Here is a 206,397-nt window from a genome sequence, read left to right as displayed (position 1 = left end):
ATGTAAACTATAATGTACCTTTTGCAGATAACTGTCCTGGTAGTACCATAGCGCAAACCGCGGGAATCGCTTCAGGAGGAACCTTCCCTATCGGTACAACAACCAATAGCTTTACCGTAACTGATGCCGCTGGGAATACAACAAGCTGCTCCTTTACTGTAACGGTTATTGATAATGAAGATCCAACCATCACATGTCCTGCTAATATCACCGTGAATAACGATAATGGTGTTTGTGGTGCTGATGTGAACTATAATGTACCTTTTGCGGATAACTGTCCTGGTAGTACCATAGCACAGACTGCGGGAATCGCTTCAGGAGGAACCTTCCCTATCGGTACAACAACTAATAGCTTTACCGTAACTGATGCTGCTGGGAATACAACAAGCTGCTCCTTTACTGTAACAGTTATTGATAATGAAGATCCAACCATCACTTGTCCTGCTAATATCACCGTGAATAACGATAGTGGGGTCTGTGGTGCTGATGTGAACTATAATGTACCTTTTGCAGATAACTGTCCTGGTAGTACCATAGCACAAACCGCGGGAATCGCTTCAGGAGGAACCTTCCCTATCGGTACAACAACCAATAGCTTTACCGTAACTGATGCTGCTGGCAATACAACAAGTTGCTCCTTTACTGTAACAGTTATTGATAATGAAGATCCAACCATCACATGTCCAAGTGATATAGTAATAGGTACATCTGGTGTTGATTGTTCTGAAATTGTTACATATAATGTAACAGGAAATGATAATTGTTCAGGTTATACATTAAGTCAGACTGCTGGTTTACCCTCAGGTAGTGCGTTCCCGGTGGGAACAACAACTAATAGTTTCACGATTACCGATGCTTATGGAAACACAACTTCTTGTTCATTTAATATCACTGTAAATGACGATACTCCTCCAACAGCTACTTGTCAGGATATTACGGTCTCACTAGATTCGACTGGAAATGTGACTGTTGCGGCTTCTGCAGTAGATAATGGTTCAAACGACAATTGTGGTGTTCAATCTATGACCATTTCTCCATCTACATTCACTTGTAGTGATATTGGAAATAACACTGTAACATTCACAGTGACTGATACGAGTGGTAATACCGATACATGTACAGCAACTATAACCATTCAAGATACGACTGCACCTGATGCAAGTTGTGGTTCTATATCTGTTGTTTTAAGTGCCACAACGGGAACTTATACATTAAGTCAGGCAGAAATTGATAGTTTATATTTAGGTACAGGTGATACCTGTGGCAATGTTTCCGTAAGTATTACCCAATCATCATTTGATTGTAATGACATTGGTATAAATAACCTTACTTTAACCATCACAGATCCTTCAGGTAATACAAGCAATTGCAGCGCTGAAATAACAGTTGACGCACCTACAATTATGACTGGTTCTTTAACAGGAACACAAATCGATCCACTACCAGCTAATCCAGTCCCTGCAGATGATCTAATAGAGGTAAGTGCTTGTCCAAATGGAATTCTCGAACCCAAGGATTTTCAGTTAACTTTAGACTTATCCGGTTCAAATATTACTACTGCTCAGATTCAAATATGGCAGACTTCAGATGATAATGGTGAAACATGGATAGATGTTGGAGGTACTGCAAATCAGGCGACTATAAATTTGATTGATATAACTATGACCACAATAGTTCGAGTAGTGCTTCAATCTGGAAATTGTATAGAGTATTCACCACTTGCTGTCATTCGATTTTTACCACCAGATATCCCACCGAACATCGTCAGTGTAAGTTCTACAGATATTTGTCTTGGTGATTCAGTAAATATAGAGGCCGAAAGTTATTTTGAAACCGTTGGATCAGGACAATTCGGTGAAGGAGGATTATTTAATAATGCTAATCCCGATGATTGGTTAGTAGATGGGATAGAATTCTTGCCAGCACCAGGAAATAATTCTAATCCTGGATCATGGTATGAAACAAATGGTCCTAAATTATTAAGTGGTATTCGTTATGACACTAGTGACAATACTAAATTTGCCGTGGCACACGGAATTTTTGACACAACATTAGAAACACCAATTTTTAATACTGTTGGTATGGATGCGGCGGACGCAATTTTGCAATTCCATACAGCCTATTATTTCTGTAATGGTGCTTGGGGAGATATTCGGTTATCATTAGACGGCGGAGCTACCTACGACATAGTTTTAAGTACGATTCAAGGGGATAATTTCACTACAGGGAATAATTCTGGAGTTCAAGTTATTAATGTTTCAAATAGCTGTGGTGGCGGACCACAAGGTCAACATCCAACTTCTGATGAGCTTCAACTTGCTCAAATCGATCTTAGTGCCTATATCGGTATGGCCAACCTAAGAGTAAAATTTTCATATTGGGGTGGCAGTTCGACCGAATGTGAGGATGAAAATTTCCCTGCCCATCCTAATAATACATGCAATAATATACCTAGTACATTTGATGTTTTTAGTTCTTGGGTAATAGATGATGTTGGTTTTCCTCTTACACCAGTTGATAATGAAGATCTCCAATGGACTGATGAAAATGGCGTTGTAGTTGCAACTGGAAATAATGTTACAGTTACGCCAACATATCCTGGAATTCGTGAGTATGGGGTTACAACATTAATTAATGGATGTAGAGCAGATGGTGATGATGCGACAGAATTTATTAATATTAATACAAGTCTGGCATATGCAGGTATTGATTATACACCAGTATCTGGGGATTGTGGCCAGTCAGTTTTTAATTTAAAAGCCTACGATAATACACAAACTTTTGTTCAAAATTATAATGACGGAGCATGGGAATCTGGGCTTTACCCTGCACCGACTGGAGGTGAAACAGAATATTTAGGAACAGGTGTTACAGGTACGTGGTCCATTAATCCAGTTTCTTATTCAGGTTGTGGAAATTCTGCAGTATTGTCCAGTATAACCAATCCACGTGCAACGTTTACAGCCGACCCTGGTACTTATATACTTAGATGGACTTTATCAAATGGATGTTTTGATGAAGTTACAATAACAATAAATAGCTGTAGTAATATAGACTTTGATGGTGTTGACGATTTCATTACCCTGAGAAATAATTACGCTTTCGATAGCAGTTTTACTCTAGAAACCTGGATAAAATCCAACAACGCTACGGGAAATAAAACAGTATTTTCTAAGAGAAACGTTAATGTAACCAATGCAGGTTATAATTTGAATGTTGAAAACGGTGTTGTGAAATTCTATTGGTACTCAACAGCAGGTAATGGTGTTATTTCATCTCAATATAATATTGATACAAGTAGGTGGTACCATATTGCAGTTACATTTAACGGTTCAGAATATAGGCTCTACATCGATGGTATTGATGTTGGTCAAGTTACAGGTTCTGTTAATGCACCTGAGGCAACTACTAATGATGTAGAAGCATTAATTGGTGCTATAGATGAGGATATCGGATCTAATAATAATGTGGGTAATTTCTTCAATGGCTGGATTGATGAAGTTCGAATTTGGAATCAAGCATTAACAGTAGATCAAATAAGAATGATGATGAATCAGGAAATAAATGACAACACGGCTATTATTGGTGAGGTTGTTCCATTAGATGTTCCTGGTCTTAATTGGTCAAATTTAGACGGTTATTATAGAATGTCCGTGGGATGTGGAAACTTGAATGCTTTTAAGGGAGTAAGCGGTCGATTAAGAAACATGAATTCTACCCAAGATGATACAGCTCCCCTACCTTACACCTCTCGGATAGACGGACAGCTATGGTCAACTGATAACACTTGGACTAATTTCAATGTTTGGGATCCTCCAAATAGTATAGGAATTGACGGTTCAACGTCAATTGATTGGAATATTGTTCAGATTTCACATAATATAAATTCGGGTAATAAAGATATATCTGTTCTTGGTTTAATTTCTGATACCTCTGGAAAAGAATTAGCGATATACAATCCCAATGAAACAAATGATGAGAGCAACTCTGGTCAAGGTTTATCAGTTTCACATTATCTCAGACTTGATGGTTATATTGATTTAGTAGGAGAATCGCAATTAATCCAAGGTGAAGGAAGTATTCTAGATTCAAGTAGTTCAGGCTATCTTGAAAGAGATCAACAAGGAACTACCAATCTCTATAATTATAACTTTTGGAGTTCCCCAGTTAGTCCTATTAATACTAGCACAAATAATAGCAACTATACTGTTAATGGTGTATTTAGAGATGGGACAAATTCCAATAATCCTTTAAACATACAGTGGACGAACAGCTACGATGCTAATGGAAGTACAACACCAAAAACATTAAGTAGAAGATGGCTTTATGTTTATGAAAATTATCCTGCTGACACCTATGCCGATTGGAGATACTTAACTGAAACTGGAAATTTACCAGTTGGATTAGGTTATACAATGAAAGGTAGTGGTGCCACTGGTACCAACCAAAATTATGTATATATCGGTAAGCCAAATAATGGTACAATTACTACTCCTGTGACAATAGGAAATCAAGCTTTAGTAGGCAATCCGTACGCCTCGGCAATAGATGCAAACGAATTTATTTTGGATAATATACCTGGTGGGAATACAGGTACATCTTCGAGTATTGATGGTACTCTTTATTATTGGGAGCATTATCCAAGTAATTTCACCCATATACTTGAAGACTATGAAGGTGGTTATGCCACTTATAATCTTACAGGCGGAAATCCAGCCGTTTCACCCCCATTAGTTAGTGGTAATGGTACACCTACTAAGATTCCTGGCAGATATGTGCCAGTCGCACAAGGTTTTTACATTACAGCAAGCAATACTGGTGGTAATGTTACTTTCAATAACGATCAGCGTCAGTTTGTTCGAGAAGCTGTAAATAATTCTGTCTTTATAAGAGCATCACAGGAATATACTAGTAATTACCAAGTGGATGATGGGGCCTTAGATGATATTAAACGAGTAAGAATAAATTTCACAAATCCAGATGGAGCCGTAAGACCACTTTTACTTGGTTTTATTGAAAATAGTTCGGCTACAGATGATTATGATCATGGATATGATGCAGAAGAAACAGAATTATTGAATAATGATATGCTTTGGATGGTAAATGATATACTGTGTTCTACGCAGGGTGTAGGCGCCTTCGATACTACTAGACAATTACCCCTAGGCTTATTTATGACCACAAGTGGTACAATACAGATTTCTTTATTCCAATTAGAAAATTTTGAAGAAGATATTGACGTGTTTATATATGATTCCCTTTTAAATATATACCATCAAATCAATGATGAAAATTTTGAAATGACTATTAATGAAGGTGATTATATCAATAGATTTTATCTTACCTTCCAGGAAGATTCAACCTTATCAGATGATACGTTTCAAAAAGACAGAATAGAAATAAACTATTTGAGTGATTCTCACAATATTTTTATTGAATCCATTAACATTCTCTCAATCAAAAATATTGAGCTTTACAACGTCCTGGGGCAAAAGGTCAAAACTTGGTCGAGTAACTCCTTTGAATTAGATATTAATTCGATTTCAATTCCTGTAACTGACATTTCAGAGGGTACATATATTGTAAAGGTTTATGACAATGAAAGAGTTTATCATAAGAAAATACTAATATCCCTTTAGGCGCAAATCATTAATATTGAGTAATTAGATTAGTGCATTTCATCGATTTTTTTTGCATTTTATAGATTTTTTATCTTTTTTTGGTATTCCCCAAATCTATTAAAATGAAAACATTAGTTCTTATTTTATTACTATTGTTATCTACTCCAGGTAACTCGATTCCCACAGAAAGCGCAGTGGAGAGTACCAATAATGAAATTCAACGTGTTCGTATTAATTTCACTTCTGCAACTGGATATGTAAGACATCTTTTATTGGGCTTTACACCAAATAATGAAGCCACAGACGGATTTGACTACGGATATGATGGTGCCAATATTGAAGATCTTCCAAACGACATGAATTGGATTATCGAAGAAGAACGCTATGTAATACAAGGTGTTGGAAGTTTCTCTGAAAACAAAGTTTACCCATTAGGTATGTTTCTGTCAGATTCAGGAGTGATATCGATTAATTTGCAATCCTTAGAGAATTTTGACACAAACATTAATGTATTTATTTATGATAGTCTTGTGGGTTCTTACACACAGATTAATAATTCTTCATTTTCCATAGACTTAGATCCAGGGGATTATCTAGACAGATTTTTTATCACTTTTTCCAATCCATCCATGGGAGTTGCATTAAGCACTGCTGAACACATCCAAAAAAATCTTAAAATATACTTCTCTAAAAGAAATAATAAGCTAACTATAAGTCATCCATCAGCTATTATTGATGAAATTATTATTTATGATCTTCTCGGTAAACGACTAGTAAATAAGAAAAATATTAACGAGTCAACTCTAGACATACAATTTGATAATCTTAATAACGGTCCTGTTATCATTAAATTGATTATAAATGACTTAGTATTAACTACAAAACATATTTTTTAGCGACAAGTTTCTGAAAATAAAACGCAATACACTTCATTATAATTTTGATAATTGATCAAACTGATAAATATCATTATTAAATTAAACAACGAAGATTATCTTGCAAATCGATTTAAACTAAATTTGTCAAATTCGCGTTTAGATTAAATTAATAGTATAAAAGCACCTTACAATGAGGTGCTTTTTTATTTTTCTTGTTAATAATCGATTAAGATAAATTACGGGACAACTAATAATTCTTATTACTTTTAAACATTAATAATAAAGTGAACACAAAACTGAACACGTTTTGGAACACGATTTATGACATTAGCATCTTGAAACCCCAATAAAATGGTTTGAAAAGATCTTGTAGTTGAGTTCATAACCCGGAGGTCTCGAGTTCAAATCTCGATCTCGCTACAGCAGTAAAGGCTTGATGGAAACATCAAGCTTTTTTTGTGTTCGGCACTGAAGCTTGCTTCATAGTGCAAGAGCAGAAAATAATAAAGGTGCAGTGCACCTTGCCTTTAATATTGTACAGCCTCCCAAAAAAGATTCTGTAAATCTCGATCTCGCTACAGCAATAAAAGTCCAATACCATCGGTATTGGACTTTTTTATGCGTTGCCGTGAAGCTTGCTTCAAAAGGCAAAAGTGTAACAAAATGACTTTCATGTATAAACTATCGCGATTGCACCAAAATAAAACTCACCACTTAACCAATTATTACTATTTTTAATCAATGATGGATTCATCGTAAAACACTAACTAAATAATTCGTCAACCAACTATGCCTTCAGCAGAAACAAGTATTTCAACCCATAATTCCTGGTTCAATAAATACCAGGCCTATTTAGGTGAATTTGTTTATGGCGGCATTGACGGTGCTGTTACCACCTTTGCCGTAGTATGCGGCGCTGTAGGTGCTGGCTTAGATAATACAGTGATCATTATTCTTGGTTTTGCTAATTTATTGGCTGATGGTTTTGCGATGTCTGTTGGTGCATATCTTTCTTCAAAGTCAGTTAAAGACAATTACTATAAGCATCGGGCAATGCAACTAATTGAGATTGAAAATGCCCCAGAAATGGCCCGAGAACAGATTGAAATAATTTACAAAAACAAAGGATTTGAAGGTGCAATATTGCAAGAGGTTGTTGATAAAATTATTACAGATAAAGAGCAATGGGTAGATGTGTTGATGAAAGATAAATTAATGATGACCGAAGAAACCAAATCACCATTTACGATGGGCCTTGTTACCTATATTTCGTTTATTTTAATTGGTCTAATTCCCCTACTCATCTACGTTTGGGATTACTTTAGTGCCTTTACTGGGAATCTGTTTCTCTGGACGAGCATTTTAACATCTATAGCCTTCATAGTTATTGGATTTTTAAAAACCTATGTTACCGAAACCAGTAAACTGAAGGGTATTTTAGAGACCCTCATTCTGGGTGCATTGGCTGCAACGGTGTCTTATTTTGTAGGTGATGTTCTCGAAGGCATTATTTTAGGAGGTTAATTCAATACACTATTGATTTTCCTGAACTCCAAAATTAACAGGATCTACTAAGTTTTCTGATTCCAAAACCTCAATAATTAAGGTGATATAGTCTTTAACTGTTCTATTGATCGACTGTGGATCTACAATATTTATAGAGCCTTTCCATAGTAATTCTCTGTCCTTGGTTGGACAAATACAAAACATTGAAGTCTCAGCATAATATACGGTATATTCTTCGTAGTAATCAGGGTTGTAGAATATGTCTTGATAACGCATATAGTCTTCCTTAAACTTTATAAATGTTTCGTCATAAACATCAAAGTTTTTGGTGTAAGTAATCTTATCTTCACTACCTACAACCTTAGAAAATATAATGGTATCGAAACCATCACTGATCAACTGATCTTCGAGGGCTAATATTTCGCTTTCAGTTAATCGTTCAGACTTAAATGAAGGCTGAAAGACTTCTAAACTGGTGTATGCCTCGGCACCTCTAAGTTGAAATTCTTCTTTAAGCTTATTTTCGAATTTCGCTTTGGCCTCAAGACTTGTAGTCAATCCCACCACCAATACTTTCGAAGGTATATAAGAATCTATATCAGGATTTTTCCAGCTGTCCACTAACTGCGCTGTAGAACAACTATCTAGCAGAAATATTAAACAAAGAATGAGTACTTTTTTCATGATGTATAATTTATTTTTTGTCTAGCAAGCGTTTTTGTTTTCCTTCCTTCATTACAGTTTTAATGAGACTAAAAAACTTTGTTTTCAAAGTAAGATAGCGGATTTTAAATTCGTCGAACATCTTAATTAAGTTGCGATGTTCTTGTCGGTAAGCCTTCTCCTCTTCGATCTGATCTATACCATCAACCATAATAGATAACTCCTTTTCATGAGATTTTACAGTGTTGATCAACATCTGCGTTTGCTCAACGATCTCAGTTAATTTATCAATATGATTCTTACTTTCTTCAAAATGATCGTGATCTAAAATCTGAAGTGTATACGAGCGAATAAGGTCTTCAAAAAACCATTGTTCTTCTTTATAAAACTCTAATTCCGATAGCCATTTCTTTGATTCTTCGTGCATTTCATCAGCACTTAACCATTCGGTATACTTAACATTGGTGTAAATTGGTTTCATGATTTTATTATTTTAGTTTCTAAGATCGTGCATGGCTAATATTGGTACATTTAAGTGAAAGGTTATTTCCTTCACCAAAGGACTGCTTAAAATGCTTCCAAAAAATCTATGCTTCTTATTAATAAAAGCCACCATATCGCTTTCTCTACTTTCAACAAAGAGGTTAACCGCAGAAATCACCGAATGGTGAGATAATGTGTGGTATTTATATTTGGTATCTCCTAAGATCTCTTCGAGAAGTGCCTTGTTGGCCTTTTGATCTTGGTCAAGCTCGGCCGCTTCTTTAACATGTAGCACAACAACTGTGGCATTACTTTTCTTTGCAATATCCGTTAGGTAAACAAGCTCACGCCGTTTGAAAGGCACTTTAAACGCTGTTGGAAAAACGATCTCCTTAGGGAATGCGAGAGGCGCCTCCTTTGGTACGACAATCACTGGGCAGTTCCGTACTTTTTCCATTACATATATTGCTGTACTGCCAAATCCGGCAGTTCTTGAATAGGTTTCTCCTTTAGTACCCATAATGATCATTTCAATATCCTTTTTATCTACAACTTCCTTAATTGCATCTATGGTATGACTGAATTTTGATAACACCTTGAACTGATGGTTTGGATTACTATGTTCACCCAAAATGAGTTGATCTAAAAGTTGGGCTAATCCCTTTTCTGATTCCTCTTTTTTGACTTGATAAAGATCTGTGCCAGACTGTGGATTCATTAAATTATCAACAATATTTCCACCTGCCGAGAAGACATTCAGAATATAAAAATCTGTGTCTTCATTTTTAAATAGCTCTATAGCATATTGAATGGCATGCCAGGCGTTATCAGAAAAATCCGTTGGTAATAATATCTTATGTTTCATGGTAAAATTTTTAAAAAAACTTTTATCATTTAAGTAAAACCATGCTAGTTCAATGCAGGAATTACAAAGAATGGTACGGGCGCATGGAAACCAATTTTCTTAATTATAGGCTCGTTAATTATACTTTCAATAAAACTGTGTTTGTAATTGATCATTACCAGCATATCAATATTTAACTTATCTATGAAGTCGGCAATGATCTTTGCTTTTTTGGTGTAATCTGTCATCCAATGAAAGGAGTGCGGATTATCTTCAAGGTATGCTTTCAGCATTGCTAAATTGTAATCTTGAATATGACTGAGATGTATTTCTTCGGTAATATGAAGCACTTTGATTTTGGAGTTATGCAATTCTGCAAGCTCTTTTAGTGGTATCAATTCCTCACCGTAAAAACGATTAAAATCTGTTGGGAATGCAATTAATTTAGGTTGTTCAAAATCAAACTCATCTGGGACTAATAAAATTGGGCAATCTTTAATACGCTTTATCATTCTTACGGTATTGCTACCCATAAAAATCTCGCTTGCCCCGGTCGCTCCTTTAGACCCCATTACAATCAGATCTATGTTGTGTTTCGTAATTGCAGATTTAATGGCATCATCTAGACTGTCTACACTCAGAATAACATGAAATTCGTGCTTTTCATTGATATGCGCTTCTTCGGCCATCTGTTTTAATTCTAATAAATCTTTTTTAGCATTATCTATCATTGTTGTCAACAATCGATTAGAAATATTAGACATTGTAGATGCCTTCATTTTTGTAGAATGCAAAAAGTAAAATGCACATTCTTCCTTAGCATAAAGTTTAAATGCATATACAGCTGCACACCAGGCATTATCTGAAAAATCGGTAGGTAAGAGAATACTTTTTTTCATGACTAAATCCTTTAGAACTAGCTGTAAATTACCACTAAGATTTACATTCTGAAATGATATTAATCAGTCTTAAAAAGACAAGAATCTAACTAATAGATAGACTATTATTAAAGTAGAAACAGGGAGTAAACTCCCTGTTTCCGTTAAGTGCTTAATCCTATAATTCGCCTCTGTTGCAAACCAATAAATTTTACTTTATTGCTAAAGGTATAATACTGACTTCTATCCAATCAAACCAAAGCTTTAAGCACTTTAATTATCCATAAATCTGAGAGATTTACGAATGATTTTTGTTAATTTTATAAGAACCCCTTCTTTAATAACGTCCTAAATATAAGTCGAAGAATCCTTTACTAAAATGAGGAATATCAGTTTTAAATAATTTATTAATCAGAATTCAAAAAAAGCCAGATTTCTCTGGCTTTTTAAGTGATTAATAGCATTTTATTGAGACTACATACGGTCTTAATATACTTACGAACATAAAAACAAATACCCATTTGAAAAATGATATCAATCAATTTTACAGATATCAAATCGGAATTATTTGATATACATGGTTGAGTAAAAATAGGCCCACTAAAAATAAGAGTATATAAATAAACTGTACAAGTTTAACATTAGTGATTATCAACCATTTGACTGTCTTTTTTGGAAATATAAATAATGCTAAGCCAGCAAATAAGAAACACCATCCTATAAGGGTTATAATGAGATTATAATTCAATTCCCAGATATTATGCCAAAGGACTGTAACAAGCCCCATTGTAATTGATAAAAAGGCACTGATAATCAAAAATTTCTCATCCTGAAGGTTGTTGAATATCTGTTTTATTCGTTTCGGATTTAAACTCAAAACGAAGAAAAAAATAATCAGATACCATCCCCAAAATTTGGTAAAGAATATTGAATTTTCCATAAGATTAAGTTTTGTTTTCGTGTAAGACTAAAAATGGTTTGTCGGTATGGTAGCTTATTCTCTCAATCCTACTATGAAACAAAATCTGTTGAAAATAGTTTAAGTTTTTTGCAACCATACAAATAAGATCGATGTCCCTACTTTCCACAAAACATTGCACGGCATCTTCAACTTTTCGGTTAGATAAATAATGAAAGCTACTCGGCTTGTTATAGAAATAGTCCTCTATCAAGGCTAAGTTTTGCTTTAATTCGTCTTTTAATGGTTGCTTGTTTTTATTTATATGAAGAATTCTTAGTGCTGCATCAAAATGATCTATAACCTCAACCATTGGCTGAAGTACCTGAATATGGTATGTTAATGCCAAATCGGTTGGAAATGCAATTTCTTTAGGTGGAATAAACTTGGCATTTTCTGGAACTGCCAACGTATTACATTTTACTTTTGTTATCACATCCGCAGTATTTGTACCCATTATTATTTTATTCAATCCTGAAGCTCCCTTAGTACCCATAACAATGAGATCTATTTGCTTTTCCTTGGTATTCTTTCGGATAGAGTTTACAAAAAAATTGACATCCGTAAACGTGAAGAATCGATGTCTTTCCTGATTCATTTTTAGCTCAGAAATTCGTTTTAAAAATTGTCCTAGTTTTTTATTTGCAGGAATGGTGTAGGTATTATCAATATAGGTCTGATCAATACTTGGAGACTCGTCTACAGGAATAAAATGATTAAAACTAATAACATGCAATAGATAAAAATTACATGCCATATCTTCAAAGAAACGCAGCGCATATTCAATGGCATTCCATGAGTTTTCAGAAAAATCCGTAGGTAGTAAAATATTTTTCATAATACCTTCGATTTAATAATATCAAAAGTACGCTTCAGGCAGAAGTCCTAAAATGACAAGAATCATTTTCTACTTTATTTGTTTCAAGCCTTCTAGATCCTTAACCACAATGTTTCGCCCTTCGGATTTAATAAGGCCTTTATTTTTGAAATTGGTTAGTGTTCTTATAAATGTTTCAGTAGCAATACCGGCAACACTAGCTAAGTCATTCCTTGATATTTTAATGGGATCGTTAGGTCGGCGATTGATCTTTTCAGCAAATTGAAGAATTGTATTGGCCGTTTTCTTATTTACCGAACTATAGGCCATATCCAGAAGTTGATCTTTTATGTGAGAAAGGTCATCTGTGAGGTGATCAATCAAGGCAACGGCCACTTTATTATTATGTTCTAAAATATCTGAAAGCTGAAGAATCGATAAGCCGACTAATTCCGTCTTTTTAATCGCAATTGCAGTTTCCTTATGTGGCAGATTATGTGTAAATGAGGTGTAACCAAACAGATCATCTTCTTTGTACAAACCTATTGCGAGCTCTTTTCCATTGTCATCTAACTTATGGCATTTAACTGCCCCAACACGCACTAAGTAAATAAAATTGGAGTGATCTCCTTCCCTGTAAATGATGTCATTCTTTTCAAAATGAAACTCCTTTCCATAATCATCAAAATAGTTTTTAAGGTCATTCAAGTTGATCAATTCGTCCTTTTCTGAATAGTTATTGACATTGCTTTCACCTTGATCTCTTAAGATACTTGCCTTGGCCAATCTGCTTTTTATGGCACTTACTAATTCATCTTCAGTAAAAGGTTTAGTAATGTAATCGTCTGCACCGAGATTCATACCTTTTCTAACATCTTTATGCTCGGTTTTTGCCGATAGGAAGATAAACGGGATATGTTTGGTCTTATCGTTCTCTGAAACTTCTTTAAGCACTTCATACCCGTCTAGTTCAGGCATCATTATATCGCAGACAATAATATCTGGAAGATTAACATTGATCGACTTCAGACCGAGTTTTCCATTCGGTGAAGTAAGAACATCAAAGTTTGAAAGTTCTAATAATTCTGCCGTATTTTCTCTTAATACTGTATCGTCTTCTATGAGTAAAACTTTAGTCATGACTTACTTTTTTTGGAATTCGAAGTTTTACTAAGGTTCCTTCATTTTCAGAACTCTTTATCTCAATATGACCACCTAAATTTTCAAGATGGGTTTTAACAATGTTCAAACCAATGCCAGTGCCTTGCATATTCAATACGTTTTCTGCGCGGTAATATCTAGTAAAAATATTGTCTAAATCCTTTTTCGGAATTCCAATTCCATGGTCTTCAATTTCAAAAACAACATCTGTTATATCTTTTTTTACACGAATATCGATCACCGTATTTTCGCCTGAATATTTAACCGCATTCTGAAGCACATTCGAGAGGATCAATTCTAGAATTCTTTCATCTTGATAAATAGTGATATCATCTATATCATTCGGATAATTGATGTGCTGTCCTTGTTTCAGTAACATGTTAGCATTATATACCACTTCATTGATCACTTTACTCAGTTTAAAATCGGTAAAGGTATAATTGAAGGTGCCAGATTCTAAACGTTCTATCGACAGGAAATCATTAAGAATAGTATTTAGATAATTTAATTTGTCTTTAACAATACCAATATGTTTATCGCGCTTAGATTGTTCTTCGGTACTTTTATATTTTTCGAGAAGCATTACGGATGTTGCTATACCACTCAGTGGTGTTTTAAACTCATGAGACACTAAAGATAAGAACTTAGTTTTCAATTCATTAAGCTCCTTCTCTTTACTCAAAGCTTCTAGTAATTGTTCTGTTCTTTCTTTTACGGTTTCTTCGAGCTTTATGGTATAGTTTTTTTGTTCTGTGATGTCTACAACAATGGCGACAAATACATCTTTATCAATTAATTGAGACTGTTGTAAATGCACCATTACGGGATAGGTTGACCCGTCTTGCCGAACAAATAATGCCTCGTAATCCATTTGTTCTACTTTTTTACTCAGCAGCAGATCGGCATGTTTTTCGCGGAATGCAGATTCATCCATATCAGCCTTTAAATCTAATATGGTCATTTCCCGAAGTTCATTAATAGAATAACCTATGTTTTGTAATGCACCTCGGTTAACGTTTAAAAATTTCAAGGATTCCGCATCAAACACATAGATCTCATTTAAAGATTCATCAAATATCTTTGCCAAGTGGTTTTTCGCCTTTTCTGCCCTAATACGCTCGGTAACGTCATTTTGCACACCAATAAAATTTGTTACTATCCCTCGTTTATTGGTAATTGGCGTGATGTATAAATCATTATAAAATAAGGTACCGTCCTTTTTATAATTACGAAGGGTTACCAAGCAACTTTCACCCTTTTTAATGGCCTGTCGTACTTTTGAAAGCCCTTCTTGTTCTCTGTCTTCACCTTGTAGAAATCGGCAATTTTTATTTAGTATTTCATCTTTTGAATACCCTGTCAACTTTTCAAAAGCTGGATTATAATAAATAATTGGGTTGTCTGGTTTGGTGGCATCAGTGATTAGAATACCGTTACTGGCAGACTCTAGAGCTTTACTTCTAAGCATAAAATCAAACTCTGTTTCCTTTTGTTTCGAAATATCTTTGATCAAGGCCATCACATAGACCTTATCATAAATACTAAAAGGATTAAGCTCTATTTCAACTGGAATGATATTTCCATCCTTTTTTAAAGCAAAGACATCGGTTGTTTTACCCATCTTAGTCCGATGATACTCTTTTAAAAATTCATCGACATTTTTTCTATGAGCTTCATGATAATTTGAGGGCATTAAAACATCTAATGGCTTACCTTTAATTTCGGCTTTAGCATACCCAAAAATAGTTTCCGCAGTGCCATTGATTTCCATGATGTGTTGCTTATCGTCTACGATAATAACAGCCTCGGATACTGCGTCTAATAAGATGTTGAATATTTCCTGATCTTGCCTAATCATATGTCAAGATTATCCTATTAAATATAAGCAATTAAAGCTGATTGACCTATGATAATGATCATTATCATTCTTTATTTTTTGAGGATTCTTTACCTTGCAGTAATACATAATTCTTACTATGAATTCGGAAATGTTAGTACATATAGGTTATTTATTTTATGCTATCGCGAAGGCCGATAAATCTCTAACATTTGAAGAATATGTAAAACTATCAGATTCATTAGAGAAGCATTGGTCTTTTATTGGTAAAAGTGGAATGAACGAAATTAAATCATCGTTTAATACCCTTCAGAATAATGATGAACCAGCTTCAGACAGTTTTAAAACATTCATTGACTACTTTCATCAAAATCCAGATAATTTCACTGAAGAGTTGAAAGATCTCATTCTTAAAACTGCCAACGAAATTGCTTATGCCTTTGCCAAGATCAATAAATCTGAATTAAACTTCATGGCCCGACTGAGCTTAGAGTTTAAAAAGACCTGAAGGAATTCTATCATTCTAGATTGACAAATATCATTTTATATTTTTTTCACCAGACTTACATTTACGCGATAAAAATTAAACCTATTGTCATGAAAAAAATGGTAATCCTTGTCATTATTTTGACTTTAAATTATAGCTGCAAAAAATCGAACCAATTAACTGACTTTGCACAAGTTCAAATTGAAGAATCTGAAAATTTACACCCAGGCAAACAGCTGATGGAGAATTTATGTTACACGTGCCATGCTATAAATGTAAATAATAATAATAGGCTGGCTCCTCCGATGAAAGCTGTTAAAAAGCATTATATCAGCGGCACTACAACTAAGGAAGAATTTACAGAAAATCTAAAATCATGGGTTGCTAATCCGAATGAAGACGACGCTAAAATGTATGGCGCCGTACGACGATTTGGTATAATGCCAAAGGCTAATTTCAATGAAACTGATATTGAACAAATTGCTGATTATATGTATAACAATGTTATAGAAGCACCTCGTGGTTATGGTAAGCATCACAAGATGAATTAATTATGGAAAATTTAAAGGTTGTAGACGTCAATTTAGACAATGTCCACAAAGAAACTTTTTACTGCATTAAGGATATCAAAAAGCCTGGTTTTGAAAGTAAGCGAAAATGGTTTGAAAAGCGCCTAAAAGAAGGTCTACGATTAAAGATTCTAAAAACCGAATCTGACAAAATGATAGGATTTATAGAATTCATCCCTGCTTCTAAGGCTTGGCGGCCAGTAGCTGGAGATGATTTTATGTTTATTCATTGCTTGTATATATATGCCAAAAAGAATCGAAATACTGGTTATGGAAAGTTACTGATCAATGAAGCCGAAATGGAGGCCAAACGGCTTAATATGTCAGGTGTTTGTGTAATGACCAGTGATGGTTCGTGGATAACAAATAAAACCATTTTTGAAAAATATAATTTCACCCAAGTTGATCAACGAGGGCGATTTGAATTGTTGTCGAAGAAATGGAACTCTAAAATTGAGCATCCTAAATTAATAGATTGGACTGCAAAGCAAAGGCAATACCAAGGTTGGCATTTAATTTATGCTGATCAATGTCCTTGGCACGAGAAATCAGTATTCGATCTATTGAATACTGCAATGGATTTCGGAATAGATCTTAAAATTACAAAGCTAGAAACCTCAGAACAAGCAAAAAATGCACCATCAGGATTTGGTGTTTTTAGTCTAATTTACAACGGTAAGCTCATAGACGATCACTATCTCAGTACAACACGATTTAAAAACATCCTGAAGAAAGAACTTGCACTTTAAATTGTGCTCACAAAAAAAGCTCTAAGTTGATGAATATCATTGTAGTAGCCTATTATAATTTGTTCTTTTGAACAAAATAAAAATCATGTTATTAGGTGCCTTCATAACGCTTATAATTTTTATCATAGTTTACCTTTTATTGGCGCCGATTAGGTTAGTAGTAAACACCGATAGAAACCAATATTATGTTGAGCAAAAAGGCCTTGTAAAAGCACAAATAGCACCAGATGAAAAAGACATCTTGAAGATTAAAATGAAGGTTTTGTTTTTCAAATTCAATATCTATCCTCTGAGAAAAAATAAAACTTCAAAAATTAGAAAAAAGCAAGTCAAAACTAAAAGCACAAAACGCTATTTAAATTTTAAAAAAGTTATCCGGGTTATAAAGTCGTTCAAAATAAAACGATTTCACTTGTATATAGATACTGGTGATTGTATAAGTAACGCCAAGTTATATCCCGTCTTTGCTTTGCTCAACTATTTCAATGTTGATTGTAAGGTCAACTTTACAGGAAGAAATTCATTGATATTGGCTATTGAAAATAGACCAATACGAATTATAAAATCATTTATCAATTTTTAAAACATTAGTATTATGGAATTACATTTAGAAGAATTATTAGGAAAGATTACGGATTTTATGAAAACAGAAGCTAACGCCGAAACTGTAATTGGTGAAGAATTTCAATTAGGTGAATTTAAATGTGTACCTGTGATTAAAGTAGGTATGGGATTTGGATCTGGAGGAGGCGAAGGATCAGAATCTAAAGAGAAAAAAGGTGAAGGTATGGGAGCAGGAGCAGGTGTAGGTATTGAACCTTTAGGTTTCTTAGTAACTCGAGGATCTGAGATATCATTTATTGAAGCTGGTAAAGCTCATGGTTTGTCTGCTGCTTTTGAAAGAATACCTGATATTATTGAGAAAATTGCCGAAAGCAGAAATAAAGAAGCTGTAGCCAATTAATAATTTCTGGTTTAAAATCTGAATCAAAAAGTCGAGCGATTTCAGGTAATTATTTCATTATCTGAAGTCGTTCCTTTTTCCCAACAATCCAAATTGTAAATTGTAGTTTCAGCGATATTTTTAAGGGCTTCTGTTGTTAAGAAGGCCTGATGCCCTGTAACAAGTACATTAGGCATTGCAATTAGTTTTAGTAACATATCGTCTTCAGGGATTTCTCGAGATAGATCCTTAAAAAATAATCCCTTTTCATTTTCGTATACATCCATACCGTAAGCCGCAATAGATTTGCTTTCTAAGGCCTTTATAAGATCTTCAGTATTCACAACGGCACCGCGAGCGGTATTAATGAGATAACAACTAGGTTTCATTTTATCTAAAAGATCTTCATTGATCATATAATGGGTGTCTGAATTCAATGGAACATGCAGTGAAATTATATCTGAATTCTCGCATAAGGTCTCGAGCGGTACATATTGAAGGCCGTATCGTTCCTCTAGTAGATTATCTTCTTGAACGTCGTAACCTAATAACGTACAACCAAATCCATTCATAATCTTAGTCATTACCGAACCAATTCGCCCAGTACCAACAATACCAACAGTCTTGCCATTAAGATCAAAACCTGTAAGATAATTAAGGTCGAAGTTAAACCGCTTAATATTTGCATTCGCTTCAATCAGTTTTCTATTCAGCGCTAATAAAAGGGCTACAGCATGCTCTGCGATGGCATAAGGTGAGTATGCCGGTACATTCGCCACCTTAATTCCTTCCCTTTTTGCTGCTTTTATATTTACATTATCGTATCCAACCGAACGTAAGGAAATATATTTTACACCAAAACTCCTGAGTTTTTCTAAGGTTAAAAAACAAGCCTCATCTGAAGAAAAAATAGAAATTGCATCGTAACCTACAGCTTTAATAGCAGTTGCGGATGATAAAGAGTCACTAATAAAGGATAGTTCATGCTTGGAATTATTGGCGGCATCGATATAAGGTCTCTCAAAACCCCTAGTGCTGTAAACAAGAACTTTCATAATACTGGATTTAGTTTAAACTATGTTAAGTAAGGTTATTATTGGTGTAGCACAATGTATTCTATGTCTATTAACTCAAAATACCTTATGCCGGAATTACCAAAAACGGCGTACTTAAATGCATTGCAATCTTAGAAATCGTAGGCTTAAAGAATAGATTTTCAAAAAACATGTGCTTGTTATTTATCATTACTAAAAGCTCAGATTTATTTTTTTGTTGATAATCATATATGATATCTGTAACGTCTTTACTGTCCTCAACAACGAAGTTGGTTTTATGATCTGAAAAGGCCTCCTCCAAAAGTGCCTTATGCTTACGCTGTGTTGATGTTAACCCTCTAAATGAAATATGAAGGATATTGACATTGCATTGATGCAACTCAAGAACTTTGGTAATATCCTTTAAATGGTTATAAGAAAATGTCAAATTTAAATCTGAAGGAAACAGAATATTATCAATACCATTAAACTCGAATCCTTCAGGAACGGCAATAACTGGGCAACAGCGTTTATTAATCACCTGAATTGTATTTGTACCGAAAACTACTCTATCAGAACCCGTTTCGCCTTTTGTTCCCATAACGATGAGATCAATTTTGTTGTCGGAAGCCACACGAGCTACCTGATCTGGTAAAAAACCCGTTACAACTTCGACATCAAATTTCTGACCATTACCATGATCTCTCATCATCGAAATAGCAAGTTCATATAAGCGTTCTTTAGTTTCGCCTTGAACGATATCATGTATATTTTTCCCAACAAGCCCTCTTTCTATTTGATATTCGTATGAAAATATGACGGGCGGATAGCAATGTAAAAAATGAAATTTACAATCTTCATCCCTATAAAACTCTAATGCATATCTGATGGCATTAATAGAGTTCTCAGAAAAATCGGTGGGCAATAAGATAGATAACATAGCGAACAGATTTTAATTTCCTTGAATTTAAAGTTACCATTGTCAATTCTATTTTCCCATGATATTTATCAGCTTACCGACTATAAAAAGCTAACTAAATAGTTAATTATTAATTTGAATTATGTAAGAAAATTAAAATCAAATCTTTCATAATTAATCAAAATTATGTATTTCATCGGTTTTTTTTACCTTTTATGGATGTTTATTGAATTTAATTGATATATTAGCCTGCATAATGATTTCATTCAATCCCAAATCTGATGAAAAAAATTACACTTTGCTTAACCGCTATACTATTATCTATTCTCGCCGCTAATTCACAAGAATTAACCAAACATGAAATTGATGAATTACTTTCATCTCAAGGCGAACTCACTTTCGAGTTTAAAATTGATGATAAAAACCAAATTAAGGAACTCTCTAAGTCTATGACCATTGTAACCCTCAATAATGAGACTAATCTTGTTAAAGTGTGGGCAAATAATGAGCAGTTTCAAAACTTTCTCACTTTAGATATTCCATTCAAAGTATATAAAGAAGATAATGACGTTAACGATAGGCTTATGTCTAACGACCTTAGTTTATATTCAAGAGCACCAAAACCTGGTTATACGCTCGAATTTCCTATGACCGTATATCCAACCTATGCAGACTATGCTGCACAAATGCAAAATTTTGAAACCGAACATTCTGATATTGTCGATTTCTTCAGCATTGGAACTACCGGTCAAGGGGATAAAGAACTGCTTTTCGTTAAAATCTCAGATAATGTTTCAACTGATGAGACCGAACCTAAATTATTATATACATCCTCTATGCATGGTGACGAAATAGCTGGTTTTCCTATGATGCTGAATCTCATTGACTATATCATTACCGCATACAAGGACAATACACACGCAGACCATACAAGAATCTTTAACCTCGTTAATGGTTCTGAAATATGGATCAACCCTAACGCCAATCCAGATGGTACATATCACTTAAGCTCAGATAACACGTCTGTAGCGAATGCACGAAGAGGAAACGGCAATAATGTAGATCTTAATAGAAATTATCCAGATAATCTAGGAGGAGCACATACCGATGGCCAAGTTTATCAGACTGAAACCTTGGCATTTATGCAATTGGCTGAAGATCATCATTTTGTGATCTCAGCGAATTTTCACGGTGGAATAGAACTAGTTAATTATCCATGGGATAATACCTACGACAGACATCCAGACGATTCTTGGTTTATTCTAACTGCTGGTGAGTATAGAGATAACGCTCAAAATGACGGCCCTGCTGGTTATATGGACGATGAAAATAATGGTATAACCCATGGCGCTGATTGGTATCTGGTAAATGGTGGTCGTCAAGATTTTATGAATCACGATCATCATTGTAAAGAAGTTACTATTGAACTTTCAAATACTAAAAAACCGCCAGCAAACCAACTTGACGACTTCTGGAATTATAATAGAGAAGCCTTATTAGATTACTTGGTACAAGGAACTTATGGTTTTAATGGATTTGTGAAAGATGCTTCAACCGGCAACCCTATTGAAGGTGCAACTATCACGGCTGTAGGACATGATGCACTTGGATCGTGGACCGTTTCTGATGTTGATGGCGATTATTACCGACCAATATTTGCTGGGACTTACGACCTTTTGTTTGAAGCGCCTTGCTATCAGTCTGTAACTCTAAGTAGTGAAACTATTGGCAACTATCAGTCTAGATCATTAGCGGATGTTTTAATGACGCCTCTTACACCTACCGTTCCCAACAGTTTGAATGTAACCAATATAGTCTCATCTTCTGTAACGTTGAACTGGACGGTAACCAATGGCTCTAGTTTTGATATTAGATATAGAGAAGTTGGTGCATCGACATGGATCGATATATTAGACGTGGATTCAACCTCCTATGATCTATCAGGATTAAATCCTGAAACTGATTATGAATATGAAGTACGTTCTAATTGCGGCTCAAATACATCAGCGTATTCTACCGCTGATAACTTTACTACAGGTGCTGTGGTATACTGTAATGCAGAGGGAAGCAATATTAATGACGAATATATTGGTGAAGTTAGTTTGAATGGCATTACCAATAATTCAGTCGGATCTACATCTGCAGGTTATTCTAACTATAAGAGTCTTTCAATATTCAATCCGATGGAAGCAGGAAGCTCTGGTCATACAATTTCTGTAATGAAATATTGGGATGGTACGCAATATAATGAAGCCGTTTCAGCTTGGATTGATTATAGTCAGGATGGTATTTTCACTAATGACGAAAAAATTCTCGAGGCTGGTGCTTTTATAAATCCTCAGACAGTTTCTAATACTTTTGACATTCCTAATACTGCCAAAACTGGTAATACAGTAATGCGTGTTATTATGAAATATTATAACAATGCGAATGAAGGTACATTTCAAACTGATCCTTGTGAAACATTTACTTATGGTGAAGTTGAGGACTACACCGTTAATATTTCAGAACAGACTCTTGGTATTGAAGAATTGGCTTTGAATGACATTAAGATTTTTCCAAACCCGTTTACCAATGATGTAGAAATCAAAATTCCTTCATCATTATTAGGACATGAATTTTCAATTGATATATATGATTCTTTGAGTCGATTAGTATATAGTGAAAGCATTGAAACATTATCTAACGATATTTTGAAACTTTCAAATTTGAATGCCTTCAATAATGGTACATATCTACTGCAACTTAGAGATGTTACTTCAAACCAAACAATTGTAAAACAGCTTATTAAGCAATAGGTCTTTCACCTTAAGCAAAAAACGCCGCAAACACGCATGAAATTGACCGTTTTTATAGTATTGAATTTCAGTATGTTAAAATTTTAGTGTGCATTTCATCGATTATTTTTGCACTTAATAGATTTATGCTTTATGTTTGACACATAATTTTAGTCCCAAACTAAACTTAACCGCTTATGAAAACTTTTACTCTAACCTTAAAGGAGTATGTGTTGTTGTCATTATTTTTAATGTTCAACTACATTGCAACTGCCCAAGACTTTAATGTCCAGCATTTACAAGATGATATAGGCAATACTGGTGGATCTAATACCAGTTTTACCGCAGTATCATCAACCAACAATGCGTTCGCTCTACCTAATAACAATAGGAAGATGAATGGAGGCTTTAGTGGATTTGCAAGTACTCTCGCTATTGATGACGTCTCTGGTGCCAGCGTTTTAACCGGAACAGGCACACTAAGCTATTATAGAGCATCGGGATCATCAAGTACTTATACAGCACGATTTAATACCTCGATATGGGAGTATATTGGTGCGCCAGGAGGTAATAATGAAATGATCGTAAGAGGACGCTATGCTATTTCATTAAATGGGACAACAAACAGTGTCACTCAAGCTTTAACAGGAATTACAAATGCAGATGATTGTATTCCATTTATAACAGGAATTATTTCAGATAAAAATTCGGGGGGATCAGATTCTGGTTCAGCCATTGCTTATTTAGAAAATTCAACAACATTAAGAGTTCAAAAAGGAACAAACGCCAACAACGTTACCGTTTACGTCACTGTAGTAGAATTTACAGGAAGTAACTGGACGGTTTTACACGGTGATTCTGGTACCGTAAGCAGTTCAAGTGGTACTTTAACTTTAAGAGATAATTCTGACGGTACAGGTACAGCAACCGACGTAAGTGCTTGGAGTGAAGCCATAATCTTTGCACAACACCGAGGTGATAATACCAACGACGGAACAAACCAAGGTATTGTAGATAACTGGCCTATGATGGACCCAGGATCTAACGATCAAACGGTAGATTGGACCTTTCAATCTGGATATGGCGGAAGCAGTAACAGACATTTTGTTCATGTTCTAACGCATGCAGATCTAAACGTAACAAGGTTTCAAGATACGTCTAATTCCCAAGGTGAAACAACTATCGATATTAGCTCAGCTGGTTTAACTAACACTAATCAAGCTTTAATTGTAGGATCATCTATTAGTTCTGGTGGTGGTACTGCCTATGGTAGAGGTTGGAGAAACTATTACTTTAATTCAACAACACAAGCTGCACACTGGGCACATAGAAGTGGTAATACCATGAATCATGAGATTCAGATTGTAGACTTATCGGCTATTAATACACCAACCGGACCCGAAATAAACATTCAAGGTAATGGAAGTACAATTGCTGATGGAGACACAACGCCATCCGTGGGCGATGATACAGATTTTGGTTCAGTGATCACTTCTGGTGGTACACAAGCTCATACATTCACCATTCAAAATACTGGAATTTCAAATTTGAATTTAACAGGTAGTTCACCTTATGTTACGATCTCCGGTACTAATGCCGCGGATTTTTCAGTAACTACAATACCATCTTCAACCATAAGTGCTAGTGGATCTACAACATTTCAAATTACTTTCGATCCAAGTGCCGATGGCGTAAGAACAGCGTCGATCTCGATCGCTAATAACGATTCAAACGAAAACCCATATAATTTTGATATCCAAGGTACAGGTTATTCACCTAGTTACTGTTCTGCAGCTTCAGCAAATGATACGTTTGAATGGATTAGTAACGTTACGGTTGGAACGATAAACAACAACTCTGGTGCTGGTACAACGAGCACAGGTTATTCAGATTTTACAGGTAGTGTTGCTCCTACAGACCTTACACAAGGCTCTACTGGAAACGGAATTTCCGTAACACCATTCTGGCCAGGTACGCAATATACAGAAGGTGTAACAGTTTGGATCGATTTCGATCAGGATTATGTATTCGAAGCCGGTGAGATTATTTTACAAGTAGGTCCTAATACGACTTCACCTCAAACCGGAACGTTTACCGTTCCTTTGGGTGCAGCTTTAGGTAATACGAGAATGCGAGTTGTTATGGATGATGCTATTGTAGTAACCGATCCTTGTAACAACCCAAATTTTGGTGAAGTAGAAGATTATACAGTAAATATTATTGCTAATGTTCCACAGCCTGAAATGAATATTACAGGTAATGCTGTAAGTATTGCTGATGGTGATACTACACCAGATGTAAGCGATGATACTGATTTTGGTAACGTCGTAACAGCAGGTGGTACTGATACACATACGTTTACAATAGAAAATAATGGTACACTTGATCTAAATTTAACAGGTAGTTCACCATATGTTACAATATCTGGTACAAACGCAGCAGACTTTAGTTTAGTAGTTACTCCTACTACTCCAATTAGTGCAAGTGGAACTACAACATTCCAAATTACATTCGATCCAAGTGCAGACGGTTTAAGAACAGCATCTGTTTCTATTGCCAACGATGATAGTGATGAAAACCCATATAATTTTGATATTCAAGGTACAGGTTATACGCCTGCGCCAGAGATTAATGTTCAAGGAAATGGTGTAACAATTGTGGATGGAGATGCTACGCCAGACCCAAGTGATGACACTGATTTTGGTGCGATCTCAGTTACGGGTTCAACCAATGCTAATACCTTTACTATTCAAAATACAGGAACCTTAAGTTTATCTGTAGGAACCATCACTATTGGTGGTACACATGCGGCAGATTTTACTGTAACTTCAAGTCCGGCTGCATCTGTAGCTGCTTCTGGAAGTACAACTTTCGAAATAACATTCGACCCAAGTGCTGTTGGTCTTAGAACAGCCACCGTAAGTATTGTTAACGGTGATAGTGACGAAAATCCTTACAACTTTAGTATTCAAGGTTTCGGTATTACACCGGGAGCCTGTACATCAACCGTATCTTCTTATCCTTATCAGGAGAGCTTCGAATCTGGTTTCGGATTATGGACTCAAGATATTGATGGTGTACAAGATGATTTTGATTGGTCGAGAACTACAGGTTCAACTCCAACAGCAAGTACTGGACCTGATGCTGCCAGAGATGGTAGTTATTACATATTTACAGAAGCGGATGGAAATACAAGTAGTACTGCCCAATTGATCAGTCCTTGTTTTGATCTAACAGGTACTGCAAATCCTAGAATGACTTTCTTTTATCACATGTTTGGTACTTCAATGGGAGATCTTTATGTAGAATTGAGTACAGATAATGGACTCTCATACCCAACTACGGTATTTTCTCAAGTAGGTCAGAACCATACGTATACCAACAGTTCATTTACAGCAATTACTGTAGACCTTAGCGGTTATGTTGGTCAAACAGTACAGATACGATTTAGAGGTGAAGTAAGTACAGGCACTACTAGTGATATGGCCATAGATTTTGTTACTATTGAAGACAAAGCTACCCCTACTACTGGTCCTGGTGGAATTACATCTGATTTAGCACTTTGGTTAAAAACAGATGATGGTCACACTTACACTGACGGACAAGATGTAACGGCATGGGAAGATCAAGGATTAGGTTCTGATGCTCGTGTTGAAGTAAGTTCTCAGGCACCAACTTATCGTGATAATGCTACAAGCAACATAAACTTTAACCCAGTTATCGAATTTGATAATACCTATTCAACCTTTACAAGGGATACGGATTTCTCTCATGACGATACAAATTCTGAATTTCTATCAGGTGACTATGGATTCTATACGCAGGAAATATTTATTGTGTTCATGCCAGATGATACGCCAATTAATAACTCCTTTGGATTTATGGATGTATTCTGTAGTGATGCACATTTAGATACACCTGCAGAAGATGCAACTGGTATTGGTCTTGGTGATTACTCAGGAAGAGTTAGTGGTGAAATCATAATTTATGCGCATGACTCCTACACGAGTTCTGAATCTGGAGATGGTTATGCGGTAGCCGAAATCGGAACAGGTTCAAGCTATGATAATGTTGGTATTATCAATACAAGAAATAATACTGCCAATACGCAACAAGAATTATACTATAACGCCAATGATATTGAAACTACCCAAAACGATACCGCCGAGTATATGAATACCGATGATTCAAGATGGTGGCTTGGTCGTAGTGAAGGTTGGGAAGCGTCATTAAACGGTAGAGTTGCTGAGGTTATTACATTTTCGTCAAGAAAAAGTGATACAGACTTAACCGATGAGCGAAACAGAATTATGTCTTACTTAGCTATTAAATATGGTATTACGCTAGGTGTAAACGGTACAACTCAAGATTATGTAGATAGTGATGGAACTGTTATATGGGATCAATCAGCTAACAGTGGTTACAACTATGATATTGGAGGTATTGGTAGAGATGACGACTCTAACCTCAACCAAAAACAATCTAGAAGTGTTAATAACGCTACTGATGGTACTGGTAGAATTGAAGGTGTCTTAACCATGGGATTAACCGACATTTACGATACTAATAATATTAATAAGTCAACTAATACTACAACCTTCAACGATAAGGAATTTCTAATGTGGGGTAATAATGGTGCTGATTTAAATTTAGCAGCATCAACCATTACCGTCAACATGAGTGCTGGTATTACACCTGCACTAACAACAAACGTTACTTTTACAGGCATGCAACGTGTTTGGAAGGTTGTTGAAAATGGTGGTGATATTCCAACAGTTAAAGTAAGATTAGAAGAACAGGCGGTAAGAAATATTACACCTCCAGGAAGTTATTACATGTTCATTTCTAATACTGGTGTTTTCGATCCAACTGCGGATTATAGAGTAATGACTTCTGATGGAAATGGAAATTTAGAAACTGAATACGACTTTGACGGTACCAAATACATCACATTCGGATATGCACCTCAAGTAGTTGTTGAGCGTTCAGTGTATTTTGATGGAGCTGTTGATTATGTAGATATGGAAGACAATCTTGACCTAGATGCTTCAGGATTTACAATTTCTGCATGGATTAAGCGTGATGCAGCAGATACAGGTACTAAGTCTATTGTTTCAAAACGACCAACAACATTCTCGTCTGGTTATGACTTTAGAATTTCAGATGCCAACAGAATTCAGATGTACTGGATTAATGGTAGTGGTACACAATCCTTAAATGCTAATGTAGGTATACCAGATGACGAATGGCACCATGTTGCTGCTATTTACGACGGTACAACGATCTACTTATACATTGATGGTGTATTAAATAGATCTACAGCCAGAAGTGCACCAGTGGATACTGATGATTCCTTCTTAATTGCTGCAGCTGGTAAAGGAACAATTACCCAACATTTTAGAGGTAATATCGATGAAGTTAGAGTTTGGAATACAGCACTCACTCAGGATCAATTACGATTTGTTATGAATCAAGAAATTGAAGATAATTCTGGTCAGGTAATGGGTAAAGAATTACCAACATCGATTACTAAAAATGATATTGATGCTATTCCTTGGTCTGATCTAGCCGGATATTACCCAATGTCTGTTTATACCTATACGAACACCGATGATGCTTCGGGTAACGGTAATCAAGGTGCATTAAGAAATCTTGATACGGTTGACAGACAAACAGCACCATTGCCATACGAATCGACTCAGGCAGGTGACTGGGATACCAGTACTACATGGGCAAATGGTGATGTACAGTATATTCCTGGATCGCCTTCAATTGTTGATCCAACAACGACAGTAAATTGGAATATTGTTAGAACATCACATGATGTAACATTAGATAATTCATCTTTACCTTCAGGTAATAACGATAACAGAAATGTACTTGGTTTATATGTAGACGCAAATGAACTTACTGTTTCGGGTAATAATGCAACGCAAACTGGTAACGGATTAACTGTAACACATTATTTGAGCCTAACAGGTAAAATAGATCTTGAAGGTGAGTCACAATTAATTCAAACAGAAGATAGTGATCTTGTTGTAGCTGTTAATGGTGAATTAGAAAAAGACCAACAAGGTACTGCTGATACATTCACTTATAATTATTGGTCTGCTCCGGTTGGTGAAACTGATGCAGGAACCAATGAATACAGCTATACGGTACAAGACATTATGTACGATGATACAACCCCGATAGATTTCATTACGAATAACTATAACGGTTCTAGTGGAAGCCCTATTGAAATTGCTGATTATTGGATTTGGAAATTTGCCAACTTAACAAGTGATGACTATTCAGCATGGATACACGTAAGACGTACAGGTAATTTGCTGGCGGGTGAAGGCTTTACAATGAAAGGTCCTGGAACTGGTGGCATCTCAGATGATCAAAACTATGTCTTCTTAGGAAAGCCTAATAACGGAGATATTACATTGCCTATTAGCCAGGATAATGATTACTTAGTTGGTAATCCTTATGCCTCGGCCCTAAATGCAGATGAGTTTATTAATGACAATCCAGATCTTTCCGGAACACTTTATTTCTGGGAGCACTGGGGTGGCGGAACTCATATATTACAAGAATATCAAGGTGGTTACGCGACTTATAATTTATCAGGTGGATTGGCTGCTCCTGCACCAGATCCTGATGTAGCACAAGTTGGTGTAGGTACAAAAATACCTGGACAGTACGTACCTGTGTCGCAAGGATTCTTTGTTACTGGAACAAGTAACGGAACGATCACTTTTGAAAATGATCAGCGTGCATTCCAAAGGGAAGGCGGATCGAGCTCATTGTTTGTTAGAAATGCAGATCCTAATCTTGCAAGTAATGACGATAACGAAGATGAAAATGCAGATACTAGAATGAAGTTCAGATTTGGCTTCAATGCAAGTTATAATATGCAACTTCATAGACAGATCTTGTTAACTATCGATCAGAATGCAACTATCGATGTAGATTGGGCGTACGATGCTAAATTGATCGATAACCTAACAGATGATATGTACTGGATGCTAGATGATGAAAAATATGTGATTCAGGGAAGTAACGATGATGATCTTAATCACATCTACCCAATCGGTATTAAAGTACATGAAGATGGATTAAACTCTATCACAATAGATTCATTAGAGAATGTGTCGAATGAGGTTAATATCTATGTGCACGATAAGCAATTAGGTATATACCACGACCTTAGAGAAAGTGATTACGAGATCTTCTTGAATACAGGTGAATATACAGAACGTTTTGATATTGTTTTCAGAAATTCTGTTGCGACCTTAGGAGATGATGAAGTTGATCATAATAGTCTTGATGTTCTCTACTCAAATGATAAAGAACGAATTGTTTTAATTAACCCTAACCTTATAGAAGTACAATCTATTGAGCTATTCAATATGCTAGGTCAATCGGTTTACACTATCGAAAATATTTCGGAGAGCGGTTACTCCGAATATGAAGTTAAGAATTTAAGTACTGGAACTTATGTCATTAAGTTATATACTGTAAGCGGTTCAGTATCGACTAAGAAAGTTTTAGTTAAGTAATTTTTGCCCCAAATCTTAAATCTTAACCTACGAAAAAGCCCTGAAGAAATTCAGGGCTTTTTTACTTTAATACATTTATATATTCATCGCAGTATATTAATTAAGGACGGCAAATCTAATTCTTGTTGCTCTCCGGTCTCCATGGTCTTTAACGTGAAGGTATTCGAATTGAGCTCCTCCTCACCTACTAAAACTACATAAGGAATATTACGCCTGTTTGCATACGTCATTTGCTTTTTCATTTTAGCTGAATCCGGATATAACTCTGCCTTGATATTTTCAGCTCTTAAAGCTGTAACAGCGTTTAAACAGGCCATCGCTTCTTGCTCACCAAAATTTATAAATAAAACCTTCGTAGCATCAGTGATCGTTTCCGGAAAGAGATCTAATTCTTCTAAAACTAAATAAATACGATCTAAGCCAAAACTGATTCCTACGCCACTCGTATCTGGTTTACCAAAAATACTCGTAAGATCATCATAGCGACCGCCGCCACCAATTGAACCCATATTTACGCCTTCTGGTGCAGAAACTTCAAAAATGGCGCCTGTGTAATAATTAAGACCTCTTGCTAAGGTAACATCTAACTGAAGTTGAGCCGTTTTCAATCCTAAGTTTGAAATAGCACCATCAATAAATTCTAGCTCTTCAATACCTTTTAATCCTATTTCTGATGAGTTCAGAATTGATTTCAAAGTACCTACCTGAGTTGCAAAATCCCCTTCGAGTGAAAACAAAGGTTGAAGTTGAGCAATACCCGCTTCAGAAATGCCTTTAGAACGCATCTCTTCTTTCACCTTCTCCTCGCCTATTTTATCGAGCTTATCGAGCGCTACGGTAAAATCGATCAACTTGTCCTGAGCACCAATAACTTCAGCTATCCCAGACAAAATCTTTCGATTGTTAATCTTTATTGTTGCACTTTCTAATTTTAAAGCTGAAAAAACGGCATCATACAATTGAATAAATTCAACTTCCTGAAACAAAGAGGTCGATCCTACAACGTCAGCATCACATTGATAAAACTCTCTGAAACGCCCTTTCTGTGGGCGATCGGCACGCCATACAGGTTGAATTTGATAGCGTTTGAAAGGAAATTCGATCTCATTTTGGTGCTGAACTACATAGCGTGCAAATGGTACGGTAAGATCATAGCGAAGTGCCTTTTCTGAAATTTTTGGAGTGAAATTAGCTTCAGATCTTGAAGCATAATCATCTTCAGAAATCTTTTTTAAATATTCCCCTGAATTCAAAATCTTAAAGATCAGACGATCACCTTCATCACCATATTTCCCCATAAGTGTTTGAGAATTCTCAAAACTTGGGGTCTCAATAGGTTGAAATCCATAGAGCTCAAATTGTTCTTTTATGGTATCCATAATGTAAGAACGCTTTGCTACTTCAACAGCATTAAAATCTCGTGTACCTTTAGGAATGCTTGGTTTTTGCGCCATGTTCACAATTTATTTGTCACAAAAATATTATAAATTTTATAGGCAAACCCAAGGAATTTTAAATTTATAGTAACTTTATGCTGTTTAGAACGTCTTATGGTTATAAACAACCTAACTAACTTTAGAAAAGACTATGTTTTCACTAGCTAGAGAGAATATTAAAATTGCTTTTGGCTCTATAAAAAGTCAGCTTCTACGTACCATTTTAACCGTTTTGATCATTGCTATAGGTATTATGGCTCTGGTGGGTATTTTAAGTGGTGTTTCGGCCTTAGAAAATACCATTTCGAGCAATTTTTCTTCGATGGGTGCTAATACCTTTAATTTTCAACGGTATGAGTTTAGAGCACAACGTCAGAGCAGTAGAGAACGCCAAAAAATAAATCCGGTTATTAGCTATCGAAATGTTAAGGACTTTATAGATAATTACGACTATCCATTCACGCAGGTGGCTGTTTCGTTTTATGGCTCGGTGACTTCCGAAGTAAAATATGAAAACAAAAAAACAGACCCTGAGGTTGCTGTAATCGGTTCTAATGAGTACTATATTGAGAATTCTGGTTTAGAAATTGAGAATGGCCGCTCCCTAAACTTTGCGGATGTTGAAAACAACAATGCCGTTTGTGTTATTGGTAGTGATCTTCAAAAGGCCTTGTTCCCTGAAGAAAATCCTATAGACAAAACCATAAGTGTTAGAGGTTCAAAATTCAAAGTGGTTGGTGTGATCAAAGAGAAGGGTTCAACCTTTGGAAATAACCAAGATTTAACCGTCGTAATGCCGATACAAAAAGCACGATCAATCTTTACAAGCCCTAATATTAATTACAGACTTAGTGTGAAAGTCGATAAAACCGATATGCTCGAAGGTGCTCAAGATGATGCCATTCTTACCTTTAGAAATGTACGAGGATTAAATCCTGTTGAAGAAAACAACTTCGGCATAGAACGCAGCGAGGACTTAATAAATCGTGTTGCTGAAAATACAAGTACTCTATATATAGCGGCTTGGGTTATTAGTATTATTACCATTTTTGGATCAACGATCGCCCTGATGAATATTATGCTTGTTTCTGTGAGTGAACGTACTCGTGAGATCGGCGTGCGCAAGGCCTTAGGTGCTAAGCGAAGAACCATTGCATTTCAGTTTTTTATGGAAACTATTATCATTGGGCAACTTGGCGGTATCCTCGGAATAACCTTAGGTATACTGATTGGTTGGGGTGTTGCATCTGGATTTGACCTTGAGTTCTCTACCCCGTGGGTGGCTATGATCTGGGCAACAAGTATTGCCTTTATTGTTGCTGTTATTTCTGGTTTATACCCTGCAACAAAAGCAGCGAGATTAGACCCAATAGAATCCTTGAGATACGAATAAAAATGTTGAAATTCTTCAATCGTATTAATAAATTTTTCAGAGATCTATTGTTGGAAGATGTGGACCAACCACATAACGGACCGCTACCCTATCATAAAGGGTTTCGCTCCAAGGACTCCTACAAAAAACACAAAGAGGCCCTTAATCGTAAACGAAATTACGAACAACAAGAACAAAGTCGTGGTATTTAATTGTTTTGCCCTAATAAGGTTTCAAAATACTGAAATAACTCGCCCTTAGTAATATTAGCGCCTTGCTGAATAATCTTGAAAATATCCTGATGCTTATCTTCTGAATAGTCTTTTTTAGCATTAAAGAACTCAATATCATCAGATAATAAATTATCTCTCAACCATTGAAAACCTTCTTTGGTAGTGAGGTCTGCCTTATTTTCTTTCAATTTTAAGGCAATGAGATGCATGTCTTTTTCACGACACTTAAAAAGATGAATCTGATTGGCAGAAATATGTTCTAAATACTCTACTTTACTAAGTACACCAAACCAAACTAAATCACTAAACACATCGAGTTCTTGCTCTGCCGCTTCTGGTTTGTTCTTTTTTATGTCTTCCCATTCTTCTGCCGTTATCGATTGGGTAGCTAAAAAATTAATGAATTCGTGGTGTAATTCTTCAAACTGCTCTTTTGTTAATCTCGCGTATTTCATCTTCAATCATTATTATTTATTGCATTATGGACCTCAAAGGGTCGGTCTGTGGCAATAATATCGATACCACTAGCTTTCCAAGTCTTATATAATTCATCCCCTCTGGCTTTGGCTTGTCGGTCTAAGTTACCCAATGTACCGAGCATACAAACGATATCATTTTCATGTAAACGATCGTATAAAGCCGATGGTGATAAACGTGTTCCTGTAAAGGCAATCATATTTTCTACGGGTATATTCGCTTTTAATAACCGGTCAAATTCCTCGTTATTTCTCGCCGAAACAGATAAAAGAAGTTCAGGAGCCAATTTATAAGCTGATTTTGCCTGTTCTACATCATAAGTAATAAGAATGCAATGATCTTGAGCTTTGGCACGCCTAATAGCTTCAATAACCTCCTTTTGAGCTACACTTCGCTTAATATCTACCGTTAGAACAACATCATTTGCTTTAGACCATTTGAGGACATCTTCAAACAGGGGAACTTTGAATTTGGTTTCATTTCCAAAATCATCAACCAAATTATAATCGAAAAGCTCTGTATAGGTTAATTTTCGTACTAAACCACTTCCTGTAGTTGTCCTATTGATTGAATTATCGTGCATTAAGACTAGTTTTCCATCCTTTGTTTGCGCAACATCGATCTCATAAATGGCATTTATACTATCACTTACGTACTGAAGGGTTTCTAAACAGTTTTCAGGGTAATTAAAAATGTCTTTCCCACCTCTATGGACACTAATATTCGGAAAATCTCCTTTTGAAGGTCTAAATACCTCTAAAAGTTTAGATTTTTCGGTGATTTTTTCACTATTTGGCTTGCAACCAGCAAAAATTAGTGCAATTACAAGATATAATACTAATCGTTTCATTTAATTGATATAAAAAAACCGCTTAGTAAACTAAACGGTTTTCTTTAAACATTTTATTGTAATTATGCTTCTGCGATTACCTCAAATGGTAAATCTATAGTAACATCTCTGTGTAAACGTATTACAGCGTTGTATTTTCCTAAACGCTTAACGTTACCACCAATTACATTGATATATTTCTTTTCGATCTCGTGACCTGCATTTTGTAATGCTGCAGCAACATCGATATTATTTACTGATCCGAAAAGTTTATCACCAGCACCAACTTTAGAAGCGATTTTCACTTCTAAACCTGAAATCGCCTCAGCAGTTTTCTGTGCTGCTTCGATAATTGACTTTTCTTTGAAAGCTCTTTGCTTTAAGGTCTCAGCTAAAACTTTCTTAGCTGATGGTGTTGCCATAATAGCGTGACCTTGAGGAATTAAATAATTTCTACCATAACCGTTCTTTACTGTTACAATATCGTCTTTAAATCCTAAATTTTCAACGTCTTGTTTTAATATAAGTTCCATTGTTATGATATTTTATTTTAATAAATCAGCAACATATGGCATTAAAGCTAAGTGTCTAGCACGCTTTACAGCCACAGATACCTTTCTTTGGTATTTTAAAGAAGTTCCTGTTAAACGTCTTGGTAACAATTTACCTTGCTCGTTAACGAAGCTCAATAAGAAATCTGGATCTTTGTAATCTACATACTTAATACCCGACTTCTTAAAACGACAATACTTCTTTGTTTTTTGAGTCTCTATGTTTAATGGTGTAAGATATCTGATCTCACCATCTTTTTTTCCTTTTGCTTGTTGTTCTATTGATGACATAATTAAGCTTTTTGTTTGTTTCTTTCTCTTCTTTTCTCAGCCCAAGCAATAGCATGCTTGTCTAATTTTACAGTTAAGTAACGCATAAAACGCTCATCACGTCTAAACTCTAACTCTAAAGGTTCAATAGCTTCACCAGATACCTGGTACTCGAATAAGTGATAAAAACCACTTTTTTTGTTCTGGATTGGATACGCCAGCTTTTTCAAGCCCCAATCTTCTTTGGCGATCATCTTAGCTCCTTTAGAAACGAGGAAATCCTCGTATTTCTTAACTGTTTCCTTTATCTGATCTTCAGATAAAACGGGATTTAAGATGAAAACAGTTTCATAATGATTCATAATAAAAATTTTGTTTGTTAATAAAACGGCTGCAAAAATAAGCATTAATTCTAACTCTAGCAACGTTTTTAATCGCAAAGTTGCGAACATTTTTTGCACTAAAGATTATGTTAAATTTTACAGTTTGTCGGTAAAATTTGTTTTTTAACCGAAATTATTGTACTATTGTCGATATCTTAACCTAATAAAATATTAATGTTATGACTTTAAACTGTGTAGTTGTTGATGATTCTGCGATTCAACGTCTCTCTATAGTAAAGTTAATTGAGAACCATTCTTCACTTAACCTTATTGCAGAGTACAGCAGTGCGTTAGAAACAAAAAACGGTCTTAATACACATAAAGTTGATCTTATCTTCTTAGATATAGAGATGCCTGTATTAAACGGTTTTGAGCTATTAGATGTACTCAACAACAAACCCCAAATTATTTTTGTGACAGGTAAAACGGAATATGCTTTTAAAGCATTTAATTACGACGCTACCGACTATCTTCAAAAACCAATCACCAAAGAGCGTTTCAACACAGCTGTTGAAAAGGCTATTGAGCAACACAAATTGAAACTAGATTTCAACGAGACCGATGGTGAACACATCTTTGTAAAGAGTAACCTTAAGAAACGTAAAGTTTACATTAAGGATATTAAGTGGATTGAAGCATTAGGCGATTATGTAAAAGTCGTAACAGAAGAAAACAGCCTTGTCGTTTTATCTACAATGAAAGCTTTTGAAAAAGAACTACCTGAAGGTAAATTCTTAAGAATTCACAAATCCTACATCGTGAATTTAGACAAGATCGACCGCTTTAATAGTAAAAACGTCGAAGTTGGAGCTTATGAGATTCCTTTAAGTCGAAACAAAAAGACACAACTTGTAGATGCTTTAAACAATATGTAAAAAATTACACTATTTAGAATATCTTAAAAAATCCTGGCTAATCGCTGGGATTTTTTGATTTTAGTAATTATCAACGTTCAGAATTACACGTACCGCTCTGAAGTCTTTAATTGCATTAAAACTAGCATCGATCTTCTTAATGGCCGCCTTAGTCTGAACCAATGATTGTTGTTGAGGGATTTTAACCAAAATATTCTTATTGTATAAATTACGAATGCGAGAAATCGGTGGAAACTCTGGCCCTAACACATTTGCTTTGAATATCTGTCGTAAGGATTTTGCATACCAGTCAGCCGCCTTATTAACGCGATTGTAATCCTTATGCTTAAAAGTGATCTTAATTATGCGATAGATAGGTGGATATTTAAAATTGTAACGATCGTCCATTTGTTCGCTATACATTTCCTTGTAAGCATTGGTAGATACTTGTTGTAAAATCTTATGATTTGGATTATAGGTTTGAATTAGTACCTTTCCTCTTATGTCTGTGCGCCCTGCCCTACCTGAAACCTGTGTCATTAACTGATAGCTTCTTTCATGTGCTCTAAAATCTGGGAAATTCAACAAATTATCAGCATTCATAATGCCTACGAGCTTCACATGTCTAAAATCTAGTCCCTTTGTAAGCATCTGCGTTCCGACCAAAACATCAATCTCGCGCTGTTCAAAACTGGTAATGATCTTTTCAAAACTATATTTACCGCGTGTAGTGTCTAAATCCATTCGTGCAACCTTATGATCTGGGAAAAGTACTTTGACCTCCTCCTCTATCTGTTCGGTTCCGAAGCCTTTAGTGTCTAAAGTTGCGTTACCGCATGCCTCACAACTTTTTGGCATCACCGTATTGAATCCACAATAATGGCACCTTAGTTGATCTCTATATTGATGATACGTTAAACTTACATCGCAATTAGGACACTGCGGTGAATGCCCGCAGGTGGTGCATTCTACGATAGGTGAAAATCCACGTCTATTCTGGAATAAAATCACCTGAAACCCTTCTTCCAAGGCTTCAGTCATTTCTTCGATCAACCGATCTGAAAAATGGCCTTTCATTCGTTTTCGGCGATATTTATCTGCCAGATCAACCAATTCAATATCAGGTAATAAAACATTGTTATAGCGTTTTGTGAGCTCAACCAGTCCATATTTACCTTGCTGCGCATTAAAATAGCTTTCTAAACTTGGCGTAGCCGATCCTAAAAGTGTTTTTGCTTTATGCATATTTGCAAGTACAATGGCCGCATCTCGTGCATGATATCGCGGCGCCGGATCGAATTGCTTAAAAGACTGTTCGTGTTCCTCATCTACGATAATACATCCCAAATTAGAAAACGGTAATAACATTGCAGATCTGGCACCAATGATCAATTGTGTTTTTTCAGAATTTGCAATTAAATTGTTCCAAACCTCAACACGTTCATTACCTGAATATCGACTGTGAAATACAGCTACTTTTTCTCCAAAATAATCCTGCATACGTTGCACCAATTGGGTTGTCAGTGCAATTTCAGGTAACAAATAAAGAACTTGCTTGCCAGCCTGAAGCTGTTCTTCTATTAGCTTAACATAAATCTCAGTCTTCCCCGAAGATGTTACACCATGCATCAGCACTACAGATTTATCTTCGAATTGCTTTTTTATAGTTTGAAATACTTCGAGCTGGGTTTCCGTTAATGTTTTAGGCCCATTAGGTTGTTCACCTTCAAACTGAAAACGATCGGTTTGAATATGAAAATCTTCAAGAATAGTCTTATCGATTAAAGTCTTTATATTAGCTGATGACGCATTGCTGTGTTTTACCAATTCTGAAACTTTGATAGGCCTTTCATTTGAAGCTTCCAAACTGAACAGTGTTAGTATTACCTGACGTTGCTTTGGCGCACGACTCAGTTGTTCTAACAACTCCTGAAGTTCCTCATCAGATTTGTAATGATCTCGAAGTCTTACATAACGTACTAACTTAGGTTTGTACTTTTCGTAAAGTTCTTCTTGTAATTGAAGAACACCCTTTTCTACCAAACCATTCACAACAGGTAAAATGCGTTTTTTATCTAAAATAGAAACCACATCATCAATCTTTAATGAGGATTGGTATTGCAATGCTTCATAGATCAAAAACTCATCATCTTTTAATTCAGTATCCTTAACATCCACCAATTCATTTCTGGAAATTATGGTTTCACTTTCTAAAATAAAAGCATTTGGCATGGCGGCGCGCATCACTTCACCTAAGCTGCACATGTAGTATTGTGCGATCCATTCCCAATGCTTGAGCTGAATTGAAGTCACTACAGGCTTTTCATCTAAAATTTGATGAATGGTCTTTGGTTCGTAGACCAAAGGTGGTTCAGAATGAATCTTATAAACCAAGGCTGTGTAGATCTTACTTTTTCCGAAGGGCACAGCAACGCGCATGCCCTGTTCTAGGAAATCAGCTTCAGCTTCTGTAATATGATAGGTAAATGCCTTTTGAAGCGGAATAGGTAATATAACGTCTATGAAGTAAATCGTATCTAGTAATTAGAAGTTTGTGCTCAACAAAAATACAACTGATTTGTCACAAGAAAATACAAAACCAAGACTTCTTACTATGAACTTATTACTTTGTACTACTTTACACGTTTCCAGTATTGGGTTTTATAAAAGAAGGCTACATACCCTCTTACCTGCAGTGTGTCTTTGTCTTCTCCTATTTTCAGTCGGCATTTGTATTCTTTGCCGTTTTCAGGATTAAGGATTGTTCCACCTTCGTAGGCATCATCATCCTTTTCTAATCCTTCAATGATAACCATATCTAGAATTGGTTGTCCTTTTTTATCACCATCACACTTGCTGCAAACCGCTGTTTTATTCTTGGTTAAGATCTCAACGATCTTGCCATAGACCTTTCCGTTGTCTTCATAAATTTCAACTATGGATTTTTCTTTTCCGGTTTCATCATCAATGGTCTTCCATTTACCTAATATTCCTTCTTGTGCGTGGGTTAATTGAAACGTAATACAAACAATTAACGCTATTATTAATCTATTCATCATTCAAGTTTATTTTATGTAAACGTCGGAGGGTAGCATTTAGTTCATAACCCAGTAAGATTATATTCGAATTTAACCATAGGTACAACAGCAATATAAGAAGGGCTCCGATAGAACCGTACAGTTTATTGTATTGCGAAAAATTATCGATGTATATTCCGAAGAGATACGAGGTTAAAATAATGAGCAAGGTGGTTAATAGTGCTCCTACTGAGAAAAATCTTGTATGTCGACCCTCTTTGGTTCCGAAGTAATAAAGAGTTGCTGTGGCGATGTAAACCATTATGATGAAGAACAAATATTTAACCACCAGTATCCATTGCTTTCCTGTGGCTTCCTCCGCATGTAAAGCATCATTTATTGGGGTAATAACATAGATTTGAGTGTACCCAAATACCGCCACGGTTAACAGCACCAAAAATACCAGAATTAAAGCAATTCCAAGGGCATACAAATACTGTTGAAAAAAGTTTCGGGTGAGTTGCTCGTGATATGAATTTTCAAATCCAGAAAATATAGCATTCACTCCATTAGCCATTAGTAACATTGAAAGCACAAATACCGATGACAATAACCCTGCTCCAGATCCACCACTTATATTTTCAAAAATATTAGAAAAGAAAAAATCTGAGGTCTGTGGTGGCAAAAAGGAATTTAAAAACTCTAAAAACTCCGTTTGAAAATTATCTATAGGGATATAGGGTATTAGAATAATTACAAACAATAAAAACGGAAAAATTGCTGTAAAAAAACTAAAAGCAATGGCACTAGCTCTCGTTGTAAGTGTTCCTTTGGCAATTCCAAGGATATATAATTCTAAAAGATCGTATAAAGACAACCCTTCAAATCCTGGAAGTCGTACTCTTTTTAGAAAGCGTACAACGAGGTTTATTACAGGTATCTTTTCTAGCCTATCTTCTATTGCCTTGGTCATCCTAAACGGCCTTTAAGCTTAAATCCATATTGTACACCGAGTGCGTTAATGCCCCAGAGGAAATATAATCAACACCGCATTCTGCATAGTGTCTCACTGTGTTTTCATTAATTCCTCCTGAAGATTCAGTTAAGCACTGATCACCAATAAGTGCCACGGCTTTGCGCGTATCTTCATAGTTAAAATTATCGATGAGGATTCTATATACGCCACCTTCTTCTAAAATCTCTTTGATCTCCTCTAAATTTCGAGCCTCAACGATGATTTTGAGATCGCGATCTGTGTCTTTTAAATACTGTTTGGTCATGGAAATCGCCTTGGCTACGCCGCCTGCAAAATCAATATGATTGTCCTTAAGCATAATCATATCGTATAAGGCGAATCTATGATTTTCACCACCACCTATTTTAACTGCCCACTTTTCTAGGGCTCTTATTCCTGGCGTAGTTTTACGAGTATCTAGAATCTTTGTTCCGGTTCCTTCCAATAGATCAACAAAATGCTTCGTTTTTGTGGCTATAGCACTCATACGCTGCATGGCATTTAAAACCAGGCGTTCTGCTTTCAGAATTGATTGTGATGCACCTTCTACATAAAATGCAATATCACCATGTTTTACAGCGGTTCCGTCTTCGATCAGGACTTCAACAGACATCTTAGGATCAACATAAGCGAAGACTTGTTTTGCAAATTCAACACCAGCAATAATGCCTTCATCTTTAACTAATAGCTTAGCTTTACCTACAGCGGTCGCTGGAATGCAAGCTAAGGAGCTGTGATCACCATCACCTACATCTTCGCGAATGGCATTGGCTATAATTAATTCAATTTCTGTGTTAAATTGTTCTTTTGAAATCATCTATTATGGTATTTACTGTAAAAATAGGGATTGAAAGATTAAATCATAAAAACAAAATAGAAAATCTAAAATCCTTTGTTACCGATAATATTTTTTGAACATATCTATGACAGAATTAGCTTAACTAAATTTGTGTTAAACCTGCTTCAATTCTTTCAAAATTCGCGGTATGTTCGTAAATTAAGGTGTTTAATAAAATCCAACACCATGAAGACTTTCAAACAATATGCAAGCCTATTATTATTTATCTTTAGTTTTTTTTGCTTTGCCCAAGAAAATTCAAAAACAAAAGTCTATTTAGATGAAAACTTAAATCAAATTGAAGAGAGTGAATTTTTAAAAAAAACCTCTACTTCAATCTATTCTTCAGAAAGACACCCTAACACAACGTTAGATATTCAGATTCTTAAACAAAATTATGATTTCGGTAGTTATGATAAAGATGAATTTGAAGAAATAAAGAAAGAACTTCAAAACGAAATAAACGCTATAAACTTTGACGATAATGTTATTTTAATTTATCAGGAAAATCTTAAAATTAACTCGGATAATGGAGATGATGATAATTCTCTTAGTGATAAGAAGCTATATGATTCAAAACAAAAAAAATGCAAAAGATTTGCTAAACGTAAAAACGCCTCTGCTTATCACTTATATTCTGACAAATCAAACTATACATTTCAGCCTGAAAACTATACAGAGTTTCAAATTTCAAGTGATTTGAAATCAAAATTGTTTGCAAATAATTCTCACGGTGTAATAATTTTAAGACCAAATGGTGAATATTTCTTTTATACTGAAATTAATCAGCTATTTTTAAACCGAATTCTGAATAAAGATTGGTCTGATTACATTGAGGACTTTAATAAAACTAAGACTGCTTTGAATAAAACTCCTAAGTTCATAACTGACATGAATGAATTTGCAGAAAATTACAAGATAATGCGCTTGAAAAATGAAATACGATTAGAGCCTTTTGCAGTCGACTCGAAACATCAGTATGACAGTATGCATGTAAAACCAAACACAATATCTGTTGAGGTAGAAATACCAAGTTGCTATAGTTATGCCCAATATTAAGTTAATCGCTATTGGCAAAACAGATAATAATCATCTTCAATCGTTAATTGATGACTACCAAAAACGCCTTGGTCATTATATTCGATTTGAGTTTGAAATTATCCCTGATCTAAAAAAAGTAAAGCATCTTTCTGAAGCCCAGCAGAAAGAAAAAGAAGGAGACCTTATTATTAATAAGATTCAGAAATCTGATGTTGTGATCCTTCTCGATGAAAATGGAAAACAGTTAGATTCTGTGGCATTTTCAGGCTATCTTCAAAAGCATTTAAACTCCGGCATTAAAACACTCATCTTTATAATTGGTGGTCCATACGGATTCTCTGATCAGCTCTATCAACGTGCTAATGGCAAATTAGGACTTTCAAAAATGACCTTCTCACATCAAATGGTGCGTTTATTTTTTATTGAACAGCTCTATCGTGGATTCACAATTCTAAGAAACGAGCCCTATCATCATCGATAAATGCTATCACCTAAATTTATAAGAAATCGAAATTTATACTTACCATTTATCATCATTTGGTTCATTTTTGGCACTGTATATTCTATTCTAGAATTTGGTATACTAGGCGATAGTGAAATTTATCCAGCCACCGGAAATATTTACGACCCAAAAAACAACTTTAAATTTCTAATTCCGGCATGTATATTAATGGGACTGTTTCAAGGGTATCTCGAAATTGTCTGGCTTAAGAAGAAATTTAAACATACGCGTCTATGGCTGAAGGTGTTAATTAAGACCTTATTTTACTTATTAATTATAGTTGTCTTCATTTTAATTGTTGGTGTCATCAACAGTGTTTTAGTCAACAAGGTTGGACCATTTAGCGCAATAGTATATTCGGATTTAACCAATTTTGTTTCTGAATTTGCCTTCTGGAGTATTGTCATCTACACCGGACTCGGCGTGTTTTTTGCATTGCTATTTTCTGAAATAATTGATTACCTAGGGAATGAGGTTTTCTATAATTTTCTCTTCGGGAAATATCACCAACCCATTGATGAAGTCCGCATCTTTATGTTCCTAGATATGAAATCCTCAACTACCATCGCCGAAAATATAGGACATCAAAAATATTTCAATTTGATACGTGCGTACTATTCAGATATGACTAATGCTATTGTTGAATGTAAAGGTGAAATTTATCAATATGTCGGTGATGAAATTGTAATATCTTGGAATGCAGAAAAAGGCATAGAAAACAATAATTGTATTCAATGTCTCTTCGAAATTGAAGCTGCTTTACTTAAACGAAAATCATACTACTTGGAGACTTTCGGGATCTTCCCCACATTTAAAGCTGGTGTTCATATGGGATCTGTGACCACAGGTGAGATCGGAGTTCTTAAAAAGGATATTATCTATACAGGTGATGTTCTAAATACGTCCGCCAGAATACAAGCCAAATGCAACGATTACGATTCAAAATGCATTGTTTCGAGGGTATTAAAAGAAGCCCTACAACCCGACGACAGGTTACAGTTTAGTCATCTTGGGCATTTATCTCTTAAAGGGAAGCAAATACAGGTAGAATTATATGATCTTAAAATGGATAAATAAAAATGGTATTAAAGGAATCCTCTAATACCATTCGATATAGTATAAGTATTTGTAGTCATTAAGCTAAATAGCCATGAACCTAATGCGTTTTAAACACTTCTTTTCTTTTCTTTAATTGGCGTGTTAAATCACTTATAGTTTCATTAACTGCCATCTCGTAAGTGGCCTCATTGGAAGTGGCATATATACGTGGTCCTGGTAAACTCAATTCTATATTACAAATTTTACCTGCCTCATGGTCTTTGTCATCATGCTTGATATAAACCTGTGCAGAAATTAAAAACTCAAATTTGTTTGCTAATTTTTCTAATTTTTCTGTTGTAAAAGCTGATAATGTATCACTTACATGCGTATTTACATATTGAAAATTTACCGTCATAATCGTAATTGTTTTAATTAATAATTCCTATATCTAATATACGATTTTAAGTGACTTTTCCACCTGACAATTATCATAAATAATTTTTAAAATTCTTCATCATTGAAAGTATTTGATCAGACTTACGTCTACTTATTCATAAAACAATTGATCATGGAAAATCCTTCTAAAGACATTATAATATTCGACGGCGAGTGCAATCTTTGCAATGGTGTTGTGGGTTGGCTATTGAAATTTGCACCTGAAGACTTATTTCAATTTGTCGCTTTTCAGTCTAGTTATGGACAAGAATTATTGATGGAATATGGATTTCCAACGGAACGCTTAGATACTGTTATTTTAATTGATGAAACTGGTGTGAAGACGCATTCAGATGGATTTTTGAAGATCATTTCAAAAATACCGAAGTGGAAACGCGTAGCGGCATTATTGGCATTTATACCTCGAATGATTCGAGATTTTATCTATAAAACTGCTTCTAAAAACCGCGTGAAGTGGTTCGGACAATCGAATAGTTGTACTATTGATTTTAGATAGTTGCCCGTTTATTCAAAAACAACATCGTCTATATAAATGGTTTGAGGATACCCATAACTACTTGCAAACATTACCAAACCAGATCGTATACAACTTAGATCTTCCCTTTTAATTTTGAAGGTGTACTTGGTCCATTCCGAATTCAATTTAATCTCCTCAAGTTTAATGGATGTATCAGGGAAAGGCTTGTCATCTTCAATTAGCCCGAAACCGAGTCTCACAACCACGCCACTAAATTTCGATTTTGCCCAAAAGCTAAAAGTTTTGGCTCCCGAAATATCATAACCGCCCAATATTTCGCCCCAATCATTTGCCGGATCAACAAATGCAATTCCGTACCAACCGCTTTCTTCTGAATAGGTAATCTTTATGGCAGTTTCGCCAGAATGCACTTCTTTTTTTTCATTTAGATCTACATTCAGGGCCTTATAATTACCCATATAACCTGTAGGCAGATAAGGTAATTCTGAATTGTCCTTAAACACGTAAAACGGTAATTCTACTTTTGGCACCTTATACTTTACGGCAGCAGCTTCCTCATCTTCAACAATAATAGAACTTGAAGCAATGCCTAGGTTTGAAGTTCTAAAATCTACAACATCATCTTCAACATAAACATAAACCTTAATAGCACCATTTTCCTTTGGGAGTTGAATTTCAAAGCCTTCGGAAAGACTACCTCTATAATTCAACGGAAGAATTTGATTCCTTCGTTTTCTGCTACCTTCGCGTTGGTTATAATGAAAACTGATTTTTAAGTTATCATTTTCGGCGTCATTCACATTTAATTTCACAGGAACCCAAGTACCACTTTCGTACTTTGAATCTGGAAGAGAAAACACTTCAATAGTCGGCACCATATCTACTGGCTTTTCACCCGTATATGCTTCCCTGATGGCCCAATATTGTGGCCTGAACTTACCATTGAAATGAGACATTAGCCACACACCTCCGAAATCCGTACCACTGCTGTAATGAAATACATAAACCCCAAGACAAGATGGTTTATTAGAAATCCAGTCTTTATAGCCTTTCACGATTACATCGTATTTTTCTGAGTCTGATGGTTCTATTTTTACACCATTTTTATCCGTTGGCGCATCCCATTCTCCTGTCACTCCAAACTCAGTAACGATATAAGGTTTGTCAATGTTTCGTTTGTTTAATTCCTCTTGAAGAAATCCGGCTCCAGGACCATAACTATTCAGTCCGTAAATATCGAGTGAAGGCACATGTTTCTCCCACCAATCTAAGCCAAATGTCCATGCCTCAACTGAGGTAATGGGATGATTAGGATCTAGTTTCTTAATGTTACTGCATACACGTTCAAGAAATTTTGAATAGACTAATTTCTCTTCATCTGTTGCCATATTTAGATATACCTCATTACCAACGCCCCAGGTTAAAACTGCTGGATGGTCTTTGTACTTTTCAACAGTTTCAATGGCGTTGTTGTACATAACTTCCATCCCTTGCTTATCAGTTAGGTAATCGAAATGGTCGTCATCTTCCATTCCTGGCCTACCGTGACGCATCCAAATACCTACCATTACTTTAATATTATGCTTTTCTGCGGCTTCAAGTAAAAAAGGCGTGGTCTCACCAGTTGCCCATGTTCTAATCGTATTAACGCCGAGGTATTTTAAATCTTGAAAATATGTATCGTAATTAGTGTAGTACTCATCATACCCAAAAGTTGCTCCTTTGATGTCAAAAGGCTCTCCATCTACTTTTAATAGCCATTGATCATCAATTTTTTCAACAGTAGTTTGAGCAAACGATAGATATGAAACAAAGAAAATAACAAGGAGTAACCGCATAGCCTGTTTTTTTTATAAAGATACGCGATTCAATCAAAAATATAAGGCTCATAGATACTCCACCATTCCTCAATATCAACTTTTGGATTTCTGCATATGTAAAGAGGAATATTATTTTCCTCATCAATAGCATATTTATGCGTTATCATTTTAACTAGTTCTATATCTTCAAAAACATATTCAACAGAGGCTTTTTCGTTTCCTAAGCTAATCCAAACCTCAGCATTTTTGTTGCCGTAACCCCATGTCCAGAAACTTCCATGTCTGCTAATAGGATTTGGAAGTCCATAGCGTTTGCCTATAATTTTTAAGGCTCCAGCTTCACCGTAGTTTTCAGCCCATAGCACGCAATTCACTCTTTCGTCCTCAGTTAAGGATTTATATACACTATCTACGAGTTTCACCTGTTCTTCCCAACCATGCATATCAGCAAAATCACCAGTGAGTTCATAGCGACCATCAACTTCTTCTAAATTCATGTAATCTGTATATTTTTCAATTGGCAAAATTGGTGCCGCTTCAGGTATAAAAAATACCATTGGCAGAAAAATAGAGCCTGCAACTAGATAAATTAATCTTTTACGTTTTACTAGGAGTTGTTCAATAAAAACAGCACCTGCAGAAAATAACATTGGATACAATGCAAAAACATAATACGTCTTTGCTTTAGTAATCCACATTGTGAAAAATATTACCAAACAAGCAATTCCTATAAACTTATAGTTCTTCAGCCTTTTACTGAAAAATAAACCAATAAAGCCACAAATAAACATGATGAAAATCGGCGCCATTTCAACTTGATCTAGGATAAATTCCCAAGGGCTGATACTTTCAAGCTGACTTTCATTTAAACGCTGCATATGAGCTACCAATGGGAAATCATTATTTATTTGCCAGATAATATTCGGTATAAAAAGTAATAATGCAACCAACCCAGAAATGTACAACCATTTATTCCTGTAAAGACGCGATTTTTCAAAGAAAAATAACCCAACAAAAACTCCAAAAGCCCAAACGAGCATGGTATATTTATTCAGCAAGCCAAAACCAAGCGTAATGCCTACCAAAATGAGATAATTTCTATTTTTAGAATTTATATATCTAACCAAAATATAAAATCCCAGAGCCCAAAACAATTGATCAAAAGCAACTGGCTGAAACAATGTATGATTTCTGTAAAAGGGCACAAAAGCAAGGATACATATACCCGCCAAAAAAACTGCACCAAACTTTCCTCCTAACTCCTTGGCCATTACACAGCACAAAACCAAAATTGCTACGCCCGCCAATGTTGGAAACAATCTAACACCAAGTAAATCATAATCAAAGAACCAATATGAAAGTTTACCTATAAACCCTATGAACGGTGGAAACTCCATAAAACCCCAATCCATGTGTTCGCTTACCGAAAGATGTAATAACTCATCACGGTGGTAGCCATAATTTCGATTACCTATCCAATGGACAATAAATTTGAGGACTGCAAAAACAAGGATAATCGGGAAGTATTTTTTCATCATTTGATTGATTTGAGATAAAATTAGTGATTATGTAATTATATTTGAATAAAATCAATGTCTCCATGCAAATCGTCTTTGCGACCAACAATCCTAATAAGATTAAAGAAGTTCAATCACTTGTGCCGCAGCACATACAATTGCTCAGTTTGAAAGACATAAACTGTATTGAAGAAATTCCTGAAACCACCGGAACCATTGAAGGTAATGCTCAACAGAAGGCAAATTACATTAAGGAAAATTACGGCTATGATTGTTTTGCTGATGATACAGGGTTGGAAGTAGAAGCCTTAAATGGCGCTCCGGGTGTTGACACAGCTCATTATGCAGGGCCACAGCGAAATGCCAGTGACAATATGGACAAACTCCTAACCGAGTTAGAGACAAAGAATTCTAGGAAAGCACAGTTTAAAACGGTCATTGCCTTGCACCTCAATGGACAGTTCAAAACTTTTATAGGAATTTGTAAAGGTGAAATAACTAAAGAAAAACATGGCGAAAAAGGCTTTGGATATGATCCGATTTTTAAAGCCGAAGGTTATGACCAAACTTTCGCGGAAATTTCATTAGAAGAAAAAAATAAGATCGGTCACCGTGGAAAGGCGGTTCAGCAATTAATTAACTATTTAAATCAATCATAAAGCAAACATCTATGTTCAACAATTTATTTGGCAAGAAGAAAATCACCGAAGACACAGAATTCACAGTCGACTTTAACGACGCTCTCATAAGATATATGGGATATCCAGGCGGTGAAATAGAATATACCTTCAAAGATAAAAAGGGTCGTGTTATACCACCATCCCATGCTTTTGAAGGCGCCTATAACGAATGGAAAAACATACAATCTGTTTGGGATAAACGAAGCGTGATTTTTTCTGCTCTCGATGACATTTATCTGAGTAAAATGACAAAATCACAGATTATTGAAAGGTTCGTCATTGACAGATACCCTGAAAAAGCTCTTATGTTTCATAATGAATTTGTTAAAGATGATAACCTAGAAGATCCCGATTATCTTGCCGCATTAGCTAAATGTTACTTTTTCTTAAATAAACTCGACGAGAGTGTAGATTTTGCCAATAAGGCCTTAGCTAAGGAAAAGGATCATAAAAAGGCTCAAATTATCTTGGCAGACGCATTACATTTACAAAGTAAACACGACGAAGCACATCAGATCTACGAAGCTGTCATTAAAAATAGTAAACTAAGTTCTTGGGGTAAAGATGAAATAAATGTCATTGAAATTATTGACTTCAATAATGACATATTACATTCTTCGGTATATGCTGTAGGCCTATTGTCTAATGAACAAACTGATGAAATTACCTGGGATAGAGCAGCAGAAGAATTTTACCACTGCCCTTATTTTAGAAGTCAGCATGCCTTTTGGCTATTAAATAAAGGCGAAAGTCTAAGAGGAATGGCAAAGCTGTTAACGTGTGCACAAGAATTTCCTTGGTTTAAAGATGCCGTGATCAATGCCAAAAGCGGAATTCTTCAATTCAGAGAACAAATGGGAAGTGACGATCTCTGGGAAAACGAATTGAATTATTTAAATGAAGTTATTAAGGTTGCAAATTGGGAGTCGGCTGAATAAACACTATATTTTGACACTGATCTTTTGATTTATCAATTGATGATATTCACTTCATTTTTAGTATTTTAGTGAGAAATACTAAACCATGAAATCAATCAAAAAACTAAGCACTCAAGCTATTCTGGTAGTGCTTGTCTTCTCAGGACTATGTGCATTTACGCAGGATAATAACACTACAGACATTGAAAAGAAAATCGATGAGATTTTCAAAAACTATAACGATATCAATAAACCTGGTGCGGCTGTTGCTGTGGTTAGTAAAGGCGAAGTGGTCTTTAAAAAAGGATATGGTAGTGCTCAGCTCGAATATGACATTCCGGTGACACCATCTACCGTTTTTCATATTGCTTCAGTGTCGAAGCAGTTCACGGTTTATTCAATTTTATTGCTCGAACAACAAGGTAAACTTTCCTTTGATGACGATATCAGAAAGCACATTCCTGAGGTTCCAGATTTTGGTACAACAATCACATTAAGACATTTGGCTTCACATACCAGTGGTATGCGCGATCAGTGGAGTTTATTGAATCTAGCCGGCTGGCGTTGGGATGATGTGATCACAAAAGAGCATATCATGAAAATGGTTAAAAAGCAAAAGGAGCTCAATTTTCAACCTGGAGAAGAATATGTTTACTGCAATACTGGGTTTACCTTATTAGCTGAAGTTGTAGCTCGTATATCCGGGAAATCTTTTGCAGAGTTTACCCACGAAAATATTTTCGCACCTCTTAAAATGAACAAAACACTATTTTATGATGATCATGAAAAAATTGTGAAAGACCGCGCCTACTCTTATTATAATCAAGGTGGTAACTATAAAAAAAGTGTTTTGAGCTACGCCAACGTTGGTGCCACTAGCCTATTTACTACGGTTGAAGATTTAGCGCTTTGGTCTATGCATCTCAATCGCCCAAAAGACGATATAAAAGACATCGTTTCTAAAATGAACACACTTGCCGTTCTTAACAACGGATCTGAATTTGGCGGTGCTTATGGTCAATTTGTTAATGATTATAAAGGTTTAAAGCAAATCCAACACGGTGGTGCCGATGCTGGTTATCGCAGTTATTTGGGACGCTTTCCAGAACAAGATTTTGCTGTGATGGTATTTAGTAATTTGGCTCAAGCCAATCCGACGGGTTTGGCACTTCAGGTTGCAGATTTGTTCCTTGAAGACCAATTCGAAGTACAAAACTCAAGTGATCAGAATAATCAAAATCAGAAAGATGACGCGTTTATTGTACTAAGTAATAAAGAATTAAAAGCATTTGAAGGGAGCTATTGGAATGAACCTGGAAGCTATGCTCGCAGAATTTATGTAAAAAACGATACCTTAATGTACAATCGCGGAGCAAGTAATGAAAGTAAACTTGCACCTGTTGCGAGCAACAAATTTAAAATGTTGAATGTGGGCGTTGACTTATACGTTGATTTCACAGGAAGTGATAATAACAAGATCATGACTGTTGTTATCAACAACGAAGATCCTATTATTTCAGAAGAATTTACACCTCCAAATTACAACGCTACCTCGTTGAAAGAGTTTGCAGGGTCTTATTACAGCGAGGAACTCAGTACAACCTACGACTTTATTGTTAAAGACGATCAATTAGTCGGAACACACTCTCGAGCCAGTGATTTTGGACTTAGCACAGCCAAGCCCGATGTTTTCATTATTGGCGGAAACATTATTAAGTTTCTACGAGATAAGGACAAAAGTATTAGTGGGCTTACCGTTACTACAGGACGTGTGAGAAATTTATTTTTTGAAAGAATCGACTAACTTTGATTAATATATTGATTTTCTGATTTATAATCCGATAAAAGCCTATCTTTGCACCCGTTCTGCAAAATAGTTTTAAGTAGAATGTAAAACTTGACTTAGTTAAAGCTACGTTGAGAATATCCTCAGGGTGAGGACGTGTTACCAGAAGTTCAGGTTAATTGTATGTCGATACGCTTCTTATGTAACACTACATAAATTTATCGCATACATCAAACAAGAATGAGTACATTCCAAGAATTAGGTCTTAACGAAGACCTTCTTAATGCTATTAACGATTTAGGATTCGTTACACCTAGCGAAGTTCAACAAAAAGCAATTCCGGTTCTATTAGAAGAAGAGCGCGACCTTGTAGCTTTAGCACAAACAGGTACAGGGAAAACAGCCGCCTTCGGTTTTCCTATGCTTCAAAAAATCAATATTAAGAGTCGCACTACACAAGGACTGATCTTATCTCCAACACGCGAACTTTGTCTTCAAATTACAAACGAGTTAAAGCTTTATGGTAAGTACTGTAAAGGTCTTAATGTCGTTGCTATTTATGGTGGTGCTAGCGTTACTGAGCAAGCGAATCAAATTAAAAAAGGGGCGCAGATTGTCGTTGCCACTCCAGGTAGAATGAAAGACATGATTAGTCGCAAACTTGTCGACATTTCAAAAATCGAATACAGTGTATTAGACGAAGCCGATGAAATGCTTAACATGGGTTTCTACGAGGATATTACTGATATTTTAGCACATACTCCAATGGAAAAAAGTACCTGGTTATTTTCTGCAACCATGCCAAAAGAGGTGGCTTCAATCGCAAAGAAATTCATGTACGATCCTTTAGAGATAACAGTTGGTAACCGCAATGAAAGCACCAATCAGGTATCACACGAATACTATGTGGTTAACGGGCGTGATCGTTATTTAGCACTTAAGCGATTGGCCGATGCAAATCCTGATATTTTCTCTGTTGTTTTCTGTAGAACAAAGCGCGATACGCAGCGTGTTGCTGAAAAACTAGTAGAAGACGGCTATAACGCCGGTGCACTTCATGGTGATCTCAGTCAGAATCAACGCGATCTGGTGATGAAAGCCTTCAGAAATAATCAAATTCAAATGTTGGTGGCAACCGATGTTGCTGCACGAGGTATAGATGTTGATGATATTACGCATGTGATCAATTACCAACTACCAGATGAAATTGAAACCTATACACATCGTTCCGGAAGAACTGGTCGTGCAGGTAAAACTGGCGTTTCAATGGTGATTGTTGCTAAAAGTGAGGTGCGAAAAATAAAGAGTATTGAGCGAATTATTAAAAAGCAATTTCAGAAGAAAGACATTCCATCTGGAATGGAAATTTGCGAAGTTCAGCTAATGAGCTTGGCCAATAAAGTCCATAATACTGAAGTTAACCACGAAATTGATCCCTACCTGGATAGTATCAACGATTTGTTTGAAGACACCAATAAAGAAGAGCTGATCAAAAAGTTCTTTTCGGTAGAGTTTACACGATTTTTCAATTATTATAAAGACTCTAAAGATCTTACAGTTTCAGAATCTGGAGAGAGTCATTCAAGGGAACGTTCGTCTGACGATGTGCGTTATTTCATCAATGTTGGTCGCAAAGATGGATACGATTGGATGTCTTTAAAAGACTTTTTAAAAGCAATTTTAGAATTAGGTCGAGACGACGTTTTTAAGGTTGATGTGAAGGACAGTTTTTCATTTTTTAACACAGAAAAAGCCTTGCAAGAGAAAGTCTTGTCCTTTTTTACCGACTTTAAATATAATGGACGTTTCGTAAATGTTGAGATCACCGAAAATAGAGGTCGAAGCGGCGGCGGCAAACGCGACAGAAAACGAGGAAGACGAAATAGAGATGAACAACCACGCGGCGAAAGACGTTCAAGAAGATCAAAGGACTCTGGAAGACGAGGTGCTTCGGGCTCTAAGAAAAATAGACGGTCAGCATCAGATCGACCACGTCGTTCTAGAAGAAAATAGACTAAGTAGACCCCGTTAAATTGAAGTATCAATTTGGCGTAAAATTTAAGTTATAGCTGTTAATATTTAGTCAAATCGGTAATATCAAGACACAAAATCGGTTTTGTTTACTACCTTTACATTGTAAATTGTACAAATGCGATATTTATTAGCGATAATTTTATGTTTTACTATAGTATATAGCCATAGTCAAGACAGTACAGCCACCAAAACTCCTGAAACCGTAAAAGGGACGATCACCAGTTCTACGACCGAGGGACCTTTGAGTGAGGTGAATATCGTGAATATCAATCAAGTTGTTGGAACGGCTACAGATGATGATGGTAAATTTGAAATTAAAGCCAAAGCCAATGACACGCTGCACCTTTCCTATTTAGGCTACAAATCAATTAAAGTAAGAGTTACAAACGACTGGTTGAAATTTGGTAATACTGAAATTGTAATGACCGAATTGGCTCTGGCCTTAGAAGAAGTGACCGTAAAATCACTAGAACTTACCGGCTATCTTGAAGTAGATATGAAGCAGGTTCCCATTCGAAATAACAACCAATACCGAATTTCTGGTTTATACGGTAAGGCTTATGAAGGTCGAAAGACCAATGTTGCCACCAAGGTGTTAGGTGCTATTTTCAATCCTGCAGACTTCTTGTACAAAATGTTTGGAAAGAAGCCTAATGAGATGCAAAAGTTGAAGAAGATCAAAGAAGATGATGAGATTAGAAATCAGCTTGCTAAGCGCTTCGATCGAGAAATGCTTATGGTATTACTTCAGGTTACCAAATACGATTTGGATGAGATTGTAAACCAATGTAACTATTCTGTAGACTTTATAAACACGGCAAATGATCTTCAAATATTAGATGCCATTAGCGAATGCTACGAAGAATATAAAGTTATTCAACGCAGTAAAGAGCGCAAAAACAAAAAGAAGAAAAATAAAGCCTAGGCTTTAGAATGCAGCGCAACGCGATTTCCTTCCGTATCAATAAAAACACCCATATAACCATGCTCTTCTGATATCTGAGTTTTCCCTTGGTGAATTTTTCCACCTGCCGCTTCTACTCTATCAAGTTCATTTTGAACATCCTTGCTCATAAAATAAACCAAAGTACCATCCTGACACGGCACATAAGCCTCATTCTGAACTAAAGTTCCTGTGGCGCCATAGGCACCATTATTATCAGGAAACCATCCCATTTTAAAGCCTCCAAAATCTACCTCTTTCACTTCAACCTTAAAGACAGCCTCATAAAAGGCAATGGCACGATTCATATCATTTACCGGAATTTCAAACCAACCAACCATAATATTTTAATTTGATTCTAAAATTTGTTTTAAGTCATTCAGGCCCTCTTCAAAATCTTTTCCAACGGTTTTATCCATATTAAAAAACAAAAAGAAAATATTAGAAGGTGGCTTATTTACACCCGAAAACCCCCAAACCACTTCAGTTGAATGATCACTAAGCTTAGTGGTATTAATGTAGGCATCTGATTGAGATTTCCATGGTTTAAAAAAGCGCAATTGACTTTTTATAGATTCGTTCTCCGCGATAGCAACTATTTCTTGCTCACCAGTTCCTACATCTTTATTGCCTTCCCATTTAGAAATAAACCCAACTTCTCCGTCTGTGCCAACAAATTCTTGGGTCATATTCGGATCTTTCTTTTTCCAAGGTGACCATTCGTTTTGGTTTTTAATGGATTTTAAATAACTAAAGACTTCAGCTATGGGTCTCTCAATAGTGATACTTCGATTTACGTGATACGTTTTGGGTGCTACTAAGGCCAGAAAGACGATAACGGCAATAATACCACCAACGATATAAAGTGCAGTCAACATGATTTTTTGATTTTTTAGTTAGTACTTAAAGTTACAAAAAATTAAGCTTGAGACTTATATCGTTCTACAATAGCATCATAATTTTTAATGGTTTTTTTAATCCAATCGAATCGTTTTTCAATCAATTCAGCTTCAGTGAGCTGCCAATTTAGGTTTGATTTGCGCAATTTGGAGGTTACATGTTGTAGAATTATAGCTGCTGAAACTGAAATATTCAGACTTTCAGTAAAACCAAACATTGGGATTTTAATAAAAGTATCCGCTTCGTCTATAACTTGTTGCGATAACCCTTCTGTTTCTCTTCCGAAGAAAAAACAAGACTTCTTCGTAATATCAAAATCTACCAAATCATATCCATCAACATGTGGACTTGTAGCAACAATTTGATAGCCTTTATTCTTTAGGTTTTGGATACAAGAATTTACCGTATTATATCTATTTAAATCTACCCATTTCTGAGCACCCATTGCTATTTCACGATCAATTCGTTTTGAGTTGATCTCTTCCACAATATTCACTTCCTGAATCCCAAAAATATCGCAGGATCTGATCACCGCACTCGTATTGTGTAATTGATAGACATCTTCAGTAGCAACTGTAAAATGTTTGGTGCGTTGTGCTAATACCTTTCTGAATCGCTCGCGTCGATTTTCGGTTAGATAAGATTCAAGATAATTAAGGAGTTCTATATCTGCCATAAAAGTTTATATTTATACTTATAAATATTGACTATGAAACATAATACCATTCTATTTGCGTTATTATTGACGCTTTCATTGCACCAAATTGGATTTACACAAGATAACAATAAAGACTGTTCGTGCCAACTTCTAGAAGAGACTGAAGAAAATGACGCCAAGGTCATTGCACTTGCAGAGTATATTCAAGATTCATTCTTCGAATACGAAAAGACAGGCTTTGACGAAAAATTTGACAAATGTTCTTTTGAAAATCGAATCGTTAGTGGGTACAATATCGATACTAATGACGAATTTACTAAGGGCTTTTTAAGTGGTATTAACGATACCACAAAAGGACTATCACAGAACATCCTTAATGCAATTGAAAATGGCGCTTATTATAATTTGGTGAACTATCAATATAGCGCTGAAGTAATGACGTATTACTTTACTTTTAGACTTTATTCCGAAGATATTGGTATCAATTATCACGATTACCAAGTGTGCTGGGATGGTGAAAAATTCAAGTTTAACGATATCTACATTTATATCACAGGAGAAAATATTTCTTCCACATTACGCAGAGTATTACTGCTTTCTCAACCCTCAAAGAAAACCTTTAAAAAGCTGTTTAATAAAAACACAGGGAATGAGTTTATAAAACTCCTTGAAGCCAAAGAGTTTGCCGAGAAAGGCAACTTTAAAAAGGCTTATGAAACCATTGATGAATTAAAAGGTCCTTTTTCAAAAGAGAAGTTTGTTTTACTTCTGAAAGGGAATTACGCCAGTAATTATAATGATAAAATATATGAAGAGGATTTAGTTGAATTTGCTGAACTCTACCCAAATGATCCTACGCTTTATCTGAAGGAAATTGACTTCAATATTTTAAAAGGTGATTTTGATAAAGCACTCCAAAATGTCAATAAACTCGAATATGAAACCGAAGATGACTTTCTAAATCTCATTAGAGGGAATCTGTTTATGATGAGTGAAGATTTTGAAAAAGCTGAAAAGAATTATAAATATATGATTGACAATTATCCCGATTTGCTCGAAGGTTATGTTGGTTATATTGTAAGTCTAAATTTTCAAGAGCGATTTGAAGAAATTATTTCTACGGTTGAAATCTTAATTGAAAAGGGATATGAGAAAAAGCTATTGGTCGACTTTTTAGAAGAAGACGAGGCTGATGGCTCTAACCCTCTCGAAGCTTTCCTAGCGTCTAAAGTGTATAAAAAATGGAAGCGTAAGTCCTAACACAATAGCATGAAACATATCGTAGTACTTACCGGTGCAGGAATGAGTGCCGAAAGTGGCGTTAAAACTTTTAGAGATCATGATGGTCTTTGGGAAGGACACGACGTTATGCAGGTAGCTTCTCCAGAAGGCTTCAGACAAAATCCTGCGCTCGTTTTAGATTTCTACAATCAAAGACGTAGACAACTAAAAGAAGTAGAACCTAATCAGGCACATAAAGACTTAGCGGCCCTAGAAAAAAATTATAAAGTAACCATTGTAACTCAAAATGTAGATGATCTGCATGAGCGTGCTGGTAGTAGCAATGTAGTACATCTTCATGGCGAATTAAAAAAAGTACGCAGTACTGGGAATCCAAGAGATGTAAAAGTATGGACCGAAGACATCAACCTTGGTGACACCTGCGAGAAAGGTTATCAATTAAGACCACATATTGTTTGGTTTGGTGAGGATGTTCCTATGATCGAAAAAGCCGTTGAAATATGCCTTACTGCAGATATTTTATTAATTATTGGCACAAGTATGCAAGTTTATCCTGCAGCTGGATTAATGCACTATGTAAGTGCTAATACGCCTATCTATTACATAGATCCCAAACCAGCCACAGTGCGCGATTCAAACATTCAGGTCATTGCTAAAACAGCAACTGAAGGTATGATCGAAATGCGCAAAGTACTGTTGTAATTCTATTTATTGTCTTGTAAATACTATAGTGAAATCTTCGGTTACGATATCAACCTGACCGGTTAGCGTATTGTAAACTTCTATTTCAAAACCATTTAAAATGGTTACTGTTATGGTATTACCATTGATTGTGCCAATAATGTCACCTTGTTCGTCATCGTTTGCCACGGTAATGGTATTGCCATTTTGTGTCCAAGTTGAACTTATTCCGAAGCCATTCTGACATTCAAAATCTTGGGTATTTGTGTTGTCCACAAAAATATAGGTGAAGTCAATATCGATAGTAACACTACCATTATCAAAAAACTCGATGAAGTTACCAGCGTAGCAAGGTGTTTCTAAGAACAAATCTCTTGAAGCATTGCCATCATTATTAAAATCGAAGGACGATTCTACGAGCAGTGAATTTATAAACCATTGACCTTCAGGAGTTATAGTTACATTTCCTTCGTCATCGGATGAACACGATCCAAAGATTAGACATAGAAAAAGGATTGTAATTGATTGAATTTTAGATTTCATAATAGTGTAGTTTTTTGTTTTACACTATTCTATCGAAATACTAAAAAAATGTCATCAAAAAGTTGATTTTCATGATATTACAATTTTCAACTAATCGTCTTCAGTAAGCTTAAAAAACGCATTAACGGGTTTATTAAATACCTCAGATAATTTCAATGCTAATACTGTGGATGGCACATAACGATTGGCCTCAATAGAGTTTATGGTCTGTCGGGAGACACCAATCTTCTTAGCTAATTCATCTTGAGTAATACTCAGAATTGCGCGTTCAACTTTAATTGTATTTTCCATTATCTATTGCGCTTTAAAACTTCGAAAAAAAGAATCTGTATTAATAGCATAAATGATAATACCTGAAAATAGCTGAACCCATTGGAGATATCTTTTGAGTCTAGTATATAAAATACCAATGCATTTACTAAGGGCTGAATCAAAGCGTATAAAACTGCTAAAACAAAAGCAAGTGTGAATGATTTTGCTCTAAGAGAAACGATCATTTCATCTTCGAGTTGCTCCTTAGATAAGGTAATGATCAATAGTCCTATCAAAATGGCACGTCTCAATACAAACCTATGTTCAAGGAATTCACCATCCATAAACTTCAGACTTGTTAGAATTCCGAAGGCCACTAAACAAATTATTATACCAACTCGTTTCCATCGGTGCGACAATTGAAATTGAGACCAACGCTCTAATCTACTACGCTCACATTCATTTATTTTTTTAAAATTCATGACAAATACTTTTTATATTAAGTAAAATTATTTTTACTATATGACAAATATACTTTACATTTTCTAAATTTCCAAATCGATCACATCAACCTGTTAAATCTATGTTGCAACTCGTGAGTAATTTCATTGGTATGGTTATATTTACATAAAGTCAAATAAAATGCACTATAGATCTAGCTTTGTAATTGAAAATATCCTTGCACTATTCCTAATAATCGGGCTAACGGGCTGCAAGCAGAATGAAAAATCATTATCCACAGATACAAGTGAAGTCATAACAAAAGATTGGACTTTAATTTTTGAAGATAATTTTGATAAAGGCCTTGAGCAATGGAATATCTGGAAGAGCGGTGCCTTTAATAATGAAATTCAGTTCTACCAGCCCGAGCAGGTAACTTTAAATAATGGCATACTTGAAATTAACATAAAACGCGAAGCCGCTCGTGGTGTTACTAATCCAATTAATAATGCTTTAAAGGATTTTGAATATGTTTCAGGGCGGATAGAAAGCAAGACGCTGTTCGGCCCCAGCGATGCCGAAGGTGAACGTGAGTATCGGTTTATGGCTAGATTAAAATTACCTCCTGGACATGGTATGTGGCCAGCCTTCTGGACATACGGTGATCCATGGCCAACCACTGGCGAAATTGATATCCTTGAAGCACGAGGTGGTGAACCTGAAGACTATTCGAGTAATTTATTTTTTGGTCGAGAACCTAGCATAAACATCAACTCCAATACCGAAATTAAGCATCATATAGGAAAGGATCTCACTAAAGAATTTCATATTTATGAAATGATCTGGCGTGAAAATAGCATAGATCTCTTATTCGATGGGGAGCTACTACACAGTTATCAATCTGCGCCAAACAACAACATTAACAACATGTTTGGTAAAAAACAGAAAGTAGTTTTAAACACAGCTGTTGGTGGTTGGTTCATTTCTGATCGAAATTCGAAAAATTACGTGGACAGTTCGGTTATGGAAGTAGATTGGGTGAAAGTTTATAAAAAATAGCGTATTAATTCTTGTTCTTCTCCTCGATCCATTTACTTAGATACTTAGTGCTTTGTAAAGTCTGATGTTGTAACATGGTCCCGATGAAGTTTTTCTGACGGTGTGTTTTCAAATGATGAGTTAAGTCCTCAATTTTATTTCTGAAAGCATTTTCAAAAGCGTTTTTGTTGAATCGCTCATTTATAACATTAAAACCTATCGCTTGATTAGAATTCCAAAGTTTTTGGTTGGTATATAATTCCACAGCCCTTTGAGCATAAACCAGAGGATCATTTTCTATAAACCCATTAACCTCGAACGGACCATTATCAGTACTTGAATTAAACATGCCTTCAGCAGCAATTGAGGTCATAACACAAGGCGTCCCATTTTGCATGGCATCAATCAGTTTACCTTTAAGTCCGGCGCCAAATCGCAAAGGTGCCAAACAGACCTTGGAAGATTGCATAACCTCACTGACCTCTGTAGCAAAACCTTTAACTAAAAATCCTTGCGCTTCATTATGCAATTGTGTGACCTTCTGAGATTCATAGGCTCCATAAAAATGTAATTCGGCATGAGGTAATTCCTTTCTTATTAAAGGCCAGATAGTTTCATTAAGGTAACGAACAGCATCATAATTTGGCGGATGTAAAAAATTACCAATGGAAATAAAATGTGAACGTTCATTAAAACCAGGTAATTGGTTTATTATTTCTTTTGAAATTGGTTCGAGCAAAAACGGTAAATAGTACAATAATCTCCTATCAATACTGAATTGCTTAGTTAAAATATCGATTTCTGCCTCCGAGATCATCAGACTGAGGTCGCATCGGTATAAACTAGCAATCTCACGCTTTGTGGTGTCGTTTTGTAAATACGAAGTTGTTACATCAACACCATCCTTCAATGCGAGTTCTCTAGCTTTTCGCAAGCCATGAAAGTCCTCAGTATCTAATATTCGTAGAGCGTCAGGGCACTTTTCTGCAACACGCCAACCATATTGCTCTTCAGTCATAAACCGATCAAATAAAACAGCATGAGGATTTAATTCTGATATAAAATCGTCAAAACTACTATCATTTAATCTTATTTCTTCTGTTTTTACGCCTAACGAAGATAAATCATAGGTGTTTTCAGAAGTTTTTGCAGCCGAGGCAAATGTGACCTCATAATCTTGATTTTGAAACTGTTGAATCAATTGAAGCATTCGACTGCCGGCAGCAGAACTTTTAGGCTCTGGCCAAACAAAACCAATGACTAGTAACTTATTCAAAATTGAAAATTAAATACTACTCGGCTTCCTTTAAAAAGGCATACTTTAAACGGGCTGTTTTAACCCAAGCCTCAACAGCTTCGATTTGCTCTTCGGATAACTTAGCGTCACTGTGAGTCCAAGTATAACTAGGAAGAGGCATGTGTCCTTCTTCTACTTCTTCGGCTAGTTCTTCGAGTTTATGATCCTTTTTCTTATCTGAATAGTCATTCCATTTCGAAACGTTAAAATCGCCCTTACCATGTCTTATATGATCAGCCAACCAATAATTTACAGGCGTGATATTATTGTACCAAGGATAACGTGTGTGATCACTATGGCAGTCGAAACATGCAGTTTTTAAGATCATTTTTACGTCTTCAGGTGGATTGGTATCTTCAAGAAAGGCTTCAACTGAAGCAATATCACCATCGTTCTTTTCAGGTCCAAAAAATTGAGCTATAATGAATACAATTAAGATAGCGAGACCAAGATTCTTAAGGAGTTTTTTTATCATCGTTTTTTAACTAATTTAGAAGCGTTAAAAATAAGAAACGTTTTGACAAAAGACCAACTTTATCAAGAATTAAATTATGTTAATCACTCTCGTGAGAAACGTTTGTACTATGCAAATTTGGTTATCGATAAGCCTGAATTGACAAATCCACTTCTAGAAATTCTGTTTGAAGTAGACGATAAGATCTCTTGTAGAGCCGCTTGGGTTTTTGAGTTTATGTGCGGTGAAAAACTTGAAGCCATCATTCCATATCTCGATATTTTTACTCAAAATGTTTCAAAAGTACATCTCGATCCTGCCGTAAGGCCAGTTGCCAAAATTTGCGAATATCTTATTAAAGCCTATTATTCGAAAGACGATAATCCTATTAAATCTGCATTAACAGAAACACATAAAGAAAAAATTGTAGAGGCTTGTTTTGATTGGATGATCAACGACGAGAAAATCGCACCTAAGGCCTATGCTATGAATTCTTTATTTCTATTAGGAAAGGATTACGATTGGATACATCCTGAGCTCGCAATGATCTTAGAGCGCGACTTTCAGATGCAAAGTTCAGGTTTTAAGGCACGTGCACGTCATATACTTAAAAAAATAAAGCCAAATTAGAGGCTAAATTTATGGTTCATTAAAGGTTGAAAACTTCTAAGGTCTTACTTCATTCTTCAAACTTACTTTGCTATCTTTGATGCTTCTAAATTTCCAAGTAAATGGCACTTTCAGCTCTTAGCGCAATTTCACCCATCGATGGTCGGTATCGGTCTAAAGTAGAAGCATTAGGCAATTATTTTTCTGAAGAAGCTCTGATCAAATACCGCGTTTTAGTGGAGATCGAATATTTCATTGGACTTTGTGAAATTCCGTTGCCACAATTAGAATCTGTTCCCGCAGCTATTTTTGATGACCTAAGAGCCATTTACAAGAATTTTACGCCTCTAGACGCATCCGCCATTAAGGAGATCGAAAAAGTAACCAACCACGATGTTAAAGCTGTAGAGTACTTCATAAAGGAGAAATTCGACGCACTTGGTTTATCGGACTATAAAGAATTTATTCACTTCGGGTTGACGTCTCAAGACATTAACAATACGGCTATTCCTCTAAGTATTAAGGAAGCGATGAACGATGTTTATGTGCCTGAATATTTAACTTTGCTTAATAAGATCGAAGAATTGGCCAAAGAATGGGCAGCTATCCCAATGCTCGCGAGAACCCACGGTCAGCCTGCATCACCAACACGATTAGGAAAGGAAATTGAGGTATTTGTGGTACGTTTAAAGGAGCAATTCAACCTCTTGAATGATGTGCCTAGTGCTGCTAAATTTGGAGGTGCAACCGGAAACTTTAATGCGCATAAAGTTGCGTATCCTTCTATTGATTGGAAAGCCTTCGGAACCTCATTTGTACAAGAAAAATTAGGCCTTCAACATTCATTTCCAACAACTCAAATAGAACATTACGACCATATGGCTGCCTTGTTTGATGCCTTAAAACGCATTAATACCATAGTCATTGATTTGGATAGAGACATCTGGACTTACGTGTCGATGGATTATTTCAAACAGAAAATAAAAAAAGGAGAAGTTGGAAGTTCTGCTATGCCGCATAAAGTAAACCCTATTGATTTTGAAAACAGTGAAGGAAATTTAGGAATGGCGAATGCTATTTTTGAACATTTAGCAGCGAAATTACCCATTTCGAGATTACAGCGCGATTTAACAGACAGCACCGTATTGCGCAATGTAGGCGTGCCTTTTAGTCATACAATCATAGGTTTTAAATCAACACTTAAAGGTTTAGGGAAATTACTGCTGAACAATGCTAAGTTTGAACAAGATCTAGAACAAAACTGGGCAGTGGTTGCAGAGGCCATTCAAACCATTCTAAGACGTGAAGGCTATCCAAATCCTTATGAAGCTTTAAAAGGACTTACAAGAACCAATGAAGCTATTACTAAAGGTTCTATTTCGGATTTTATTGATACCTTAGAGGTTTCAGATGTCATCAAATCTGAATTAAAAGCAATTTCTCCAAGTAATTACACTGGGATATGAAATTATTACCCCTAAATAAGAATTCTTTGGCGCTAATCACAGTGGCTGTGTTGAGCATTGGTTTTTTCATTTCAGGATTAATGCAAATACTCGATTACTTTATCGTTAAGGTATTACTTTTTGGTAGCTTCGGAATTTTGATCGTTATAGCTATCTCATATGCTTTTCAAAATGAAGCCAAAAAAAATCGTCCTGAAGAACTTCCTCAAGACGATTTACATTAACATTTAAATAATTGTCAGTTTATTTAAAAAAGTCGGTTAGCCCGTTAAGGTTAGAATCATCGAACTTAGCGTTTTCCAATACATTTCGTAAGGAATAGATCTTTCCGGCATTCATGTTATCTCCTAATAACCGAGCAATTACAAACCCTTTATCTTCAGAACTTCCGAATAGAATAACCTCATCTACATTATCAACCTCACCGATATATTTGACACTAAATTTACCATCAACTGTGCTACCTCTAATGAGTTCTTCATATTTTGGGTCCTTCAGTATTTTATTGACTTTTTCGATTTCTGTGCTTATGCCTTCCAAAGAATCTGTAGGTGTATAAACTAATATATTCAGCTTATCCACAGATTTATACGCTTCTCGCTGGTCATCGGTCATTTCAACCTGTTCCATATTGAGGATACTGGCTGGTGCATCAATTTGCGAATAGCCTGGTTTAAGCTCGTTGTCAACGAAATAGGTTTGTAAAGTAGGACCTTGGTTGCAACTCACTAAAGTTGCAACCAAGAAACTGATTACTGATAATTTTTTGATTGATTGTGTCATCCTACGATAAATATTAGTTTTTCTTGTCGCCAGCTTTCTTTAACTGGTCACCTCCTGGAATATCCATTTGGTTGGTGATCTTCGATACTTGTCTTAGATCAATATCACCTGTTAAGCTTAAAAGAACCGTTTCGATTTCACGCTTTTTACCGTTGATCTCGATATCGCCGTCCATAATTTCTTTCAATCCGGTAACGAACATTAAAAGTTCTTTCACATGATTTTCATCTTTACCTTCTTTAACGTAAAACTTAACTGTTTGATTTCCGTCTTTAATACGCATTAATTCTTCTAATTCAGAAGATTTTAAATATTTGTTTACGGTAGCCTTCATATCTGCTGATACTTTCTCATCACCAGTAGTAAAAACTTTAAGACCTGTGATTTTCTTCACCATGTCCATATATTCCTGAGCTTCAGGATCGTCCATATCAACATCGATACTTGCGATCATACTGAACATTTTCTGATTAACGATAACCGATGCAACCTCTGGCATATCTTCGTATTTATCAAAAATGCTCTGTGCTCCTGACACCATTGGTGCAACGATAAGCGCGATTATTGCAATAACTTTTTTCATGATTTCTTAATTTTTGTTTGTTTGTTTGTTACTTGTTTTTAAAAATTTTGTTTGTTGTTTTTGAAAATTCACTTAATCTACTCGCCTCTTCGATTCCTTGATTTAAATTATCTGAAACCATTGCCAGAGAATTAAGCTGTTGCTTTCCTTCGTTCATTCCTAACGAAACCAACTTAAAAGCTTCCATAGTTTGATTGTAAACTAATAAGGCTTCTTCTTGTTGCCTCTTTTCTTCGGCTGTTGGACCGAAAAATTGTGGAACTGCGAAACCAAGCATTAGAACTGTAACTGCTGCGACAGAAATCCATTGATACATTAATGTTCTCTTAGGTTTTAATGGAACGTCCTTGGTATACTGCTCTTGTTGTGCTATTGAAAAGTACTGGAACAAAGGTCTGTAATGCTCTAAGTGCGGTGCTACATTATCACTTTCGAAATAAGCTCTTAACTGCTCTTCTTCTTTCAGTGTAGTCTCTGCACTGTTATACTTTTCTAATAATTTTTCTATACTATTTAATACCATAACTATGTGTATTAGTCAATTTTTCTCTTATTGTTTTTCTAGCTCTCGATAAGTTAACACGAATCGCTGTTTCATTCATATCTAGCATTTTAGCTATCTCTGCGTAGTCGTATTGTTCTATATCTCTCAACTGTACTATTATCTTTTGTTGTTCGGGTAGCTCTTCCATGATCCTTGCAACCCATCCCATGCTATCCCTTGCTTCTACCTGTTTTTGTAATGACGCATTGTTATCTGTGTAATTACTATGAACGATTTTCAGGTTTTGGGCTTGTTTTGATTTTAATCTGTCTAAACAAAAATTCTTAGTCATAGTCATCGAGAATGCTTCTACATTTTTGTATTCGCTGATCTTCTCTTTATTATTCCACAATTTCAATAGTATTTCTTGAGTGGCATCTTCAGCCTCCTCACGGGAAACCAATAATCGTTTGGCTAACCGAAATACTTTATCTTTAAATGGCATTACTAAGCTTACAAAATCTGCCTGCTTCATTACTTGTTTGATTGGTGGTCCCTTCGACTTGCTCAGGGTTAATAAAAACGCTTTTTATGCGCTTTCATAGTTACGACGATGTACATTACATTTTGTTACAAAGTTTTTTTATTTATAATAATGTAAGTAAATTTAGAGTTTTACAGACAGAAGTAAAAGATTGTTATTTATTAAGAAAATTGAAACTATGAAAAAGCTAAAAATTCTGATATTTACATGTATTGTGGGCATATCACTTACAGGTTGTTTTGAAGATCTCGATGATAACCTCATCGCCTCTTCAGAAATTAATGACTTTGTATGGAAAGGTATGAATGCAGTATATTTATATAAGTCTGAAATCCCCGATTTGGCGGATGATAGATTCGCCACAAATGAAGCTTATTCAAATTACCTTAATAGCTTCAATTCGCCTGAAGCTATTTTTGAATCCTTACTTTATTTACCAAATACAGTTGATCGATTCAGCCGAATATTTGATAATTATTTCGACCTTCAAAATGCACAGCAAGGAACAAGTATAAGCAACGGATTAGAGTTCAACCTTTATTTCCTACCCGGAAGTACAACCGAAGTGTACGGTGCAATAACTCTGGTTTTAAACAATAGCGTAGCTGACAATTTAGGCCTTCAGCGTGGTCAAATTTTTAGGGCAGTTAACGGTACAAATTTAACCGAGTCGAACTTTAGAAGTTTGTTATTTGAGCAAGATAACTATACTTTAAATTTTGCTGATTACGACGATAATGGTACACCAGAAGACAATACTGACGACACAGTGACTCTTAATGGTGAAAGCGAAACCTTAAGCAAGGTTCAGTATACAGAAAACCCTGTGCATATCGCCCAAACCATTACGCTAGCCGACGATACTAAAGTTGGGTATTTGGTCTATAACGGTTTTAATAGCAGTTTCGATGGCGCATTAAATGATGCATTTGCGGGATTTTTAGCTGATGGCGTAGACGAGTTAGTACTCGACTTTAGATATAACGGAGGTGGTGCTATTCAGACGGCAGCATACTTGGGTAGCATGGTCACCGGACAATTCAATGCGCAGGTGTATTCAAAGTTGTTTTATAATGAAAATCTACAGGATCTAAACAGAGACTTCCTTTTTACCAATACAATTGATGGTATCGGAGGTATCAATAGTTTAGGCCTTTCTAAGGTCTATGTATTGACTACTAACCTAAGGACAGCCTCTGCAAGCGAATTGGTAATTAATAGTCTAGGATCATACATCGATGTTGTGGTCATCGGCGAAAATACTGTTGGAAAAACTCAGGCCTCAGTAACCATATATGATTCGGCGACTTTATCTTTTGAAGACGTTAATCCTAATCATACCTATGCGATGCAACCTCTAATTGCGAATTCAACAAACGTTAACGACGAATTAGTCCCAGCAAACGGGATTTCTCCAGATATTTCTGTAAGTGAACGCCCTAACACCTTAGGAACTTTAGGTGATATTAATGAACCTTTATTGGCAGCTGCACTTGCTGATATTCAGGGATTAGGACGCTTTTTTCAACCTGAGATTTACAATTTAGATCTCATTAAAACGAAGCCTTCTATACTCGGACAAGACATGTATATAGATTAAATAAAAAAGCCGCTTTATAGCGGCTTTTTTTATGGCAATCGAACACATTAGAGATTTAAATTAAACCCTAAACTAGCACCTCTTCCTCGTGTTGAAAAACCAAATAGCTCCTGATAATCCTCATTGAATATATTAGTAACATTGGCAAAAACCGTCATTTTACCTTTTAGGATCTTATGACTTACATAAAAATCTAATAACCCAAAGGCATCTAATGTTACAGCCTCATTTTCGAAAGTATCAGTGTTAAATACAAGATCCTCACGCTCATCATTATATTGATAAGACAAGCTAAATTGCGTGGTTTCGCATAAGGCATAATCCAATCTTGCATTCACTTTTATTTCAGGAATTCTTAAACTTAAATCCTCGTCTAAATTTGTATATGTGGCATTCATATTAAGATCTAGATCGTCAAGAAGTTGCGCTTGTACAACAAACTCCAATCCACTAGCAGTAAAGGATTCGTCGATATTTTGATACTGAAAAACAAAATTTCCTGTATCAACAAAATCAATAAAATTGTCTTCATTTCTATTATAATAAACCAAACTAAAGGTGGCTTTCCCAGTTATGGCAACTTCCGCGCCTACTTCAATGGTCTGATTTTCTTCTGGCTCTAAATCCGCGTTACCAAAACTAGGTTCGAATAATTGAAATAATGATGGTGTAATAAAGGCCGTGCTATAACTAGTTAAGGCTTTTACATAACCAAAATCAACATCAAACTTGTAAGAAGGGTTCAGATTATAAACAAGGTGGCTACCATACTCACTGTGGTTATTCAAACGTAAACCAGCGTTGACGTTTAATCCAAAATCAGAGATATAAACCACATTGGCATAGGGATCTGTAATAGTGAATTGGGCAGTTTCAGGATCAATAGCTTGGCTAAAGTCAGTTTCTCCGAACGGAATATTAAAACTCTCCATTTGGTTATCCTGATAGTTAATCCCTATCACTGTGTAAAACTTATCATTAAAATTATAACGGTTAAAGGCATCAATGATAACGCTCTGTGCATTAAACATTGAAGGAAAACTAGATTCTATTTCACGCTCTACATCATTAAATGCCGCATTAACCCTTACACTTCCGTTATTGTATTTAAATTCGGGCGAAAGTCCAATTCTATATTGTTTGGAAAATGAAGTATTATCCGCGTCCATTCTACCAAAACTATCATCAAAATCAGCTTTATAATCGTCTAAGCTGGCATAAGCACTAACCTTAAAGGCATTACTAAACTTGTAACCGAGTTTAATGTTCGTGTTATAACTATTGAAGGCGTCAGATTCTGTACCACCATCTATTGCAGACAAACCATCTGTAAATTGTTGTCCGAAACTTGCTAGGTAATTGAAATTCCCTACACTACCATTTACCGAAACACTATTTCTAAAATCTTCGATGGCATAATTATTCTCGTCAGAGGATTGATTAGTCCCTAAAGTACTTCTTAGATTCAAATTAAAAGCTTTCTGCGAGGCCTCCTTCAATTTGATATTAATCACAGCAGTTGCTGCGCCGGTTCCATAAAGTGTACTTGCAGCACCTTTCAAAATCTCAATCGATTCAACCTGATCGGCATTCAAAAGTCGTAGATCATAGTCGTTGGCAATTTGTGAAGGATCCGTCACCTGAATACCATCGATCATAATAAGCACCTGGCGATTACGCCCACCACGCACAAAATAACTTAGGTTTTGTCCGGCATTACTACGTACACCGTTGACCTCAATTCCGACAGTTCTACCTAAAATTTCTGCAATAGACTGGCCCTGTAATTTTTCTAGGTCTTCAGAAGTGATCTTAGTTATCACTTTCCCAGAATTTTCTCTTTTTAAGGCGAAACGCGAATCGGTTAAAAATACTTCATCTAAGGCCTCAACCTTTATCGAATCTTGCTCAGATTGTGCAAATCCGACTGAAAACATACTCATACAAAGTATGCTCCAAAACAGTTTTGTTTTGTTCATTTTAATTTTTAATTGCTCGAGAGAACATACAGCGATGTCGAAATAGTTACATATTTCGATAATCGAGTTAACTTTTATCCCGAAAGTTTGACTTCTTTGTTGAAATTGGCAGGTCTCCTGACTTGCGTCTTGTTGTCGGTCTTCCCAAGTTAAACTCAGTGACATTGAAGGTGACAACAAGCTTTGTAGCTTACAGTTGCGGGAACAGTTCTGGATTTGCACCAAATTCCCTTTTAATCCATTTCCGTTGGGAAATGAAACCTAATTTCGCGGCTAAAATAGTCATTTTTAGATTGGATTTATTTAAAACTCCAAATAATCTTACTTTTGAAAATATATTAAGTGCCCATGAAATATTATCAATTTCTCTTTGCAATCATCCTCATGGTTTCGTGTAAAAACGAAACAACCACTGTAGTTGCAGACTCTGAAAACAATACGCTTGAATTAAAATATGCGCAAGGATTTAATCTGGTGGATGCCAATACACATAAAATATTGGAGATCTCTAAACCTTGGCCAGAGGCGTCAAAGAGTTATAAATATCTGATTGCTTCTATGGAGGAACTTTCAAAAATGACATTTCCAAAAGATGCTTATGATGGCATTTTAAGTGACGATATCAAAAAGATTGTTGTGACCTCAACAACACATATACCCGCTTTAGAACTTTTGGGAGTAGAACAGACCTTAGTTGGTTTTCCTGGCACCAATTATATTTCTTCTGAAAGAACTCGAAAACGCATAAATGCGGGAGAAATAAGAGAATTAGGTAAAAACGAAGGGATTAATACAGAAGTCTTACTTGAATTGAACCCAGATGTGGTGATTGGGTTTGGTGTTGATGGTGTTAACAAAACCTTCGAAACTATAAAAAAAGCTGGTATTCCGGTGATTTACAATGGTGACTGGGTTGAATCTTCGGCATTAGCTAAAGCCGAATGGATCAAGTTTTTTGGTGTGCTATTCAATAAGGAAAAGGAAGCCGATTCTATTTTCAATCAAATTGAAAAGGATTATCAGTTAGCAAAAGAAATTGCTAAAAAAGCCAAATCAAAACCAACAATCCTAAGTGGCGCCATGCACAAGGAAGTTTGGTATTTGCCAAATGGCTCTAGCCCTGAGGCTCAATTTCTGAAAGACGCCAATGTAGATTATTTATGGAGCGACACATCCGGAAATGGTAGCCTGGCATTAAGCTTTGAAGTCGTTTTAGATAAAGCTAAGGATGCCGATATTTGGTTAAGTCCTTCTTATTATTCAAGTTTTGACCAACTGGAAGGTGCAAGTTCACTATATACTAATTTTAGTGCCTTTCAAAATAAAACAGTGTACACGTTTTCAAACACTACAGGAGAAACGGGCGGCGTTTTATACTATGAATTAGGTACGGCAAGACCAGACTTGGTTCTAAAAGATATTATCAAAGTGTGTCACCCTGAACTTCTACCCGATTATTCACCGTACTTCTTTAAAAAATTAAACTAGACGAACTTCTGGGCGTAGCGATGCATCTTTATTGTTAACTTTGGCAAAACTCATGTCACCATATTCTACAAATCAAAAGTTATATTGAAGACCTCATACACATATTCTTTCATTCTTTTGACTGTCATATTAGCGATTTGCTTACTGGTCAATATAAGTTTGGGCTCGGTTTACATACCGATTAAAGGAATATTTAGTAGTCTTTTTGGTTCAGCAGATAACAATACTTGGCAGATCATTATTACAGATTATCGCTTACCAAAGGCGATTACCGCTATTTTAGTGGGATCTGGACTAGGGATATCTGGACTTCTTATGCAAACACTTTTCAGAAACCCGTTAGCAGGACCATTTGTTCTCGGCATAACCTCTGGTGCAAGTCTTGGCGTGGCATTGGTTATCTTGGGATCTGGACTTTTCGGTGGGTTTTTAGCAACAAGTTTAGTCTCTAAATGGAGCATTGTTATTGCAGCAAGCCTTGGTAGCTTTTTAGTATTATTGGCGGTTTTGGCCGTCTCAAATAAGGTGAGAGATACAATGGCCATATTAATTATTGGATTGATGTTTGGCAGTATCACAGCGGCCGTAGTAAGTGTACTCTCCTATTTTAGTTCAGCCGAACAATTACAGCAATATATTTTCTGGGGATTTGGAAGCTTAAGTAATCTGTCATGGCAAGAACTATTAATTTTCTTCGGAATTTATAGTGTAGGATTGTTACTCAGTATTGCTTCTATTAAAGGTCTGAATAGCCTTTTATTAGGCGAAAATTACGCGAAAAGCCTTGGTTTAAATCTGAAACAAAGTCGATTGATCATAATTTTGGCAACAAGCCTCGTTGCCGGTACCATAACTGCATTTGCAGGTCCGATTGCATTTATCGGTCTTGCGATTCCGCATTTAACGCGACAGATTTTCAAGACCTCTAATCACAAAGTACTATTGCCAGCTGTATTTCTATTTGGTGCCATAGTAATGCTCGTATGCGACAGTATTGCCCAACTACCGGGAAGTGATTATACCTTACCAATTAATGCCATTACAGCAATGGTTGGTGCTCCCGTGGTGATTTGGTTATTAGTTAGACAACGTAAAATGATGTTTTAAATGAATGAAGATCCTAAAAATATCATTTTAACTGCCCAAGAGCTTACCATTGGTTATAATGCTAAAAACGCGCGAACTGTTGTGGCGTCGAATATCAATTTCGAATTGGAACAAGGTCAACTAATTGGGCTTGTCGGTGCAAACGGCATTGGTAAATCTACATTATTGAGAACGCTTATTAAGGTTCAACCTGCACTTTCAGGATCTATAATGTTGAATGGGAAAGACTTGAAATCTACCTCGAGTATAGAACTAGCTAAGCAATTAAGTATTGTACTCACAGAACCTATTAGTTCTAAAAACCTTACTGTTCACGAATTGGTGGCTTTGGGAAGACATCCTTACACCAATTGGATTGGTAGTCTTTATGAAGATGATGAAAATATTATAAGCAACTCCATTCAACTTGTAAATATCAATGAACTGAAGGATAAAAGATGTTACGAACTTAGTGATGGACAATTACAAAAGGTGATGCTGGCTAGAGCCTTGGCACAAGACACTGATATTATTGTTCTAGATGAACCTACAACCCATCTCGACATGTATCATAAAGCCTACATTTTAAAGTTGCTTCAAAAGTTGACTAAAGAAACCGGGAAGACCATTTTATTTTCTTCACATGAAATAGATCTAGCCATTCAGTTGTGCGATACCATGATTGTGATGCATAACGATCGCGTAGATTTTGATCAGCCTTGTAACCTAATTTCTCAAGGAATTTTTGAATCGTTGTTTCCTTCAGATCTAATTCGCTTTGACACCAATACTGGTAGTTTCCGTGTTAATAAATAAGATTTAATTCTACTGTTAAAAACGGTATATTTGAGTCTTACAATTCTATTTTAATGAACGATAACCTTATTCTCATATTAGCCATATTAATTTCTGCCGCAATTGGTGCTTATTTAGGTATGTTATTCTCCAAACTGAAAAACAAGGGCGAAGAAAGTATGCTGAAAGAGCGTCAGAGTCAGTTAGGTCATACGATTAATGAGCTCAAGGAAAGTGTTTCAAAAATTGAAGGTGAACGTGAAGCCATTCGTCGTGAAAAAGAATTGCTCAATACCGAACTAACAAGACGTAATGCCGAATATGAAAATCTACAGCAAGAGAATCTAAAGCGCGATGAAGCTCTCGCCAAACAGCAAGAACAATTGCGCAAAGATTTTGAATTGATGGCTTCAAAAATCCTGGATGAGAAGTCGCAAAAATTCACGCTTCAGAATAAAGAAAATATCAAGAGTATTTTGAATCCACTCGAAGAGAAGATCAAAACTTTTGAAAAAAAGGTTGAAGACACGCAAAAGGAAAGCATTAGTATGCATTCAGCCTTAAAAGAACAATTACGAGGTTTAAAAGACCTTAACCAACAAATGGCTAAAGAAGCCACCAATCTCACAAAGGCCTTAAAAGGAGACAGTAAAACTCAGGGGAATTGGGGTGAGTTGGTATTAGAGCGTGTACTCGAAAAATCTGGATTAGAAAAAGATAGAGAATATTTCGTTCAGCAAAGTTTTCAGCTCGAGGACGGCTCGCGTGTTATGCCCGACGTTGTTTTACATCTTCCAGATGCTAAGAAAATGATCATTGATTCAAAGGTTTCCCTTACCGATTATGAGCGCTTGGTACATGCTGAAGACGATGAACGTGATGTTTATTTAAAAGCACATGTGAACTCTATCAAAAAGCATGTAGATCAGCTTTCTGCTAAAAATTATCAGGATTTATACGATATAGAATCACCAGATTTTGTGTTGATGTTTATCCCAATTGAACCCGCTTTTGCTGTGGCTATCAATGAGGATAACTCTTTATATAACAAGGCTTTTGAACAAAATATCGTGATTGTTACACCTTCGACCCTTTTGGCCACGTTACGTACCATAGACACCATGTGGAATAATGAAAAGCAACAACAAAATGCTATTGAAATTGCTAAACAAGCTGGTGCCTTATATGATAAATTTGAGGGACTAGTTTCTGATCTTACTGGCGTTGGTAAAAAGATCGATGCAGCAAAGAATGATTATTCAGCAGCTATGAATAAATTAGTTGAAGGAAAGGGGAATTTAATTTCACGAGTTGAAAAGATCAAAAAAATGGGTGCAAAGGCCAAAAAAGCGCTTCCTGAAAATATTATTAAACGCGCGTCTGAAGACTTATAAATTCTAACCAGATGTATAAAACAATAGACTCCTCGAGGATTAGTATTTCCGAATTAATGTTGCCATCGCATTCTAATTTCAGTGGCAAAATTCATGGTGGATACATTCTAAATTTAATGGATCAAATAGCATTCGCATGTGCATCTAAACATTCTGGCACCTATTGTGTAACCGCTTCTGTAGATACGGTAGATTTTATTAATCCAATTGAAGTTGGCGAATTAGTAACCATGAAGGCCTCTGTGAATTATGTAGGTCGCACATCAATGGTTATTGGCATTCGTGTAGAAGCAGAACATATTCAAACAGGTGAAATTAAGCACTGTAATTCGTCGTATTTTACAATGGTGGCCAAAGATGAAAACGGACAGCCAGCTGAAGTGCCAGGTCTTATTTTAAACGATAAGATCGAAGTAAAGCGATTTTTAAAATCCCTAAAGCGTATCACTACTAAACTGCAACGAAAGGCCGAGTTTGATAATACCAATTTTTCACTTCAAGATTATCTAAAAGAACTTGAAGGTTATCGTGTAAAAATTGAACTTCCAGAAAATCAAGCATAAAAAAAAGCGATCTAGAATTAGATCGCTTTCAAATATATTTTAAATTCTTACTGCTTTATAAAGCGTTTGGTCTGAGTAGCTGAGTCATTTGAAACACGCACTAAATATACACCGCTTCTCCAGTTAGTCACATCAATAGATGATGAAAGCTGAGAAATTGTTCCGTTGTATACACGCTTTCCAAGAACATCAAAAACTTCTAATTTTACATCTGTATTAGTAGGTAATACGATGTTTAACTTGTCTTTTGAAGGATTTGGCTTAATTTCGAATTGTGCATTGTTAGCTTCAAATTCTGGTGTACTTAAAGACGATTGTGCTGTAATATTATCAACTTCTATAATTGCCGAAACTTCATCTGCATCAAGCCAAGTTGGATTGGTGCTGCTTAAAATTCTTAGCGTCAATACATTCGACAACACAGTGGTTGCATCACCGGCACCACTAACTACAGTAAAGTCTGAAGGGCTGATTGGTATAGTAATACTCGTCCACGAGCCATTAGCGGCAACGCTGACAGCATTAGTAGTACAAATTTGAGTACCACCTCCCTGCATCGCAATTCTTAAGTTCAATGCTGTAGTTTGTACTCTCACATTCATTGTGATCTGATCTACACCTTCACTAATAAAATCGCCGCTCCATTGTTGGTTCTGAGAAAAGAATACCATTTTACTCGCCACCATTCCAGAATTTCCATTAGACGTATACTGAAGGCAATTATCTCCAGCACCTGCAGGACCACCATTTGGAATATTAACAGGTCCATCCGTTGCATTACCTGCGCCACCGATACGCCATTGCTGAGTTGTACCATCCTGAAAATCATCTACTTGGTTCAAAGTAACCTGGGCAGACAGTAAACTGAAAGAAAACAACAGGGAAAATAAGAGTAAAGTTTTTTTCATAAACAATATTTCATAAACAATTATTAGAGCTAAGTTAATAATTATTAGCGAATTCGCTCTACCGTTAAACGAAAAACTCGGATTTTACTTACTCAAATACATCTTACGACGCGAATAAAGATCGTAGAACTCGTCCTCTTTTAAACTATCAATAAACAAGATACTCTCACCTGTACTCTTCATTTCTGGACCTAATTTTTTGTTCACATTAGGGAATTTATTAAACGAGAATACGGGTTGTTTTATAGCATAACCGTCTAATTTCGGTTTAAAATCGAAATCGGTAACTTTATTATGTCCGAGCATCACTTTAGTTGCGTAATTCACATAAGGTTCCTTATAAGCTTTTGCTATGAATGGAACCGTACGCGATGCTCTAGGGTTAGCCTCAATGATATAAACGATATCATCTTTAATTGCAAACTGAATATTGATAAGTCCTACCGTATTTAGTGCCAAAGCAATTTTCTTGGTGTGATCCTTAATTTGTTGCATCACAAACTCCCCTAAATTGAATGGTGGTAACGTCGCATTACTATCGCCCGAGTGAATACCACAAGGCTCAATATGCTCCATAATACCAATGATGTAGACATTTTCTCCATCACAGATCGCATCAGCTTCGGCTTCTATAGCTCCGTCTAAATAATGATCTAGAAGTAACTTGTTGTTTGGTATTTTTCTAAGAAGATCAACAACGTGCTCCTCTAATTCTTGCTTATTAATAACAATCTTCATACCCTGACCACCAAGAACATAGGATGGTCTCACCAAGATTGGGAAATTCAAACGATCTGCAATTGCTAGAGCTTCGTCAGCCGTTTCTGCAGTATCAAATTCTGGATAAGGAATGTTATTTTCTTTTAATAAGGTTGAAAAGTTACCACGATCTTCAGCTAAATCTAAAGATTGGAAATTAGTACCAATGATCTTAACGCCATAACGTTCTAATTTCTCGGCTAATTTCAAGGCAGTCTGCCCACCAAGTTGCACAATAACACCTTCTGGTTTTTCATGCTGAATTATATCATAAATATGCTCCCAGAATACAGGTTCAAAATATAATTTGTCGGCAATATCAAAATCTGTTGAAACAGTTTCAGGATTACAATTGATCATAATGGTTTCATAACCACATTCAGATGCAGCTAATACGCCATGAACGCAACAATAATCGAACTCAATACCCTGACCAATTCTATTTGGCCCAGAACCAAGAACGATGATTTTTTTACGATCGGTAACAACACTTTCATTAGCCACTGAAACTATACCATCAGCAGTTTCAACTTCACTTTCAAAGGTTGAATAGTAATAAGGTGTCTGCGCTTTAAACTCAGCAGCACAAGTATCTACTAATTTGTATACACGATTTATATTAAATTCTCTACGCTTGTTGTAAACTTCACTCTCTAAACACTGAAGCATATGAGCTATTTGTCGATCACCATAACCCTTTTGCTTAGCTTCGAGCAATAATTCGCGATCTATAGAATCTATCGTATAAGTGGAAATTTCTTTTTCTAATTGGAAAAGCTCTTCGTATTGTTTCAGGAACCACATATCGATCTTAGTGATCTCATAAATACGACTCAATGGAATTCCCATTTGAATGGCATCGTAAATGACGAACACACGATCCCAACTTGCATTTTTTAGTTTGCTAATAATGGTATCATAATCTTTATACCCTTTACCATCAGCACCCAATCCGTTTCGCTTAATTTCTAACGACTGCGTGGCTTTGTGCAATGCTTCCTGGAATGAACGGCCAATACCCATAACTTCACCTACGGCTTTCATTTGCAAGCCTAAAGTTCTGTCTGAACCTTCGAACTTATCGAAATTCCAACGTGGGATTTTCACAATCACATAATCTAGGGTTGGTTCAAATAAAGCTGAAGTCGACTTCGTAATTTGATTACTCAACTCATCTAGAGTATACCCTAATGCCAACTTAGCGGCGATCTTTGCAATCGGATACCCAGTAGCTTTACTTGCTAAAGCTGAAGAACGCGAAACCCTTGGATTGATCTCAATAGCGATAATCTCTTCGTCCTCATCTGGGCTCACTGCAAACTGAACATTACAACCACCAGCAAAATCACCAATACTTCGCATCATATGGATAGCCATATCACGCATTTTTTGGAAGGTTTTATCAGAAAGTGTCATGGCAGGTGCTACAGTTATAGAATCACCAGTATGAATACCCATCGGGTCCATGTTTTCAATGGTACAGATAATCACAACATTGTCGTTCTTATCTCTTAAAAGCTCAAGCTCATACTCTTTCCAGCCCATCATAGCTTTATCGATCATAACCTCGTGGATTGGGGATATCTCTAAACCTCTAGTAAGCGCTTCATCAAACTCGGCTTCATCATATACAATTGAGGCTCCTGCTCCACCCAAGGTAAAGGATGCTCTGATACAAAGTGGAAATCCAAATTCCTGTGCAATCTCTTTTCCTTTTAAGAAAGATGTCGCTGTTTCCTGAGGTGCCATGCCAACACCAATTTTTGTCATTAGATCTCTAAACTGTTCCCTGTCTTCAGTTATATTTATCGCGTCGATATTAACACCAATAATATCTACATTAAAATCTTCCCATATTCCTTTCTCGTCGGCTTCGATACAAAGATTCAAGGCTGTTTGCCCACCCATTGTTGGTAAAACCGCATCGATTTGAGGATGTTCTTTTAAAATTTTAATTATAGACTTTGTAGTTAATGGCAACAGATAAACATGATCGGCCATAGTGGGGTCGGTCATAATAGTTGCCGGGTTAGAATTGATAAGAATCGTTTCTATACCGTCTTCTCTAAGCGAGCGTAAAGCCTGAGAACCAGAGTAATCGAATTCGCAAGCCTGACCGATAATAATTGGACCAGAACCAATAAGTAAAATGGATTTAATGTTTTTGTTTTTTGGCATGAGATTGTCTTTTGGTTTGCAAAAATAAATATCAATAGAGTAAAAAAAAAGGTGCTACACCTAAGTAACACCTTTAAAATATTAACAATTGTTAATCATTATTTTTTATGTCTTAATTCTGAAGATACAGACAATTTCTTTCTTCCTTTAGCTCTTCTACGTGCTAAAACTTTTCTTCCGTTAACAGAAGCCATTCTTTCTCTGAAACCGTGCTTGTTTCTTCTCTTTCTTTTAGACGGTTGAAACGTTCTTTTGCTCATTGTCTTATATCTTTAGTAAACTTGAATCTATTTTTTAAATGTTTTGAGCCTGTTCCCAAAACTGCGTGCAAATATACAACAAGTTTTTACTTTAGCAAGCCTCAAAATAAAATTATTTTGTTAGAAATTTATTAACTTTGCCATCCTTAAAAATAAACACGATTCATGTTCAATAAATATATCAAACTTGTATTAGCTGCCTTAATCATTGCCTTCGGAATCTACCAATTCACTGAAGGTTACATTGGTAATGGCATAATGTACCTATTGCTTTCAACAGTTTTCATTTTCCTTTATTTTAAAAATGAAATGATCTTGTTGGCGTTTTTCAGACTGCGTAAGCAAGATTTTGTTGGTGCAAAAAAATGGTTAGACAAAATTAAACATCCTGAATCGGCATTGGTTAAAAAGCAACAAGGCTATTTAAACTATTTAAATGGTATTATGGTTTCTCAAACTAATATGAACGAGGCTGAAAAATATTTCAAGAAAGCGATAAGCTTAGGGTTATCGATGGACCATGATTTGGCCATGGCGAAATTAAATTTAGCTGGAATTGCATTTACAAAGCGCAGAAAACAAGAAGCACAAAAATTATTATCTGAGGCTGAAAAACTCGATAAGCGCGATATGCTTGCTGAACAAATCAAAATGATGAAGCAGCAAATGAAAAAAGCTTCAATACCAAAACAGCATTACGGTCAGCCTACCTCTGCAAGACAAAATCGTAGAAGCAGACGATAAACTTATAGTTGGGAGTTTAGAGTGGTGAGTTAAAAGTGACAAGTGTAAAGTTGCGAGTGTAAATTCACTAGTGTGAAGTGGTTAGTGTGACACGTGAAGTTCGCAGCACAAAACATTCAATTTTAAATATCTAATTAATCTAAAGATCTAACTGTCTAATAATCTAAAGGTCTAATAATCTAACTATCCAAAGATCCAATTGTCTAACAATCTGGTTGTCTAAGCAATTTCGCTAATTAACTCATCAACTCATTATCTCATCAACTCATCAACTCATCAACTCATTATCTCATCAACTCATCAACTCATCAACTCATAATCTCATTAACTCATTAACTCATTAACTCATTAACTCATTAACTCATTAACTACTTATAATACCCTTCCTTTGGAATTTCGATCTTGTAAAGTTTGCGCGATTTATTATTAAGATGTCTTTCGCGCAGCCAAGGATTATGAATTTTTAAGATCTTATAATTGATATTAAATTTCTTAGCAAATTGTGAGAAATCTGTAACTGCAGTATCAACTTCTACTTTATAAGTTGGAATGAAATTATAGAGATCACTTTTGTTAAAATTGAAACCATACTTCGATGGATTTTTTAAAATTTCTTTTAAAGCCACTATTCTAAACATATATCTCCCTGTTTCCTCACCTAATAGTAAATCGTAGTAGTCGCTCACACCTTGCTCTTTTAGACGTCTTGAAATACCTGCGTTACCAGCATTGTAAGCCGCAGCCGCTAGAGTCCAACTTCCCAATTCGTTTTTAGCCTTTTTTAGATACTTACAAGCCACTTCAGTTGCCATCTCTAGATTATAACGCTCGTCTACGTTAGAATTTACTTCAAGTCCATTTTCGCGACCAGTAGTTTTCATTATTTGCCAAAACCCTCGTGCACCTGCCGGTGAAACCGCATTTGTTAGTCCACTTTCAATTACTGCTAAGTACTTAAAATCATCAGGCACTTCGTTTTTTTTCAAAATAGGCTCTATGATTGGAAAATATTTCTGAGCACGCTTAAACATCAACAAACCGTTAGATTGCCAATAGGTATTGACTAAAAGTTCTCGGTCCATACGCTCATAAATATCTGGGTTTTCAACAGGAACTGCTTCCCCTGCAAAATTTAGACCTTCAGGCATTTCTAAGGCATATACGTTATAGTCGTTAACAATTGGTGTTTCTTTTCCGATAGTTTCGTCTGAAGGTGCTTTCTGCATTGAGAAGATAAAAAGACCTGAAATACAGACTAATCCTATTCCAGCGAGGATGTTTTTTAAGATTTGCATGGCGTTATTTTTTGTACAATGTAAAAAAAGAATTGAATTATACAAACCTAAGCCTCAATTAGTTTCGGCAGATTTTCGTTAAACCACTTGAACTTATTGATTATCATTATATGTGTTCCTCCCTTGAGAACGATGCAGTCGCCCTGACAAGAATGTGGAAAGACAATATCCTTATCTCCATGAATGTAAATTGCTTCAGGATGCGGTTCTTCCTGATCCCAACAAACCACTTGTTTTATAGCCCAATCTAAGTAGACTTTATCACTAACAGAAAGGTACTTTTTGTAAAGATCAACACGCTTTTTTATGGTTTCACCAAAGGCATATTTTGCCAAAAGATCAATATTACTCACCAATTGTGTTGGTAAAATTTTATAAGCTTTAGTGTATTTAAGTAATTTCAAGCGTTTTGGCAATTCGTGATGAGATTTCACACTAGAAACAACGAAGAGTTTTTTCAGCTTTAAGTATTTACTCATCTCTTGAACAAGCATACCACCAAATGACACACCTAAAAGTACACTGTTATCATAAGTGATAAATTCGCACATCTTCTTGGCATAAGCTTCTAAAGACTCGTCTTTTTCTGGAATCTGCCATTCTAACCAATGAATCTTATAGCGATCTTCAGGTAGTTTTATGTGCTCAAAAATTGTTGGATTCGCCGCCATTCCCGGCATTAAATAAACATGGGTCAATTCTGAGGTCATTCGTTTTTTCTTCGCTTTTAAATTTCAAAATTTATTCAGAGCCTAAATACTTAATTAGTTATAATTTAACGTTTTAACAACCCTATCTTAAAACTTCCACTGAATTTTTGTACCTTTGCACTGCAAAACTATAATAAAATATAGTATCTACTTGCCAACCGCTAACTTAAAAACAAAGAAAATTATGACTGAAACTGCTGAATTGATTGATAATGACTTTCTGCGTCAATATGAATTAAAGGTTGAGAATGAGATGGCTGTTATTGAGTATTCCCTTCAAGAACGAAAGATTTTTTTAACCAAGTTGGTAATACCTGAATCGATAAGAACAGTAGAATTTGAAAAAGAATTTTTAGCCATGGTGTTTGATGACATCAAAGAACGAAACATAAGCGTTGTTCCTACTAGTCCAGAAATTGCAAAATTTGTTAGAAGCAACAGAAAATATAAGCGTATGTTACCGGTTGGTATCCGCATATAATTTTAGGAAAAAGAAATAAAATGAAAAGCCCAAAGCACTAGTGTGGAGGGCTTTTTTAATTTAAACAACTAAACTTTCTATAAAATCGAAACGCACTAAACCGTCTTCATCGATCTTTGTAAGTTGAACTTTATGCAGAGTATTCACCAATTCAGGGTTCCAAGGGGTTTTCACCTTAACGTAGTTTTCTGTAAAACCGTGAATATAACCCTCTTTATTTTCTCCTTCAAATAAGACGACGCGCTCAGTGGAAAGCTGGCTTTCATAGAATGCTCTTCGCTTTTTAGCAGATAGGCCTCTTAACATTTTACTGCGTTTTGCCCTCACATTTTTTGGCACCACACCATCCATACTTGCGGCCTCCGTATTATCACGTTCGGAGTAGGTGAACACATGTAAATACGAAATATCTAACTCATTTAAGAAATTATAAGTTTCGAGGAAATGCTCATCAGTTTCTCCAGGAAACCCAACAATGACATCTACTCCAATACAGGCATGAGGCATCACTTCTTTTATTTTTGAAACGCGATCCACATACAATTCGCGCATGTAACGACGTTTCATTTTCTTAAGAATAGCATTGCTACCGCTTTGTAATGGCACATGAAAATGCGGAACAAATGCTCTCGATCTTGAAACGAGTTCTATGGTTTCATTTTTGAGCAAATTTGGTTCAATTGAAGAAATCCTTAAGCGTTCAATACCTTCTACCTTATCGAGTTCAGTAACTAAATCTAAAAAAGTGTGTTCATGTTTTTTATTCCCAAATTCACCCTTTCCATAATCACCAATATTTACACCCGTTAATACAATTTCCTTTATACCTTGGGCAGAAATCTCTCGAGCATTTTTCAGCACATTTTCCATGGTATCACTACGCGAAATCCCACGAGCCAAAGGAATGGTGCAATAGGTACATTTGTAATCACAACCATCTTGTACTTTCAAAAAAGCTCTGGTTCTATCACCGATAGAGTAGCTTCCTACATAAAAATCAGCATCTTCGATCTCACAACTATGTACTTCGCCAAAGTCATTCTTTGTGAGGTCATTTAGGTAATCAGTAATCTTAAATTTTTCGGTTGCACCAAGCACCAGGTCAACACCATCAACGTCTGCTAATTCTTGTGGTTTTAATTGAGCATAACACCCTATGGCTGCAACAAAGGCATCTGGATTTACTTTCTGCGCTTGTTTTACGATGGTTTTAAAACGCTTGTCAGCATTCTCGGTAACCGAACATGTATTTATAACATAAATGTCGGCTTTCTCATTAAAGTCCACACGATCGAAGCCCTCATTACCAAAACTTCTGGCAATAGTAGAAGTCTCAGAGAAATTAAGCTTACAACCTAGTGTATAAAAAGCGACTTTTTTTGTTTCCATCTTTTATTATCCCGAACTTGTTTCAGGACCTTTTTAAAATTACCTTTAAGGCTAAATTTTTGGTGGCAGCAAATTTACAACATATAAGTTATATGCAAAAACCCAGTCGGCTCTTATTCAAATACTTAATGATCTGTCTTTGCCTATGGTCTTGTAATTCAAAAGATAAGACGAATAAAGACCATTTAGTATTTCGTTATAACGAACATAAAAATATTGGCTCTTTAGATCCGGCGTTTTCAAAGGATATTGCTGATATATGGGCAACACATCAGTTATTTAATGGTCTTGTTCAGATGGACGATCAGCTCAATGTGCAATCTTGTATTGCTAAAAATTGGGTGGTTACCGATAGTGCTACTACTTATACATTTACACTCAGAAATGATGTGTTTTTTCATAAGCATGAATTATTCGGAACCGATTCTACACGAACTGTAATAGCTTCGGATTTTGAATACAGTTTGAATCGTTTAAAGAATAAATCTATTGCTTCACCAGGAAGTTGGGTTTTAAATAAAGTTGAAAGCTATTCAGCCCTTAACGATTCAACATTTCAAATTAAATTAAAACAGCCATTCCCAGCATTTTTAGGACTGCTAACCATGAAATACTGTTCTGTCGTACCTGAAGAAATTGTAGAGCATTATGGTAGTGAGTTTAGATCAAATCCCATTGGTACTGGACCATTCAAATTCAAACGTTGGGAAGAAAACATCAAACTAGTTTTTAGACGAAACAATAGCTATTTCGAAAAAGACAAAGATGGAAATTCATTACCTCACTTAGAGGCCGTAGCTATTACTTTTTTACCCGATAAACAAAGTGAGTTTTTGCAATTTGCACAAGGTAATATCGATTTTGTTTCAGGTTTAGACGCTTCTTACAAAGATGAAATATTGACATCTGATGGAGCGTTGCGATCACTTTATTCTGAAGATGTAAATATGATTCGTGGGCCCTATCTTAATACAGAATATTTGGCATTTTTTATGGAAACCGAGGTTGCCGAATTACAAGCTTTAAAATTGAGGAAGGCTATAAATTTAGGCTTCGATAGGGCTAAAATGATGACTTACCTCAGAAACGGTATTGGTATTCCGGCCTCTGGTGGTTTTATTCCGAAAGGACTTCCAGGTTTTGATGAAACTATCGGATTTAGTTACCAGCCTGAAAAAGCAAAAGCTCTGGTTGCAGAATTTAAGTCTGAAACAGGGATTACCAATCCAGAAATCACTTTAACCACAACGAGCAACTACCTAAGTTTTTGTGAGTTCATTCAGCGTGAATTACAAAAGATCGGACTACTTGTAAATGTGGATGTGATCCCTGCTTCAAGCTTAAAAGACGCTAAAGCAAACGGACAACTCGATTTTTTCCGGGCAAGTTGGGTAGCTGATTATCCCGATGCTGAGAATTATTTATCGCTGTATTTCAGTAAAAATTTTGCACCTAACGGACCTAATTACACACATTATTCTAGTGAAGAATTCGATCGACTATACGAAGCTTCATACTTAGAAACCAACCCTGAATTAAGAGCCGAATTATACACAAAAATGGATTCGTTGATCATGACCTCCGCACCGATTGTTCCGTTATTTTACGACGAAGTGGTTCGATTTACAAGAAAAGAAGTTGAAGGACTTGGTATTAATACTACCAATTTACTAGAGCTAAAACAAGTTAGGAAAGTGGAAAGTAATGAGTTGTAAGTTGTAAGTTGTAAGTTGTAAGTTGTAAGTTGTAAGTTGTAAGTTGTAAGTTGTAAGTTGTAAGTTGTAAGTTAATAAATTTATGTTCTACTAACGCACAAAACAAAAATCTAATTATCTAATTAACTAATTAACTAATTTTCTAATTTTCTAATTTTCTAATTTTCTAATTTTCTAATTTTCTAATTAACTTAGAATTTCTCAAAATAATACAGATCATCACCGCCTTCACCTTTCAAACGACGAGAAGATAAATATCCTGTAGTGAGGTCATCATTTAAAAAGAAAGAAAAATCATCGCCTCTACTGTTAATAGGTGCTTCTAAAGAAATTGGTACTTGCTCGCTATCCGTAGAGTTAAGATCATAAACATAAATATCAATGCCACCTTTACCACCTCTGCGATTAGAGGAGAAATACAATTTATTATCAGCGCTCACAAACGGAAAGATTTCAGTGCGCGATGAATTTATAGTCTCCCCAAGACTTGTGACTTCACCATAAGTACTATGGTCAGTCACAGACACTTTATAAAGATCAGATTTTCCCTTGGTACCCTTCACATCTGCAATAAAGTAAAGTGTGCTTCCATCTGGGCTCAACGCCGGATGGGCATAATTATGATCGGGTTCACAAAAAGGTAAAGTTTCAAAGTTCGTCCAGCCTTTACCTTCAACATATTCAGCACGTCTAATTTGTAAATTGTAGGTTTCTATACCCTTTAATTTATTGGTTCCTTTTCCCAATTGATTGGTTGTAAAATACATAAATCGCCCGTCTTTAGAAAAAGTAGCTGCAGACATATTAAATCGTCCTAATTCGGTCTTCGTAACAGGTTGTGCATCTTTTATTTCGCCGTCTTCGCTCAGTGGCGCTTCATACATGGTATAAATAAATCCGTCGTATTTATCCTTAATAGCACGACCACGTTTTGTAGTAAGGTTATGGCTGAAATAAATTTTATCACCAACAACACGGGCAGCAAAGTGATCGAGCTCGGTATTAATATCAAGCTTTTTAATTTCAGTAGATTCGCTTTGTGAATAGCCGAAAACTATCGTAAAAACAAGTAGGATCGAAATTTGGGATTTGAGTTTCATATTATTCTCTTCTGTACGATTTAGTTATTTCAAAAACATGCTCTAAAATGGCTTCATCTTTTTCCGTGAACTCTTCTTTGCGTCTGCCCATCACCACTTTTGCCACTTCAAATGCCTTATTGGTTTTATAGGTTACAAAGCCTTTACTTCCACCCCATGAAAAACTAGGGACGAAATTACGCGGGAATCCACTTCCAAAGATATTAGCACTAACACCAACAACTGTACCAGTATTAAACATGGTATTGATACCGCATTTGCTATGGTCGCCCATCATGAGGCCGCAAAATTGTAATCCTGTTCTGGCAAAACCTCCTGTTTTATAATCCCACAACCGTACTTCTGCATAGTTGTTCTTTAAATTACTATTATTGGTATCTGCGCCGAGGTTGCACCATTCACCTAATACCGAATTCCCTAAAAATCCATCATGCCCTTTATTAGAATAGCCAAATAAGACGGAGTTATTTACTTCGCCTCCTACCTTACTGAATGGTCCTACAGTTGTTGGTCCGTAGATCTTTGTTGCTAGTTTTAGTGTTGCATTATGACAAAGTGCTAATGGACCTCTTACCACGGAGCCTTCCATAATTTCGGCATCTCGACCAATGTAAATTGGACCCGAACTCGCATTGAGCGTCACAAAGTTGAGTTTTGCTCCTTTTTCAATAAAAATATTTTCAGGATTTAAAGTATTTACAGTCGATGGTAATGGCTGTGAAGTTCTATCCTTGGTGATAAGGTTGAAATCTTCCTCAATAGCCTCACCATTCTTTGAAAAAATATCCCAGGTATTTTCGATCTTAACAATCTCACCCTGAACTTCAATGGCCTCAAATTTTGAAAAATCATTAACCTCCTCACCTTCTTTTGCAAAAAAAGCAATAACATCTTCACCTTTGAAAAGTGCCTGATTGTGCTTTAAGTTTTTTACAAACTCTACAACTTCAGCATTCGGTAAAAAAGACGCATTGATCATAATGTTGTCTTCCATTTCAACCATGGGATACTTATCTGACAAATAATCTTCTGTTACCGTGGTTGTGGTATATTCTAAATACGATTCCCATTTTTGGCGTATGGTTAAAATACCAACTCTAATATCTGCCACTGGCCTTGTATAAGTAAATGGCAAGAGATTATCTCGATAAGGACCGTCAAAAAGTATATAGTTCATTTGATAATGCGTTTGTGTAAAAATAAAAAAAGCCTTTCTAGTAAAGAAAGGCTTTTTAAAATAACTGAGTGTTTCAGTTTATTTCTTGAACTTGGCGTATTTGTTTTTGAACTTATCAATACGACCAGCTGTATCTACTAATTTAGATTTTCCTGTATAGTAAGGATGAGATGTTCTGGAAATTTCCAACTTTACTAATGGGTACTCAACACCATCAACCTCAATAGTTTCATTTGTATCTGCAGTAGACTTCGTTAAGAAGACATCATCATTCGACATATCTTTAAACGCTACAACTCTATAATTTTCTGGATGTATTCCTGATTTCATCACTAAAAGCTTTAAATAGTTTCGATTTTTTCGAGGTGCAAATTTAAGTAATTTTTATAAATCTACAATCTTTTTATAGATTTTTTATTTAGTTAAATGCTGTAACAAATCACTATATTTGAATACTAACTAGTCAATTAACTAAAAAATCAACAAATTATGGAACATCAAAAACCAACTGCTGGTAAATTTTCGCTTAATTACGGGGTATTGTTAGGTCTATTAATGGTACTTATAAGCGTGGTAACTTATGTAACAGGGATGGCTTTAGAAGGTGCACAATGGCCAAACATTATTTATTACATCGCTTTCCCAATTGTAGTTATTTATGCTATTAGCCAATACAAAAAAGCTAATGCCAACACCTTAAGTTTGGGAGATGCTATTAAGGTTGGATTGGTAGTAGCGATCATTAGTGCCTTGGTTTTTGTGGTTTACGGATTGCTTTTTAACTATGTAATTGATCCGGAATTTACACAACAAGCTATTGAAATTGCTAAGGAAAAAATGCTCGAAAACCCAAATATGACTCCAGAACAGGTAGAACAAAGTATGGTTTGGGTTGAGAAGTTTTCAAATCCAGCAATTGGTATGACCTTTTGGGTAGCCATGAGTGCATTCTTTGGACTTATCTACTCTTTGATCGGTGGATTAGTAATGAAAAACAATTAATAATCTCCATTAAATAATTTCTTTATTTTTGAAGTCTTAGATATTTAGACAATATTCATATGGACTTATCAGTAGTTATACCACTACTTAACGAAAAAGAATCTTTAAAAGAATTACACGATTGGATTGTATCAGTGATGCAATCCAATTCGTTTTCATATGAAATACTATTTATTGATGACGGTAGTACCGACGGTTCTTGGGAAGTGATTACCCAACTTAGCTCTACTAATCCGAATGTAAAAGGTATTCGTTTTTTGAAAAACTTCGGAAAATCTCAGGCGCTGCACGCCGGATTTGCTCAAGCTGAAGGTAATGTGGTGATAACCATGGATGCTGACCTTCAAGATAACCCTGAAGAGATCCCAGAGCTATTCAAAATGGTGAACGACGATAAATTCGACCTCATCTCTGGCTGGAAGAAAAAACGCTTCGATTCGGTAATAACCAAAAACCTTCCTTCAAAATTATTCAATTGGGCAGCTAGACGCACCTCTGGCGTTAAATTGCACGATTTTAATTGTGGACTCAAAGCATATAGCAATACTGTTGTAAAACACATCGATGTCTATGGTGAAATGCATCGCTATATACCGGTTTTAGCAAAAAATGCCGGCTTTACCAAGATTGGTGAAAAAGTTGTAAAACATCAAGCGCGTAAATACGGAAAAACAAAATTTGGCATGAATCGTTTTATCAACGGGTTTTTAGATCTCATAACCATTTGGTTTGTATCGCGATTTGGTAAACGTCCAATGCATCTCTTCGGTGCACTTGGTGTAATAATGTTCATTATTGGTTTTGGCTTCGCTTTTTATCTAGGATTAGATAAACTTTATTTTAATCCAACTGGGCGATTAATTACAGAGCGTCCACAATTTTATATTTCATTAGCGACCATGATTATTGGTTCACAATTATTTATTGCTGGATTTTTAGGCGAATTGATCTTAAGGTCTAAACGCCAACAACAACGCTACTACATCAAAGAGGACTTAAACATATCATAACATAGAAATATCGATAAGATTTAAGCATGCATCTGTAAGATTGATTACATTTGTGTTACCATAATACTTTCTCATGATTTATATTAAACCTGAAATTTTAGAACGAGTCAATTCTTGGCTTACACCAACGTTTGATAACGATACACAAGAACAGATAAAGCATATGATCGCTTCCGATCCTAAAGGATTAGAAGAAAGTTTTTATAAAGACCTCGAATTTGGTACTGGCGGTATGCGCGGAGTCATGGGATTAGGTACCAATAAAATTAATAAATACACCTTAGGAAAAAATACTCAAGGCTTAAGTAACTATTTGAAGGCTACATTTCCCGGCGAATCTATTAAGGTCGCCATTGCTTACGATTGCAGGCATAACAGTAAAACTTTCGGCAAAGTGGTTGCCGACGTATTCTCAGCGAATGGCATTCAGGTGTATTTATTTGAAGATCTAAGACCAACGCCTGAATTGTCTTTCACATTAAAACATTTAGGATGTCATTGCGGTATTGTATTAACGGCATCTCACAACCCGCCAGAATACAACGGTTACAAAGTTTACTGGCAAGATGGTGGGCAGCTTGTTCCGCCTCAAGATGCTGAAATTATTGCTGAAATAAACAAACTAGATTATTCAGAAATTAAGTTTGAATCGAATTCAGATTTAATTCAATACATAGGAAAAGATGTCGATGAAGTATTTATTAATTCATCCATAAAAAATGGAAGTTTTAACACGTCTCCTGAAGCACGACAAAACCTGAATATTGTTTTCACATCCTTGCATGGTACGTCGATTATGTCAATACCTGAGACTTTAAAGCGTGCCGGCTATACCAACGTTCATATCGTAGATGAACAAGCAGAACCCAATGGTGATTTTCCAACAGTGGTGTCACCAAATCCAGAAGAACCAGGAGCTTTAAAAATGGCTGTTGAATTGGCAGATAAAGTTGATGGTGATATTGTTATTGGTACCGATCCTGATTGTGATCGTTTAGGTGTTGTAGTGAGAAATTTAGAAAACGAACTCGTTATTCTGAATGGAAACCAAACCATGCTACTTATGACTGATTTCTTGCTGAAACAATGGAAAAATGCAGGTAAAATTAATGGTAATGAATTTATCGGTTCTACAATAGTTTCTACACCTATGATGTCTGTATTGGCCAGTGCTTATGGCGTAGAATGTAAAATTGGCTTAACTGGTTTTAAATGGATCGCGAAGATGATCAAGGATTTTCCTGAACTCGATTTTATCGGTGGTGGTGAAGAAAGTTTTGGATTCATGGTTGGCGATTTCGTTAGAGATAAAGATGCAGTTACTTCTACTCTATTGGCCTGCGAAATTGCTGCACAAGCTAAGGCCCAAGGTAAAACCATGTACGAATCTTTAATCGATCTTTATTTAGAACACGGATTCTATAAAGAACGATTAGTTTCACTCACAAAAAAAGGTATTGAGGGTGCACAGGAGATTAAGCAGATAATGATCGATTCTAGAGAGAACCCATTCAAAGAATTAAACGGCTCAAAAGTGGTTCGTGTAGAAGACTATCAGCTTTCAATTGCAAAGGATATGGTCCAAGGTACTGAAGAACCTATCGATATCCCAAAATCGAATGTGCTTATCTACTATACCGAGGACGGTAGTAAAATCGCATTAAGACCAAGTGGTACTGAACCAAAGATAAAATTCTATATAAGCGTTAATACCAAACTTGACAATGTGTCTGCTTTTAATGAAACGGAGCAATTATTGGAAGACAAAATTGACGCTATCCTTAAGGATATGAATTTATAATGCATGAATTATTTTAAGCAAATCATCGGCTTTGCAAGGCCTTACAAAAGTTTTGCAATTCTAAATATTGTTTGTAATATTTTTTACGCTTTTTTTAGCGCATTGTCCTTTATTGCACTCATTCCAATGCTCGATGTGCTTTTTGCCAAGCCATCAATCAAAGAAGTTACAACAAAACCTGAGTGGCAAGGCATAACCAATACCATGGATTATTTTAAGGACTATATGGCGTTTCAGGTGAATCAAAATGCGAGTGACGACGCTTCAAAAGCACTTTTATTGGTTATTTCATTGGTAATTGTATTATTCTTTTTAAAGAATATATTTAATTATTTAGCGATGTATTTCATTACGTTTCTGCGCAATGGAGTCCTCAAAGATCTTAGAAATGCCATTTTCAAGAAAATCACCGAATTGCCTATTTCATTTTATTCTGAAAAGCGAAAAGGTGATACAATAGCTAGGATATCTAACGATGTACAAGAGATTCAAAGTTCATTTCTTTCTATCTTGGAGTTGATTGTAAGAGAACCGTTGACCATCATTTTCACGATCGTGATGATGCTATTAATAAGTGCGAAACTGACATTGTTCGTATTTATTTTCATTCCGATCTCTGGGTTCATAATTTCAAGAATTGGCAAGTCTCTAAAGAAAAAATCTGATCGTGTTCAAAAAGAACAAGGCACATTTCTTTCAATTATTGAAGAAACTCTAGGCGGCCTAAAAGTGATTAAAGGCTTCAATGCTGAAGGAACCTTTTTAAACAAATTCAAAGGCTCCACCGAGCGTTTTTACAACTTCTCGAATAAACTCCTTAATCGCCAAAATTTCGCATCTCCGACTAGTGAATTTTTAGGAATCACGGTGATTGCAATATTATTGTGGTATGGTGGCCGTATGGTACTTATTGACGGAACTCTAGACGGCAGTTCGTTTATTGCTTACATGGGATTAGCCTATAACATATTAACACCTGCAAAGGCCATAAGTAAGGCAAGCTACAGCGTTAAAAAAGGTAATGCCGCTGCTGAACGTGTGTTAGAAGTATTAAATACAGTTTCACCTCTTCAGGATGCGCCTGATGCTAAAACAAAGGAGACTTTTGAATCGCAAATCAGCCTGAATAATATTTCGTTTAAATACGAAGAGGATTTCGTTTTAAAGAATTTCTCATTGATTGTTCCGAAAGGAAAAAGTGTTGCTCTTGTTGGCCAATCGGGAAGTGGAAAAAGTACCATTGCGAATTTGGTTACCCGTTTTTATGATGTAAATGAAGGCAGCATCAGCATTGATGATATTAATATTAAAGATCTTACGAAACACTCTGTTCGAAACCTCATGGGAATTGTTACGCAAGATTCTATTTTATTTAATGACAGTATTAAAAACAACATTCTTCTCGGGAAAGAAGATGCCTCTGATAAAGAAATAGAAGACGCTTTGAAAGTTGCTAACGCATGGGAATTTGTAAAGGATCTTCCTCAAGGCATAGAAACTAATATCGGAGATTCGGGCAATAAATTATCTGGTGGACAAAAGCAGCGATTGAGTATTGCGCGTGCCGTGCTGAAAAATCCGCCAATTATGATCTTAGATGAGGCTACTTCAGCATTAGATACGGAAAGTGAACGTCTGGTTCAGGAAGCGCTCGAAAATATGATGAAGAACAGAACATCTATTGTTATTGCGCATCGTTTATCTACTATTCAAAATGCAGATGTTATTGTGGTTATGCAAAAAGGTGAAATTGCCGAACACGGAACGCACTCAGAATTAATAACACAGAACGGTGTTTATAAGAAGCTTGTGGAGATGCAGAGTTTTGATTAAAGCTAGAAACCTAAGTGCCCGTAGGTCCAGTTCTCACCATCACTAATAAATATTAACGTTTTTGTAGTTATATTGGAACCACTTAAGGTAACACTAGTTGTCCCTGTGGTACTATTATTTCCAGCAAAAAATTCAACGCCAGTACCTAGTGTAATAATTGAAGCATCATTACTATTATCAATATTTCTTAAAATATATATCCTTCCAGGATAGGCAGTTGCGTCGGGTAAGCGGAATTGTTGACCAGACGAAAAAGGATCTATAGAAAAATATACACCATCATCAATATCCTGAAGTGTTGCGTCTGTAGGTTCTAATTTAGTATGTTTAACTGAAAGCGTACCATTAATATCCAGTGTACTTTGAGGGTCGGTAGTATTTATGCCAACTTGAGCAAATATTAACGCAGGCAACATTAATGAAAAAAGTAGGGAAAATAGTTTCATCATCTTATGATCTTAAAGCAATATTTTTTCGAAGTTACGATAATTCCACTTTAATCAAAAAATAAAGTCAGGGTAAACCTTTATTTAAAAGGTAAATAGAAGCTTTACAAAATCAAAAAGGGTGCACTTTTACATGCACCCTTCTCATTTTGTTACCAGATTTGGGGAACTGATAACAGTTAATAGGTTAAGCTGTGTCAAACATATAATAAATAATACTATAAACCAAGAAAAAAATGCTTTTTATCGTATTTTTTTGCTTTTAGTCGATTAAAATTAATATAACTATCTGATTATCAGTAATAATTTCAAAAAGCGAAAAAATATATTTTTTACCTTTAAACTTTTCAGACTTTTTATAGTCTAATTAGCAAAGTTTTATACTTGATCAACGAAACTGAATTCATATCACGCCTTAAAGACCCCAAGTCTAAAGAAACGGCTTTTAAAGAACTGTTGCAGCTCTATAAAGAACGTTTATATTGGCATGTTCGTAAGATTGTGATCTCTCATGATGATGCGGATGATGTGCTTCAGAATACCTTTATTAAAGTTTATCGCAGTATCGATAAATTTAAAGGTGACAGTAAATTGTACTCGTGGCTTTATCGTATAGCGACAAACGAATCCATCACCCATATAAATAAGAATGCCAAGCGTCTTCAAATAACAAATGAAGAACATCAAAACTTGGCCATAAATAATTTAAAAGCAGATGTTTATTTTGAAGGTGAAGCGATTCAACTTAAATTACAGAAAGCTATAGCTACCTTGCCACAGAAGCAACAGCTGGTATTTAATATGAAATATTTTGACGACTTAAAATACAAAGAGATCGCGGAAATTTTAGAAACAAGTGAAGGCTCTTTAAAGGCGTCCTATCATATAGCAGTGAAAAAAATAGAAAGCTTTTTAACTTCAGATTAAACCATTTTATTATTTTGAAGTCAAAGCATTAGAATAAAATTAAACGATTCTTGATTAATCAGGAACAAACGATGAAAAACGATAAATTACATAACATCAAGTCGACGGGGTTTAAAACTCCAGACCAATACTTTGATTCTTTTGAAGATAAGCTTTTTGAGCGTTTAGATCAGGAGAAACAAATTCAAGGTGTTGATGAATCTGGGTTTAAAGTTCCTGAAGGTTATTTTGATACTCTCGATGATCAGATCATTGCCAAGGTAAAGACTGAAGAGACGCCTGTAATTAAATTAAGTAGTCGTAAAACCCTCTATTACGTAGCAGGTATTGCTGCGTCATTGATCTTAATGATAGCTGTATTTATCAACTCTTCTAATGACGAGATTTCTGTTGAAATGGTAGAAACCTATTTTCAAGAAAGTGATTTAGATAGCTATGAATTAGCAGAATTATTGATGGATGCAGAAATACTTGAAGAAGATTTTACCATCATAGAAACTGAGTTTGATGAAGAAAATCTAGAATCTTATTTATTAGAAAACACAGATATCGAATCTATTTTACAACAATAAAAATATTATAATGAAAAAATTAATCCTACTTCTAACATTAATGATCGGCTTTTCGAGCTATGCTCAGATGGGTGAGAAAATGCAAGAAAGAATAAGGGCGCAAAAAATTGCTTTTCTAACAGACAAGCTTCAACTCACAACTGAAGAAGCTCAGCAATTCTGGCCTATTTATAATGCATTTGAAGCCAAAGTTGAAGAAATTAAATCGAAGGTTTTAAGGCCATTAAAGAAAGAAATGCGTAGCGGTGATGTTACAGACAAACGCGCTGAAGAAATTTTAGATAAAGTTATGGAAGCCGAAACCGATACCCACAATGCCAATTTAGAACTAGTTCAAGATCTTAAAAAGGTGATTTCAGCAAAAAAGATCATAAGACTTAAAGCCGCTGAAGATCAGTTTAATCAGATCTTACTCGATAAACTAAAAGAATTTCGAGAGCGTAGACGTAACAAGAAAAACTAAAAAAGAGGCCTGTTGGCCTCTTTTTTTATTCACTAAAAGTTAGTTTACTTATACGTCTATTCCCTGCGGCATAAGCAATAGAATCGTTTAAAATCCTTATTGTATAGTAGCCTTCGTCACTGAGATGCTTCCAAGTTTCTCCCGCATCGCTACTGTAATCGATCCCTTTAAATCCAATGGCTACAAGTTCTTTACCGTCACTATTAGGGATATATTGCACACAGCTTCTATAACCAGGTCCTTGTCCATCTGCAACTACTTCCCAGGTTTTGCCACCATCTTTTGTTCTGATCTTATTGGCTATTTTATCATCAGCTTTTGTATAATCACCTCCAATTGCAAATCCATTTTTCTCGTCATAAAAATCAATAGAATACATATCTGTCGTTTCCTTTCCTTGAATAATCGGTGTATCAAAGGCTTCCCAGGTTCGACCTTTATCAGGAGAATATAATATTCTACTGGTCTTCCCTCCTGTTGCCACCCAAGTACGGTCCCCTACAATGGCAATATTGGTATCACTAGCAGCAAAAGCGGCCTCACCCTCATTCGCTTTTGGCAAAACATCACAAGACAATTTATTCCAGCTGTTTCCACCATCTCTGGTAATTATGATGCTCATGCAGTCACCCGTGGGATCGCCTATAGCAATACCTTCCTCATCGTTCCAAAAATCCATAGAATCATAAAATGCTTTTGAGTCATCTTCACGATAAACAATTTTGTTCTTTTTAATATCTACATCGAGCGAATAAAGAAGTGCCGGAGAACCAATAGTAATGCCATAACAGTTCTTTTTTGTCATTGCTAATGCCCTAAAGTTTAGTTGAAATGAATCGTTCTCGATCTGTACCGGAAAGGCATTATTTATTTCTTCGGAAAAGTCAAATTCCTGTCTCATCATTGCACCTAATTTTCCGTTTGAAGTCAAATAAGCAATTCCAACAGTATCAATAAGTTCTAGCGCTCTTACATTGAGTGTAGAATCTATCACAAGGTGTTCAATTTCAACCTTTGAAATCGTTCTAATCTTTGAAGGTTTATCGTTTGTAAAAAAACCTAACCCAACAATTAACAATACAATAAGTAAGATGCGCATAATTTCAATTTTCATTAAAAATAGAAAAGCTTTACGACATAGCCGCAAAGCCTTTCACATTAACAATAAAAATAGCTATCAATCATTAACTAACCAAAGTTATTTTTCTGCTTTCAAGGTCTTAATATCTTCAATCAACTGCATCATCGAAGCCCTGTTAAGACCATTATAAATACCACGTATATGCTTATCCTTATCGATCAAAATAAAGTTTTCAGTATGTAAAAAATCATCGAGGTCTTTGGGTTCATCCAGATCGTTCTCTACAAAGTAGGCCTCTCTACCAAGGTTATAAATTTCAGTACGATCACCAGTTGCTAAATGCCATTTATTAGCGATAACCCCATGAATTCTTGCATAATTCTTCAACACAGGAACTGAGTCCAAGGATGGTGTTACGGAATGCGACAGAAAGACCACCTCGTCATCATCGATAAATGCTTCTTGTAACTTAAACATGTTGCCTGTCATTTGCGGACATATGCCTGGGCAACTGGCAAAGAAAAAATCGGTGACATATATTTTATTTTCAAAAGTTTTCTGTGTGATAGTATCCCCGAGCTGATTGACTAATTGAAAATCAGGTATCGTATGAAAGATTTTGGCTTCGTTGCTTTCTGAAGACAACCAATGAGGCGTAAATGAAGCCTCATTATAATATGGTAGTTCAGCCAAACGCGCATGGGCTTTGTTCTTTGAGTCATTAGCACAATTTACCAACAACATTATTCCTAAAATAATACTCAGTCGTTTTAGACTAATCTCTTTTAACCACTTCATCTTCTAATTGATAACATAAATTGGTACGTCGCATCCCATAAATACGACCATTTTTTACTTCGTAATTAACATATATTTTTCCGCTCTTCAACCAGCCTTTTTGAAGACCTTCTTCCTTTCCGTTAACGATATTCCTCAACTTTGCAAGCTGTCCATTAGGATACCATTGCTTCTCTTCACCATTCAATATTCCACTCTCATAATGAGCTTCCTTTGAGCGCTCTGCATTTTCCCACCAAGTTTTGTAAAGACCATCTAAGCGATTATTACGGTAAGTGCATTCCACTCTTAACACACCATTTGCAGACCACTGTTGAGCCAATCCTTCTCGGCTACCATTAATAAAACCTAAACGCTCACCTAAAATGCCATTTGAATGAAACTTTAAGGCATAGCCATTATATCGTTTTCCCTTATAATACCATCTGCCTTCAATCTGATTTAACTCAAGGTCGCTTTTAAGAACTTCTAAAGTATTGATTTCCATCGAAGTTTTATCCTCTGCTGGAGTTGTTACCGTTAAATGCGGTGTTTTCGCAGGGCGAACACAACCAAAAATTAACAGCATAATTACTATGGACAACCGTTTTCTCATGGGTCTAGTAGCCTTGATATGGTCCGGCAAAAGCGATATAAGACCCTGTTGTAGAATATACTTCATTGATGATATGATAATGATATTCTCCATCCGGATTATGAGGTGTTGGCCCAAAATGACCACCAGATTCATCTAAGTCCGTAGGATAATCATCCGAAGGATAATCGCGTCTACCATATAAAAACACACCGTCAAGCAGAATTCCTACAAGGTTCTGATCATCGTTCGTGATTGCTTTTGGTTCGAGGTGATAATGATACACACCGGGTCCAATATGTCCGCCAGTCCAATCGAGACTCGCTGCAGCATTGTCTAGCGGGCCATTACCTTCCTGATCGTTAAAAATTGAAGCGCCACTTAACGCAATGCCAATAGTGCCAAGATTGGTTGCAACTGTATTACCCGTTAAATTAGGCGTGGCATCTACAACAATCGTAACGGCATTATTGTTACTTGACATAATACTTGGCGTGGTTTGCACATTGGGTTCTTCTATATAGAGTTCGTGCCCAACCCCCCAATAGACCGTTTCGTGGTTTGGCAAACCAGTTGTTTCGATAACAACATCAGAGCCATCTAGATAAATTGTTGTCGCCTCTTCATTGAATTCGGCAAAGGCAGCATGCAATTCTACAGGTACAACACCGTCATCATCTGTTGTTCCCATATCGTCTGTAGATGCGTTACTATCATCACTAGAGCACGCTATTCCAAAGGTAAATATGGTAAGTACCAGTCCTAAAAGTTTAAGGAGATTTTTCATAATAATTGATTTAGTTTTTAATTTATTAATTGTTTTTGAAAAGAGCATTTATGAAATGATCAGTCACGTCGTGGTGGACCTTGTCTTTCTGGTGTTGGTGCATTTTTAAATTCTTCCTCCGTTAAAAATCCATCCTTGTTAGCATCAATGCGATCGAATAAGTCTTTCAAAGGACCTTTAGATTCATTTCTACTGATCTTTTTATCATTATTGGCATCTAGATCATTTAATAACTCCGAAAAGCTTGGGGCTCTTCTTGGGGTTCTTCTAGCTCTATCATCTGAATTGGCATTTCCAAATGGTGGTCTAACTTCTTCCTCAAATTCGCCCATCAAACAACGGCTTACATACGGAAATTCATTGGTAACTAAATACATGTATTCTCCATTGATTGTTATACCGTTACATTCGTCGAGATCACCATATCCGTCTATGTATTCAAAATCTGAAGTGTAAGTTCCATTATGATGGCCTCCTACAGAAACATCCATTTTCTCCATTGGATTTTCATATGTACAGTCCTCGCCTTCTCTTTGCCCACTCACTGCTTTATAGCTAGGTTTATATTTACCACTTTTTGAATAGTACATCGGAAATCCGTCATGAGCAAAACCAATATGAACCAAATCTTCCCCTGAATCGAAATTTTCTATGACTGAAGTTGGCGTTCCGTGATAATGATAAGCTCCGGTCGGTTGAACGTGAGCATGGTTAAAGTCTAAACCGAGATCAAAAACTTCTTGTAAAGCTTCAACCCTATAGTTTTCACCAGATTCACAAAGAACCACTTCAGCAGTTCCTGGTTCAAACTTTACACCGTTTAAAGCAACACCAGGTTCTCTTGCCCATTTCGCTTTGCCAGTATATTTTGGTTCGAGAGGAAACTTGTAAGTTTTACTTTGAGATGAAATACGATTAGGATTTCCTTGATTTGGAAAATCCCCAGTTGTATGGTCGGGTAATGAATTTGTAGTCATAACACGTTGATTACCTCTAATTTTCACCTTCGTTTTTGTTCCAAAAGTTTTACTATTCAGGGTATACTCCCCGAAATAGTTCTGAGTATCTTGAGGTTTTTCATGCGTGTGTGACACACCATCATGGGAATGTGCATATTCGGTTTTATGACCGTTACAATTCAGTAATAACAATACTAACAGTCCAAATGAAAATTTTTGATTTAGAAACATAATTCTTGATTTAGTTCAGCAACAATTTTTTGTCGCCTATAAATCTTTAGATGATTACTTTCTAAAAAACTTGCGGTAGACATTTCAAAAAATGAAAAGAGCTCTAAGAAATTTATCATAGAGCTCTTCATATTGCAAATAAATGCTTTCTTTAATTGTCTTGTTTTCTTCGTTTTGGTCTTGGTGCTTTTTTAAATTCCTCTTCAGAAATGAAACCATCTTCATCTAAGTCGAGTCTTTTAAAATGTTTCTTTAAAGGTCCCTTAGCTTCATCCTTCGATATTTTTCCGTCCTCATTTTTGTCGAGTTTTTCTAAAACTTGAGCAAAGGTTGGTGGTTCTTTTGGTCTTTCGCGATCATTAGCTTCTTCTTGGGCATTAATGTTAACCGCAAATAGCAATGAAAATATTGCTGCAAGTAATACTGATTTTGATGTTTTTTGATTCATGATATTTATTTTGATTATTATGTATTTGTTATTGTTTACTCTTTCACTTTATACCATCAATTTAAATTATTTTTCAAAGAATAATGCTAAAATTATTCTAAAACCTAGAGCTAATGTCTTGGTGGTGGACCTGGATGATCATTCCCCTTCTTCATTGGCGATCGCCGCCCTCGAGGCGGTGGCCCCTTATGCAGGGCATCTTTAACTAAAGAATTAAATTTCGCTTTCTGAGAATCATCACAGATGTTATAAATGGCCTTGAAATGTCTAAAAACTTCAAGATCCTTATTCTTCTCAAACTCACCAATAACCGAAGTAATAGAATCGATTTTTGAATCACTGGCTTCAACATTCGAAATCTGATCAAAAAGTGCCTCCTTAGAGGATCTAATTTCATTTGAAATTCCCCTCATCGTCTTTCTATGTTTCTGTTCTAGCTCTTCAAATTGTTGAGTTTGTTCCGCGTTAAAGTCTAAACGTTTCGAAATAAAATTATTTGGTCCTTTCGGTCCTTTAAAATCACCATCATCAGATATACCAAAGTGATTTATTAAGAAAAATCCGTTAACTATAATCAGGAATAATATTAAAATATAAAGTGGTAATTGTTTTTTCATGATCAATTAATTAATGTGTCCGAATCGCTTTCTAACAAACCATAGCTTTCTGCGAAATTAGAAACGTCGCTATCGTAATTTGAGGATCTAAACTGCACTAAGGCATATACATTTATTGCAACTATGAGTACCAATGCGGCAAATTGTAATTGTGGTGTAAACCAAGTCCACAACTGCGATTCCTTCTCTTTGTTTTCAGAAAAGATTTGTCGTAGCGCTTTGTCTTTCAAGAATGGCGAAACTTTGACCTCTTCAATGTGATCCGCACTCGCCAAAGTGGCTTCTACCTTCTGATTTATATCCTTATTTGTTTCCATATTCATTCATTTAGATGCACTATTTTTTAAAAACTTGCGTTACCCATTCTTTTTGTAATATTCCTCAAGCAATTTTTGAAGATTTTTTTTCGCTCTAAACATCAACGATTCAACTGATGGTATACTTTTTTGAGTGATTTCACTAATCTCCTGATAGCTCCTTCCGTCAATTTTATGTAATGTAAAAGCAACTTTCTGTGCTTCAGGCAAACTATTAATTGCTAAAAATAAAGTCTCATTCATCTCTTTATTTTCTAAAATAATTCCGGGATGATTCATCTCAGTGAAGTATGACGTTTTATCTATCGGAATCGAACTTCCGCTTAACGACTGTAAAAACCCAAAGCGCTTTTTTGTGTTTCGTTTCCTTATAAATTCTAAGCACTTGTTCGTTGTTATTCTGAAAATCCACGTGGAAAGCTTTGCGTTACCCTTAAACTTATGGATAGACTTATATACCTCAACAAAAACTTCTTGAGTAAGATCTTCAGCCTCTTCCTTATTCGGAACAAATGAGATACATGTTGAAAAAACTTTCTGTTGAAAATCATCTAACAACTTGCCATAAGCAGCCTCATCACCAGCAATCAATCTCTTAATAAAGTCGTTGTGTCCCAAATACAAATGAATTATCGCCTACAAATTAATGAATTAAATGTACCTTTGCGAGCTTATCTAAATCAAAATGCGATTACACAAAAATTTATGCTTTGCAGTCATTGACGGTTTACACCAAATCTTTAATGAAAACGAGTATGCCGACAAGGTCGTTCAAATACTTTTAAAACGTGATAAACGCTGGGGCAGTCGCGATCGTGGTTTTGTGGCCGAAACAACCTATGAAATCGTCAGATACAAGCGGTTATATTCTGAAATTGCTAATGTAAAAGCACCATACGACCGAGATAATTTATGGCGCTTATTTGCCGTTTGGGCGACCTTAAAAGGAATAAAATTACCCGATTGGAAATACTTCGAGCAAACACCTTCACGAAAAATAAAAGGCAAATTCGACGAACTTATTAAAATCAGAAAGTTTAGAGAATCGATTCCTGATTGGATGGATGAACTGGGTCTTAAAGAGTTAGGTGAAAAAATCTGGACAGACGAAATAAAAGTTCAAAATGAACAAGCCGAAGTGATCCTAAGAGTAAATACACTCAAAACCAATAAAAAAGACCTTCAGTTAAAACTACAATCTGAAAATATTGAAACTGAATTTTTATCAAATTATCCTTCAGCCTTAAAACTCAAAGAGCGCACTAATGTGTTCAGAACAGAAGCCTTTAAAAATGGTTGGTTCGAAGTTCAGGATGCATCCTCACAACTTGTTGCTGATTTTCTGGATGTTAAACCAGGCATGAAAGTTGTTGATGTTTGTGCAGGTGCCGGTGGAAAGACCTTACACTTAGCTTCATTAATGGAAAATAAAGGGCAGATCATTGCCATGGATATTTACGAAAGTAAACTTAAGAAGCTGAAAGTTAGAGCGCGAAGAAATGGTGTCCATAATGTCGAACTTAAAGTGATAGACTCTACAAAACCCATCAAGAAACTGCATGCTAAGGCCGATCGCCTTTTAATTGATGCGCCATGTTCTGGTCTGGGAGTTTTAAGACGAAATCCTGATGCCAAATGGAAATTGACACCAGAGTTCATTGAAAATATTAAACAAACTCAAACTGAAGTTTTAGATAAATACTCTAAAATGGTAAAACCAGGCGGAAAAATGGTTTATGCAACCTGCTCTATTTTACCATCAGAGAACGAAGAACAAATTGATAAATTCTTAACTTCGGAAACAGGAAAAGCATTTACATTTGTAAAAGACAAGAAAGTGTTGGCCCACAAATTTGGATATGACGGATTTTATATGGCACTTTTAGAAAAAAAGACTATTAACTAGATATCAATATATGAAGCATTTTTACCTAATATCATTATTATTTGTTTCGTCCATTTCATTTGCTCAAGTCCCTTCAAACTATTACGACTCGGCAAATGGCCTTTCAGGATTTGCATTAAAAACGCAATTAAAGCGCATCATTAATGATAGCAATGATGGCCTCTCTACGGAGTTTTTACACATGGACCAAGGCGACAATCTCGATAACCTATACGGCACTAGTGATCTGGATCTATATTACGAGAATGACGGAACAATACTCGATATCTATTCTGAAAACCCCACAGGTGTAGACCCTTACAATTATGTTTTTCAAACAGACGAGTGTTCAGGAAGTTTCTCGAGTGAAGGCGACTGCTACAATAAAGAGCATATCATACCAAAATCTGTTTATAATGATGCAAGTCCGATGGTAGACGACGGTCATACTGTTATTCCTACCGATGGTAGAGTAAACGGTTTACGCAGTAATTTACCGTTTGGTGTGGTTGACGACAGTCAACTTATTTCTCAAAGTGGTGTAAGCAACCCAACAATGAACGGATCTAAAGCAGGAGGAAATCTAAACAGTGGATATTCAGCAGGCTATACCAGTACTGTGTTTGAACCTATTGATGAGTTCAAAGGTGATGTTGCCAGAATGTATTTCTATTTCGTAACCCGTTATGAAGATCAGGTTGATAATTGGAGTGCCTTTCCTATGTTTAATGGCAGTAATAACCAAGCCCTAGACGAGCCATTCTTAACTATTCTATTAACCTGGCATGCTAACGACCCAGTTTCTCAAAAAGAAATAGATCGAAATAATACCGTATTCAACTATCAGAATAACCGAAATCCGTTTGTAGATAATCCTAATTATGCCAATTTAATTTGGTCTAGTTCATCAGATACTACGCCGCCGTCAGACCCAACCAACTTGGTTGCTTCTAATCCGACTAATAACTCTATTGATCTTAACTGGACCGCAAGCACAGACGATGTTGGAGTTGTTGGCTATAATATTTATGTTGATGGTTCATTATACGGACCAAGCCTAAGCACTGACCCATCTTTTACAGTGTTGAGTTTAGGGCCAGACAATACCTATTGCTTTAGAGTTACAGCATTAGACGGTGCGGGTAACGAATCTGGATTGAGTAATGAGGACTGCGAAACCACAACTGTGGGCAATAATTTGAATTGCATTGAAGAGACCTTTCAAAACATACCGGCAAATTCAAGCCAATACACTAGCTTCATGTGGACTGGAGATAATGGTTTTGACTTTAGTGCTACCGATGCACGAACTGATCAAACTCTAGATGGCAGAGCCATTACAATCAGAGACGGTAGCTTACAATACACAGATAATCTTTCAGATATTATTGAAGAGTTTACGGTAACTACACAACGTGTATTCAGTGGAGGTTCAGGAACATTTGATCTTGTAATTAACGGTAATGTGGTTGGCACAATTCCTTACGACGATACGGTAACAACTACAACAATCAGCAATATTGATTTAGGTTCAGAAACATTTAATACACTCTCAATACAAAACAATAGCAACGGATCTAACCGTGTTAGATTTGATAATATGTCTTGGACTTGTGGACTATTAAATACTCCTGAATACGACCTAGATAACGTTAGAATCTATCCAAATCCTGCTAAGGATATTTTGAATATCGACCTTCAAAATAACGTTGATACCACCATAGAGATCTATGATATCTTAGGTAAACGTATTTTAAAACGACAAATAAATTCAGAAAAGCGATTGAATATTCAGGATTTGAAATCTGGTATTTACATCTTAAAAATCACTCAAGGCGAAGCAAGCACAACTAAACGTCTTATCAAAAACTGAAACTGATTTTTGAAAAACTTTAAAGCAACTCGATAGGGTTGCTTTTTTTATTCTGAACATCTGAAGGATTCTAATTTTCAATGTCAACTACTGGTGAATAACTTCATCTTTTACATGAGGTCATAACACTTTATTTCAATTTAAAAAGCGTAAATTTGCGCTTTAATAATCGCAACAATACCTGCATCTAATGATTCACTTCTTTGGAAACCAAAACAGTAAAGTTTTTGCTGTTCAAGCCACAAAAGAATTATCAACTGAAAAAATATCTAAACTTACATGGTTATTTGGCAACCAGCCTAAAATAGAGCAAGCATCAATTGATGCTTTTTTTATTGGCCCAAGAGCTGCTATGATCACACCTTGGAGTACCAATGCCGTTGAAATTACCCAAAATATGGGCATTGACGGAATTGTTAGAATTGAGGAGTTTACTTCGGTTCAATCAGATTTTAAGGGTTATGACCCTATGATTTCTGAAAAATTTCAAAGTTTGAACCAAGATATTTTTACTATAAATATTGAGCCTGAAGCAATTCAGAATATAGAGGATATTTCAGCTTATAATCAGCAGGAAGGACTAGCCTTAAGCGACGAAGAGATCGATTATCTTGAAGGTGTTTCAAAAAAGATCGGAAGACCACTTACGGATTCTGAAGTTTTTGGATTTTCACAAGTCAATTCAGAACACTGCCGCCATAAAATTTTCAACGGAACATTTGTAATTGACGGTGAGGAAAAACCATTATCATTATTTAAAATGATTAAGGAAACGTCGAAGCGTAATCCGAATGCGATTGTTTCAGCCTACAAGGATAACGTAGCGTTTATTGAAGGTCCGGTTGTTGAACAATTTGCGCCAAAACGTGCGGATATTCCAGATTATTATACTACTAAAGATTTTGAATCTGTTATTTCACTCAAAGCAGAAACCCATAATTTCCCAACAACTGTTGAACCATTTAACGGTGCGGCAACAGGGTCTGGTGGTGAAATTAGAGACCGTCTTGCAGGTGGAAAAGGCTCAATTCCTTTAGCCGGAACAGCTGTGTACATGACCTCCTATTCGCGATTAGAGGAAGAGCGACCATGGGAAAAAGCATTCCCTGCACGTAAATGGTTGTACCAAACACCGATTGATATTTTAATTAAAGCGAGTAATGGGGCTTCCGACTTTGGAAATAAATTTGGCCAACCGTTAATTTGTGGTTCTGTTTTAACCTTCGAACATCAAGAAAAAGAAGATCGAATCGGTTACGACAAGGTCATCATGCTGGCTGGTGGAATAGGATACGGAAAAGCAGATCAGGCCATAAAAGAAATCCCCAAAACAGGTGATAAAATCGTCATTTTAGGTGGAGATAATTACCGAATTGGTATGGGAGGTGCGGCAGTATCGTCTGCCGACACAGGCGAATTTGATTCAGGAATAGAACTCAATGCTGTTCAGCGTTCGAACCCAGAAATGCAAAAACGTGCTGCCAATGCTGTAAGAAGCATGGTTGAAAGCGATGAAAACTTCATTGTCTCTATTCACGATCATGGTGCAGGTGGTCATCTCAACTGTCTGTCTGAACTCGTAGAAGATACTGGTGGCCATATCGATTTAGATAAACTGCCCATTGGAGACCCAACACTATCTTCAAAAGAGATAATTGGAAATGAATCACAGGAGCGTATGGGACTCGTTATTGCCGATGAGCATCTAGACACCTTACATAAAATTGCAGATCGAGAACGCTCACCAATTTATGACGTTGGCGAAGTTACTGGGAAACATCGTTTCACTTTTGAATCTAAATCTAAAGGCGATAAACCTATGGATTTAGCATTAGAAGACATGTTTGGTAGTTCACCAAAAACCATAATGAACGACGTTACAGTTGAGAAAAACTATCAAGACCTAAGTTATAATACTGACCAGATCTATGATTATTTAGATCAGGTTTTACAACTTGAAGCTGTAGCTTGTAAAGACTGGCTCACAAACAAAGTAGATCGTTGTGTAGGAGGAAAAGTTGCTAAGCAGCAATGTGCTGGTCCATTGCAATTACCACTTAACAACCTTGGTGTAATGGCTCTAGATTTCAAAGGTAAAGAAGGCATAGCAACTTCAATTGGGCACTCACCGGTTTCGGCGTTGATAGATCCAATTGCAGGTAGCCGTAATTCAATTACAGAGTCTTTAACCAATATAATTTGGGCGCCTTTAAAAGATGGTTTAAAAAGTGTGTCCCTTTCAGCCAACTGGATGTGGCCTTGCAGAAATGACGGTGAAGACGCCCGTTTATACGAAGCAGTAAAAGCGGTGTCAGAATTTGCAATCGATTTGGGCATTAATGTTCCTACGGGTAAAGATTCACTTTCAATGAAGCAGAAATATCCTGAAGGTGATGTTATTGCTCCAGGCACAGTGATTATTTCAGCAGCGGCAAATTGTAATGATATTTCTAAAGTTGTTGAACCCGTTTTCAAAGTAGGAAAAGGTTCGATCTATTACATAAATATATCTCAAGATGATTTTAAACTTGGCGGTAGTTCTTTTGCACAGATCAATAACAAAATTGGTAGTGAAACTCCAACGGTTAAAGATGCTAATTACGTCATCAATGTATTCAATACTATTCAGCAGCTCATTAAGAACGATAAGATAGTTGCAGGCCATGATGTGGCTTCAGGAGGACTTATTACAACGTTATTGGAAATGTGTTTTGCTGATAATAATATTGGTGCCGAATTAGACATTACTAGTCTAGGAGAAAAGGACGCTTTCAAAGTTCTATTTTCTGAAAATGCTGGTGTCGTGATTCAGTCTACGGACGATTCAATAGAAAACACATTGGCACAAGCCAATATTGAGTTTCATAAGTTGGGTGAAGTTACTGAAAGTGATGTGCTCGGGGTTATAAATAGCAATCAGGTTTATACGATGACCGTTTCGCGATTGAGAGATGTATGGTATAAAACCTCGCTTCTCCTCGACCGAAAGCAAACAGCAAATAACCTTGCTGATGAGCGCTTCAACAATTATAAAAACCAACCTCTAGCGTATAAGTTTCCAAAGCATTTTACAGGAAAACTACCAGAGGTAAATTCTAATCGCCCTAAAGCAGCGATTTTAAGAGAAAAAGGAAGTAATTCTGAACGCGAAATGGCCAACGCCATGTATCTAGCTGGTTTTGATGTGAAAGACGTTCATATGACCGATCTAATTTCAGGTAGAGAAACACTTGAAGATATTCAGTTTCTTGGTGCTGTTGGAGGGTTTAGTAATTCTGATGTACTAGGTTCTGCAAAAGGTTGGGCAGGTGCAATAAAATACAATGAAAAGGCTAATAAAGTGATTTGGGATTTCTTCCAGAGAGAAGATACACTCTCAGTTGGAATTTGTAATGGTTGCCAACTTTGGATGGAATTAGACCTCATTAATCCAGAACATGAGATTCATGGGAAAATGACTTACAACGATTCTCATAAACACGAGAGTGCCTTTACATCTGTGAAAATTCAGGAGAACAATTCAGTGATGTTATCGAGCTTAGCCGGAAGTCAATTAGGGGTTTGGATTTCACATGGTGAAGGAAAATTCAAACTACCGTATTCCGAAGATCAATACCATATCGTGGCTAAATACAGCTACGAAGGTTATCCGCATAATCCAAACGGATCAGATTTCAATACAGCCATGATGTGCGATAAGACTGGAAGACATTTAGTGACTATGCCGCATATTGAGCGTTCAACATTCCAGTGGAATTGGGCACACTATCCAGACGGCAGAAAGGACGAAGTTTCTCCTTGGATAGAGGCATTTGTAAATGCGAGATTATGGATAGAAAATAAACACGCTTAAGTTGCTGAATTTGAATACAGTACTTATATTTGTATAAAGAGTGATACTTTTTTACTAATGATATTGATTAATCACTAAGGGGTTAAGACTTAAATTTATTAGTAGTTAGGGTGAAAAGTATCATAAAATCGAAGGGCTTTATTATTTAAAGCCCTTTTTTTATTTTCTTCAAATCGATTTTAGAAAAATTTGAATCTTCATAATCTTTTGTTTAATTCGCAACAGCTAAATAAAATCGACCTAAATTTCTTATTTTCGTAGAAATCCCCAGTAAATTTTACAGATTTATAAATTATGACAGACGTTACGCGCCTCTTTGATTTTCCTTACTATCAATTAAAACATAAACCAAATGCCAAGGCTTTGGTTACAAAATACAATGGTGAATGGTCACCAATGTCTACCCAAGAGTATATTAACAAAGCCAATGCGGTTAGCCGTGCTTTGATAAAACTTGGTGTACAATCAGGAGATAAAATTGCTGTAATATCCTCAACAAATAGAACCGAATGGAATATCATGGATATTGGTGTGCTTCAGGTTGGTGCTATCAATATTCCTATTTATCCAACAATTTCTGCTGAAGATTATCAATATGTCTTAAATCATAGTGAGTCTATCTATTGTTTTGTTTCAGATGAAGAAGTCTTAGAAAAAGTTAGAAAGGTTCAAGACAATACGCAACTAAGAGATGTATATTCATTCGACCATATTGAAGGCTGCAAACATTACTCTGAACTTTTCGAATTAGGTGCAGACGATAGCAATCAAAATGAAGTTGAAGCAAGAAAAGAAGCCGTAAAGCCTGAAGACTTAGCAACCATTATTTATACATCGGGGACCACAGGAAAACCCAAAGGTGTAATGCTTTCACATTGGAATATTACAAGTAACGCCTTAGATGCGTCAAAGCGCTTACCTCCTATTGATGGTGAAACTAGAATCTTGAGTTTCCTACCCATTTGCCACATTTTTGAACGTGTACTTATCTATATCTATCAATACGCCGGAACAAGTATCTACTTCGCTGAAGGCTTAGACAAAATTGGAGATAATGCCAAAGAAATAAAACCACATCTTATGAGTGTGGTACCGCGACTATTAGAAAAGGTCTTCGATAAAATTATGTTGAAAGCTGATGAACTCTCCGGCATAAAACAAAAACTTTTCTATTGGGCAGTAGAGCTTGGTGAGAAATGGGAACCATACCGAGCCAACGGTTCTTGGTACGAATTCAAACTAAGCATTGCTAATAAACTAATTTTTAGCAAATGGCGAGAAGCACTTGGCGGTGAATTAAGAACAATGGTTTCAGGAAGTGCGGCACTTCAACCTAGATTATCTCGTGTGTTTTCTGCAGGACAAATGCAAGTCATGGAGGGCTATGGTCTTACGGAAACGTCGCCAGTGGTCTCTGTTGGAATGTATAGCGATAATCATTTCAAAGTCGGCACCGTAGGGAAACCTATAGATAACGTAGAGGTGAAAATAGCCGAAGATGGTGAGATCTTAATTAAAGGACCAAACGTAATGATGGGCTATTATAAAGATCCTGAAAAAACAGATAGCGTAATGACTGGTGAATACTTTCATACCGGAGATAAAGGCATTATAGATGACGATGGATTTTTGAAAATCACCGGGCGAAAAAAGGAAATGTTTAAAACCTCTGGTGGTAAATACATCATTCCTACGCTACTAGAAAACGACCTGAAGCAATCCTTATTCATTGAGCAAGTTATGGTTGTCGGCGAAGGCGAAAAAATGCCTGGCGCCATTATTCAACCAAATTTTGAATTTATCCGTGATTGGATCGAACACAAGGAACACAATATCGGAACTTCCGAAGAAGAAATTGCATCTTCAGAAACGGTGATTAATCGCATTCAGAAAGAAGTAGACAAATACAATAAAAACTTCGGAAAATGGGAACAGATAAAACGCTTTGAGTTAACTCCTGAAGCATGGACGATCGACGATGGGCATCTGACTCCTACCATGAAAATGAAGCGAAGTGTTATCAGAAAAAAATACGATGCACTCTACGAAAAAATCTACAGACCGTAGAAAATTAAAGGGTTTAGCACGTTTTTAAAACTTAATTAATACTTTTTTCAGACTGTAAAAATTTCTATTGCTCTACCTTTAGAAATAGTTTTGTAGTATTAACTTTAAATAAAAATATTATGAAACGTTTATTAATTTTTCTACCGCTATTATTTGTAGTTTTTAGTTCAACTGCATTTGCTCAAAGCACTGATTTTAAGATTACACGAAATCTTGGATTTAAAGAATCTTCCAAAATACAATCAGTAGATATTAAAATTTCTGAAAAAACATCAACCTTAAAATTAGAGATTGCATGTGCCGTACGAAAAGGTACCGTTACGATAGAAATTTACAACCCCGAAAATGAAAAACAAGGCGAATTTACAATTGAAGGTATGGAATCTGAAGGAGATGGCAGTCTATTCAGTGAACTCACTGAAGGTGTAACAGGTCACATTAATAAAATCATTAATGATCCTAGTTTAGGGAATTGGCAAATAAAGTTTATTCCAAAAGATGCGACTGGTAGAGTAAATATCCAATCGCGCCAAGTCTTGTACTAATCAAAATAACCAACCTTTGCAATTTTATAGAATCTTAAAAATATTAATACTCTTACCAGCATTTTTGAGTTGCGCTACAATAACTGCTCAGAACAAAACGGACAAGCATCTTATTGAAGGTCATTTAACTCTTGACAGCATTTGGGAACCAAAACTATACCTGTCATATATCTCAGATTTTAGCAAAATGTACACAATGTCTAACAGTATGATTATTGCAGAATCTGAGGTTGATGCTTCAGGGTACTTTAAGTTCAATATCGATTTTCTTCCAAAAGAAAATAGCCTTTATCGTATTCATATTTCAAAACGGGGAACATCTAAGGTTTCAATAATAATTGGTGGTAACGCCGAAAATCACTTTTTCCTTGTTGCGAATAACAAGTCTTATATCAAAATTGAAAACCAAAGTCGCATCTTTAGTAATGTGACTTTTCATGAGGATGAGAAAAATAAAATTCTAGACAAAGTTGATGATATTGTTAAACTCATGGACAGTACTAATTTCAGCGCGCCTCGAATTAAAAGCGAATTTGTAACCAATGCCTTTAACGAACAACTAAGGCATATTGCTGATACCTGTTCTTATGCCTTAGTATCCTTGTATACTTTGCAACGCAGTAAATATGAAAGCGATCTTAAGAATAATCTAGAATTTTATCAGAATTATTCCGATAAATGGAAAACTGAATCGTCAGCGTATTTTGAAAAGTTCAGGGCGAAAATACCTGAGAGGAAGAGTGCCATCGACTACAGGTTATTAATGGCTCTAGGTGTTGGGGCAGCCTATCTACTAGGTTATTTCATTGGTAAAAGAAATTCAGAAAAAAAAACTTCTGATAAAAGATCTATTGATGCGTTAAGCATTCAGGAAAGGCGGATCTATTCACTTTTGGTGGAAGGTAAATCTAACAAGGAAATCTCAGAAGAATTCAATATTGGTGTAAGCACCGTCAAGTCTCATGTGAGTTCAATCTACAATAAGCTGAACGTTAAATCACGAAAGGAAATTGTTGATCTTTAGTAAATTCTAAGCACCTCTCAATACACCTAATAGTTATAAAGCGTTTCTCATCCGGAACGCTTTTTTTATTCAACAATTTACATAAATTTATTATGCATGCATAGTATTTTTTATTATCTTTGGAAACCAAACTAAATTTTAATGAAGGACAAAACAATAGATTATGTACTGAGAACCACTTGGTTAGCAGTAAATAAGATGTATAACGAGGAAGCCTCAAAGTTCGATACAACGATGGCTACTGGTTTTGCATTACTAAGTATTGACCCAGAAAAAGGAACACCCTCAACCTCATTAGGTCCAAAAATGGGTATGGAAGCGACAAGTCTTTCGCGTACACTCAAAACGATGGAAGAGAAAGGTCTTATTGAGCGCAAACCTAATCCTGAAGATGGACGTGGTGTACTAATTCACCTCACAGATTTTGGAAGAGAAAAAAGAGAATATTCTAAGGACCGCGTATTAACCTTTGATAACGCCATACGTTCGAATATTTCTGCTGATAAAATTGAACATTTCTACGAAGTTGCTGAACTCATCAATAATATGATTTCAAACAAAAAAATATACAATCAAAAAGAACATAGTATAAAATAATGAGTAAACGAAGAATCAAAAAAATTGCCATTATTGGCTCTGGTATTATGGGAAGCGGAATCGCCTGCCACTTTGCCAATATTGGTGTAGATGTGCTTTTGTTAGACATTGTTCCGCGTGAACTTAATGACAGAGAAAAAGCCAAGGGATTAACATTAGAAGACAAAATTGTACGTAATCGATTAGTCAATGATGCCTTAACTACATCTATCAAATCTAAACCTGCCCCACTTTATCACCCATCGTTTAAAAATCGAATCACTACTGGAAATCTAGAAGACGATATCGCTAAAGTTGCGGATGTTGATTGGATTATGGAAGTGGTCGTTGAACGCCTAGATATTAAACAGCAAGTTTTTGAAAAACTTGAAAAATATAGAACCCCAGGAACTTTAATAACGTCGAATACTTCAGGTATCCCTATAAAGTTTATGAGCGAAGGGCGAAGTGAAGATTTTCAAAAGCATTTCTGCGGAACACATTTCTTCAACCCTGCGCGTTATTTAAAACTTTTTGAAATCATTCCTGGACCAAAAACAGATGCTGCAGTTCTAGAATTCTTAAACGGTTATGGCGAACAATTCTTAGGAAAAACTTCAGTGGTTGCAAAAGATACGCCAGCCTTTATTGGTAATCGTATCGGAATTTTTAGCATAATGAGCCTTTTTCATACCGTTAAAGATCTAGATCTAACCATAGAGGAAATAGATAAATTATCTGGTCCTGTGATCGGTCGCCCAAAATCAGCAACCTTTAGAACAGTAGACGTTGTTGGTTTAGATACACTCGTTCATGTGGCTAATGGTATTAGAGAAAATTGTCCGAATGACGAGCGACATGAATTATTCCAACTGCCAGATTTCATCAATACTATGATGGAAAATAAATGGTTAGGAAGTAAAACCGGACAAGGATTTTACAAGAAGCATGTCTCTGCGGAAGGCAAAAAAGAGATTCTTTCTTTAGACCTAAACACCCTAGATTATAGAACTAAGCAACGTGCAAAATTTGCAACGCTAGAGTTAACAAAGACTATCGATAAGGTTGTTGATCGCTTTAACGTTTTGGTGAAAGGAAAAGACAAAGCCGGCGAATTCTATCGCAAAAGTTTTGCTGCCTTATTTGCTTATGTCTCCAACCGTATTCCTGAAATTACAGATGATCTTTACAAGATCGATGATGCTATGAAAGCGGGATTTGGATGGGAACACGGACCATTTCAAATTTGGGATGCTATTGGCGTTGAAGCTGGAATAGAAATGATGAAAGCCGAAGGTTTAGAACCAAATGCATGGGTCACTGAAATGTTAGCTTCGGGAAACACTTCTTTCTACACCGTTAAAGATGGTGCGACATTCGCTTATGATATCCCTAAAAAATCACAAGAGAAAATTCCTGGTCAGGATAGCTTTATCATACTAGATAACATTAGAAAGTCTAACGAAGTATTTAAAAATTCTGGTGTTGTTATTGAAGACTTAGGTGATGGTATTCTTAATTGCGAATTCCAATCTAAAATGAACACTATCGGTGGTGATGTTTTAGCCGGATTGAACAAAGCTGTTGACCTTGCTGAAAAAGACTTTGAAGGTCTCGTTATCGGTAATCAAGGCGCTAACTTTTCTGTTGGAGCCAATATTGGTATGATCTTTATGATGGCTGTTGAGCAAGAATATGATGAACTCAATATGGCCATCAAATATTTCCAAGACACTATGATGCGTATGCGCTACTCGGCAATTCCAACGGTAGCTGCACCACATGGCATGACACTTGGTGGTGGTTGTGAATTATCATTACACGCTGACAAAGTAGTCGCTGCAGCAGAAACTTACATCGGATTAGTAGAATTTGGTGTTGGTGTAATTCCAGGTGGCGGCGGTTCTAAAGAAATGGCGCTAAGAGCTTCAGATACCTTCAATAAAGGTGATGTTGAATTAAACGTACTTCAAGAATATTTCTTAACCATTGGTATGGCAAAAGTGGCAACTTCGGCCTATGAGGCTTACGACCTAGGCGTACTTCAAAAAGGAAAAGATATAGTTGTAGTCAATAAAGATCGCCAGATCGCTACTGCAAAGGCACATGCTAAATTAATGGCCGATGCAGGCTATACTCATCCGGTTAAACGAAAGGATGTAAAAGTGCTTGGAAAACAAGCTTTAGGTATGTTCTTAGTAGGAACAGATGCCATGGAAGCGAGTCACTACATCAGTGAACACGATCAGAAAATCGCAAATAAGTTAGCCTATGTAATGGCTGGAGGAGATTTATCTGAACCAACTTTAGTGTCAGAACAATACCTCTTGGATTTAGAGCGTGAAGCGTTCTTATCGTTATGTACAGAGCGTAAAACTCTTGAACGCATTCAGCACATGTTAAAAACAGGTAAACCATTAAGGAATTAAAAAAATGAAACAAGTATATATAGTTAAAGGATACAGAACTGCTGTAGGAAAGTCTAAAAAAGGCGGTTTCAGATTTAAAAGAGCTGATGAATTGGCTGCTGAAACAATTCAATATATGATGGGTAAATTACCAGATTTTGATGTGTCTCGTATTGATGATGTTATTGTTGGTAATGCCATGCCTGAAGGCTCTCAAGGTCTAAACATGGCCCGAATCATTTCATTAATTGGTTTAAATACCGTTGATGTTCCTGGGGTTACAGTAAATCGCTTTTGTTCATCAGGTTTAGAAACAATTGCTATGGCCGTGGCCAAAATCCAGGCTGGAATGGCAGATTGTATTATTGCAGGCGGGTCAGAAAGTATGAGTTCTGTTCCGATGACAGGTTTTAAACCAGAACTAAACTACGACATCGTAAACTCTGGGCATGAGGATTATTACTGGGGAATGGGAAATACAGCCGAAGCTGTTGCGGACAAATACAATGTATCGAGAGCAGATCAAGATGAGTTTGCATACAACTCTCACATGAAAGCCCTAAAAGCATTAGCAGAAGATCGTTTCCAAGATCAGATTGTACCAATTGAAGTTGAAGAGACCTATGTGGATGCTAACGGTAAAAAGGCGAATAGAAAATTCACTGTGAATAAAGATGAAGGCCCAAGAAAAGGAACAAGTATTGAAGCACTCGCCAAATTAAGACCAGTATTTGCGCAAGGCGGATCGGTTACAGCAGGTAACTCATCACAAACAAGTGACGGTGCTGCTTTTGTACTTGTAATGAGCGAAGACATGGTAAAAGAACTTAATCTTGAACCTGTTGCAAGATTAGTAAGCTATGCCGCAGCTGGTGTACCACCGAGAATCATGGGTATTGGACCGGTTGCAGCAATTCCAAAGGCTTTAAAACAAGCTGGTCTTTCACAAAATGACATCGAACTCATTGAGTTAAATGAAGCATTTGCCTCTCAATCACTCGCTGTGATGAGAGAATTAGACCTAAATCAAGACATCGTTAATGTTAATGGTGGGGCCATTGCTCTTGGTCACCCACTTGGTTGTACAGGCGCTAAACTTTCAGTGCAATTATTTGACGAGATGCGTAAGCGAGACATGAAAAATAAATATGGCATGGTGACAATGTGCGTTGGTACTGGTCAAGGTGCCGCTGGAATTTTCGAATTTTTAAACTAAAAAGAATCATATAAAATATAAAAAATGGAGACTGTAGAAAAAGACATATTAAGAGGAGGACAATTCCTTGTGAAGGATACCAATTGTGAAGATGTATTCACTCCAGAAGATTTTACCGAAGAACAAAAAATGATGTTAGAAACGGTAAAGGAATTTGTTGACCGTGAAATTTGGCCAAATAAGGAACGTTTTGAAAAGAAAGATTATGCACTTACTGAAGAAGTGATGCGTAAGGCTGGTGAACTGGGGTTATTAGGTATCGCTGTTCCAGCTGAATATGATGGTCTCGAAATGGGCTTTGTTTCAACAATGCTGGTTTGTGACTACATATCTGGTGCTACAGGTTCTATAGCTACAGCGTTCGGCGCACATACAGGAATTGGTACTATGCCAATTACACTTTATGGCACGGAAGAACAAAAGAAAAAATATGTACCTGCATTAGCAACAGGAGAAAAGTTTGGTGCTTACTGTTTAACTGAGCCAGGTGCCGGATCGGATGCTAACTCCGGTAAAACCAAAGCAGTATTATCTGATGACGGTAAACACTATTTGATATCTGGACAAAAAATGTGGATCTCAAATGCTGGTTTTGCTGAAACGTTTATCGTGTTCGCTCGTATTGAAGACGATAAAAACATAACAGGTTTCATTGTAGAATTTGATAAAGACAACCCGAATGGAATTACTTTAGGTGAAGAAGAACACAAACTTGGTATTCACTCATCGTCTACGCGTCAGGTATTTTTTAATGAAACAAAAGTTCCTGTTGAAAATATGTTATCTGAACGTGGCGGAGGATTTAAAATTGCCATGAACGCACTAAATGTAGGACGAATTAAACTAGCAGCAGCTTGTTTAGATGCACAGCGTCGTGTTATTACTGAGGCTGTAAAATATGCTAATGAGCGTGTTCAGTTTAAAACACCTATTGTAAAATTTGGTGCTATTAAATCTAAGCTTGCTGAAATGGCAACTAGTGCTTATGCTGGCGAATCTGCTTGTTATAGAGCTGCGAAAGATATTGAGGATCGTATTGCGATCAGACAGGCTTCAGGAAACACACATCAAGAAGCTGAGTTGAAAGGTGTTGAAGAATATGCTATTGAATGTTCAATTTTGAAAGTAGCGGTTTCTGAAGATATTCAGAATTGTTCTGATGAAGGTATCCAGATTTTTGGTGGTATGGGCTTCTCTGCCGATACACCTATGGAAGCTGCATGGAGAGATGCGCGTATTTCACGTATATATGAAGGAACCAACGAAATCAATAGAATGTTAGCTGTGGGTATGCTTGTAAAGAAAGCCATGAAAGGTCATGTGGATTTATTAGGTCCAGCTATGGCAGTAGCAGACGAGTTAATGGGTATTCCATCCTTCGATACACCTGATTATTCAGAATTATTTTCTGAAGAAAAAGCCATTATCAAAAAACTTAAAAAAGTCTTCTTAATGGTCGCTGGTTCAGCAGTACAGAAATTCGGGCCAGACCTAGAACAGCATCAACAACTATTGATGGCTGCCTCTAATATCTTAATTGAGATCTATATGGCAGAGTCTACCATCTTAAGAACTGAAAAAAATGCAAAGCGTTTTGGTGAGGAAGCACAATCGCATCAAATTGCTATGGCTAAATTATACTTATACAATGCTTTAGATATTATCACTAAAAATGCAAAAGAAGGTATTATCAGTTTCGCTGAAGGTGATGAGCAACGCATGATGCTAATGGGCTTAAAGCGTTTTACAAAGTATACGAATATGCCAAACGTAGTGGCACTACGTACGCAAATAGCGGATAAGTTATCTGAAGAAAATGAATACTGTTTTTAATTTAGTTTAAGTTAGAACGAAAAGGCCAATTCATTAATTTGAATTGGCTTTTTTTAGTTGAAATAAATACAAACAAAAAGTCTCAAGATAGACTATCTCGAGACTTTTCACTAACTAACTAAAATATGAAGATCAAAAAAATTACTCAGAATTATTCTCCCTGTCGCAGTATTATTTTACAAAAGATCTAACAGATCAACGAACAATCCTAAACTATTCATATCGATAAATGTATAAAAAATAACGATAAAAAGCCTAATTTATTCGTTGAAATGCATTTTATTGAAGGTTTTTCTTACTTTTTAAGTGAAATATGATGGTTCTAGTAGCCTCAAAACAAGATTATCATTATATTTAATGCATCAATCTTGCTATATCATGAAATATTATCAATTAGTCCTACTTCCCCTCCTATTTTCTTATCTGTCAAATGCGCAATCCAATATAGAAATCTTTCTTTTTGACCTAGAAACGAAGAATTCTCGCATTGAAGTTTCCAACGGAAAAAATATATCGAACAACGAAGGTTACGACAATCAACCTTCATTTATGAATAATGATTACATCCTCTATGCTTCTACTAGAAAAGGACAAACCGATATAGCTCAATATCATATTAATTATAAATCAAAAAACTATATCAATTACACGCCAGGTGGCGAATACACACCTTTAAAAATTCCAAACAAAAATGCTGTTTCTGCCGTTAGATTAGATAGTGACGGAAAGCAAAGATTGTACACCTATAACTTAAGTAATGGTGAATCCACAGAACTTATAAAAGACTTGGTAGTCGCTTATTATACTTGGTACGATGATAACACCACAGTTTCTGCAGTAATTGAAGATGAACAATTAAATCTTTATGTTACCGATATTACTAGTGGCAAAAGTAATAGGTATGCCACCACCGTTGGGCGTTCATTTCATAAAATCCCTAATTCAAATTTAGTAAGCTTCATCTACAAAGAAAGTGACGAACGCTGGCAGATCCGCTCGCTTAATCCTTCAAATGGAATAACGAGGCTCATTGCAAATACCATGGAAGGTGTTGAAGATATTTGCTGGTTAAATGGCAAAACTTTACTTTCTGGAAAAGATGGAATTCTTTATAAACTCACACTAAAAAAGGATAACAACTGGAAACGTGTTGCCGATCTTTCGTCCTATGGGATTAAAGATATTTCAAGACTCACAATTAATCCTGAAGGCACAAAACTTTTAATCGCAGCCGAAATTGGCACTTCTGAGACTGCACCAAATACTAATGACACAGATACGGCGTCTAATACTCCAGATACTGAAACTATTCTGACTGCTGAAGAAGCCGCCGCTGTTGTTCAGAGACATATAGAACCGTTTAATAATAGACACCTAAGTGACTTTGCAAATGCCTTTGATGATAATGTTCTTGTCAATCGATTTCCTAAAGATTATATGTATTCTGGTCGAAATACGCTTAGGGACAACTACAGGCAATTTTTCAAGAATAACAAAAAGTCTAATGTGAAGGTATTGAACAGAATGGTTTTAAAAAACAAGGTCATTGATGAAGAATTGGTCACCTTAAACGACATGACCATCAGACAAGCTACAATTTATGATGTAGATAAAGAAGATATCAACTCAATGACATTTATTAGGAACAAGAAAGCAACTTCTAATCCTGAAACCATTGTAAATAAACAGCTAGAAGCTTATAACAAAAGAGATATTGACGAGTTTGCCAAAACCTATTCTAAAGACGTGAAGCTTTATTTATTACCAGATAATTTAACTACTGATGGTAACGATCAATTGAAAAAACGTTACGAAACCATGTTTAATTCTGTCCCAGATCTCAATGCAGAAATTATGAATAGAATTGTTTTAGGTAATAAAGTTATAGACAAGGAAAAAGTAACCATCAATGGACAAATCTATTACGCAATTGCCATTTATGAGGTGACTGATGGTCTAATTTCTAAAGTTACTTTTATTCAATAATGTTAGAATTTTTGAAATCGGCAACCAATTAGAAAGGCCTATATCTGAACTTCATTAAAACTGGTATAGTGAAACTATTCCACCTAAGTCTAAGCAAAAAAAATTAATTATCTTGATTACTCTGAGGAAATCAAAATCAAGTCTTCTTGAGGAGCAATTAAATATTCAGCACCGTCCTTTTTAACAACAGCCATCTCCTCAACTGAAATTGTTTTTGTACCGCCATTCTCTAGAGTCCAGGCGTGGAAACCATCAAAAGCAAAGGTCATGCCTTCTTTAATCTCCTTTTGAGATGCTGGCCTAACATGAGAAGCTTGCGAACCACCTAGATTCGGTCCTACATCATGTGCAACATATCCTACCGGATGTCCCGTACTCCACATCACATATTCAGAACCAGCTTTTTCCATTAATATGCGCTGAGCTTTATCTACATCTACACCTCTGGCACCTGGTTTTAAGGCTTTTAATGCTGCCCTATTTCCTGCCTTACCACTTTCCCAATAATGCATAATATCCTTAGGAGCTTCAGTTTCACCACTTTTAAGAACATAGGCAAAACGTTGAATATCACTTACCCATCGATCGTAAACTTTAATTCCAAAATCAATTTGAATCACATCTCCTGGCATGATGACCTTATCTGTAGCGTGAGAATGACCTCTATCTGCGCCAGAATTTACATTTGGATTCTGATCTGGAGCCCAACCGTCAGTTACCCCATATTCAGCCATTTTTTGCTTTAAGAACTTTGCAATATCTGCATCTGTAGATTTACCAGGTACGACCTCTTTATAAGCTTCAATTTGCCAATCTGCCGTAAGCTGTGCGGCCTTCTTCAAAATTTCAACTTCCTCAGGTAACTTAATTGACAGCCATTCATAAACGACTTCTGTTGATGATACCAAACGGCTTGATAAAGCTCCAAGACGTTTTTCCAAATCTATACGCTGCGAATACGTTAACCCGTCTGCCATAGAATTACTTGTTGATGAATTTACCGCAATCGTTGCAAAATCTTTTTCTTTTATAAAGTCTACAGCCATTCCAACGGCCGATATTCCGCGTTCAACCGAAACTACTTTATCATGGATATCGAGATCATCTAAGGCTGTGCTCTCGCCTGAGGGTGAAAATACAAGAGAATGAAATCCTTCTTCATCATTATAAAATAAAAATGCTGCTGTTCCACCAGCATTTTCGCCACCAATATGATCCGCAATCGGATCGTTATTATTTTCTCTGCAAATTATTAACCAACAATCTACTTTAGCCGCTTCCAACGCATTTGGCAACAACTCACTAATCCTTTTCTTTCGAATTCCAGGCCATGGGTTTTCTCCCCAATATTCGTCTGGGTCAATTTTTGAAATGATCTCCGAATCTGACTCATTTGGACTTAAACAGCCCATAAAAAACAGCAACAGGGCTAACATTGGTAGGTGTTTTCTTTTCATTTTTTAACTTTATAGTATCTAATGGGAAAGATAATCATTAGAATAAAAAATTAAAAGCACCTTATAATGAAATACCTTTCAATACTTCTCGTCCTTTTCTGTTCTTCTATAATAGCGCAAACTGTTAGACTTGAACCTAAACTCGATAACATTAAATGGATTTCTGGTACTTGGCACGGTGAAGCCTTTGGAGGTACAACAGAAGAAATTTGGAGCGAACCTTCTGGTGGCTCAATGATGGCAACATTTAAATTGGTTGTGGATGGCAAGGTTCAGTTTTATGAAATTGAGATCATTCGCGAAATTGAGAATAGCCTTGTATTACAACTTAAACATTTTGGAGGAGACCTTAAAGGCTGGGAAACTAAGGATGAAACTGTAGATTTTCCATTAAAATATATTTCCGAAGACAAAGTGGTTTTTGAAGGTATGACGTTTGAAAAAGTAAGTGCTAATGAAATGAACGTTTATGTCGATATCAAAGAAGATGGTAAGGTAGAAACCATGAAATTTAATTACCATAAGAAAGAAAATAAAAAACCCATAAAACAACTTTTAAATGTGCCTTACACTAGTGAAAGTCCAATTATCGATGGTATTGCAAATGAAGCCATTTGGACGTCTTCTGAATGGTATCCAATAGATCAATTATGGATTGGGTCTGCATTTAGTGAAGAGGATTTTAAAGGTCAATACAAACTTGCTTGGACCGAAGAAGCACTATACTTACTGGCCGAAATTACAGATGATAAACTAAGGGATGTTTATAAAGACCCCCTAAAAAGTTGGTGGGATGAAGATTGTTTAGAAATTTTTGTTGATGAAGATAATAGCGGTGGTGGCCATCAGTACAATCATAATGCCTTTGCCTACCATGTCGATTTAGAAGGTAATGTCGTTGATGTCAATCACACTAAAGAAGGTAAACTCTATAACTCTCATGTAAGCTCAGCAAGGCAAACCACTGGAAATACAACTATTTGGGAAGTGAAAATTCTATTATATGATGATACTTATATAGACGATGTAGCTAATCAACCCGTAAAGCTAAGGCAAAATAAAAATGTGGGCTTTGCCCTCGCCTACTGTGATAGTGATAACAGCGAACATCGTGAAAATTTTATTGGATCTATATTTGTTGAAGGCGCTGATAAAGATCGCGGATGGAAAGACGCTAATATTTTCGGGACACTCGTTCTAAGGAAATAAGTATTTCTTGAGAGATCTCCTAATTATGTATTAACAGTTTTTTAAAAAATCACAACTCTTAAAACCGTAACTTTAGAGTTTCACTAACCCTATTTAATATGAAGTTCATTTTTACCCTATTATTTGTTTCAATTTGTTGTATTAACAATGCCCAGACTGATCCTAAGATCTATGACATTATAGATGAAATTTCAGAAGAAAGGCTCCGCAATGATGTAAAAAAATTAGCAGATTTCGGAACAAGGCACACCTTAAGTGATACCATCTCTGAAACGCGAGGCATTGGCGCTGCACGTCGTTGGATCAAGTCAGAATTCGATAAAATATCTGAAGATTGCAATAACTGTCTTGAAGTGTTTTTTCAAAATAACTTTTTTGAAAAAGGCACTAACCAGCGCATCGTTAAAGACGTCAATATTGTCAACGTCGTAGCAATTCAACGCGGTACGAAATACCCTAACCGCTTCATAATAATGAGTGGAGATATTGATTCGAGAGTGTCAGATCCTACAGATTATACTTCAGATTCTCCGGGCGCTAACGATAATGCCACTGGTATGGCGGGCGCTATGGAAGCAGCGCGTGTTCTATCAAAATACAAGTTTGAAAATAGTATCGTTTACTTAGGGCTTTCGGGCGAAGAACAAGGCTTGTTCGGTGGTCAGGGTATGGCAAAGTACGCGAAAGATAACAACTGGGAAATTATTGGAGTTTTGAATAACGATATGATTGGTAATATTGAAGGTGTCGATGGTGTTATCGATAACAGAACATTCAGAATCTTTTCTGAACCTATAACAACTGATGAAACCGATCCTCAAAGACTAGCACGACAGGCAAGAGCACGACGTTTTTATGGAGGTGAAATCGATGGAATCTCTCGTCAGTTAGCGCGTTATGTCTACGCTACTACAAAAACATATATGCCTGAAATGAATCCGGTAATGATCTATCGATTAGATCGTTTTGGTCGTGGTGGACATCACAGACCTTTCAATGATGTTGGGTTTGCGGGACTCCGAATAATGGAGGCTCATGAAAATTACACCCAACAACATCAAGACATTAGGACAGAAAATGGCATTAATTACGGTGATACTTTTGAACATGTCAATTTCCCGTATTGTAAAAAACTGACGGCAGTAAACGCAATTACTATGGCAAGCCTGGCCTCTGCGCCGCCGTCACCTAAAGAAGTGGCGATTGGTGGAATTGTTGAAGCTTCGGCAAAGTTAGAATGGTCTGAGGTTGAAGGTGCTAAAGGTTACAAAATCTATTGGAGAGATACAACCTCGCCTACCTGGGATCATAGCAGGTATGTAGAAAATGTCAATGAATTTACACTTACTGGTATTGTTATTGATAATTTCCTTTTTGGTGTCGCAGCTGTAGGTGAAGATGGCCACGAAAGTGTTGTCGTCTTTCCGAATAGAATTAAAAGATAATCGTAAATGAAAGCTTCAAATTTCAGATCTATAGTCCCTGAACTCGTATTAATTGGTTCGGTGATCTATTATTGGACCTTAACGTCGAATCTCTTAAATCCTTTTGCTATCGGATTGCTTTGCATTCTGATTTATCAAATCCTGAGCAAAAAAGCAACGCTCGGACTGATTATTTCTAGCATAGTGATTGTCCTCTCATTGTTTATGGTACTCGCACTTATTTCAGAATTATCAGAATTTGAAGTCGTTGACCAAAGTTTCAAAAATCTTATGATTTTTGGGACCTTGTATCTAGGGCTAAATCTTGTGCTTGGTAGCATAATGTTCATTAAATATTTAAAGCTTAAAATCAACTAAATGATGAAGCGTCAATTCCTTTTTCTTTTTTTATGCATAAGCGTGAGTTTAAATGCACAATTACTTCAAGATAAAACTGAATTCACAAAATTAGACACCTTAAGAGGCAGTATTACACCCGAACGCGAGTGGTGGGATCTAAATTATTATGACCTAAATATCAAAGTTCAACCAGATAAAAAGTATATCTCTGGCTATAACATCATTCGATATAAGGTGTTGAAATCTCACGACGTTATTCAAATTGATTTGCAAGCACCTCTAGAAGTTACAGCATTTACTCAGGATAAAGAAGAGCTAGACTACACGAAAATTGGACCTGCATATTTTGTTAATCTTAAAAAGAAACAAGTTCCGGGAGCCTATAATGAGATTTATATTCAATACTCTGGAAAACCAAAAGAAGCAATTCGTGCGCCATGGGATGGTGGTTTTTCTTGGAAAAAAGACGATAACGGGAAGCACTTTGTCGCTACCTCTTGCCAAGGATTAGGTGCCAGTGTATGGTGGCCCAACAAAGACCATATGTATGATGAAGTGGATAGTATGCGCATTGCTATCGACGTGCCAAAAGATCTAATCGCAGTTGCAAATGGAAGATTGAGAGAGGTCTACGAATATGAATATGGTGGTTTCAAAATGTATGAGTGGTTTGTTTCAAATCCGATAAATAATTACGGCGTTAACGTAAATATCGGGGATTACGTTAATTTCTCTAAAGTCTATAAAGGCGAAAAAGGAGATCTGGATATGGACTATTGGGTACTTTCTTATAATCTAGATAAAGCCAAAAATCAATTTAAAGATGCGCCAAAAATGATGAAAGCTTTCGAGCATTGGTTTGGCCCATACCCATTTTATGAAGATAGTTTCAAATTGGTTGAAGTGCCCTATTTAGGTATGGAACATCAAAGCTCTGTAACCTACGGTAATCAATATCAAAATGGTTATTTAGGAAGAGATCTATCACGAACTGGATGGGGATTAAAATTCGATTTTATCATTATTCACGAAGCGGGCCACGAGTGGTTCGCCAATAATATCACTAACAAAGATGTTGCAGATATGTGGATTCATGAAGGCTTCACCGCCTACTCAGAAAACCTGTTTTTAGATTATTATTATGGCAAAGAAGCCTCTGCGGATTATGTCATCGGGACGCGAGCAAATATTCAAAATGACCGACCATTAATTGGACCTTACAATGTTAATAAAGAAGGTTCTAGCGATATGTATTACAAAGGTGCTAACTTACTGCACACCTTGCGTCAGCTTGTGGAAGACGATAATTTATGGCGTCAAATTCTTAGAGGTTTGAACGCTGATTTTTACCATCAAACGGTGACAAGCAAACAGATCGAAGATTATCTGAGTGAAAAGACCAAGAAGGATCTTTCGGCTTTCTTCAATCAGTATTTAAGAGATATTCGCATTCCGATGTTGGAATATAAAATTGAAAATAAAGAACTGAAATTCAGGTATGTTGATATCGTTGAAAATTTCGATATGCCAATTGAGGTAGAAATTGATGGGAAATCACAATGGATCTTTCCGAATTCAGAATGGAAAAGTATGCCATTTGAAGGTTCCGAATTTAAGGTCGATAGAGATTATTACATCTATTCAAAAAAAATCTAGTTACGATTTTACAGATAAAAGACCGAAGTATGAACGAACTACCAGAACTCTATTTTGAACGCGATACCGATTGGTACGACTGGTTGTTGCAAAATCATGATAAGCATAAAGCTGTCTACCTCATTTTTTACAAACTAGACACAGGTATGCCAACAATGCGTTGGGAAGAAGCCGTGAAAGTGGCCTTATGTTTTGGCTGGATAGATTCTACTGTAAAGAGCTTAGGTAATGGCAAACGCAGGCAATACTTCTCGCCTCGGAATCCTAAAAGTACCTGGAGCGCTCTTAATAAGAAATATATTGTAGAACTCGAAGCTGCTGGATTAATTCAAGAGTCTGGTTATAATATGATCGATCTTGCCAAAGAAACTGGTAAATGGACGGAAATGGATGATGTTGAAAATGGTATTATTCCTGAAGACCTACAATTGGCATTCGATAAAAATGAGCGTGCATTTGAGAACTACCAGAATTTTTCAAAAGGCTATAGAAAGAGCTATTTATCTTGGTTGAACAGTGCAAAACGACAAGCTACTCGAGAAAAACGAATTTCAGAAATCATAAGACTGTGCAACGCAAATATCAAAAGTAGAGACAGCTGGTAATTTAATACATCAGCTTTTTAATATTATCCATATATCCTCGGCTTACACGAACTACATCACCATTCTTCATGGTAACATCATAGCTTTTTGTGTATTTATTCAATTCTTTAACCGCATTGAGGTTAATTATTGATGACCGATGTACTCTAATAAAAATTGCACCATTCAATTTTTCTTCGAGGGTTGAGATCCCATAATTACTAACGTAAGTTTTATTTTCTGTGATAAGTTTGGAATAATCGCCATAGGCTTCAATTCTAATAACATCTTTCAAAGCCACAGTTACCAATTTATTCTGACTTTGCACCAAAATACGTTCCGGAAACTTTTGGGTATCCATTAAAAGACTTTCTGCAAGTGGCGCCACTTTATTTTGATCGCTATTTTGTTTCAGACGGTCAACGGCGACTTTAAATCTATCTTTAGTGTATGGTTTTAAAAGATAATCAACGGCATGAACTTCAAATGCTTTTAAGGCATATTGATCATAGGCTGTTGAAAAAATAATTTGTGGTAGTTCTTCGAGATGAGTTAAAACATCGAAGCCCGTCATACCAGGCATTTGTACATCTAGAAATACCAGATCTGGCTTAAATTCGTTGATGATTTTTACAGCATCCACTCCATTATTAGCTTCACCGAGTAATATTAATTCTGAATAATCCTGAAGATATTCCTTTATAAGCTGACGGCCCGCAGCCTCGTCATCTACTATAATTACTTTCCTCATATAGCAAATGATATTTTTAATCCTTTTGGTAAATTATCCGACAGATTTAAGGTGCTCTGATACATTTTCTCTAACCGCAGTTTTGTATTTGTTAACCCTATACCTTGTTCAAAAACAGCATCTTTATCTTTAATTCCAACACCTGTGTCAGAAATCTCGAAGTGTAACTTTTCATTCTTCTTAAAAATATTGATTGAAATATTACCACCTTCAATTAGAGAAGATAAACCGTGTTTAATAGAATTCTCTACAAGAGGCTGTAGTAGCATCGGCGGAATCATTTCATTCATTAAATTAGGTTCTACAGTGACTTCTACTTCAAGGCGTTCTTGAAAACGTTCTTTCTCGAGGTCGAGATATTTATTAACAAATTCTAGCTCTTCATAAAGTGGTACTTTTTCTACCTGAGACGCCTTTAATTGATATCTAAATAGATCTGATAGCTCAGCAATTAAACGTCTGGTTTTTTCATTCTGTGGAGGAACAGATGCGCTTATTGTATTAAATATATTATATAGAAAATGTGGGTTGAGTTGTGCTTTTAAGGCTGATAATTCACTCTTCAAAGCTACGGTTCTTAACTCACCTTCTAGGCGAATCTTTTGTTGATTTTCAATATAATAGTTGTATGAATGGATTATGCCGAACTGTAATGCATAAAACAATGCCGGAATATAAATATCCCATGCACTTGCAGGGCCAGATAAATGACCAAAACCAATCCATTCACAAACAAAATAATAGATTTGCTGCCAAACAAGAACGAATGCTGGTAATAAAATTAAGTGTAGTAAAATCTTCTTGGCGTATTTCCAATGCTTTAATTTTTTTATAAGTAACCACCAAATTGGATAGGTCAGAATAGCTTTGATTATATAGTCTAAACCTACAGTATCGAAAAATCTTGTGAGATCAAATAAACTAACTTCCCCTTCAATCCAAGATCTACTGTTAAAGGTAATTGCACAATGATAGGCAAAGGCCCAAAATAGATAGAAGGCTATAAACAGTCCTAACTCCCCTATTTTGATACCAAGGAATCGCTTTTGGTGAAATGGTTTTGTTGCTTCCATAATTCTGTTTTCAACAAATTTAAAGTTAGTATAATTTTTTTTGGCAGTCTAATCGACGAGTTGACCCATAGTCAGTTGAATGGTCCTGCCCACTCATCGCTTTATAGGTTCACTCGTCATTTACGACGTGTATAGGTTCTACTTCCTTCAGACATTTGTCTCGTAACAACAAAACAATCTAAAAACGAATATAAATTTTTAAGCATGAAAACTTTTATCCAACTCACTGTATTACTATTCATGTCCTTAGTAATAAACGCCCAATCTAATGTCACCGGAATCATCGTTGACAAGGAGCTTCAAGGCATTCCGGCTGCCATAGCTACCGTATATAATGCAGATCAATCTACTTTTATAAAAGCATCTGTTGCCGACAATGACGGACAGTTCGTTATTAAAAATCTCCCTACTGGCGAATATGTATTGGTAGTCACAAGCTTGGGCTTTGAAGATTACACTTCAGAAAAATTTCTTCATACCGATACGGCTAAAGATTTTGGTGTTATTACTTTAAAGGAAGCCTCAGAGGTTTTAGATGAAGTGGTTATTGAAGCTGAAAAACCAATGGTACAAGTAATGGCTGATAAAACAGTTTTCAATGTTCAAAATACCATCAATGCTGCTGGCGATTCCGGTTTTGAACTTCTCAGAAAAGCACCTGGTGTTATCATCGATAATACCGATAATCTTATTGTTGAAGGTAAAACAGGCGTACTTATTTATATCGATGATAAGCCTTCAGTTTTAAGAGGTGAAGACCTCATCAACTACCTTAAAAGTATTCAGTCTAGCGATATTGAGGCCATTGAGATTATTACTCAGCCTTCTTCAAAATTTGATGCTGAAGGTAACGCTGGAATCATCAATATCAAATTCAAAAGAGATAAAAGTCTGGGTACAAATGGTAGTGTAGCTTCTGGTTTAACCTATGGTGAATTTGCCAGAGTTAACAGTTCGGTTTCTTTCAACAGTCGAAGTAAAAAGACGAGTTTCTACGGTACTTTTAGCAATCGCTTCGGGGAAAGTTTAGGGTTTATCAACCTGTTCAGACAACAGAACAATACCATTTTCGATGCACGAACTGAAACTATTTACGACAATGTAAATAACAATGCGCGTTTCGGCTTTGATTGGTATGCCGATAAAAAGTCGACTTTCGGAATTATTCTCTCAGGAAATTTTTCAAATGACGAATCTTTCGCAGACTCGAGAACGCCCATAATTCCAAATGGTAACACAACTCCTGATCAGGTATTGGTTGCAGGTAGTGACACTCAAAGCGATGTTTCAAACTTATATGCTAATCTTAATTACAAGTTCAAAAGTGAGAACGAAACCTCTGTGAATGTTGATGTCGATTTTGGTCGATACACCAGAGAGCGTGAAAATTTTCAACCTAATCAATATTTTAATGGCGACGAAACGCAGATCATTAGCGAGACTATCAATTTTATGGTGACGCCTATCGAAATTGATATTTTCACAGCCAAGGTCGATTACGAACAAAACTTCCTTAAAGGCAAACTAAGCTTTGGTGGTAAATTCTCAAAGGTAATAACTGACAATCAATTCGATTTTTACGATCGTATTAATGGCCAAGATATTTTAAATGAAGAACGCACCAACGATTTTGAATACGACGAAAACGTGAATGCCCTTTATTTTAACTATAAGCGCCAGGTTAAGAAATGGAATTTTCAGTTCGGGTTACGCATGGAAAACACACAATCTGATGGTATCTTAACCAGTCTTCAAGAAGATCAGAATAATCGTGTAAAACGTAATTATACCGATTGGTTCCCAAGTGGCGGAATTACTTATCAAATGAATCAGAAAAGTTCTTTCGCCTTAATTTATAGCCGTAGAATTCAAAGACCAAATTATGCGAGTTTAAATCCCTTCGAATATAAAATTGATGAGTTGTCATTTAGTAAGGGAAACCCTTTCCTTCAGCCACAATATACGGAAAATATTAAGCTGTCGCACACCTATAATTATAAACTTACGACCTCATTGAGTTATAGCTTTGTATCTGACTTTTTCGCTCAGATCACCGAGGCTGTGGGCGATGATCAAAACTTCCTTATTACACGTAATGTAGCCAATCAAAGAGTGATTAATTTAGGTGTTAGTTATCCGACGAGATTTGCAGATTGGTGGTCTGTTTATTTAAGTGTGAATGCCTACCGAAGCATCTACGAGGCTACCAACCCAGATTTTAACGAAATCTCACAGAATACGCTCAGCCTTTATGCGCAGCATACTTTTAAATTGCTAAAGGGAATAAGAGCAGAAGTTTCCGGATGGTATAGTTCGCCTTCAGTTTGGGGCGGCACCTATGAAACTCGAAGTATTGGAGCACTTAATCTTGCCGTACAAAAACGATTTTTTGATGACAAGTTAACGGCACGTTTATCCTTTAACGACATCCTTTACACCTCGCCTTGGGAAGGTACAACCGAATTTGGCAACCTTATAATTAATGGTGATGGTGGTAACGATAGCCGTCAAGTACGTTTTAATCTGACTTATAACTTCGGAAGAAATGAGATTAAAAAAGTAAGATCGAGAAATACAGGTCTTGAAGATGAAAAAAATAGAATTTAACATTAAATATAACATATCATGAAAACAACATTTTTTACTATCGTACTTTCAATACTTTTTATAAGTGTTGGTACAGCACAAAAAACCTATTTGAAAATCACTAAAGGTGAACAAGAACACGACATCATTATGTATCCTCCTGGGACCAAATTCGAATTAAAAACCAAAGAAGGCTATATTATATTTAAAAATAGTGATGATCCTGGTGTGATCGACATCCATGAAAAACATACTCTCTATGTGTACCCTGATTGGAAAGATGATGCCGATGTGTTTGTTTTAACTGAAGGTAAGGTTGAAAAACTTCTGACATACAAATTTAGTGACTCTGATGATTCACATGATAACACCTTAATGAGCAACGGTGTTACGGCAACATCTAATGTCACTGATTCTGAAACTCTTGAAGGCAAAAAGAACTTAGAATTCACCTTAAGTAATGGGATATCCTTTAACTATACGGATGGCTTATTTAGCGCAACCCTAGACAACAAACCACTAACAATTAAACACAAGTATCTTGTTTATAGTGATTTGGGTGTTCTAAAGTTAAGTTTTAATCCAAGCAATGGAAAAGTTTGGTGGGTCTTTGAATCGGCTGATCACTAATAATAATATCAATTAATCATGAAAACATTATTAATATATACTGCAGTATTTTTTACACTTCTTTGTTTTAAATCAGAGACTAATAACAATATCATTGGTCAATGGAAAATTGACCTTAGACCTACTCCCGATGCTGATGCATACTATCAGACTCTTGTTATATCAAGTATCGATGACAATACCTTTGAAGGTCGTTTTTATGGCAGCGCCATTGAGAATGCTTATTTGAATAAAAACTGGGAGAAATTATTTTTCGCTTTCACTACGAAAGATGCTTCTAACTCCTATTACCATTCAGGTTATATTTTAGATGGAAATATTTACGGGATATCGTATTGCCCCAATCGCGAATTAACGGCCCCATGGACAGGAATAAAAAAGAAGAAGAAAAACTAGAGTTAGTTAAAAAAGGGCGGCCGATTGGCCTCCCTTTATTTTATAATCCGCTGATAAAACTTCCGTAGGGATCCTTGATCTGTAATCCTTCAGCGTAGCGGTATTTACTTAACTTCTTATACTGTACCAATCCCCAAAGGACAAATTCCTTTTCAAAATAAGCATCTCTAGGATCGATATCTGGTTGATGTTCTGCAATTAACTTACCTAATGGCGACACTTCATCTAATTTCGATTTGTATTGTGCATCGTTGAAATCATCCAACAACTCGAAACTATCCCCATTGAAGAACCAAGAAATGATATCATCATAAGGGGTTTCTTCATCTTGCTTCTGAAGCTTTTCGATCTTAGGAAAATATTTCGGAAACAAGGTTTTAATAGCTTCATCTATCAAAGTATTCGCCACAAAATCAGCCCCTTCTTGTTCACCTTCATAAACCAATTCAACTTTACCAGTAATTGCAGGTATTACACCAACAAAATCTGATAATCGAACTACCGTAGTGTCATCTCCAGATTGCAAAGCGCGACGCTCAGCTGTGCTCAACAGATTTTCAAAAGCCGTAATACTCATTCTGGCGCTTACACCACTTTTTACATCCACGTACTCACTTTCGCGAGCTTCAAAACTGATCTGCTCTAAAAGTTCTTTAGCCAACTCTGGCACGTAAACTGAAGCCGATTGGCGCTCATCTAATTTCGCCTCTTGTGATGTTATCGTTTGAGCAATTTCCACATTGGCCGGATAATGTGTTAAAATCTGCGACCCAATTCTGTCTTTCAAGGGTGTTACAATACTTCCGCGATTGGTATAATCTTCAGGATTTGCCGTAAAAACAAATTGCATGTCTAGAGGCAGTCGTAATTTGAATCCTCTTATCTGAATATCGCCTTCCTGTAAAATATTAAAAAGTGCAACTTGAATTCTTGCCTGTAAATCAGGCAGCTCATTAATAACGAAAATGCAACGGTTAGCCCGTGGTATCATTCCGTAGTGAATAACACGATCATCGGCATAGTTAAGCTTTAAATTCGCTGCTTTTATCGGATCAACGTCCCCAATAATATCAGCAACTGTAACGTCTGGTGTTGCAAGCTTTTCAGCAAAACGTTCATTTCTGTGCAACCATGTGATTGGTGTTTCATCTCCCTTTTCAGAGATAAGTTCAACAGCATATCTTGAAATGGGTTGCAACGGATCGTCATTAATCTCGGAGCCCTCAACCACCGGAATATACTCATCCAAAAGATTAACCATCATCCGTGCTAAGCGGGTTTTCGCCTGGCCTCGTAACCCAAGTAAATTTATGTTGTGCTTGGATAAAATTGCGCGTTCTAATTCTGGTATAACTGTATTTTCATACCCGTGAATACCTTCAAAGGTTGTGACTTTATTTTTTATGTTTTCGATTAGATTATGTCTCAATTCGTCTTTAATAGATCGAGATTGATAACCTGACTTTTTTAGTTCACCTAGTGTTTTGATGTCTTTCATTGTTCTCTCTGCTTTACGCTTTTGGCTTTTAGCCTTTTATTCTTCTTTTTCTATTGTTTTCGTAATCTTCAAATATCATTTCCCCTAGACCTTTCAGTCCAGTGTAAAATGCTTTCCCTCTATTTGCCTGTGTAAACTCACGAATAAATCGCATTAAATAAGGGTCTTCAGCAATCATAAAGGTTGTAATAGGAATATGCAATCGTCTTGCCTGCTGTGCCATCGCATAGCACTTATTTGTGATATACGGATCTAGACCATTACTATTCTTATAATATTGTCCGTCGGGTAACCTTAAACAACTCGGTTTACCGTCAGTGATCATAAATATTTGTTTGTTTGTATTTCGCTTTCTGCGAAGCATATCCATTGCTAGTTGTAATCCAGCAACTGTGTTAGTGTGATACGGCCCAACTTTTAAATAAGGCAAATCTTTGATCTTTATGGGCCAAGCATCATTGCCAAAGACAAGTATTTCCAAACTGTCTTTGGGATAACGTGTGGTTATTAATTCAGACAATGCCATCGCTACTTTCTTAGCAGGTGTTATCCGATCTTCGCCATATAAGATCATACTATGACTTATATCGATCATTAGTACGGTACTCATTTGGCTTTTGTGTAGGGTCTCCTCAACAACAAGATCATCTTCAGTTAAGTTGAAATCGCCAACACCATGATTTATTTGCGCATTACGCAAGCTTTCGGTCATAGACACTTTATCTAAAGCATCTCCGAACTGATATGCTCTAAAATCTCCCGTGTGTTCATCACCTAAACCAACACCTTTACTTTTATGATTACCTGAGCCGCTACGTTTTATTTTACCAAATATGTGATCTAGTGCTTGCTTTCTAATGGCGCGTTCGGTTTTGGCCGTAATTGTAGTTTTTCCCTTGCCATTTCCGTCACCTGTAGGATCGATCTCTTCGCGGATATATCCTTTATTTTTTAGGTCTTCAATAAAATCATCAATAGTATACTCTGGCGTAGTGAGATTATACTCTTTATCGAGCTGCCTCAACCAGTCAATAGCTTCATCAAAATCACCAGAAGTATAAGTGATGAGTTCTTTAAAAATCTCGAAGAGCTTATCAAAAGGTGATTGGTGAGGTGCTTCATAGGTCTTAAATATAAAACCTGATCTTTTATCCTTTTCTTTCATAGTTATGTAAAAATACTGCTTTTTTCAACGCGAAAACAGCAATACAAATACCTTAACAACACATTAAGATTTACTTTGTTTAAGGATAAAGAATAAGACTATTGCTTGATGGAAACAGGAAAATCTTGTCCAAATCCAAAGCTCGATGGATACTGAGGTGTGCCTTTGTATTGTTCTGAAAGTTCAGGCACTCGCGATTCTAAATATGCTTTGATCTCGTTGACTGTTATTCTTGAGTCACCGCTATCTGCCTTTCCTGCTAATGCTTCTAACAGCGCATAGGTAAACGCACCATGACCTAAGTCGGCAAATTCGGTTGCAAATTGTTCAGAACCACTTGCTGTGAGCCAGTGAGTGCCTGTACTTCTTGCTAATTGTGCGATCGCTCGTTCTTCTGCTGCACCACGTGCAACCAAATTCTGTAAGGCTCCTCCACTCTGACAAGCATCTAAAATGAAAAGTTGTTTCTGAGCTGCAATATTCCCGGATAATGATTTTAATTCTGTAGCTGAAATTCCTTTATTATTTAGTGCATCATCATTACCATAGAGCTGAGTAAGATCGTGAGGTATAATGTAAAATTCTTTCTGTTCACCTTCACTCATAACACCGTGACCAGCATAGTAAAAAATTAAAATATCTTCGGGTTTCGCATTCTTGGAAATAGCATTCATGGTTTCAATAATACGTTGCTTAACCGCTTCATTATCTTGAATATTATAGCTATTAGTTTTAATCACCAAATCTTTAATTCCTTTGGTCACGGAGCTTTCAAAACCAGACGCGTCGGCTACGGCATAATTGAGATTGTACTTCGGATTTTTGTACTTATCAATTCCTATGGTAACCAAATGCAAATTGATATTTTTAGAATCAGTTTGTGCCTTTTTTCTACGTCTTACACGCAGTGTTCTTGGTGCACTCTCGGTATCTTGACTATTGACTGCAACTGCTTCGATGGTATTGTCGCCATCGATCAACTCAATATCGACTTCCATTTTTGAATCCCTTATTTTGCTATCAGCTAATATCCGTTTCCCATTTTGGTAAATCCGAATTTCCTTGATCTCATCGTTGAAGGCCTCAGCTGAGAGTTCGATTGAGAACGTGGCATCCTGCACTTCAATTGAGTCATCTTCAGTGCGAAAATCTCTGCTTGCACCTGAAGGTTGCATACTGATCTCTGGAACTTGATTTAATTGGGAAATATCTAAACCAGTGTTTAGATTTGAAGCATCTTCAATTAAACCAGAAATCAAATTCGGCGTATAAAATTTTGAAAATACCTGGTTCAATGGAATTACTTCAGACCCTTTAGTGAAGATGACTCTACTCCAAGCTTTTTGAGAACCTTCAAACTGGCCATTAGGCGCATGTGCCAACCATTCACCATCCAGAAATATATACAATCTGAAAAGCTCTTCGTGACTTTGAATGCTGTAAAACCTATAATGCCCATCGATTAACAGCGCATAGATATTTTCACTAAAAAACTTCGCGAAAGCATAGTTTTCATCAAATTGTGATGTGCTACTTATTTTTTCTCCACTAGAAATATCAAATATCTGTAGATCCCTTCTATAACCAGAAACTATCAATAAAGATTCAGACGGACTCAATTCTATATATTCGCCATAGCTAAGGTCTGGAACCTTGAATGCGTTCACTAAATTTCCCGTTTTAGCATCTAAAACTTCGACCTGACTTTCAGAAATATTAAGAGTGATTAATTGATCCCGATTTTCCAAATGCAAAAGATTGCCATATTCGCCTTCCTTTTGCCATATCAAGGTTTTTGACTTGTAATTGTAATAGTCAATTCGCTTTTTGTACGTCTGATCGAAAACGACTTCATCATTTATAATAATACCAACATAATCTCCGTGAACAATAGCATTAAAATTTACGATGGTATTTACATTATTTATTGGGATCGACACCTCACTTTGGTCACTCACATTTGTAACTACGAAACTATTTTCATTTCGTGTTACTACGATATCTTGCTTTGTATCGATATTGATACTATTGTAGGCTTCCGACTCAAAATATTGCCCGAAACTCAAAGGTTTTCCGATAGTAAAAGACTTTATGCCTTCTTTATCTCCCATCACGTAATAGGCCTTCTTATTAGCGTCATCAATTTTAAAGCCACCACCCAAGGACATATTTTGTTTGTAATTGGTGTTGTAGTTATAAAGCTCTACACCCTGTTGGTTCACCATGAATGAACCAATATTCCCCATTAGATCGTTAAAAACAAAACCGTTTTCTGTTTCGGTTTGAAAAGTTTCAAAATTGCTTCCGTTGAAAATTGCATAACCGTAAGTTGCTAACGGATTATCTGAATAACGTCTGAATTTTCTAAAGTAGCCCGAAGCTTTTAATGAATTGGTTGTGCGCTCTAAGACATATACAAAATCATTATCTGCAATGAGCTTGGTTTTGTTTTTATTGGATGGAATGGTTCCTTTTACTTCGCCTGTTTTAGCATCTAATTCAAAAATATCAGATTTAGAGACCATTACCCAAATGCCTGATTCATCTGGTGTTAAGGCCGCATGTACATTAGCCGTTCTATTGATTAGTCGCGTTTCTTTTACATTAAGATTTTGTTCCCAAACAATACTTTGACTCTCAATATTATACCTTAAAACTCTTATATGCTCGTCGTCTACAACATTGGCATACAGCAAGTCATAGTTGCTAAATACCGCCAGATGTTCACTGTTGAGACTCCCGAATTCACCCGAATCTGGATTGTAATAAATCTTTTCCATATAGTTCGTCCTGAACTCAATGAAATTATTTTCTCCAACCAGATTGGCCTTCATTGGATACCCTTGGCTTGGCCATTTTGATTTATACTCTATACTTTTGCCAGTATTCGGATTCAACTCATAAAATGAGTTAACACCTTCAAATTCTGCTGTGCCCGAAACGTAATAGATCTTATTGTATTTTGGATAATAGACAAAGTTTTTCAAAAATGAAATTGGATACTCTTTTACATTTTCAAAAGTATTATTGCTAATGGCCCTTATTCCTTCTTTAGTGGATATATAGGTTAGTCCATTTGACGCATCAATAACAATATTTGAAATTGAAAGATCATTATCTATGGCCTTCAACATGGTTCCGTTGTCTAAATCCCAAAATTTAATGGACTTATCATCAAAGCTTCCATAAGTCACCAATAGATTTTGTACGCTATCAATTTTTGCAAAACTGATATGTCCCGCATGTGCAGATTGCACCATTATTTTCGATTCCTGAGCCATCAAAAACGCAAAGCTCATGGTTAAGATCAAAAAACAGATATGTCTTAAAAGTGAAGTCTTCATAAAGTACTAAACTGGCTGTTTAAGGTACTTAAATCAAAAACAAAGCCAAAATAATGGATCGATAACCGCATTCAAATATTAAAGATATCAAAAATCAAAAATTATAGTCATTTTTAAGGCTTATACATTAACATCTCTTTTGGAAAACTAAAGCTTCTTTTGCTTAACTTTAGGCAATTCTTAACTAACCCAAAAATAATGAAACGATTTTTTTTATTGCTCATGCTAAGCTGCATGGCATCACTTTCTGCACAAGAATTTTCAATGGACATGGTTAAAAACATGACGCCGAGGAATATAGGTCCGGGCGGTATGTCTGGTCGTGTTACAGCCATTGACGTGGTTATTGATAACCCAGACATTATGTATGTCGGAACCGCATCAGGTGGTCTTTGGAAATCAACTTCAGGAGGCATAAAGTGGGAACCTATTTTTGATAATGAATTAACCGCTTCTATTGGAGCTGTTGAAATTCAGCAATCTAACCCAAGCGTCATTTGGGTCGGTACAGGTGAAGGTAACCCACGTAATTCGCTAAATGGCGGTTATGGTATCTACAAATCCTTAGATGGTGGTAAAACTTGGATGGCTATGGGGCTAGAAAAAACACGACACATTCATAGAATCATCGTAGACCCAACAAATCCTGATGTTGTTTACGTCGGCGCGATTGGTTCTCCCTGGGGAGAACATCCTGAGCGTGGCGTTTTCAAAACCATTGACGGCGGAAAAACATGGAACAAAATTCTATTCACCAATAATAAAACAGGTGTTGCTGACCTTGTAATGGACCCAACAAATCCAAATAAACTTATTGCTGCTATGTGGGAGCACAAGCGCGACCCTTGGTTCTTTAATTCTGGTGGTGAAGGTTCTGGCTTACACATGACACACGATGGTGGTAAAACCTGGAAAAAAATTACAGATGAAGACGGTTTACCTAAAGGTAATTTAGGACGAATCGGTGTGGCAATAGCACCAGGAAAACCGAATATTGTCTACGCTTTAGTTGAGGCGAAAAAGAATGCGCTTTATAAAAGTACTGATGGTGGGTTCAATTGGCGAAAAATCAATGATAAAAGCGATATAGGAAATCGTCCGTTTTATTATTCTGAAATTTACGTAGACCCGCAAAATGAAAATCGTGTGTTTTCGATTTTCACCTATGTCAATGTTTCTGAAGATGGTGGAAAAAATTTCGATCAATTAATGCCAGCCTATGGCGTTAGTAATGGTGTTCACCCAGATCACCATGCATGGTGGATACATCCTGAAGATGGTAGTTTTATGATCGACGGAAATGATGGTGGAATGAATATTACCAGAGATGGTGGTAAAACATGGCGTTTTATTGGCAATTTACCAGTAGCGCAATTCTACCATATTGCCGTAGATAACGAATATCCGTATAACGTTTATGGTGGAATGCAAGACAATGGTTCTTGGCGCGGACCTGCGTATGTATGGCGTGCTCAAGGCATTAGAAATAGTTACTGGCAGGAAATTAGTTTTGGTGACGGCTTTGACGTGGTACCAGATAGAGATGATTCGCGCTATGGATGGTCTATGAGCCAACAAGGTTACGTGAGTCGTTACGACTGGCAGACTGGTAATAACTATGGGGTAAGACCAACACATCCAGATCCTGAGGTAAGACTCAGGTTTAATTGGAATTCTGCCATAAATATCGATCCTTTCGATAATAGTACCATTTACTTCGGAAGTCAATTTGTACATAAATCCACGGATAAAGGTGAAACCTGGACGGTAATATCTCCTGATTTGTCTACTAATGATCCTGAAAAACAGAAGCAATCTGAAAGTGGCGGATTAACTATGGATGCAACCGGAGCCGAAAATCACTGTACAATATTAGTTATTGAACCTTCTGAAGTTGAAAAAGATATGCTTTGGGCCGGAACTGATGATGGTCGCGTACATTATACAACTGATGGTGGGACCAACTGGACGGATGTAACCAAAAATATTAAGGGTCTGCCTGAAGGTAGCTGGATTGCTCAAATAAAAGCTTCAAACAAAAATAAAGGTGAGGCTTTATTAATTGCAAATGATTACCGACGTTTTAATTATGAACCTTATGCCTATAGAACCAAAAACTATGGAAAAACATGGGAGCGTATTGTTGATGGCAATGATGTTCAGAGTTATACATTATCAATTGTAGAAGATCTTGAAGAACCAAACCTCATGTTTCTAGGTACAGATGACGGTTTATATGTTTCATTAAATGCAGGTGAAAAATGGACCAAGTGGACCGAAGGTTTCCCTACGACTTCAGTAAAAGATTTAGTTATTCATCCAAGAGAACACGATCTTGTTATTGGAACTTTTGGACGTGCTGCTTGGGTTTTAGATGATATTAGACCATTAAGGGCTATGGCGAAGAATGCCACTGTAATGTCTTCAAAAATTGAACTTTTTGACCCACCAACAGCCTATCAAGCGGCCTATCAACAACCAACTGGCAGTCGTTTTGGTGCTGACGCCCTATATCATGGTGAAAATCGTGGTGGCGGTGCTAGATTCACATATCTATTCAACAAAAAGCAAAATGATAAATCAGATATTAAATCAGATGCCAAAAAAGGAGACAAATCTGTAAGTGATAAGAAAACAGATGCTGAAAACGCTGTGAAATGGGATTCTTTAACCTTAAAACTTTATGATGGTGATCGCCTCATTAGAACTTTAAAACGTAAGGCTCCAAAGGAAAATGGTCTTCACAAATGGACCTGGTACATGGACGAGGCTGGTGTTGATTATCCATCGCGTTCTATCAGAAAACGAACAAGAGAGCCAGGAGGCGTAAGTGTTAAACCAGGAACATACAAAGCCGTTCTTCATTACGGTGATATCATGTCTGAAACAACAATAAAAGTAGAGTCCGATCCAAGACTTAATGTCTCTCAAAGTAATATTAATGAAGTTTACACAGCAGCCAAAGAACTTGAAAAAATGCAACAATCTGCTGCAGATGCGGTAAAACAATTGGTTGAAAGTAAAAACATTGCAGAGGCTTATAAAAATCAGTTATCAAAACTAGATAAAGAAGCCTATAAAGATGACATTAAACTTTCAAAAGAAACCATAAAGTCCATAGACAGTATTATAGATAAATTTTTGGGCAAAAGAGACGAACGCCAGGGCATAACAAGAAATCCAGAAGTAACTCCAATGCAACGTCTTGGTTTAGCCAGAAATTACGTGTACAACAGTCAAACAGGATTAACCTCAACGGAAACTACGCTTATGAAACATGCTAAGGATGCATTAGATAAAGTATTCGGAGAGACGAACAATTTCTTCAATACAACTTGGAAAGATTATGAAACTAAGATGAGCCAGCTTCAAATTAATCCATTTAAAGCAACCAAAGTCTTTAGCACAGATTAAAAAATAACTTAAAATCGATCAATATGAAATCAAAACTTTTAGCATTTTTAATTATTCTATTTGTTTTTTCCTGCAAAGAGGAAAACAAAGATAAGGATATCGCTCAGCGTGAAGTTCAATTATACTCTATTGAGCAGTTCATGGATAATGAAGCTGTTGGTGGTGGTAGCTTCTCATCAGATAATAGTAAACTTTTAATGTCGAGCAACCGTACTGGCATATACAATGTCTATACTGTACCTGCGACAGGTGGCGAATTAACTCCTATTACACAATCAGATACAACATCTTATTTTGCTGACTCCTATTTTCCACAAGATGACAGAATGTTACTTAGTGCTGATGGCAATGGAGACGAAATAGATCACTTATATGTGCGAGAATTAGATGGAACCATAAAAGATATTACGCCATACGAAGGTGTAAAGTCCAATTTTTATGGCTGGTCTAAAGATGATAAATATCTTTATTATGGATCAAATAAACGCGATCCAAGATTCTTTGATGTTTATAAAATGTCTATCGATGATTACTCTGCGGAAATGCTATATCAGAATAATGATGGTATGAATTTCTCTGGTATGTCTGATGATGAAAATTTCTTCGCATTGTCTAAGACTGTAAACACCAACGATAGCGATCTGTTTGTTTACAATGCAAATACCAAAGAAACCATTAAGGTGAATGACAACTTGAGTGCCAATTCTGCGCAAGATTTTTCTAAAGATAGTAGTAAACTCTATTATACTACTGATGATGGTTCTGAATTTTCATATTTAATGTCCTACGATTTAAATACAAAGGAAAAGAAGAAAGTTGTAGAAAAATCATGGGATATTTTAGGTAGTGGTTTTACTTCGGAAGGTAGTTATATGGTCGTTTACGTTAATGAGGATGGCAAAAATGCTATTGAAGTTATAGATACCAAAAATTCTGAACCAATAGAATTGCCAGATTTTGAAGGTAAGAGTATCACTAGCGTTGGCTTTAGCGATGACGAAAAATGGATGCGTATGTATGTTGGTGGTTCTAATTCGCCTTCAGACATGTACACTTATAACCTTGAAACCAAAGCGCAACATAGAATTACGAACGTATTGAATGACGACATCAATCCGCAAGATTTAGTTAAGGCTTCAGTTGTGAGATTCAAATCATTTGACGGTGTTGAAATACCTGCAATTTACTATTTACCACATCAGGCTTCTGCGGATAATAAAGTGCCTGCAATGGTTTGGGTACATGGTGGACCAGGTGGACAAACACGACAAAATTTTAGCTCATTAATTCAATTTATGGTCAACCAAGGCTATGCAATTTTAGCAGTCAATAACAGAGGCAGTAGCGGATATGGAAAAACATTCTACCAAATGGATGATAAAAATCACGGCGAAAATGACCTCCAAGATTGCGTAGAAGGTAAAAACTGGTTGGCGACTCAACCTGAAATTGACGGCAATAAGATTGGAATAATTGGTGGGTCCTATGGTGGTTATATGACCATGGCAGCCTTAACCTATACACCAGAAGAATTTGATGTTGGCGTAAACCTGTTTGGCGTAACCAACTGGATGCGTACATTGAAAAGTATACCACCATATTGGGAATCTTTCAGAGAAGCTTTGTACAAAGAATTAGGTGATCCGTATTCTGCAGACTCTGTGCGTTTGAAGCGAATCTCACCACTATTTCATACAGATAAAGTTACAAAGCCATTGATCGTGCTTCAAGGATCGAAAGACCCTAGAGTTCTTCAAGTTGAATCTGATGAAATCGTAGCTGGCGTTAGAAAAAATGGTGTTCCTGTTGAATATGTACTGTTTGAAGATGAAGGACATGGTTTTATTAAAAAGGAAAATCAAATTGAAGCCTATAGCAAGATTGTAGAATTCCTAGACAAATATCTTAAGGAAGATAAGCCGCTAGATGGCGAAATCGAATCCAAAGAAATCGAAAGCGAATCTGAATAATTAGTTCACATAAATTTAAGCTGTCTGAAGTCTTAAATTGAAAGATTTCAGGCAGTTTTTTTTATGAGTTACATTTCAAGATAAAGACTTGAGCTCCTCTATTGTTCTCACACCCAATTGAACCATATTATTCTTTAAGTCGTCATTTAGAATATGAGCAACATGATCAGGTCCATATTTACCAATTGCCGCAACTCCATATAAAAATGGTCGCCCAAGCATAACAAAATCTGCACCTAGGTACAAAGCACGCATTACATCTAATCCCGTTCTTACACCACTATCAAATAAAATCGGTACTTGCTTAGAAACCATTGCCGCCACATCTGATAATACCTCAATCGAAGCAGGTGCACCATTAAACTGACGACCGCCGTGATTAGATATCCAAATGCCATCCATCCCTGCCTCAATAGCCATTTCAGCATCCTTAGGGTGTAAAATTCCTTTAATAATTACAGTACCTTCCCAATAGGATTTCAGGGCTTTGCAATACTCCCAATCGAGCGTGCCACCTAATCGATTACCAACAAAACCACTAACAAACTTAAAATCGGTTTGATCTGCATAGGTCTCAACAGTTCGAAGTCTAGGTAGTCCTCTTTGCAACGTTTGAAGTGACCAAAATGGATGCTTAATTCCGTCCCAGATTAAACCAGCAGTTATTTTTGGTGGCATGCGCATACCAGCGCGCTTAGTGCGTTCACGGCGACTTGCCATAGGTACATCTGCAGTTATGACCAACGTATGAAAACCAGATTGTTTCGCTCTATCTAAGAGCTCATAAGCCAAATCCAAAGACTTCGGAGGATACAGTTGAAACCAACCTTGTTCGCCCACCACGGACCCGACCTGTTCTGGTGTTTCAGTGGCTACAGTACTGAGGCAAAATGGTAATTGCAGCCGATTTGCTGCGCTAGCAAGAATCAATTCGGCCTTTGGCCAAATAAGACCAGTTAAACCTACTGGAGCTATTCCGATCGGACTAGAATAATGCTTACCGAAAAGTGAAGTGCTAATATTTGCTTCTAAGTGGCCTTTACAAAATCGCGGTGTAAACTGAATAGCTTTAAAGGCTTCTCTGTTTAGTTCTAACAAAGCTTCATCGCCTGTTCCAGATTCTAAATACTCCCACGAGACATGCGGTATTCTTTTTTTTGCTTTTTTAGCTAAATCTTCAATTGCAGGGAATTGATTGGAATACTTGGGTTGGTGCTTTTTGTAAGACATTTAAGCATATTGAGGATAGTGCTATTCAATCCATTTAAGGCTTCCGTAGTCTTCAATCTTAATCTGTTTACCACGTGTAGAAATAAGACCTTCTTTTTTAAATTGAGACAAGATTCTTATGGCAGATTCAGTAGCAGTTCCTACAATACTCGCATAATCTTCCCTAGATAGAACTATGCTTAAATAATCTTCATTGTCTGTACCAAAATTATCATGTATGTACATTAAAATTTCGGCCATGCGACGCTTCACCGATTTTTGAGCCATATTCACTAATGACTCGTCAGATTCTTTAAGGTCGTGAGCCATTTCACGTAAAACATCCATTGTGAATTTAGGATTTTTAGACAGGTCGCTCATTATCTCGCTCTTCGGAATGAAGCACATTTCCATATCATTTAAAGCAACAGCACTAAGGTTTGTTTTTTGTTCAGTAACTAATGAACGTTTGCCTAAAAGTCCTCCCTTAACCACAAGTTTTACAACCTGATCCTTTCCATTTTCGCTAAGTTTAGACAATTTACATACACCGTCTCTAACGCAGTATACACCATTTAACGTCTCTCCTTCTTCAAAAATGATCTGCCCTTTTTTGTATAATCGGCCTGTTTTACATGCAGAAACACGCATCAATTCTTCTTTTGTCAATGATTTCAAAGCGTTAAATTCCTTTATAATGCACTGTTCACATTTACCCATACCAATTGATTTTCGTCACTATTCAAATATAAAAATTCCATGACAAATATCATATTTTAAATATGAAGTTAATGTCACCTTTGTTACAGGTATAAATGAGCAAATTAAATTATGGAAAACAAATCCTGTTTTCATTGTGGTGACGTTTGTGGAAATCATCCGATCTTATTTCAAGAAAAGTCATTCTGCTGTAATGGGTGTAAGACCGTTTTTGAAATATTTAGCGAAAATGATCTAACCTGTTATTACGATCTACAGAATTCACCTGGAGCAATTCCGAAGGAAATTGAAGGCAAATATGATTTTCTATCTCAAGAAAATATCATTGAAAAACTTACAGAATTTAGAAGTGACAATATAGAGATCGCTACACTTTACATTCCTCATATTCACTGTAGTTCGTGTATATGGATCCTTGAAAATCTGAAAAAACTCAACCCAAATATTACCGACTCTCAAGTCAATTTTGGTAAGAAAACCGTGAGGGTTACCTATAACTCTGAAACTACAGATCTTAAGTCGATCGTTCAGCTATTAAGCTCTATTGGTTATGAACCTTACATCAGCTTAGATGATTTCGAATCTGGAAAGAAGCACATTAACCGAACTCTAATCTACAAACTTGGTGTTGCAGGATTTGCCTTCGGAAATATTATGTTTTTATCATTTCCGGAGTATTTCGAAATTAATGAATTCTGGTTAGAAAAATACAAGCACTTCTTTAGATGGTTGATGTTTGCGCTATCAGTCCCGGTAGTTTTCTATTCTGCCCAGGATTATTTCATTTCAGCATACAAAGGCTTAAAGGCTAAACTATTAAATATTGATGTTCCGATTGCGCTTGGTGTTTCGGTATTATTTATAAGAAGTACCATTGAAATAGCACTCGATATCGGTTCGGGATTTTTTGATAGTCTGGCCGGATTGGTATTCTTTTTATTGGTTGGAAAATTTTTCCAACAGAAAACCTACAATTTCCTTTCGTTTGAGCGCGACTATAAATCCTACTTCCCTATAGCCATTACAAAAATTGAAAGAGATGGCACCGAAAATGCCATTCAGGTTTATGACATTAAAAAAGGCGATCGATTATTAATAAGGAATGAAGAACTAATTCCTGTTGATGGAATTCTTATTAATGGCAGAGCCAAAATTGATTATAGTTTTGTTACTGGCGAATCTCAGAGTGTAACCAAGGTATCTGGTGATAAACTTTTTGCTGGAGGAAAACAGACAGCTGGGGTTATTGAGCTTGAAGCTCTAAAGTCTGTTGAACAAAGTTATTTAACTCAATTGTGGAGTAATGATGTGTTCAATAAAAATAAAGAAGACGGTTTTACCAACATAACCAACGCCATTAGTAAGCATTTTACTATCGCAATTCTTAGCATTGCAATTATTGCCACTTCTTATTGGCTATTCACCGATGCGAGTAAGGCCATGAATGTCTTTACAGCAGTATTGATTATTGCATGTCCGTGTGCCATTGCTTTGTCTGCACCATTCACCTTCGGAAACTTATTGCGCCTTTTTGGTAAACTTAAATTTTATATCAAAAATGCAAGTGTAATCGAGCAATTAGCACAGATTAATACCGTAATCTTTGATAAAACAGGAACCATTACCTCAAATGAAAGAAGTAATGCCCTTTACGATGGCGAACAATTGTCTGCGTCTGAAAGTCTGGTATTGAAGAACTCCCTACGTGGGTCTAATCATCCGTTGAGCAGAACCTTATATAATATACTTGAAGAACATAATATTGTTACTCTCGATGAATTTGAAGAGCACATCGGTAAAGGTATTGAAGCGAAGCATGATCAAATTAATCTCAGAATTGGATCGGCTAGCTTTGTTGGCCAACCCGAACAATCATCGGCTCTGAACACTACAGTTCATATCACTAGTAATGAAAAATATAAAGGGAAATTTACCTTTTATAATAGCTACAGAAAAGGTGTTTCTAAGTTATTCAATCAATTGAAACAACATTTCGATCTCGTTATTCTATCAGGAGATAATGAAGGTGAACGCGAAAATTTGAAAAAGCTATTACCGTCAAAAACTAAACTGATTTTTAATCAAAAACCAGAAGACAAATTAGAGTTTATAAAATACCATCAGTCTGAAGGTGCAAAAGTACTAATGGTTGGTGATGGTCTAAATGATGCAGGAGCTCTTGCACAGAGCGATGTAGGTATCGCCATCTCCGAAAATGTGAATGTCTTCTCACCTGCTTGCGATGCTATTTTGGATGCTACAAAATTTCAAGATTTATATCCATTTATTAAAGCTTCAAGATCTGCAATCACCATAATAAAATGGAGTTTCCTACTCTCATTTATTTACAATGTCATCGGATTATATTTTGCTGTCACTGGTCAGTTAGCACCTGTTGTAGCAGCTATTCTGATGCCATTAAGTTCTATAAGTATCGTCGTATTCACAACAATATGTACCAATCTTTTAGGGCGAAAATTAAAATAAAAAAAACGACATGATAAAAGTCATGTTTTAAAAAAAGGTTCAACAGTAAATTTGAACCATAACTTCAAATAGGTATGAGTGTTATATACATTGTTTTAACGGTTAGCGTCATTGTTGGCATGGCTTTCTTTATCGTTTTTTTATTGGCTGTAAAATCAGGTCAATACGACGATAGCTATACGCCTTCAGTTCGCATGTTATTTGAAGATGAACTTGTAACAGAACCTTCTAAAGAATCAATACAAACAAAATCTGACTAATTTTTTTAATATGGAAATGCAACAATTCTATTACGATAATAAAATCGTCAAAAAATTCCTCTACGCTACCATAGTTTTTGGTGTGGTCGGGATGCTTGTTGGGCTTATTCTGGCCTTTATGTTTTTATTCCCTAACATGACCGATGGTATTTCGTGGCTGAGTTTTGGCCGATTAAGACCATTGCATACTAATGCGATCATTTTTGCATTTGTTGGTAACGCACTTTTTGCAGGTGTTTATTACTCAATGCAGCGTTTACTTAAAGCGAGAATGTTTAGCGATCTACTAAGTAATATCAACTTTTGGGGATGGCAATTAATTATTGTTGGTGCTGCAATTACCTTACCGTTAGGTATTACAACATCTAAAGAGTATGCCGAACTCGAATGGCCTTTTGACATTGCAATCGCATTGGTTTGGGTTGTTTTTGGTATCAATATGATTGGAACCATTTTAAAACGTCGCCAACGCCACTTATATGTTGCTATTTGGTTTTATATCGCAACATTCGTAACCGTTGCTGTACTCCATATTTTTAACAGTTTAGAATTGCCTGTTAGTGGTTTAAAAAGTTATTCAGTTTATGCAGGTGTACAAGATGCCTTGGTACAGTGGTGGTACGGACATAATGCTGTTGCATTCTTCCTTACTACACCATTCTTAGGCTTGATGTACTATTTTGTACCTAAAGCTGCCAATAGACCTGTCTACTCTTATAGACTATCTATTGTTCACTTCTGGTCCTTAATATTTATTTATATCTGGGCTGGACCTCACCACTTATTGTATACAGCGCTACCAGAATGGGCACAACATTTAGGTGTTGCGTTCTCAGTAATGCTGATTGCACCATCTTGGGGTGGTATGATCAACGGTCTCTTGACCTTAAGAGGTGCTTGGGATAAAGTTCGAACTGATCCAGTTCTGAAGTTTATGGTTGTTGCTATTACTGGTTATGGTATGGCAACCTTTGAAGGCCCAATGCTTTCCTTAAAAAATGTGAATGCCATTGCGCACTTTACCGATTGGATCATTGCACACGTTCACGTTGGAGCATTAGCTTGGAATGGTTTCTTAACCTTCGGTATGATCTACTTCTTAATTCCGAAACTATTTAAAACTAAGCTACATTCTGTTGGACTTGCAAATGTTCATTTCTGGATTGGCACATTAGGCATCATCCTTTATGCATTACCAATGTATGTTGCTGGTTTCACACAAGCAAGTATGTGGAAGCAATTCAGACCTGATGGAAATTTAGTTTATGGTAACTTTCTTGAAACCGTAACCGAAATTATTCCGATGTACTGGATGCGAGCCATTGGTGGTACATTATATCTCATCGGTATGTTGATCTTGGTTTATAACGTTATTATGACCGTAGTTAGATCAAACGCAAAAGTTACTGATGAATTGGCTGAAGCACCAGCATTACAACGTGTTTCTAAAGGCAGAGTTGCAGGAGAAGGATGGCACACATGGTTAGAGCGTAAGCCAGTACTATTAACTATTTATGCTACAGTAGCAATTTTAATTGGAGGTATCGTTCAGATCATTCCAACCATTGTTGTAGAATCAAATATACCTACCATCAGTAGTGTTAAGCCTTATACGCCACTCGAATTAGAGGGACGTGATCTCTACATCAGAGAAGGTTGTGTGAGTTGTCACTCTCAAATGATTCGTCCATTTAGAAGTGAGGTAGAACGTTACGGTGAGTATTCAAAAGCTGGTGAATTTGTTTACGACCATCCATTCCTTTGGGGAAGTAAGCGTACCGGACCAGATCTTCACCGCGTTGGTGGAAAATATCTAGACTCGTGGCACTTTAAGCACATGTATGAACCACAGGTAATGTCACCGGGATCAATTATGCCAGCATATCAATGGCTAATCAGAAATGAATTAGACAAATCTATGACTGAAAAGAAAATGGAGGCCATGGTTTCTCTAGGTGTTCCTTACACCGAGGATGAAATAACTAACGCACAACAATTGATGAATGTTCAGTCTGAAGCAATTGTTAAAAGTTTGAAAGAAGATCCTGATCTATTAGAGTCTTTTGAAAGCGGCAAGAAAGAAGCTTTAGCAAATGGCGAAGACTATGTTGAGATGAAAGACAGAGAAATTATTGCACTTATTGCATATCTACAACGTCTAGGTACGGATATCAAAGTAAAAGATTTAACGAACACAACTGCTCAAAACCAATAAGACCATGTTAAAATTTGTAAAAAATCATATGGATAGTATCTCGGGTATAGAAATCTACCCGATCATATCCTTGTTAATATTCTTTATCTTTTTTGTAGCCTTGTTTTATTGGGTTATTACAGCTAAAAAAGAATACATCACCTCAGTTAGTAATTTACCGTTAGACCAAAATAATAATACAAGATCATGAGACATTTAATTCCATCATATATAAGAGTCCCAGTCGTATTTCTAACTATTGTTGGACTCGTAGAGTACTTCATTGATTCTGGCGATCAGCCAGCATTTATGGAACAGCCAATTATAATGCTCTTTTTGTTATTAGTATTATTGATTCTTTTAGCTATTGAAGGTATCGTAGGTTCAATGGATAACATTCTTTATCAGAGTTTAGATGAAGAAGCCAAGGCACGCTATGATGCACGAAAAGCAGCACCTTCCAAGCTTGTACTTTGGATCAAAAAGACCTATATGAAACTTCTGGGCTCAAGACCAATGGAAGAAGAAGGTGAAATTATTCTAGATCATAATTATGACGGCATTAAAGAGCTAGATAATAGCCTACCACCATGGTGGTTATATGGCTTTTATGCTACCATAATCTTTGGCGTTGTATACATGGCTCGCTATCATGTTTTTAATGCAGACGACCAATTTGTTGAGTATGAAATTGAAATCGCAGAAGCGGAACGTGCTATTGAAGAATACAGAAGAAACGCCAAAAATTTAGTTGATGTTAATACAGTTGAAGTCTTAACAGAAGCATCAGATCTTAATGCTGGTAAAGCCATATTTGAAGCAAAATGTGTGGTGTGTCATAGACCAGATGGAGGTGGTAATATTGGTCCGAATCTCACCGATGAATACTGGATATTGGGCGGAGGCATCAAGAATGTATTCCGAACAATTTCTGAAGGTGGTAGAGATGGTAAAGGTATGGTGTCTTGGAAAAAAGAAGGGCTTACACCTCTAGAAATGGCTCAGGTGGCTAGTTATGTATTAGAATTTCAAGGTACAACGCCTGGCCCGAAAGCTAAAAAAGCTGAAGGTGATCTTTGGGTTGATGAATCTGCAGGAGAAACAGATGGTGAATCATCAGAAGAAGAATCAGAAGCAGTTGAGCCTGTTGAAGAAGAGGTAATACTTGAAGGTGAGACCGTTGCAGATATAAACAATTAATTTAAGAAATAGGAACGTCCCAAAACGTGAGGTATGGAAACGCCAGCAAACGAAGTATTTAGAGATTCTATTGGCACTATCAATGAAGAGGGCAAACGTAACTGGATATTTCCAAAAAAGCCTTCTGGCTGGTATTACGATAAGCGAAAACTAGTTAGCTATTTTTTATTAGCCTTTCTATTTGCAGCGCCCTTCGTGAGAATCAATGGCAACCAATTTTTAATGTTCAATGTCCTTGAGCGACGATTTAATATTTTTGGTTTCCCGTTCTGGCCGCAAGACTTTCATCTCTTTGTAATTTCTATGATCATCGGTGTGGTGTTCATCACATTATTCACCGTTGGATTTGGTCGTATTTTCTGTGGTTGGATCTGTCCACAGACCATTTTTATGGAAATGGTCTTCAGACGCATAGAATATTGGATCGATGGCGATCGTAATAAACAAATGCGTTTAGATCGCCAGAAATGGAATGCTGAAAAGATCAGAAAACGTTTGCTGAAGTGGTTCATATTTTTAGTGGTTTCATTCTTAATTGCAAATGTATTTCTGGCATATTTAATTGGCGGAGATAAATTACTTAACTACATAAAAGAAGGGCCTTCATCTCACTTAGGAACATTAATTCCGTTACTGATATTTACTGCTGTCTTTTATTTTGTTTTCGCATGGTTTAGAGAGCAAGTCTGCATTATCGCATGCCCATACGGTCGTTTGCAGGGTGTACTTTTAGATAATAAATCGATCGTGGTGGCCTATGATCACAAACGTGGTGAAGGACCAAATGGTCGTAAGAAATTCAGAAAGAATGAAGACAGAGCAGCCTTAGGACATGGTGACTGTATCGATTGCTTTCAGTGTGTGCATGTTTGTCCGACAGGAATTGACATCAGAAATGGTACACAATTAGAATGTGTGAATTGTACTGCTTGTATTGATGAATGTGATACCATAATGGAAAAGATCAACCTTCCGAAAGGGCTTATTCGTTATGCAAGTGAAGAAAATATTGAAAACAAAGCACCTTTTAAACTTACAGCACGCATGAAAGGCTATATAGCCGTACTTGTAATTCTGATCGGTGTCTTGGCAGGCATGCTAACCCTTCGAAATGACGTGGAAGCTCGAATTCTTCGTTTACCGGGCCAATCTTATGTTCAAAAGGATAATAACATTATCAGTAATGTTTACACTTATAAGTTGGTCAATAAAACTTCTAATGATATTGAAAATGTAAGTTTCAGAATTAGAGGTGTTGAAGGAGATATTAATATGGTTTCAGCATCAGAACAAATGATAATTAAAGCACAAGAGTTTGCTGAAGGTACATTATTTATTGAGTTAAAGAAAAGAGATATTTCCGGCGGGAAAATTAAACTGAGAATTGACATCTACAGTAATGATAAATTCATTGAAAGTACTACTGTAGGCTTCTTAGGGCCGCGAAATTATAATTAGAAAAAAAGTAATAATGACATTCTGAAATGTTTTCAGAATAAAATATCAAGGGTATGAGAATTAACTGGGGAACAGCAATTGTAATTGCATTTATAGGATTTATAGGATTTATCATGTATTTCGTGGTAAATATGGCAGCAAATGATAAGTATGACCACGATTTGGTTGTTGAAGATTATTACCAACAAGAATTAAAATTTCAAACGGATATTGATAAAGAAGAAAAATCAAAATCCCTTAAGACTAATATTACCTGGAAAAAAACAGAGGGCGGACTATTAATTACCTTCCCTGAAGATTTAGATATAAAAGCCATTAATGGTTCAGTGTTCCTTTACAGACCATCTAATAAACATCTAGATTTTGAAACTCCTATTTCATTATCTAACCACAATTTGCTCATACCTGACAAACGTTTACTAGATGGTCGCTGGAACATTAGAATAGACTGGACCTACAATAATAACACTTACTTATTCAAAGAGGCTATAAATTATTAATATGCTTTATTCGGCGTTCATATTGGGTTTATTAGGAAGTTTACACTGCGTTGGCATGTGTGGACCTATAGCCTTTATGCTCCCCGTAGACCGATCTAATTCGTTTAAAAAAGTAAGTCAGATCGGTATTTATCACTTCGGAAGATTGTTGGCCTATAGTCTTATAGGTCTCGTTTTTGGTTTATTAGGAAAGAGCCTTTATCTCTTTGGTGTGCAGCAGCAATTATCTATCGCAATTGGTGTATTAATGATTGTAGTTGTATTAATTCCATATAAAACCTTCTCTAAATACAATCTTTCTAAACCTTTGAATCGACTCATTTCGAAAGTAAAAACCAAGCTCGGTCAAGCGCTCAAGAAAAAATCTGCTGACACCTATCTAACCATTGGATTTCTTAATGGCTTTTTGCCTTGTGGATTAGTATATATGGCCGTTTTTGGTGCCGTAGCCACAGGTAGCTTATTAGAAGGCAGTTATTATATGACTTTATTCGGTATTGGTACAATACCTTTAATGACCTCAGCGATATATTTGGGTAAATTTCTGAATCAGACGATAAAGCAACGAATTCAGAATGCCATTCCTGTATTTGTAGTCATCATCGGTGCTCTATTCATTTTAAGAGGTCTAGGACTTGGAATACCATACATCTCTCCTGCTCCTATCGTTGAGATGGCTTCTAGCACAATTGATTGCCATTAAAAATTTAATTTTTTCTAGCTTATTGTTTGTTAATATCACTTAACACTGAAGCCTTTGTACTTGAGTGAATATTTATAGGAATTAAACGCAAATTATCTGAAACAAAAAACGCCAGAGAAATACATCTCTGGCGCTTAAACTTGATATTAAATAACACTAACTAATAAACATCAAGAACTATATTTTAAAGGTCATCACAGGTAATGTTGAATGATTAGCAATATCTTCTGAAATACTTCCTTCAAAGAAATGTGCAAGGCCTTTTCTTCCGTGTGTTGCCACAGCAATTAGATCTGCGCCAATGGTGTTGGCAAAATTCAAAATACCTTTTTCAATAGAATAGTCTGAAACAATATGAACATTGTCGAGATTATTGAGATCACCATCGGCCTTTTTCAAGAATAATGACACTTTCTTATTTATTTCAGTTGAACTTTTAAAATTGCCATCGGGTGCATTAACATACACTAAGTGCATTCGAGCTCCCAGTTTTTTGAAGGTGATTCTAGCATTCAGATATGGTGCAATAGCCTCTTCTGAAAAATCACTCGCAAACACACCGTTTTCAAAATCTAATAAAATAGGATTGTGCTTTATCACCAATACAGGAACATCTGCATGACGTACCACCTTTTCAGTGTTTGAGCCTACCAATACTTCCTTAACACCACTAGCACCATGAGAACCCATTACAATAAGATTTGCATCGTGTTTATTGGCAACATCATTCACTTCACTCCAAACTTTAAAGTGCTTCACAATCGGTGTGATCTTAATACCATCTAAATAAGGCTTGTCTAAAAATGCTTCAAACTTCTGCTCCGCAAGTTTAAGATAAAACACAGCTTCCTCATTAATTGAGTTTTCATCTGCAATAAGAATGGCATTAGACAATTCTAACATATGCAGCACAATGAGCTCAGAATCATATTTATGAGCTAGATTAGCTGCAGCTTCAAGAGCAAATTCAGAATGCTCTGAAAAATCTATGGGTACTATTATTTTTTTCATGGTGTTCGTATTATATGGTCATTGAAAATAATTGGGTATCTGGCTTTTTACGCTGTAATAGCAAATCAAAGGCCATACAAATATTTCTAATAAAAGGTCTTCCTTTTTCAGTTACGGTCAATTGCTTTCTTTCAAAAGTGATTAAACCATCTTGTTCTAATTCTTTAAGTTTTATAAGGACTTCCGGCAGTTCATCAAAAGTCATTTCTGGTCTTATCCAAGAGGTTTTAAAATGACACATAAGATTGAGAATATGTCGTCTTATTTTAAGGTCCTCTTCGCTAAGAATATGACCGCGATAAACCGGAATAATATTTTGATTCACTAAGTCATAATAGTCTTCAATGGACTTTACATTTTGTGCAAAACCATACCAACTATCGCTAATGGAAGACACACCTAGGCCAATCATCGCCTGTGTTTTTGAGGCCGTATACCCCATAAAATTTCGGTGCATGCTTTCATTTCGCATAGCTTGATATAAATTATCATTCTTAAGCGCGAAATGATCCATACCAATTTCGGCATAACCAACTTTCTCTAATAAATACTTGCCAGTTTCGTATTGCTGACGCTTAGATTCTGCACTAGGCAGATCATCATCTTTAAAACCACGCTGACCATTTCCTTTGATCCATGGCACATGGGCATAGCTATAAAATGCAATTCGGTCTGGCATTAACGCTTCGGTCTTTCTGATCGTCTCAATAACATCTGCTTCCGTTTGAAAAGGCAATCCGAAGATGATATCATGTCCAACTGAAGTATAACCAATCTGTCTTGCCAAGTCAGTTGCACTCTTCACATTCTCGAAGGGTTGTACGCGATTTATTGCTTTTTGAATTCTCAAATTATAATCCTGAACCCCAAAACTTACACGTCTAAATCCGAGATCGTATAAGACCTGTAGATGTTCTACAGTTGTATTATTTGGATGGCCTTCAAAACTAAATTCATAATCTTTGGCCAATTCCGAGACTTTCAATAATTCTGAAATTAAATACTTCAGATTTTCAGGCGAAAAAAATGTCGGTGTACCACCACCAAGATGTAATTCTTTAATTTTTGGTTTTTCACCTAGCAACTTTAGATAAAGACTCCACTCCTTCAGAACTGCATTAATGTATGGTAGCTCAACTTCGTGGCGCTTGGTTATGCGTTTATGACAACCGCAAAATGTGCAAAGGCTTTCACAAAATGGCAGGTGCACGTACAGGCTAATACCCTCATTTTTGTTAGATTCATCAAAGGATTGTTTTAGTACGTTTTCCCATCCAATTAAGGAAAATGAATCCGCATTCCAATACGGAACCGTTGGGTAGCTGGTATAGCGTGGACCTGCCACATTATATTTATTTACTAACTTTTGGCACATTTTTATGTTTGTCTTACATCAAAATTACTGGTAAGGCACTGTAAAAAATATGATTTTTGTCATGTATAGATTTAATAAACAGTTAAATGCTAAAAAGTTCCCCATTTGAAGTCACTCTGGCCGATAAGCAGAGTATAATTCTACCTGAAGCACCTATCGCTGAATTCGTTGAAAGCAACCACAAACGAATAAAGGTGGTTGCATCATTTGAGGAGAAAAGCATTGAATTTTATGCTGCCTTGAAAAAAACAAAAGGTGTCCATCTTATCTATTTTAGTAAGGGGAAACAAAAGGAATTAGGAGTTTTTATGAACGATTATTTTGAGCTTCAGATTTTTGAAGACACCTCTAAATATGGTGTTGAGATGTCCGAAGAATTAGAGGCCGTTCTTCTCAGTGATTATGAAGCTTTCAGCATTTTTGAAAATCTTACACCTGGAAAACAACGCAGTATTATCTATGCGATCTCACGTTATAAGTCATCGCAGTTGCGCGTAGACAAAGCACTTATTCTTACCGAAAACCTCAAACGTGGAGTGACAGACCAAAAACTATGGTTTAAGAAGAATTGATTTCTTTTTGCAGTTGCGCAATTATCTGCTTAACTTTAACTTCAACAAAAAAACAAATCATGAAACATTTTAGAATAACCTTACTTGTCTTCAGTATTATTTTTATGACGGCTTGTAAAAATGACAATAAAGACTCTAAAGTCGAAGAAACGGAAGATGTAGAAATAAAAAAGACCGTTGAAGAAAACGTAGAGATCAAAAAAATCACGATGTCATTAGATCCAAAAAGCGACTCTGAAGTTAGTGGATCGGTTACATTTACTGAAGAAAATGGAGAAGTAAAAATGGTTGCTGAAATGACCGGATTATCTGAAGGAGAACATGCAATTCATATTCATCAAAAGGCTGATTGTTCTTCACCAGATGGTAAGTCAACAGGCGGTCATTGGAACCCAACTGCTCAACCACACGGAAAATGGGGAGATGCTACAGGTTACCATAAAGGAGACATTGGTAATTTTATGGTTGGTGCCGATGGTATAGGTAATGTAGAATTTGCCACTTCTGAATGGTGCATTGGATGCGGTGACGATACCAAAGATATTTTGGGAAAAGCTATAATTGTTCATCAAGGTGTTGATGATTTTACATCACAGCCTTCTGGTGCTGCTGGCAGCCGCATAAGCTGCGGTGGTATTATTGAATGATAAATACTAAATAAATAGATAAAGAATGGTATAGTTGAGCTATACCATTTTTGTTTTGTAGTAATACTCTAATTATTGCTTTCAGAATTTTTAGGCCTGTATGCCGTTACAAAGTCCCTAGCACGCGGATTTACTGGATTCATACCTAAAGCAATTTTATAATTGTTATACGCCTGAAGACTATCACCACTTCTTAAGTAGGCCTCAGCCAAACTATCGTAGGTATTGCTACTCTCAGGATGCAATTTGGTGTTCAAGGTTAGTACGCCAATGGCTTTATCGTATTCTTTTCTTCGAATATGACCATATCCCTTGCTATTAAAATCCCATTCTCTAATGTAAGAACTGGTAGAATCTTGCTTTTTTATCTCTAAATACCCAGCCAATGCCGCTTCATAGTTTCCATCTTTTAAATGTTGACTTGGTGTTTTATAATCGTCTGGCACCTTTAAATAATCGTAGGTAATTTTCTCCTGATCGTCTTCATCTACAATCGATAAATAACGTTCTTGGGTTTTTGAATCTTTAACAAAACGAAACTTCTTATACATATCTGGAACAAAAAACTCATTCTCATCTAAGGTCACAGGCTGTATTTCGCCGCCCTTCCAATTTAGGCGTAGTTTGTCATTTTCGTAATACACTAAGATAAGTTCATCTGGATTGTATAAATATTTTCCGGCTGTATCTTTTTTGAAGGATTCTGAATACTCTACAGAATTACCACAGCTCAGAAAAATCGTTAGGATGAAAAGGATGATGATTGGTTGTTTAGATCTCATTTTTTGATTGGTTTTTAATTCCTGCGTAATGCGCTTCGAAACATTGGTTAGTAAACATAAAAAAGTCTCACTAAAAGTGAGACGATTTTAAATTAAAAATGTTACCGATTACTATATTTACTTAGTTGACGCCCATTAATTCAACATCAAAAACTAAGGTCGCATTTGGTGGAATAACACCACCTGCTCCAGCAGAACCATACGCCAAATCACTAGGAATAACCAAACGAGCCTTGTCTCCAACATTAAGTAAACAGATACCTTCATCCCATCCAGGAATTACTTGTCCGACACCAACTTGAAAATCTAATGGCGAATTACGTTTGTACGATGAATCGAATACTGTACCATCAGCCAACTGACCTTTGTAATGTACAGAAACCATATTTCCTTTTTCAGCTTTTTTACCATCTCCTTTTTGAATAACCTTATAGCGCAGGCCAGAAGCAGTTTCCTCAAAACCGGCAGCTAACTTGTCGAGCTCTGCTCGTGCAGCTTCACGTTCAGCAGCTATGCGCTTCTCACGGGCACCTTCAAAGGTTCTGAAAGCTTCAATAGCGTTAAATTGTTCTGCAGACTCACCTACTCTAATGATCTCTAAACTCTCAATTTTATCACCTTGCGCAACAGCATCAACAATATCTTGCCCTTCAACCACACTACCGAATACGGTATGCTTTCCGTCTAACCAAGGTGTTGCAACATGTGTTATAAAAAATTGACTCCCATTTGTTCCTGGTCCTGCGTTAGCCATTGATAGTTTCCCCGGAGCATCGTGCTTAAGGTCTGGATGAATTTCATCATCAAATTTATATCCAGGATTCCCAGTTCCAGTTCCTAGTGGACAACCGCCTTGAATCATAAAATCTGGTATAACTCTATGGAAGTTTAAACCATCATAATATGGTGTTCCTTGTGGCTTTGCAGAGTTTTCCATATTACCTTCTGCCAATGCCACAAAATTCCCTACTGTACCTGGAGTTTTTTCAAACTCTAAATTCACTGTTATTTCACCTTTTGAAGTGTTGAATTTTGCGTATAAACCGTCTTGCATTGTGTTTTCTTTTGTTTAAGGCTGCAAAGATACGAAGTTAAGTTATAAGTTATAAGTTATAAGTTATAAGTTATAAGTTGTGAGTTGTGAGTTGTGAGTTGTGAGTTGGAAGTTGGAAGTTGGAAGTTGGAAGTTGGAAGTTATGAGTTTGAAGTTTCGTGAATAGCGAATTTCAACTTCTTACTATATACTTTACACTTTAGACTTTACACTAGGTTCTACATACAACCTCGCTCCTACTTCATATAATTAATTCGGAAAAAGCATTTAATATGTTTAGTTTTGCCAAAAACAATGATATGGGTTTTTCATTTTCGAAATTATTTAATAAATCAGAGTCCGACAACACATCAAACGATAGTATTGATTCTATAATGGAAGCTGTTGAACAAGCGCCATTTGCTATTTCAGACCATAACGTTCTCTATGCTGGATTCAATGAATTAGGTGGATATTTCTTTCTTCAGACTGTAATCATTGGAGCTTTTAAAGTGAAAAGTAAAAACGGTGGAAAGTTGTCTTTAGTTGGAAATGACTTTGAAATGCATGTGGATTCAGACGCGCTCGAATTTCAGTCTAACCCGTCAGATGTCAAAGGGCGATTTGTTACAAATATCGATTTTCAAATTGAAGAATCAGATATCGAAAAGGTTCGAAAAGCTAAGCTGACCGAAATAATTTTGAAAGTTAAAAATCAGGAGGTTTTATTTAAGAAATATAACCAATAACCAACTTAATTAGCCACTTCACTCATAAATTTGATTCGGTATAGGCGTAGTTCTTCATCCTCGTAATCACCATCAAATTCTTCTATTGCATCTGAAATTTTATCACTTTCAGACTCCATAAAATATTCGTGAATCTCTTCCTGTTGGTCTTCATCTAAGATCTCATCGATCCAATAATTGATATTCAGTTTTGTTCCTGAATAAACAATAGATTCCATTTCCTTTATAAAATCTGGCATTTCCATGCCTTTGGCGGAAGCAATATCATCTAATGGTAATTTTCGATCAACATTCTGAATGATATAAAGTTTTAATCCAGAGTTAGAACCTGTTGACTTCACCACCAAATCGTCTGGTCGTGTTATATCGTGTTCCTCAACATAATCTGCAATTAAGGCCACAAAGTCTTTTCCATATTTCTTGGCCTTTCCGTCACCAACACCATGAACGTTTGATAACTCCTCGAGTGTGGTTGGGTATTTCAATGCCATATCCTCTAAAGATGGATCCTGAAAAATAACAAATGGAGGTACACCCAGACTTTTAGCATTACGCTTACGTAAATCCTTGAGCATAGCCATTAACTTTTCATCGGCTGCGCCACCACCACCTTTTGCATTTGTAATAATACCGTCATTAGATTCTTCATCATAAACATGATCCTCAGCCATCATAAAGGACACCGGTTCTTGAATATATGCCTTACCAGAGTCACTTAAACGCAACACGCCATAGGTTTCAATATCCTTCTTTAAATAACCTGCCACAATAACCTGACGAATTAAAGCCATCCAGTGTCTGGCTTCCTTATGCTTTCCTACACCAAAAAACGGTTGTGTATCAGTTTTATGTGAAGAAATCAGCGCATTAGATTTACCAATAATAACTTGAACCAAATCCTTGGATTTGTATTTTTCATTAGTGTTTTTAATGGTTTCTAATAAGATCTTTACATCATCCTTAGCTTCGACCTGCTTTTTAGGATTGCGAACATTATCATCCATATCACCACCTTCTCCAGTCTCATTATCGAATTCTTCACCGAAATAATGAAGTATGAACTTACGTCTCGAAATAGAAGTTTCTGCAAAAGCGACAACTTCTTGGAGTAAAGCATGACCAATTTCCTGCTCGGCCACTGGTTTACCCGACATGAATTTTTCTAATTTCTCAATGTCTTTATAAGCATAAAAAGCCAAACAATGTCCTTCACCACCATCACGCCCTGCTCTACCTGTTTCCTGGTAATAACTTTCAATGCTTTTAGGAATATCGTGATGAATTACAAAACGGACATCTGGTTTATCAATTCCCATTCCGAAGGCAATGGTTGCCACAACAACATCAGTATCTTCCATTAAGAACATATCCTGATGCTTCACACGTGTTTTTGCATCTAATCCCGCATGATATGGCACAGCTTTTATACCATTAACCTGAAGCACCTGCGCCAATTCTTCTACACGCTTTCTGCTTAAACAGTAAACGATACCAGATTTACCTTCGTTTTGTTTGATGAAACGAATAATATCTGCATCAACGTTTTTGGTTTTTGGTCTTACCTCGTAGTATAAGTTTGGTCTGTTAAAAGATGCCTTGAACGTAACCGCATCAGTCATCCCCAAACTTTTCAGAATATCCTCCTGTACTTTTGGTGTGGCTGTTGCCGTGAGGCCAACAATAGGAATATTATCTCCTATTCGTTTAATGATATGTCTTAGATTTCTGTATTCTGGCCTAAAATCGTGTCCCCATTCACTTATACAGTGTGCCTCATCAACGGCCATAAAGGAGATTTTAACTGATCTAAGAAAATCTACATATTCTTCTTTTGTAAGTGATTCTGGTGCTACATAAAGTAACTTGGTGATGCCATTGGTGATATCATCTTTAACGCGCTTTACCTCTGTTTTATTCAGAGACGAATTTAAAACATGGGCAATACCGTCATGCTCGGAGACTGCTCTAATAGCATCTACCTGATTTTTCATTAAAGCGATAAGTGGAGAAACCACGATGGCGGTGCCTTCTTTTATTAAAGCTGGTAATTGGTAACACAAAGATTTACCGCCGCCCGTAGGCATTATGACAAAGGTATTATTACCCTCAACAACATTTTTTATCACCTCCTCTTGTAGTCCTTTGAATCCAGAAAAACCAAAGTATTTTTTAAGAGAGGAGTGTAAGTCAATTTCAGCAATACTCATTAATCCCTATAGTATTTTATCTACATTTCATAAGTACTATTGTGGTAAGAACCAATATTTCTTCAAACGTCATTTAGGAATCTTCGAATGAAAAAATTCATGTACTTTTGCATAACCTTAAAGATAACAATTTCTTTAAATAAAAAAACACTCAAAAAAATTAGTTTTGAACACAGTGTCTTCAATCTTAAGCATGGCCAAAAGTACTATTGAATTAGAAAGTAAGGCCATTGCTAACTTGTCGGAATTACTTACAGACGACTTCGCAAATGCGGTAGAATTGATCTACAATTCGAAGGGTCGCGTTATTATAACTGGTATTGGTAAAAGTGCCATTATCGCTAATAAAATTGTTGCTACATTAAATTCAACTGGAACTCCTGCTGTTTTTATGCATGCTGCTGATGCCATCCATGGTGACCTGGGGCTTATTCTAAAAGATGATGTAGTTATTTGCATTTCGAAAAGTGGAAATACTCCAGAAATCAAAGTTTTAGTACCACTTATTAAGAATGCCAAAAATAAAATGATAGCCATAACGGGCAATATCGATTCTTATTTAGGTCAGCAAGCCGATTTTGTTCTTAATGCATTTGTGGCACAAGAAGCGTGTCCGAATAATCTAGCGCCAACTACGAGTACAACAGCACAGTTAGTCATTGGAGATGCCTTGGCGGTTTGTCTGTTAGAATTACGAGGATTTTCGAGTAAAGATTTCGCTAAGTATCATCCGGGAGGTTCGTTAGGAAAACGATTATATCTAAGAGTGAATGATCTATCCTCACAAAACATGAAACCACAGGTTGGATTGGAAGCTAGTCTTAAGGAGGTCATAGTCGAAATTACTGAGAAAATGCTTGGTGTAACTGCTGTAATGGATAATGATAAAATCGTTGGTATTATTACAGATGGTGATCTACGACGAATGCTAACTAAAAGTAATGATATCACCAATCTTAAGGCAAAGGATATAATGAGTACCAATCCAAGACGAATTGCAGAAGACGCAATGGCGGTAGATGCTATGGAGCTTATGGAAGAATTTGGGATATCTCAATTACTTGTTGAAAAAAACGGAACTTACGCAGGTGTTGTTCACCTTCACGATCTCATAAAAGAAGGTATTATCTGATGGCGAAAAAGAATATTGACGAGATGTCGTTTTTAGACCATCTTGAAGATCTGAGATGGCATTTAATAAGAGCAACCAGCGGTGTACTCATTGCCGCAACCTTGGCTTTCATTTTTAAAGACTTTGTTGTTGGTATTATTATGGCACCTAAGGAAATGAATTTTCCGACTTATGCTTATTTGTGTAAAGCAGCTCAGTTCTTGGAAGTGAACACTTCTTTTTGTGCTGCAGAATTGCCCTTCGAAATTGAAGTAAGAAAAACGGCAGGTCAATTTTCGGCACATATATGGACATCGATTTACGCAGGTTTAGTTTTTGCTTTTCCATATGTATTATATCAATTATGGAGTTTTATTAGTCCTGGACTGCATGAAAAAGAACGCCGAAGTTCAAGAGGTTTTATAATCATATCTTCACTTTTGTTTTTCCTAGGTGTGGCGTTTGGTTATTTTGTTATTGCACCTTTATCCTTAAACTTCCTGGCCAACTATGAGTTCACAGATGAAATTTCTAACGCATGGGATTTACAGTCTTACATTGCCCTCGTAAGATCCTCTGCACTTGCCTCTGGATTTGTATTTGAATTACCAATAATTATTTACTTTTTAACTAAAGTTGGTTTAGTAACGCCTCAATTCTTGAGAAAATACCGTAAGTACGCCTTGGTATTGGTACTAATATTATCAGCGATCATAACGCCACCAGATATTGCTAGTCAGGTTATTGTTGCAATTCCGATTTTGGTGTTATATCAAGTAAGTATTTACATTTCGGCTATTGTTGTTCGAAATCAAAAGAGAAAGAAAAAAAGAAAACATGTCTGATATTGTAAAAGAATTTAATGAGTATCGTTCACGGATGAACGATAAGATCCTTGCAGATAACAATAAAATTGTGAAACGCATATTTAATCTCGATACGAATGCGTTCGCTGAAGGTGCTTTGGATAAAAAAACAAAAGAACTTTTAGGATTAGTAGCTTCTACCGTTTTACGCTGCGATGATTGTGTGAAATATCATCTTGAAGCATCTTATAATGAAGGTCTTAGTAAAGCAGAAGTTAGTGAAGCCCTTGGAATTGCAACTTTAATCGGAGGTACTATTGTTATTCCGCATTTAAGGCGTGCTCATGAGTATTGGGAAGCCTTAGAACAGCAAGGTTAAACTTTTAATAAATCTGGCTAAGCATTGAACTTATCTATATGAATTTTCTATTTTTAGCGTTTTAAGTGAGTCTATGAAGTTACGTGCCGAGAATTTAATGAAGTCCTACAGTGGACGAAAAGTAGTAAAGGACGTTTCTCTTGAAGTTAATCAAGGTGAAATTGTAGGATTGCTTGGACCCAATGGTGCTGGTAAAACAACATCGTTCTATATGATTGTTGGAATTATCAAACCTAACGGTGGAAACATCTATCTCGATAATACAAACATCACTAAATATCCTATGTATAAACGTGCTCAAAACGGAATTGGGTATTTAGCGCAAGAGGCTTCTGTATTTAGAAAACTGAGTATTGAGGATAATATTCTAAGTGTACTTCAGCTAACTAAATTGACCAAGAAGCAACAGCACGAAAAAATGGAATCGCTAATCGAAGAATTTGGTTTAGGTCATATTAGAACCAATCGAGGTGATCTTTTATCTGGTGGTGAACGCCGTCGTACGGAAATTGCACGTGCCTTAGCAACAGACCCTAATTTCATATTATTAGACGAACCATTTGCTGGTGTAGACCCAGTAGCCGTGGAAGATATTCAGCGTATTGTGGCGAAGCTGACTAAAAAAAATATTGGTATTCTTATCACAGACCACAACGTACAAGAAACTTTGGCCATCACCGATAGAACCTATTTAATGTTCGAAGGTGGTATACTTAAAGCTGGTGTACCTGAAGAACTAGCAAGTGACGAAATGGTCCGTAAGGTCTACCTTGGGCAAAACTTCGAACTTCGCAAAAAGAAACTAGAGTTTTAAGTTACTTCAACTTTTTCTTTACCCTTTTAAATACGCGCCAACCTATATAAATTACTGATGCCTGAATGAATACATTCATGATCCAGTAAAGCACCTTTATTGGCAGGCTTTCTCTTACATAAAAAGGTAAGTTTTTGTTAATAAGGCTAATTGGAAGGCTAAAAAGCTCAACAATAGAGTCGGTAATTGATACCAAACCACTACCGTTTTTTGTGAGGGTAACATCCGCAATTACCATCAAAAGCTGAACCACCAGTAAAATAGCGAAAATGGTGATGATTGATTTTAGTTTAAGCTTTCTCATTTCTTTGTAATTTCTTCTTTTAATAATTTCTTTTGATAACGACCTTGTACAATATCTACAACAACTAAGACAGCAATTACAAAATAAAATGTTGTCTTGCTCATTGGAACAATCTCATTTCCGAAGATTCTCAGATGCGCCAGATGACCACCTTCTGTGACCAACATAATTCCTACAATAAATAAAATAAACAACCCTAAAACCTCATACATTCGGTTCTTAGCCAAAAAGGCTGAAATTCGGTCTGCCAACAATAACATTAATAACCCACTGGCAACAATAGCTATTGCCATAACAATAAATGCTGTGGTTGAATTATCAATATCGCTGGTTAGACCAATTGCGGCCAAAATTGAATCGAATGAAAACACTAAATTCATTATTACAATACTGAAAATTGCAGCATTAGCCGATTTTCTTCTGTCAGAACCGCCGTCACTTTCTACATCATAATCGAGATCTTTTAAAGAAATCATATGCCATATTTCTTTAAGTGCTGTATAAATAATAAAGGCTCCACCTGCAAGCACAATGATACTATGTCCGTTAAATGCGAAGTCTAATACATCATCTATATGACCTGTTAAAAATGAAAAAGGTTCTTGAAAATAGTCTATCACAGATACCAAAACAAACAGAAGTACGATCCGCAATACTATAGCAATGAGAATCCCAATTTTCCTAACACGCTTTTGCTGATCTAAAGGTGCCTTTTTAGATTCTAATGAGATGTAAAGCAAATTATCAAATCCTAGAACTGCTTGAAGCATCACTAGCATTAAAAGGGTAAAAATTACTTCAGCCATATTGGAGTACTATTTAAGATTGATTGTTAGTTAATATTATTTTGATCGAAAATCGATAATAGAATGTATAGTAAAATTATTAGAGGTATTGCAGCAAACTGTAAAATAACCAACACTACTATACTTAATATCAGAAATATATATCTCGTTGCGTTGTTCTTAAAACTCCAGTTATTAAACTTCAAGGCAAACAACTTTACACTAGAATTAAGCATATAGCAACTCAGTAATGTCAATCCAATTAAAAACCATTTATTGATAATAATTGAATTCATTAAATCATTGTTCTGATACTCTAAAATCAGTGGCAATGACAAGATCAATAAAGTATTTGCCGGAACTGGTAATCCTTTGAAATAGGTCTGTTGATCTTCATCTAAATTGAATTTTGCCAATCGATAGGCGGATGCAAGAGGAATCAACAACCCTATTAAGGGCGTATAAAACACTTTAAAGGACGTCCATTTCATGGTGGCAGTCCAGCTCTCTTCAAAAGTGATAAAATCATTAACGCCTACAGATAGTGCTATTAATTTCATCATAATAATTCCTGGAACAACACCACTAGTCACAAGATCTGCAAGAGAGTCTAACTGAATTCCGAGCGGGCTTTGTACATTCAGTTTACGGGCCAATAAACCATCAAAAAAGTCAAAAAATATACCTAAGAATACGAAAAAGGCAGCACCAACAAAATTGCCATGCACCGCAAAGATCAAAGCTATACAACCCGAAAATAGATTAAGAAGTGTTACCGCATTGGGTATGTGTTGCTTTAAACTCATAAGTTCTATTTCTGTAAAAATAAAAAAGTATTTGAGCTTAACTTATTATTTTTGTTGAACTGCACATATTTTAGAACAATAAGTCATCGGTTTTGCAGTTAAATACATAGAAAAATTGTGCATCTTTGTAAAAAATTTTGCTGTTGAAAAATTACATAGTAATTCTCTTAACACTTTTTACTCTTTTTGCCTCGGCTCAAACCACCAGAAAGTATTCCAATGAATTTATGAATATCGGTGTGGATGCTGCTGCATTAGGTATGAGTAATGCAGTGGTATCTCAAACTGCAGATGTTAATTCTGGATATTGGAATCCGGCCGGATTAGTACATCTTGAAGACAACCAACTCGCCTTGATGCATTCAAGTTACTTTGCCAATATTGCAAATTACAATTACATCGCCTATGGTATGCCATTAGATGACCGAAGTGCTGTGGGTATTTCGATCATAAGATTTGGTGTTGATGATATTTTAGATACTACGCAATTAATTGACGAGCAAGGAAACATAAATTACGACCGAATTAATACCTTTTCTACAGCAGATTATGGCCTCACCTTTTCGTATGCCAGGAAATTGCCCTTAGACGGTTTGAATTTTGGTGTTAATGCAAAGATTATTAGACGTATCATTGGTGATTTCGCGTCTTCCTGGGGATTTGGTTTAGATGCAGGAATTCAGTTTGAAAATAAATCAGGTTGGAAATTCGGACTTATGGCAAGAGACATTACAACAACCTACAATGCATGGTCGATTGATGAAGAAAAGTTTCAGCAGATCAGTGGTGCTATTGAAGGACAAAACCAAGAATTACCTGAAACTACAGAGATCACCATTCCTAAATTACAAATAGGAATGTCTAAAAATTGGATATTCAACTATGATTATTCTCTCACTGCAGCAGCCAATCTCAATGTTAGATTTGAAGAAAATAACGATATTATTTCAACATCATTTGCAAGTATAAATCCAGCATTAGGTTTCGAATTCGGATATACGGACCTTGTATTTCTTAGAGGTGGCGTTGGTAATTTTCAAAATGAATTGCAAATTGACAATTCTGAAGACTTAACATTTCAACCTAATTTTGGAGTTGGTTTTAAGTACAAAGGCATTCAAATCGATTATGCGTTCACAGATATTGGAGATCAAAGTGCAGCCTTATATTCAAATGTGTTCTCATTAAAAATAGATTTTAGTATTTTTAGATAGCCATGCCTATGAAAATAAAATTATCTTTTTTCACTTTTTTACTTATTTCAATTCTAGGATTCAGCCAGCAGCGATCTTTAACGGAAAATGCTGAAGTGTCCGTACTCACCTTTGGACCTGGCACTTCTTTAAACGATGCTTTTGGTCATAATGCTTTCAGAATAAAAGATGAAGACCAGAGTATTGATCTGGTTTATGGCTATGGCGAATACGATTTTGATGCCCCAAATTTCTATTTGAAATTTGCCAGAGGTAAGCTCAATTATATGATTAGCAGACATCGTTTTAGAAATATTTTTTATCACTACACGAACTACAATCGAACTATTGACGAACAAATTCTAAATCTCACTGTTGAAGAAAAACAACGGTTATTCGATTTTTTAGAAAACAATTACAAGCCAGAAAACCGCAAATATCTTTACGATTTTTTCTATGATAATTGCGCCACGAGAATTAGGGATGTTTCTAACATTGCTACTAATAATAAGATCAGCTATAGATCACCTAAAGATTTTGAACAAAAGACGTTCAGGCAACTCATTCATGAGCACGTAAATCGAAATTCGTGGGGAAGCTTGGGAATTGACATTGCATTGGGTTCGGTAATAGACAGAGACGCTAATCCGTACGAATATATGTTCTTGCCAAAGTATATTAATGCTTTTTTCGAAACTGCTAAAATTGATAGTACCAAAGACCTAGTTAAAAGTAGTTCAAACTTATATACAAGCAAGCCTAAAAAGACTTCTAATCTCTTCTTAATTAGTCCATTTATCATACTCGGATTATTGGCGCTAGGCATCATTTATTTGACCTATAGAGATCACAAATTGAATGCTAGAAGTAAGTGGTTAGACACCCTGATTTTTAGTATTACTGGTGTGATCGGCATCTTTTTATTGCTACTTTGGTTTGCAACAGACCATACGACAACGGGCTATAACTATAACTTACTTTGGGCCTTTCCACTAAATTTATTATTGCTCTTTCAATTGAGAAAGAACATTGTTAAAAATTGGGTTAAAGGATTTTTGAAATTCTTAATTCTGATGCTTTGCCTTATGACCATGCATTGGCTTATTGGGGTACAAATATTTGCAATTACCCTCATTCCTCTCCTAATTGCTATTGCATTTAGATATATTTTCTTACTGAAATTCTTGAATAAACAATAGGACAGATCTTACTGGCCTCTGTAGTACAAAATTGTACTCAAGGTTTTAATTGTTATGCTAAAGTCTAAGAATAAACTTCTGTGCTTAATGTAGTACAGATCGTATTGAAGTTTCGTAAGACTATCTTCAATTGAAGACCCATATCGTGTACTTACCTGAGCCCAACCTGTTAATCCTGGTTTAATGATATGACGTGTTTCGTAAAACGGTATAATGCGCGATAATTCATTTACAAAAAATGGTCGTTCAGGTCTTGGACCAATAATACTCATCTCGCCTTTTAAAACATTGATAAATTGTGGAATCTCATCTAAACGCGAGCGTCTTAAAAACTTACCAAAAGCAGTGATTCGCTTGTCATTTTTCTGCGCCCATTTAACACCGTCCTTTTCAGCATTCACCACCATGGTGCGTAATTTTAAGATCCTAAAAGGCTTACTATTTCTACCAACACGTTCTTGTGAATAAAAAAGCGGCCCTTTATTACCTATTGCATTTCCAATTAGGATAAATGGTACTAATACTAAACCAAATAGCAAGCCAATTGTAGCAATGATAATATCGAAAGCTCTTTGAAAAAAGATATAAAGCTTATTTTCATTACTTCTACTAAACGGAAAATATTTGTAAAAGTCCTTGCCTACAAATTGTATAGGAACCTTATGTAGAAGTTCTTCATAAACTTGCGTATATTCTCTAATCTTGAATCCACGTTCTAATAATAAAATGAGATCGTGATACACTTCAGCAATTATGGCTTCCGAATTAAAACTAGCCACTAAAACTTCTGAAATTCGTTCTTTCTCAATAGTATCAAGAAAGTCTTTGGCTTCAAACTCCCTTAAGCCTTTGAATTTTACAGAATCTGGAGAAGATTCTTCACTATTAATAAACCCAACAATCTTATAATTTGGATCGGATGTATTTAAGGCACTTACAAGACCATCAATATTTGAAACCTCAGCCACGAGTAAAACGCGTTTGTAAAATCTTGGGGATTCAATAAGGTTGATGTAAATAAATCGCCAGACTAAAATTGACAAAACAATAGCGAGGTAGAAGTATACAATTTGAATACGCTCTTCTGGTAAATAGGGCGATAAAATAGGTGTTAAAAGGTAGAACAAAACAACGGTCGAAGTTGTAATAGCAATATTTCTGAAGGTGGTTTCTATTTTACTGGCCTTCTGCAGATCATAAAGTTCAAAAATGGTCCCAAAAACAGTAATATAAATTCCCAGTAATACCAGAGATACTAAGTTGTCTTGATTGAATTGGATATACTCAAACTCTGGATACAGGTTAAGACCATATATAGCCAGAAAGACCATAAACAAATCCATAATTCTTAGGAGAACTTTCCGCTCGGAAACTTCGAAGTGGATGCCTTTTTTATACCTCATCTATAAAATTGGTAACTGCGTAAAGATAATACTACAATTTATTATTTTGAAATTTATGCCAAAAGACTTTCCCACATTGGTTTAACAATTTTCCAATCAAAATTTTCAACTTTTTTTCTGGCGTTAGCTATGAGTTGATCTTTTAGTTTTAGGTTGTTTTTCAGGTTTATAATTGCAGTGATCATTGCCTCTACATTATTAGCGGGTACTAATAATCCGTCCGTTTCGTCCTCAATCAGAAAAGGAATACCTCCAACATTAGTAGATACAATTGGAAGTCCTAATGCCATAGCTTCAATAACACTCACTGGCATATTGTCATAATTGGTAGTGTTAATAAAAATATTACATGTTTTAGAAAGTTCTACCCATTCTTGTCGTGAAAGTTTCCCGGTAAATTTAATTTGAAGTCCTTTTTCTTTTGCTTGGGATTTCACACGTTGTAAAGAACCGTCAGAATCGGGACCAACCATAGTAAGCTTGGCATCAATACCTTTAGCTAATAGACCTTCAAGTACATGCACCGCCATTTCCGGATTGTAAATTTTCGAAAAAGATCTCACCCATAAAAGATCTGTGGTATCACCATCTCTCTTCTGAAAGGTGAAATTTTCAATATTTATGGTATTCGGAATAAATTCAACTGAATTGAAACCATAGTTTTCAAACGTCTTTTGCAAAAAAATTGAAGGGGAAACCAATTTGTGTGCATTCTTAAAAATCTTGGCACTGAGTTTAGGATTGTTTTTCAGTCTGGTTTCAAGGTTTCCACCGTGTAAAATGGGTATATATTTAATTTTGAAAAGTCTACAGAGTTGGCTAATGACTAAGGCGTAATAAAAATTAGTGGTACTATACGTATCAATTAAAACAAAATCATATCTATTTCTACCTATAAGTACGGCAGCGATCATGTCTAGTAAACGCAATATTTTATTAGATTTATTAGATACGATCTTCACGGTACAAAACTCTGCCAATTGGGCTCCCAAGGTCTCTATTGAAGTGATCGTTTTACCTTTTTTGGACAATGCGTTTCCTACGTAAAGGACGTTTTTCATATCTAACATTTAAAAGTGCCAAAGCGTAAATAAAACCTGGTGCCGCAATTCTCATGGCTGAGTGATTGATCGTTGCAAACCAAAATATTAAGAAGGCATAAAAGAAATAGTTGTATCGATTTGTCGATCTCATTTCCAGAGGTTTAAAAATTAAGATCAATAACATAAATATGCCTAGTATTCCATGTTCTGATAATAACCTACTCAATTCATTATGTGTTGCAACCACTCTACCTAAACTTTCTAATCGCCGCTCTTTCATACCACTAGCTCCAACCCCCAAAAAGGGTTGATCCACAAATCCTCTTAGCTCACCAATAAATAAATCAACACGTCCTGCACTGACATCTCGTTTTTCTCTACCAATTTTATCCTGATTGGTATAGCGTTTTTCTATTAATCCATTTGTTTGTTCTGAACTCACAGCCCAAATAACGGCCGACATTATTATAAATGAAATAAAAGAAGTAATGATAAGGTTTTTTTGTCTTCGATTAGATTTTGAATAAACAATCACCAAAAACGCGAAAATCATCAATATCGCAGTAATGACACCTCCTCTACTAAATGTAATTATTCCTCTAAAGGCAACTAATGAAAAGAGAATAATATTAACGATTTTCAATAATCTGGTTTTCGAATTGAGAAAGTAATTCACACAAAAAACAAACATTCCTAATCCTAATACGGTCGATACTTGGTTAGGTCCAAACCCACCCGAAGCCGCAAAATTAGAATCCGTTCCGGTAACAATATCTTTGATAGTCGGCGTATATAAAAACAAATAAGTTGTTAGCGTTACTACTGGCAGCGTGAGATAAAGCATAATATCTAATATCTGCCTCATATTGATTTTTTTGTCATAACAATATAGTGCAGCAATACCTAAACAAACTGGGCCACTAAGTACAAAAGCGACGTTCTTTCTTAAACTTGCATCAATTCCAATATTTGTTGAAGCGACAATTATGGAGGGAACCAAACAAATCAAGAAAATAAAGTAAGGATAGCCTTTGTTGGATATGCCGTTGTAAAACATTCCAAAAATGACATAGAAAATGATAAAGTACTTAGAAGATTCGTAAAAAATTCCTGCACCCGTCATCCTGAAAATAACTTCGGCACCCGTGAGATAAGCGCATCCTAATAAAACTGCAGTGGTTTTTTCTTTCGGATGGGCTACTATGATATTAAAGAAGAAATAAGCAATTACAGCAAAAAAATAAATCTTTGGAAAAATCCCAACAAAATATAATAACACTCCAAAGCCGATATGCACTAGAATTTTAAAAATATATTTTGCTTCCACAGTGAAATAAATTTAAATACTATTGAGATATATCTGTTTGATATCGCCTAAAATGGCTTCTTCTGAATATTCCTCAAGTACTTTTTGATTTAGGTTTTTACCACAATTGATTCTAAATTCGTCTTCTTCAATAAATTTTGAAATGGCCTCAGCAATAACATCAGGCTTTTCTTCCTTTAGTAATATACCATAAGTTTCATCAGAAATTACCTTCCCGCAATCCCCAACATCAGTACAAATTACTGGCAATCCAGCCAAACCGTATTCTAGTAATGCCAATGGCAAACCTTCCGACTTTGAAGGTAAAATTGCCATGGTACTTTGTTGTAATATATTAAGTATATCTGTCTTTGTATCGTAAAAATATACATGATTTTCTAGACTATGATTTTTTAAATTTAAAAAAAATAACTTGGAGTAATCATCTTTAAAATCCTTACCAACACAATGCAATGTCCAATCCGGATATTTGGCCTTTACCAATTTAAACGCTTCTAAAAGTCTAATATGATTCTTTTGTTCACGTAAGTTTGCCAAACATAAGATTCGTTTACCAGTTTTACCTTCAAGTTTGGTGAGGTTAGAATCAGATTTTTTCAAAACTGGAAAATTCTTTATGTAGGTAACACGATCACAATTCAAAGTCTTTTTTGCCCATGATTCAAGAGTCTTATTTACACTAAATATTTGAGAAAATTTAGAGGAACACCACTTCAATACTTTGATTGGTCTTTGATCTAAATACTCGCTATTCCCGTAATGATCGTGCCAAATAAGTTTCACTCTAGGTACCACTACTTTTATTAAAGTGGCAATAAAAAAGGATGACGCATGTGCATGAATGATATCGATTTTATGCGATCTAACATACGCTCTCAAACGGAAAATTGCTTTGAGGTCGAATGTTGATTTTCTGTCTAAAAACAAATAATTGACATTGCCGTTGATAGAATTAAGCAGTGGCCCTTCAGCACGCGTTGCACAGAGATGAGACTCAACATTGTGTTTTATAAGGCCATTAGCATAATTCACTGCCAAGCGTTCTGCTCCGCCAGTATGCAAAGTATCAATAATTTGCAGTACCCTAATTACTCGTAACGACTTTTTCAATCTCTTGTTCTAATCTATCTAATGTATATTGTTGCGCCCAATTTAAAGATTTCTCTGCCATGGCGTTTAAGTATTCATTTCCCTTCCTCAATTCTGTTGAAATCAAATCTACGGCCTCGTCTAATTCATCGCTAATTAATATTCCACGTTCGCCTTCATTCAGAATCCATGGTAGGCAAGATATCCTCGTAGAAACCGGGATGGCTCCAAAAAACATACCTTCGGCGATCGCCTTTGGCCAACCTTCGCTTTTTGAGGGCAGTATTGTAAAATGAGCATCTTGAATACAGTCTTTAACAGTTTCTTTATTTCTATTACCATAAATTTCTATGGCATCTGAAAGCTGGTTGTCCTCAACATATTGTTTCACCTCATCCATCAAATCGCCATCTCCAAACATATGAAGTTCTGCATCAAATCCTTGGAGTCTTAATGCCTCAATGATCTTTACGGTCAGTAAGGGTCGTTTCCCCACAACCATAGCTCCAATAAACACAAACTTTAAACGTTGTGTATAATCTCTTTTCTGAAATGTCAACTTCTCATTATCTCTGTAGGTAGCAGACATAAACGGCACTACCGATTTAGACTGATTTGGCCATTCTCCGTACACGAGCACCTTCATGTTTTTAGTAAGTAAACGGTTAGCCAATAACCGTTTCTGAAATCTATACCCTATAGGCTGATTGCTATTCGGGTCCCAATTACCGGCATACTTTGTACTCTTTGGTTTTTTTGGAAAAAATATCTGCACAACAGCGGCAACTGCCGAAACATTACTAGGACATCTAAAATGAAAATAGTCAGCTTTACGCATCACCTTATACATTTTGAAAAACATTCCCGGAAGGCTTGCAACTAATTTAAGAACCCCTAAAAATGATTTAATATGAAAAACAGGAACCTCTACTAAACTTAAATTTCCATGGGAATAATTCAAATCTATCTTTTCCAGATTTGTTGATGAACTTAATGGACCTACAACTATGACTTCATCAAAATGACTTGTCCACATATTCATTTCACTCACATAAGGCGCATATCCGTAATATTGACCATCCTTTTTTTTGTGAACGACAAGTGTAAAAATCGCTAGTTTTTTATGTGTCTCTTTTGAACTCAATTTTCTTTTAAATAATTATAAAACTCAATATTGGTTTGCAAGACCTTATCCATATTGAAATTTGCCAATACATAAGCTCTGCCTTTTTTAGCCATTGCAGATCCTTCTGTTTTATTTTGAAGTGCCCATATTATATTTTGAGCAATATCATTTTCATCATAAGGATTACACAATAAGCCCGTGTCTTTATGGGTAATCGTTTCTTTTCCGGGACCGCATTCAGTAAAAAGGACCAATTTTTCAACCGCCATAGCTTCAGGTGCAACCAGACCTTGAGTTTCCATGAGTGACGGAAACACACATAGCTCGGCTTCTGCATAGCATTTCGCCAATTCATACATACTAACAGCACCCTCAAACTGAATATGTTTCTCATCAATTTCAGACTTCGAAATAAATTCTTTTAAAAACGAAATATAAGATCTTCCATCCTTAAAAAACCAATCCCTCCCATAGATTTTCAATTTCACATCTGGAAACTGTTCAATAACCATCGGCATAGCTTTCACCAGCTGAAAAGCTCCTTTTTTTTCGCAAACTGTTCCTGCAAATAAAAGCGTATGCTTTTGTTCTTCTATTTCTGGTTGAGGCTTGAATATTTCCAAATTTATTGGCGACATAATCACCTCGATTGGTTTATTATGATAACTTAAATATTTTGCGGTGTGCGTCTTCACATAGTTAGATACAGCAATAAACCCATCTGCTTTTCTGAACGAGCGTCGTTCTTGAAATCCTCTCCACCAATTGATCTTTCTATGTTCCGCTTCAGCAAAAAAATGATGGCCGCCGTGCAGACGAATTACATATTTGATCGCTTTGTTCTTCTTTATAAATGCCAGACCTAATTCAGCCGATTCTACAATATCGATTGGGCTTTCTTGATGTATTTGCTCTAACTTTTTGTTGATAGACTTATAATTTAACCACCAGGTTATACCCTTAAACTGTTTTGGTCGAAGTCTTACAATTGACACACCATTTTCTGTTATTTCTTCTGTTGAATTATGATAAACATTGATACCAATTACCGTAACCTTATAACCTCTTCCCACAAGTTCATGGCTCATGGTTTTGACAAAAGTTCCGATACCTCCGTGGGGAAACCCTTCTTTTGGATACTCTGAAGTAATAAAACAGACGTGCATTATAGTAACACCTTTGCGATTTTTTCTGAATTCTGGTCTAACGGATGAAGTACTAAGTCATTGATCCATTGAGTTCTATCTTTTGCTATGCCTTCTGGTTCATTTAAGGTTTTCAAAATGGTACTCAATATCTCATTTCTACGGTTAATCCACCCCACAGCATCGTAGTTCTTCATGCTTCTAAAATGCTGAAATTTATAAATAATTTCGGTACTCCAGTCTGAATCATCAGAAGGGTTATAATTAAGATATAAACAAGGCTTATTGAATGTGGCAAAATCAACGGCCATGGTAGAACCTAGGTTGGTTACAAGTTCACAGTGCTTTGCCAAATTCACCTGTAGGTTGATATCATCATACATTGGGAAATAGCCCGTCCAGCCCGTCTTAGCCTGATTATTCCATTCAGGATCAATAGCGATCACAAAATCCTTATGATTTTCTAGTACGTCATCATAGCGATCAGAAAAGTCAACAGGACAGCGTCTAAAAATGATTTGAATTTCATCTTTCTTTGATTTCAAAGCCTCAACAACATCACGAAAAAATAACTGATCGTACGGCGAGGTGGTGACATCATCGCCACTAAAACACAACCATTTTTTTTGAGGGTCTAATCCGTATGTTTTGGCAAACTCTTGCCTTGGTGTAATTCGGTTGTTATCGAGATAAAATTCAAACTGAGGCGTTCCGACCAGCTTTACCTTTTCTTCAGAAATTTCAGGATAATAATCGCGCATTTCGTCCTTCATCCATTGCGACCAAACCAAATACAGATCGGCTTCTACGGCTAAACGTGCTTTCGGTAAATTATCCCAAGAAAAAATTGCGGTAGCTCTATTTATGCCCACTTTCTTTGCTGCCAAACAAATTGGCATCACACCGGGGACGCGCTGATGTGTTATGAATAAGGCAGATGGTTGAATTGACTTTAATTCCTCGATGTAATGATTAATAATTGATTTATCGATCTTGCTTTTTCCTTGCGACTCATAGCGCAGAATTCGTTCATATTTTTTAGACAAATACCGTCCCAAAACTTCTGCAACTTTATATAACAATTTTAGTTTGAACCCTTGCTTTGGACGCCTCCAATTAGTAAGAATCGTTTTATTTTGTTTCAATTTAGTATTGTGTAGCAATCTTGCATAGGTTGTGGCTTCACGATACAATCGAACAATGGCATTCTCGGGTTTTAGGGTTAGCTGTTTATAATTGAACTTAATCTGATGCAATTTCTTTACATCTTCAAATGCATCTATTGGCAGCGACGACCAAATTGTTATTTCAGCTTCACCTTTTAAAAATTTGATGATATCGGAATACAGAAAATTTTTTATACCGACACCATCGGGTACAATAAAAAGAATATGCTTTTTAGTAGGTGTCATTAAACTGCTTTTGATGGTTGATATCCCAAAGTTCTCGAGATTCTAGTGTATTTAGAAAAAGTTCTGCACTGTTTCCTTTTCCGAAGATCTCACTACTCACCTCAACTTTATTCGATAATTTTTTTAGGGCTTCGAGAATGTCATTTTTTAGACATGGTACATTAATGATCTCTGATGAAGTTGCTCTATTTAATTGTCTGCTTCCAATATTAATTGTTGGAACACCGTAATAAGGAGCCTCACGAATACCTGCACTACTATTTCCAATGATGAACTCAGCATTTTTCAGCAAGGTTAAAAAATATTCAAATCGGATGGAAGGGAATACTTTGAACCTTTCATTATTAGCTAATTTCTCGTAAGCCTTTAAAATGTGTTTACTACCAAGATCATTGTTAGGATAAATAACAACAAAGTTCTTATTGCTTTCGAGCAAGGCTTGAACAAAATTATTGGCACTTTCTTCAAGTGTATCTATTTCAGTAGTAACGGGATGAAACATCGCTAAACCATAAGAATCAAAGGCGATCTGATAATAATCCTTTACTACACTTAACTGCGGCAAATCATCTGAAAACATGATATCTACGTCTGGTGAACCAATCGTAAAAATTGAAGATTCTAATTCGCCCATTTGCAATAAACGCTTTCTTGCCTCGTCGTTAGAAGTATAGTGAATATGACTCAATTTAGTCACTGAATGCCGAATCAGTTCGTCTATAGTCCCTGATAATTCACCACCTTCAATATGCGCAACGAGCACATTATTCAAACTACCTACGATGGCTCCAGCTAAGGCTTCTACTCTATCTCCGTGTACAACGATCAGGTCGGGCTCAATCGTTTTTATATACTCCGAAAATCCATTGATCGTTTTAGCGAGCGTAAGATCCATAGTAGCTTCATCTGTATGATTATTGAAGGTTGCCAGATTTTTGAATCCACAGCGTTCAACCTCAATAAGTGTATAGCCGTATTCATGCATAAGGTGCATACCAGTTACAAAAATGTAAGGCTCAAAATCCTTATGATTTTCGATCACCTGAATTAATGCCTTTATTTTTCCGAAGTCGGCTCGTGTACCTGTAAGAAAAACTATATTACGCATGCTGAAATCTAATGTTGCTATTATTCAAAATCATTATAATCTAAATGTTCGCCCTCTTCTATATCTCTGAGAGCAGTTTTGCCAAGAACATCGTTATAGTGTTCGGCTAATATTTTGCCTGTTCCCGGACGCTTCACCCAAATATTTTGTTCTGTAAGTTTATCACCTGCATTTACATTGGTTATGGTACAAACGGTAGCAAATGCAAAATCAATGGTTACTTTTTCCTCAGCTGCAGGTTGTTTTGTTCCCCCACGCATGGACCAAATTTCCTTGCTTCCTTCTATCAGTTCCTTGCAGGCTGTTTCATCCATACTACATACAATATCCGGACCCTGGCGATCCATGTGGTCCGTAAAATGCCGTTCTAAAATTGATGCGCCTAAAGCAACCGCACCCAAACACGCATTGTTATTTAAGGTATGATCACTCAGCCCAAACACATGATCTGGAAAGGCCTCGTGCAATTCTAACATTGCACCGTAACGTACTAAGTGTGATGGCGTAGGATACAAATTAGTTGTGTGTAGAATGGCTAATGGTGTATTGTGTTTTTTAAAAACATCTATAGCCTTAGATACACTTTCTATGGTATTCATTCCTGTGCTTAAGATCACAGGTTTCCCAAACTTTGCGATATGCTCCAGTAGTGGGTAATTATTGCATTCTCCAGAACCGATTTTATAGGCAGGGATATCAAACTTTTTTAATCGCTCCGCGGCTGCTCTCGAAAAAGGTGTAGAAATAAATAGCATCCCTTTTTCTTCAACATAGTTTTTTAATGCCAATTCGTCGGCCTCATTAAGTGCACAACGTTCCATTATTTCATAGATCGATACATCAGCATTTCCGGGAATAACTTTCTTGGCCGCTTTGCTCATTTCATCTTCAACGATATGGGTCTGGTGCTTTACAACCTCAGCGCCTGCGCGATGTGCCGCATCAACCATTTCTTTGGCCACAGCCAACGAACCTTCGTGATTGATACCGATTTCAGCGATCACTAAAGGCGGATAATCCCTACCAACTTTTCGTCCTTCGATTTCTATAAATGGTGCTGACATAGTTTAAATATAATGGAGTGATTTTAGACTTTCATTCATAATCCGATGGAGTTCAGACTTAAGATTTTCTTCTATTTTATCAATTTTGAAATTGGTGCTTTTTACTTGAGAGAAATCAAATTCACACTTTTCTTCAACGCCAGAAAACTTCAAAAGCGCATTTATTTTTGCTTCAGGGTCTTCTGTTAGTTCCTCGTAACTAAGTGAAAATTTTTGGTCTTCATCTAGGCCTTCAAAAAAGTCATTGATAGCCAAAATGGAGGCATTATAATATTTGGCGCACTCTAAAATGAACGCGTCTTCCGTAAAGTTCTCTTGATATTCTTTCACACGGAAATATTCCTTTTTGAACCAGGATCTGGCCACAGCGAACCCGTTTCTGTATAAATGAATATACTTAGCTTTTGGATAAAGTTGGTGCAATTCTGGCAACATGAACGTTATTGCAGGACTTTTAAGAAAAAAACGCTTATTGGTTTTGCTCATCTTGGTGTCCATCATTATGCGCAACTTGGATTTGTAATATGGCGTCCATTGCTCTAGACTTTTCTTCACCGTAATATCATAATTTACAATATCTGAGTACACCGGATTGTGTTTTTTACCTTCATCATTGGCAGCCTGCAAAAACCAGTCGTACTGTTCATTTTGATCAATTTGAATGCCAGGATTCGTCATTAAAATGTCTACCAAAAGTGTGCTTCCACATCGCCCAGTGCCGACAATAAAAATAGGATCTTGCCTTCTGTTTAATAACCGATTGAAGTAACTTCTCAGGATATGTTTTATCTTCTCTGCAGCGGTCATTGATCTTGTCCTTTTGAAATTAAAAATTCGGCATATTCTAAGTCGTCATAAGTATCGATATCGACCTTCGTGAATGGATGATCAACCACATAAGGGAAAGAGTCGTGATTGAAAATTATACCTTGACTTATTAATTCGGATTTTGTAATGTACAACAATCCATTTTCAAAATATAATGGCTCCATGTCCTGACTGCGTTGTCCTATTTCATAATTAAAAGGGATGAATTTATTGTTAGCTATTTTTCCCAATTTTTTATGATCCCTACTTACCGTAAATAAGCTGTCGTAATTGTTGTTTTTAAAAACTTCAAACGCATCTTTTAGTAAAGTCGCTGGCCTAAGCGGATTGGTAGGTTGCAATAAAACTATACTATCGATATCCTCGACTAATTCGAGAGCATGTTTGAGTACGGAAATGGTTGGCGCGGTATCATTGCTAAATTTTGATGGTCGCTCAATGACCTTAGCCTGGTGACTTAGTGCAATTGTTTTGATCTCCTCACTATCTGTAGATACATAGACCTCGTCGATTACTTCGGGATTAGCTTTGGCATAGTTAATTGAGTGTGCCAAAAGCGGTAAACCATTAAAGCTAATAATGTTTTTATCCGGAATTCGTTTAGAACCTCCTCTAGCGGGTATTATGGCAATGGTTTTTCCCAATATGCGTTTATTTATAAATCATTTTAAACAATCTGTTCGCGACGCGCTTTCTAAATTTATATATAGATCTGTTTGGCGTCTTTGCACGAAAACTTGGTAAATTCAATTTGCTGTCTTCCAACTGACTTTGTTTTGAGATATTTTCTGTCTGAACTTCACGCATCCAATCCTCAACGGTATTACCCATATGATAGGCATTGTTATGATAAGTTGCTAGTCGCATTCCACCAGAATAATTAATGGGGTCATCGCAATAATGATACTCCGACCTGTTACCAACTAAAATCAGTGAAGGTTCGAAAGGTACAGTTGTGAAGAACAATTCTCTTCTCATACATAGTATCTGATGGCCACTACCAATAATAGCTTTATGATTATTAGAGGTTACCACAGGCCATTTTAATGAGTCGTCAGATTCTTCATCGTTGTGTGTACTCACAAGATATTTGTTATAATCATCGTGATTTTCAGGGATGGACTGGTATGAGAATTTAACTTTGCCAAGAAGTACTTTTTCGAAGGTTGAATAGGTCTCGTAGTTTTTAAACATTCTTGCCGGAATTGGCGATACGGAGGCTACGCCTTTAAAGTTTTCAAAAATATCTTCAACACTTTTTTGCCAACCATGCTTGAATAAAATATCAACATCTGAAATTGTAATAATTGGTTCTCTACTGGCTCGAGCCGCACCAATTAAGGCATCTATTTTTCCTATGTTCTTTTTATGATGAATAACAGTATCAATACTATTATCGTCTAACTTTCCTTTCAGGTAGGTGTTAACTTCTTCGCAAGAAGCATTGTTTACAACAGTAATGGCACAATTAGAATTTGTAGTAGTGATTGCAGACTCTAAACAAAGTTTGAAAACTTCTAAAACGTTTTTATAGTAGCCTTCCAAGGATGGAATAAAAACTATAATTATCAGTCTATGTTGGCAGTCTAACTCAATTTTTTTAGACTGTTTTTGAGGATTCATTCCTACGCGCATAACTTCATGCTTGATTAATCATTTAGTACGGTAAAAATAGCACTTTTATATTGACTTCTTATCTCATCAACACTATAGTTTTCAAGGTATCTATTTCTATTAAATTCTGAAATTTGAGTAATTTTTTCAGCCTTGAGATCTTTAACTTTTTGAATGGTACGATTTAGGCTTTCAACAGTATTATCAAAAGTAAATTCATTAGTTGGTAAACGTTCTGGCATTGCACCCGTTTTTGCTGAAACAATTGGCAATCCGGCCGCCATAGCATCTATAGCAGTTAATGGACCAGCCTCAAACTCGAAATGAGACACAATAAAACAATCGACACTTTTATAGTAGTTTTCAAGTTCATTATTAGGAACAAAACCTGTAAAAATTATATTCGAGTGGTTTGCTGCCATTTCTTTTAATTCGGCTAGTTGTTCTCCTTTTCCGACAACATAGAGTTTTAGATCCTTATTTTCTTCTCGCATAAATGTTTTCACTAAAACATCAATGTTTTTTTGCTTAACGACTCTTGAAACCGTTAAAAACGATTTGATCTCTGTCTTATTCGGAAGCATTAGCAAAGACGATTCGTTAAAAGAACATTGATCAATTAGTTGATAATTATGTGTACTTAAATGTTGAAGTCGACTAGCATTAGACTCCGAATGATGAATAAATAAATCAACCTTTGCTAACCATTCTGAATCACTTTCAGATTTTAACTTAATGAAATTAGTCGTTCTGAAAATAATCTTTTTTTGAGCACTCTTCGCAGTTTCAATAATTTCCCCCATGTAATTGCTCGATACCTGAGCCAATATTAAAACGGCATCGCAGTCATCGATTTGGGCTTCGATTATTTTTACAGCTTTTTTTCTGAGTCCCAACTTTTTATTTATAGCATTTGAAAGGTAATCTCTAGTGGGTTTGTCTTTACGGTTAAAGAGGTAACTTATGAATGCAAAAAACTTGAATAAGGACTGCTCGTATAGGAGATCATTTAAGTTGATGACCTTAGGTGACGCAATAAAATTATAAAGTTGAGAATGCTTTGAAGCGTGCATCGTCGAAAAAATTCTGATATCAAAACGATCTTCAAAAATACTTGCAACGAAACTCGCTTCGAGTTCTCTTCCACCAAAATCACCGAATGGCCCTACGATTAGAAGTTTTTTCTTTGGTGTTTCACTCACAATCCAAGTTTTTTAGTAAAGGTTAATACACCTTTAATGATCATTAGAAACAATGTTGCAATCTTTCTAAAGAATGGACTCTTATCAATAACCTTTAAAAGTTTGAATCGTTTTGAGGTTTCCTTGAAATGGTTGAAAATATAGGTATCGTGTTCACTGTTAAACACTGTTGGTAAGTAGGCTTTCAGCACGATGGCTTTTTCATCGCTTACCAGTTTAAGGTTTTCTGAATTTGACGAAATTCCGTCGGTATTGAAGATGGTTACATCCTCATCAATTTTTTGATAAGATTCGCCATTTAAACCCAAACATTTTAGAAAAAACTCCCAGTCTGAAACGATTTTTAATTCTTCATTATACAACCCATAAGTATCGAACATCGATTTTAGAATAAATGTTGAAGGATGCGAGACTGTCTTCGAGATTAAATAGGAAAACGTTAATACATCAGGATGCTTTCTAACTGTTAGCTGTCTATCTCTTTCATAATACATATTTCCGCAAAGAAACGAGATGTCTGCTTCGAAATAGTTCTTAACATTTGAAAGTGTGTCATTGTTAAACAGATAATCGCCGCTATTGAGAAACAATAGATATTTCCCTTTTGCTTTTTTGATGCCTTTATTCATGGCATTGTATATACCAGAATCTGCTTCGCTAATCCAATTTAAAGGCGCATAGCTATATGATTGCAATACCTCAACACTTCCGTCTGAAGAGTTACCATCAATAACAATATGCTCAAAGTTTTGCCAACTCTGATTCTTAACGCTTTCTAAGGTTTTCTTCAAACCCTTGGCATCGTTATAATTAATGGTTATTATGGATAATAGTGTCGTCAAGTGCTATTTATTTGATTCTTTTTTCAGCCATAAATTTCCGCCCGTATTTTTGTAAGCCAATGGCATGTCTGCATAGACCTCTTTATGATGCGCATGTAGATAATGTGCAAATACTTGGATACTATAATCATTATTGTTCATCAAAAAAGCTCTAAGTAAATAATTTTCATTCCAGTTATATCCTTTAAAAACCCATTCTTTTGGATATTCAAACGGATAAAAAATATCATGGAAATGAATATATACACCTTCGTTTAATGCAGGAAGTATCTCAAATAAAATAAAGTTTAGATCGCTTCCGCATTTTGAAACATGCGTGCTATCTATAAATAAGATATCATTTGCTTTTAAAGTTTTGAAAAATGAAATATCTACGTCTTGGACGCGACTTTTCAGAATCGCCACCTTTTCCTTATCATTCTGATTTATCAATTTTTCCAAGCGCTCTGTATAGGGCTCTATAAAGTCAAAATTTATATTAGAATCGAAGAACTTATCATTCACGTCTAGCATTAAGGCGGATGAATAGCCAGAGCCGACTTCAATAACGCGATTAGGCTTCAAATACCTTAGCATACCATAAAGAATTATACCGTCTGTATGAAGATAATAAGGGTTTTCGAAATGATACCTCATCCCTTCCTTTGCAGCCTCTGTAAACGGTATTTCTGAATAAAATTGACTCAAATTCTTCAGAAATGATTTTTGGTGTTTAGTATTTAAATCTATTCCATCGATACCGTCGCTTTCGAGACCCTTCCAGATGCGATCTTCATCAGCTTTAACTTCTTTTAAATTAGGAATTACAGAGTAAAAATGCCCTGGAGAAAAATTTGCATTATCTCTATAAAGTCGATCACGTCTATGTAAGCCTCTGATATAAGGTAATTGATTTAATATATGCTTAATAAAATTCATATTCATTAATTCTTCATAGCCGCTTCAAACACATTTATATATTGGTTAACAACAGTTTCGGCATTATACTTTTCTAAGGCATGTTTTCGGATCTCATTTCGGTTCCATTTCACGCCCAAATCTAAAAATTTTTCAATTCCATCTCTAAGGCCTGAACTATTTGCTTGTGCTACAAGAATGCCATTAAGACCATCATCAATGATATCGGAGATTCCTCCAACATCAAAGCCAATAACAGGTGTTCCGCACATACAAGATTCTATTGCTGTGTTTGGTAAGTTATCAATTAATGAAGGTAAAACAAAAACATCCATCGCATTATAAATTTGGCACATCTCATCTTCACTCTCTATAGAACCGAAGGATGTGATACCCAACGTCTCTAAATCAATGTTGTCATCAGAACCAACTGCATAAAAACTCAAGCGATCGTCATTTAATGAAACAATAGTTTTGATCAGTATCTCAATTCCTTTTCTACTGTTTTTAAGGGATTGCGACACAAATAGTATATTCGTTTTAGTCTTATCTATTTGGTTAGAATTCCTAAAATCTAGGTCTTCATAAATTCTGAAAGTATCTGAATCAATAGTATTTGGAATGCAGTAACCTTCATAGTTTCCAAATATCTCGCTATTTTGTGCTTGCGTTTTTAGCCAGTTTGAGGGAGAAATGAGTTTAAGATTATTCACGCGGCTAAAAATCATTCGTTTTTTAGCTATAATACTATCGAACATGATCTGCTCTTCAGGTTTAATTATTCGAGGTATTGGATTTCCGTTATCATCGATTCCATCGTAAATCTCTTCGTAGTGTTCACCTCCCAAAAAGGGACTCATATCGTGCATAGTCCAAAAGACTGGTTTCTTATTTTTTCGAAAAAAAGATTCATAATCTAAGAATTGCGCTACCCAATGTAAATTAATGACATCTGCATTTTTATAATATTCACTTTGTGTAATATCATAGTTTGAATCTGGCATTGAAAAATATTCTAAATGCTTAGACCGATTCCGCCTAAAGTTATATTCCTCCGTTTTTCTTTGTTTCCTTTTGAAATCAAATTTTCGTATTACGCGATTCCATATTTTAGTAAATACATTTGATGACTTAGGCCGAAAGACCTTTACATCAGCCCTAGAATTGTCTTGCGAAGGATGAAGGATGAGTAAATTGCTATCATAACCTTTTGAAATCAAGGCTTCATGAAGTCTTAAACACGCTTTAGCAGCACCACCCTTGTCATATGTATTTACCAGAAGTATTTTCATGGTTTCTCGAACACTACAATTATTGAATGCCCTCTAATTTTTTGTTGTTGAGATAACACCTTTCGCTTATATAATCTGTTCAATTTGAGTTTGAAAAAGATGCGCTTAAGTAATGGTCTATTTTTGAACCACTGGTCATATTTTGAAGTAATGTACCAAGAAACGTGGTAGTCTTGTAATGGCTCAAAATCGACAGTTTCTATATTCAAATTATATTTATCCTTAAGGTATTCAAATGGTTTTTGTGTCCACCATCCCATATGATGTGGCGGGAAGTTTAAAATTCCACCCTTGGAGTATTTAATAAATGAATCATTATTAGGTACTGAAATCAGTAATTTACCTTTTGGTTTAAGTGCAGTTATCATTGCCTCAATGAAACTTGCAACATCCGAAATATGTTCTAAAACTTGAAATGAACAAACAAAGTCGTACGTTTCTCGTTGATGTTCGCTGTGCGCCTGAATGGTCTCCCCTAACACTTTGATGTTTTTTTTCTGTGCTTCTTCAACCTTAGATTGATTAAGTTCTAAACCAGTTATATCATAACCTAAATCGTTAAGTTTGGAAATAAAGCCAAGACCACCGCTACCAACTTCGAGAATTTTATCGTCCTTACTGATATATTTCAAAGCTAAATCGTGTTCCCATTTCCACGGCATGTAATACCAATCAAAATCCTGAAGCTTTTGATAAAATAAATCATCACCCGACAGATTAAACGGATAAAAAAATCTGTACCCAGAACCATTACATTCGTACAAACCAAAGGTGTCATTGCCATTAAACAGGTGCTCAACATCTAAATTTAATTGCGCCTTATAATCAGCCACAAAGCTACTAGTGGTATACGTTTCAACTAAGGTTGTCTCATGACCGAATGGTGATTTAGGATTCGTATTTGGTGTCATCTTTTTATTAATTACTTAGTATTGTAATCCCTTTTTTCAAAAACATCAAACTCAGACAAAGGATCTGCATTATATATTTTGAAATTTGGTCTTAAGTTGGGGTCATTAAATTGTTCATATTGCATATACATGGCATAAAACTTATAAAGTCGCCCTTTTGGTTGACGCCCTTGGTATGCTAATGTATCGGTAATAATTCCTTCTTCTTTCAAGAAGAATTCGAGAGACGGTTTATCGTGGTCATAAAAATGCCCGTAACCTTTTGTGGTTTGCCAATCGTGATCGATACCTAACAGATTTAAATCCTCAAGACCTAAATAATATCCAAGTTGAAGCGCAACGATAGCAACACTTGTTGGTGCCATGATCCGTTTTGTAAAACTACTCGGAAAAGTGCCGCCGTACGCATACTGATAAACTCTATGGGTCTTAAAAACAGAGCTAGCTATTTCAAAATCTCGGGCTTCGACCAACACAATTGTATCCTTTGGAAGTCGCTCCTCTGCCCTGGCATACCATAATTTTATGATCTTATCAGTTAGTGGTGGATGAGACGCTGCAAAAATATGAATCCCGGGGTTTATACCTTTGATCTCTGGATGTTCGTGAAAGTTTCCCATCGAGATTACAAGCGCGTCTTTATCAAATAAACTAAAATCTATTTCATTAATTGAAGGTGCAGAACCCAAAATATAGGCCTTGGAATATTGCTGAAAATGAAGAATAAGTTCACGGTTTTCCGGAAACAATACATCTCTACCAAGTAAGGTATTCAATTTATATTTTATGGATTTCAGTATATTCATTTAACAGTATTATTTGCGCCCAATAATTCTCTTAAGTACTTTTTTTAGTTTTGTTTTTGTGCGATTTAGCTGCGACGGCTGAGTAATTATTTGTGCGTCTGGCATTTTGTTGAGCTCTTTTACCAACAAAACAATGAGTTTTTCATAGTTATCTGTAATTTCTAACTCATTCGTCTGTTGTTCTTCATCAAATTGGCTGAAATTCTCAATTTGAAAGTTACTAAAACGGGTTTTGAACAATTCTTCATTGTCAGCTTCATAAAACTCATTTAAACCACTTACTTGTTCATCATTTAGTAATTTATACCGTGAAAATTTTGCTTTATGAAAATGCTTTTGCATCAATGAACGCAAAATATTATTCTCTTCATTAGATAAATACGGTGTACATGCCTTAGCTATTTCAGCTGCTTTTTTACTGTAGCCTTGATTGTAATTTTCAAGGTTTAGTGTTTTTAGAACGTCGATAGAGGTAAAGTCACCTAAAATATTGATAAGATTTTTGCTTTCTAATATAGCCTTATCATAAGGAACTGCGAATATATTATCATCGCCAAATAGTACGCCATAAGATTTACAAAATTGCGTCCATTTAAGATTTGACAACAGATGTTTTTGCATGAATCTTTCTATTTCGATCTGTTCTCCTTGATGTAAATATTGTGTATAGATCGACTGAATAAACTGTTCTTGATGGCGTAATACAACGAATATTTTTTTCATGCTGAAATCTGACAAAGCATTAAAAAGCACCTTAGCAACTTCAGCAGAATTTGCATAAAGCGATTTAGGATTTCCTGAAAGATATTCGCAACAGATAATATACTTCTGAATATCGTCTTCAAGTCGAGAATCGATAAAAGTTTTTAAATCTGAACTAATTTTATCGTTTGCTTGCTCGAGCATCATAAGATCGTGAGCAGCTTCAAAATTATAGAGATTAATAAACTTTGCTGAAGATTTCTTCAAAGCTTTAGAATGTTTCATTAAAGCATTTTGAATACTTGTCGTCCCTGTTTTATGTGTACCAATATGTATGAAAATCTCCTTTTGCATACCTATTCTTTAACCCAATCCAAATTCGGAATAATTAAGGCTCTTCTTACCTGCGCATTATTATAAAACCCAATTTCGTTGATTTTGAAATTTAGACAATCTATACGCTGAACACCTTGGCGCTTGGTGTTATTATAGAAAAAGAGTCGTATTTTATAATCTCCTTTGTTTAAAAAGTTCCCGTTTATTTTGGCCTTAAATGTGGTTTCACCTTCTTCGATTGAAAAGCTATTACTATCAGAAAATGAAGAACTTAATATTACAACATTACTAGAATTGACTACAGCAAACGACAAGTCAAAATCATCTAAAACACCCTCATTCTTGATAATATCGAACTCTACTGAAATATCTTCATTAAACCTAAAATTTGATGTAGACTCTCCCTTAGAATTCTTTAATGAAACGCGCTGTACATAGCAGTTTTCATCTAAATCTGTTTCTGTGAAAGTGGATCTAAACTCAAGATTGTTGCTCAGGTAGTAATCTATAACATCATTAATTTTCCCAGTAAATTCTATTTCACCATGGTTGAGCAAAATACCTCGTTCGCACAATCTAGCCATCGATTCCATATTATGACTTACGAAAAGAACAGTTCTTCCATCACTAGAAGATATATCTTGCATTTTCCCAATAGCTTTCTTCTGAAATTCTGCATCGCCAACGGCTAACACCTCATCAACGACCAAAATATCGGGCTCTAAAAATGCCGCAACTGCAAAAGCTAAGCGCACTCGCATACCAGAGCTGTAGCGTTTAACTGGTGTATCTATATATCTCAAGCAGCCAGAAAATTCAATGATCTCATCAATCTTATCATTGATCTCTGCCTTGGTCATTCCTAAAATTGCACCGTTTAGATAGATATTTTCTCGTCCGGTCATTTCAGGATGAAAACCAGTTCCCACCTCCAATAGTGATGCTATTCGACCATTAGTTTTTACGATGCCTACCGTTGGTGATGTGACCTTCGATAAAATTTTTAATAAGGTAGATTTCCCCGCACCATTTTTGCCAATGATACCTAAAACCTCACCGCGTTTTACTTCAAAATTTATGTTTTTTATAGCCCAAACATATTGCGAATCGCCTTTTTCACTTCGTACGTTAGTTTCTCCTACTTTAAGATAGGGATCGTCTTTACCTCGCACTCTACTCCACCATCGGTTGATGTCATGGCTAATAGTCCCAGTACCAACAAGTCCTAAACGGTACTGTTTTCCTAAATTTTCAACCTTTAAAATAACCTCTGAACTCATTATATGGTATCGATAAAGCTTTTTTCTGTTTTATTAAAAATTACTAGACCCAGCAAGAAAATTACACATGAAATAATGATTGCATAAATGATCTTATTAATATCTAAATGCCCGTCCCCGAGAATGATTACTCTAAACGACTCTACAATAATCGCAATAGGGTTCCATTCTATCAACCAGTAGTAATTTGGTAGTTTATCCTTAAAATATGACATAGGGTACATTACTGCAGAACCATACATTAGTAACTGCACACCAAATTGAATTAAAAAAGTAAGATCCCTGTATTTGGTCGTCATAGATGAAACGATCATTCCCAATCCTAAACCTAATAAAGCCATAAGTATTACAAAAAGCGGGAATACAAGTATGTTTAATCCAGGTGCTATATCATAAGTAACTTTACTAAAAAACACGTAGTACAGGTAGAAACCTGAAAGCACCAATAATTGAATACCAAATTTCAAAAGGTTAGAAACTACAACCGACATTGGCATTATAACTCTCGGAAAATATACCTTCCCAAAAATGTTTTCATTCTTCTTAAAGGTATCACTAGTGCCAACTAAACACTCTTTGAAATAATTCCAGGCGGTAATTCCAGCAAGATTAAATAAGAAGTTAGGAACGCCTTCACCAGTTGGTATATCAGCCAGATTATTAAATATTAATGTGAAAATTAATGAGGTAAATAAAGGTTGAATTAAATACCACAGTGGTCCGAGGATGGTTTGCTTATAAAGGGTTATAATATCGCGCTTTACAAACAAAAAAAGTAGATCCCTGTAGCGCCAAATCTCCCTGAAATTAAAGTCAATTAATCTCTTTTTTGAGGAAATCGTATAAAGCCAACGCTCTTCAGCGGTTTTCAATTGAAAGTATTTTTAGGCTAATATAAGAAATGAAATAAAGGAAAATAAGTTTATTATTATGCTTTTTCCACAAGGTATGAACTATAGTATAATTTCATTTTGTTAATACCCTCTTCCAATGAAATTAATTCTCTACCTAAAAGTTCTTTCATTTTTGTAATATCAGGACATCTTCTATTCATGTCTCCTTCTTTTAGGGATGGTAAGAAAATGATTTCTGAAGTAGAGTCAGTAATGTCAATAATTTTCTTTGCGAGGTCTAAAATGCTTATTTCTACATCGTTTCCAACATTTAATACATCATTTACATAAGCATCTTCATATAAGGCTTTGAGGCAAACATCAACATTATCATCTATATAACAAAATGAACGTGTTTGATCGCCTTTCCCATAAATAGGAATAGGCTGATCATTCAATGCTAATCGCATAAACCTCGGCATGACAAAATCATTACTTTGTGTTGGCCCATATGTATTGAAAAATCTAAAGATGGTATAATTTAAACCGTATTCTCTTTGATAGGCTTTGAAAAACGATTCCCCAACATTCTTAACAATAGCATATGGCAAGCGCGAGTTTAACGGTGTTGTTTTTTCGTTTTGCGGAATCTCAAAAGGTTCACCATAAACTTCAGAGGAGCTCGAATAAAAAACGCGCTTAACTCCAGAATTTTTTGATAATGACAACACATTCTTAATACCTTCAATATCGTTGAGGACATTGATGGGATTGCTTAATGTACGCTCTACGCCAACAACTGCGGCATAGTGAAACACATATTCAAACTTAAATGTGGCAAAAATGGAGATAATGTCATTGTAGTCATTGACATCAGCTTTGATAAATTTAACGTTGTGTTTTTTTGGAACTTTTGAAAGGTTACCTGTAGAAAGATTATCAATAATAACCACATTAAGGTTATCATTTACAGCCAATTTTGTAGCCAAAGAACTACCCAACTGACCAGCGCCTCCCGTAATCAAAATATTTGTCATTAATAATGGATTAATATTAAAGACTTATATATCTAGGGAATATAACAGACTTTTATTGAATTAATAGCGCAATAAATATAGAAATTTTTCGAACTAAAAAAGCAAAATTTGAAAGGATTTTCTCTAATTGAAGTAATCCCAGGTAATTTTTAGCCCCTCTCTTACAGTGAATTGTGGTTTATAACCTAATAATTTCTCTGCTTTTGAAATGTCAGCTAAAGAGTCTCTAACATCACCCTGTCGAGGTGGACCATAAACAGCTTTAAGATCAGAATTTGCTGCATCACGTAATGAATCCCAAAGGTAATTCACCGAAATTCGTTCGCCACAGGCCACATTAAATACTTCATTAGCGGCATCTTTTGAAGCGAAAAACCCTCTTATATTAGCTTGAACTGCATTATCTACAAATGTAAAATCTCGGGTTTGTTCGCCATCACCATTAATTTTTGATGGCTCATTATCTTTAAGAGCCTGCATAAATAAAGGAATAACTGCAGCATATGCGCCATTCGGACTCTGTTTTGGACCAAATACATTAAAATAACGTAATCCTATAACATCAGTGCCGTAAGTTTTACCGAAAACATCTGCATAGAGTTCATTTACATATTTTGTAACGGCGTACGGAGACAGAGGTTTTCCGATATGATCTTCTACTTTAGGGAGTGTCTTACTATCACCATAAGTTGAGCTTGAAGCAGCATAAACCATACGCTTCACTGTCGGACTATCTTTAAGGGCGATCAACATGTTCAAAAAACCAGAGATATTAACCTCATTTGATGTTGCCGGATCATTGATCGATCTAGGTACAGACCCTAAGGCTGCCTGGTGTGTAACATAATCAATACCTTCCATGGCTTTCTTACAAGTATCGAGGTCGCGGATATCACCTTCAAGTAATTCAAAGGCTGGGTTATCCATAAACTCAGTCAAGTTTTCGCGATAGCCATTAGAAAAATTATCTAGAACACGAACTTTCTTCGCGCCATATTTCAGTAAATATTCAACAATATTAGAACCGATGAAGCCTCCACCACCAGTCACTAGAAATCCGAACTGTGATAAGTCTTCAGTATGATATTGATTAGAGTACATTATTTTGATTTGAGGTTAAAATTATAAACGTGCGTCTACTTCTTCAATTGGTAATAGTGATTTTACATCGAATACCACACATTTATCAGATTTCAAATTGTCTATAGAAATGTTTAAAAATTCTTTGTGAGAAACGGCCAATATGATAGCATCGTAATTCGCCTTGAGTTCGTCCGTAGACGAAATTAAGTCTAACCCATATTCATGATTTACTTCTTCTTTTGAAGCCCATGGATCGTAGACATCCACATTAACATGATACGATTGTAATTCTTCAATAATATCGATAACTCTAGAATTTCTTATATCTGGACAATTTTCTTTAAAGGTAATTCCGAGCACAAGCGCGTTTGACCCTTTGATTGTAGCCCCTTTGTTGATCATCATTTTTACAGTCTCAGTAGCTACATAGCCACCCATACTGTCATTCATCTTACGACCAGCAAGAATAATTTCAGGATTATAGCCAGACTCGATAGCCTTTTGTGCTAAGTAGTATGGATCAACGCCAATGCAGTGACCACCAACTAATCCTGGTGAGAATTTTAGGAAATTCCATTTTGTACCAGCAGCTTCTAATACCGCTTTGGTGTCTATATCAAGTAATCTAAAGATCTTTGATAACTCATTTACGAAAGCGATATTGATATCGCGCTGTGAATTCTCAATAACTTTAGCTGCTTCAGCTACCTTTATAGAAGGTGCTAAATGTGTACCAGCGGTAATAACCTTCTTATAGAGTTGATCTATTTTTTCAGCGATTTCTGGTGTAGAACCAGAGGTAACCTTTAAAATTTTGGTAACTGTGTGCTTTTTATCACCCGGATTAATACGCTCTGGTGAATAACCCGCATAAAAGTCTTTATTAAAGGAAAGGCCTGAAACTTTTTCTAAAACAGGAATACAAATGTCTTCAGTTGCACCTGGATAAACGGTAGATTCGTAGATGACGATATCATCGTTTTTTAGAACTTTACCAACTGTTTCACTCGCTTTTATTAATGGTGTGAATACAGGACGTTTTAATTCATCTGTTGGCGTCGGAACCGTCACGATATAAACGTTAGCTACGGCAAGCGCATCAACGTCATCAGTAATAAATAATCCTTTATCTGCATTGAGATCTGAAGTTAGTACAGATCTTAAATTATCATTTTCAACTTCGAGTGTTTTATCAACACCAGAATTTAACTCATTGATTCGCTGTTTGTTGATATCAAAACCAACAACAAAATATTGTTTAGCAAATTCAACTGCAAGGGGCAAACCGACATAACCTAATCCGATGATTGCAATTTTGTCTTCAGAATGTGTCATTTGTTTAAAGTAGATTTTATAATGAGCCTCAAATCTAAATAAAAACTATAATTCCTAACGTAGTTTTTGTTGATTTTCACTTTATCTACCCAAATAATCGTTCTATTGTAATGCTCGGGATCTTTTTGCCGTTCTAATACACGTTCTTCATCTTTGTATTTTATTGTTGCTTCGCCAGTTATGCCCGGTTTTACCAACAAAATAATTCTATCATCACCCTCCAACTTATCAGCAAACCCAACAACATCTGGTCGTGGACCAACAAAACTCATATCACCTTTTAGCACATTGAATAACTGCGGCAGTTCATCTAATTTAGTTTGGCGCAAATATTTCCCTAGTGCAGTAGCACTTTTCTCGAGATGACCAAGTTGATGAACACCTTCGCGAAGCGTTCTTATTTTATATATTTTGAAAAGTTTTCCGTGCTGCCCCACCCTTAATTGAGAAAACACACCGTATTTTTTTGTATCTATGGTGGCTGCAATTACGAGAACAACTATCGGAATAATTAAAAAAGGTAATAATAGCAATACTAAGCCTAAATCAAAAATTCGCTTCAATATTAGCTGTCTCTTGGTGATCAAATCAATCTATTTTTGAAAGTGTTATAAGCGTTTCAGGAAATTCTTCGCCCTTTTAAAGAAGGATTGATTATCCTTTTCGTGATAAGCATTGCCATATGTACCGTAACCATATCCATAGCCATAACCATAGCCATAACCATAGCCGTAATTGTGATTGCTCTTATGCCTGTAGAAATTAAGTACGAAGCTTATATTTTTAAGCTCACCAGTCTTGTGCTTAGCATTCACAAGTTGTAACATACCTTTTTTCGTGTAGTCTAACCGCACCATGAATATCGTAGCATCTGCATATTGAACCAATTCTAAGGCATCAGTTACTAAACCTAAAGGCGGTGTATCTAAAATTATGATATCATATTGCTCTTTCAAGTTGGCAATAAGATCTTTAAGACTGTCACTCATCAATAACTCAGATGGATTTGGCGGTATTGGCCCTGAAGTGATTAAGTCTAAGTTTTCAATATGTGTATTGGTAATAATTTCATTTAAGTTACTGTCTCCTATGAGGTAATTGACGATACCTTTTTCATTGGTGATATTAAAATCATCAAAGATTTTGGGCTTTCTTAAATCTAAACCGAGTAATAATGTTTTTTTACCTGAAATGGCATAAACAGTGGCTATGTTTATAGATGTAAAAGTTTTTCCTTCACCACTCACAGAAGAGGTAATCAGTAAGGTATTTGCTTTACTTTCAGAAGGAGTATTTTTGAAGATGAATTGCAGACTTGATCGTATTGCTCTGAAGGACTCTGCAACCGCTGATTTAGGTTTCTCATAAGCTACAAGATTATTCTTGTAACGATATTTTCCAATAAGTCCAAGTATTGGAATGTTCGACATTTTCATGATTTCATCTGAACCATGAATAGTATTATCGAGTAAATAAACTACAAAGATGAGTAGCATCGGACTGAAGAAACCAATCATTAATGCCATCATATAATTTAGAGACTTTTTTGGTCCTATTGGTGCATTACCAATATCCTTGGCTTCATCAATAACGGTGATATCCGAAACATTAGCCGCCTTTACTATAGCCGCTTCACTGAGTTTGGCCTGGTAAATATCGTAGGCCTCTCGATTCATATCTAAATTTCTCTGAATTTTTAAAAATTCTTGCTGGTCTTGAGGTAATCCGATCAGTTCAGATTCTAAATTGGCAATCTTCCTGCTGATTGTATTTAATTGAATTCCTATCGTTTGTTTGGTAACATCAATGGCTTCGAGTAAAACACTTTTTTCGGTATCGATTCTTCGGTCTAATTCATCAAAAAGAATGGAACCTTCCTTGGTAGAATACTCTAAATTTCGACGTTCAATTGATAAAGCTATAATTTTGCTTACACTCGATAAAATATTAGCCTCTTCAATACCTACCGAAGAAGGAGCTGCAATCTGACTGTAGTCGTTTTTGGTTCTCAAATAGTTTTCGAGGGTATTCAGATAGTTGAGTTTAGACTGCTCAATCAGCTTTTCCTTATCGTACTCCTTGAGTTGCTCTGACTTTTGACTGATCTCTTCTTCAACATTAAAAACCTTATTCGACTTTCTGAAATCATTCATTTCGCTAGTCACGGCTTTTAACCTATTATCCACAGCACTAAGACTGCTATCGATAAATTTAATGGTGTTTGTTGCATAGAGGTTTTTTCGCTCTAACTCCGTTCTACTTAAAATGGCTGAAGTTGCATTAAGAAAATCTACAATTTTTAGCTTATTCTTTCCTATAAGAGACAACCTTAATACAGACGAAGCATCTCGTGAGGTTGGTTCAATTTTGATATTATTCTTGTAAGTATCAACAACCGAATCAAAGTTCAAATACCTAATAAAAAAGGTTTTTCCTACCGGAATATTGGCTCTAGGTTTTAAATTAACCACACCATTAAAAAAGGATTCGTTGACGGCCTCACCAAATTTAAACGTCTTGCTAAATAGCCCAGGATTAACACTCAATGGTAGCTTATTCTTATCATCATCGTAAAACTGACCTGTAACCTTAGTGCCTTCAAACTCGTAAAACAACTCATAAGTAGCTTGGTCAATTATTCGAATTCCGAAAGGAATACCGAGTGCCTGCGGTTTAGATTTATCGGTGATTACTTCAAAAGGTGCATTCTTATATATGTCAATAAGATGATATTTTCCTTCTTCCAAATACTCTTTATAGTATTCTAGCGAATCTATTACCAGTTCGTTGTGCGTTCGTGTTTTTATCTCGGTGAGGATGCTTCCTACCTTACCAGACACACCTCCCCAGTTAAATGAAATACTCGTATTTGCGGTGAAGAACGGATTCTGATCGTTGTTTACGGTGATCAATGAATCTAATCTGTAAATATTCTGTTTCCTAACATTGATAAAATAAGCAACAATTAAGGCAACCCCAATACACAAAAGAACCAATTTCCAAAGGTTCAACGCTTTGAATAAGAAGCCTTTAAAATCAAATCCAACGTTTTGAGATTCTAAGTTGTCTATATCTTCATAGGCTTTATAATCCATGTGCTATAATCTTGTAAAAAGTAAAATAGTTGTTGCCGCTATTGAAATTATGGTGGCTATTGTTGTTAAACTCGACACGGCAGTCTCTCCTGTACCAATAGACTTTTGCTTTAAGGGTTTGACGTAAATCATGTCGTTGGGCTGTATGTAGTAATACGGAGAACGCATCACATTCACATCTGTTAAATCCAAATGATGAATTTTTTGTCCCTGAGGGTATTGTCTTATCACCAATACATCCTTCTTATCTCCAGTAATTGGTATTTCACCAGAATTAGCGATAGCTTCAAATATATTAACACGTTCCTTATACAATGTTACTGTTCCAGGATTTCCAATTTCACCGTTCGCCGTGTATCGCAATCCTGCTAATTTCACAGTGATAAAAATATTAGCCGTTTCTTTGAATTGCTCCTCGAGCAATTTATCCTCGATAAGTTTTTCAATTTCGGCCGTAGTATATCCTAATACCGTAAAACGACCTAAGGTTGGTATTCTTATCATTCCGTGAATATCTACCGTAAACCCATCAAAATACGCACGCTCTGCACTACTTGCATTAAGGTTTCCTTCGCCTATTGGATTAAAAATTTGAACATTATCCTGATCGAGAACTTTAATTCTAATATTTAAAATATCATCGATTTGAACACGATATGGCTTCTGAACTTCAGTTAGATTATAAGGAATGGTATCGTTAGTTGCATTCTCCTTGTTTTGTAAATAAACCGTGTCTTTATGGGGAATACATGAAGAAATAAAAATACAACCCAGAACAATGATCAAAAGCTTAATGCTTTTCATAGATAAAATATGTTGTTTACAGACAAATATAATGTATCAACTGCAATAACAAAACTATTAGGTTTCTTTTTGGTTTATTTCGTTCTTTGTAAAAAAATTAGCGTGAATTACCTCAACGTTGAACATATTTCTAAGTCGTATGGAGAGCTTGTGCTATTTCAGGATTTATCATTTAGTATTCACAAGGATCAGAAGATTGCATTTGTAGCAAAAAACGGAAGTGGAAAGACTTCTATTCTGAATATTTTATCAGGAAAAGACACACCCGATGAAGGTCAGATAGTTATTAGGAAAGGACTTCGCTTATCGTTTTTAGATCAGGAGCCAGAACTCGATAAAAAATTAACGGTTGAAGAAACTATTTTTGCATCCGATATCCCCATCTTAAAAACCATCGAAGCTTACGAAAAAGCATTAAAAAATCCAGAAGATACTGAGACCTATCAGTTGGCATTCGATGCCATGGACCGCACAAATGCTTGGGAGTTTGAAACACAATATCAGCAAATATTATCGCAGCTTAAATTGAATGATTTGTCCATGAAAGTAAGTACGCTCTCTGGTGGACAAAAGAAACGTTTGGCATTGGCGCAGGCTTTATTAAGTAAACCCGATATCCTCATTTTAGATGAGCCAACCAACCATTTAGACCTTGAAATGATCGAATGGCTCGAAGATTATTTTGCTAAAACCCAACAAACACTTTTTATGGTAACGCACGATCGTTATTTCTTAGAGCGTGTTTGTAATGAGATCATTGAGCTAGATCACGGTAAACTGTATACTTATAAAGGTAATTACTCCTATTATCTCGAAAAGAAAGAGGCTCGAATTGAAAATGAAACCATCGAAGTGTCAAAGGCCAAACAGCTATTTAAAAAAGAGCTCGATTGGATGCGTCGACAGCCGAAAGCCAGAACTACCAAGTCTAAAAGTAGGATTGATGATTTCTTCGAAATAAAGAAAAAAGCACATCAACGTCGTAAGGACCATCAGGTACAATTGGAAATCAATATGGAACGACTTGGAAGCAAGATCATTGAATTCCATAACGTTTCAAAGGCATTCAAAGACAAAAAGATTCTCAATGGTTTTGATTATACCTTCAAAAAAGGCGAACGTATTGGCATCATCGGTAAAAACGGTACCGGTAAATCTACATTTCTTAATTTATTAACTGGAAGTATTACAACTGATGGCGGTAAAGTTGTTATCGGTGAAACCGTTAAAATTGGCTATTACACCCAAGGAGGTATTACCGTTAAGCCTGGTCAAAAGGTTATTGATGTTATTAGAGCTTATGGAGATTACATTCCTTTAGCAAAAGGAAGACAGATCAGTGCTCAACAATTGCTCGAACGCTTTTTATTTGATAGAAAAAAGCAATACGATTATGTTGAAAAGCTAAGTGGTGGCGAGCAGAAACGCTTGTATTTATGTACAGTTTTAATTCAGAATCCGAATGTTTTGATCCTCGATGAGCCTACAAACGATTTAGATATCGTCACCTTAAATGTTCTTGAAAGTTTCTTGATGGATTTTCCGGGCGTGTTGTTGGTTGTTTCTCACGACCGCTATTTTATGGATAAAATTGTTGATCATTTATTTGTATTTCGAGGGGATGCCGTAGTTGATGATTTTCCTGGTAATTATTCCGATTTTAGAGCTTATGAAGATAGTCTACCTAAACCATCAGCTACTGTTGAAAAGTCAGATAACACCAAAGCGATAAAACAGAATGAAGCCAATAAATTAAGCTATAACGAGCAAAAGGAATACAAGAATCTAGAATCTAAAATTCGTGCCTTAGAACTTGACAAGACCACCTTAGAGGCCAAATTTAATAATCCTGAATTGTCTCAAAGTGAAATAAATGAGTTATCTGAAGAGCTTCAAGTCATAATTGATTCCATTGAAGAAAAAGAACTGCGTTGGTTTGAATTGGCCGAAAAACTTGAAAGTTAGTTTTTTGTCTCATCTAACAGTTTTCAGACTTTGTTAATTAATAAAATTGAATGAAGGATTATCAATTCAAGTTTTAATTTAGGTAAGTATATATGTATCAACTACTGTCCTACATAAAATTCCTCTTTAAAGCAACCAATCACCATGGTGTACATTCTCCTTTTGTTTTCAATTTTGTCACCAAATGTCTTTATGATAAAACAACGCATCCTGAATATCACAAAATCGAAACCTACAGAAATACTTTAAAAAAATCGAAGGATGTTTTAGATATTGTTGATTTAGGTGCAGGCTCGCGTGTTCTAGATACACAAAAACGTGCAGTTAAGTCAATGGTAAACACCTCAAGTAGTTCTGTAAAAGAATCAAAAGTGTTGTTTAGAGTAGCACGTTATTTCAATTTTGAATCTTTATTAGAATTAGGAACATCGCTCGGTATGGGCACTTATGCTTTGGCCTTGGGCAACTCAAATTCTCAAGTCATGACGATTGAAGGCTGTTCGAATACCTCAACTTACGCGCAATCACTTTTTAGCACGTTCGAAATGAAGCAAATTGAAACCATTATTGGTAGCTTTTCTGAAATCATCCCAGACTTAGATCAAGAATCTTTCGATTGTATTTATTTTGATGGTCACCACGATAAAGCAGCCACCATTCAATATTTTGAAATGCTATTACCAAAGGCACATAACCATTCAGTTTTCATTTTTGATGACATCTATTGGTCACGTGGTATGACCGAAGCATGGGAATTTATTAAGTCGCATAATGCCGTTATTGTTACCGTTGACACCTTCCATTTAGGGTTTGTGTTTTTCAGAAAAGAACAAGCCAAAGAACATTTTAGAATAAGACTGTAACAAGCTAGCAACTTTAACGTCTTATTGGGGAAACCGATTTTAAATTCTTTTATCTTGCGAAGAATTAACACAACCAAACCATTCAATTATGAGTGACAACGTCATTGAGATCAGAGGAATCATTAGAGATTTCAAATTAGGACAAGAAACTGTACATGTTTTAAAAGGTATTGATTTAGACATTAAACGTGGTGATTATGTGGCTATTATGGGACCGTCAGGTTCCGGAAAATCAACACTCATGAACTTATTGGGCTGCTTAGACACACCTACTGATGGCACTTATAATCTTAATGGAAAGGACGTCAGTCAGATGTCTGACGACGAATTAGCAGATATCCGTAATACGGAGATTGGCTTCGTTTTTCAAACATTTAATTTATTACCGAGAACCACGGCCCTAGAAAATGTGGCCTTACCGATGGTTTATGCAGGGCAGTCTAAAAAAGCACGTGCTGAGCGTGCGTCGGAAGTATTAACAGACGTTGGCTTGGCCGATCGTATGGATCACAAGCCAAATCAGTTATCTGGTGGGCAGAGACAGCGTGTTGCCGTTGGAAGAGCCTTGGTGAACAAACCTTCAATTATTTTGGCCGATGAGCCAACAGGAAACCTCGACTCCAAAACTTCATTGGAGATCATGCAATTATTTGATGAAATTCATGCCAAAGGAAATACGGTAATTATGGTTACGCACGAAGAGGATATTGCTGCACACGCGCGTCGTGTAATCCGTTTAAAAGATGGTATGATTGAAAGCGACACTATCAATCCGCAGTAACTTGTTTAAAGTAATCAGTATTCAGTAATCAGTAATCAGTATTCAGTATTCAGTATTCAGTATTCAGTAATCAGTGATCAGTATTCAGTAATCAGTAATCAGTATTCAGTATTCAGTATTCAGTATAAAGTAAATACTCTACACTTATAACTTATAACTTAGAACTTTAAACTTCTAACTTTTCACTTTACAACTAATAACTCGTAACTTTGCTTTATGAAAGTATACACGAAAACAGGCGATAAAGGCACTACAGCATTATTCGGTGGAACACGAGTTCCTAAACACCATATAAGAATTGAAAGTTACGGAACTATTGACGAGCTTAATTCGCATATCGGCCTTATTAGAGACCAAGACATCGATCCTATCTATAAAAATACCTTAATGCATATTCAAGATCGCTTATTTACGGTTGGAGCAATATTAGCCACCGATCCTGAAAAGGCCATCTTAAAGAGCGGTAAAGCCAGACTCAATATCCCTAAGATTTCAAACGAAGATATCGAACGTCTTGAAAAGGAAATGGATAATATGGAAGCCAGTTTACCACCAATGACACATTTCGTATTACCTGGTGGACATCAAACCGTGTCATTCTGTCACATCGCCAGAACGGTGTGCAGAAGAGCCGAACGTTTAGCCTCTCACCTTAATGAATTAGAGGCTTTCCAGCCAGAAACTCTAATGTATATTAACCGTCTTTCTGATTACCTTTTTGTGTTGGCACGGAAGTTGTCACATGATTTGCAAGCTGAAGAAATAAAGTGGATTCCGCAGAAAGAGTCCTAATCTTTATCATTACAGCAATATTGCCCTAAACATGCAGTATTTTGACTTTTAAAAGTTGAATAAGACACGTTCTTTTTAATAATGTATAATTAATTTGATTTTTTCTTGAATTATTCAGCTAAAAAATTATTTTTGCAAAAAATTAAAACACAACGCAAATGTATTGGACATTAGAATTGGCATCGTATTTAAGTGATGCACCTTGGCCAGCAACAAAAGACGAGCTCATTGACTATGCCATTAGAACTGGAGCACCATTAGAGGTTGTAGAAAACTTACAAGCGATTGAAGATGAAGGAGATTCGTACGACTCTATTGAAGAAATTTGGCCAGACTATCCAACTGACGAAGATTACCTCTGGAACGAGGACGAATATTAACATAAAATATTATCACAAAAAAGTCTCTTGCGTTATCTTAACTAAGAGACTTTTTTTATTTTCGGACTCTCTATAATTGAGAAGCCACAGAC

The 206,397-nt window shown here is 36.0% G+C and carries 183 protein-coding genes and 1 riboswitch; of the genes, 86 read left to right on the top strand and 97 right to left on the bottom strand.

Features of this window, described 5'->3' with window-relative positions; translation table 11 throughout:
• From DDY94_RS10265 to DDY94_RS10250, 3 genes are all read left to right on the top strand, one after another.
• On the top strand, positions 1 to 5,639 hold a 5,639-nt coding region (locus tag DDY94_RS10265), incomplete at its 5' end, for an HYR domain-containing protein (protein ID WP_114317104.1).
• 104 nt (positions 5,640 to 5,743) lie between these two features.
• Positions 5,744 to 6,517 carry a hypothetical protein gene (locus DDY94_RS10260; protein ID WP_111684010.1) on the top strand — a complete coding sequence of 258 codons (774 nt, stop codon included), beginning with the start codon at positions 5,744 to 5,746 and terminating at the stop codon, positions 6,515 to 6,517.
• 771 nt (positions 6,518 to 7,288) lie between these two features.
• Entirely contained in the window at positions 7,289 to 8,023 is a 735-nt protein-coding gene (locus DDY94_RS10250; protein ID WP_111684008.1) for a VIT1/CCC1 transporter family protein, read from the top strand.
• A 9-nt stretch (positions 8,024 to 8,032) separates the two neighbouring features.
• Here DDY94_RS10250 and DDY94_RS10245 read toward each other — a convergent pair whose 3' ends face one another.
• From DDY94_RS10245 to DDY94_RS10210, 7 genes are all read right to left on the bottom strand, one after another.
• Positions 8,033 to 8,689 (bottom strand): hypothetical protein, encoded by a 657-nt coding sequence (locus DDY94_RS10245; protein WP_111684007.1) that lies wholly within the window; start codon positions 8,687 to 8,689, stop codon positions 8,033 to 8,035.
• Positions 8,690 to 8,699: 10 nt separating this feature from the next.
• Positions 8,700 to 9,149 carry a hypothetical protein gene (locus DDY94_RS10240; RefSeq protein ID WP_111684006.1) on the bottom strand — a complete coding sequence of 150 codons (450 nt, stop codon included), beginning with the start codon at positions 9,147 to 9,149 and terminating at the stop codon, positions 8,700 to 8,702.
• Between the two features lie 12 nt (positions 9,150 to 9,161).
• Positions 9,162 to 10,016, bottom strand: coding sequence for a universal stress protein (locus DDY94_RS10235; RefSeq protein ID WP_111684005.1), 855 nt, complete (start codon positions 10,014 to 10,016; stop codon positions 9,162 to 9,164).
• A gap of 44 nt (positions 10,017 to 10,060) precedes the next feature.
• Positions 10,061 to 10,894, bottom strand: a complete 834-nt coding sequence (locus DDY94_RS10230; RefSeq protein WP_111684004.1) for a universal stress protein — start codon at positions 10,892 to 10,894, stop codon at positions 10,061 to 10,063.
• A gap of 923 nt (positions 10,895 to 11,817) precedes the next feature.
• Positions 11,818 to 12,669, bottom strand: coding sequence for a universal stress protein (locus DDY94_RS10220; RefSeq protein WP_111684002.1), 852 nt, complete (start codon positions 12,667 to 12,669; stop codon positions 11,818 to 11,820).
• 69 nt (positions 12,670 to 12,738) lie between these two features.
• Positions 12,739 to 13,788 (bottom strand): response regulator, encoded by a 1,050-nt coding sequence (locus tag DDY94_RS10215; RefSeq protein WP_111684001.1) that lies wholly within the window; start codon positions 13,786 to 13,788, stop codon positions 12,739 to 12,741.
• Entirely contained in the window at positions 13,781 to 15,667 is a 1,887-nt protein-coding gene (locus tag DDY94_RS10210; protein ID WP_111684000.1) for a PAS domain-containing sensor histidine kinase, read from the bottom strand. Before DDY94_RS10210 ends, DDY94_RS10215 begins: the two co-directional genes overlap by 8 nt.
• A gap of 130 nt (positions 15,668 to 15,797) precedes the next feature.
• On the opposite strand from DDY94_RS10210, the gene DDY94_RS10205 reads away from it, so the two are divergent.
• From DDY94_RS10205 to DDY94_RS10185, 4 genes are all read left to right on the top strand, one after another.
• A complete protein-coding gene (locus DDY94_RS10205) occupies positions 15,798 to 16,154 on the top strand; it encodes a hypothetical protein (RefSeq protein WP_157957293.1) in 357 nt (118 codons plus the stop codon).
• A gap of 89 nt (positions 16,155 to 16,243) precedes the next feature.
• Complete coding sequence (locus DDY94_RS10200) at positions 16,244 to 16,684, top strand: c-type cytochrome (RefSeq protein WP_111683998.1); 441 nt, start codon at positions 16,244 to 16,246, stop codon at positions 16,682 to 16,684.
• Between the two features lie 2 nt (positions 16,685 to 16,686).
• Positions 16,687 to 17,451: a GNAT family N-acetyltransferase gene (locus DDY94_RS10195; RefSeq protein ID WP_111683997.1), complete on the top strand. Its 765-nt coding sequence runs from the start codon at positions 16,687 to 16,689 to the stop codon at positions 17,449 to 17,451.
• Between the two features lie 595 nt (positions 17,452 to 18,046).
• Entirely contained in the window at positions 18,047 to 18,415 is a 369-nt protein-coding gene (locus tag DDY94_RS10185) for a GerW family sporulation protein (RefSeq protein ID WP_111683995.1), read from the top strand.
• Positions 18,416 to 18,456: 41 nt separating this feature from the next.
• On the opposite strand, the gene DDY94_RS10180 is transcribed toward DDY94_RS10185, so the two are convergent.
• Both DDY94_RS10180 and DDY94_RS10175 read right to left on the bottom strand, forming a co-directional pair.
• Positions 18,457 to 19,449, bottom strand: a complete 993-nt coding sequence (locus DDY94_RS10180; RefSeq protein WP_111683994.1) for a 2-hydroxyacid dehydrogenase — start codon at positions 19,447 to 19,449, stop codon at positions 18,457 to 18,459.
• An 85-nt stretch (positions 19,450 to 19,534) separates the two neighbouring features.
• Positions 19,535 to 20,368 carry a universal stress protein gene (locus tag DDY94_RS10175; protein ID WP_111683993.1) on the bottom strand — a complete coding sequence of 278 codons (834 nt, stop codon included), beginning with the start codon at positions 20,366 to 20,368 and terminating at the stop codon, positions 19,535 to 19,537.
• Between the two features lie 260 nt (positions 20,369 to 20,628).
• Between DDY94_RS10175 and DDY94_RS10170 the strand changes: the two genes are divergently transcribed.
• Positions 20,629 to 23,145 (top strand): M14 family zinc carboxypeptidase, encoded by a 2,517-nt coding sequence (locus tag DDY94_RS10170; RefSeq protein ID WP_111683992.1) that lies wholly within the window; start codon positions 20,629 to 20,631, stop codon positions 23,143 to 23,145.
• A gap of 176 nt (positions 23,146 to 23,321) precedes the next feature.
• A complete protein-coding gene (locus DDY94_RS10165) occupies positions 23,322 to 30,671 on the top strand; it encodes a choice-of-anchor D domain-containing protein (protein WP_111683991.1) in 7,350 nt (2,449 codons plus the stop codon).
• Between the two features lie 83 nt (positions 30,672 to 30,754).
• Here the strand turns inward: DDY94_RS10165 and hisS are convergent, their stop codons facing one another.
• Entirely contained in the window at positions 30,755 to 32,125 is a 1,371-nt protein-coding gene (gene hisS, locus DDY94_RS10160; protein ID WP_111683990.1) for a histidine--tRNA ligase, read from the bottom strand.
• 133 nt (positions 32,126 to 32,258) lie between these two features.
• On the opposite strand from hisS, the gene DDY94_RS10155 reads away from it, so the two are divergent.
• Both DDY94_RS10155 and DDY94_RS10150 read left to right on the top strand, forming a co-directional pair.
• Positions 32,259 to 33,500 carry an ABC transporter permease gene (locus DDY94_RS10155; protein WP_111683989.1) on the top strand — a complete coding sequence of 414 codons (1,242 nt, stop codon included), beginning with the start codon at positions 32,259 to 32,261 and terminating at the stop codon, positions 33,498 to 33,500.
• 2 nt (positions 33,501 to 33,502) lie between these two features.
• Positions 33,503 to 33,691 carry a hypothetical protein gene (locus tag DDY94_RS10150; protein ID WP_111683988.1) on the top strand — a complete coding sequence of 63 codons (189 nt, stop codon included), beginning with the start codon at positions 33,503 to 33,505 and terminating at the stop codon, positions 33,689 to 33,691.
• On the opposite strand, the gene DDY94_RS10145 is transcribed toward DDY94_RS10150, so the two are convergent.
• The 5 genes from DDY94_RS10145 to rpsF form a co-directional block, all read right to left on the bottom strand.
• On the bottom strand, positions 33,688 to 34,167 hold the full coding sequence (locus DDY94_RS10145; protein WP_111683987.1) for a DUF6495 family protein: 480 nt from the start codon (positions 34,165 to 34,167) through the stop codon (positions 33,688 to 33,690). The two genes, DDY94_RS10150 and DDY94_RS10145, sit on opposite strands and share 4 nt — an antisense overlap.
• A 2-nt stretch (positions 34,168 to 34,169) precedes the next feature.
• Positions 34,170 to 35,039 (bottom strand): glycerophosphodiester phosphodiesterase family protein, encoded by an 870-nt coding sequence (locus DDY94_RS10140; RefSeq protein ID WP_111683986.1) that lies wholly within the window; start codon positions 35,037 to 35,039, stop codon positions 34,170 to 34,172.
• A 62-nt stretch (positions 35,040 to 35,101) separates the two neighbouring features.
• Positions 35,102 to 35,551 carry a 50S ribosomal protein L9 gene (rplI, locus tag DDY94_RS10135; RefSeq protein ID WP_111683985.1) on the bottom strand — a complete coding sequence of 150 codons (450 nt, stop codon included), beginning with the start codon at positions 35,549 to 35,551 and terminating at the stop codon, positions 35,102 to 35,104.
• A 12-nt stretch (positions 35,552 to 35,563) separates the two neighbouring features.
• Positions 35,564 to 35,863, bottom strand: coding sequence for a 30S ribosomal protein S18 (gene rpsR / locus DDY94_RS10130; protein ID WP_198658944.1), 300 nt, complete (start codon positions 35,861 to 35,863; stop codon positions 35,564 to 35,566).
• Positions 35,863 to 36,201 (bottom strand): 30S ribosomal protein S6, encoded by a 339-nt coding sequence (gene rpsF / locus DDY94_RS10125; protein ID WP_111684030.1) that lies wholly within the window; start codon positions 36,199 to 36,201, stop codon positions 35,863 to 35,865. Before rpsF ends, rpsR begins: the two co-directional genes overlap by 1 nt.
• Before the next feature lie 200 nt (positions 36,202 to 36,401).
• Between rpsF and DDY94_RS10120 the strand changes: the two genes are divergently transcribed.
• Positions 36,402 to 37,097, top strand: a complete 696-nt coding sequence (locus DDY94_RS10120) for a LytR/AlgR family response regulator transcription factor (RefSeq protein ID WP_076620930.1) — start codon at positions 36,402 to 36,404, stop codon at positions 37,095 to 37,097.
• A gap of 60 nt (positions 37,098 to 37,157) precedes the next feature.
• On the opposite strand, the gene priA is transcribed toward DDY94_RS10120, so the two are convergent.
• The 4 genes from priA to nadC all read right to left on the bottom strand — a co-directional run bounded on the left by priA (position 37,158) and on the right by nadC (position 41,925).
• Entirely contained in the window at positions 37,158 to 39,608 is a 2,451-nt protein-coding gene (priA, locus tag DDY94_RS10115; RefSeq protein ID WP_111683983.1) for a replication restart helicase PriA, read from the bottom strand.
• 101 nt (positions 39,609 to 39,709) lie between these two features.
• A complete protein-coding gene (locus DDY94_RS10110) occupies positions 39,710 to 40,135 on the bottom strand; it encodes a DUF2147 domain-containing protein (protein ID WP_394347027.1) in 426 nt (141 codons plus the stop codon).
• Positions 40,125 to 41,066 carry a YihY/virulence factor BrkB family protein gene (locus DDY94_RS10105; protein ID WP_111683981.1) on the bottom strand — a complete coding sequence of 314 codons (942 nt, stop codon included), beginning with the start codon at positions 41,064 to 41,066 and terminating at the stop codon, positions 40,125 to 40,127. Before DDY94_RS10105 ends, DDY94_RS10110 begins: the two co-directional genes overlap by 11 nt.
• A 1-nt stretch (position 41,067) precedes the next feature.
• The gene (gene nadC, locus DDY94_RS10100) at positions 41,068 to 41,925 is read right to left on the bottom strand and encodes a carboxylating nicotinate-nucleotide diphosphorylase (protein ID WP_111683980.1); all 858 of its coding nucleotides are present in this window, start codon (positions 41,923 to 41,925) and stop codon (positions 41,068 to 41,070) included.
• A gap of 207 nt (positions 41,926 to 42,132) precedes the next feature.
• Here nadC and DDY94_RS10095 point away from each other — a divergent pair, with 207 nt between their 5' ends.
• Genes DDY94_RS10095 through DDY94_RS10085 form a run of 3 tightly spaced genes read left to right on the top strand, consistent with a single transcriptional unit; the run spans position 42,133 to position 44,566 of the window.
• Positions 42,133 to 43,005: a hypothetical protein gene (locus tag DDY94_RS10095; RefSeq protein WP_111683979.1), complete on the top strand. Its 873-nt coding sequence runs from the start codon at positions 42,133 to 42,135 to the stop codon at positions 43,003 to 43,005.
• Entirely contained in the window at positions 42,992 to 43,468 is a 477-nt protein-coding gene (gene rlmH / locus DDY94_RS10090; protein ID WP_111683978.1) for a 23S rRNA (pseudouridine(1915)-N(3))-methyltransferase RlmH, read from the top strand. Before DDY94_RS10095 ends, rlmH begins: the two co-directional genes overlap by 14 nt.
• Entirely contained in the window at positions 43,469 to 44,566 is a 1,098-nt protein-coding gene (locus tag DDY94_RS10085; RefSeq protein WP_111683977.1) for an adenylate/guanylate cyclase domain-containing protein, read from the top strand.
• Positions 44,567 to 44,645: 79 nt separating this feature from the next.
• On the opposite strand, the gene DDY94_RS10080 is transcribed toward DDY94_RS10085, so the two are convergent.
• Positions 44,646 to 44,945: an HPF/RaiA family ribosome-associated protein gene (locus DDY94_RS10080; RefSeq protein WP_111683976.1), complete on the bottom strand. Its 300-nt coding sequence runs from the start codon at positions 44,943 to 44,945 to the stop codon at positions 44,646 to 44,648.
• 153 nt (positions 44,946 to 45,098) lie between these two features.
• Between DDY94_RS10080 and DDY94_RS10075 the strand changes: the two genes are divergently transcribed.
• A complete protein-coding gene (locus DDY94_RS10075; RefSeq protein ID WP_111683975.1) occupies positions 45,099 to 45,482 on the top strand; it encodes a thiol-disulfide oxidoreductase DCC family protein in 384 nt (127 codons plus the stop codon).
• An 8-nt stretch (positions 45,483 to 45,490) separates the two neighbouring features.
• Here DDY94_RS10075 and DDY94_RS10070 read toward each other — a convergent pair whose 3' ends face one another.
• The gene (locus DDY94_RS10070) at positions 45,491 to 47,302 is read right to left on the bottom strand and encodes a glycoside hydrolase family 2 TIM barrel-domain containing protein (protein ID WP_111683974.1); all 1,812 of its coding nucleotides are present in this window, start codon (positions 47,300 to 47,302) and stop codon (positions 45,491 to 45,493) included.
• A 29-nt stretch (positions 47,303 to 47,331) separates the two neighbouring features.
• On the bottom strand, positions 47,332 to 48,822 hold the full coding sequence (locus tag DDY94_RS10065; protein WP_232817855.1) for an ArnT family glycosyltransferase: 1,491 nt from the start codon (positions 48,820 to 48,822) through the stop codon (positions 47,332 to 47,334).
• A 62-nt stretch (positions 48,823 to 48,884) separates the two neighbouring features.
• Between DDY94_RS10065 and DDY94_RS10060 the strand changes: the two genes are divergently transcribed.
• The 5 genes from DDY94_RS10060 (at position 48,885) to DDY94_RS10040 (ending at position 55,143) form a co-directional block, all read left to right on the top strand.
• Complete coding sequence (locus tag DDY94_RS10060; RefSeq protein ID WP_111683972.1) at positions 48,885 to 49,460, top strand: non-canonical purine NTP diphosphatase; 576 nt, start codon at positions 48,885 to 48,887, stop codon at positions 49,458 to 49,460.
• An 11-nt stretch (positions 49,461 to 49,471) separates the two neighbouring features.
• Positions 49,472 to 50,419 (top strand): tetratricopeptide repeat protein, encoded by a 948-nt coding sequence (locus tag DDY94_RS10055; protein WP_111683971.1) that lies wholly within the window; start codon positions 49,472 to 49,474, stop codon positions 50,417 to 50,419.
• Between the two features lie 85 nt (positions 50,420 to 50,504).
• Positions 50,505 to 52,202 carry a serine hydrolase domain-containing protein gene (locus DDY94_RS10050; protein WP_111683970.1) on the top strand — a complete coding sequence of 566 codons (1,698 nt, stop codon included), beginning with the start codon at positions 50,505 to 50,507 and terminating at the stop codon, positions 52,200 to 52,202.
• A gap of 222 nt (positions 52,203 to 52,424) precedes the next feature.
• Positions 52,425 to 54,197, top strand: a complete 1,773-nt coding sequence (locus DDY94_RS10045; RefSeq protein ID WP_111683969.1) for a DEAD/DEAH box helicase — start codon at positions 52,425 to 52,427, stop codon at positions 54,195 to 54,197.
• 136 nt (positions 54,198 to 54,333) lie between these two features.
• Positions 54,334 to 55,143: a carboxypeptidase-like regulatory domain-containing protein gene (locus DDY94_RS10040; protein WP_111683968.1), complete on the top strand. Its 810-nt coding sequence runs from the start codon at positions 54,334 to 54,336 to the stop codon at positions 55,141 to 55,143.
• On the opposite strand, the gene DDY94_RS10035 is transcribed toward DDY94_RS10040, so the two are convergent.
• The 3 genes from DDY94_RS10035 to DDY94_RS10025 are packed head-to-tail and all read right to left on the bottom strand — an operon-like array spanning position 55,140 to position 56,737.
• Positions 55,140 to 55,502, bottom strand: coding sequence for a VOC family protein (locus DDY94_RS10035; protein WP_111683967.1), 363 nt, complete (start codon positions 55,500 to 55,502; stop codon positions 55,140 to 55,142). The two genes, DDY94_RS10040 and DDY94_RS10035, sit on opposite strands and share 4 nt — an antisense overlap.
• Before the next feature lie 6 nt (positions 55,503 to 55,508).
• Positions 55,509 to 56,039, bottom strand: coding sequence for an SRPBCC family protein (locus DDY94_RS10030; RefSeq protein ID WP_111683966.1), 531 nt, complete (start codon positions 56,037 to 56,039; stop codon positions 55,509 to 55,511).
• A gap of 41 nt (positions 56,040 to 56,080) precedes the next feature.
• A complete protein-coding gene (locus tag DDY94_RS10025) occupies positions 56,081 to 56,737 on the bottom strand; it encodes a TrmH family RNA methyltransferase (RefSeq protein WP_111683965.1) in 657 nt (218 codons plus the stop codon).
• A gap of 33 nt (positions 56,738 to 56,770) precedes the next feature.
• On the opposite strand from DDY94_RS10025, the gene DDY94_RS10020 reads away from it, so the two are divergent.
• Positions 56,771 to 57,979 (top strand): tetratricopeptide repeat protein, encoded by a 1,209-nt coding sequence (locus DDY94_RS10020; RefSeq protein WP_111683964.1) that lies wholly within the window; start codon positions 56,771 to 56,773, stop codon positions 57,977 to 57,979.
• Between the two features lie 9 nt (positions 57,980 to 57,988).
• Complete coding sequence (locus tag DDY94_RS10015) at positions 57,989 to 58,663, top strand: SIR2 family NAD-dependent protein deacylase (protein WP_111683963.1); 675 nt, start codon at positions 57,989 to 57,991, stop codon at positions 58,661 to 58,663.
• Between the two features lie 6 nt (positions 58,664 to 58,669).
• Here DDY94_RS10015 and DDY94_RS10010 read toward each other — a convergent pair whose 3' ends face one another.
• From DDY94_RS10010 to DDY94_RS10000, 3 genes are all read right to left on the bottom strand, one after another.
• Positions 58,670 to 59,185 (bottom strand): hypothetical protein, encoded by a 516-nt coding sequence (locus DDY94_RS10010; RefSeq protein WP_111683962.1) that lies wholly within the window; start codon positions 59,183 to 59,185, stop codon positions 58,670 to 58,672.
• A gap of 90 nt (positions 59,186 to 59,275) precedes the next feature.
• Complete coding sequence (locus DDY94_RS10005; protein WP_111683961.1) at positions 59,276 to 59,476, bottom strand: helix-turn-helix transcriptional regulator; 201 nt, start codon at positions 59,474 to 59,476, stop codon at positions 59,276 to 59,278.
• Positions 59,476 to 59,919 carry a hypothetical protein gene (locus DDY94_RS10000; RefSeq protein WP_111683960.1) on the bottom strand — a complete coding sequence of 148 codons (444 nt, stop codon included), beginning with the start codon at positions 59,917 to 59,919 and terminating at the stop codon, positions 59,476 to 59,478. The genes DDY94_RS10005 and DDY94_RS10000 overlap by 1 nt, the downstream gene beginning before the upstream one ends.
• A 160-nt stretch (positions 59,920 to 60,079) precedes the next feature.
• Between DDY94_RS10000 and DDY94_RS09995 the strand changes: the two genes are divergently transcribed.
• Complete coding sequence (locus DDY94_RS09995) at positions 60,080 to 60,937, top strand: glycoside hydrolase family 16 protein (RefSeq protein ID WP_111683959.1); 858 nt, start codon at positions 60,080 to 60,082, stop codon at positions 60,935 to 60,937.
• A 4-nt stretch (positions 60,938 to 60,941) separates the two neighbouring features.
• Here the strand turns inward: DDY94_RS09995 and DDY94_RS09990 are convergent, their stop codons facing one another.
• Together DDY94_RS09990 and DDY94_RS09985 are read right to left on the bottom strand one after the other, a co-directional pair.
• The gene (locus DDY94_RS09990) at positions 60,942 to 62,192 is read right to left on the bottom strand and encodes a glycosyltransferase (RefSeq protein WP_111683958.1); all 1,251 of its coding nucleotides are present in this window, start codon (positions 62,190 to 62,192) and stop codon (positions 60,942 to 60,944) included.
• Positions 62,193 to 62,208: 16 nt separating this feature from the next.
• On the bottom strand, positions 62,209 to 62,688 hold the full coding sequence (locus DDY94_RS09985) for a heme-binding domain-containing protein (protein WP_111683957.1): 480 nt from the start codon (positions 62,686 to 62,688) through the stop codon (positions 62,209 to 62,211).
• A gap of 42 nt (positions 62,689 to 62,730) precedes the next feature.
• On the opposite strand from DDY94_RS09985, the gene DDY94_RS09980 reads away from it, so the two are divergent.
• The 3 genes from DDY94_RS09980 (at position 62,731) to DDY94_RS09970 (ending at position 64,966) form a co-directional block, all read left to right on the top strand.
• Positions 62,731 to 63,297: an adenylosuccinate lyase gene (locus tag DDY94_RS09980; RefSeq protein ID WP_111683956.1), complete on the top strand. Its 567-nt coding sequence runs from the start codon at positions 62,731 to 62,733 to the stop codon at positions 63,295 to 63,297.
• 101 nt (positions 63,298 to 63,398) lie between these two features.
• On the top strand, positions 63,399 to 64,742 hold the full coding sequence (purB, locus tag DDY94_RS09975; RefSeq protein ID WP_111683955.1) for an adenylosuccinate lyase: 1,344 nt from the start codon (positions 63,399 to 63,401) through the stop codon (positions 64,740 to 64,742).
• Positions 64,739 to 64,966: a hypothetical protein gene (locus DDY94_RS09970; protein WP_111683954.1), complete on the top strand. Its 228-nt coding sequence runs from the start codon at positions 64,739 to 64,741 to the stop codon at positions 64,964 to 64,966. The genes purB and DDY94_RS09970 overlap by 4 nt, the downstream gene beginning before the upstream one ends.
• A gap of 19 nt (positions 64,967 to 64,985) precedes the next feature.
• Here DDY94_RS09970 and DDY94_RS09965 read toward each other — a convergent pair whose 3' ends face one another.
• From DDY94_RS09965 to DDY94_RS09950, 4 genes are read right to left on the bottom strand one after another with little or no spacing between them, the layout of a single operon-like run.
• On the bottom strand, positions 64,986 to 65,525 hold the full coding sequence (locus tag DDY94_RS09965; protein ID WP_111683953.1) for a DUF4252 domain-containing protein: 540 nt from the start codon (positions 65,523 to 65,525) through the stop codon (positions 64,986 to 64,988).
• Between the two features lie 13 nt (positions 65,526 to 65,538).
• The gene (locus tag DDY94_RS09960; RefSeq protein ID WP_111683952.1) at positions 65,539 to 66,108 is read right to left on the bottom strand and encodes a DUF4252 domain-containing protein; all 570 of its coding nucleotides are present in this window, start codon (positions 66,106 to 66,108) and stop codon (positions 65,539 to 65,541) included.
• Between the two features lie 28 nt (positions 66,109 to 66,136).
• Positions 66,137 to 66,631 carry a hypothetical protein gene (locus DDY94_RS09955; RefSeq protein WP_111683951.1) on the bottom strand — a complete coding sequence of 165 codons (495 nt, stop codon included), beginning with the start codon at positions 66,629 to 66,631 and terminating at the stop codon, positions 66,137 to 66,139.
• Positions 66,618 to 67,127 (bottom strand): RNA polymerase sigma factor, encoded by a 510-nt coding sequence (locus DDY94_RS09950; RefSeq protein WP_111683950.1) that lies wholly within the window; start codon positions 67,125 to 67,127, stop codon positions 66,618 to 66,620. The genes DDY94_RS09955 and DDY94_RS09950 overlap by 14 nt, the downstream gene beginning before the upstream one ends.
• A 187-nt stretch (positions 67,128 to 67,314) precedes the next feature.
• Between DDY94_RS09950 and DDY94_RS09945 the strand changes: the two genes are divergently transcribed.
• Positions 67,315 to 68,736, top strand: a complete 1,422-nt coding sequence (locus DDY94_RS09945) for a S41 family peptidase (protein WP_111684029.1) — start codon at positions 67,315 to 67,317, stop codon at positions 68,734 to 68,736.
• Positions 68,737 to 68,783: 47 nt separating this feature from the next.
• On the opposite strand, the gene DDY94_RS09940 is transcribed toward DDY94_RS09945, so the two are convergent.
• Complete coding sequence (locus DDY94_RS09940; RefSeq protein WP_111684028.1) at positions 68,784 to 70,715, bottom strand: TonB-dependent receptor plug domain-containing protein; 1,932 nt, start codon at positions 70,713 to 70,715, stop codon at positions 68,784 to 68,786.
• A gap of 90 nt (positions 70,716 to 70,805) precedes the next feature.
• A riboswitch (cobalamin riboswitch) is annotated at positions 70,806 to 70,995 on the bottom strand.
• Positions 70,996 to 71,063: 68 nt separating this feature from the next.
• On the opposite strand from DDY94_RS09940, the gene DDY94_RS09935 reads away from it, so the two are divergent.
• The 5 genes from DDY94_RS09935 to DDY94_RS09915 all read left to right on the top strand — a co-directional run bounded on the left by DDY94_RS09935 (position 71,064) and on the right by DDY94_RS09915 (position 76,041).
• Positions 71,064 to 72,203 (top strand): ABC transporter substrate-binding protein, encoded by a 1,140-nt coding sequence (locus DDY94_RS09935; RefSeq protein WP_111683949.1) that lies wholly within the window; start codon positions 71,064 to 71,066, stop codon positions 72,201 to 72,203.
• An 84-nt stretch (positions 72,204 to 72,287) separates the two neighbouring features.
• Complete coding sequence (locus DDY94_RS09930; RefSeq protein WP_394347026.1) at positions 72,288 to 73,310, top strand: FecCD family ABC transporter permease; 1,023 nt, start codon at positions 72,288 to 72,290, stop codon at positions 73,308 to 73,310.
• Positions 73,311 to 74,105 (top strand): ABC transporter ATP-binding protein, encoded by a 795-nt coding sequence (locus DDY94_RS09925; RefSeq protein ID WP_111683947.1) that lies wholly within the window; start codon positions 73,311 to 73,313, stop codon positions 74,103 to 74,105.
• A gap of 53 nt (positions 74,106 to 74,158) precedes the next feature.
• Entirely contained in the window at positions 74,159 to 75,478 is a 1,320-nt protein-coding gene (locus DDY94_RS09920) for a DNA recombination protein RmuC (RefSeq protein WP_111683946.1), read from the top strand.
• A gap of 11 nt (positions 75,479 to 75,489) precedes the next feature.
• The gene (locus DDY94_RS09915; RefSeq protein ID WP_111683945.1) at positions 75,490 to 76,041 is read left to right on the top strand and encodes an acyl-CoA thioesterase; all 552 of its coding nucleotides are present in this window, start codon (positions 75,490 to 75,492) and stop codon (positions 76,039 to 76,041) included.
• A 47-nt stretch (positions 76,042 to 76,088) separates the two neighbouring features.
• Here DDY94_RS09915 and DDY94_RS09910 read toward each other — a convergent pair whose 3' ends face one another.
• From DDY94_RS09910 to rpmH, 3 genes are all read right to left on the bottom strand, one after another.
• Positions 76,089 to 76,949, bottom strand: coding sequence for a T9SS type A sorting domain-containing protein (locus tag DDY94_RS09910; RefSeq protein ID WP_111683944.1), 861 nt, complete (start codon positions 76,947 to 76,949; stop codon positions 76,089 to 76,091).
• Between the two features lie 84 nt (positions 76,950 to 77,033).
• Positions 77,034 to 79,886: a carbamoyl-phosphate synthase large subunit gene (gene carB / locus DDY94_RS09905; protein WP_111683943.1), complete on the bottom strand. Its 2,853-nt coding sequence runs from the start codon at positions 79,884 to 79,886 to the stop codon at positions 77,034 to 77,036.
• A gap of 98 nt (positions 79,887 to 79,984) precedes the next feature.
• Positions 79,985 to 80,146 (bottom strand): 50S ribosomal protein L34, encoded by a 162-nt coding sequence (rpmH, locus tag DDY94_RS09900; protein ID WP_111683942.1) that lies wholly within the window; start codon positions 80,144 to 80,146, stop codon positions 79,985 to 79,987.
• 165 nt (positions 80,147 to 80,311) lie between these two features.
• Here rpmH and DDY94_RS09895 point away from each other — a divergent pair, with 165 nt between their 5' ends.
• The gene (locus tag DDY94_RS09895; protein WP_111683941.1) at positions 80,312 to 80,890 is read left to right on the top strand and encodes a tetratricopeptide repeat protein; all 579 of its coding nucleotides are present in this window, start codon (positions 80,312 to 80,314) and stop codon (positions 80,888 to 80,890) included.
• 368 nt (positions 80,891 to 81,258) lie between these two features.
• Here the strand turns inward: DDY94_RS09895 and DDY94_RS09890 are convergent, their stop codons facing one another.
• Entirely contained in the window at positions 81,259 to 82,185 is a 927-nt protein-coding gene (locus DDY94_RS09890; protein WP_111683940.1) for a lytic transglycosylase domain-containing protein, read from the bottom strand.
• 47 nt (positions 82,186 to 82,232) lie between these two features.
• Complete coding sequence (locus DDY94_RS09885; protein ID WP_111683939.1) at positions 82,233 to 82,895, bottom strand: alpha/beta hydrolase; 663 nt, start codon at positions 82,893 to 82,895, stop codon at positions 82,233 to 82,235.
• Positions 82,896 to 83,079: 184 nt separating this feature from the next.
• On the opposite strand from DDY94_RS09885, the gene DDY94_RS09880 reads away from it, so the two are divergent.
• Positions 83,080 to 83,376, top strand: a complete 297-nt coding sequence (locus DDY94_RS09880; protein ID WP_111684027.1) for an N-acetyltransferase — start codon at positions 83,080 to 83,082, stop codon at positions 83,374 to 83,376.
• Positions 83,377 to 83,436: 60 nt separating this feature from the next.
• Here DDY94_RS09880 and mtaB read toward each other — a convergent pair whose 3' ends face one another.
• Positions 83,437 to 84,765: a tRNA (N(6)-L-threonylcarbamoyladenosine(37)-C(2))-methylthiotransferase MtaB gene (gene mtaB, locus DDY94_RS09875; RefSeq protein ID WP_111683938.1), complete on the bottom strand. Its 1,329-nt coding sequence runs from the start codon at positions 84,763 to 84,765 to the stop codon at positions 83,437 to 83,439.
• A gap of 92 nt (positions 84,766 to 84,857) precedes the next feature.
• On the opposite strand from mtaB, the gene DDY94_RS09870 reads away from it, so the two are divergent.
• Positions 84,858 to 86,480 carry an ABC transporter substrate-binding protein gene (locus DDY94_RS09870; RefSeq protein WP_111684026.1) on the top strand — a complete coding sequence of 541 codons (1,623 nt, stop codon included), beginning with the start codon at positions 84,858 to 84,860 and terminating at the stop codon, positions 86,478 to 86,480.
• Between the two features lie 191 nt (positions 86,481 to 86,671).
• Here the strand turns inward: DDY94_RS09870 and DDY94_RS09865 are convergent, their stop codons facing one another.
• The 3 genes from DDY94_RS09865 to DDY94_RS09855 all read right to left on the bottom strand — a co-directional run bounded on the left by DDY94_RS09865 (position 86,672) and on the right by DDY94_RS09855 (position 89,087).
• The gene (locus tag DDY94_RS09865; RefSeq protein ID WP_111683937.1) at positions 86,672 to 87,580 is read right to left on the bottom strand and encodes a TolB family protein; all 909 of its coding nucleotides are present in this window, start codon (positions 87,578 to 87,580) and stop codon (positions 86,672 to 86,674) included.
• A gap of 1 nt (position 87,581) precedes the next feature.
• The gene (locus tag DDY94_RS09860; RefSeq protein ID WP_111683936.1) at positions 87,582 to 88,757 is read right to left on the bottom strand and encodes a GlmU family protein; all 1,176 of its coding nucleotides are present in this window, start codon (positions 88,755 to 88,757) and stop codon (positions 87,582 to 87,584) included.
• A 78-nt stretch (positions 88,758 to 88,835) separates the two neighbouring features.
• Positions 88,836 to 89,087 (bottom strand): type B 50S ribosomal protein L31, encoded by a 252-nt coding sequence (locus DDY94_RS09855; protein WP_111684025.1) that lies wholly within the window; start codon positions 89,085 to 89,087, stop codon positions 88,836 to 88,838.
• Between the two features lie 159 nt (positions 89,088 to 89,246).
• Between DDY94_RS09855 and DDY94_RS09850 the strand changes: the two genes are divergently transcribed.
• The 4 genes from DDY94_RS09850 to DDY94_RS09835 all read left to right on the top strand — a co-directional run bounded on the left by DDY94_RS09850 (position 89,247) and on the right by DDY94_RS09835 (position 94,403).
• Positions 89,247 to 89,759 (top strand): DUF4199 domain-containing protein, encoded by a 513-nt coding sequence (locus tag DDY94_RS09850; protein ID WP_111683935.1) that lies wholly within the window; start codon positions 89,247 to 89,249, stop codon positions 89,757 to 89,759.
• Positions 89,760 to 89,818: 59 nt separating this feature from the next.
• Positions 89,819 to 90,769, top strand: a complete 951-nt coding sequence (locus DDY94_RS09845) for a glycosyltransferase family 2 protein (protein ID WP_111683934.1) — start codon at positions 89,819 to 89,821, stop codon at positions 90,767 to 90,769.
• Positions 90,770 to 90,842: 73 nt separating this feature from the next.
• Positions 90,843 to 92,570, top strand: coding sequence for a phospho-sugar mutase (locus DDY94_RS09840; protein ID WP_198658940.1), 1,728 nt, complete (start codon positions 90,843 to 90,845; stop codon positions 92,568 to 92,570).
• A 3-nt stretch (positions 92,571 to 92,573) separates the two neighbouring features.
• Positions 92,574 to 94,403, top strand: coding sequence for an ABC transporter ATP-binding protein (locus tag DDY94_RS09835; protein ID WP_111683933.1), 1,830 nt, complete (start codon positions 92,574 to 92,576; stop codon positions 94,401 to 94,403).
• Between the two features lie 2 nt (positions 94,404 to 94,405).
• Here DDY94_RS09835 and DDY94_RS09830 read toward each other — a convergent pair whose 3' ends face one another.
• Complete coding sequence (locus tag DDY94_RS09830) at positions 94,406 to 94,852, bottom strand: hypothetical protein (RefSeq protein ID WP_157957292.1); 447 nt, start codon at positions 94,850 to 94,852, stop codon at positions 94,406 to 94,408.
• Between the two features lie 384 nt (positions 94,853 to 95,236).
• Here DDY94_RS09830 and DDY94_RS09825 point away from each other — a divergent pair, with 384 nt between their 5' ends.
• From DDY94_RS09825 to DDY94_RS09815, 3 genes are all read left to right on the top strand, one after another.
• Positions 95,237 to 95,776 carry an RNA polymerase sigma factor gene (locus DDY94_RS09825; RefSeq protein WP_449489478.1) on the top strand — a complete coding sequence of 180 codons (540 nt, stop codon included), beginning with the start codon at positions 95,237 to 95,239 and terminating at the stop codon, positions 95,774 to 95,776.
• A gap of 71 nt (positions 95,777 to 95,847) precedes the next feature.
• A complete protein-coding gene (locus tag DDY94_RS09820) occupies positions 95,848 to 96,348 on the top strand; it encodes a hypothetical protein (RefSeq protein WP_157957291.1) in 501 nt (166 codons plus the stop codon).
• Positions 96,349 to 96,358: 10 nt separating this feature from the next.
• Complete coding sequence (locus DDY94_RS09815) at positions 96,359 to 96,811, top strand: sensor of ECF-type sigma factor (RefSeq protein WP_111683929.1); 453 nt, start codon at positions 96,359 to 96,361, stop codon at positions 96,809 to 96,811.
• Between the two features lie 25 nt (positions 96,812 to 96,836).
• Here DDY94_RS09815 and DDY94_RS09810 read toward each other — a convergent pair whose 3' ends face one another.
• The 9 genes from DDY94_RS09810 to DDY94_RS09770 all read right to left on the bottom strand — a co-directional run bounded on the left by DDY94_RS09810 (position 96,837) and on the right by DDY94_RS09770 (position 103,241).
• The gene (locus DDY94_RS09810) at positions 96,837 to 97,910 is read right to left on the bottom strand and encodes a WD40/YVTN/BNR-like repeat-containing protein (protein WP_232817854.1); all 1,074 of its coding nucleotides are present in this window, start codon (positions 97,908 to 97,910) and stop codon (positions 96,837 to 96,839) included.
• 99 nt (positions 97,911 to 98,009) lie between these two features.
• Positions 98,010 to 98,690, bottom strand: a complete 681-nt coding sequence (locus DDY94_RS09805; RefSeq protein ID WP_111683927.1) for an SCO family protein — start codon at positions 98,688 to 98,690, stop codon at positions 98,010 to 98,012.
• Positions 98,668 to 99,285 (bottom strand): toxin-antitoxin system YwqK family antitoxin, encoded by a 618-nt coding sequence (locus tag DDY94_RS09800; protein ID WP_232817853.1) that lies wholly within the window; start codon positions 99,283 to 99,285, stop codon positions 98,668 to 98,670. Before DDY94_RS09800 ends, DDY94_RS09805 begins: the two co-directional genes overlap by 23 nt.
• A 4-nt stretch (positions 99,286 to 99,289) precedes the next feature.
• On the bottom strand, positions 99,290 to 100,051 hold the full coding sequence (locus tag DDY94_RS09795) for a YHYH protein (protein WP_111684023.1): 762 nt from the start codon (positions 100,049 to 100,051) through the stop codon (positions 99,290 to 99,292).
• Between the two features lie 59 nt (positions 100,052 to 100,110).
• Complete coding sequence (locus DDY94_RS09790) at positions 100,111 to 101,241, bottom strand: YHYH protein (protein WP_111683925.1); 1,131 nt, start codon at positions 101,239 to 101,241, stop codon at positions 100,111 to 100,113.
• 151 nt (positions 101,242 to 101,392) lie between these two features.
• Entirely contained in the window at positions 101,393 to 101,689 is a 297-nt protein-coding gene (locus DDY94_RS09785; protein ID WP_111683924.1) for an EF-hand domain-containing protein, read from the bottom strand.
• A 110-nt stretch (positions 101,690 to 101,799) separates the two neighbouring features.
• A complete protein-coding gene (locus tag DDY94_RS09780; protein ID WP_111683923.1) occupies positions 101,800 to 102,306 on the bottom strand; it encodes a Spy/CpxP family protein refolding chaperone in 507 nt (168 codons plus the stop codon).
• Positions 102,307 to 102,308: 2 nt separating this feature from the next.
• Positions 102,309 to 102,623: a hypothetical protein gene (locus DDY94_RS09775; RefSeq protein ID WP_157957290.1), complete on the bottom strand. Its 315-nt coding sequence runs from the start codon at positions 102,621 to 102,623 to the stop codon at positions 102,309 to 102,311.
• Between the two features lie 39 nt (positions 102,624 to 102,662).
• Entirely contained in the window at positions 102,663 to 103,241 is a 579-nt protein-coding gene (locus tag DDY94_RS09770) for an RNA polymerase sigma factor (RefSeq protein ID WP_111683921.1), read from the bottom strand.
• 67 nt (positions 103,242 to 103,308) lie between these two features.
• Between DDY94_RS09770 and DDY94_RS09765 the strand changes: the two genes are divergently transcribed.
• The 11 genes from DDY94_RS09765 (at position 103,309) to DDY94_RS09715 (ending at position 121,889) form a co-directional block, all read left to right on the top strand.
• Positions 103,309 to 104,529, top strand: coding sequence for an RsmB/NOP family class I SAM-dependent RNA methyltransferase (locus DDY94_RS09765; RefSeq protein ID WP_111683920.1), 1,221 nt, complete (start codon positions 103,309 to 103,311; stop codon positions 104,527 to 104,529).
• 10 nt (positions 104,530 to 104,539) lie between these two features.
• Positions 104,540 to 106,381, top strand: coding sequence for an endonuclease (locus DDY94_RS09760; RefSeq protein WP_111683919.1), 1,842 nt, complete (start codon positions 104,540 to 104,542; stop codon positions 106,379 to 106,381).
• A 190-nt stretch (positions 106,382 to 106,571) separates the two neighbouring features.
• Entirely contained in the window at positions 106,572 to 110,234 is a 3,663-nt protein-coding gene (purL, locus tag DDY94_RS09755) for a phosphoribosylformylglycinamidine synthase (protein WP_111683918.1), read from the top strand.
• Between the two features lie 294 nt (positions 110,235 to 110,528).
• On the top strand, positions 110,529 to 112,301 hold the full coding sequence (locus DDY94_RS09750; protein ID WP_111683917.1) for an AMP-dependent synthetase/ligase: 1,773 nt from the start codon (positions 110,529 to 110,531) through the stop codon (positions 112,299 to 112,301).
• 119 nt (positions 112,302 to 112,420) lie between these two features.
• Positions 112,421 to 112,846 (top strand): hypothetical protein, encoded by a 426-nt coding sequence (locus DDY94_RS09745; protein WP_111683916.1) that lies wholly within the window; start codon positions 112,421 to 112,423, stop codon positions 112,844 to 112,846.
• Positions 112,847 to 112,862: 16 nt separating this feature from the next.
• Positions 112,863 to 113,870, top strand: coding sequence for a response regulator transcription factor (locus DDY94_RS09740; RefSeq protein WP_157957289.1), 1,008 nt, complete (start codon positions 112,863 to 112,865; stop codon positions 113,868 to 113,870).
• A gap of 141 nt (positions 113,871 to 114,011) precedes the next feature.
• Positions 114,012 to 114,467 (top strand): MarR family winged helix-turn-helix transcriptional regulator, encoded by a 456-nt coding sequence (locus DDY94_RS09735; RefSeq protein WP_111683914.1) that lies wholly within the window; start codon positions 114,012 to 114,014, stop codon positions 114,465 to 114,467.
• On the top strand, positions 114,467 to 116,875 hold the full coding sequence (locus tag DDY94_RS09730; RefSeq protein WP_111683913.1) for a 3-hydroxyacyl-CoA dehydrogenase/enoyl-CoA hydratase family protein: 2,409 nt from the start codon (positions 114,467 to 114,469) through the stop codon (positions 116,873 to 116,875). Before DDY94_RS09735 ends, DDY94_RS09730 begins: the two co-directional genes overlap by 1 nt.
• 4 nt (positions 116,876 to 116,879) lie before the next feature.
• Positions 116,880 to 118,070: an acetyl-CoA C-acyltransferase gene (locus tag DDY94_RS09725; protein WP_111683912.1), complete on the top strand. Its 1,191-nt coding sequence runs from the start codon at positions 116,880 to 116,882 to the stop codon at positions 118,068 to 118,070.
• Positions 118,071 to 118,094: 24 nt separating this feature from the next.
• On the top strand, positions 118,095 to 119,903 hold the full coding sequence (locus DDY94_RS09720; RefSeq protein WP_111683911.1) for an acyl-CoA dehydrogenase family protein: 1,809 nt from the start codon (positions 118,095 to 118,097) through the stop codon (positions 119,901 to 119,903).
• A 378-nt stretch (positions 119,904 to 120,281) separates the two neighbouring features.
• The gene (locus DDY94_RS09715) at positions 120,282 to 121,889 is read left to right on the top strand and encodes a nuclear transport factor 2 family protein (RefSeq protein WP_157957288.1); all 1,608 of its coding nucleotides are present in this window, start codon (positions 120,282 to 120,284) and stop codon (positions 121,887 to 121,889) included.
• Positions 121,890 to 122,005: 116 nt separating this feature from the next.
• Here the strand turns inward: DDY94_RS09715 and DDY94_RS09710 are convergent, their stop codons facing one another.
• Positions 122,006 to 123,346 (bottom strand): M24 family metallopeptidase, encoded by a 1,341-nt coding sequence (locus DDY94_RS09710; protein ID WP_111683909.1) that lies wholly within the window; start codon positions 123,344 to 123,346, stop codon positions 122,006 to 122,008.
• A gap of 66 nt (positions 123,347 to 123,412) precedes the next feature.
• On the opposite strand from DDY94_RS09710, the gene DDY94_RS16230 reads away from it, so the two are divergent.
• The 5 genes from DDY94_RS16230 to DDY94_RS09685 all read left to right on the top strand — a co-directional run bounded on the left by DDY94_RS16230 (position 123,413) and on the right by DDY94_RS09685 (position 128,600).
• Positions 123,413 to 124,555, top strand: a complete 1,143-nt coding sequence (locus DDY94_RS16230; RefSeq protein ID WP_198658939.1) for a DUF6265 family protein — start codon at positions 123,413 to 123,415, stop codon at positions 124,553 to 124,555.
• A gap of 98 nt (positions 124,556 to 124,653) precedes the next feature.
• Positions 124,654 to 126,000: a M28 family peptidase gene (locus DDY94_RS09700; protein ID WP_111683908.1), complete on the top strand. Its 1,347-nt coding sequence runs from the start codon at positions 124,654 to 124,656 to the stop codon at positions 125,998 to 126,000.
• A gap of 6 nt (positions 126,001 to 126,006) precedes the next feature.
• A complete protein-coding gene (locus DDY94_RS09695) occupies positions 126,007 to 126,357 on the top strand; it encodes a hypothetical protein (RefSeq protein WP_111683907.1) in 351 nt (116 codons plus the stop codon).
• A 3-nt stretch (positions 126,358 to 126,360) separates the two neighbouring features.
• Positions 126,361 to 127,995, top strand: a complete 1,635-nt coding sequence (locus DDY94_RS09690) for a M1 family metallopeptidase (protein WP_111684021.1) — start codon at positions 126,361 to 126,363, stop codon at positions 127,993 to 127,995.
• A 29-nt stretch (positions 127,996 to 128,024) separates the two neighbouring features.
• Positions 128,025 to 128,600: a YdeI/OmpD-associated family protein gene (locus DDY94_RS09685; RefSeq protein ID WP_111683906.1), complete on the top strand. Its 576-nt coding sequence runs from the start codon at positions 128,025 to 128,027 to the stop codon at positions 128,598 to 128,600.
• Between the two features lies 1 nt (position 128,601).
• Here DDY94_RS09685 and DDY94_RS09680 read toward each other — a convergent pair whose 3' ends face one another.
• Both DDY94_RS09680 and DDY94_RS09675 read right to left on the bottom strand, forming a co-directional pair.
• A complete protein-coding gene (locus DDY94_RS09680; RefSeq protein ID WP_111683905.1) occupies positions 128,602 to 129,330 on the bottom strand; it encodes a LytR/AlgR family response regulator transcription factor in 729 nt (242 codons plus the stop codon).
• Positions 129,327 to 130,403: a sensor histidine kinase gene (locus tag DDY94_RS09675; protein WP_111683904.1), complete on the bottom strand. Its 1,077-nt coding sequence runs from the start codon at positions 130,401 to 130,403 to the stop codon at positions 129,327 to 129,329. The genes DDY94_RS09680 and DDY94_RS09675 overlap by 4 nt, the downstream gene beginning before the upstream one ends.
• 204 nt (positions 130,404 to 130,607) lie before the next feature.
• Here DDY94_RS09675 and DDY94_RS09670 point away from each other — a divergent pair, with 204 nt between their 5' ends.
• From DDY94_RS09670 to DDY94_RS09660, 3 genes are read left to right on the top strand one after another with little or no spacing between them, the layout of a single operon-like run.
• Positions 130,608 to 133,010, top strand: coding sequence for an outer membrane beta-barrel family protein (locus DDY94_RS09670; protein WP_111683903.1), 2,403 nt, complete (start codon positions 130,608 to 130,610; stop codon positions 133,008 to 133,010).
• 18 nt (positions 133,011 to 133,028) lie between these two features.
• Positions 133,029 to 133,619, top strand: coding sequence for a hypothetical protein (locus DDY94_RS09665; protein ID WP_111683902.1), 591 nt, complete (start codon positions 133,029 to 133,031; stop codon positions 133,617 to 133,619).
• Between the two features lie 18 nt (positions 133,620 to 133,637).
• Positions 133,638 to 134,015 (top strand): hypothetical protein, encoded by a 378-nt coding sequence (locus DDY94_RS09660; RefSeq protein WP_111683901.1) that lies wholly within the window; start codon positions 133,638 to 133,640, stop codon positions 134,013 to 134,015.
• Positions 134,016 to 134,055: 40 nt separating this feature from the next.
• On the opposite strand, the gene DDY94_RS09655 is transcribed toward DDY94_RS09660, so the two are convergent.
• From DDY94_RS09655 to DDY94_RS09645, 3 genes are all read right to left on the bottom strand, one after another.
• A complete protein-coding gene (locus DDY94_RS09655; protein ID WP_111683900.1) occupies positions 134,056 to 135,513 on the bottom strand; it encodes a MoxR family ATPase in 1,458 nt (485 codons plus the stop codon).
• 28 nt (positions 135,514 to 135,541) lie between these two features.
• Positions 135,542 to 136,678 (bottom strand): vWA domain-containing protein, encoded by a 1,137-nt coding sequence (locus DDY94_RS09650; protein WP_111683899.1) that lies wholly within the window; start codon positions 136,676 to 136,678, stop codon positions 135,542 to 135,544.
• 98 nt (positions 136,679 to 136,776) lie between these two features.
• Positions 136,777 to 140,022 carry a caspase family protein gene (locus DDY94_RS09645; protein ID WP_111683898.1) on the bottom strand — a complete coding sequence of 1,082 codons (3,246 nt, stop codon included), beginning with the start codon at positions 140,020 to 140,022 and terminating at the stop codon, positions 136,777 to 136,779.
• 198 nt (positions 140,023 to 140,220) lie between these two features.
• Between DDY94_RS09645 and DDY94_RS09640 the strand changes: the two genes are divergently transcribed.
• On the top strand, positions 140,221 to 143,436 hold the full coding sequence (locus DDY94_RS09640; protein WP_111683897.1) for a WD40/YVTN/BNR-like repeat-containing protein: 3,216 nt from the start codon (positions 140,221 to 140,223) through the stop codon (positions 143,434 to 143,436).
• Between the two features lie 23 nt (positions 143,437 to 143,459).
• On the top strand, positions 143,460 to 145,406 hold the full coding sequence (locus tag DDY94_RS09635) for a S9 family peptidase (protein WP_111683896.1): 1,947 nt from the start codon (positions 143,460 to 143,462) through the stop codon (positions 145,404 to 145,406).
• Positions 145,407 to 145,481: 75 nt separating this feature from the next.
• On the opposite strand, the gene DDY94_RS09630 is transcribed toward DDY94_RS09635, so the two are convergent.
• Both DDY94_RS09630 and DDY94_RS09625 read right to left on the bottom strand, forming a co-directional pair.
• The gene (locus DDY94_RS09630; protein WP_111683895.1) at positions 145,482 to 146,636 is read right to left on the bottom strand and encodes an alpha-hydroxy acid oxidase; all 1,155 of its coding nucleotides are present in this window, start codon (positions 146,634 to 146,636) and stop codon (positions 145,482 to 145,484) included.
• Positions 146,637 to 146,657: 21 nt separating this feature from the next.
• Positions 146,658 to 147,293: a Crp/Fnr family transcriptional regulator gene (locus DDY94_RS09625; protein WP_394347025.1), complete on the bottom strand. Its 636-nt coding sequence runs from the start codon at positions 147,291 to 147,293 to the stop codon at positions 146,658 to 146,660.
• Between the two features lie 153 nt (positions 147,294 to 147,446).
• Between DDY94_RS09625 and DDY94_RS09620 the strand changes: the two genes are divergently transcribed.
• From DDY94_RS09620 to DDY94_RS09585, 8 genes are all read left to right on the top strand, one after another.
• On the top strand, positions 147,447 to 149,822 hold the full coding sequence (locus tag DDY94_RS09620) for a heavy metal translocating P-type ATPase (RefSeq protein ID WP_111683893.1): 2,376 nt from the start codon (positions 147,447 to 147,449) through the stop codon (positions 149,820 to 149,822).
• A gap of 74 nt (positions 149,823 to 149,896) precedes the next feature.
• Positions 149,897 to 150,082 (top strand): cbb3-type cytochrome oxidase assembly protein CcoS, encoded by a 186-nt coding sequence (ccoS, locus tag DDY94_RS09615; protein WP_111683892.1) that lies wholly within the window; start codon positions 149,897 to 149,899, stop codon positions 150,080 to 150,082.
• A gap of 10 nt (positions 150,083 to 150,092) precedes the next feature.
• Positions 150,093 to 152,297 (top strand): cytochrome-c oxidase, cbb3-type subunit I, encoded by a 2,205-nt coding sequence (gene ccoN / locus DDY94_RS09610; protein WP_111683891.1) that lies wholly within the window; start codon positions 150,093 to 150,095, stop codon positions 152,295 to 152,297.
• A gap of 4 nt (positions 152,298 to 152,301) precedes the next feature.
• The gene (locus DDY94_RS16270) at positions 152,302 to 152,487 is read left to right on the top strand and encodes a CcoQ/FixQ family Cbb3-type cytochrome c oxidase assembly chaperone (protein WP_111683890.1); all 186 of its coding nucleotides are present in this window, start codon (positions 152,302 to 152,304) and stop codon (positions 152,485 to 152,487) included.
• Positions 152,484 to 153,476: a cbb3-type cytochrome c oxidase N-terminal domain-containing protein gene (locus DDY94_RS09600; RefSeq protein WP_111683889.1), complete on the top strand. Its 993-nt coding sequence runs from the start codon at positions 152,484 to 152,486 to the stop codon at positions 153,474 to 153,476. Before DDY94_RS16270 ends, DDY94_RS09600 begins: the two co-directional genes overlap by 4 nt.
• A gap of 33 nt (positions 153,477 to 153,509) precedes the next feature.
• Entirely contained in the window at positions 153,510 to 154,934 is a 1,425-nt protein-coding gene (gene ccoG / locus DDY94_RS09595) for a cytochrome c oxidase accessory protein CcoG (protein WP_111683888.1), read from the top strand.
• A 53-nt stretch (positions 154,935 to 154,987) separates the two neighbouring features.
• Positions 154,988 to 155,434 carry a FixH family protein gene (locus DDY94_RS09590; protein WP_111683887.1) on the top strand — a complete coding sequence of 149 codons (447 nt, stop codon included), beginning with the start codon at positions 154,988 to 154,990 and terminating at the stop codon, positions 155,432 to 155,434.
• A 1-nt stretch (position 155,435) separates the two neighbouring features.
• Entirely contained in the window at positions 155,436 to 156,137 is a 702-nt protein-coding gene (locus DDY94_RS09585) for a sulfite exporter TauE/SafE family protein (RefSeq protein ID WP_111683886.1), read from the top strand.
• A gap of 177 nt (positions 156,138 to 156,314) precedes the next feature.
• On the opposite strand, the gene DDY94_RS09580 is transcribed toward DDY94_RS09585, so the two are convergent.
• Positions 156,315 to 157,148 (bottom strand): universal stress protein, encoded by an 834-nt coding sequence (locus DDY94_RS09580; RefSeq protein ID WP_111683885.1) that lies wholly within the window; start codon positions 157,146 to 157,148, stop codon positions 156,315 to 156,317.
• 10 nt (positions 157,149 to 157,158) lie between these two features.
• The gene (gene hemN, locus DDY94_RS09575) at positions 157,159 to 158,523 is read right to left on the bottom strand and encodes an oxygen-independent coproporphyrinogen III oxidase (protein WP_111683884.1); all 1,365 of its coding nucleotides are present in this window, start codon (positions 158,521 to 158,523) and stop codon (positions 157,159 to 157,161) included.
• 86 nt (positions 158,524 to 158,609) lie between these two features.
• Here hemN and DDY94_RS09570 point away from each other — a divergent pair, with 86 nt between their 5' ends.
• Together DDY94_RS09570 and DDY94_RS09565 are read left to right on the top strand one after the other, a co-directional pair.
• Positions 158,610 to 159,095 carry a YdeI/OmpD-associated family protein gene (locus DDY94_RS09570; RefSeq protein ID WP_111683883.1) on the top strand — a complete coding sequence of 162 codons (486 nt, stop codon included), beginning with the start codon at positions 158,610 to 158,612 and terminating at the stop codon, positions 159,093 to 159,095.
• Between the two features lie 59 nt (positions 159,096 to 159,154).
• Positions 159,155 to 159,742 (top strand): superoxide dismutase family protein, encoded by a 588-nt coding sequence (locus tag DDY94_RS09565; protein WP_111683882.1) that lies wholly within the window; start codon positions 159,155 to 159,157, stop codon positions 159,740 to 159,742.
• Positions 159,743 to 159,810: 68 nt separating this feature from the next.
• Here DDY94_RS09565 and DDY94_RS09560 read toward each other — a convergent pair whose 3' ends face one another.
• Both DDY94_RS09560 and DDY94_RS09555 read right to left on the bottom strand, forming a co-directional pair.
• Complete coding sequence (locus DDY94_RS09560) at positions 159,811 to 160,524, bottom strand: tetratricopeptide repeat protein (protein ID WP_111683881.1); 714 nt, start codon at positions 160,522 to 160,524, stop codon at positions 159,811 to 159,813.
• A 121-nt stretch (positions 160,525 to 160,645) separates the two neighbouring features.
• Positions 160,646 to 161,578 carry a peptidylprolyl isomerase gene (locus DDY94_RS09555; RefSeq protein WP_111683880.1) on the bottom strand — a complete coding sequence of 311 codons (933 nt, stop codon included), beginning with the start codon at positions 161,576 to 161,578 and terminating at the stop codon, positions 160,646 to 160,648.
• Positions 161,579 to 161,850: 272 nt separating this feature from the next.
• Here DDY94_RS09555 and DDY94_RS09550 point away from each other — a divergent pair, with 272 nt between their 5' ends.
• Positions 161,851 to 162,306, top strand: coding sequence for a hypothetical protein (locus tag DDY94_RS09550; protein WP_198658938.1), 456 nt, complete (start codon positions 161,851 to 161,853; stop codon positions 162,304 to 162,306).
• Between the two features lie 5 nt (positions 162,307 to 162,311).
• Here DDY94_RS09550 and recQ read toward each other — a convergent pair whose 3' ends face one another.
• Complete coding sequence (gene recQ, locus DDY94_RS09545; protein ID WP_111683878.1) at positions 162,312 to 164,513, bottom strand: DNA helicase RecQ; 2,202 nt, start codon at positions 164,511 to 164,513, stop codon at positions 162,312 to 162,314.
• A 193-nt stretch (positions 164,514 to 164,706) separates the two neighbouring features.
• Between recQ and DDY94_RS09540 the strand changes: the two genes are divergently transcribed.
• The 4 genes from DDY94_RS09540 (at position 164,707) to lptB (ending at position 167,623) form a co-directional block, all read left to right on the top strand.
• Positions 164,707 to 165,645, top strand: coding sequence for a KpsF/GutQ family sugar-phosphate isomerase (locus DDY94_RS09540; RefSeq protein ID WP_394347024.1), 939 nt, complete (start codon positions 164,707 to 164,709; stop codon positions 165,643 to 165,645).
• Positions 165,645 to 166,469 (top strand): twin-arginine translocase subunit TatC, encoded by an 825-nt coding sequence (gene tatC / locus DDY94_RS09535; protein WP_111683876.1) that lies wholly within the window; start codon positions 165,645 to 165,647, stop codon positions 166,467 to 166,469. Before DDY94_RS09540 ends, tatC begins: the two co-directional genes overlap by 1 nt.
• A complete protein-coding gene (locus DDY94_RS09530) occupies positions 166,462 to 166,809 on the top strand; it encodes a carboxymuconolactone decarboxylase family protein (RefSeq protein ID WP_111684020.1) in 348 nt (115 codons plus the stop codon). Before tatC ends, DDY94_RS09530 begins: the two co-directional genes overlap by 8 nt.
• Positions 166,810 to 166,882: 73 nt before the next feature.
• Entirely contained in the window at positions 166,883 to 167,623 is a 741-nt protein-coding gene (gene lptB / locus DDY94_RS09525) for an LPS export ABC transporter ATP-binding protein (protein WP_111683875.1), read from the top strand.
• A 1-nt stretch (position 167,624) separates the two neighbouring features.
• On the opposite strand, the gene DDY94_RS09520 is transcribed toward lptB, so the two are convergent.
• The 3 genes from DDY94_RS09520 to DDY94_RS09510 are packed head-to-tail and all read right to left on the bottom strand — an operon-like array spanning position 167,625 to position 169,518.
• Entirely contained in the window at positions 167,625 to 167,927 is a 303-nt protein-coding gene (locus DDY94_RS09520) for a hypothetical protein (RefSeq protein WP_111683874.1), read from the bottom strand.
• Positions 167,924 to 168,733, bottom strand: a complete 810-nt coding sequence (locus DDY94_RS09515; RefSeq protein ID WP_111683873.1) for a TerC family protein — start codon at positions 168,731 to 168,733, stop codon at positions 167,924 to 167,926. The genes DDY94_RS09520 and DDY94_RS09515 overlap by 4 nt, the downstream gene beginning before the upstream one ends.
• Before the next feature lie 26 nt (positions 168,734 to 168,759).
• The gene (locus DDY94_RS09510; RefSeq protein ID WP_111683872.1) at positions 168,760 to 169,518 is read right to left on the bottom strand and encodes a CDP-alcohol phosphatidyltransferase family protein; all 759 of its coding nucleotides are present in this window, start codon (positions 169,516 to 169,518) and stop codon (positions 168,760 to 168,762) included.
• 143 nt (positions 169,519 to 169,661) lie between these two features.
• Here DDY94_RS09510 and DDY94_RS09505 point away from each other — a divergent pair, with 143 nt between their 5' ends.
• A complete protein-coding gene (locus DDY94_RS09505; RefSeq protein WP_111683871.1) occupies positions 169,662 to 170,732 on the top strand; it encodes a putative type IX sorting system protein PorV2 in 1,071 nt (356 codons plus the stop codon).
• An 8-nt stretch (positions 170,733 to 170,740) separates the two neighbouring features.
• Positions 170,741 to 171,910 carry a lipoprotein N-acyltransferase Lnb domain-containing protein gene (locus DDY94_RS09500; protein WP_111684019.1) on the top strand — a complete coding sequence of 390 codons (1,170 nt, stop codon included), beginning with the start codon at positions 170,741 to 170,743 and terminating at the stop codon, positions 171,908 to 171,910.
• A gap of 8 nt (positions 171,911 to 171,918) precedes the next feature.
• Here DDY94_RS09500 and DDY94_RS09495 read toward each other — a convergent pair whose 3' ends face one another.
• From DDY94_RS09495 to DDY94_RS09365, 27 genes are all read right to left on the bottom strand, one after another.
• Entirely contained in the window at positions 171,919 to 173,313 is a 1,395-nt protein-coding gene (locus tag DDY94_RS09495; RefSeq protein ID WP_111683870.1) for a sugar transferase, read from the bottom strand.
• 53 nt (positions 173,314 to 173,366) lie between these two features.
• Positions 173,367 to 174,374 carry a glycosyltransferase family 4 protein gene (locus tag DDY94_RS09490; protein WP_111683869.1) on the bottom strand — a complete coding sequence of 336 codons (1,008 nt, stop codon included), beginning with the start codon at positions 174,372 to 174,374 and terminating at the stop codon, positions 173,367 to 173,369.
• The gene (locus DDY94_RS09485) at positions 174,328 to 175,683 is read right to left on the bottom strand and encodes an O-antigen ligase family protein (RefSeq protein ID WP_111683868.1); all 1,356 of its coding nucleotides are present in this window, start codon (positions 175,681 to 175,683) and stop codon (positions 174,328 to 174,330) included. Before DDY94_RS09485 ends, DDY94_RS09490 begins: the two co-directional genes overlap by 47 nt.
• A 12-nt stretch (positions 175,684 to 175,695) precedes the next feature.
• Complete coding sequence (locus DDY94_RS09480) at positions 175,696 to 176,793, bottom strand: glycosyltransferase family 4 protein (protein WP_232817852.1); 1,098 nt, start codon at positions 176,791 to 176,793, stop codon at positions 175,696 to 175,698.
• Positions 176,768 to 177,916, bottom strand: a complete 1,149-nt coding sequence (locus DDY94_RS09475) for a glycosyltransferase family 4 protein (RefSeq protein WP_232817851.1) — start codon at positions 177,914 to 177,916, stop codon at positions 176,768 to 176,770. Before DDY94_RS09475 ends, DDY94_RS09480 begins: the two co-directional genes overlap by 26 nt.
• Positions 177,913 to 179,064: a glycosyltransferase family 4 protein gene (locus DDY94_RS09470; protein ID WP_111683867.1), complete on the bottom strand. Its 1,152-nt coding sequence runs from the start codon at positions 179,062 to 179,064 to the stop codon at positions 177,913 to 177,915. Before DDY94_RS09470 ends, DDY94_RS09475 begins: the two co-directional genes overlap by 4 nt.
• Entirely contained in the window at positions 179,064 to 180,455 is a 1,392-nt protein-coding gene (locus DDY94_RS09465) for a hypothetical protein (protein WP_111683866.1), read from the bottom strand. The genes DDY94_RS09470 and DDY94_RS09465 overlap by 1 nt, the downstream gene beginning before the upstream one ends.
• Entirely contained in the window at positions 180,442 to 181,563 is a 1,122-nt protein-coding gene (gene neuC, locus DDY94_RS09460) for a UDP-N-acetylglucosamine 2-epimerase (protein ID WP_111683865.1), read from the bottom strand. Before neuC ends, DDY94_RS09465 begins: the two co-directional genes overlap by 14 nt.
• Before the next feature lie 20 nt (positions 181,564 to 181,583).
• The gene (locus tag DDY94_RS09455; RefSeq protein ID WP_111683864.1) at positions 181,584 to 182,627 is read right to left on the bottom strand and encodes an N-acetylneuraminate synthase family protein; all 1,044 of its coding nucleotides are present in this window, start codon (positions 182,625 to 182,627) and stop codon (positions 181,584 to 181,586) included.
• Between the two features lie 3 nt (positions 182,628 to 182,630).
• Entirely contained in the window at positions 182,631 to 183,434 is an 804-nt protein-coding gene (locus DDY94_RS09450) for a sulfotransferase family protein (protein ID WP_111683863.1), read from the bottom strand.
• Complete coding sequence (locus DDY94_RS09445) at positions 183,431 to 184,099, bottom strand: acylneuraminate cytidylyltransferase family protein (protein WP_317047182.1); 669 nt, start codon at positions 184,097 to 184,099, stop codon at positions 183,431 to 183,433. The genes DDY94_RS09450 and DDY94_RS09445 overlap by 4 nt, the downstream gene beginning before the upstream one ends.
• A gap of 7 nt (positions 184,100 to 184,106) precedes the next feature.
• Positions 184,107 to 185,090, bottom strand: coding sequence for a glycosyltransferase family A protein (locus DDY94_RS09440; RefSeq protein ID WP_111683861.1), 984 nt, complete (start codon positions 185,088 to 185,090; stop codon positions 184,107 to 184,109).
• Positions 185,091 to 185,104: 14 nt separating this feature from the next.
• Positions 185,105 to 186,271 (bottom strand): glycosyltransferase family 4 protein, encoded by a 1,167-nt coding sequence (locus DDY94_RS09435; protein WP_111683860.1) that lies wholly within the window; start codon positions 186,269 to 186,271, stop codon positions 185,105 to 185,107.
• A complete protein-coding gene (locus tag DDY94_RS09430; protein ID WP_111683859.1) occupies positions 186,268 to 187,113 on the bottom strand; it encodes a glycosyltransferase family 2 protein in 846 nt (281 codons plus the stop codon). Before DDY94_RS09430 ends, DDY94_RS09435 begins: the two co-directional genes overlap by 4 nt.
• Positions 187,114 to 187,116: 3 nt before the next feature.
• Positions 187,117 to 188,031, bottom strand: coding sequence for a class I SAM-dependent methyltransferase (locus DDY94_RS09425; RefSeq protein ID WP_157957287.1), 915 nt, complete (start codon positions 188,029 to 188,031; stop codon positions 187,117 to 187,119).
• Positions 188,032 to 188,036: 5 nt separating this feature from the next.
• A complete protein-coding gene (locus DDY94_RS09420; protein ID WP_111683857.1) occupies positions 188,037 to 189,302 on the bottom strand; it encodes a glycosyltransferase in 1,266 nt (421 codons plus the stop codon).
• A complete protein-coding gene (locus tag DDY94_RS09415) occupies positions 189,299 to 190,213 on the bottom strand; it encodes a class I SAM-dependent methyltransferase (protein ID WP_111683856.1) in 915 nt (304 codons plus the stop codon). Before DDY94_RS09415 ends, DDY94_RS09420 begins: the two co-directional genes overlap by 4 nt.
• An 11-nt stretch (positions 190,214 to 190,224) precedes the next feature.
• The gene (locus tag DDY94_RS09410) at positions 190,225 to 191,019 is read right to left on the bottom strand and encodes a hypothetical protein (protein WP_111683855.1); all 795 of its coding nucleotides are present in this window, start codon (positions 191,017 to 191,019) and stop codon (positions 190,225 to 190,227) included.
• A 9-nt stretch (positions 191,020 to 191,028) separates the two neighbouring features.
• Positions 191,029 to 192,075 (bottom strand): hypothetical protein, encoded by a 1,047-nt coding sequence (locus DDY94_RS09405; protein ID WP_111683854.1) that lies wholly within the window; start codon positions 192,073 to 192,075, stop codon positions 191,029 to 191,031.
• A 2-nt stretch (positions 192,076 to 192,077) separates the two neighbouring features.
• Positions 192,078 to 193,337: an ABC transporter ATP-binding protein gene (locus DDY94_RS09400; protein WP_111683853.1), complete on the bottom strand. Its 1,260-nt coding sequence runs from the start codon at positions 193,335 to 193,337 to the stop codon at positions 192,078 to 192,080.
• On the bottom strand, positions 193,337 to 194,209 hold the full coding sequence (locus DDY94_RS09395) for an ABC transporter permease (protein WP_111683852.1): 873 nt from the start codon (positions 194,207 to 194,209) through the stop codon (positions 193,337 to 193,339). The genes DDY94_RS09400 and DDY94_RS09395 overlap by 1 nt, the downstream gene beginning before the upstream one ends.
• 56 nt (positions 194,210 to 194,265) lie before the next feature.
• Positions 194,266 to 195,207: an NAD-dependent epimerase/dehydratase family protein gene (locus DDY94_RS09390; RefSeq protein WP_111683851.1), complete on the bottom strand. Its 942-nt coding sequence runs from the start codon at positions 195,205 to 195,207 to the stop codon at positions 194,266 to 194,268.
• A 123-nt stretch (positions 195,208 to 195,330) separates the two neighbouring features.
• The gene (locus DDY94_RS09385) at positions 195,331 to 196,308 is read right to left on the bottom strand and encodes an SDR family oxidoreductase (RefSeq protein ID WP_111683850.1); all 978 of its coding nucleotides are present in this window, start codon (positions 196,306 to 196,308) and stop codon (positions 195,331 to 195,333) included.
• A gap of 21 nt (positions 196,309 to 196,329) precedes the next feature.
• Complete coding sequence (locus DDY94_RS09380; protein ID WP_111683849.1) at positions 196,330 to 197,625, bottom strand: nucleotide sugar dehydrogenase; 1,296 nt, start codon at positions 197,623 to 197,625, stop codon at positions 196,330 to 196,332.
• Complete coding sequence (locus DDY94_RS09375) at positions 197,622 to 198,212, bottom strand: sugar transferase (RefSeq protein ID WP_232817850.1); 591 nt, start codon at positions 198,210 to 198,212, stop codon at positions 197,622 to 197,624. The genes DDY94_RS09380 and DDY94_RS09375 overlap by 4 nt, the downstream gene beginning before the upstream one ends.
• Before the next feature lie 21 nt (positions 198,213 to 198,233).
• Positions 198,234 to 200,720 (bottom strand): polysaccharide biosynthesis tyrosine autokinase, encoded by a 2,487-nt coding sequence (locus DDY94_RS09370; RefSeq protein WP_111683848.1) that lies wholly within the window; start codon positions 200,718 to 200,720, stop codon positions 198,234 to 198,236.
• A gap of 3 nt (positions 200,721 to 200,723) precedes the next feature.
• Positions 200,724 to 201,524: a polysaccharide biosynthesis/export family protein gene (locus DDY94_RS09365; protein WP_111683847.1), complete on the bottom strand. Its 801-nt coding sequence runs from the start codon at positions 201,522 to 201,524 to the stop codon at positions 200,724 to 200,726.
• Positions 201,525 to 201,626: 102 nt separating this feature from the next.
• Here DDY94_RS09365 and DDY94_RS09360 point away from each other — a divergent pair, with 102 nt between their 5' ends.
• The 5 genes from DDY94_RS09360 (at position 201,627) to DDY94_RS09340 (ending at position 206,305) form a co-directional block, all read left to right on the top strand.
• Positions 201,627 to 203,489 (top strand): ABC-F family ATP-binding cassette domain-containing protein, encoded by a 1,863-nt coding sequence (locus DDY94_RS09360; RefSeq protein ID WP_111684015.1) that lies wholly within the window; start codon positions 201,627 to 201,629, stop codon positions 203,487 to 203,489.
• A 92-nt stretch (positions 203,490 to 203,581) separates the two neighbouring features.
• Entirely contained in the window at positions 203,582 to 204,352 is a 771-nt protein-coding gene (locus tag DDY94_RS09355; protein WP_111683846.1) for an O-methyltransferase, read from the top strand.
• An 88-nt stretch (positions 204,353 to 204,440) separates the two neighbouring features.
• Complete coding sequence (locus DDY94_RS09350) at positions 204,441 to 205,133, top strand: ABC transporter ATP-binding protein (protein ID WP_111683845.1); 693 nt, start codon at positions 204,441 to 204,443, stop codon at positions 205,131 to 205,133.
• Between the two features lie 216 nt (positions 205,134 to 205,349).
• Complete coding sequence (locus tag DDY94_RS09345) at positions 205,350 to 205,925, top strand: cob(I)yrinic acid a,c-diamide adenosyltransferase (protein ID WP_111683844.1); 576 nt, start codon at positions 205,350 to 205,352, stop codon at positions 205,923 to 205,925.
• Positions 205,926 to 206,083: 158 nt separating this feature from the next.
• Positions 206,084 to 206,305 (top strand): DUF2795 domain-containing protein, encoded by a 222-nt coding sequence (locus DDY94_RS09340; protein WP_008272287.1) that lies wholly within the window; start codon positions 206,084 to 206,086, stop codon positions 206,303 to 206,305.
• Positions 206,306 to 206,397: the final 92 nt, after the last annotated feature.

Source organism: Winogradskyella tangerina, assembly GCF_003260205.1.
Lineage (GTDB): Bacteria > Bacteroidota > Bacteroidia > Flavobacteriales > Flavobacteriaceae > Winogradskyella > Winogradskyella tangerina.
Note: the sequence above shows the minus strand (reverse complement) of the source record. Positions and strands in the feature narration are given on the sequence as shown.

Excerpts from the sequence above, each read along its gene's own strand:
- DDY94_RS09870 (WP_111684026.1), top strand. The coding sequence starts at position 84,858 with ATGCAAAAACCCAGTCGGCTCTTATTCAAATACTTAATGATCTGTCTT.
- DDY94_RS10240 (WP_111684006.1), bottom strand. The coding sequence starts at position 9,149 with ATGAAACCAATTTACACCAATGTTAAGTATACCGAATGGTTAAGTGCT.
- DDY94_RS10040 (WP_111683968.1), top strand. The coding sequence starts at position 54,334 with ATGCGATATTTATTAGCGATAATTTTATGTTTTACTATAGTATATAGC.
- DDY94_RS09720 (WP_111683911.1), top strand. The coding sequence starts at position 118,095 with ATGGAGACTGTAGAAAAAGACATATTAAGAGGAGGACAATTCCTTGTG.
- DDY94_RS09340 (WP_008272287.1), top strand. The coding sequence starts at position 206,084 with ATGTATTGGACATTAGAATTGGCATCGTATTTAAGTGATGCACCTTGG.
- DDY94_RS09790 (WP_111683925.1), bottom strand. The coding sequence starts at position 101,241 with ATGTTTCTAAATCAAAAATTTTCATTTGGACTGTTAGTATTGTTATTA.
- DDY94_RS09775 (WP_157957290.1), bottom strand. The coding sequence starts at position 102,623 with ATGGAAACAAATAAGGATATAAATCAGAAGGTAGAAGCCACTTTGGCG.
- DDY94_RS09350 (WP_111683845.1), top strand. The coding sequence starts at position 204,441 with ATGAGTGACAACGTCATTGAGATCAGAGGAATCATTAGAGATTTCAAA.
- DDY94_RS09670 (WP_111683903.1), top strand. The coding sequence starts at position 130,608 with ATGAAAACTTTTATCCAACTCACTGTATTACTATTCATGTCCTTAGTA.
- DDY94_RS09675 (WP_111683904.1), bottom strand. The coding sequence starts at position 130,403 with ATGGAAGCAACAAAACCATTTCACCAAAAGCGATTCCTTGGTATCAAA.
- DDY94_RS10205 (WP_157957293.1), top strand. The coding sequence starts at position 15,798 with ATGTTAGTACATATAGGTTATTTATTTTATGCTATCGCGAAGGCCGAT.
- DDY94_RS10015 (WP_111683963.1), top strand. The coding sequence starts at position 57,989 with ATGAAACATATCGTAGTACTTACCGGTGCAGGAATGAGTGCCGAAAGT.
- DDY94_RS09680 (WP_111683905.1), bottom strand. The coding sequence starts at position 129,330 with ATGAGGAAAGTAATTATAGTAGATGACGAGGCTGCGGGCCGTCAGCTT.
- DDY94_RS10000 (WP_111683960.1), bottom strand. The coding sequence starts at position 59,919 with ATGAATTTTAAAAAAATAAATGAATGTGAGCGTAGTAGATTAGAGCGT.
- DDY94_RS10140 (WP_111683986.1), bottom strand. The coding sequence starts at position 35,039 with ATGAAACGATTAGTATTATATCTTGTAATTGCACTAATTTTTGCTGGT.
- DDY94_RS09935 (WP_111683949.1), top strand. The coding sequence starts at position 71,064 with ATGAAATATTATCAATTTCTCTTTGCAATCATCCTCATGGTTTCGTGT.
- DDY94_RS09530 (WP_111684020.1), top strand. The coding sequence starts at position 166,462 with ATGTCTGATATTGTAAAAGAATTTAATGAGTATCGTTCACGGATGAAC.
- DDY94_RS16270 (WP_111683890.1), top strand. The coding sequence starts at position 152,302 with ATGTTAAAATTTGTAAAAAATCATATGGATAGTATCTCGGGTATAGAA.
- DDY94_RS09550 (WP_198658938.1), top strand. The coding sequence starts at position 161,851 with ATGTTTAGTTTTGCCAAAAACAATGATATGGGTTTTTCATTTTCGAAA.
- DDY94_RS09945 (WP_111684029.1), top strand. The coding sequence starts at position 67,315 with ATGAAAAAGCTAAAAATTCTGATATTTACATGTATTGTGGGCATATCA.
- DDY94_RS09655 (WP_111683900.1), bottom strand. The coding sequence starts at position 135,513 with ATGAAAGACATCAAAACACTAGGTGAACTAAAAAAGTCAGGTTATCAA.
- DDY94_RS10215 (WP_111684001.1), bottom strand. The coding sequence starts at position 13,788 with ATGACTAAAGTTTTACTCATAGAAGACGATACAGTATTAAGAGAAAAT.
- DDY94_RS09400 (WP_111683853.1), bottom strand. The coding sequence starts at position 193,337 with ATGAGTTCAGAGGTTATTTTAAAGGTTGAAAATTTAGGAAAACAGTAC.
- DDY94_RS09665 (WP_111683902.1), top strand. The coding sequence starts at position 133,029 with ATGAAAACAACATTTTTTACTATCGTACTTTCAATACTTTTTATAAGT.
- DDY94_RS09890 (WP_111683940.1), bottom strand. The coding sequence starts at position 82,185 with ATGCAAATCTTAAAAAACATCCTCGCTGGAATAGGATTAGTCTGTATT.
- DDY94_RS09600 (WP_111683889.1), top strand. The coding sequence starts at position 152,484 with ATGAGACATTTAATTCCATCATATATAAGAGTCCCAGTCGTATTTCTA.
- DDY94_RS09565 (WP_111683882.1), top strand. The coding sequence starts at position 159,155 with ATGAAACATTTTAGAATAACCTTACTTGTCTTCAGTATTATTTTTATG.
- rplI (WP_111683985.1), bottom strand. The coding sequence starts at position 35,551 with ATGGAACTTATATTAAAACAAGACGTTGAAAATTTAGGATTTAAAGAC.
- DDY94_RS10235 (WP_111684005.1), bottom strand. The coding sequence starts at position 10,016 with ATGAAACATAAGATATTATTACCAACGGATTTTTCTGATAACGCCTGG.
- rpmH (WP_111683942.1), bottom strand. The coding sequence starts at position 80,146 with ATGAGCAAAAGAACGTTTCAACCGTCTAAAAGAAAGAGAAGAAACAAG.
- DDY94_RS10110 (WP_394347027.1), bottom strand. The coding sequence starts at position 40,135 with ATGATGAATAGATTAATAATAGCGTTAATTGTTTGTATTACGTTTCAA.
- DDY94_RS09590 (WP_111683887.1), top strand. The coding sequence starts at position 154,988 with ATGAGAATTAACTGGGGAACAGCAATTGTAATTGCATTTATAGGATTT.
- DDY94_RS09830 (WP_157957292.1), bottom strand. The coding sequence starts at position 94,852 with ATGATGAAACTATTTTCCCTACTTTTTTCATTAATGTTGCCTGCGTTA.
- DDY94_RS10170 (WP_111683992.1), top strand. The coding sequence starts at position 20,629 with ATGAAAAAAATTACACTTTGCTTAACCGCTATACTATTATCTATTCTC.
- DDY94_RS10020 (WP_111683964.1), top strand. The coding sequence starts at position 56,771 with ATGAAACATAATACCATTCTATTTGCGTTATTATTGACGCTTTCATTG.
- DDY94_RS09710 (WP_111683909.1), bottom strand. The coding sequence starts at position 123,346 with ATGAAAAGAAAACACCTACCAATGTTAGCCCTGTTGCTGTTTTTTATG.
- DDY94_RS10050 (WP_111683970.1), top strand. The coding sequence starts at position 50,505 with ATGAAATCAATCAAAAAACTAAGCACTCAAGCTATTCTGGTAGTGCTT.
- DDY94_RS09390 (WP_111683851.1), bottom strand. The coding sequence starts at position 195,207 with ATGACAAATATTTTGATTACGGGAGGCGCTGGTCAGTTGGGTAGTTCT.
- DDY94_RS09345 (WP_111683844.1), top strand. The coding sequence starts at position 205,350 with ATGAAAGTATACACGAAAACAGGCGATAAAGGCACTACAGCATTATTC.
- DDY94_RS09455 (WP_111683864.1), bottom strand. The coding sequence starts at position 182,627 with ATGTCAGCACCATTTATAGAAATCGAAGGACGAAAAGTTGGTAGGGAT.
- DDY94_RS09440 (WP_111683861.1), bottom strand. The coding sequence starts at position 185,090 with ATGCGCGTAGGAATGAATCCTCAAAAACAGTCTAAAAAAATTGAGTTA.
- DDY94_RS09810 (WP_232817854.1), bottom strand. The coding sequence starts at position 97,910 with ATGCGCATCTTACTTATTGTATTGTTAATTGTTGGGTTAGGTTTTTTT.
- DDY94_RS09425 (WP_157957287.1), bottom strand. The coding sequence starts at position 188,031 with ATGAATTTTATTAAGCATATATTAAATCAATTACCTTATATCAGAGGC.
- DDY94_RS09380 (WP_111683849.1), bottom strand. The coding sequence starts at position 197,625 with ATGACACATTCTGAAGACAAAATTGCAATCATCGGATTAGGTTATGTC.
- DDY94_RS10005 (WP_111683961.1), bottom strand. The coding sequence starts at position 59,476 with ATGGAAAATACAATTAAAGTTGAACGCGCAATTCTGAGTATTACTCAA.
- DDY94_RS09685 (WP_111683906.1), top strand. The coding sequence starts at position 128,025 with ATGAACGAACTACCAGAACTCTATTTTGAACGCGATACCGATTGGTAC.
- DDY94_RS09540 (WP_394347024.1), top strand. The coding sequence starts at position 164,707 with ATGGCCAAAAGTACTATTGAATTAGAAAGTAAGGCCATTGCTAACTTG.
- DDY94_RS09815 (WP_111683929.1), top strand. The coding sequence starts at position 96,359 with ATGAAAAAATTAATCCTACTTCTAACATTAATGATCGGCTTTTCGAGC.
- DDY94_RS09630 (WP_111683895.1), bottom strand. The coding sequence starts at position 146,636 with ATGTCTTACAAAAAGCACCAACCCAAGTATTCCAATCAATTCCCTGCA.
- DDY94_RS09370 (WP_111683848.1), bottom strand. The coding sequence starts at position 200,720 with ATGGATTATAAAGCCTATGAAGATATAGACAACTTAGAATCTCAAAAC.
- DDY94_RS09940 (WP_111684028.1), bottom strand. The coding sequence starts at position 70,715 with ATGAACAAAACAAAACTGTTTTGGAGCATACTTTGTATGAGTATGTTT.
- DDY94_RS09820 (WP_157957291.1), top strand. The coding sequence starts at position 95,848 with ATGAAAAACGATAAATTACATAACATCAAGTCGACGGGGTTTAAAACT.
- DDY94_RS10250 (WP_111684008.1), top strand. The coding sequence starts at position 7,289 with ATGCCTTCAGCAGAAACAAGTATTTCAACCCATAATTCCTGGTTCAAT.
- DDY94_RS10230 (WP_111684004.1), bottom strand. The coding sequence starts at position 10,894 with ATGAAAAAAAGTATTCTCTTACCTACCGATTTTTCAGATAATGCCTGG.
- DDY94_RS09465 (WP_111683866.1), bottom strand. The coding sequence starts at position 180,455 with ATGACACCTACTAAAAAGCATATTCTTTTTATTGTACCCGATGGTGTC.
- DDY94_RS09915 (WP_111683945.1), top strand. The coding sequence starts at position 75,490 with ATGTATAAAACAATAGACTCCTCGAGGATTAGTATTTCCGAATTAATG.
- DDY94_RS10065 (WP_232817855.1), bottom strand. The coding sequence starts at position 48,822 with ATGATGAAAAAATACTTCCCGATTATCCTTGTTTTTGCAGTCCTCAAA.
- DDY94_RS09835 (WP_111683933.1), top strand. The coding sequence starts at position 92,574 with ATGAATTATTTTAAGCAAATCATCGGCTTTGCAAGGCCTTACAAAAGT.
- DDY94_RS09895 (WP_111683941.1), top strand. The coding sequence starts at position 80,312 with ATGTTCAATAAATATATCAAACTTGTATTAGCTGCCTTAATCATTGCC.
- mtaB (WP_111683938.1), bottom strand. The coding sequence starts at position 84,765 with ATGGAAACAAAAAAAGTCGCTTTTTATACACTAGGTTGTAAGCTTAAT.
- DDY94_RS09725 (WP_111683912.1), top strand. The coding sequence starts at position 116,880 with ATGAAACAAGTATATATAGTTAAAGGATACAGAACTGCTGTAGGAAAG.
- DDY94_RS09750 (WP_111683917.1), top strand. The coding sequence starts at position 110,529 with ATGACAGACGTTACGCGCCTCTTTGATTTTCCTTACTATCAATTAAAA.
- carB (WP_111683943.1), bottom strand. The coding sequence starts at position 79,886 with ATGCCAAAAAACAAAAACATTAAATCCATTTTACTTATTGGTTCTGGT.
- recQ (WP_111683878.1), bottom strand. The coding sequence starts at position 164,513 with ATGAGTATTGCTGAAATTGACTTACACTCCTCTCTTAAAAAATACTTT.
- neuC (WP_111683865.1), bottom strand. The coding sequence starts at position 181,563 with ATGCGTAATATAGTTTTTCTTACAGGTACACGAGCCGACTTCGGAAAA.
- DDY94_RS10075 (WP_111683975.1), top strand. The coding sequence starts at position 45,099 with ATGGAAAATCCTTCTAAAGACATTATAATATTCGACGGCGAGTGCAAT.
- DDY94_RS10105 (WP_111683981.1), bottom strand. The coding sequence starts at position 41,066 with ATGACCAAGGCAATAGAAGATAGGCTAGAAAAGATACCTGTAATAAAC.
- DDY94_RS09470 (WP_111683867.1), bottom strand. The coding sequence starts at position 179,064 with ATGCACGTCTGTTTTATTACTTCAGAGTATCCAAAAGAAGGGTTTCCC.
- DDY94_RS10165 (WP_111683991.1), top strand. The coding sequence starts at position 23,322 with ATGAAAACTTTTACTCTAACCTTAAAGGAGTATGTGTTGTTGTCATTA.
- DDY94_RS09515 (WP_111683873.1), bottom strand. The coding sequence starts at position 168,733 with ATGGCTGAAGTAATTTTTACCCTTTTAATGCTAGTGATGCTTCAAGCA.
- DDY94_RS09860 (WP_111683936.1), bottom strand. The coding sequence starts at position 88,757 with ATGAACTATATACTTTTTGACGGTCCTTATCGAGATAATCTCTTGCCA.
- DDY94_RS10150 (WP_111683988.1), top strand. The coding sequence starts at position 33,503 with ATGTTGAAATTCTTCAATCGTATTAATAAATTTTTCAGAGATCTATTG.
- DDY94_RS10120 (WP_076620930.1), top strand. The coding sequence starts at position 36,402 with ATGACTTTAAACTGTGTAGTTGTTGATGATTCTGCGATTCAACGTCTC.
- DDY94_RS09805 (WP_111683927.1), bottom strand. The coding sequence starts at position 98,690 with ATGAAGTGGTTAAAAGAGATTAGTCTAAAACGACTGAGTATTATTTTA.
- lptB (WP_111683875.1), top strand. The coding sequence starts at position 166,883 with ATGAAGTTACGTGCCGAGAATTTAATGAAGTCCTACAGTGGACGAAAA.
- DDY94_RS10195 (WP_111683997.1), top strand. The coding sequence starts at position 16,687 with ATGGAAAATTTAAAGGTTGTAGACGTCAATTTAGACAATGTCCACAAA.
- DDY94_RS10260 (WP_111684010.1), top strand. The coding sequence starts at position 5,744 with ATGAAAACATTAGTTCTTATTTTATTACTATTGTTATCTACTCCAGGT.
- rpsF (WP_111684030.1), bottom strand. The coding sequence starts at position 36,201 with ATGAATCATTATGAAACTGTTTTCATCTTAAATCCCGTTTTATCTGAA.
- DDY94_RS09500 (WP_111684019.1), top strand. The coding sequence starts at position 170,741 with ATGAAAATAAAATTATCTTTTTTCACTTTTTTACTTATTTCAATTCTA.
- DDY94_RS09490 (WP_111683869.1), bottom strand. The coding sequence starts at position 174,374 with ATGAAAAACGTCCTTTACGTAGGAAACGCATTGTCCAAAAAAGGTAAA.
- nadC (WP_111683980.1), bottom strand. The coding sequence starts at position 41,925 with ATGATTTCAAAAGAACAATTTAACACAGAAATTGAATTAATTATAGCC.
- ccoG (WP_111683888.1), top strand. The coding sequence starts at position 153,510 with ATGGAAACGCCAGCAAACGAAGTATTTAGAGATTCTATTGGCACTATC.
- DDY94_RS09695 (WP_111683907.1), top strand. The coding sequence starts at position 126,007 with ATGAAAGCTTCAAATTTCAGATCTATAGTCCCTGAACTCGTATTAATT.
- DDY94_RS09950 (WP_111683950.1), bottom strand. The coding sequence starts at position 67,127 with ATGAAGCAGGCAGATTTTGTAAGCTTAGTAATGCCATTTAAAGATAAA.
- DDY94_RS09580 (WP_111683885.1), bottom strand. The coding sequence starts at position 157,148 with ATGAAAAAAATAATAGTACCCATAGATTTTTCAGAGCATTCTGAATTT.
- DDY94_RS09415 (WP_111683856.1), bottom strand. The coding sequence starts at position 190,213 with ATGACACCAAATACGAATCCTAAATCACCATTCGGTCATGAGACAACC.
- DDY94_RS09735 (WP_111683914.1), top strand. The coding sequence starts at position 114,012 with ATGAAGGACAAAACAATAGATTATGTACTGAGAACCACTTGGTTAGCA.
- DDY94_RS09765 (WP_111683920.1), top strand. The coding sequence starts at position 103,309 with ATGCGATTACACAAAAATTTATGCTTTGCAGTCATTGACGGTTTACAC.
- DDY94_RS10045 (WP_111683969.1), top strand. The coding sequence starts at position 52,425 with ATGAGTACATTCCAAGAATTAGGTCTTAACGAAGACCTTCTTAATGCT.
- DDY94_RS09855 (WP_111684025.1), bottom strand. The coding sequence starts at position 89,087 with ATGAAATCAGGAATACATCCAGAAAATTATAGAGTTGTAGCGTTTAAA.
- ccoN (WP_111683891.1), top strand. The coding sequence starts at position 150,093 with ATGGAAATGCAACAATTCTATTACGATAATAAAATCGTCAAAAAATTC.
- DDY94_RS10180 (WP_111683994.1), bottom strand. The coding sequence starts at position 19,449 with ATGAAAGTTCTTGTTTACAGCACTAGGGGTTTTGAGAGACCTTATATC.
- DDY94_RS09885 (WP_111683939.1), bottom strand. The coding sequence starts at position 82,895 with ATGACCTCAGAATTGACCCATGTTTATTTAATGCCGGGAATGGCGGCG.
- DDY94_RS09715 (WP_157957288.1), top strand. The coding sequence starts at position 120,282 with ATGAAATATTATCAATTAGTCCTACTTCCCCTCCTATTTTCTTATCTG.
- DDY94_RS09845 (WP_111683934.1), top strand. The coding sequence starts at position 89,819 with ATGGACTTATCAGTAGTTATACCACTACTTAACGAAAAAGAATCTTTA.
- DDY94_RS10030 (WP_111683966.1), bottom strand. The coding sequence starts at position 56,039 with ATGTTGACTGCACTTTATATCGTTGGTGGTATTATTGCCGTTATCGTC.
- DDY94_RS10085 (WP_111683977.1), top strand. The coding sequence starts at position 43,469 with ATGCTATCACCTAAATTTATAAGAAATCGAAATTTATACTTACCATTT.
- DDY94_RS10080 (WP_111683976.1), bottom strand. The coding sequence starts at position 44,945 with ATGACGGTAAATTTTCAATATGTAAATACGCATGTAAGTGATACATTA.
- DDY94_RS16230 (WP_198658939.1), top strand. The coding sequence starts at position 123,413 with ATGAAATACCTTTCAATACTTCTCGTCCTTTTCTGTTCTTCTATAATA.
- DDY94_RS09405 (WP_111683854.1), bottom strand. The coding sequence starts at position 192,075 with ATGCAAAAGGAGATTTTCATACATATTGGTACACATAAAACAGGGACG.
- DDY94_RS10210 (WP_111684000.1), bottom strand. The coding sequence starts at position 15,667 with ATGATTAGGCAAGATCAGGAAATATTCAACATCTTATTAGACGCAGTA.
- DDY94_RS10145 (WP_111683987.1), bottom strand. The coding sequence starts at position 34,167 with ATGAAATACGCGAGATTAACAAAAGAGCAGTTTGAAGAATTACACCAC.
- DDY94_RS09620 (WP_111683893.1), top strand. The coding sequence starts at position 147,447 with ATGGAAAACAAATCCTGTTTTCATTGTGGTGACGTTTGTGGAAATCAT.
- DDY94_RS09800 (WP_232817853.1), bottom strand. The coding sequence starts at position 99,285 with ATGAGAAAACGGTTGTCCATAGTAATTATGCTGTTAATTTTTGGTTGT.
- DDY94_RS10055 (WP_111683971.1), top strand. The coding sequence starts at position 49,472 with ATGTTCAACAATTTATTTGGCAAGAAGAAAATCACCGAAGACACAGAA.
- DDY94_RS09510 (WP_111683872.1), bottom strand. The coding sequence starts at position 169,518 with ATGAGTTTAAAGCAACACATACCCAATGCGGTAACACTTCTTAATCTA.
- rlmH (WP_111683978.1), top strand. The coding sequence starts at position 42,992 with ATGCCCAATATTAAGTTAATCGCTATTGGCAAAACAGATAATAATCAT.
- DDY94_RS09365 (WP_111683847.1), bottom strand. The coding sequence starts at position 201,524 with ATGAAAAGCATTAAGCTTTTGATCATTGTTCTGGGTTGTATTTTTATT.
- DDY94_RS09970 (WP_111683954.1), top strand. The coding sequence starts at position 64,739 with ATGAAATTATTACCCCTAAATAAGAATTCTTTGGCGCTAATCACAGTG.
- DDY94_RS09920 (WP_111683946.1), top strand. The coding sequence starts at position 74,159 with ATGAACGATAACCTTATTCTCATATTAGCCATATTAATTTCTGCCGCA.
- DDY94_RS10060 (WP_111683972.1), top strand. The coding sequence starts at position 48,885 with ATGCAAATCGTCTTTGCGACCAACAATCCTAATAAGATTAAAGAAGTT.
- DDY94_RS10220 (WP_111684002.1), bottom strand. The coding sequence starts at position 12,669 with ATGAAAAATATTTTACTACCTACGGATTTTTCTGAAAACTCATGGAAT.
- DDY94_RS10200 (WP_111683998.1), top strand. The coding sequence starts at position 16,244 with ATGAAAAAAATGGTAATCCTTGTCATTATTTTGACTTTAAATTATAGC.
- DDY94_RS09730 (WP_111683913.1), top strand. The coding sequence starts at position 114,467 with ATGAGTAAACGAAGAATCAAAAAAATTGCCATTATTGGCTCTGGTATT.
- DDY94_RS09450 (WP_111683863.1), bottom strand. The coding sequence starts at position 183,434 with ATGACCGCTGCAGAGAAGATAAAACATATCCTGAGAAGTTACTTCAAT.
- DDY94_RS09880 (WP_111684027.1), top strand. The coding sequence starts at position 83,080 with ATGACTGAAACTGCTGAATTGATTGATAATGACTTTCTGCGTCAATAT.
- hemN (WP_111683884.1), bottom strand. The coding sequence starts at position 158,523 with ATGTGCCAAAAGTTAGTAAATAAATATAATGTGGCAGGTCCACGCTAT.
- DDY94_RS10010 (WP_111683962.1), bottom strand. The coding sequence starts at position 59,185 with ATGAAATCTAAAATTCAATCAATTACAATCCTTTTTCTATGTCTAATC.
- DDY94_RS10245 (WP_111684007.1), bottom strand. The coding sequence starts at position 8,689 with ATGAAAAAAGTACTCATTCTTTGTTTAATATTTCTGCTAGATAGTTGT.
- DDY94_RS09555 (WP_111683880.1), bottom strand. The coding sequence starts at position 161,578 with ATGCAAGACGGTTTATACGCAAAATTCAACACTTCAAAAGGTGAAATA.
- DDY94_RS09995 (WP_111683959.1), top strand. The coding sequence starts at position 60,080 with ATGCACTATAGATCTAGCTTTGTAATTGAAAATATCCTTGCACTATTC.
- DDY94_RS09795 (WP_111684023.1), bottom strand. The coding sequence starts at position 100,051 with ATGAAAAATCTCCTTAAACTTTTAGGACTGGTACTTACCATATTTACC.
- DDY94_RS10155 (WP_111683989.1), top strand. The coding sequence starts at position 32,259 with ATGTTTTCACTAGCTAGAGAGAATATTAAAATTGCTTTTGGCTCTATA.
- DDY94_RS09925 (WP_111683947.1), top strand. The coding sequence starts at position 73,311 with ATGAATGAAGATCCTAAAAATATCATTTTAACTGCCCAAGAGCTTACC.
- DDY94_RS09960 (WP_111683952.1), bottom strand. The coding sequence starts at position 66,108 with ATGAAAAAAGTTATTGCAATAATCGCGCTTATCGTTGCACCAATGGTG.
- DDY94_RS10025 (WP_111683965.1), bottom strand. The coding sequence starts at position 56,737 with ATGGCAGATATAGAACTCCTTAATTATCTTGAATCTTATCTAACCGAA.
- DDY94_RS09865 (WP_111683937.1), bottom strand. The coding sequence starts at position 87,580 with ATGAAACTCAAATCCCAAATTTCGATCCTACTTGTTTTTACGATAGTT.
- DDY94_RS10185 (WP_111683995.1), top strand. The coding sequence starts at position 18,047 with ATGGAATTACATTTAGAAGAATTATTAGGAAAGATTACGGATTTTATG.
- DDY94_RS09640 (WP_111683897.1), top strand. The coding sequence starts at position 140,221 with ATGAAACGATTTTTTTTATTGCTCATGCTAAGCTGCATGGCATCACTT.
- DDY94_RS10175 (WP_111683993.1), bottom strand. The coding sequence starts at position 20,368 with ATGTTATCTATCTTATTGCCCACCGATTTTTCTGAGAACTCTATTAAT.
- DDY94_RS10070 (WP_111683974.1), bottom strand. The coding sequence starts at position 47,302 with ATGCGGTTACTCCTTGTTATTTTCTTTGTTTCATATCTATCGTTTGCT.
- DDY94_RS09910 (WP_111683944.1), bottom strand. The coding sequence starts at position 76,949 with ATGAAAAAAACTTTACTCTTATTTTCCCTGTTGTTTTCTTTCAGTTTA.
- DDY94_RS09570 (WP_111683883.1), top strand. The coding sequence starts at position 158,610 with ATGCTAAAAAGTTCCCCATTTGAAGTCACTCTGGCCGATAAGCAGAGT.
- DDY94_RS09560 (WP_111683881.1), bottom strand. The coding sequence starts at position 160,524 with ATGAGATCTAAACAACCAATCATCATCCTTTTCATCCTAACGATTTTT.
- DDY94_RS09985 (WP_111683957.1), bottom strand. The coding sequence starts at position 62,688 with ATGATAAAAAAACTCCTTAAGAATCTTGGTCTCGCTATCTTAATTGTA.
- DDY94_RS09660 (WP_111683901.1), top strand. The coding sequence starts at position 133,638 with ATGAAAACATTATTAATATATACTGCAGTATTTTTTACACTTCTTTGT.
- ccoS (WP_111683892.1), top strand. The coding sequence starts at position 149,897 with ATGAGTGTTATATACATTGTTTTAACGGTTAGCGTCATTGTTGGCATG.
- DDY94_RS09955 (WP_111683951.1), bottom strand. The coding sequence starts at position 66,631 with ATGGTATTAAATAGTATAGAAAAATTATTAGAAAAGTATAACAGTGCA.
- tatC (WP_111683876.1), top strand. The coding sequence starts at position 165,645 with ATGGCGAAAAAGAATATTGACGAGATGTCGTTTTTAGACCATCTTGAA.
- DDY94_RS09645 (WP_111683898.1), bottom strand. The coding sequence starts at position 140,022 with ATGAAGACTTCACTTTTAAGACATATCTGTTTTTTGATCTTAACCATG.
- purL (WP_111683918.1), top strand. The coding sequence starts at position 106,572 with ATGATTCACTTCTTTGGAAACCAAAACAGTAAAGTTTTTGCTGTTCAA.
- DDY94_RS09690 (WP_111684021.1), top strand. The coding sequence starts at position 126,361 with ATGAAGCGTCAATTCCTTTTTCTTTTTTTATGCATAAGCGTGAGTTTA.
- DDY94_RS09780 (WP_111683923.1), bottom strand. The coding sequence starts at position 102,306 with ATGAAAAAACAATTACCACTTTATATTTTAATATTATTCCTGATTATA.
- DDY94_RS10095 (WP_111683979.1), top strand. The coding sequence starts at position 42,133 with ATGAAGACTTTCAAACAATATGCAAGCCTATTATTATTTATCTTTAGT.
- purB (WP_111683955.1), top strand. The coding sequence starts at position 63,399 with ATGGCACTTTCAGCTCTTAGCGCAATTTCACCCATCGATGGTCGGTAT.
- DDY94_RS09745 (WP_111683916.1), top strand. The coding sequence starts at position 112,421 with ATGAAACGTTTATTAATTTTTCTACCGCTATTATTTGTAGTTTTTAGT.
- hisS (WP_111683990.1), bottom strand. The coding sequence starts at position 32,125 with ATGGCGCAAAAACCAAGCATTCCTAAAGGTACACGAGATTTTAATGCT.
- DDY94_RS09760 (WP_111683919.1), top strand. The coding sequence starts at position 104,540 with ATGAAGCATTTTTACCTAATATCATTATTATTTGTTTCGTCCATTTCA.
- DDY94_RS09650 (WP_111683899.1), bottom strand. The coding sequence starts at position 136,678 with ATGAAAGAAAAGGATAAAAGATCAGGTTTTATATTTAAGACCTATGAA.
- DDY94_RS09635 (WP_111683896.1), top strand. The coding sequence starts at position 143,460 with ATGAAATCAAAACTTTTAGCATTTTTAATTATTCTATTTGTTTTTTCC.
- DDY94_RS09385 (WP_111683850.1), bottom strand. The coding sequence starts at position 196,308 with ATGTACTCTAATCAATATCATACTGAAGACTTATCACAGTTCGGATTT.
- DDY94_RS09700 (WP_111683908.1), top strand. The coding sequence starts at position 124,654 with ATGAAGTTCATTTTTACCCTATTATTTGTTTCAATTTGTTGTATTAAC.
- DDY94_RS09355 (WP_111683846.1), top strand. The coding sequence starts at position 203,582 with ATGTATCAACTACTGTCCTACATAAAATTCCTCTTTAAAGCAACCAAT.
- DDY94_RS09840 (WP_198658940.1), top strand. The coding sequence starts at position 90,843 with ATGATTTATATTAAACCTGAAATTTTAGAACGAGTCAATTCTTGGCTT.
- DDY94_RS09410 (WP_111683855.1), bottom strand. The coding sequence starts at position 191,019 with ATGAATATACTGAAATCCATAAAATATAAATTGAATACCTTACTTGGT.
- DDY94_RS10035 (WP_111683967.1), bottom strand. The coding sequence starts at position 55,502 with ATGGTTGGTTGGTTTGAAATTCCGGTAAATGATATGAATCGTGCCATT.
- DDY94_RS09785 (WP_111683924.1), bottom strand. The coding sequence starts at position 101,689 with ATGAATCAAAAAACATCAAAATCAGTATTACTTGCAGCAATATTTTCA.
- DDY94_RS09850 (WP_111683935.1), top strand. The coding sequence starts at position 89,247 with ATGGAACATCAAAAACCAACTGCTGGTAAATTTTCGCTTAATTACGGG.
- DDY94_RS09495 (WP_111683870.1), bottom strand. The coding sequence starts at position 173,313 with ATGAGGTATAAAAAAGGCATCCACTTCGAAGTTTCCGAGCGGAAAGTT.
- DDY94_RS09420 (WP_111683857.1), bottom strand. The coding sequence starts at position 189,302 with ATGAAAATACTTCTGGTAAATACATATGACAAGGGTGGTGCTGCTAAA.
- DDY94_RS09585 (WP_111683886.1), top strand. The coding sequence starts at position 155,436 with ATGCTTTATTCGGCGTTCATATTGGGTTTATTAGGAAGTTTACACTGC.
- DDY94_RS09520 (WP_111683874.1), bottom strand. The coding sequence starts at position 167,927 with ATGAGAAAGCTTAAACTAAAATCAATCATCACCATTTTCGCTATTTTA.
- DDY94_RS09965 (WP_111683953.1), bottom strand. The coding sequence starts at position 65,525 with ATGACACAATCAATCAAAAAATTATCAGTAATCAGTTTCTTGGTTGCA.